Consider the following 229107-nt stretch of genomic DNA (forward strand, 5'->3'; position numbering starts at 1 on the left):
CCGCTGTTCATCCTCTACACCTCCGGCTCGACCGGGCAGCCCAAGGGCGTGGTCCACTCAACCGGTGGATATTTGCTTTACGCCAGCCTGACCCACGAGGTCACCTTTGATTACAAAGACGGCGACGTCTATTGGTGCACCGCCGACGTCGGCTGGGTCACCGGGCATTCCTATATTGTTTACGGGCCCTTGGCCAATGGCGCCACGACGCTGATGTTCGAAGGTGTGCCGACCTGGCCGGACGCCAGCCGGTTCTGGCAGGTCTGCGAAAAGCACCGCGTCAACCAGTTCTACACCGCGCCAACGGCGATTCGCGCGCTGATGGGCCAAGGCACCGAATTCGTCGAGAAATGCGATCTATCCTCGCTGCGAATCCTCGGCACCGTCGGAGAGCCGATCAACCCCGAGGCCTGGAACTGGTACAACGACGTGGTGGGCGGCGGCCGCTGCCCGATTGTCGACACCTGGTGGCAGACCGAGACTGGCGGCCACCTTCTGACCCCGCTGCCGGGCGCCCATGCGACCAAGCCGGGCGCGGCGATGAAGCCGTTCTTTGGCGTGCATCCGGTGGTGCTCGACCCGCAATCGGGCGAGGAAATCCACGAGAGCCCGACCGAGGGCGTGCTCTGCATCAAGGACAGCTGGCCGGGGCAGATGCGCACCGTCTGGGGCGATCACGAGCGCTTTGAGAAGACCTACTTCTCTGATTACAAAGGCTATTACTTCTCGGGTGATGGCTGCCGCCGCGATGCCGATGGCGATTACTGGATCACTGGCCGCGTCGATGACGTGATCAACGTGTCCGGCCACCGCATGGGCACCGCCGAAGTGGAATCGGCGCTGGTCGCCCACGAAAAGGTCGCCGAAGCGGCGGTCGTCGGCTACCCGCACGAGATCAAGGGCCAGGGCATCTACTGCTACGTCACCCTGATGAACGGCGTCGAGCCGACCGAGGATCTGCGCAAGGAACTGCGCACCTGGGTCCGCACCGAGATCGGCCCGATCGCCTCGCCGGACCTGATCCAATGGGCCCCGGGCCTGCCGAAAACCCGCTCGGGCAAGATCATGCGCCGCATCCTGCGCAAGATCGCCGAAAACGACTACGGCGCCCTCGGCGACACCTCAACCCTCGCAGACCCAACCGTCGTCGATGACCTCATCGACAACCGTATGAACAAGGGGGCCTGAGCGATGGACGGAAGCAACACCCCGACCGCCGCCGCGGTTCTGATCCTTCTTGGCCCTCCGGGCGCCGGGAAGGGCACGCAGGCGCGGATGCTTGAGGACAAGTTCGGTCTGGTCCAGCTGTCGACGGGCGATCTTTTGCGCGCCGCCGTGGCCGCAGGCACCGAGGCAGGCAAAGCCGCCAAGGTGGTGATGGAAGCGGGCGATCTGGTCAGCGACGAGATCGTGATCAACATCCTGCGTGACCGTTTGGCCGAAGCAGACTGTGCCAAGGGCGTCATCCTTGACGGCTTTCCCCGCACCACGGTGCAGGCGCAGGCACTGGACAGGCTGCTGGTCGAAAATGGCGCGCGGATCAACGCCGCCATCAGCCTTGATGTCGAAGATGCCGCAATGGTAACGCGCATCGCGGGCCGCTATACCTGCGGTTCCTGTGGTGAAGGCTATCACGACAGCTTCAAGCAGCCAAATGCGGAAGGCGTTTGCGACACCTGCGGTGGCACCGACTTCAAACGCCGTGCCGACGACAATGCGGAAACCGTGGCCAGCCGTCTTGAGGCTTACCACGCGCAGACCGCCCCCCTGATCGACTATTACGCCAAGCAGAACGCGCTGAGCCGCGTCGATGCCATGGGCGCAATCGAGACAATCGCCGCCGATCTGGCCGCGATCGTAAAAACGGCCACCGCGTAGGCGCGCGGTGGCTTCGCGCCCCTCCGGGTGGGGGGTTAACGGAGGAAGAGGAGGACCCGCATCATGGCGGATCAAACATCTCACAGCGCTGCTGCGCAGGCCGAAGCCGACAAGGGCTATTGGGCTGCCAACGTGCGTATCATTCTGATTTCGCTCGTCATTTGGGCGATCGTTCCCTTTGGCTTTGGCATCCTGCTGCGCCCGATGTTCTCGGGCGTGATGATCGGCGGATCTGACCTTGGTTTTTGGGTGGCACAACAAGGCTCGATCCTTGTCTTTCTGGCGCTGATTTTCTTCTACGCGTTCCGGATGAACAAGCTCGACCGTGAATTCGGCGTCGAGGAGGAGTGATCATGGATCAGTTTACCATCAACCTGCTGTTTGTGGGCGCGTCTTTCGCGCTTTACATCGGCATCGCGATCTGGGCCCGTGCGGGCTCCACATCGGAATTTTATGCGGCTGGCCGCGGCGTTCACCCCGTCATGAACGGTATGGCGACGGCGGCTGACTGGATGTCGGCGGCCTCGTTCATCTCGATGGCGGGTCTGATCGCCTTTACCGGCTATGACAACTCGACCTACCTGATGGGTTGGACCGGCGGCTATGTTCTGCTGGCTCTGCTGCTTGCCCCCTACCTGCGCAAGTTCGGCAAATTCACCGTGTCCGAGTTCATCGGCGACCGTTTCTACAGCCCGACCGCGCGCCTTGTGGCCGTGATCTGCCTGATCATCGCATCGACCACTTACGTGATCGGCCAGATGACGGGTGTGGGCGTGGCCTTTGGCCGCTTCCTCGAGGTGTCGAACACCACGGGTCTGCTGATCGGTGCCGTCGTTGTTTTCGCTTACGCGGTGTTTGGCGGCATGAAGGGCGTGACCTATACGCAGGTTGCCCAGTATGTCGTTCTGATCATGGCCTACACCATTCCGGCCGTGTTCATTTCGCTGCAGCTGACCGGCAACCCCATTCCGGCTCTTGGCCTGTTTGGCGACCACGCCGCCTCGGGTGAGCCGCTGCTGATGAAGCTGGACCAGATCGTTCGCGAACTGGGCTTTGGCGAATATACCGCGCACAATGGCGACACCTTCAACATGGTTCTGTTCACGCTGAGCCTGATGATCGGTACCGCTGGTTTGCCGCACGTTATCATGCGCTTCTTCACCGTTCCCAAGGTGTCTGACGCACGTTGGTCGGCGGGCTGGGCGCTGGTCTTCATCGCGCTGCTGTACCTGACGGCTCCTGCCGTTGGTGCCATGGCGCGTCTGAACATCACCCAACAGTTCTGGCCGAATGGCGCCACAGGTGAGCCGGTCTCCGTCGAAACCATCGCCACCAATCCGGAGTACGACTGGATGGCAACCTAGCAGAAAACCGGGATGCTTGGCTGGGACGACAAGAACGGTGACGGCAAGATTGCCTATTTCAACGACGCCAATCCCGAAACCAAGGCAGCCATGGAAGCGGCTGGCTGGGGTTCTGAAAACGAGCTGACCAACTTCAACCGCGACATTCTGGTTCTTGCGAACCCGGAAATCGCAAACCTGCCCAGCTGGGTTATCGGCCTGGTTGCTGCGGGTGGTCTTGCCGCTGCGCTGTCCACCGCTGCCGGTCTGCTGCTGGCCATCTCTTCGGCTGTGTCGCATGACCTGCTGAAAGGCCAGTTCACCCCGGACATGAGCGAGAAGAAAGAACTGATGTCCGCCCGGATCGCCATGGCCGTGGCCATCGGTGTTGCCACCTACCTGGGTCTCAACCCTCCGGGCTTTGCGGCGCAGACCGTGGCATTGGCCTTTGGCCTTGCGGCGGCGTCGATCTTCCCGGTTCTCATGATGGGCATCTTTACCAAGGTGAACAGCAAGGGCGCTGTGGCAGGCATGATCACCGGTCTGGTGGTGACGCTGGTCTACATCTTCCTGCACAAGGGCTGGATGTTCATTCCGGGCACCAACTCGTTCACCGATGCTGACCCGCTTCTGGGCACCATCAAGTCGACCTCCTTCGGGGCCGTGGGCGCGGTACTCAACTTCGCGGTGGCCTTCACCGTGTCGAAGATGACCGCCCCGATCCCGCGCGATATCGAAGAACTGGTGGAATCGGTCCGCGTGCCGCGCGGCGCTGGCACTGCCGTGGACGGTCACTGACCCATGCGCAGGGCTGATTTCATATCAGCCCTGCCCTTCGCTTTTGTCCCGTCCCGGTTTATCCGGGGCGGGACTTTTCTTTTCAAGGAATGACAATGTCCCTCGATCACGCTGCCCTGTCCCGGTTCCTGTCCGCCGTCCACCCCTATGACGCATTGGACCAGGAGGCCCTGAAAAACCTGATGCCCGCCTTTCGGCCGCAAAGCATGGCCGCCGGTCAGGATATCTATCGGCAGGGTCAACCGCTTGAGGGGCTCTACCTGATCCATTCCGGAGCGGTTGAGGTGCGCGATCAGAACGATGTGCAAATCTCGGTTCTGGGTCCGCGCAATTCCTTTGGCGAACGCGGCCTTGCCCGCGACGGGATCGCGGTGACCTCGGCCCGCACGCTTGAGGATACGATGCTGCTGGTTCTGCCCAAATCCGCCTTTCTGCGGCTGGTCGAGACCGAGCCCGCCGCCGCCAAATTCTTTGACCACTCGCGCACACCCAAACCCAAGCGCCCCGATCTGGCCACCAGCCCGGTCGAGACCCTGATGGCCCGCAGCCCCTTGACCTGCGCGCCCGGCGCCACCGTGCAAGAGGCGGCGCAGGCGATGAAGGACCGGCACGTGTCCTCGATCTGCATCACCGAGGGCGAGGCGCTGAAAGGCATTGCCACGATCCGCGACATTTCCGGCAAGGTGGTGGCAGGCGCCCTGCCCTATGACACGCCGATCAGCCAGATCATGACGGCGAATCCGTTGGCGCTGGCGCCCTCCTCTATCGGATCGGACGTGCTGCACATGATGATGGAACGGCGCATCGGCCATGTTCCCGTCACCCAAGGCGGCAAGCTGGTGGGCATCGTCACCCAGACCGATCTGACCCGTTTTCAGGCCATGACCTCTGCCGAGCTGGTGTCCGAGATTGCCCGTGCGGGCAGCGCAGCTGACATGGCCAAGGTCACCGCACGCATCCCGCAACTGCTGGTGCAACTGGTCGGCGGCGGCAACCGTCACGAAGTCGTCACGCGGCTGATCACCGACATCGCCGACACAGCCACCCGCCGCCTGCTGGCACTGGCCGAAAAGAAATTCGGCCCCGCGCCCGTGCCGTATCTTTGGCTGGCCTGCGGATCGCAGGGACGGCAGGAACAGACCGGCGTTTCGGATCAGGACAATTGCCTGATGCTCGACGATGCGGTGACCGAAGAGGACAAGGGCTATTTCGCCGATCTGGCAAAGTTCGTCTGCGACGGGCTGAACACCTGCGGCTATGTCTATTGTCCCGGCGACATGATGGCGTCGAACCCGCGTTGGCGCCAGCCGGTCAGCATCTGGCGCACCTATTTCCAGGGTTGGGTCGGCAAGCCTTCGCCCGAAGCACAGATGCTGGCTTCGGTCATGTTCGACCTGCGCCCTATTGGCGGCACGACCAGCCTGTTTCAGGACCTTCAGCAGGAAACGCTGCGGCTTGCCTCCAAGAATTCAATCTTCGTGGCGCATATGATCTCGAACTCGCTCAAACACATGCCGCCGCTGGGTCTGCTGCGCGGCTTTGCCACCATCCGCTCGGGCGAACACAAGAACACGCTGGATCTGAAACACAACGGTGTGGTGCCGGTGGTCGATCTGGGGCGGGTCTATGCACTTCAGGGACAGTTGAGCGCCGTCAATACCCGCGCCCGGCTTGAGGCCGCGCAAGGCACCGGGGTGCTCAGCCAGACCGGCGGGCGCGATTTGCTGGACGCCTACGATCTGATCGCCGAAACTCGGCTGGAACATCAGGCCGCGCAGATCAAGGCAGGCAGCGCGCCGAACAATTATCTTGCGCCGTCCAGCCTGTCGGATTTTGAGCGAAGTCATTTGCGCGATGCCTTTGTCGTGGTGAAATCGCTGCAATCCGCGGTGGGACATGGAAAAGGGATGCTTGGCTGATCGCCGCGCATCTGGGGGGAGAAGAGAATGTTTCTGGAATTGATCGCCGTCTTCGTGGCCGGGTTTGCCGGCGCGGGCATCATGCTGATGTTGTCCAAGGGCACAGGCGGGCGCATTCCGCGCTGGATGATCCCCGCCGCTGCGGGTGTCACCATGCTGGCCGCGGCCATCACGAATGAATACAGCTGGTACAGCCGCACAGAAAGCGCCCTGCCCGATGGGATGGAAGTGGCGCAGACGGTGCAGCAGCGGGCGTTCTGGCGACCATGGACCTATGTAGTCCCGATGACCAACCGCTTTGTCGCTGTGGACACAGCGCGCCTGCGGCCCAACACCCAGTCCGATCAGCTTTGGCTGGCCGACCTCTATTTCTTTGGACGCTGGCGGCCGGTGACATCGGTCGAGGTCATGGTCGACTGCGCCACCGGGCGCCGCGCCGATCCGACCCTGGGAGATGGATCAGCCCCTGTCTGGCGCGATGTCGGCAGCGACGATCCCGTCGTGGAAACCGTTTGCGACAAGGGGTGAGCCATGGAACATCTCAGCCTGCGTCTGCGCATTTTTCTGTTCTTCGTCCTTCTGGGGCTGGGCGGCACCGCTTTGGTCATGCTGGCGCTTTGGTTGGGCCATGCCCGCGTGGCCGAGGCCGGGGCATCCGGCGCCTTCCTGTTCGCCGCGATCCTCTCGGCCTTCTTCCTGCTTGGGCTGACGGCGGGGATCTGGTTACTGTTTGACGAAAACGTCGCCAAACCGATCGAGAAACTTGCCGCCGGGCTGCGTGCCGGGGCGCATGCTGGCGTCGCCACAAAGGTCGATGCCGACACCGCCCGCTATCTTGGCGATCTGGCGCCAGCGGCCAGCGCGGTCAGTCAGGCCCTGTCCGACACCGCCATGTCCACCGCCCAGCACGTGGCCGCCGCGACCGAGCGGCTTGCGGCGGAAAAGGCCCAGTTGACCGCCCTTCTCACGGAAATCCCGGTAGCCACGATCCTTGTGAACGCCGACGGGCAAATCGTGCTGTACGATGGGCAGGCCGCCGAGGTCCTCTCGCAGATCCATGTGCCGCGCCTGAATGCTCAACTGTCCGATTACTTCACCGAAAAGTCGCTTGGGACCGCGCTGAAGCGGGTTCACAAGACCGGCAAGGAAACCACCTTCACCGCCCACGGCGTGGACGGTGTGCAAAGCTATGACGCGCGGATGAAACCGATGCAGGGCGGCGGCTATATGCTGATCATCGACGCCGCCCATGTGGAAATCGCCCCCGAGGCCGCCCGCCCCATCGTCTACGATTTCGATCTGCTGGAGGGGCGCGAAACCGCCCCCTTCGAAGAGCTGCCGCTGCGCCGGCTGACCTATACGGTCTTTGACACCGAAACGACGGGCCTGCTGCCCCACAAGGATGAGATCGTGCAGATCGGCGCGGTGCGCGTGGTCAATGGACGGATCACACAGGGCGAACGGATCGACCAGTTGGTCAACCCCGGCCGCCCGATCCCGCCCGCCTCGACCAAGGTGCACCATGTCAGCGATGCCATGGTTACCGGCAAACCCGATATCGCCGAGGCCGGGCGCCGCTTTCACAACTTCGCCCGCGGCAGCGTGATCGTCGCCCACAATGCGCCGTTCGACATGGCCTTTCTGCACCGCCACAAGGCGCGGATGGGGGTCGAGTGGGATCACCCGATCCTTGACACCGTGTTGCTGTCCGCGGTGCTGTTCGGCGCTTCGCAGACCCACACGCTGGACGCGCTGTGCGACCGGCTTTCGATCACCATCCCGCCCGAGCTGCGCCACACGGCGCTTGGCGACGCGCAGGCCACCGCCGAGGTTCTGGTCCACATGTTGCCGATGCTGGAAGCGAAAGGCTTGAAGACCTTTGGCAATGTGCTGAAAGAAACCCGGCGGCACGGTCGACTGCTCGAAGACCTGAACTGACCTAGCTGGCCTTATACCGCAGCCAGCGTTTTGCCTTGCTCCGCGCAGGACAACAGCAGCGGCGAGGGCTTCCAGACCACCGGGTCCTCTTGTTCCAGCTCCAGCAAACGGGCGACGATGTCCGGCACGCCCCATGTGTCCGCGAAGTGCATCAAGCCGCCGCGCCAGCGCGGGAAGCCATAGCCAAAGACCGTGACCAGATCGATGTCGCGGGCCGAGGCGGCAATGCCCTCGTGCAGGATATCGGCAGCCTCGTTGATCATCGCCAATAGCAGGCGATCACGGATTTCCTCTTCGCTGTACTCGGTGCGGGTAATCTTGGCGAAATGCGCCTCTTCCAGCGCCAGATCGGCAACGATGGGGTCTTCGACCTTGCCGTTGCCGCCCGGGTAACGATACCAGCCCGCCCCGGTCTTGCGGCCCAGTTTCCCCAGTTCCACCATACGGTCAGCAATCGGAATATAACGCCGGTTCGGATCGCGCGTGGCGTCCTGTCTTCGGCGGTTGGCAAAAGCGATATCAAGACCGGACAGATCCTGCGCCTCGTAGGGGCCCATGGCATAGCCAAAATTCACCATGGCCTCGTCAACCTCCCAGGGGGTCGAGGCATCCATAAAGACGGTATCGGCCGCCTCGCGGTAACGCGCCAGAATGCGGTTTCCGATGAAGCCGTCGCAAACCCCGGACAGCACAGGGATCTTGCGCAGTTTCCTGGCAAGGGCAAAGCCGGTGGCCAGCGCCGCTTCCGAAGTCTTGTCGCCTTTCACGATCTCCAGCAGCTTCATGATATGGGCAGGCGCAAAGAAGTGCAGGCCCAGCACGCGGGACGGTTCAGCGACAGTTTCGGCGATCTCATCCAGATCAAGGTACGACGTGTTTGTGGCAAGGATCGCGTCCGGCGCCATGGCCGCCTCCAGCTTGCCAAAAACCTCTCGCTTGACCTCCATGCTTTCAAAAGCCGCCTCGATGGCAAGACTGCAGGCCGCCACCGCCGAGTATTCCGCGCTGGCAACAAACCGGGCGCGGCGTTCCTGAGCCTCTGCGTCCGAGATCAGTCCGCGCTCGAGGCTTTGGGAGATGATCTTTGCGACGTTGTCCTGGGCCCGCGCCACGCCCTCCTTGTCCATCTCAAGCAGCGTGACCTTCAGCCTGGCATTGAGCAAAGTATAGGCGATCCCGGCCCCCATGGTGCCGCCGCCAACCACGGCGATATGGTCGATCGGCAAAGGGTCCGCCTTGATCCAGTCTGGCGCCTTGGCAGCGCGTTCGGCAAAAAAGATGTGGCGCAGGGCACGGGCCTGTTCGCCGCTGCGCAGGGTCAGGAAACAGTCGCGTTCCTCGCGCAAACCCTCGGGGAAAGGCCGCGTGGCGGTGGCTTCGATCAGATCTATCGCCCGCTGCGGCGCGATCTGCTGCGCCATCTTTCGTGCGGCCAGCGCGCGGGCCTCGGCCACCTTTTCCGGGCGCGGTTCGGGGCGCGGCATATCGCGCACCGGCAAGGCCAGCTCAAGCGAGCCTTCGTCCAGATGCAGCGCCACCTCCATCGGGTCGTCGGAAATCCCGTCGATCAGGCCAAGCTGTTCGGCCCGCTCGGCGGTGACGGGTTTGCCCGTCGGGATCATCTCGAGCGCTGCGGTCATGCCGATCAGGCGCGGCAGGCGCTGCGTGCCACCCGAGCCCGGCACGATGCCAAGACCGACCTCGGGCAGGCCGATCTGCGCGCCAGGTTTGGCGATCCGGTAGCGGCAGGCCAAGGCCAGTTCACAGCCCCCGCCAAGCGCCACACCGTTGATCGCTGCGATCCACGGGATCTCGCTTGCCTCGATCTGGTTGACGATGTCGTTCAAATGCGGCGCAACGGCTGGTCCATCAAATTCGCGCGCATCGCCCCCAGCGGCAAAGGTGCGCCCCGCCCCTGTCAGGATCACCCGTTGCAGTCCCTCTTCCGACGCCAGCCTGTCCAGCACCGCCTGAAGCCCCTCGCGCGTGGTCAGGCCAATGGCATTCACCGGGGGATTGTCCAATTCGACAATGGCGGCCGCACCGATGCGGCGGAACGTAACGCTCATGAGGGGGTCCTCTTATATAGGGTCAGTTCAGAAAGCCCTGTTCGTGGATCAGGCTTTGCAAACGCTTGAGGGTGTCCTGCACCGTGGCTCCCGAGGTATCCAGTTGCGCATGGGCCCGTTCATACAGCGCCTCGCGGCTTTGCAGGATCGAGCGCAGCTGCGCCATGGCCTCGGGGTTGCCCGCCATCGGGCGGGTGTCGCCCTGCGCCCGCACCCGGTCCATGTGCTCCGAGGGCGAGGCCTTGAGCCAGATCGTGTGAAAGCGGCCCAGAAGGCTGTTGTAGGTGGTCGGTTCCGCGACGATGCCCCCCGCCACGGCCAGGATCAGCCGATCATAGGTGGCCACGATCCGGTCCAGCGCATCGGCCTCCAGCTTGCGATAGCCTTCCTGTCCGTAGAGCGCCATGATCTCATCGACCGGCATGCCTCCGGTCAGCTCGATTTCCCTGTTCAATTCAACAAAGGGCAGGTTCAGCGCCTCACCTGCCAGCTTGCCCAGCGTCGATTTTCCGGCACCGCGCAGACCCACAAGGCAAATGCGCCCGGCCCGCTGGCAGCGGCTTGGTTCGGTGCTCAGCGCCCGCAGCACGGCCTGTTGCGTGCCGCGGTCGGCGGTGCGGAACATCTCGGCCACCTGCATGACCTCGGAGCCAAAGGGATCATCCTGCCCGACGAGCCATTCGATGCGGTAATCCAGCGCCACCGCGACCCGCTTGAGCAAGCCGATCGATATGTTGCCCTCGCCGCTTTCGAGTTGCGCCAGATAGCGCGGCGACACGCCCGACATCTCGGACAGCACACGGCGCGGAATGCCCTTGCGTTCGCGCGCCTTGCGCACACGTTCGCCGACGCGGGCCATCAGGTCGGCCACGGCAATGTCGATCAGGCTTTGCCCATCGACCGATGTGGTCTTGCCGCTGAAGGATGTGATCTCTGCCATGGCCTGCATCTTTATGTACTATAATGCACAGTGTATAAGGAATATGCGCCGAGGCAATCGCTTCTGATCCAAAAATACCAAGCCTGTGGCGTTTTCATGCACCCTTGGGCAAATGCGGGGTCACGATCTCGCGGATATCCTGCGGTGGCCGGGTCTTTTTGAAACTGTCGGCGACGGTGAACACACAGACAAAGCGCCCTTCAAAACACAGCGTGCCGTCCTGTTCGCCCTCGATCCGGAAAGCAATCGAGGTTTCGCCCAGCTTTTCCGGCCAAGTGTGGCAGATCAAGCGGTGGCGCGGCGTGATGGGGCTGCGGAAATCAAGGCTCATGTGAACAAATGGCGTGCCCATGTTGCGGTCGATCTCGAACTGGTACCAGCCCTCGCCAACGTGGTCTTCCCACCAGGCGTTGATGGCATCCAGCGCAAACCACGGAATGCGCGCGGTGTAAACGATCCTGGCCGGATCGCAGTCCCCCCAGGTGACGCGGATCTCGTGCGGGTAGGCTGTTGACGGGCGCTCAGTCACGGCCCGCGTCGATCATCTTGGCCGCCGGGCTGGCGGGGTTGGTAGCGCAGACCTCGTGACCGCCGGGAATTGCGACAAAGCCAGAGAGGCCCGCCTTTTCCGACAGGCGGGGGTGCCAGACCCCATGGACCAGAACGTAGGCGGCCATTGTATTTCCTTTCATGAAAGCGATGTCGGGGGCGACCCTACCGGTTTCTTCCCCGCGTCAATACGTTTCGACGTGATAGCGGCCCTCTTCGCGCATCACGTCGCGCATGGCGACCCACTGTTGGCCGATGCTTTCGGCAATGTTGGTCAGGGCTTTTTCAACCCCCTCCTCCATGCCGCGCAAGCCGCAAATGTAGATGTGGGTCTTGGGGTCCGCGATCAGATCGGCGACCTTGTCCTCCTCGACCATCATCCTGTCTTGCACGTATTCCTTGGGCCCTTCGCCGCGCGAATAGACCAGATGTTTGTCCAGCAGCGCCGCGGGGATTTTCTTCAACGGGCCAAAATAGGGCAGAGATTCCGGCGTGCGGGCGCCAAAGAACATGGTCATGCCGCCGCTTTTGCCACCAACCGTGCGCTGGCGACGCATGGTAAAGGCACGCATCGGCGCCGACCCGGTGCCGGTACAGACCATCAGCAACCGCGCCTCGGGGTCGTCCGGCAACAGGAAGGTGGCGCCGAATGGGCCGGTCACCTGCACCTCATCGCCGGGTTTCAGATCACAGACGTAGTTGGAGCACAGCCCGTTTTCTTCGCGCTTGATGGTCAGCGACACGTTGTTGTAGCCGGGGCGTTCGCCATCGCGCGGGCTGGAGACCGAATAGAGCCGCGGCAGGTGCGGTTTGCCCTCGGCGTCCTGCCCGGGCGGAATGATCCCGATGCTCTGACCTTCCAGCGCGGGCATCGGCTGACCGCCGAAATCAAGGATGATATGGCGCACGTCATGGCTGGGATCATCTGTCAGGCGATAGTTGCCCTGCACCTTGGCGGTCGCGGGTTTGCCCAGATTGTACAGGTTCACCGATGGTTTGGCCGCCGATTTGGGCGCGCTGGACTTGCCGCCCGCGCCAGAGTGCGCCTCGGCCAGAAGGGCGGCCATGGCATCGTCCAGCGCTTCGAGATTGCCATCGGCACTGCCTTCAAGCTCTTCCTGTTCGGGCAGCTCCTCAAACTCGAACTGTTGTTCCAGCGAATAGGGCGTGGCGACGACGCGCCATTCGTCGATGCTGCCGGTCGGACAGACGGGAATGCAGTCCATGCAGAAATTGCAGATGTCCGGATCAACAACGACATTGTTGTCGTCGTGCTGGATGGCGCCGATGGGGCAGGTCATCTCGCAGGTGTAGCAACGGATGCAGATTTCCGGGTCGATCAGATGCTGTTTGACAGGTTTGTTCATTTCCAGCTTTTCCGGTTCCAAAGGGGAAGAGACGCACCGAACCGGCGCGGGGATGCAAAGAATTGCGGGCCGCGAAATGCGCGGCTAGCCGTCGCGGTTCAGAATGACATCCGGGACCGAAATGGCCTCGATCAGCGCCTGGCACAGCCCCTGACAACCCTTGCAGCCAATGCACGGTCCTTGAATGGTGGTCAGCTCCTGCCCCATCGCGGCGGTGCGCGGCGCGTGGCCAATCCTGCGATCACTTTGCATCAGGCGGTCTCCTCCGGGTCTTGTTCGCAGGCGAAAGGGTAACGCCTTTCGCCGGTGTTTCCTTGAGGCGGATCAAGGCGGAGCAATATTTTCGCAGAAAATACCGCCCCGCCCCGACCCTTGGGCATCATGCCATGTGCAGTTTGACGTATTCAAAATCGCCCGGCTTGTTGTCGATCCCGACCTTGGGCGCGGCAATCCAGCTGGCGTATTTGCCCGGCTCATAGACCGGCTTCATCAGAGATGCGATGAAGTCGCCATCCGCATGGGTCGGCAGCCACTGGTTGATCTTGGCGTCATAATCCGAACCGGAAATCGGGTTGCCATCCGGGTCAAAGTTCTTGCCCGAGAAGACGCCGATCTGGCGGTGGAAGGCCTCGTGCGGAAGCTTGAGGGCAAAGTCGATCCCAGCCTTCTCGATCACCTTGTTCCAGCGGCCCACACCGCCAGCCGCATCCCGCGTATAGTCGTCACGCAGACGCATGTTGATCGCGGTCAGGGCGGGCACCTGCTTTTGCACGGCCTTGCCATCCTCGAAGTCCCAGACGGTATAGGTGTCGTCCTTGAGCTGGTGATCGTCGTCCAGACGGCTTTCCATATAGCGGCCCTTGATCCCGGCGTTGAAGGCGTTGGCGGCGTTGGTCGAGACCTCTTGCCCGAACAGATCCAGCGACAGCGTGTAGTGCAAGTTCAGCTTTTTCTGGATGGTCGGCAGGTCGATGACACCCAGATCGCGGATCTTGCCCACATCATAGGGATCGGTGATGCCAGCCTTGTTCATCGCCGCACAGGTCGCCTGAATGGTCCGGCTGACACCGGTTTCCCCGACAAACATGTGATGCGCTTCTTCGGTCAACATAAAGCGGCAGGTGCGCGACATCGGATCAAAGCCGGACTGCGCAAGGCTTTCCAGCTGCATCTTGCCGTCGCGGTCGGTGAAATAGGTGAACATGAAGAAGGACAGCCAGTCCGGCGTTTCTTCGTTGAACGCACCCAACATACGCGGCGCTTCTTCCGAGCCCGAGGAGCGGATCAACAGTTCATCGGCCTCTTCACGGCCGTCCTTGCCAAAGTATTTCTGCAGCAGATAGACCATCGCCCAAAGGTGACGTCCCTCTTCGACGTTAACCTGGAACAGGTTGCGCATGTCGTACAGGGACGGCGCGGTGAGGCCAAGAAAACGCTGCTGCTCGACCGAGCCCGGCTCGGTATCGCCCTGGATCACGATCAGGCGTTTGAGCATGTTGCGGTACTCGCCCGGCACTTCCTGCCAGGCCAGTTCGCCCTTGTGTTCGCCGCAGGGGATACGGCGGTCTTCGACCTGCGGGGCCAGCAGAACACCCCAGCGGTACTCCGGCATCTTCACATAGTCGAACTTGGCCCAGCCCTTTGGGTCAACTGAAACAGCCGTGCGCAAATAGACCATGCTTTCCTGAAAGTTCTGCGGGATCAGCTTGTTCCACCAGTTGATGTATCCGGGGTGCCATTTTTCCAGCGCCTTCAAAACCTTGCGGTCACTGGACAACCCAACGTTGTTGGGGATCTGGGTGTCATAGCTGACGTTGATCAGGTCGAGCATTGAGTTTTCCTCCTGTTGGCCGGAAACTTTGAAAGTTTCCGGTTCGGTTTCTTTTCAAGAAACCGGTGTCAAACGCGTTCCATATTATAATCGCCGCGCACCCCGGTGCCGTAGCGCTGCAAAGCGCCATCCGCACCAACCGCGTTCGGACGGTTGAAAATCCAGTTCTGCCAAGCTGTCAGCCGGCCGAAGATCCGTGTTTCCATAGTTTCAGGACCAGCAAATCGCAAGTTTGCCTCCATCCCTGTCATCGCGTCGGGGCTAAAGCTCGCGCGTTCTTCCATGAAAATCCGGATCTCATCCTCCCAGTCGATGTCATCAAGGATCATTGTCACGAGGCCCAGTTCATCTGCTTCTTCAGCTTCCAGCGCCCCACCTTTGTTTTCCTTGGCCTTTTCCACCGCCTCAGGCGTTCCAAGAAAGCGGGTTTCCAAACGGGTCAGACCATTGCCCATAAGCATCGGGCCAAAGTTTGCATCGGTCAGCGTGATGGCGGCGGTGGGGCGATTGTCGCCTTCGAACTCGTCTTCCATCATATAACTGCGATCCACGGAAAACAGCAGTTCGGCCAGAATGCCGGTGAAGAAAGAGCCATGTTCCACCAGCGCCACCATCGAGCGCGAGGTGACATCCACACGCTTCAGGATGCGCTTCCAGTATTTCAGAACTTCATTGGCCAGCCAGTGATCCGAGTTTTCCATCAACAGCGCCTCGTGGGCGGCATAGAGCGCCGGATCGCCCTGCGTGCGGAAGACCAGAAGACCGAGTTCAGGTTCATTCAGGCGCAGATGAAGAATGGCGTCATCCAACTCGCGGGCGAGGCGCAGCATATAGGCCTGATCGCCTTGTGCGGTGAAGGCTTCCATATCGGCGGGGGCGTCCTCCTTGGGGCCGTGGAGGGTGATCGTGGCCTTGCGACCTTCGCGGTCCAACGCGACCTCGACCGTCGAATAGGTCACGCTGCCATCTTCGGCAAAGCTGCGGCTCAGCGGGGTCAGAGTGATGCCCTTGTCCACATTCGGCTTGACGGAACTGGCCGCGAATTCGCGGGCGCGCTCTTCGACCACATCGTCGAATTTGGAGTTGGGGATCACCTCGTCCACAAGGTTCCACTGTTGCGCACGCTTGCCGCGCACCCCCTCTTCGGTCGAGCAGAAGATATCCGCCCGATCCCGGCGCACTTTGCGCTTGTCGGTGACGCGGGTCAGACCGCCGGTGCCGGGCAGCACCGCCAGCAGCGGCACCTCGGGCAGCGACACGGCGCTGCTGCTGTCGTCCGTCAGAAAGATATGGTTGCAGGCCAACGCCAGCTCGTACCCGCCCCCGGCGCAGGCGCCCTTGACCGCGGCCACGTACTTCTGGCCCGAGTCCTCTTCCGCGGCCTCAAAGGTATTGCGCGTCTCATTGGTGAATTTGCAGAAGTTCACCTTGTGGCTGTGGGCCGCGCCGCCAAGCATGCGGATGTTCGCGCCCGCGCAGAAGATCCGGTCCTTGGCCGACTTCATCACCACAACCTTGACCTCGGGGTGCTCAAAGCGCATCCGCTGCACCACGTCCGCCAGCTCGATATCGACCCCCAGATCGTAAGAATTCATCTTGAGCTGATAGCCTTCGAACAGCCCGCCGTTTTCGTCCACATCCATGATGAGACTGGCGACGGGGCCGTTATACTCTACCTTCCAATGCTTGTAGGACGACGGGTCCACCTGAAAGTCGATACGCTTGGTCATTTGCCGGGTCTCCTAGATCCTATCAGGCGCACTATAATGCACTTTCGCCGTCATTTGAAGCTAAAGTAGCATTATAATTCCTGCAATCAAGCCTTCCGGTGAAGGCATTTGCCATTTTAAATCATACACATACAGATTTATGCACTATATTGCACAAATCACCAGTGATTCTTCGTACATTCGATCTGCATCTTTTTCGCCAAGCTCCATCAGCGGCGCACCACTCCGGGCAAAGCCCTCGTCCATCAGCGTCCGCGCCTGTTTCAGCAACCGCGCGACCGCATTCGCCTTGCCCATCCGCGCCTTGAGCCGCGCATTGGCCAATTGAATCACGCCCTGCACCAGACATTTCTGCCCGGAATTTGCCGGTGCGGCCATCCAGACGGCTTCAAGCAGCTCGTGCGCTTCCCAATAAAAACCCTCGTCCAGAAACCGCAGCCCCATCTGCCACGCGAGGCTTTGTTCCAACGGCTCGGCAACCTGCTTGAACGGCTCGAACAGGGCGTCATCGTGGCGCGGCGTCTGCCCCGGAACATAGGCATGGGGCGGGCGCCAATCATTCACGGCTCAGGCTGCCTCGACCTTGGCCTTTTCGATCCGTTCCAGACGGGTGCAGAACTCGGCCACCGCCGCGAGCACCCTGTCCGGCTGATCGAACTGCGGCGCGTGGCGGCAATCCTCCAGAATTTCGACATCCACCGGCGCGTAGGATCGCTCTTCGATCTCGTGAACCTGCGCTAGCGTGCCGTATTGATCGCCCCGGCCCTGGATCGCCAGTGTCGGAATGCGCAGGTAGTCGATGGCATCCGTCACAAGTGCGGCGTTGAAATCGGGGTGCAGCCAGCTGTCGTTCCAACCACGAAAGGCGCTGTCCACATGTTTGTGATATTTGCTCAGTTTATCACGCAGATCGCCATTGTCATAAGCCTGTTTTGCGGCGGAAATCTCGGTCAGCCCCATGGCTTCGGTAAAGAAATGCGGCGCCATGAGGATCAGACCGCGCACGCGGAAATCCTCGACCCCGCCGGCGTATTCCACGGCAATGGTCGCGCCGTCGGAATGGCCCATCAAGACGCCGCGCTGAAACCCGATGGCGTCCAGAAGATCGGGCAGCACCTGCTGCGCCTCTTCCACCATGTAGTCCAGCGGTCGGGGCAAATCGGCCGGGTCAGACTGACCATAACCGGCGCGTGAATAGACAAAGACGCCCCAGCCGGTGGTCTTGGCCAAGGCCGCAGGGAAGTCTCGCCACAGCGCGACGCAACCCAACCCTTCGTGCAACAGAACGATCGTCGGCGCCTTGTCCGGCGCCGGGCCAAAGCACTGATACTCAAGCGCCTTTCCGCCCGCTGTGACAAACCCCTTGGGCGCGCTCCAGTCAAAGGACATCATGCGCCCTCCGGCTCGCGCAGCTTGAAGCGCTGGATCTTGCCGGTTGCGGTTTTCGGCAGGTCTTCGACCACTTCGATCCAGCGGGGGTATTTCCATTTGCCGACCTTCTCTTTGACGAAGTCCTTCAGCTCGGCCAGCACGGCATCGCGATCCGCGCCCTCTTTCAGCACCACATAGGCCTTGGGTTTTTCGAGATCATCCTTGTCGCGCATCGGCACAACGGCGGCCTCAAGCACACCGGGATGGGCAATCAGCGCCTGTTCGACCTCGAAGGGGGACAGCCAGATGCCCGAGACCTTGAACATATCGTCGGTGCGCCCGCAGTAGACAAAGCGGCCGTCCTCGGTGATCTCGTATTTGTCGCCGGTGCGGGTCCATTCCCCCTCGAACGTCGCGCGGCTTTTGCTGCGCTTGTTCCAGTAGCCCTCGGCGGCACTGGCGCCGCGCACCAGCAGCTCTCCTACGCCTCCGGGCTTGATCTCCTCGCCGTTCTCATCGACGCAGCGCAGCTCGTACCCCGGAACCGGACGCCCCGAGGTGCCATAGACCACATCGCCGGGCGCGTTCGACAGGAAGATGTGCAGCATCTCGGTGCTGCCCACGCCATCCAGAATGTCCACGCCCCACAGGTCATGCCATTTGTTGCCGATCTCGGTGGGCAGGGCTTCACCGGCAGAAATGCACAGGCGCATATTGGCCACTGGCACACCGTGTTTTTCCAGATAGGCGACAGTCGCGGCATAAAGTGTTGGTACACCGCAGAAAATCGTCGGCTTTTCCCTTTCGATGATCTCGACGGCCACATCCGGCGTCGGGCGGCCATTGAACAGAACCGTCGTCGCCCCCACCGCCATCGGAAAAGTCATCGCGTTTCCAAGTCCGTAGGCAAAGAAAATCTTGGCCACCGAAAACACCGTGTCATCCTCGCGGATACCCAGAACCTGCGCGCCATAGGTGTCCGAAGTCGCCTTGAGCGCGCCGTGCACATGGCGCACGCCCTTGGGCTGCCCGGTCGACCCGGACGAATACAGCCAGAAGGCGCATTCATCCTCGCTGACCTGTGCGGTCGCGCGCGGCTCGGCGTCCTGCATGAAATCGTCATAGCTGATGGTGCCTTCGGGCGCTTCGCCGCCGATGACAACGATCTTGCGCAGGTGCGGCGCCTGCTGCGCGGCAGGCAGCACCACGTCCAGCAATTCGTGACTGACAATCAGACACGCCGCCCGGCTGTCTTTCAGGATAAAGTCATAAACCGGCGTCGCCAGCAACGTGTTCAGCGCGATCGGCACCACATGGGCTTTGAGCGCGCCCCAGAAAATCTCGGGGTATTCGATCTGGTCAAGGATGATGCAGGCGACACGCTCTTCCGGGCGGATTTCACTGTTGGCAAAGGCCCCAGCCACCAAATCGCTGCGCTTGGAAAGCTCACCATAGGTTATCTGACGTTTTTGCCCTGCCGCCTCTCGAAAGGCGGGTTTGTCCGCCCGGCCTTCGGCGACGTGGCGGTCCACAAAATAGAGCGCCGCGTTCTGATTGTCTGTCATGCTTTCCTCCCAGAGACCGGGGCGTGCCCGGAAATGTCCCGTTCGCAACTCGACACCCGGGTATGCGGCGCGCGCCCTCCTCCAAAAGCAACGCACCCCCGGCCTGCGAGTCCACACTTGTCAAAGGCGACTCGGAATATGCTTTATAATGCACACACTAAATTTCCGATCAAGCGTTGCCAGTTGGAATGTTGCACTTTTTTGCACACCCCTGCCGAGCGGTCTGGCCCGATCAGACCGTCACGCCGTTTCACCTGTGATCACCGCCGGATCGCAGTCATCGAACAGCCGATCATACATGGCGGCCCGCCGGGTCAGGATCTTGTGGAAGTTCAGGTTGCCTTTGGCCGTCGCCTCTCCGTCACCCATCGAGGGCGGTTCGGCCAGAACCATCGCCCGCGCAATCCGCGACGCCGAGCCGTGATCGTGCCGCCGCGCCAAAGCCCCTCCGATGGCCTTCGCCAACCCCGGGCTGACCAAAGCGCCGCGATCCTCGCTGCCCTCCTCGGCCAGCTTTACCGCTTGCGGACCCGGAAAGATCAGCACGCCGATCTCGGATTTATCCGCGCCGCAGATCACGATGTCCTGCGCCAGCGGGCCAAGTTCGGCCAACAGTTCCAGCCGCAGGTTGGCCGCGCGCACCCAAGTGCCCGACAGCAGCTTGAAGTCCTCGGATATCCGCCCGTCAAAGCGCATGCCCTTGGTCAGATCCTCAGGATCCACGAATTTCATCGCATCGCCGGTCAGAAAGAACCCTTCATCATCAAAGGCCTCAGCGGTTTTTTCGGGGTCGCCCAGATAGGCGGGCATGATGTTGGGACCACGCACGCGGATCTCGCAACGCATGTCTTCGTCCGGGATCAACTTTATATCAACGCCGGTCATCGGCACGCCGACAATTCCCGACATGGTGGTAGGCTCGTGCTGTATCAGGCAGGCTGGGCCGGTTTCCGTCAACCCCCAGCTTGAGTTCATCAGCGGGACGTCCCCGCGCACCTCTCGGGCCATATCCTCAAGATCGCGCCAGACGTCCTGAGGCAAAGAGGCGCCCGCGTAAAACAGCATGTCCAGGTCGCGGAAATAGCTTTCCCGAAGGTCCGCATCCACTTTCATCGCGTCGCGCAACTGGGCAAACCCCACCGGCACGTTGAACGCCAATGTCCCGTTGATCAGGCGATTATTCTCAATCGTCTTGCCGACCAATGCGGGGATCGGTTTGCCACCGTCGATATACAAGCTGCCGCCATTGGCCAGCATCATGTTGAAGTTGTGCGAGCCGCCAAAGACGTGGTTCCACGGCAGCCAATCGACGATACGCGGCGGCTTTGCCCGCAGGAAGGGCAAGGCGTCGGCAATCTGGGTCTGGTTGGCGCACATCATCCGCTGGGTGGTGACCACCGCCTTGGGGTGCGAGGTCGAGCCCGAGGTCATCAGGTATTTGGCGACCGTGTCCGGGCCCACTTTTGCCGCGGCCTCGTCGACCTGCGGCCCATCCTCACCCGCCATCAGACTGGCGAACTCCGACATCCCCGCACCGGGATTGACGCTGACCACCTTTTCAATATCGTCAAAACACTCAAGCGCCAGGGCTGCACCATAGCGCCCACCGTCATCGGCAAAGACCATGGCGGGTTTGACCACGCCGACGCAGTGCCGCAGCTGCGCATTCGCCGCAGGGATCAACGCGTATTGCTCGGCCAAAGGAACAGTGGGAATGCCGACATACTGCGCCGCCAAGGTCAGCAGGCCGTGATCCACTCCATTGCCCGAAATCACCACGATGGGCCTGTCTGGACCTAGGCCCCGCGCCAGAAGGCTGGCTGCGATGGCGCGCACGATCTGGCGCGTCTGCGCGTAGGAAACCTCGCGCCACCCCTCCCCCTGACGTTCCGCGATAAAGACCGCGTCCGGCGTCTTTTCCGCCCAAAGCTCCACCCAATCGCCGGACTTGTTCGCAATCGGGCCAATGTCATAGCCCGACCGCAGCAGGATCGTACCATCGGCCCGATCTTCGCGCACAACCTTGTGGCTTGCGTATTTTCCCATCCGTCCTCCTCCCCGATCCGACTTAGCGCTGCGGCAGTCGCACGGCGGCATCCAGCCGGATCGTCGTTCCATTCAGATAGGGGTTCGCCACGATCTGGCTGACCATCTGGCCGTATTCCTCGGGCTGGCCCAACCGATGCGGGAAGGGAATATTGGCGATAATCCCCTGTGTGGTTTCCTCGGGCAGCCCTTCCATCATCGGCGTGTTGAACAGCCCCGGCGCAATCGCCATGACGCGCACACCCATCTTGGCCATCTCGCGCGCGACCGGCAGACACATCGCGGCAATCGCCCCCTTCGAGGCCGCATAGGCCGCCTGCCCGATCTGCCCATCCTGCCAAGCCACGCTGGCGGTGTTGATCACCACGCCGCGCTCGCCGCTGTCCAGCGGCTCCAGTTCCATCATCTCGCGCGCGGCATGGGACATGACGTTATACGTCCCGAAAAGGTTCACCCGGATCGTCCGTTCGAAAACATCCATCGACAGTTTGCCTTCGCGCCCGACGACCCGCGCCGCCAAACCGATCCCGGCGCAGGACACCGCCACGCGCGGAGCCCCCAGCTTGTCCTTTATCTCGGCAATCGCCGCCGCCACGCTGGCCTCATCGCCAACATCGGTCTTCACAGCATGGCCGCCGATCTCGGCCGCCATGGCCGCTCCGCGCTCGGCGTCAAAATCCAGAATGCCAACCTTTGCCCCTTCCGAGGCCAAGCGCCGCGCCGTAGCCGCGCCCAGCCCGCTCGCACCGCCCGTGACAATTGCCACCTGTCCGGAAATCTCCATATCATCCTCCCTGGAACCGACCCGGTTCTTCATTGGTCCAAAAATATCCCGGGGGAGTCGCAGCCGCGCTGCGACGGGGGCAGCGCCCCCCTTCCCCCCCCCTCTCGTCTCAAGCCCGCAGGGCAACGCGGTGCCCCGCTACCCCGGCAAAAGGAACAGCGTGATCGCCGGGAACATCACGAGGATCGTGACCCGGATCAAATCGGAAATCACGTAATAGATCACCGCCTTGTAGGTCTCGTACATCGGGGTTTCCGGGTCCATCGCGTTGATCACAAAGAGGTTCATCCCGACCGGAGGCGTGATCAGCCCGACCTCGACCACGATCAGCACCAAAATGCCGAACCAGATTGCCACATGCTCCGTGCTCATCCCGAAATCGAGCGCCGAGATCACCGGAAAGAAGATCGGGATCGTCAGCAGGATCATCGACAGGCTGTCCATGAAGCAGCCAAAGACAAGGTACAGCAGCAGGACCAGCACCAGCACCAGCATCGGTGAAAAGCCCTGCTCGACCACCATGCGTGACAATTCCTGCGGCACCTGCGTCAAAGCCAGAAAGCCGTTGTAGAACGCCGCGCCCAAAACGATGAAAAAGATCATTGCGGTTGAGCGGGCCGTATCGGCAAAACTGTCCGCCAGGGTCCGGCGCGTCAGCCCGCCGTTGAAAAAAGCAATGATCCCAGTGCCCAGCGCGCCCACAGCCGCGCCTTCGGTGGGGGTGAAGATGCCTCCGTAGATCCCGCCGACCACGGCGATGAAGACCAGCAGCACAGGCCAGACGTCGATCAGGGCGCGGATGCGGTCCGCGAAGGGAACGGGCTCGCGCACGCCCGCAGACCCGGGGTTCATGCGCACATAGATCGACACGGCGATCATATATCCGACTGCGGCCAGAATGCCCGGAATGAACGCCGCAAGGAACAGCTTGGCGATGTTCTGCTCGGTCAGGATGGCATAGATCACCAGCACCACCGACGGCGGGATCAGGATGCCCAAGGTGCCGCCCGCCGCCAGCGTCGCGGTGGAAAAGCCGCCCTTGTAGCCATAGGATTTCAGCTCGGGCAGGGCCACGCGGCTCATGGTGGCGGCGGTGGCCAGCGACGATCCGCAGATCGCACCAAAGCCCGCGCAGGCACCGATGGCGGCCATGGCCACCCCGCCCTTGCGATGGCCCAGAAAGCTTTCGGCGGCTTTGAACAGCGCCTGGCTCATGCCGCCCAGCGTCGCGAAATATCCCATCAGCAGGAACATCGGCACAATGGAAAGCGAGTAGCTGGAGAAGGTCGTATAGGCCTCGGTCTTGAGGCGCGCCAAGGCCATGATGGCGTTGCCGTTGACCAGCCACAGCCCGGCAAAGCCGGTGGTGAACATGGCCAGCCCGATGGGCACACGCAAGAAGATCAGAACCAGCAGCGCCGGAAAGGAAAGGATGCCGATTTCAAGGTTGCTCAATGGTCTGCCCCCACGGCATTGGCCACGATCAAGCGGCCCGTCAAAAGTTCGATCCCGCGTACCAGCGCCATATAGACACCGGCAGCAGCAGCGGCGACCGCGCCAACAAGGCTGGCCGCATAAGACCACCAGACCGGGAATTGCAGCAGCAGCGTCGTCTCGCCCGAGCGCAGTTTCCGCGCCATCCCGGCATCAAGCTGGATGGCGATCACCACCAGCGCGGTGGCAAACAGTGCTTCGGCCAGGAAGATCAGGAACCGGTTGGCCCCGCGCGGCAGGAAGTTCGTGAAGATGTCGACCGCGGCATGACCGCTTGTCACCTGACACAGCGGCAGGAAGGCAAAGATGCAAAAGGCCATGCCGGATTCGACCAGTTCAAAGTCGCCTCTGATCGCGCCGATCCCCATGTCGATCAGGGATTGAGCCATGCCGGGGGCAATCCCTTGAATCAAATCAGAGTGCAGGAAGGAGTTGGTCGTCCGCCCGATGATCGAAATACAGATAATCAGGATCAGAGCAGTCAGAACTGCCCCGCCCAGCACCGCCATGAGCTTGGCAAGTGCCAGTACGAAGCGATGAACGCGTTGCATATGGGAATTCCCCTTCGGGCCAAACCTGGGGCCACGGCGCAAACCGTCGCCCCAGGTCAGAGGTTTATTTACCGTAAGTGTCCATGTCCGATGTATACTCGGCCATCAGCGCGCGGGCTTCGTCGATCAGGGCCTGACCGTCTTTGCCTTTGCCTTTCATATCCTCAATCCAGGTTGCATAGATCGGGTTGACCAGAGCATCCCATTCCTTGGCCTGTTCTTCGGTCACGGTGACAATGTTGTTGCCCATATCAACCGCGATCTGGCGCGCCGGGCCATCCGCATCCGCCTGCGTACCACCCGCAAAGATCGAGAAGGCCAGACCGGAATTGTCGTCGATCACTTTCTTCAGATCGTCCGGCAGCCCTTCGTAGCGGTCAAGGTTCATCGCCAGAACGAAAGTCAGGTTATACAGTGCCGGGCCTTCGAACTCGGTGTGGTTGTGAACCAGTTCCGGCACCTTGAGAGCGCTGGTCACCTCCCACGGAATGGTGGTGCCATCCAGAACGCCCTTGGAAAGACCTTCCGGGATGGCAGGCACCGGCATGCCGATGGGTTCGGCGCCGACGCGGGTCAGCAGATCGTTCACCAGACGCGAGCCGCCACGGATTTTCATGCCTTGAAGATCGGCAGGAACGGCGACCGGCTTGTTTGTGTGGAACATGCCGGGGCCGTGGACCCATGTGCCAAGGATATGGACATCGGCGAATTCGGTGTCCTTCATGTGCTCTTCGAACATTTTCCAATAGGCATAAGAAGCCGCCCGCGCATCCGAGACCATAAAGGGCAGTTCAAAAACTTCGGTCGTCGGGAAGCGGCCCGGCGTATAGCCGACCACGGTCCAGACCACATCGGCAATGCCGTCAATCGCCTGATCCAGCAGCTCTGGCGGCACGCCGCCCAGCTGCATCGACGGATAGCGTTCGACCTTGATCCGGCCACCGCTGTCCTTTTCGACATTGTCGGCCCAGACATCCAGAACCTGCTTGGGCACATTGGCCTGCGCCGGCAGGAACTGGTGCAGCTTGAGCGTCACTTCCTGAGCGAAGGCCGCCGTCGACAGCAGCGATGCCGCCAGAGCAGCACCTGCAACACCAAGGATTTTTCTACGAGTGGTCATGTAATTCCTCCCTACTGACCTTTGGCCCAGATTTCAGGGCCTTAGTTATTCGCTTTGTATTCCGCCATGAGGGCGCGCGCCTCTTCGATCAGCGCGGCGCCGTCAATTCCCTTGCCCTTTACGTCCTCGATCCATGCGTCATAGACAGGACGGGCCATTTCTTCCCATTTCGCCGCATCTTCTTCGGAAACGGTGACGATGTTGTTGCCCAGATCGACAGCGATCTGGCGGGCCGGACCATCGGCGTCGGCCATGGTGCCCCCGGCAAAAATGCTGAACTCAAGCCCCGAATTGTCGTCGATCACCTTTTTCAGATCATCCGGCAGCGCCTCGTAGCGCTCTTTGTTCATGCCCAGAATGAAGGTCAGGTTATAGATCGCCGGGCCGTCAAATTCGGTGTGGTTGTGCACCAGCTCCGATACCTTGAGCGAGGTCGTGACCTCCCACGGGATGGTGGTGCCGTCGATCACGCCCTTGGACAGCGCCTCGGGGATCGCGGTCACGGGCAGACCGATCGGCTCGGCCCCGACGCGCTCGAGCAGTTGGTTCACCATACGCGAGCCGCCGCGGATCTTCATGCCTTGCAGGTCCTCGGGCGAGGACACCGGATCTTTGGTGTGCAACATGCCCGGACCATGCACCCATGTGCCAAGCACCTTGAGGTCCGCAAAATCGCTGTCCTCCATATGCTCCTTGAACATGGTCCAATAGGCGTATGACGTCGCCTGCGCGTCGGATGTCATGAAAGGCAGCTCAAAGACTTCGGTGTGCGGGAACCGCCCCGGGGTAAAGCCGTTCACCGCCCAAACGATATCCGCGATGCCGTCGATGGCCTGATCGATCAGCTCGGGAGGAGTGCCTCCAAGTTGCATTGCAGGGAAGCGCTCAATCTTGATGCGACCCTCCGAATCGGCCTCGACCTTGTCGGCCCAGACATCAAGGATCAGCTTGGGAACATTGGCCTGTGCGGGCAGAAACTGGTGCAGTTTCAGCGTAACCTCTTGAGCCAACGCACTGGTTGCGCTCACAGCGGTCACGGCAAGCGCCGCTACCGCGGCCAGAAGCGCTCTTCGATTGGTCATATCGTCCTCCCCAGACGTCACCCGCGCCTCCTCTGGCTTGGATGATTTGTGCAAGATCATGCAGAATTCGCACTATAATGCAATCTCTTTAACCGACCCAGCGGTCACTTTTTGCATCCGATATCACCGCTCACCATTTGTCCAGAGTTAACACATTTCTGTTTACAAAGAAACAAAATGTTTACGTATCATTATTCGTCCCGGACAGGATTTCATCAAGAATGGCGGAATAGATGGCAGCGCCGTGCTGGATCAACTCGTCCGGGAAGTCATAGTGCGGGGTGTGCACCGGCGGATGATCCTCGCCCGCGCCCAGCAACATGAACGCCAGCGGGATCTGCGCCCCGAAACATCCGACATCCTCAGAGGCGCGCATCGGCAAGGGACCGGGGGTATGGGGCACACCAAGCCGGTCCAACGCGCGGGTGGCGATCTCAAAGGCCTCGGGCGCATTGGTGGTGGCGTCAAAGACATCCTCATACGTGATATGGCATCTCAGCCCGCTTTGCGCGGCGGCCTGTTGCACCATCTCTTCGGCGCTGGCCACCAGCGCCGCCATGCGGTCGTCAGTCAGCGTGCGCAGGGTCGCAAAAACTTCGGCCTCGCCCGGCGTGACGCCAAAGGCGGGCTCCCCCATGCGGGCGTGGGTCACGGTCACAAGGGCAAAATCCTCTTGTCCCGGCTGTCCCTCGGCCAAGGCTGTCAGATCGGGCATCAACTGCGCCAAGGCCAACATCGGGCTGCGCGCCTTTTCCGGCTCGGCGGCGTGCGAGGTTTGGCCGGTCAGCGCAATCCGCATCCCGCGCGAGGCACAACTGACCGGCCCTGGCTTAACCGCCACGTCGCCAAAGGCCAGCCCCGGCATGTTGTGAATTGCAAAGGCGTAATCCGGGCGCAGATCGGCAAACGCCGGGTCCGCGACAACCGCACGCGCGCCTGCGCCATTCTCTTCGGCAGGCTGAAACATCAACAAGACCGACCCGCGCGCGGGGCGATGCCGCCCCAGCATGCGCGCCATGGCCGCAAGCATGGTCATATGCCCGTCATGGCCACACAGATGCGCCCTGCCCCGCGTTTCCGAGACATGATCGAAGTCCGAAAGTTCCTGAATGGGCAAAGCGTCCAGTTCGCAGCGCAGCATGACGCAGGGTCCCGGAGCGTTCCCTTCATACAGCGCGGCGACCCCGTGGCCTCCCAACCCGGTTACGGTCCGATCCGGCCCGGTCGCGGCAAGCATCTGAAAAACCCGTGCGGCGGTCTGCTCTTCCTCGCCCGAAAGCTCGGGGGTGCGGTGCAGAAGGTGCCGCCAATCGGTCAGCTCGTTGATGTCGAAATTGCTCAGACGCATCGAATCCCCCGTGTTGCCCCATGCATGCCCACATTCTGTTGCATTTGCAACGAAAAAGCCTCTCGCCCTTTGCCAGCAGTGACTTATAGTCTGCACTTCACATGAGGGAGTGGAGGACCTCTTGCTGGACTACAGCCACAACTGGGTGTTTGTGCTGGCATCGCTGGCCATTGCCATGATTGCAGCCTTTTCGGGCCTGAGCCTGACTCAGGGCGTCTCGCGGATGTCCGAAACGGTGCGCAAGATCACGGTCTCCGCTTCGGCGGTGATTCTGGGCTGGGGCATCTGGTCGATGCATTTCGTGGCCATGCTGGGGTTGTCGCTGCCGATTGCCTTTTACTTTGATCCACTGGTGACGCTGATCTCGGCGCTGACGGCGATCCTGTTCATGGGGCTGGCTTTGGTGATCGTGCATTTCGGGCGACGTACGCGCGGCAAGATCGTGATCGCAGGCACGGTGGTCGGGATCGGCATTCCGGTCATGCATTACATCGGAATGTCAGGGATGGAGCTTTGCGCCCCGGTCTACTCGGTCGTAGGGGTTGTCGGCGCCCTTGCCCTGTCTATCGGCCTGAGTGTCCTGTCCTTCCTGATCGCCTATGACAGACGCAGCGCGCGCAATATCGTGATGGGGACCCTGGGGTTCGGGCTGGCGGTCTTTGCGGTGCATTTCATCGCCATGGCAGGCACAGGTTTCCTGCCCGCGCCCGAGCCGGATGCGATCGTGCCGCCAATGAGCAAGGGGGCCCTGGCCTTTGGGGTGACGATCTCGGCATTTGTTCTGTCGGGTATCTTTCTGCTGAACGGTGCAAGCTTTGCCACCCGGTTGACGGGTGGAATGGACGCGCCTGCCGAAGCGGATCGTGCGCCTGAGCCTGAGTTGGCTGCGGAGGTGCCCGGTGTTGCCGAAGCCGCGCCGCCTGCTGGCCCGCGCATTCCGTATGAAGCCGAGGCGCGCACGCATTTCATCGACGCCGCCGAGGTTTCGGCGGTGCGGGCCGAGGGTCATTACACGGTGCTTTATGTCGGCACATCGAAACTGTTTTGCCCGTGGTCCATAACAGAGGCGGAAAATCGCATCCCAAAGGCACGCTTCATGCGCACGCACCGGAGCTATCTGGTCAACCTCGACCATGTCTCGAGCTTCGAGCGTAGGAAGGACAACGGGGTTTGTTATTTTGACAAGACGCCTTCGCTGCCCAAGGTACCGGTCAGCCGTTCGCGCCTGACCGAAGTCCGCGCGCGCTTGGGAATGTAGCGCCCGGGGCGCTGCCCCTCTTGTCCGCTACGCGGCCAATTCACCCCGAGGTATTTTCGGCCCAAAGAAATCCGAGTCGCGGTTCATGCTGCACCTGCGTACGCATTTCGTGCGCGGGCGGCGCATTTCGTGAACGCGGCCGCGCCGGTCGTTATGTCGGCCTCGCGTCTGGCGTCGGGCGCGACTTGGATGCAGGAAGAGTTCCTTAGGGGAGGACAGGAATGATACCCGCACCGTTTGAATACCACAGGCCCGACAGCGTGGAGGCGGCTTTGGCGATCATCTCGCAGCATGGCGACGATGCGCGCGTTGTTGCCGGAGGCCACAGTCTGATCCCGATGATGAAGCTGCGCATGGCCGAGGTGCCGCATCTGGTTGACCTTCAGGCCATCGGTACGCTCAAGGGCATCTGCATTGACGGCAGCCGTGTGCACATTGGCGCCATGGTCACCCAGCACGAGCTGATCGTGGACGCGGCTCTGGCCAAGGCCGCGCCGATCCTGCGCGAGGCGGCTTTGCAGATTGCCGATCCTCAGGTGCGCTATATGGGCACCGTCGGCGGCAATGTGGCGAACGGCGATCCGGGCAATGACATGCCCGGGCTGATGCAGGCCTTGGATGCGCGTTTTACGCTTCAGGGGCCGGACGGCACGCGCGAGGTAGCGGCGCGCGAGTTTTATGAAGCGGCGTACATGACTGCCCGCGAGGACGACGAGATCCTGACCCAAGTCAGCTTTGACGCACCGGTTGGCGGTCAGTCGTATGAAAAGCAAAAGCGCAAGATTGGGGATTATGCCACGGCAGCCGCAGCTGTGATCCTGACGAAGACGGATGGCAAAGTCTCGGGGGCGTCGATTGCCATGACAAACCTGTCGGATACGCCGGTGTGGTCCGAGGCCGCCGGCGCCGCCCTTGCTGGATCGGACTGCGGGAAAGCCGCAGTCGATGCCGCTGTGGCGGCAATGCTGGGTGACATTGACCCGGGCGAGGACAACCGCGGGCCGGTTGAGTTCAAGAAACATGCGGCAGCGGTGATCCTGCGCCGGGCGATTGCCCGCGCCTGGGACCGGGCCTGAGGGGGACATCATGGCAAAACAGATTGTCACTTTGACTGTGAATGGCGAAACGCACGAAGTCGCCGCCGAGCCGCGCGAGTTGCTGGTCTATGTCCTGCGCGAAAAGCTGCGGATCACCGGCCCGCATGTTGGCTGTGAGACCAGCCATTGCGGCGCCTGCACCGTTGACATGAACGGCAAGAGCGTCAAGGCCTGTACCGTTTTTGCCGCGCAGGCCGATGGCGCGCAGATCACAACCATCGAAGGCATCGGCAGCCCCGACGCGCTGCATGTGCTTCAGGAGATGTTCCGCGAACACCACGGGCTTCAGTGCGGGTTTTGCACGCCGGGCATGATCACCCGCGCCTATCGTCTGCTTCAGGAAAACCCGAACCCGACCGAAGAAGAGGTGCGCTTTGGCATTTCCGGCAACCTGTGCCGCTGCACCGGCTATCAGAACATCGTGAAATCCATTCTGGCTGCCGCCGCGCAGTTGAATGCCGCAAACACGCCCTCAAGCAGTGAAACGGTAGGGCAAACCGACGTGGAGGCCGCAGAATGAAGGATCTGGATGAACGCGAAGAGCGCCGCGAAGCGCTTAAAGGTCTGGGATGTTCGCGCAAGCGGGTTGAAGATGCCCGCTTTACCCAAGGCAAGGGCAACTACATCGACGATGTGAACCTGCCGGGAATGCTGCACGGCGATTTCGTACGCTCGCCCTATGCCCATGCCCGTGTGGTCAGCATTGATGCCTCCGCTGCGCTGGCGCTGGACGGGGTGATCGCGGTTCTGACCGCCGAGGATCTGGCCCCACTGAACCTGCACTGGATGCCGACCCTTGCGGGCGACAAACAGATGGTGCTGGCCGATGGCAAGGTGCTGTTCCAGGGGCAGGAGGTGGCCTTTGTTGTCGCCAAGGACCGCTACATTGCCGCCGATGCGGTCGAGCTGGTCGAGGTGGAATATGAAGAACTGCCGGTGTTGGTCGATCCCTTCGAGGCGCTGAAATCGGACGTGGTTCTGCGCGAGGATATCAAGGACGAGAAAACCGGCGCTCATGGCGCGCGCAAGCACCACAACCATATCTTCACATGGGAAGAAGGCGACAAGGCGGCCACCGAACAGGCCATTGGCGAGGCCGAGGTCGTGGCCGAGGAGATGGTTTACTATCACCGCACCCACCCGTGCCCGCTGGAACCCTGCGGCTCGGTCGCCAGCATGGACAAGGTCAACGGCAAGCTGACGCTTTGGGGCACCTTTCAGGCGCCGCATGTGGTGCGCACCGTCGCCAGCCTTTTGTCGGGCATCGAAGAGCATAACATCCGCGTCATCAGCCCCGACATCGGCGGCGGCTTTGGCAACAAGGTCGGCGTTTACCCGGGCTATGTCTGTTCCATAGTTGCGTCCATCGTGACCGGGGTTCCGGTCAAGTGGATCGAGGACCGGATGGACAACCTGATGGCCACGGCCTTTGCCCGCGATTACTGGATGAAGGGGCGCATCAGTGCCACCAAAGAGGGCAAGATCACCGGTCTGGATGTGCATGTCACCGCCGACCACGGTGCCTTTGACGCCTGCGCCGACCCGACAAAATTCCCGGCGGGCTTTTTCCATATTGTCACCGGGTCTTATGACATCCCCGTGGCCCACGTAGCAGTGGATGGTGTCTATACCAACAAGGCACCGGGGGGCGTGGCCTATCGCTGTTCCTTCCGCGTGACCGAGGCCGCCTATTGCATCGAACGCATGATCGAGGTGCTGGCGATCGAGCTGGGCATGGACGCGGCCGAGCTGCGGCGCATCAACTTTATCAAGAAAGATCAGTTCCCCTACCACTCAGCCCTTGGCTGGGAATATGACAGCGGCGATTACCACACCGCCTGGGACAAGGCGCTGGAGGCGGTCGATTACGAAGGGCTGCGCAAGGAGCAGGCGCAAAGGATCGAGGATTTCAAGGCTGGCAAGACCCGCAAGCTGCTGGGCATCGGTCTGTGCCATTTCACCGAGATCGTCGGCGCGGGGCCGATGAAGAACTGTGATATCCTCGGGATGGGCATGTTCGACAGTTGCGAGATCCGCATTCACCCGACAGGCAGCGCGATTGCGCGGCTGGGGACGATTTCCCAAGGACAGGGCCACGCGACGACCTTTGCGCAGATCCTTGCCAGCGAAATCGGCCTTCCCGCCGACAGCATCACCATCGAAGAGGGCGACACCGATACTGCGCCTTACGGGCTTGGCACCTATGGGTCACGCTCGACCCCGGTGGCGGGGGCGGCCACGGCCATGGCTGGGCGCAAGATCCGTGCCAAGGCGCAGATGATCGCGGCTTACCTGCTCGAAGTGCATGACGACGACGTCGAATGGGACGTCGATCGCTTTGTGGTCAAAGGCGCGCCGGAGCGGTTCAAGACCATGAAGGACATCGCCTATGCCTCGTACAATCAGGCGATCCCTGGCGTTGAACCCGGTCTTGAGGCGGTCAGCTATTATGATCCCCCAAACATGACCTATCCCTTTGGCGCCTATATCTGCGTCATGGAGATCGACGCCGACAGCGGTGAGCACGAGATCCGCCAGTTCTATGCGCTGGACGATTGCGGCACCCGGATCAACCCCATGGTCATCGAAGGTCAGGTCCACGGCGGCGTGACCGAGGCGCTGGCCATCGCCATGGGCCAAGAGATTGCCTATGACGAGATGGGCAACTGCAAGACCGGCACGCTGATGGACTTCTTCCTGCCGACGGCGGTCGAGGTGCCGAACTACACCACCGACCACACGGTCACGCCTTCGCCGCATCACCCGATCGGGGCCAAGGGCGTCGGTGAAAGCCCCAATGTCGGCGGGGTGCCAGCCTTTTCGAATGCGGTGCATGACGCCTTCCGCGCATTTGGTCTGCGGCAAAGCCACATGCCGCACGACCACTGGCGTATCTGGAAAATCGCCCGCGATCTGGGCCTGCACGAATAGCCAAGGGACGAAACGCCGGGGGCGCAAGGAGATCCGGGAAGGACTCTGATCGCTCTCGGCCTTTCGATTTGCCAAATGACTCATGTCGATCTGCAAAATGACCTCGCACGGCAGGGCTATGTCGCCTCGAACGATCTGGCGATGGCGCTGCATCTGTCCGTCACGCTTGGCCGCCCCTTGTTGCTTGAAGGGGCGGCGGGCGTCGGCAAGACCGAGGTTGCCCGCGCGCTGGCCGCCGCAAAGGACACCCGCCTGATCCGCCTGCAGTGCTACGAAGGTCTGGACGCGGCGCAGGCGATCTATGAATGGAACTACCAACGGCAATTGCTGGCGATTCAGGCCGGCAAGGCCGAGGACGACATCTTTTCGGAAACCTACCTTTTGGAACGCCCCTTGCTTCAGGCGATCCGCCAACCCCAGCCGCCAGTGCTGCTGATCGACGAGATTGACCGCGCCGATGAGGAATTCGAGGCTTACCTGCTCGAAGTCCTGTCGGATTTCCAGATCACCGTACCCGAACTGGGAACCCTTGTGGCGCAGACCCGCCCCATGGTGGTCCTGACCGCTAATGGCACCCGCGATCTGTCCGACGCGTTGCGCCGCCGCTGCCTGTATGCCCATGTGGATTACCCGGATCGCAAGACCGAACTGGCGATCCTTGCCGCCCGCCAACCGGGGATCGAGGCCGCACTGGCCGGTCAGATCGTGAGCTTTGTCCAATCCCTGCGCAAAGAGGATCTGGAAAAGACCCCCGGGATCGCCGAAATGCTGGACTTCTCGGCGGCGCTGATCGGCCTTGGCATCAACGATCTGACCGATGACCCTCAGGCGCTTTCGGCTACCATGGCCACCTTGCTGAAAACCGAAAGCGATCGCGCCGCCGTCCCACCCGAGGTTGCCGCACGGATTGCGGGGCGCGCCGCATGACCGCCGTGACCAAATTCGCCGGACGCGACCCCGGCCCCGCCGCGCGCCTTTCTGGCTTTATCGAACACCTGCGCGACAACGGGTTTCACCTAGGGGTGGCCGAAACCTGTATCGCCCTTTGCGCCCTTGAGGCGGTCAAGGCGCACGACCCGGAACAGGCGCGCTCGGCGCTGCGGGCTGTCTGCTGCGGATCGGCGCAGGATACCGACCGCTTTGACACCCTGTTCGACAGCTTCTGGCGCGCCGAAGGGCGCGTGCGCCAAAAGGTCATGCCCAGCGCAAAACAGCCCGAAGCGCCGATGCGGTCGTCCCGCAAGGACAGCGGCGCACAAAGCGAGGGCGCGGGAACCATCCAATCACCGGACGGCTCGGGCGGCGGTGAGGCCGAAACCGATGGCATGGGCAAACTTGTCGCCTCGGACCTGCGGAACCTGATGAAGAAGGACCTGCGCGATCTGGTTGATCCGCAAGACATCCGCGAAGCCGAGCAGATCGCCGTCAAACTGGGAAAAGCCCTGCGCGACCGCCGTTCGCGGCGGCGCAAGGCGGCGCTCAGGGGGCAAGGGCTGGACTTTCGCCGCACCATCCGGCGGGCGCTGGCTACTGGCGGGATACCCTTTAGGCTGTCCCAACGCAAACGCCCGGATCGCCCGGTGAAACTCGTGGCGCTTTGCGATGTCTCGGGGTCGATGCTGGTCTATGCCCGCCCCTTCCTCGCCTTTCTGGCGGGGCTGATGCGGGCCGAGGACGCCTCGGACGCCTATCTGTTCCACACCCGCCTTGTGCGCATCGCCGAGGCATTGCGCGACAATGACCCGATGCGCGCGCTGAACCGCGTCACGCTTTTGGCGCAGGGCATCGGCGGCGGCTCAAGGATCGGCGGCGCGCTGGATGCCTTTGCCCGCACCTATGCCCGCCGTTTCGTTGATGGCCGCACCGTGGTGATCATCCTGTCCGACGGCTATGACACCGACCCGCCGGAACGCATCGCCGAGGCCTTGGCGCGCCTGCGCAAACGGGGTTGCAAGATCATCTGGCTGAACCCTCTCAAGGGCTGGGACGGGTACGAACCTGTCGCGCGGGGCATGGCCGCCGCCCTGCCCCATCTGGACCTGTTTGCCGCTGCGAACACGCTGGACGACCTTGGCAATCTGGACAAACACATGGAAGCGCTATGAGCATGATCATGACCCCGCAAAGCCGCACCGACGACAGCATCACGCTTGAAACCGCCCGCCGCCGCGCGCTTGGCCTGCCCTTTGCCATGGCAACCGTCGTGCGCACCATGGCCGCCACGTCTGCGAAACCCGGCGCCAAGGCGTTGATCGACGAGACCGGCGAGATTGTTCTGGGCTTTCTCGGAGGCGGCTGCGTGCGCGGCGCCGTTGGCCGCGCGGCGCGCGAGGCGATAGCCGATGGCGCGCCGCAACTGCTGTCGATCCGCCCCGAGGAGCTGCTTCAGGCCGAAGGGCTGGCCCCGGGCGAGACCCGCGATGGCATCCACTACGCCCGCAACGGCTGCCCTAGCAAGGGCGCGCTGGACATCTTCATCGAACCGGTGCTGCCGCGCCCCCGTCTGGTGATCTGCGGCACGGGGCCGGTGGCTCAGGCGCTCGCCATCCTGTCCGAACGCTTTGACTTTGACCGCACGCTTTGCCTGCCCGCGCCGCAACACGGCGAATTGCCGGCTGTCGAGCACATCGTCGAGCATCTCGACGAAGACCCGGTCTGGCACGGCAGTCCCTATGTCATCATCGCCACGCAGGGCCGCGGCGACGAAGCCGCCCTGCGCCGCGCGTTGGGCTCCAACGCATGCCACATTGCCTTTGTCGGCAGCCGCAAGAAATTTGCAGCCCTTGCCGCGCGTCTGTCGGCCGATATCCCGTCAAAAGACCTGGCCCGCGTCCAAGCGCCCGCCGGGCTGGACATCCACGCCATCACCCCGGACGAGATCGCCCTGTCGATCCTTGCCGACCTGACCAAACGCCGCCGCGCCAGCCAGCGCAACGGCTAAGGCTCACTTCGGCGCCCGCTTGACCAGTCCCAACTTGTCGCGCACCTCTTGCGGGCCGATCACCCGCGCGCCCATGCCTTCGATCACCCCTACCGCGCGGTCGACCAGTTGCGCATTGGTGGCCAGAACGCCCTTGTTCAGCCAAAGGTTGTCCTCAAGTCCGACACGCACGTTGCCACCAGCCAAGACCGAGGCCGCGACATAAGCCATCTGGTTGCGGCCCAGAGAAAAGGCCGAAAACGTCCAGTCATCCGGCACGTTGTTCACCATAGCCATGAAGGTGTTCAGGTCGTCCGGCGCGCCCCATGGCACCCCCATGCAGAGCTGCACCAACGCGGGGCCATCCAGAACGCCCTCTTTCACCAACTCCTTGGCGAACCACAGGTGCCCTGTGTCAAAGGCCTCGATCTCCGGTTTCACTCCCAAATGCGTCATCATGGCGCCCATCGCGCGCAGCATGCCCGGCGTATTGGTCATGACATAATCCGCCTCTGCGAAATTCATCGTCCCGCAATCCAAGGTGCAAATCTCGGGCAGACATTGCGCCACATGCTCGACCCGTTCGGCGGCGCCGACCATATCGGTGCCCGCCTCCTTCAGGGGCAAAGGCCGCTCGGTCGGGCCAAAGACCATGTCGCCGCCCATACCCGCCGTCAGGTTCAGCACCACATCCACCTCGCTCTCGCGAATGCGGTCCGTCACCTCCCGGTACAGGTCCAGCCGCCGCGACGGCGCGCCCGTGTCGGGATCGCGCACATGACAATGCACCACCGCCGCCCCGGCCCGCGCCGCCTCGATCGCGCTTTCGGCTATCTGCGCCGGGGATCGCGGCACATGCGGGCTGCGATCTTGCGTCCCCCCCGAGCCGGTCACCGCGCATGTGATGAAAACCTCTCGGTTCATGGTCAATGGCATATCGATCTCCCTCTCTTGCGCTATGCCCCCATCGGGTGCGCATCCCGCTTGTCTTTCCACCCACCGATCGCAACCGCTGCAACAGGCTCAGCTTGTCGATTTGGTTCCTGATGGGATGGCGGGTGGGGCGATGTCCGCAGGACAAGCGCCTCCCACCATCACTTTCCCGTCCAGACCGGATCGCGTTTCTCGGCAAAGGCCCTCGCCCCTTCCAATTGATCCTCCGAGCGATAGAGCCGCTCCACCGTCTCGAATTGGCTCCGTGTGATCCGGTTCAGCGCGTCCTGAAACTTCATATCCTCGGCCTCGCGCACAATTTCCTTGATCGCCGCGAAAACCAGCGGCGGCCCCGAGGCCAGCTCATCGGCCAGCGCCCGCGCCTCCTCAATCAGTCTGGACGCCGGCAGAACCCGATTGACCAGCCCCCAGCGCGCCGCCTCTTCAACGTCCAGCCAGCGCCCGGTCAGCAGCATCTCCATCGCGATATGATAGGGAATGCGCTTGGGCAGCTTGATGCTGGCCGCATCCGCCACCGTCCCCGACCGGATTTCCGGCAGCGCAAAGCTCGCATGGTCCGCCGCCAGAATGATATCCCCCGACAACGCCAGCTCCAGCCCGCCGCCGCAACAAATCCCGTTCACCGCCATGATCACCGGCTTGTTCAGCCCGCGCAACTCCTGCAATCCGCCAAAGCCACCCTTCCCGTAGTCCCCGTCCACCGCATCGCCATCCGCCGCGGCCTTTAGATCCCAGCCGGGGCAAAAGAACTTCTCCCCAGCACCGGTGACAATCGCCACCCGCAAATCCGGGTCATCGCGGAAATCGTTAAAGACGTCGCCCATGATCCGGCTTGTCGCCAGATCGATCGCGTTGGCCTTAGGCCGGTCCAGCGTGACTTCAAGCACGTGGCCCCGGCGCTGCGTCCTGATAGGGGTATCGGTCATTCTGGCGTTCCTCTTCGGATCAGGGCATCTGCCGCCACGGCAGCGGTCGGCGTGCAGATAAGCGGATTGATCTCAACTTCGGACAGGCCGGCGGCATGGGCAAGCACATAGTCCTGCACCGCCGTGATCGCGGCCATGATCGCAGCCCGGTCCGCAGGCGCCGCGCCGCGATAGCCCCGCAACAGCGGCGCGATACCCAAGCCTTCCAAAGCGGCGGCAAGTTCAGACTGACTTGCCGGGATCAGGACCGAGGCGCTGTCCTGTAGAATCTCGGTCAGGGTTCCCCCGGCGCCCAGCGTCAACACAAAGCCATGCGCCGGATCGCGCATGACGCCGATCAGCAATTCGGCGACCGTACCGGTCAGCATCTCTTCGACAAGAAAGCTTTGCGCCGCCATCGCCGTGGCTGCGGCCATCACGCTCTCGACGCTTTCAAGCCCCAAAACCACTGCCCCGGCTTCGGTCTTGTGGGCAATGCCTTCGCCCTTCAGCACCACCGGGAATCCGATCTCCATCGCCGCCCGCGCCGCCGCCCGCGCATCTGCCGCCTGCACCGCACGCGGAACTCTCAGGCCGAACCCGGCCAGCACCGTCTTGGAATCCGCCTCGTTCAGCAAATGCCCGTCGCAGTCCGGCCCCGGCAGGATCAGCGGCGCAGGCGCCTCTGGCGTGCCCATACGCGCCGCCACCGCAATGGCCTCAAGGGCCTCGCTCATCCCGCAAAGCGGCAAGAGCCCGCGCGCCATGACGTCTTGCGCCACGGCCTCGGGCATGCACTCGGGCAAGGTGGCCAGCAAGGCCATGGGAACACCGCGCGCCGCCTGCGCGGCGAGAACCGCATCGACGACCAAATGCCATGCCGGGGCCTCGAACCGGTCGGGTCGCGGGAAATCCAGCACAACGCAGCCCAAGTCCAGATCGGGAGCCATCATGGCCGCAAAGGCAGAGGTCATCGCCGCAAGGTCGCCCCAGATATAGGTATGGTAATCCAGGGGGTTGGCCAGTGCCACCTTGGGACCAAGCGCGGCGCGCAAATCGGTTTTCTGTTGGTCAGTGAGCGGCGGAAACTCCACCCCGGCGGCCTGCCCGCTATCGGCCATCAAGCTTGCCTCACCACCCGAGCAGGACATTGACGCAATCCTGTTCGAGGCCAGAGCCCCGTGCAGATGCAACAGCTTGAGCGTCTCCAGAAGCGCGGCAAGGCTGCTGACCTGCCCGATGCCCAACCGCCGCAGCAACGCCCGCGCCCCCGCATCGCTGCCCGCCAGCGAGGCCGTGTGCGACACCGCCGCCGCCTGCGCCTGATCCGAGGAGCCAACCTTCAGCGCAACGATGGGCTTGCCAAGACTGCGCGCCTCGTGCGCCAAAGCCTCAAAGCCGCGCAGGTCGGGGATGCCTTCGATATGCAGGCCAAGGGCCGTTACCCGAGGATCAGCCAGCAGCGCCCGACCGATCCGCGACAGGTCCGTTTGGGCCTGATTTCCGGCAGTGACCGCATAGGCAATCGGCAGGCCGCGTTGCTGCATGGTCAGGTTGATCGCGATGTTCGAGGATTGCGTAATCAGCGCCACGCCGCGCTCGACCGCCACCGCCCCGTGATGATCCGGCCAAAGCGCCGCGCCGTCCAAAGCGTTGATAAAGCCATAGCAATTGGGACCAAGCAGCGGCATGTCGCCTGCTGCAGTCAACAGGTCTGCCTGCAAGCTTGCCCCATCCGCCAGTTCCGCCCCCGCCTCGGAAAACCCCGAGGCAAAGCAGACCGCTCCGCCCGCGCCACGCGCCGCCAGCGCCCGCACGACCTCGACCGTGGCGGCGCGGTTCACGCCGATAAAGGCCGCGTCGGGTGCCTTGGGCAAATCGTTGACCGAGGCGAACACTGCCTCGCCCGCCATTTCCGAGCGCCCGGGATGCACTGGCCAGATCGCACCGTCAAAGCCGATCATACGGCACTGATGGATCACGCTTTCACACCATGCCCCGCCGCCGACCACAGCGATGGATGCGGGGCGCAGCAGGCGATCAAGCCCGCGCATCACGCCCCCAGGGGCCGAAAGATTTCGCGACTGATGATATGGCGCTGGATTTCGCTGGTGCCGTCCCAGATGCGTTCGACCCGGGCATCGCGCCAGAACCGCTCAATCGGGAAATCGTCCATCAGCCCCATCCCGCCGAAAATCTGCAGGGTGGTGTCCGTCACCCGCGCCAACATCTCGGAGGCATAGACCTTGGCGCTGGCGATTTCGCGGTTTGCGGGCAGGCCCTGATCCAACCGCCATGCCCCCGCCAGCGTCAACCAATCGGCAGCGTCAATCTCGGTGATCATATCCGCGACCTGAAAGCCGATGCCTTGGAATTTCGCGATCTGCTGGCCGAACTGTTTGCGCTCGGCGGCATAGCCAGCGGCCATGTCGAAACAGCGCCGCGCCCTGCCAACGCAAAAGGCGGCGACGGTCAATCGCGTGGCGTAAAGCCATTCGTTCATCACCGCAAAGCCTCCGTCGACCTCGCCCAGAACCTGCGCATCCGGCAAGCGGCAGTCGTCGAAATTCAGGATGCAATTCTTGTATCCCTTGTGGCTGACCGAGTTATAGCCCTCACGCACCTCGAACCCCGGATGGCCACGATCCACGAGGAAACAGGTGATCCGCTTTTTTGGCCCCTTGGGGGTAGCATCGACGCCGGTGGCGACAAAAACGATAAAGAAATCCGCGTGTTCCGCGCCCGAGATGAAGTGTTTGGAGCCGTTCACGACCCAATCCCCGCCATCACGCACCGCGCTGCATTTCATACCGCGCACGTCCGATCCGGCGTCCGGTTCGGTCATCGCGAGCGCATCCATACGCTCGCCCCGAACGGCAGGCAGCAGGTATTTTTCGCGCTGATCGCCCTGACAGGCCATCAGGATATTCTGCGGGCGGCCAAAGAAATGCGTCAGCGCCATGGAGCCGCGGCCCAGTTCACGCTCCACCAAGGTAAAATCGAGATGGCTCAGCCCCGCACCGCCGACCTCCTCAGGGAAATTGCAGGCATAGAACCCCAGCTCGATCACCTTGCGCTTGATCTCAAGCCCCAGCTCATGCGGCACCTGCCCAGTGCGTTCGACCATGGCCTCGTGAGGGTAAATCTCGCGTTCAACAAAGCTGCGGACGGTCTGGACGATCATCTCTTGTTCGTCGTTTAATCCAAAGTGCATTGCGTCCCTTTCCCTCGTGCCTTGACGGTCAGGCTAACGGCTATTGCGCCCGCGTTCTTACACTTTCCGACAAATGCTGGTCCAAGACCGACCCGTGCCTAGCCGCGCCGCCCGCCAAAGGCCGGGCTGGCCAGACGGGTCGACAACAGATCACCGGTTTCCTCGGCGATGGGATAGGCCACATAGGTCAGCGCCGCGTTGATCTGTTTCAGAACGCGCAGCACTTCCTGGTGGATATTGGTGGTTTCGACGCTGGCCATGTCGCGGTCACGCAACCGGCGCAGGTGACGCTCTTGCAGCTTTTGTTCTTCTTCTCGGATGGCGTCCTTTTCGGCCACAAGCTGTCGCGCCGCTTCGACATCACCGGACATCAGCACGTTCAGGGCAAGCTGGGCATTGGTCACGACATGATCATGAAAGCTTTCCAGATCGGCCCAGCCGTCGTCGGAAAAGCTCAGCCCCTCTTTGCGCAACCGGTCCGCGATGGCCACAAGGCTTACCGAGATGCGATCGCCCGCGTCCTCAAGACTGTTGGCCATCGCCACGATGTCGGTGGCCTGGCGGATCTGCTCTTCGGTCATTTCACTGTCGCGCAAACGCGCAAGGTAGATCTTGATCTCGAAATGCATGCGATCGACGTCATTCTCGCGCCGCTCGATCGTTTCGGCGGTCTCGTCCGTCCATTCCTGCAACAGGCCAAGCACCGGAACCAGCATGGCATGCACGGTTTCGCCCATGTGCAACAGTTCACGCTGGCCACAGCTGAGCGCCAGATGCGGCGAGCCGAGCGAGCCCGGGTCCAGCGCGCTGAACCGTTCATCCATGGCCTCTACCGGAACAGGCAGCAGGCGTTTGGCGATGCGCAACAGCGGGCCAATCAGCGGAAAAGCCACGATGAGCAAAACCAGATTGACCGCGATGTGCAGCAAGATGATCAGTTGCTCGATCCGCACATCCAGCAGATCGCCGTGCAGCACACCGGTTTGAAGCGCCAGCAGAAACCCCAATGCAACGACCCCGCGCGCCAAGAGATTGCCCGTCACCATATGGCGCACCGGTGGCGGCGCCGACAGCATCAGGAAGAACGGGATCGCGCCAGCGCCAAAATTGGCCCCCACGACAAGCGCCATGGCTGCTGGCACCGGCAAGGCGGCGTTGGCGGCAAAGGCCGTTATGGTCAGAACCGCGGCAAGGCTGGAATGCACCGCCCAGGCAAAAATTGCGCCCAGCACGAATGCGGTGATCAGATCACCCGCCAGATAGGCGGCGACGCTTGCAACAAAGGGGTTGTCACGCACCGGTTCGGTGGCATCGCGCAGCATCGCAAGCGAGGTCAGAACCAGGGCCAGACCCAACAAGATGCGCCCGCTTTGTTTGACCTTGGGCCGTTTGCCATTGAGGAAAAGAACAACCCCCGCCAGCATCAGGAAGGGCGTGATCACCTGCACCGGCAGCACCAGCACCTGCGCCATGATGGCCGATCCCAGATCCGCCCCCAGCATCAGCGCAAGCCCGGTGTTCGGCGCCAACAGGCCCGTGGCGGCAAAGCCTCCGGCAATCAGCGCCACAGCGGTCGAGCTTTGCAGGAACATGGCCGAGAACCCACCCCCGACAACCGCCGTCGCCGGGCGCTTGGCCATGCTGCGCAAACGGCGGCGAATTTGCGACAGGAAAGCCCGCTCGACCCCGGTGCGGATCAACCGCACGGACCACAAAAGCAAGGCCACAGCCGCGGCCAATTTGACAATCAGAACAATCACGTCATGCGATCCAAAGCCACTCTCTCGCTCGGGTCAAAGCCCGCCATGGTGCCCAAGCGATGATTTTGGGAAGCTCTCTCAGAGGTTGCGAGCATTTCCCTGTTTCCCAAACTATCACCACCACTCTGCCCGCTATGCAACAAAAATGTTGCATTTGCGTGGCATTCTCCACAACACTCGTTCCCAAGGCGAGTCGGGGGAGCTGCCGTGACCACACAGGAAACAGTGAAGGACAGGATGGAGGCAGACCGCCCTCGGATGAAGAAATCCGAGCGCCGCGCCCAGATTCTGCTTGAGCTGAAACTGCACCCCCATGTGCGCATCAGCGAGCTGTCCGAACGTTATGGTGTGTCCACCGAAACCATCCGCCGCGACTTTGATGCACTGTCGAGCGACGGACTGCTGAACCGCGCCCATGGCGGCGCGACAGCCCCGTCACATGGTCATTATCCCAGCCTTGATGAACGCGCCAACGCCCGGATCGAAGAACGCGAACGTATCGGGCGGTGCGCCGCCGAACTTGTCGAACCCGGCGAGACACTGATGATCGACTCGGGCTCGACCACGATCCAATTGGCGCGCGCGCTGGCCTATCTCGGGACGCAATGCACGGTGCTGACAAACTCGTTGCCAGTGGCCATGACACTGGGCCATGGCGCAGCCGAGGTGATCCTCTGCCCCGGTGAGTACCTGCCTGCGGAATCGGCTGTGGTGGGCACCGATACACTGGAGTTTCTGGCGCGGTTTTCCGTCGATCGCTGCATGATCGGCGCCTCGGCCATGTCGGCAGAAGGACCATCGGAAACCGTTCGGGGCTTTGCCGCCGTGAAACGCATGATGATGCGCCGCAGCGCCAAATCAAACCTGCTGATCGACAGCGAGAAATTTGAAATCAAGGGATTGGCCCATGTTGGCGATTTGTCCGAGCTGGACTCGGTCATCGTCGACAGCCCGCCCGCCGGCGCATTGTTGAGCGCGCTCAACGATGCAAAGGTGACCGTGGTTCTGGCGCAATGACGCCGTGAAAAGAAACTAAAAGAAACTGTTTTACTGGGAGGAGAAACAAAATGACGATCAAACTTATGCTAGGTGCATCCGCCATTGCCATGATGGCCTTTGCCAGCGCGGCATCGGCGCAGGATTGCCCGCGCGGCGATCTGGACAAACGGTTCTGCGATGTTGATGGCGACATGGTGGCCGACACCCCGACCGATGAAAGCCAATGGCTGGACCCGGACCCGCTGGTCTTTGCCTATACGCCGGTCGAAGACCCCGCCGTTTACAAGACCGCCTGGGCCGATTTCCTGACCTACCTTGAGGAAAAGACCGGCAAGGACGTGCTGTTCTTCCCGGTGCAGAACAACGCAGCCCAGATCGAGGCCATGCGCTCCGGGCGGCTGCATGTCGCCGGATTCAACACCGGGTCCAACCCGCTGGCGGTGAATTGCGCGGGCTTCCACCCGTTCACCATCATGGCGTCCAAGGACGGTCACTTCGGATACGAGATGGAGATCCTGACCTATCCCGGCTCGGGCGTCGAAAAGGTCGAGGATATCAAGGGCAAGCAACTGGCGTTTTCCTCGCCGACGTCGAATTCGGGCTTCAAGGCGCCTTCGGCGATCCTGAAAGGCGATTACGGCATGGAGGCCGAGCGCGACTTTGAACCGGTTTTTTCCGGCAAGCACGACAACACCATTCTGGGCGTGGCGAACAAGGATTACACCGCCGGGGCCGTGGCCAATTCGGTCATGCAGCGAATGATCGAACGCGACGTGATCAAGCCCGAACAGGTGGTGTCGATCTACAAATCGCAGACCTTCCCGACCACCGGCTTTGGCGTTGTCTACAACCTCAAGCCCGAGTTGCAGGAGCAGATCCGCGATGCCTTCTTCAGCTTTGACTGGGAAGGGTCTTCCTTGCAGGAAGAATTCTCCAAATCCGGCGAAGAGCAGTTTCTTGAGATGAACTACAAGGACTTCTGGGAAGTGATCCGCAAGATCGACGCAGCAAACGGCGTCAGCTACGCCTGCGAATGATCTCGCGCCTCGTGGCGGGTCGCCTCCCGGCCCGCCACACCCATTATTCAAGGACGGATCATGCTGCGCCTGAAGAAACTGACAAAGACATACAAGACCGGGGATCAGGCGCTGAAGCCGATTGATCTTGAGGTGCCCGATGGCCAGGTGCTGGCGCTGATCGGCCCCTCGGGCGCGGGCAAATCGACGATGATCCGCTGCATCAACCGGCTCGTGGAACCCACCAGCGGAGAGGTCTGGCTGGATGATCTCAACCTTGCCGGGCTGAGTTCCGGTGCCTTGCGCAAAGCGCGGCGGCAGATGGGCATGATCTTTCAGGAATACGCTTTGGTCGAACGGCTGAGCGTGATGGAAAACGTGCTGTCGGGGCGTCTGGGATATGTCGGGTTCTGGCGCAGCCTGACCCGGCGCTATCCGCAATCGGACGTCGATGAGGCGTTTCGCCTGCTCGACCGCGTGGGCCTTTTGCATATGGCAGACAAACGCGCCGATGAGCTTTCCGGCGGGCAGCGCCAGCGTGTCGGCATCTGCCGCGCCCTGATCCAGAACCCCAAGCTGTTGTTGGTGGATGAACCCACCGCCTCGCTTGACCCGAAAACCAGCCGCCAGATCATGCGCCTGATTTGCGAGCTGTGCCGCGAACGCGGCTTGGCGGCCATCATCAACATTCATGACGTGGCGCTGGCGCAGATGTTCGTGCAGCGCGTCGTCGGCCTGCGCTTTGGTGCCATCGAATTTGACGGCCCGCCCGAGGCGCTGACCCCGGACGTGCTGACCACGATCTACGGCGAAGAGGATTGGGAAGCGACCATCGAGAAGGTCGAAGACGACGAAGAGACCCCTGACATCGAGGCGGCAGAATGAGCACCCCTGCCCTTGCCGATGTCGTCGGGCGTCCCTGGCGCAAACCGCCGTTCATTAAGCGGGCCGGTTTGCGTTGGGGGCTTTTGTTAGGCTTTGCCGCCTACCTCATCGCCGCTGTTCTGACCATCGAAGTCGATTGGGGCCGCGTCTATGAAGGCCTTGATCGCGGCTGGGCCTTTATCAAATCTTTTGCCCAGCCCGATTTCGTGACCCGGTCCGGCGATATCTGGGAAGGGCTTCTGGAAAGTATCGTGATGACGGTCGCGGCCTCGGTCGTGGGTATCCTTATCTCGATCCCCATCGGGCTAGGGGCCGCGCGCAATATCGCGCCGTTGCCGGTCTACATGATTTGCCGAGGCATTGTGGCGGTCAGCCGGGCCTTGCAGGAAATCATCGTCGCAATCCTTTTAGTCGCGATCTTTGGTTTTGGACCCTTGGCGGGCTTCCTGACCCTCAGCTTTGCGACCATCGGCTTTCTGTCCAAGCTGCTGGCCGAAGACATCGAGTCGATGGACAAGGTGCAGGCCGAGGCGATCAAGGCTTCGGGCGCCAGCTGGATGCAGTGGATCAACTACGGGGTGCAACCGCAGGTCATGCCGCGCCTTGTGGGTCTGTCGATGTACCGCATCGACATCAATTTCCGCGAAAGCGCCATTCTCGGGCTGGTCGGCGCGGGCGGCATTGGCGCGACCCTGAACACGGCTTTTGACCGTTATGAATACGACACGGCGGCGGCCATCCTCATCCTGATCATCGGAATTGTCATGGCCTTGGAATATCTCTCTGGCGTCATCCGAGCGAGGGTTCAGTAATGCCTGTGCTTGAACAGAACGGCACCAAGATTTGGCACCGCCGCACCCGGCAGGAATCGCTGGTGCGCTGGTTCGGCTGGCTGCTGGGGATCGCAGTCTTCATGCTGTGCTGGCAGAAGATATCCGCGGCGACCACGTGGTTCTTTGTCTGGGACGCGCCGCGCATCGCGGGCGATATCTGGACACGCGCCACCCCTCCCAAATGGGACTATGTCACACAATTGGGCCGCCCGATCTGGGATACCCTGAACATCGCCACGCTGGGCACGTTGATCTCGCTTTGCTTTGCGGTGCCGGTGGCCTTCATGGCGGCGCGCAACACCACGCCGTCGCGCATGTTCATCCGCCCCATCGCGCTGTTGATCATCGTTGCGACCCGCTCCATCAACTCGCTGATCTGGGCGCTGCTGCTGATCGCCATCATCGGCCCCGGGGTCTTTGCCGGCGTGGTGGCCATTGCCATCCGGTCCGTCGGGTTCTGCGCCAAGCTGCTGTACGAAGCGATCGAGGAAATTGACGAAAGCCAGGTCGAGGCGATCACCGCCACTGGGGCCAGCCGCTGGCAGGTCATGGCCTATGGCATCGTCCCGCAGATCCTGCCTGCCTTTGCCGGTGTCGCTGTCTTTCGCTGGGATATCAACATCCGCGAAAGCACCGTTCTGGGGCTGGTCGGCGCGGGCGGTATCGGCCTGCAACTGCAAAGCTCGCTGAACGTGCTGGCATGGCCGCAAGTCAGCCTGATCCTTGTGGTCATCCTGTGTGCGGTGGTGATCGGGGAATGGGTTTCGGCCAAGGTCCGGGGGGCGATCATTTGACCGAACTGACCTTTGACACCGCCTTTGACGCCTATGAAGCGGTGCGCCACCGTCTGCCCGATGCGTCTGGCCCCGCCCCACAACCGCGCCAGATCGAAACGCTGGCCGAGATCGCCGCTGACTTCGACGCCTTCTTTCTGGATGCCTTTGGCGTTTTGAACATCGGCGAAACGGCGATCCCCGGGGTTGCCGAGCGCATTGCCGACATGAAGGCGGCGGGCAAACAGGTGCTGGTGGTCTCCAACGCCGCAGGCTTCCCGCAGGCCGCCCTGATCGAGAAATACCACCGTCTCGGCTATGACTTCCCGAACGAGCACGTGATCACCAGCCGCGCCGCGCTTTTGGCCGGGCTGAATGGGCACCGGGACCTGCATTGGGGGCTGATGGCGACCCGCAGCACAGGGTTGCGCGATCTCGAAGACCTGACCCTGACCTACCTCGAAGAAGACCCCGCCGCCTATGACGCCGTCGACGGTTTTTTGATGGTCGGCAGCGCCGCATGGACCAACGAACGCCAAGCCTTGCTTGAGGTCGCCTTGGAGCGCCGCCCGCGCCCGGTGCTGGTGGGCAACCCTGATATTGTCGCCCCGCGCGAAAGCGGCTTTTCCATCGAACCGGGCCATTTTGCCCATCGCCTTGCGGATCGCACGGGGGTTCAGGTGCAGTTCTTTGGCAAGCCATTTCACAACATCTATGATCTGGCCTTTGCCCGGCTTGATCCCCTGCCGCCGCGCGACCGTATCCTGATGGTCGGAGACAGCCTGCACACCGACATTCTGGGCGCGCAGGCCGCCGGGATCGCCTCGGCGCTGGTGGCGGATTTCGGCTTTTTCGCGGGCAGCGACATTCAAGCCGCCATTGCGCGCGCCGGGATCGCTCCGACCTATATCGTGCGCCGCCCATGATGGTGTCACAAAGCTTTCAAGAAGGCCGGGTATCAACGGCCCACGAAGACTGAGAAGCCTTTTTCGTCAAAGACTTGAAAGGTGATCTGAACAAATGAACACTATGGGAGAACCGACATGAAACATTCCATTTCCTTGCTCGCCTTCGCGGCCGGACTGACATCGGCCAGCGGCGTATGGGCACAGACCGAGATCGAGTTCTGGCACGCATTCACCGGGCGCCTTGGCGAATTGGTCGCCGAACAGGTCGAGACCTTTAACGCCAGCCAAAGCGACTATGTGGTCAATGCCAGCCACAAGGGCAACTATTCGGAAACCCTGAACGCGGGCATCGCCGCCTTCCGCGCGGGTGAGCAGCCTGACATCCTGATGGTATTCGAGGTCGGCACCGCCACCATGATGGCCGCCCAAGGTGCCATCAAACCGGTTTATGAGGTCATGGAAGACGCAGGCGCGACGTTCAACGCGGATGACTTTATCGGCTCGGTCAAGGGCTACTACACCACCACCGATGGCAAGATGCTGTCCATGCCGTTCAACAGCTCGACCCCTGTGCTTTGGGTGAACCGGGACGCACTGACCGCGGCCGGGATCGACCCGGATGTGGATCTTTCGACATGGGAAAACGTCGATACGGTTCTGGGCGAGCTCAAGGCGGCAGGCAATACCTGCCCGATGACTACCGCATGGCAAAGCTGGATCCATCTTGAAAACCTGTCGGCCTACCACAACACGCCGTTCGCCACCAAGGATAACGGCTTTGCCGGAACCGATACCGAGCTGGTCTTTAATGGCCCGCTTCAGGTGCAGCACATCGGCAAGATGGGCGAATGGGCCAAGGACGGCGAGTTCATCTATGCCGGGCGTCGCAACGAAGGCGGGGCGAATTTCCGTGCCGGGGAATGCGCGCTGTTCACTGAAAGCTCGGCTGGATATGCGGGCATCAAGGCCGAGGCCACCTTTGATTTCGACGTGCGGCCCCTGCCGTATTGGTCTTCTGTCGAGGGCGCGCCGCAGAACACCATCATCGGAGGCGCTTCGCTTTGGGTTATGGCAGGCCAAAGTGACGAGGATTACAAAGGCGTCGCCGCCTTCCTGAACTTCCTTTCGTCGCCCGAGATTCAGGCCAAATGGCATCAGGACACTGGCTATCTTCCGATCACCAAGGCGGCTGGCGAACTGACCCGCGAACAGGGCTTCTATGAGGCGAACCCCGGCACAGATGTGGCCGTCATCCAGATGACCGCGAAAGAGCCGACCGCCAATTCCAAGGGCCTGCGTCTGGGCTCGTTCGACCAGATCCGCGGCATCATCGACGAAGAGCTTGAGGCCGTCTGGGCTGGCGACAAGGATGCGCAAACCGCCTTGGACAGCGCGGTGGAACGCGGCAACGCCCTGCTGCGCCGCTTTGAGCAAGCCACCAAGTAACCAAACCGGCGCGCCCTGTCACCGGGGCGCGCCACTCCTCTGAAAGGGGCAGGTCATGCTGATATTTGCGGTTATTCTATTCGTCCTCGTCGGCGGCGGGATCACCGCGATGGGCGTGAAATACCTCAAGTCCGAGGTTCCGGTCGACTATCACGCGCAAATCCTGTCCGCCGCGCCGATCGGCGACGCCACGCGCACCATACTGGGCGCGCTATACAAGGTGATGGGCGGGGCGTTTGTGGCATTGGGGATCGGGACGATCCTGATAGCGCTGTTCGGAGTCGCTACGGATCTGCTTTGGGCCAAGCTGACGCTGCTGGTTATGGCGCTGATCTCGGGCTGGTTTGCCGCAAGCGTGCCCAAAGCGGTCGAGGCGCAAACCGGCGTCAAGACGCCTTGGCGTATTGCGGCGGGCCTTATGGCGCTGGCCCTGCTGGGCTTTGTTCTGTCCGTGATCTGACGAAAAGGCGAAAGCTGAGATGGAAAAACGCGTCACATTCAAAGGCCTCTGGTTGCCGCTGCTTCTGGTGCTGCCTCAGCTACTTATAACGGCTGTCTTTTTCTTCTACCCCGCCGGGCAGGCGATTTATCAATCGCTGTTCATCCCCGACCCCTTCGGGCTGTCGATGCAATACGTCGGGCTGGGCAATTTCGAATACCTGTTCGGCGACAAATATTACCGCGCCTCTTTCGTGACGACGGCGGTCTTTTCGATCCTTGTCACCGTGGTGTCGATGAGCGTCGCCCTGTATCTTGCCGTGCTGGCAGACCGTCTGATCAAGGGATCGGGCGCTTACCGTACGCTGCTGATCTGGCCCTATGCTGTGGCCCCGGCGGTGGCGGGCGTTTTGTGGATGTTCATGTTCAACACCCGCGTCGGCGTGGTGACGTGGTATCTGGGCCAGCTGGGCTATGACTGGAACCACGTTCTGAACGAAACCGAGGCGATGGGCCTTGTGGTCGTGGCCAGCGCCTGGGGCCGGATCAGCTATAACTTCCTGTTCTTTCTTGCGGGCCTTCAGGCCATCCCGAAATCGGTGATCGAGGCCGCTGCCATCGACGGCGCGCATTTCTGGACGCGCTTTCGCACCATCGTCTGGCCGCTGCTGTCGCCCACCACGTTCTTCCTGATGGTGGTCAACATCATCTATGCCTTCTTTGAAACCTTCGGGGTGATCCACACGATCACCAGCGGCGGTCCGCAACAGGCCACGACGATCCTTGTCTACAAGGTCTATTCCGACGGCTTTGTCGGGCAGGATCTGGGCTCCAGCGCGGCGCAATCGGTGGTGCTGCTTGTGGTCGTGTCGATCCTGACCGTGGTCCAGTTCAAATTCGTCGAACGCAAGGTGCATTACTGATGAGCAATCGCAACGGCATGGTGGAAAACCGCGGCGCGGGCCTATGGCTGACCCATCTGGGGCTGATCATCGGCGTGCTGTTCATCTTTTTCCCGATCTGGCTGGCCTTTGTCGCCTCGACCGTCAGCCAACCCGAGATTGTCCGACCGCCGATGCCGCTTTGGCCCGGCGATCAGTTTCTGACCAACTATGGCAAGGCGCTGACCTCGGGCGTCAATGCGCCGGTGGCGCTGATGCTGATGAACTCGGCGATCATGGCGCTGGGGATCGCGCTGGGGAAAATCGCGATCTCGCTGCTGTCGGCCTTTGCCATTGTCTATTTCCGCTTTCCCGGGCGCACCCTGTTCTTTTGGCTGATCTTCCTGACCCTGATGCTGCCGGTCGAAGTGCGCATCGTCCCAACCTACGAAGTCGTTGCGAACTTTGGCATGCTCAACAGTTATCAGGGCCTGATCCTGCCGCTGGTCGCCAGCGCCACCGCCACTTTCCTGTTCCGCCAGTTCTTTATGACCGTCCCGGATGAACTGGCCGAGGCGGCGCGGGTCGATGGCGCCCGGCCGATGCGCTTTTTCTTTGATATCCTGCTGCCAATGAGCCGCACCAACATCGCCGCGCTCTTCGTGATCCTGTTCATCTATGGCTGGAACCAGTACCTCTGGCCGCTGCTGATCACCACGGACAGCGACATGAACACCATCGTCATGGGCATCAAGCAAATGTTCCCCAGTGGTGACGACATCGCCGATTGGCCGGTGATCATGGCGACCTCGATCCTTGCGATGGTGCCGCCGGTTCTGGTGGTCATCGGCATGCAGAAACTCTTTATCCGTGGCCTCGTGGAGAGCGAAAAATGAGCACCGTCACGCTTGACGCGTTGAAAAAATCCTTTGGCAAGACCGATGTGATCCACGGCGTCGATATCGACATCAAGGACGGCGAATTCATCGTGATTGTCGGCCCGTCGGGCTGTGGCAAGTCAACCTTGCTGCGCATGGTCGCCGGTCTGGAAACCGTCACCAGCGGCGAGGTGCGGATCGACGGCGTGCGGGTCAACGACAAGGAGCCGATGGACCGCGACATCGCCATGGTGTTCCAGAACTACGCGCTTTACCCACATATGTCGGTCTTTGAGAACATGGCCTACGGGCTGAAGATCGCCAAGGTGCCAAAGCCCGAGATCGAAGAGCGCGTCGCCACTGCCGCGCGCCTCTTGCAGCTTGAACCCTATTTGCAGCGCAAACCCCGAGAGCTGTCCGGCGGCCAGCGCCAGCGCGTCGCCATGGGCCGCGCCATCGTGCGCAAACCTTCGGTCTTCCTTTTTGACGAACCGCTGTCCAACCTCGATGCCAAGCTGCGCGTGCAGATGCGGCTTGAAATCAAGACCTTGCAGCGCGAACTGGGCGTGACCTCGCTTTATGTGACCCACGATCAGGTGGAGGCGATGACACTGGCCGACCGGATGATCGTGATGAACGGCGGTGTCGCGGACCAGATCGGTGCGCCGCTGGAGGTTTATGCCAATCCGCAGACCGCCTTTGTGGCAGGGTTCATCGGCTCTCCTCCGACCAACTTCATCGACGCGGCGGCGCTGGGACGCGGCCCCAAGGGCGCGCAACTGGGCGTGCGTCCCGAACACATGCATCTGTCCGACAGTGGCCCATTGGCCGGGACTGTTGCCTATGCCGAACCGCTGGGCGCCGAGACCCTTGTTCACCTGCGCGCAAACGATGGCACGCAGGTCACGATCCGGCAGGACTCTGATCACCCCATCCCCATCGAAGGCAGCGCGACATTCGCGGATTGGGAGGCAAAATCCGAAATGCTTTTCGGCCCGGACGGACGGCGCCTCTAGCCGAAAGTTTAAAAACCGATTAAGAATTATACAGTTCGCCCAGAAATCGGCCTCCATGGCCGCGCCGTTACGCTCATTCGCAGTGAATTGGGTTTGGCGCATGGAACGTCGATGCTGTTTGGCTTGCAATCAACCTGCAAAGAAGGCTGAGACATGAGCGAAACACAGTATTTCGATGAGATGTGGGGGCAGGACGAAACGCTGCGGCTCCCGTACCAAGGCTTCAACAATTGGTTCAGCGAAGAAGACCCGGCGCGACTGCGCGCCAAGCAGCGCGAAGCCGAAGAGCTTTTCCGCCTGACCGGGATCACCTTCAACGTCTATGGACGCGCTGAGGCCGAAGAACGGCTGATCCCCTTCGACATCATCCCGCGGATCATTTCAGGCCCCGAATGGGCGCGCCTGTCTCGCGGGATCGAACAAAGGGTGCGGGCGATCAACGCCTTTCTGTATGACATCTACCACGGCCAGGAGATCGTCAAAGCGGGCCGCATCCCCGAAGAGATGATCAGCAAGAACGAGGCGTTCCTGCCTGAAATGATCGGCGTCGAACCGCCCGGAGGCGTCTATACCCATATCGTCGGCATTGATCTGGTGCGCACCGGCCCGGGCGAGTTTTTCGTGCTGGAAGACAACGCGCGCACGCCGTCGGGCGTCAGCTATATGCTGGAGAACCGCGAGACGATGCTCCAGATGTTCCCCGAGCTGTTCTCGCGCAATCGCGTGTTGCCGGTGCAGGACTACCCCACTGATCTGCGCCGCTCGCTGGCGCGCTGCGCTCCGGCCGGGCTGGACCGCAAACCGGTGGTCGCGGTGCTCACGCCGGGGATCTACAACTCGGCCTATTTCGAGCACGCCTTTCTGGCCGATCAGATGGGTGTCGAACTGGTCGAGGGGCATGACCTTCAGGTCGTCGATGGCCGAGTGGCGATGCGTACCACGCGCGGCTACAAGCCGGTCGATGTGCTGTACCGCCGGGTCGATGATGATTTCCTTGACCCGCTGAACTTCAACCCCGAAAGCGCCCTTGGGGTGCCGGGGATCATGGATGTCTACCGGGCGGGCAATATCACCATCGCCAACGCGCCCGGCACCGGGATCGCCGATGACAAGGCGATCTATTCCTACATGCCCGACATCGTCGAGTTCTACACCGGTGAGCGTCCCTTGCTGCAAAACGTGCCGACATGGCGCTGCTCGGACCCCGGCGATCTGGCCTATGTGCTGGACAACCTTGCGGATCTGGTGGTCAAGGAAGTGCACGGGTCGGGCGGCTACGGCATGTTGATCGGCCCCACCTCGTCCAAGAAAGAGATCGCCGAATTCCGCAAGAAACTGTCGGCCCGGCCAAGCAACTATATCGCGCAGCCGACGCTGAGCCTGTCCACCGTGCCGATCTTTTCGCGCGCTGGCCTGACCCCGCGCCATGTCGATCTGCGGCCCTTTGTGCTGGTCAGCCCCGAAGGGATCAAGATCACGCCCGGCGGTCTGACGCGCGTGGCGCTCAAGAAAGGCTCGCTTGTGGTGAACTCATCGCAGGGCGGCGGCACCAAAGACACCTGGGTTCTGGAGGACTGATCGGCGATGCTGGGCAAAACCGCAAATGGCCTCTTCTGGATGTACCGTTATCTGGAACGGGCAGAAAACACTGCACGGATGATCGACGCAGGGCAGCGTATCGCGCTGACCCGGCTGGACGATAACGACGAAGAATGGATCTCCGTCCTGCAATCGGCGGGGGGATACGAGGCCTTCAAAGCCGAAAACGAAGCTGTCACCAAGGACGCCGCCATCGACTGGCTTTTGCGCTCCAAGGCGAATTCCTCATCCATCCTGTCCTGTATCGAATCCGCCCGTCAGAATGCGCGACTGGTGCGCACCGCCTTGACCGGCGAGGTCTGGGAAGCGATCAACGCCGCCTATATGGCCACCCGCGAACTGCTGGCCCGCAAGGTGTCTGAACGTGACCTGCCCAAGGTGCTGGGCAAGATCCGCCAGCACACGGCGCTTGTGCGCGGAACGACGCACGGCACGATGCTGCGCAACGAGATCTATGATTTTGCCCGTCTGGGGACGTTTCTGGAACGCGCCGACAACACTGCCCGCATTCTGGACGTCAAATATTACGTCCTGCTGCCCTCGGCGCGGGCGGTCGGCTCGTCTTTGGACAACGTGCAGTGGGAAACAATCCTGCGGTCTGTATCGGCCCGCGGGGGCTTTCGCATGGAATATGGCGCCGGGGCCGAGGCCGGGCCGATGGAGATTGCCGAATTCCTGGTGCTGGACAAACGAATGCCGCGCAGTCTGGCATTTTGTGTTGGCAAACTGCGCGACAATCTGCGCTACCTGAACAAAGGCAGCCTCCAGTTGATGCCCGCCTTGCAAAAGGTGGACCATTTGGAACGCACCTACCTGTCGCATGACATTGAGGCGGTCTTTGAATATGGACTGCATCAATTCATTCAGAAAATCCTCGGCCTGCTGGTCGAAATCGCCCAGCAGATAGAAATCGATTTCCGGTTCTACAAGTGATGACATGATGCGCCTCAAGATCGAACACAGCACGCGGTATCGCTTTGACTCTCCTGTCGAGTACGGGCTGCAACAAATTCGCAAGACGCCCAAGGCGTCGCACCAGCAGCATATTCTGTCCTGGGAAACCCGGGTCGAGAATGGTGTCAAAGAGGTGAGCTTTGAGGATCATCACAACAATTCGACCGAGCTGATCAGCTTTGGCCATGGCGCCACTGAATTGACCGTGATCAGCGCGGGCGAGATCGAAGTCAACGACACTCAAGGCATTCTGGGGGCGCATCGCGGGCCGGCGCCGCTGTGGCTTTACCGACGGGACACCGAGCGCACCAAACCCAAGACCGCCGTGCGCGCCCTGCTGCGCAGCATCGACGCGGACGCGACGCTGGAAGGCATGCACGCGCTGATGCTGGGGATCAGCGAAGCCATCTCTTACGAAGTCGGATCGTCGAACCCCGATTGGACCGCCGAGGACGCGGCCCTTGCCGGCAAGGGCGTTTGCCAGGATCACACACATATTTTTCTGGCCTGCGCGCGTCTGCTTTCGATGCCTGCGCGCTATGTGTCCGGTTATCTAATGCTTAATGATCAGACGGTACAAGATGCCATGCACGCATGGGCCGAGGCCTATATCGACGGGCTTGGCTGGGTCGGATTCGATGTTTCGAACGGAATTTCCCCTGATGCACGTTACGTGCGCGTCGCAACTGGTCTGGACTATGCCGAGGCTTCCCCGGTATCTGGATCCCAAAGCGGAGGAACAGGCGAAAGCCTCCAAGTCCAGATTGACGTGGCACAACAGTAGAAAGCCGGGAAATGACGTATTGCGTGGGAATGGTTCTGGATAAGGGCCTTGTTTTTATGTCTGATACCCGGACAAACGCCGGGCTCGATAATATTTCGACCTTTCGGAAAATGACCACATGGGAGGCCCCGGGTGACCGGGTCATCACCTTGATGGCCGCCGGGAACCTTGCCACGACTCAGGCCGTGGTCAGCCTTTTGGACGAACGCAGCAAATCCCCCGAGGATCGCACGCCGTCGCTTTTGGGTGCGCCATCGATGTTTCAGGCGGCAAGGATGATCTCGGAAACCCTGCGCGAGGTGATCGATCGCCACAGCGACAACGGAATGCGGGCGGACAGCACCTTTAACGCCACGCTGATCGTCGGTGGTCAGATCGCCGGCAGCCCGCCGCGGCTGTTCCTGATCTACCCCGAGGGCAATTTCATCGAAGCCGGCGAGGACACGCCGTTTTTCCAGATTGGCGAGACAAAATATGGCCGCCCGATTCTTGTCCGGGCCTATGATCGCACGATGGGCTTTGACGAGGCGATGAAACTGCTGCTTGTCAGCTTTGATTCCACGCTCAAGGCCAATCTGACGGTTGGCGCCCCGATGGATTTCCATTGCTACGCCGAGGGCAGCCTGCACAAGGGCCACAACGGCCGGATCGAACAGGACAATCCCTATTTCCAGCAAATCTCGCAAGGATGGGGCAACGCCTTGAAAGACGCGCTGAACAGCCTGCCAGACTACGAGATTCCGAACGACTGAGGACGGCGACAGGCCATTTCTGGCCAGCTGCCGAACTTGCCTACCCTTGCCCCGCGACGACCCCCGCAAGGTCCGTCGCATGGAGCTCTCCGCCCTGCGCCAGAAGCTGCCAAAGCCGGTCCGCATCCGCCCCGATCACCGAGCGCGCCTTTTGCGTCAGCCCGTGCTGGATCGCCTCTTGAGACAACCGCGCTGCAAGATCATGGGAAAAGCTCAGCTTTTCCCCGGCCTTGGTGGTCAGGCTGCCTTCGGCCTGCATGTCGGTCAGGGTTTCGTCGCCTTCGACCAAGACTTTCCGGGCGAACTCCGCAAGACCGGCATCTTGCGCCAAAGCGTCGGTATAGGTCTTGTCATCGCTGGTCGGCGTGCCGCGCAGCACCATTCCGGCCAGCCAGGCATAGCTGAACTTGACTTCAAGCCCGGTCGCCGGCGCCTTGTTGTCGCAGACGACCAGCCAGCGCGGGTTGGTCCGCAAATGCAGGGTCTCGACGTCCTCGAACCCCGTGCCGCTCTGAGCACGCAGCGCCAGCAGCGCCTCGATCATCGCGTGGGTGCCGTGGCAACAGGCGTGGAACTTGTACTTGATATCCTCGAAAAGAAAGACCTCTGGGGCGGGATCTTGCCAAAACAAGTCGGGCTGCGGCGCGTCGGCATGTGTGGCGACAAAGCCCTGCGGCCCCATCACCCCGTCGTGGGCCGAGGTCATGCCAGCGCTGGCCAGCCATGCGCTTTCCACGCCGGTAGAGGCGCTGAGCCCCGCGTTATAAGGTTTGCCCATGGTGCCGAACTGCGATTTCAGCCCCGAGGCTTTGGTGGCGCAAAGCCCGATGGCATGGCGCATCTGATCGCGGCTCAGCCCATACAGCCGCCCCGCCGCCACCGTCGCGCCAAAGGCCCCGGCGGTCGAGGTCTGGTGAAAGCCGCGATTGTAGTGCCCGGCGCCCAGCACCATTCCCACCCGAATGGCGACCTCGGCTCCGATCAAAAAGGCCTCGGCCACCTCGTCCAGCGTCTGTCCCTTGGCCTGCCCCACCGCCAAAGCTGCCGGGTAAATGCCCACCGACAGATGACCGATATGGGCGAAATGCGTGTCGTCATAATCCAGCGCATGGCTGATCGCGCCATTGGCCAGCGCCGCCATCCGCGCAGGCACGCGTCCCATGCCAAAAACGGAAGCTTCTTCTATGCCGCCCTCGCGCTGCGCCATCTGCTGCAGGATGCGCGACAAAGGTTCGCCCTGCCCGGCCCGGCCGCACACCAACCAATCGAACAGCGAATTGCGCGCCGCCTGCAATGCGCTGCCCGGGATGTCCGCGCGCGGCAGCGCTGCAAGGTCTAGAAGATGGTCCATCACGCTCATAACTGCGCCTTTTCTGATCCGGGGCCTTTGAGGGTTTATAGCCCGGCCCCGGCGGTATGACAGGCCAAAAGAAAACGGGCGCCCGCCTGGAACGCCCGCCTTTGTCGGTCTCGCGCGGGGCTTTAGTTCAGCGCCGCATCGGTGATGTCCAGCGTGTAGGCGCCTTCCGGGGTCATGGTGATGACCGGGTCAGAGCCGCCTTCAAGCAGGGTTTTGACAGTGCGCTCATAGTCGGCCACCGCCAGCGCGCCGTTCGATCCTGCCGTCAGCTTGGCGACTTCGCGCATCATGCGGCGCTGGTGCTTTTCGGTCTGGGCGCCCGAGGCGTCATTCTCAAGCACGATGTCGGCAGCCTCATCGGGGTTCTCTTCGGCGTATTTCCAGCCCTTCATCGAGGCCCGCACAAAGCGCACCATCTTGTCCTTGAAGGCCGGGTCGGACAGGTTGTCCTCGAGCACATACATGCCGTCTTCCAGCGTGGCGACGCCCATGTCCTCGTACTTGAAGGTCACCAGATCATCCTCGGTCAGACCCGCATCAATGACCTGCCAGTATTCGTTATACGTCATGGTCGAGATACAGGCCGCCTGCTCCTGCAGCAGCGGATCGACGTTGAAGCCCTGTTTCAGCACGGTCACACCGCCGTCGCTACCATCGGTGGGAATGCCCAGTTTGCTCATCCACGACAGGAAGGGATATTCGTTGCCAAAGAACCAGACGCCCAGTGTCTTGCCTTTGAAATCCTCGGGGCTGGTGATGCCAGTGTCCTTGCGGCAGGTCAGCATCATGCCAGAGGATTTGAACGGCTGGGCGATGTTGACCAGCGGCAGCCCCTTTTCGCGCGAGGCCAGCGCCGAGGGCATCCAGTCCAGCACCACGTCGGCACCGCCGCCTGCGATCACCTGCGCCGGAGCGATGTCCGGGCCGCCCGGCTTGATGGTCACGTCAAGGTCTTCTTCGTCGTAGAACCCCTTGTCGAGCGCCACGTAATAACCCGCAAACTGCGCCTGTGTGACCCATTTGAGCTGTAGCGTGACTTCGTCCGCCGCCTGCGCCATCCCGGCGCCCAGCGCCATGACGCCTGCGATGGCTGTCGTTACGATCCGTTTCATGTTGTGCACTCCCATGCTGGTTGTAGTCGGGTGTTGGTCACCCTCTTTGTGACGGATGCCAAAAGGTCATCCGCTTTTCCAATAGCGCCATCAGGCCATAGAAGGCCGAACCAAGAATGGCTGCAACGGTAATTTCCGCCCAGACCATATCAAGCGCAAGGCGCCCGACCTCGGTCGAGATGCGAAACCCCATGCCCTTGATCGGAGAGCCGAAAAATTCGGCCACGATGGCTCCGATCAAAGCAAGGGTGGTCGAGATTTTGAGCCCGTTGAAGATAAACGGCATGGCGGCAGGCAGGCGAAGAAAGCGCAGGGTTTGGCCATAGCCCGCAGCATAGGTGCGCATCAGGTCGCGCTGCATGGCGGTGCTGGCCTGAAGCCCCTGCACCGTGTTCACCAGCATCGGGAAGAACACCATGGCGACAACGACCGCTGCCTTGGATTGCCAGTCAAAGCCGAACCACATGACCATGATCGGGGCAAGGCCGACGATCGGCAGCGCTGCAATGAAGTTGCCCACCGGCAAAAGGCCGCGTTGCAGGAACGATGACCGGTCGATCAGCAGCGCCGTGACAATGGCCGAGCCGCAGCCGATCACATAGCCAGTCAGCGCGCCCTTGAAGAAGGTTTGCACAAGGTCGGTCCACAGAATGTGGGTTTTGGAGATCAGCGCCGCGCCGATGGCGCTGGGGGGCGGCAGCAGGACCGGGCTTATATTCAGGCCGCGCACCATCCCTTCCCAGATAAAGAGGATGGTCAGGCCAAAGATCACCGGGACAAGATAAGCGGCGGCCCGCCCGCCTCTGCGCACCAGCCACAGGTTCACGGCAAAGGCGGCGGCCCAGACGATCAGGGCAATGACGATCCAGTTCATTGTGCCATCCCCATGCGTTTCAGGGTCAGCTTTTCCAGCGCGCCCAGCGTGATGACCATGAGGGCCGCCAGTGTCGCCGCCGCCAGCAGGGCTGACCAGATCTGGATCGTCTGGCCGTAATAGCTGCCCGCCAGCAGGCGCGCGCCAAGACCGCCGTTCTGGGACAGCGACAGCTCGGCCACCACGGCACCGATCAGAGAGGCCGCGACCGCGACCTTGAGCGAGGCGAACAGGTAAGGCGTCGAAGTCGGCAGGCGCAATTTCCAGAAGGTCTGCGAGGCACTGGCCGAATAGGTCTTCATCTGGTCCAGCAGCATGGCGTCGGGGCTGCGCAGCCCTTTGACCATGCCAACGACCACCGGGAAGAACGACAGATACATGGAGATCACGCCCTTGGCGACGATGTCATTGACCTGAAGCGCCGCCAGAACCACGACGATCATTGGCGCAATAGCCAGAATGGGCACCGTCTGGCTGGCGATGATCCATGGCATGACAGACATATCCATGACCTTGAAATAGACGATGCTGACCGCCAAAGCGATGCCCAGCGCCGTGCCAAAGGCAAAGCCCAGAAGCGTGGCGCGCAGGGTGATCCAGCCGTGATAGATCAAGGACCGTTTCGAGGTGATCTTTTTCTGCGCCGTGGTTTCCCAGATTTCGGTTGCCACCTGATGCGGCGCGGGAAGGCGCGGTTTTTCCTGTGCCATGGTGTCCGAGACCATTTCGGAAAACGACAGGGTCACATCAGCCCGCTTCGCCTTGGAATAAGCCCATGGCGCGTTCAACGTCACGGCCAAAGCGTACCAAAGCGCAACAATGGCGGCGATCACGGTCAGGATGGGAAGGACATTTCGCATCAAGCGTGCCCCTCGCGCAGGCCTTCCCGGACACGGTGGCCGACCTCAATGAATTCGGGCGTGTCGCGGATTTCCAGCGGACGTTCGCGTGGCAGCGGGCTGTCGATCACGTCGGTGATGCGGCCCGGACGGGGCGACATGACAACGATCTTGGTGGACAGGTAAACGGCCTCGGGGATCGAGTGGGTGACAAAGCCGATGGTCTTGCCGGTGCGGCCCCAAAGCTCCAAAAGCTGTTCGTTCAGGTGGTCGCGGACAATCTCATCCAGCGCGCCAAAAGGTTCGTCCATCAGCAGGATGTCGGCATCGAACGAAAGCGCCCGCGCAATCGAAGCCCGTTGCTGCATGCCGCCTGACAGCTGCCACGGGAACTTTTTTTCAAAATTCTCAAGATGCACCAGTTCCAGCACGCGTTTGACGCGCTCGGCCTGTTCGGCCTTGGACAGGCCCATGATTTCCAGCGGGACGCGGATATTACCGCCGATGGTGCGCCACGGGAATAGCCCCGCCGCTTGAAAGACATAGCCATAAGCCCGCCGCTTTCGCGCCTCTTCGGGGCTGACGCCATTGACGGTGACACTGCCGCCCGTGGGCCGTTCAAGGTCCGCGATCACCCTCAGGAAGGTCGTCTTGCCACAGCCCGAGGGGCCGATGAAGCTGACGAAATCGCCCTTGTTGATGTCGAGGCTGACATTGCTCAGCGCTTTGACAGGGCCATCGTTTGTCTCAAACGTCAGGGAAAGGTTGTCCGCGCGGATCACGGTTTCGTTTGACTGGGTCACCTGCTCTGTCACCATGTTGTTATTGCTGCCCTAGGGAAAGGATTTGAAATGTCCCAGTCACGTATGTGCCAAAAATTGCGCCCCGGCGAGACATTCTCGGGCAAACAGGGCTTTGAGTATTTCGAGGGGATCGCCAAAGAGACCACCGGGTCACATGCGATCTGCATGCATTTGCTGGACATTCCGCCCGGTGGCCGCGCCAAGGCCCACAAACACGCGACGCATGAAACCGCGATCTATGTGATCGAGGGCGAGGCGATAATGTACTGGGGCGACAAGCTGGAAAACCTGATGGAGACCAAAGCCGGGGACATGATCTATATCCCTGCTGACGTGCCGCACCTGCCGATAAACACATCCGACAAACCGGCCCGGGCTGTGATTGCCCGAACCGATCCGCATGAGCAGGAAAGCGTGGTTCTACTGCCTGAACTTGAGGCGCTTGTGGCGTCATGATGGGCCTTAAATCCCCGCTGGGATGTTGAGCGGATCACGCTCGATCTTGCGCGGGGTGTTCAGGGCCTTCCACTGGCTCAGCGCCTTCTGCGCCGATGAAAACGCAGGCCGCGGCACGAAACGGCCCCGGCCCGGTTGCGGCTGGCTGTTCTGGCCCCAGGCCCAGATAACTTCGCCCCGGCTCAGGGTATAGCGCGCCTGAGCCTTGACGTTGAAGCCTTCAAAGACATTGTAATCCAGCACCGAATGATGTGTCGCCGGGGTGATGGTTTTTGACAGCTTGGGATCCCAGACCACGATATCGGCGTCCGCGCCTTCAAGGATCGCGCCCTTCTTGGGATAAATGTTGAGGATCTTCGCCACGTTGGTCGAGGTCGCGGCGACAAATTCATTCGGCGTCAGGCGGCCGGTTTCCACCCCTTCCGTCCAGAGTACGGCAAGCCGTTCCTCGACCCCGTTGGAGCCATTGGGAATGATGCGGAAGTCGTCTTTGCCTGCGCGTTTCTGCGCGGTGGTAAAGGCGGCGTGGTCGGTGGCGACCACATGGAGGCTGCCGGATTGCAGCCCCGCCCAGAGGCTGTCCTGATGATCCTTGGAACGGAACGGCGGCGACATGACACGGCGCGCGGCGTGGTCCCAATCCTTGTTGAAATACTCGCTTTCATCCAGCGTCAGGAATTGGATCAATGGCTCGCCATAGACGCGCATCCCTTTCTGGCGCGCCCGGCGGATCGCCTCATGCGCCTGTTCGCAGGACACATGCACGATATATAGCGGCGTGCCAGCGGCGTCAGCGATGGTGATGGCCCGGTTCGCCGCCTCACCTTCCAGTTCAGGCGGGCGGGAATAGGCGTGGCCCTCGGGTCCGGTGATGCCTTCGTTGAAGTATTTCTGCTGAAGCTCGAAGACCAGATCGCCGTTTTCGGCGTGCACCATCGGCAGCGCGCCAAGTTCCGCACAACGTTTGAAGCTGGCGTACATCTCGTCGTCCTCGACCATCAGTGCGCCCTTGTAGGCCATGAAATGCTTGAAGCTGTTCACGCCCATGTCGACGGCGTCTTTCATCTCGTTAAAGACGTTTTCGTTCCAGCCGGTGATCGCCATGTGATAGCCGATGTCGGAACAGATCTGCGGGGCCGATTTACGGTGCCATTCGTTGATGGCGTTCTTGATGCTGCCATCCGCGCCGGGCAGGCAGAAATCCACCAGCATGGTAGTGCCGCCCGTCGCCGCCGCCCATGTGCCGGACTCAAATGTCTCGGCGGCGGTGGTGCCCATGAAGGGCATCTCGAGGTGGGTGTGCGGGTCGATGCCGCCGGGGATCACATAGGCGCCCTCGGCGTCGATGTATTCATCCCCCGACAGGTCCTGCCCGATCTGCTTGATGATCTCATCCTCGATCAGGACGTCGGCCTTATAGGTGCGATCCGCCGTGCAGACGGTGCCGTTCTTGATGACTTTGGTCGTCATGGTTGTGTCTCCCTTGACCGCATCGGGCCAGTCAGTGTCGGTCTATATTGGGCCGTTTCTTCGACGGCTCGGATTATTCCACCACTTCGGCGGTCTTGAGAACCGCGTACATCAGCACGTTTGCCCCCGCCGCGGCCCAGTCCTTGCTGATCTCTTCGGCTTCGTTGTGGCTGAGGCCGTCAACACAGGGACACATGACCATGGCGGTGGGGGCCACCTGATTGATCCAGCAGGCGTCATGCCCGGCGCCCGAGATCAGGTCGCGGTGGGAATACCCCATGGTTTCCGCGCCTTCGCGGATTGCGGCGACGCAGCCCGCGTCAAATTCTACCGGGTCGAACCCGCCGACCTTTTCGAATTCGATCTCAAGCCCCATGTCCTCGCAGATCTTGGTCGCACCGGTTTTCAGCCGCGCTTCCATATCCTCGATGACGCTCAGATCGGGAGAACGGAAATCAACGGTGAACACAACCTTGCCGGGGATCACATTACGCGAATTCGGGTAGACGTCGATATGTCCCGCCGCGCCAACCGCATGGGGTTTGTGCGACCATGCGATTTCATCGACCAGTTCCAGCACCCGCGCCATGCCGAGGCCTGCGTTCTTGCGCATCGGCATCGGGGTTGATCCGGTGTGCGCGTCTTTGCCGGTGATGGTGATTTGCGTCCACGACAGCCCCTGTCCATGGGTGACAACGCCAATGTCCTTGCCCTCGGCTGCCAGAATGGGGCCCTGTTCGATGTGCAACTCAAAGAAGGCGTGCATCTTGCGCGCGCCGACCTCCTCCTCGCCTTTCCAGCCGATCCGCTCCAATTCGCTGCCGAAAGTCTTGCCCTCGGCATCCACGCGGTCATAGGCCCAGTCTTGCGTATGCACCCCGGCAAACACGCCCGAAGCCAGCATGGCCGGAGCATAGCGGGTGCCCTCTTCGTTGGTCCAGTTGGTCACAACGATGGGATGTTTCGTCTTGATCCCGCGTTCGTGCATCGTGCGCAGGATTTCCAAACCGCCGAGCACGCCCAGAACCCCGTCGTATTTGCCGCCCGTCGGCTGGGTATCGAGGTGCGAGCCGACATAGACCGGCAGCGCGTCGGGATCAGTGCCTTCGTAGCGGGCGAACATGTTGCCCATCTGGTCAAGCCCCATGGAGCAGCCCACAGCTTCGCACCATGACTGGAACAGGGCGCGCCCTTCGCCGTCCTCATCGGTCAGCGTCTGGCGGTTGTTGCCCCCGGCGACACCCGGCCCGATCTTGGCCATCTCCATCAGGCTGTCCCAAAGACGATCGCCATCAATTCGGATGTTGCTGGATGTCGACATGTCATTCCCCACTTGTTGTCTTGACCGGCCCCGATTTGCGCCGCAGCTTGTCTCGGGAGAATCCTGACCATATGGTCAAATATCAAGGCGTGGCGACCGCGCGGTCAAGGACTTATTTTCGCGGCGTGCACAGCAAGGGCGCAGCGCCCAATAAATAGGCGGTTCCGAAATCCCGAACAGGCGTTCGAGACAGCCAGACGATGTGAAAGAAGAGTACATGACCACAATCAGGCCCGGCGGAAAGACCCGAATCCAACGCGAGAAACGGCAAGCGATCTTTGAGGCCGCGCTCGACGTGTTCTCCGAGGCCGGGCTGCGCGGGGCAACGCTGGACCGGATCGCCGCCAAAGCCGGGCTGTCCAAGCCCAACGTCGTCTACTATTTCGACGGCAAAGAGGCGATCTACCGCGACTTGCTCGAAGCTCTGCTGGACATCTGGATCGACCCTTTGCGCCAGCTGTCCGCCGAGGGGGACCCGGTCGAGGAACTGATTGCCTATGTGCATCGCAAGCTGGACATGTCCCGCGACATGCCCCGAGAAAGCCGCCTGTTCGCCACCGAGATGATCCAGAACGCGCCGCATATCAGTGATGTTTTATCAGGCACGCTCAAGGCTTTGGTGGACGAAAAGACTGCGCTGATCCAAAGCTGGGCGAACGCCGGGCGCATTGCCAAGGTGGACCCCTATCATCTGATCTTTTCGATCTGGGCGACAACCCAGCACTACGCCGATTTCGACGTGCAGGTGCGCGGTGTGCTTGGCGAAGCGCGTGAGGCCGCGCGTTTTGACGAGGCCAAGGTCTTTCTGACCACCCTGTTCGAGCGGCTATTGCGCCCCTGAAGGCCCCAAACAGAAAAAGGCCACCATCTCTGTGCAGTAAATGATACACGGGAGAAACAGCAGTGGCTCGGAGCGCAATGACCGGTTTGAGCCCATACTTACCGAATGCTGCGCGGCGAGCGAAGGTCTGCTTTCTGAGTTTGAAAGTACGCCGTCACGCGGTAAACACTACCGTATGAGTATTTCATATTTCGACTTGAGCGTTCCAACCTTCCTACAGACCGTGGTCGCGGTTAGTGTCTGGCTCGACAAAGCCTCGAAGCATTGTTCTGCAAACGACTTGGACGCTGACGACTTGGTTTCAGCGCGTCTCACCGAAGATATGGCACCTTTGTTTTTCCAGATAGAATGTGTGGACAATTATTCGGTCTGGGGACTCGACGCCGTTAAGCAAGGTGTCTTTAACCCTCCAGCCCTTGAAGGCGTTGTCCCTTTCGAGAGGTTGCAGGAGAGGATTGCCAATACGGAGGCCGTGCTGAAAGACCTCAACTCTCAGGAGGTAGACGCTTTGTCAGGCAAAGAGCTTGACATGCAAATACACACAAACCCTAGCAAGTCTCCATTCACGGCAGAGACTTACTTGCTTTCTTTTCTTTTGCCGAATTTCTACTTCCACGCGGTTACCGCGTACGACATCCTTCGCACGCAAGGCGTCCCGATAGGAAAGACGGATTTCGAAGGCCAACTTCGAAGCGAGCCACTATAGCTTCGCAAAGCCGACATTGGCGCAACCGCGGCGAACGACTGCTTCGTCCCGCACAGACGACCTTCATCGCAACCAGTTCCTGAAGATTTTTCGGGAGCTGGATACTTGTCATCAGGCTGCCCTGAACGGCTTTCAGCTCTGGACAGCACCATTTACCGCAAAGGGCTGGTCTCTGCGCTTCCTTTTCCCCGTCCGCGTGACGATTGGGACACCTTTGGATCACGCCTTATTCTGCGGCACGTGCCATCGGGTTGTTGGGATGGGTCGTCCAGTTGGCATAGTCCTTTTCCACCACCTTGCCGGTGCGCTTGTCGATCTCGCCGGGGGCGAGCACCTCCATGGTGATGCAGTCTTCTACCGGGCAGACGTTGACGCACAGGTTGCAGGCCACGCATTCATCGTCCTGCACCTCGAACACCCGATCAGCGGACATGGAAATCGCCTGATGCGAGGTGTCTTCGCAAGCGGCATAGCAGCGACCGCATTTGATGCAGGCGTCCTGATCGATCCGCGCCTTGGTGATGTGGTTGAGGTTCAGGTACTGCCAGTCGGTGACGTTCGGGATCGCCATGCCGACGAACTGGTCGGTCGAGGTATAGCCCTTTTCGTCCATCCACTGTGACAGCCCCGAGATCATTTCCTGAACGATCTTGAAGCCATAGGTCATCGCTGCCGTGCAGACCTGAACGTTTCCGGCGCCCAGCGCCATGAACTCGGCGGCGTCTCGCCATGTGGTCACGCCGCCGATGCCGCTGATCGGCAACCCGCGGGTTTCGGGGTTGCGGGCAATCTCGGAGACCATGGACAGGGCGATGGGTTTGACCGCCGGGCCGCAATAACCGCCGTGGCTGCCTTTGCCGTCGATCGTCGGCTGCGGGGCCATGTTGTCCAGATCCACCGCCGTGATCGAGTTGATCGTGTTGATCAGGCTGACCGCATCGGCGCCGCCGCGCATGGCCGCTGCTGCGGGCTGGCGGATGTCGGTGATATTGGGCGTCAGCTTCACGATCACCGGCTTGTCGTAGTACTGTTTGCACCAGCGGGTCACCATCTCGATGTACTCGGGCACCTGCCCCACTGCCGCGCCCATGCCGCGTTCGGACATGCCGTGCGGGCAGCCAAAGTTCAGCTCGATCCCGTCGGCACCGGTTTCGGCGACGCGCGGCAGGATCGCCTTCCAGGCAGCCTCTTCGCAGGGCACCATGATCGAGGCGATCAGCGCGCGATCCGGGTAATCGGCCTTGACCCGCGCCATTTCCTCGAGGTTCACCTCAAGCGAACGGTCGGTGATCAACTCGATGTTGTTGAGCCCCAGCAGGCGACGGTCCGCCCCCCAGATCGCGCCATAGCGCGGCCCGTTGACGTTGACCACGGGCGGGCCTTCCTCGCCCAGCGTCTTCCACACGACACCGCCCCAGCCTGCCTCAAAGGCGCGGCGGACGTTGTATTCCTTGTCAGTGGGTGGCGCCGAGGCCAGCCAGAAGGGGTTGGGGCTTTTGATGCCCAGAAAATCGGTTGTCAGGTCAGCCATCGCGGCCTCCTTTTGATCATCACGCCCCGGGACTAAACCGGGACTGGTTGAATTACGCCGTGAGGCTCGCGTGGATATCCATCGCCGCATCGCGCCCTTCGGCCACGGCCGTCACCGTCAGATCATCCCCGCCCGAGGCGCAGTCGCCCCCGGCCCAGACACCCGAGACCGAAGACCGGCCCTTTTCGTCCACGGTGATCTTGCCGCCTGCGATCTCGAGCCCTTCGGGAGCATCGCCCAAGCTCTGGCCAATCGCCTGAAACAGCTGATCGGCGGGCAAGGAAAAGGTTTCGTCCAGCGCGACCAGTTTGCCGCCTTGGGTTTCGGTATAGGCAAAGCGCACCGCCGTCAGGCTGCCGTTGCCGTCCACGCCCACGGGCGCAGCGTTGTGGATGATCCTCACACCCTTTTGCGCTGCGAGGTCTTGTTCATAGCGTGAGGCGGCCATGGCCTCCTGCCCGCGGCGATAGACAATGGTGACCTCTTCGGCGCCCAGCAGTTTGGCCTGCACCCCGGCGTCGATGGCTGTCATGCCGCCACCGATCACCACCACGCGGCGCCCGATGGGCAGCGCGGCCAGATCATAGGCCTGTCGCAAGGCGGCTATGAAATCGACCGCCGGGCGGATGCCGTCCTTGTCCGCTCCGTCCAGCCGCAGGGCGTTGACCGCCGCCAGCCCCATGCCAAGGAACACCGCGTCAAAATCAGCGCGCAGACTGTCCAGGGAAATCGCCTCTCCAAGCTTGGCACCATAGCGCAGTTCGATCCCGCCGATCTGCAGCAGCCAATCGACTTCGCGCTGCGCGAACCCATTTGTGCTTTTATAGGCGGCAATGCCAAATTCGTTCAGGCCCCCGCCCTTTTGGCGCGCCTCGAAGATCACGACATCATGGCCCAGCATCGCCAGCCGATGCGCGCAGGCCAGACCGGCAGGCCCGGCGCCGACAACGGCCACCTTTTCGCCCGTGGCCTCGGCCCGCGCAAAGGGCTGCGGGCCTTTTGCCATAAGTTTGTCCGTCGCATAGCGCTGCAACCGCCCGATCTCGACCGGCTTGCCCTCGGCGGTTTCGCGCACGCAGACTTCTTCGCATAGCGTCTCCGTCGGGCAGACCCGTGCGCACATGCCACCAAGAATGTTCTGTTCAAGGATTGTCCGCGCCGCCGCCTCCGGGGTTCCGGTGGCGATCTGCCGGATGAACAAAGGAATATCGATCGAGGTCGGACAGGCCGTCATACACGGCGCGTCATGGCAAAAGTAACATCGATCCGCCGCCACCAGCGCCTCGTGCGGCGCATAGGCCGGGTGCAAATCGGCGAAATTGGTCTGAAGCGCCGTGCCGTCCAACCGGCCCGCGACAATCCCATCTTGCAACTGTTTGGAGGTCATTTCCGCTCCCCGTTTGCTGTCCTTTTTGAAACGGTGGCACGATTCCAAAATTTTATCAAATGGTAAAAAATAGAAAAATTGCCGAGCGCGGGTGTTCTCGGACATATGCCCATATTTTGGGCAGTCCGGTCTGGCAGATCTTGCCTGCTGTCGTGGGTTTATGGGCAAAGCCAGAAGGGCGCCCTTCCGGGACGGGGTTCAGGAAAGGGTCGGTCAGGTCAGTCGGTCTGGAAAGCCGGGCGCGCGCAGGTCGGTGTCCAGCAGGTCTTCGAGCAGTTTGGCGATCATCGGGCTTTGCGCCGCGCCACCATAGGCCGCCTTGGCCGCGACATAGGTCTGTTCCGTCATGCCTGCCAAATCCAGCGGCACACCAAATTCGCGCCCGAAATCCAAGGCAAAGCCAAGGTCTTTCAGTGCGAGGTCGATGTTGAAGGCCACATCGTAAGACCCGTTAAGGATCAACGCCCCCTCGGTTTCGTGCACAAAAGAATTGCCCGATGAGGCCCGGATCGCCTGCCAGGCCTGCCCCAGATCAAGCCCGCCGCGTTTCGCCAGCATCAGCGCCTCGGAACAGGCCTTGAGGTGGATGAAGGCCAGCATGTTCGTGATCACCTTGATGATCGACGATGCGCCAAGCGGCCCCATGTGGAACACCAGGTCGCCCATTGCCTGAAGCGCGGGCATGTGCAGTTCGACCAGATCGGCATCGCCCCCGGGCAACATGGTGATCTCGCCCCGCGCGGCCAGATGCACGCCGCCGGTGACGGGCAGTTCCAGCATACGAACGCCCTGCCCCGCCGCCAGTTCGGCATAGGCCAGCACTTCGTCGCGGCCGAGGGTCGACATCTCGATCCATGTTGCGCCCTCACCCATCATCGGCAGGGTCTGCGCCAGCACTTTGGCGGTGACAGCGGGCGACGGCAGGCAAGTGATGACATGATCGACCTTCCCCGCCAGATCCGCCGCGCTGTCCGCCCAATTCGCCCCCGCCGCCAACAGATCAGCCGCATTGTCCTTGTACAAATCAAACACGGTGACATCAAAGCCTGCACGCAGCAGACACATGGCGCAGTTCGCCCCCAGATTGCCCAGCCCGATATAGCCGTAATGCATGCAGACCCCCTTTTCGATTTTGTCCGCTCCAGCGCCCTCGGGTCACTGAAAGTAGATGTTGAACGCCTCGCGAAGCGCGCGGTCCAGATCCGGCGCGATTTGCGAGCCCGCCCTGGACAGAATCTCGTTCTTGCGGGCGATGGCGCGATCCAGCAGCATCGGGCGATCCGCCTCGACCCATTCCTTGGGGCTCATGCGGTTGCCCAGCGCCGGATAGACGTATTCGCGCTGCATCAGGGCCAGCGTCTGGTCGCTGCCAAGGTAATGCCCCGGCCCGTCCAGACAGACCGATTTCATCACCTCGATCGAGGTGCTGTCCTCGGTCACGTCGATGCCGCGCACGCAGCGCAGCACCTGCCCCAGCACGTCGTCCCCCAAGACCAGCGATTCCATGCAGAACCCCAAAAGCGAGGCATGCATGCCAACCGCCTCATAGACCATGTTCAACCCGGACAGCCCGGCAAGCACATTGGTGATCCCGGTTTCCCACCCGGCTTGCATGTCGGGCAGTTTGGAATCGGAAATCCCTGCCGCCGCGCCGCCGGGCAGATCGTAAAAGCGGTGCATCTGGGCGCAACCCGCCGTCAGCAGTGCCTGCTCGGCGCTGCCGCCGGACATCGCCCCGGTGCGCAGGTCGCTGACAAAAGGCCAGGTGCCAAAGATCGCCGGATGCCCCGGCTTGACCGAATTGACATAGACCACCCCGGCCAGACATTCGGCCACCGCCTGCACAATGGCTGTGGCAATAGGCGCGGGCGCCGTGGCCCCGGCCTGCCCTGCGCTGAGCATCAGCACCGGCATACCGGCGCGGATGCAATGCTCCATCGCCATGCAGCTTTCCTCGGCGAATTTCATCGGCGGGACGACAAAGCAGTTGGAGTTAGAGATGAAAGGCCGTGCGCGCCACGCCTCTTCGCCGCCCGCGATGGCATGGATCATGTCGAAACAGGGCGCCACATGGGACGGGTCCGAAAACGAAGTGCCGATATGCTTGGTCGTGCCCGAGCAGCAGGCGAAGAGGGTGTTGAGATCCATTTCCAGATTGTCAGTGACATCCCGGCAAACCATGGCGCGCTGAAAGAAATGCACGTTATCAAGGTTCTGCACGATCCGCGCGGCGTCATATAGATCCTGCGCGGTGGTGTCGCGATAGGTATTTGTTTCAAGATCGACCAGATGCACCGCGGCCCCGGCGGTGCCGAAATGCACATTGCTGCCGGTCAGGTGCAGGTCATACTTGGGATCGCGGGCATGCAGGGTGATCCCCCGCGCCGCCACGGCCAGCATGTCCTCGACCAATGCGCGGGGAAAGCGCAGCCTGCCGTCGTCGCCCAGAATGGCGCCGGCCTCGGTCATCGCCTTGATCCCCGAGGCGGGCGCCTGTGACAACCCGATCACCTCGAGCGCCTCAAGCGCCGACTGATGGATGCGCTGCATCCCCGCCTCACTCAGGGGGCGGTATTGCCCGCCTGTCATGCCCGCGCGAATGGGCCGGATATCCTCGGCCAGCGGCGCGGCGCGCAGGGCCCGGCGGGCTGCACGCCCTCCCGAACGGCGCGGCGCGCCAATCGTTTCAAGTGCCATCGCCTATCCTCCTTGACGATTGCGAAAGCGTCCGCGTCGTATTCGCGCGCGGCAGATTGGTCTGAATGAAAGGGCCATGTCAGCCCCGCAGCCGGTCATTTCCGGGATCCCAAAGCGGTTTGTCCGCCTGCACTTTCGCCGGGTAGCGGGTGCCAAAAATCTCGACCTCCAGCGCCGTACCCGGGGCCGCCAGATCGGCGCGCAGCATGCCCAGCGCGACGCAGGCATCAACACGGTGGCCCCAATAGCCGCTGGTTGTCTCGCCCACGACCTGCCCGTCGTGCCAAAGCGTCGACATATAGGGCGGATCGCAGTCGCCTGCCTCGACGATCAGCGTGACAAAGCATTTGGCCGGGCCTTGCGCCTTTTCAGCCTCAAGCGCTGCCTTGCCGCAAAACTCCTTGGACCAGTCGATGAACCGCTCAAGCCCGCCCTGAAGCAACGTGTAATCGGTGGACAGGTCGCCCTTCCAGGCGCGATAGCCCTTTTCGATGCGCAGGCTGTCCAGCGCATACATGCCAAAGGGTCTCGCCCCGGCGCTTGTGATCGCTTGCCAGATCGCAGGAGCGTCTTGCGGGGCGCAATGAATTTCCCACCCCAGTTCTCCGGCAAAGCTGACCCGCGCCAGCACGGCCTTGCAGCCTGCGACGGTGCCGGTTTGCGAAACCGAAAGCCATGGCGCAGTCAGGTCATGCCCCTGCACCAAGGGCGCCAGCACGTCGCGCGCTTTTGGCCCGGTCACCAGCAGGCATTCGGTGCTTTCGGTGTGATCGGTCACGGTGACGCCACTCGGCGCGCCCTTGGCCAGCCATTCGGCGTCATGCCATCCGGCCACGGCGGCGGTGATCAGGTCGACCTTTTGGTCAGATTGCACGCTTACCGACATCTCGGTCACGATGCGCCCCTTGTCGTCGGCGAAATAAGCCAGACCGATGCGCCCGGGGCGCGGCAGCCGCGAAGCCGTCAGACTGTCGACCCAAGCCCGCGCGCCCGACCCTTCCACGCAAAGACGGCTGAAGCCGGTGATCGCCAGCACGCCGCAATGATCGCGCACCGCCTGACATTCCTCGCGCACGCGGGCGAACCACGGCCCCTGTCGCTGCCACGTCTGGGTAGAGTCTTCGGAGGTATCGTCGCCCTTTTGGGCGAACCACAGGGCACGTTCCCAGCCGTTAAAGGCACCAAAGACCGCGCCCGCCTTCTTGAGGTTTTCATACAAAGGCGGCTGAGCCCGCGACGGACGCCCGGCGGGCCAGGCGTGATGCGGGAAGTGCATGCCGTATTCGTGGCCATAGACCTCCATCCCCTTGGCGATGCAGTACTCCTGATCGCAATGTTCGGTGAACCGGCGCGGATCGCAGGACCACATGTCCCACTCGGTCTGCCCATCGGTCACCCATTCCGCCAGCACCTTGCCCGCGCCGCCGCCCTGACAGATGCCGAAGGTAAAGACGCAGGCCTCGAAAGCATTGGGCACACCGGGCATCGGGCCAATCAGCGGGTTGCCGTCAGGAGTATACGGGATTGGACCATTGATGTTCTTGACCAAGGGCGCCTTTTCCAGAAGCGGCACCCGCGCCATCGCGTCATTGATATGCCATTCCAGCCGGTCCAGATCATCGGGATACAGCTGGAAGCTGAAATCCTCGGGGAAAGGATCGTCGGGGGTGATCCAATGCGCCTTGCAGTTGCGTTCATAGGGACCAAGGTTAAATCCGTGTTTTTCCTGCCGCAGGTAATACGAGCTGTCGACATCGCGCAGCAGCGGCAGCTTGTGCCCAACCTCTTTTGACCATGCCTCAAGTTCGGGCACCGTGTCGAACAGCATGTACTGGTGGCTCATCACCATCATCGGCACATCGCGTCCGAACCATTTGCCAACCTCGCGTGCATAATAGCCCGCCGCGTTGACCACATATTCGCAGCGAATGTCGCCTTTGGGGGTCGAGATCACCCAGTCGTCGCCGTCCCGGCGCGCGCCTGTTGCCGGGCAGAACCGCGCGATGGTCGCCCCCATGTCGCGCGCGCCTTTGGCCAGCGCCTGCGTCAGCTGCGCCGGGTCAATGTCGCCGTCATTGGGGTCAAACAAAGCGCCGGTCAGGTCATGCGTTTCGACAAAGGGATAGCGGGCGCGGATTTCCTCGGGCCCGAGCACATCCAGATCCATCCCCTGATAGCGACCCATTCCGGCGACGCGCTGGAATTCCTGCAACCGCTCGCGACTGTGGCCCAGACGGATCGAGCCGGTGACATGGTAGTTCATCGGGTAATCGACCGCCGCGCCCAAAGCGCGATATAGCTCGGCCGAGTAACGCTGCATGTTCATGATCGACCAGCTTGACGAAAAGGTCGGCACGTTGCCCGCCGCGTGCCATGTCGATCCGGCGGTCAATTCGTTCTTTTCCAACAACACGCAATCGGTCCAGCCAGCCTTGGCCAAATGGTACAGACACGAGGCGCCGACGACCCCGCCTCCGATGATGACGACACGCGCGCTGTTGGGAATTTCTGACACGACTTCACCTTTGCGTTTTCAAAAATGTCCTGCCGTTCTTTGTTCTTTTCAATCCGGATTTTTCGGTAATATTAATCGATATATTCGATTAGGACGCCCGCCATGCACCCCGAGTTGATCGAGACCTTTCTGGACCTTGCCGAAACCCGCAGCTTCAACCAGACCGCTGAGCGGCTGGGCCTGACGCAATCGACCGTCTCGGCGCGGGTGGCGGCATTGGAAAAACGCGTGGGACGGCGGTTGTTCAGCCGGTCCCGTGCGGGCACCTCACTGACCACGGCCGGGCTGAGCTTTGAGCCGCACGCGCGCGATCTGCGCCACGCATGGACGGAAGCGATGCGTGCCTCGCGCGATGCCGGCAACACGGCTCTGTCGATGCGCATCGGATTGCAGATGGATCTTGCCGGGCCGCGCATTGGCGGCTGGGTGACGCGGTTTCAGCAGCTTCTGCCCGAGGCCGCCTTTTACATCGAACTCGACTATTCCAACCAGATGTGCAGCGATCTACTGGCAGGGCATCTGGATCTTGCGGTGATGTTCACGCCGCGCCCCCTGCCCGATCTGCATTTCGAAAGTATCGGTGAGGTTCGTTATCGGCTGGTGTCGTCCGAAGGCCCGCGGCGGGCCGATATCACCCCCGCGCGCTATATCCGGGGCGAGTTTTCCGCTGCCTTTGACAAGCGCCATCAGCAGCTTTTGCCGCACCTGTCCGCCGCCCCACTGGCCAGCGGGCAATCCGCAGCGGTGGTCGGGTTGCTGACAGCCCTTGGCGGGGCCGGGTTCGTGCTTGAGGATGAAGCGCAGGCGCTGATCATCTCGCATGGGTTCCAATTGGTCGAGGATGTCGCCGCGATTCCGCAAACGGTTTACACCGCGATCCATATCAGGCACCGGCATTCGCATGCCTCGCGGCGGCTGATCTCGATCATCCGCAGCCAGTTGAACAGCTGAGGCCCGGGCACGGGCCTAGGCGTCAAGCTTGGTGGGTTCCGCAAACAGGGGACCAACCGGAGTTTGCCGAATGCCATCGCCCTGACGTTCGAAGAACAGGGCGTTCAGACCCATTCTCCGGGCCAAATCGGCGCCCTCGATCGGGCCCTTGACCATCAAGGCCGTGGCCCATGCGTCGGCCATCATGCAGGTCTCGGCAAGAACCGTGACCGAGGCAGGCGACTCGGGCAAGGGTCCGCCGCGCGCTGGGTCCATCGTATGCGACAGGTCACGCCCGCCGACATGGATGGTGTGCCGATAATCGCCCGATGTTGCCACCGCCGCGTCGTGCAGATCGAGGATGGCGGCGGGCCTGCGTTCGTCGGGGTTGGGCGCTTCGACGGCGACGACCCAAGGCTTCCCATTTGGTTGCAGACCGTAACCGCGCAGCTCACCGTCGATCGATAACAACGCGGCGGGAATGCCAAAGCCGCGCGCCACCGCAGTCAGGCGGTCGACGCCATAGCCTTTTGCGATCCCGGACAGATCCAGCATCATCTCGGCCCGTTTGCAGGCGCACAGACCTGCCGGATCAAGGTCGAGCACCTCGTGTGTGGGGCGTCTTGGGGCGCTCAGCGCCGCGCGGATGCGCTGCGGATTGGCCGCATCCGAGCCAAAGCCCCAAGCGGTGACCGCATCCCCTACCCCGATATCAAAAGCGCCATCGGAGGCGCGGCCAATCTCCAACGCGGCGGCAAGCAACGTCATCAACTGCGCCGGCAGCTTGACCCATGTTCCGACCGGGGCCGCGTTCAGGCGCATCAGATCGCTGTCAGGCTTCCAGGTGGACATCTGCGCGTCCACCTCGGCTACGGCGGCGGCCATCGCGGTCTGGACGGTATCGGTCCCAAACCCCTTGGGCATATGGAACAGCGCCGACCAGCGGGTGCCCATGGTCGCCCCGCTCAGGGCGTGGCGCTGCAAATCAGTAAACGTCTTCGGCATAACGTCCCTCAGCTTTCAATACCGCCGGGGTCAGCCCGTGCGGCGCAAGAATATCGGTCAGGGCGCTGGCCACCCCGGCGGCCATATCCCGCCCACCGCAGACCAGCACCTGCGCGCCCTCTGCGATCAGCTGCGCAACACGCGCGCCGTCACCGCGCAGGGCGTCCTGCACATAGGTCCGCTGCGCCGTGCGCGAAAAGGCGGTGGTGACCGAGGTAAGGCGGCGTTCGGCCTCCCATGAGATCAGCTCCTCGCCATAGAGCAGGTCGCTGTCCGGATGCCGCGCGCCAAACCACAGGTGCATCGGCTGCTTGCGGGTGTTGGCGCGGGCAAAGCCCACCAGCGGCCCGATCCCTGTCCCGGCGCCGATCAGGATCACCGGAACCTGCCCGCGCGCCGGGCGGAAATCGGGATTGCGCCGGGTGAAGGCGTGAACCGTGTCGCCGGGTTGCAGATCCAGCAACATGCCCGAGCACAGCCCGCCGGGATGTTTCTTGACGCAGATCTCGGCAAAGCCATCGCGGTGGCCTGAGGCTAGTGAATAGAACCTTGGCACGGCAGACCCTTCGGGCACGATGCCCATCAGATCTCCGGCGGAAAAGCGCGGCCCGCCAAGCCCGATCAATCGGCGCCAAAGCGGCGCGCGCGGCAGGGCAAAGCGCAGGATCGCGGTGGGCGATTGCACCTCGGCGCCGTAATCGCGGCGCGAGACGAGCGTCAGGACATCGGTGCGCGGAACAACGGGCTGGTGGGCAAGCTCGAGCGGCAGGCCGATGGCCGCACCAAAGGCCCGGCCCCAGCGGGCGAAATCCTGCGGCGATTGCCGGTCCACGGTGTCCATCGGCAAAGTGGTGTTCCACCCCTTGTCGGCAGCCAGCCGCGCGACCTGTGCCGCATATTCGCAGAAATGCGGGAAACTGCGGTCGCCAAAACCCAGAACGGCAATCGACATCGCAGGCGCATGGGGCAGCGCCGCCAAGCGGTCCAGAAACCCTTTGGCCGAGGCAGGGGCCGTGCCATCACCATAGGTGGCGGCAAGAACCACAAGCTGTGTCGCATGGCCATAGCGGGCCGGGGCAAATGACGACATAGGGGCCACATGCACGCGTTTGCCCGCTTTGGTCAAAGCGCTGTGCAGCGTCGCGGCAAAGCCCCAGGTGCTGCCGCCTTCGCTGCCGACCAGCACGATCGTGTCCGCATGACCGGCCGGGACATTGCCACGAATGCGCGGGCTACTGCGTCGTCTGGACAGCCAAAGCACGAAACCGGTGATCGCCATGACCGGAACGCCCAGCGCCATCACGCCAAGGATCAGCCCCAACAGCGCAGCGCCCTGCCCGGTGTGCAGCATATAGATCGTCTCGGTCACACGGTCCCAAGCGCTCAGATCGCTCCAGATCAGAAGATCGCCGGTGCCCTGGTCGATATAGCCCTCGCCCGCGTCAGTCTTGAGCGCAAAGGCATCGGTGGGATCGCCGGGATAGGGAAAGGTCAGCTCGCGCAGCGACGACACAGGCGTATCCTGCAGCACCGCCATATCCGAAAGCGCAAGTCCGGTCTGGCCGCTGACATCGGGAAGGCGCGGCAGGCCGGGGCCTTCGGGCACATAGCCAAAGGTCGAGGCCGTCATCCACAGGGCCGTCAGGGACGACAGGAACAGCCCCGCCACGGCAATCCGCGCGATTTCAACGTGCAGACGCCCCGAAAGCGATCCCTTCAATGGCCGGAAAATCCGGCGCCAGCCGCCGGTGCGGCGCACAACCAGCGCCGCGCCCGACAGCGACAGGATCAACATCGCCGCAGCGCCAATGGCCGCCACGATGCGCCCGGTGTCATCCAGAAACAACGACCGATGCAGGGTTCTCAGCCAGCGTTCAACGGCGGGGGTATCGGCGCTGCCGACCGCCTGCCCGGTGGCCGGATCAATGACAGCCGCCCCGGGGGTGCCATCATTGAACCAGAAGGCCGTGATTGCCCCGGAGGGCGCGCGCCGGATCTGCTCGACGCCGGGATGAACCGCAAGGGCCCGTTCGGCCAGTGTGGCAACGTTCAGCGCGGGCTCTGTCAACGCCGGGGTCTTTGCGGATTCAAGCTCCGGGAAAACCGACAGGGCCGCGCCCGACAGGGCGAGCACAATCAGCAAGACAGCGGCGATCAGGCCGGGCCATCGGTGCAGGGAACGGATCATGGCGCGGGCTCCGTCACATATCGTATGTGAAGGACGAAATGTAGCGCCGGCCGCGTGTGGCCTGCCCGGCCCCTTTGGCGGTCAACGGAACCACGATCTCGGACGGGCTTTCGCGCATATTCTCGACCGCGGAGTCAACATGCAGGACATAGCCCGCATCAAACAACGCATCCGACAGATCAAGCGTGATTTTCAACTGACGCCCGGCGCCAACGCTGGCACCGGTGATGCCGTTGATCTCGGCGATGTTGCCACGGGTGGCGCCGTACCAGTCGGTCAGGTGCTTGTAATACTTCGAGCGCCCGCCAGCCATCCACAGGCTGCCCTTATAGACGCCTTTCGAGTCGGTCACATAGATCGCCAGATAAGCGCCGTCGCCGCCATAGGAATTCATATTGGTGGTCAGCGTGACAGGCCGCGCAAGCGCGAGGCCGGGCACAGTCAGCGCGGTGGTCAGGGCCAGGGCGGAAAGAAGGGATTTCATCATGAGTCTCCAAAAAAACGCAATCGTCAGATCAAAGTGCCTCGGGCGGCTGATGCCATCCTGACCGTCTTGCCGAATATCGTTCAGCTTGCTGTCAGGTCGGATGGCACAGACGCCCGGCGCGTCAGTTCATCTGCACTTTGGGTGCTTCGCCGGTACCGAAAAGACCGTTGGCCGGGGGCGCGACAGTTCCCGCGGGCGAAGGCGCCATCGCAGCGTTGCAGCCGTCATCATCATCGTCACCTTCACAGTCATCATCATCGTCGTCGTCGTCATCGTGGCGGCCGAAAAAGAAAAAGCGGCGGTGCTCGTGGTCATCGTCATCATCGCTGCTGGCGAGGATCAGGTACTCGGGCTGCATTGAGTCTGCGCTGGCGGCTTGCGTGGATGTGCCGCCGGTATTGTCCAAGCCGGTGACAGCGCTGATGGCGGGAATGGCCGTCAACGCGCCAATGGCGGTGGACGCGGCGAGAAGGGCAAGAATCGGTTTCATTGGTGTCTCCTGTAATTGAGCCTATGGAAGGGGAATCGCATCAGCGGCTGATCGTTTGCTGACGCCTGCGCAGTTTTCGCTTCAGGTTGCCGTCAGCTAGGATCGCGGGCTGAGTCAAAAAGCCGAAGCGAGGCTTCGGCTTTTGTGTCAGGGGAAACAGGACATTTTGGCCTAGTCCTCGTATTCAAAGTCCATGATCTCCAGCGTTTCAGGATCAACCGTGACTTCGATTTCCCTGCCCGCGGCATCGCGAGCGTCAATCTCGTAACAACCATCGTCGATCTTGATACGCCGAACGGTCCAGCCTTCGGCTTCGGCCATGCTCTGCACCGCCTCGCGTGGTTGCCAACCCGCCATCGGGACGTTGCAATGTTCATCGGCAAAAGCACCGCTGGCCCCGCCAACCGAGACGGCAAGGACCGAGATGAAAAGCAAACTCCGCATTATGAAACCTTCTGTCAGGGTTGGATCAGTTATCAGATTTAGATAGCAAAGCTGACAGCTGCCTGAAGGCAACCAAATGCACGCTTCAGCTTGCCGTCAGCCTGACAGGTGACAAAGTGCAAAAGAAAAGAGTGATTGGGCCACAATGCGGATCCTGCTGATAGAAGACGACACCGTTCTGGGCGCCGCAACGCGCGATCAGGTGGCAGCGGATGGCCATTCGCTGGACTGGGTTACGCGATTGGATGCGGCGGGCGACGCGCTGGCCGTAGCGGCCTATGATCTGATCCTGCTCGATCTGATGTTGCCAGACGGTCGCGGCATTCCCTTTTTAAAGACACTGCGCGGCAAGGGTGTGGTCACGCCGGTGATCATCCTCACAGCGCTTGATCAGGTCTCGGACCGGATCGAGGGGCTGAATGCCGGGGCGGATGACTATCTGGTCAAACCCTTCGATCTGGCCGAGCTGTCCGCGCGCATCGGATCGGTGGCGCGGCGCTATTCCGGCAACCCCAACCCGCTGATCACCATCAAGGATATCGAGGTCGATCTGGCCGCCCGCAGCCTGCGCAAAGAAGGCCGTTCCATCGCCCTGACCTCGCGCGAATGGGTGCTGTTCGAGGCCTTTTTGCAGCGTCCCGGACAGCTGTTGTCCAAAGCCCAACTCGAAGAGCGGCTGTATTCCTTTGACACCGAGATCGAAAGCAACACCATCGAAGTGCACATCAGCAGGCTTCGCAAGAAACTTGGTGCCTCGGTGATCGAGACCGAGCGGGGCCTTGGCTATCGGCTGGCGCGGGCATGACGCTGCGCTCTATTCAGGCGCGGCTTTCCCTGCTGATCAGCCTTGCGGTGACGCTGCTGTGGATCGCCGCTGCCGGGGTGACCTCGACGATCCTCAGCCGCGAGATGGACGAGGTCTTTGACTCGGCGCTTCAGGAAACCGCGCAACGTATTTTGCCGGTGGCCGTTCTCGATATCGTCGAGCGCGACGAAGAGGGCATCAGCCAGCGTATTGCGCCGCTGCGCGAACATGAGGAATTCTTTACCTATATCGTGCGCGATGCTCAGGGGCGGGTTTTGCTGTCGTCGCATTCCGCTGACCCGTCGATGTTCCCACCCTATGACGGCTATGGCTTTCGCCAGAGCGAAACGCACCGACTATATTATGACTCGGCGCTGCAAGACTCGATCACCATTGCAATTGCCGAACCGCTGGAACACCGCATCGCCGTGGCGCGCGAGATGCGCATCGGTCTGGGACTACCGCTGTTGCTGGTCATTCCCCTGAGCCTTGCCGCGATCTTCACTGCGGTGCGGATTGGCTTTCGCCCGATGCTACGCCTACGCGATGCGCTGTCGCTGCGCGGCGCGCAGGATCTGTCGCCGGTCGCAACAACCGACCTGCCAAGCGAGATTGAGCCGATTGCCGGCGCGGTGAACCAATTGCTCGCCCGGTTGCAACAAGCCTTTGACGCCGAACGCAGTTTCGCTGCCAATGCCGCGCATGAATTGCGCACGCCCTTGGCAGGTGCCATCGCGCAGGCGCAGCGGCTTCAGGTCGAAACCTCGGACAATGAGGCAGGCCAGCGCGCCGCTGATATCGAAGCGACGCTGAAACGCCTGACACGGCTTTCCGAAAAGCTGATGCAGCTTGCCCGCGCCGAAGGTGGACGTCTGCGCACAGGTCAGGCCACGGATATCCGCCCGGTGCTGCGCCTGATTGCCGAAGATTTTCAGCGCGCGGCAGGGGAAAACTGGCTGGAGCTGGAGATTGCTGATCAGCCTGTCCTGTCGGACATTGACCCCGATGCCTTTGGTATCCTATGCCGAAACCTACTTGAGAATGCCTTGAAACATGGGGCAAGCGGCGCGCCGGTCCGCGTGACCTTGACGGACAAGGGCACGCTGTCGGTTGCAAATGACGGCCCAACCATCGCCCCGGACACGTTGTCACGGCTGACTGGCCGCTTTGAGCGCGGCGCTGAAGCGGGCGAAGGTAGCGGGTTGGGGCTCGCCATTGTCCGCACGATCGCCGATCGCGCCGGATGCAGCTTTGCCCTGACCTCGCCCATCGCCGGGAAATCCGGCGGTCTGGAAGCGCGCGTTTCCCTACCGATGTCGCGGGACAACGGCTGACCGCGCCTCATCCCGCGTTCAGGTGAAAACCGGCCAGTCCGTCAGGCAGGCAGTTCCTGCGCGGTGATCGAATAGACAAAAGAGCCCGGGTCCAGTTCATCCTGCCGCACGCCGCCGATTTCGGCCTGCGGGTACATGAGGAAGGGCACGCGGCCCTGATCCGAGCCCGGCAACGCCACGTCATGCGCGGTGTTGAAGGCCACCCAGTTTCCCTCGGAAGCGCCGAACAGCGCGGCGCGCACGTCTTTGACCTTGGCATCGCGCAGCGACAGGGTTTTCGGCGGCTCCTCCAGAACGACCTTGCGGACATCAGCGGGATCAACGGGCACCCAGCCATAGCCATCAAGAAAAACCTCGGCCCGGCAATGCTGCGCCTTGGTGACATCCGAAGACCCAGCCCCAAGGCTCTTGTACCCAAAGGCCGAGGGCGCGACGCGGACACCGTAAAGATCACGGGCCGGCAGCCCGGCAGAGCGGGCAAGGCCAACGTAAAGCGCGTTCAGATCGGCGCATTTGCCCGTCAGATCGCCCGTCGCCAGCATCGAGGCAACATCGCCCAGCCCGCAGCCGCGGGTTTTGGGATTGCGCTCGGTACTCCCAACGACCCAGTCATAAATGCGCTGCGCCTTTTCGAGATCGCTTTTCGCTCCGGCGACGATCGTCTCGGCGGTCTCGCGCACGATGCCATCGGTGGGGATCAAATCGGTCGGGGCAGTCAAACGCGCCCGGTCGGCGTCAGGCAGGGCCGCTGCTCCGCCCGGTTGGCTAAGATCGACCGCGCGGTTCTGCGTCGAGACCACCGAGACGACCTCAAGCACTGCAGGACTGTCGCCCTCGGGCCAGACGGCGTGCACGAACTGCGCGCCCTTTTCCGCGTCGGTCACCAAAGCGGCTTGCTCGGATGTGGTGGTCCAGCGGTTTTCGCCGGGCTTTGTCCAGATCGGTTCGGCCAATGCTGGCACCGGCACCCAGACCTGCGCGGCGGAAGTGCCACGCGGGATTTCAACGCGGGTGGTGATTTCAAAATGCCGCCAGCCTTGGGGTCTGGGCGCATAGCCCGCAACCGCGAGCTGTGGGAAAGCCGCCAGAGCGGTGGCCGCTGCGCCGCCTTTCAGGACTGTGCGTCTGTCCATGGTCATCTCGAACTCCTTGTCATGCGTCGAATTCCGGACCTGCCCGGAGGGTTGCTGCCCGAATATGATCTTGCGCGGGAACACGCAAGACAGCTTGGGCAGATCATCCATGCTGGCGGCGCAAGATCTTGTGATTTAAGCACAATTCCCCATGCAAGACGTAAATGCTGCAGGCATTATGGTGCGGGGGGGCTCATCTTGGTCTCAAAGCTGAACCGTTCGACAAGCCCCTGAAGCCGCTCGGCCATATCAGGCAAGGGATAGGGCACCGTCATGGCGGCGCAAAGGTTTGTCACCGCCGCCGCAGGATCTTCGGCTTCGGCGCAGGCAAGCAAGATGGCAAGGTAGCGCAAATCATCCGCCTCGGTGTCCTCCATCGAGGCACGGATCAGCAGATAGCTGTTCGCAAAACGGATCCGCCGACGCGGAGACCAGCTTTGACGCTGGTCGATCTGGTCGAGAAATCCGACCTCCTCTGCCGTCAGCGACATGAGGCGGCGTTGCATGACTTCGAGGTCTGGCAGCGCAGCCGCAGCGCCTTCGGGACCAGCAGCGCCTGCCCCACCCTGAGACTGCGGTGCAGGCAAAGCAACCCCTGCCTCGGCCCCATCCTCAGGCGCGGCTTGGCGCACAAAGGCCTGCAGCCGGTCACGCACCAGAGATCCGTCGGTCGCTGATTGGATTTCGCGCACGCGGTAGGGAATCTGGATGATCTTTTCCAGATAATCCATCGGCGATGCGCTGTCGCTATTGGTCTCAAGCAAGGTGCTGTAATGGCTGTCCAGCGCATTGAGCACCCAGCGGGTATCGACGGCCAGAACCACGATGAAAAGCGGAAAGGCCAGCAGTAGGTGGATGGACTGCAAGACGGCGACAACCTGTTCGGGCGGGCAGCGATCCAGATCGTCGATGTACAGAATAATCCGCTCAAAGGTCACGGGCGGCATGGCAGGCGGCGCAGAAAGCGCGCGCAGGTTGGCAATTTCCGCATCAGTCAATTGCCCGTCCGCCTCGGCCAACAGGCGATTGATCTCGGTCTCAAGCTTGGCCCGTGCGGTAGTGTCCTGCGCGGCAGTCGGACTGCCCGAGGTCGAGGCCGCCATAAGCTGGCTCAGTTTTTCGAAATCCTTGCGGATGGTGGCGATGAAGCCAAGTTCCTTTGAATAGGCGCCCGATCCCACCCGGTCGCGCAGGAAATGCACAAGGCGCTGACGCGGCTCTTGGGCGCTGAACTGGATCGACGCCTGCGCGGCGGCCTGCGAGGCGGTTTCAAAGGCGGTTTGACGACGGGCCACCTCGGCTTGCGCAAGGCTGGCCTCTTCTTCGGCCTTGGCGCGGGCGTTGGCTTGCAACTCTGTTTGCCGATCAATTTCAGCCTCGAACTGCGTCTCGAAACTCTGGATCGCCGCGCGGGCCTTTGCGGTCTGTTGGGCGGCCATACGCGCCGTGCCCGCCAGAACGGCGAGGATGCCGGACAGGCCAGCGGCGGCGGAAACCCCGTTGTCCACGTAGGTTTGCAAGTCGGGGAAGACCGTGGCCAAGGCCCAGGGCAAGAGCGTGGAAAACAGCAAAGGCACCAGCAGAAGCGCCAGAAACAGGAGCGCGCCGCCAACTCGTCCGACGCGGCGCAATAGCGACGTGATGCTGGCCCGCGTGCTGGTCAATTCAGTTGAAAGTTGCCGCGTGGCGGCGCGGAATCCATCAGCGTTTTCGGTCAGCTCTGGCAGGCCCAACGTTTCGGCCGCCGCGTCCAGCTTGCCTTTGACTTCGGGCTGTTTGCGCAGGGTTTCAAATGCCGCCCGGACCACGGTGCGCGTGTTCGCAGCCGATTGCGCGCGTTTCTTGGCCAGCGTTTCGGTCGCGTCGTCCAGCGCCTTTTTCGCCTCGGCTCTTGCGCGCCGCGCCGCGATCAGCCCTTCGACCGCTTCAAGCGTCAATTGCCGCGAGGTTTCCAACTGGTCGACCACGCTGGGCACACGGCCGGTCGAGCCCGCGTTGGCCTTTTGTGTCCATGTGTCGAGCTCGGTGAAGATCCGGTCGACGATGCTGGCCCACAGATTGGTTTCGGCATAGTGCCAGGCGTTGAAATGGATCTGAACGACGTGGCTCAGGCTTTCGCTGTCATCCGGCGCAACCGCGAGTGAGCCTTCGACCGCGTCGTGAAGCATCCGCACGAAAAAGGATTTCCCCGAGCCCCAGTCGCCAAACACCCCGACTGCCAGCGGCGGTTTGAAATCCCGCGCAGTGAACATCGAAGCAAAGGCCGCAACTTCGCGCCCGGCACCAGAGCGGTCTTGCAGGCCCGCCTGCCACGGGTCATCGCGTAAGACCAGCGCGATATCCTGCGCAATCGGTTCAATCAGCGGCCAGGTCCAACCGCCTGCCCTTTGGCGCCGTCGAATGTCCGCAAGTGTCTGCCCCGGATCCGCCTCCGAGGGCGCAAGCGGCACCATCAGATCGCTTGGTGTGCGGCGCTCGACAGCTTCGGGGCTGTCCCCTGTCTGAAGCGAAAGAACCGCGATTTCCTGAGCCAGCATGTGCAAGCGCGGCGCGCTCAGAGGGGCACCTTGGTATTGCGGGGCCGAACTGCCCATTTCGGAAACCAGCGTGGCGCAGCGCGTCAGACCTTCGAACAGCAGATCCTGCGCATAGAGGATCGGCGTGCCTGCCCTGTCAGAGGCTGCGTTCATCGCCATGCTGATCTGGCTCCAAAGGATCGCGCCGATCTGCACAGAGTCGCCGTCAGGACCAAGTTGCAGCGTGCCGCCGGGCAGATCGTCCATGTCGGCAAGGCTTTCGAGCACCGGCGCGATGCGGCGATAGGGCCGCGCGGGCGGATGCGCCGCCATTAGCGCCGTCAGCGCGCCCGACCACCCGATCCGCGCTGGCCCGTCGGGATCGGTTTGGCGCGCGCGCAGCAGGATATCTTCCATCCCCGCCGCAAGGATCGGCGTTGAGGGGGGCACCTTGGATGCGGGTCCGGTTTGATTGATCTTGTCCATGTCTAGATGTTCCTGTCCAGCCAATCGGGGTCAATCGGGTCAGGGCTCTCGCCCTCCGGGGCAACAAAGCTCAGCCGCAATGCGATCAACCGCAGGATGCTTTTCAGCCCGTCGAACCCGGCGCCGCGGGCGCAGGCCATCTGAACCAGCTTGTCCCGCGTCTCCAACGTCAGCGATCCCTCCGGCAGATTGAGGCGGGCCAGATACAGATCGGCGGCAGGTGAGGCCAGCCAGCTTTTGATTTCATCAGCGGTGAAGGGTCGGTATTCGCGGATATCCTCGAAGCGGTCGGCCAGCGCTTGCAAGGCGCCTTTGCTAACCAGAGCCGCGCGCATCTTGGTCATATCCTGCGCATAGCGAAACCCCGGCGTGTCCCCTTCCGCCGATATGGCCGGATCGTCATCGTGCAGCTTGTGCGTCGTCGCAAAGAAGCTGATCCCCGAGGTATCAAGCTGCAACACATCGCCGGTGGGCCGCGAGGAGCGCGTCTGCACCGGAACCATGATCCCGCGCATCAAAAGCTCCAGCTCTTCCTGAATCTGGCGGTTAGCCGGGCTGGGCTCGAAAATCCGGTCGATATTCTCGATCAGGATGGCCCCGTTGGACGCCCGCTCCAGATTGTATTCGGATTGTTCAAGCAGCATTTGAAACATGTCCGCGCTCGAGATGATCCGGGTGTCGCGCAACAAGGCGGCGTCAAAACGGACCAATGGCAAGCCGAACTTGAACCAGATGTCGCTGATGGCTTCGGGCAGGCCCGAACCTTTAGCGCCGGCGATCAACACGCGAAAAGCGGTCTGCCGTTCGTGTTTGAGGGATTTGGCCTGATCAAGCACGTTGGCCATGTTGAAAAAATGCTGGCGCAGGGTTTCATGCGCAGGTACGGCCTGACGCAGACCTTGCCAGACCTCGGTCAACTCGGAGGCCCCGCCAATCGCCAGCGACGACCGGGTTTCCTCGCGGATGATGTCCATGCACAACTCGACGCATTCATCGCAGATGAACACCGTTGGCCCGGCGATGAGTTTACGCACCTCATGCTGCGACTTGCCGCAAAAGCTGCAGTACAGCGTGTTCTTGCTGTCCTTGGCCGTTTTCTTACCAGTTTCCGTGTCGGGTGTCTGGGCGTTTTCTTCGGTCATGAGGGCTATCTTTCCCTGTGCAAGAGGCTGGTTTCGATGCGTTGCTGCACCAGTCGGGTTTTGTCTTTGAGCGGCGGCGGCGGGGAGATTGGCGTGGTCGAAGCGCCCAGATCGGTCAGCAGGCTCAGGCAGTCCTGCGCAACCGCTGCAAAGGCGGTCGTGCCATCGGGTTGCAGGGAAAAGCCCAGCGCCCGTTGGGCAAATTCGGCGGCGCGCTCGGGTTCCCCCACCTTTCGCCACGCCCTTGCCCCGGCCTGATACAGCTTGCCGAGCGCAAGGTAATCTTCCAACAAATGGGTGAAATGTCCGGCGGACTGGGCCAGACGGCGCAGGGTTTCTTCGGGTTCATCAATTCGTTCACAAAACCGCAGGCGCCATGACAATACCAGCGCTTCGGTCACGACAAAGCGCCGCCGGCGGGCCTCTTCCAGCGCGGCATCGATCCGCGACACCCACAGCGCATCGTCGCCGCGCAGGTGCACGCTAGCGAGGGCGTTCATCGCCGCGGCCCGGATCGCAGCTTCGCGCAGGCCGGTTTTGAGGGCCAGACGCAGCACCGAGTTGCACAGCCGATGAGCGTTAAGAAGCATGTTGCCATCAGCGTCGGGGGCCATCCATTGATCGGCCACACGCAATCCGCAGGTCAGCCGGAAAAACGTCCAGGACGTTGAGTCATATTCCTGATGGTTTACCGCCACGCCCAGCAAGTCTTGTTCGGCCTCCTGCGAAGGCGCGATATCCATCGCAAGGCTGGCATTGGCAGCGCGGTAACCTTCTGCGACGCGTGCGTTCTGCGGGCCGGGATCGTAGCGATCGCTCAGGGCAAGTGCCTGATCACGCAGACAGACCCTGCGGGACAGCATCAGGATATCGGAAATCGCGCCCTCGCGCGTATTGCTGCGAAAGGCGCGGTTTGTACCTGAAGGGGCCACGGTTGCCGCATCAAGCGCGTCCAACGCGGCCAGTGCGGCGGTGGCGGTCCGCCCGGAATAGGACAGTGCAAAGCCGCGCCAATACAGCATCTCGCGGCGCTTTTGGGGATCGTTGGCAACCGGCTCCGAAGCCTGCTCGGCACTGTCGCACAACGCGTCGAACATGCGCGCGACATCCATGGCGCGGCCGCGTGTCACGATGTGATCGTGAACCTCCATTTCGATTGCGTCAAAAGCCTCTTCGCGGCGGCGGCGTTCCAGCAGACTGAACCATAGATGCCGCAAAGCATTGAACGCGCTGGGAGAGCCGGGGTCCGCTTCACCGCTAAAGCCAGAGAAATACGTGCCATGATGTTCGGCAAGGACCTCTTTCCAGTATGGATCAAGCCCCTTCCAGACGACGCCGCGCACCAACGGATGCATGTCGCATTGCCCGTTTTGTAGATCCAGAAACAGCAGTTGCCGGTTTTGCAGGTCCTTCAGCGCCGCCTCGACCTCGGTTTCCGAGGTCAGCAGATCACCGCCCAGCAAAAGCACACTGGCCAGATCTTCGCGCGCCGCCGGACCGCGAAAGGCCGCCGCCGCGCCCAACAAGGCCAGTGAGCGCGCGCCCACGCCCTTCAGTGCCTGCCGCAGAACATGGCTGCGACGCCCGACCAGATCCAGATGGGCAACGTCCAGCGGTCCGTTTCGGTCAAGCCAGCGATCAAGATCGCCGCCGTGATCAGACGTCACCGCCCCGGCCAGAGCCCGCAAGGCCAGCGGATGCCCGCCAACGAGGTCTGAAACCTGTTCCAGAACCGCCGGGCTTGCCGCGACCCCGAGCCTTTGCATCAGCGCAATCACATCGTCTGGCTGCATCTGCAGGCGCTCGGATATCCTGACGCCGGGATGCACCTTCCCTGCGTCCTCCAGATCTATCGGGAGCAACCGCGAGGTGATCAGTGCCTTGGACAGATGCATCCCGGTCAGAACATGCAAGAACGCGCCCTCTTGCTTGGCGCAGGCGCGGTAGCGGTCTTCGATATGCGCGTCGTCGTCCTCGGCGCCCAGCGCGTCATGCGCATCGGCATCGAATTCGCGGTAGTGGTTGAGGATACGCTCGACCCCGTCGAGGCAGATCAGAATGCGCCGCCCGTTCAGGTGGCTTTGCAGGTAGTCAAGATTTTTCTGGAAACTGCGGGCATGGGTCTGGGCCAGCGCTTCGCCGCTCAGATAGGCCAGCAGTTGCGCCACGCATTTCTCGCAATCGGAATCGTGGTAGAAGTCCCACCAGAAAAACCCTTCGAACGGCGGGTCAAGCGCTTGGGCGTCATGTGACATCCAGCGCCACGCAAGGGCGCTTTTGCCCGAGCCGCCCATCGCGATCAGCGCATGGATCGGGCGATCATCGGCGGTGGCCCAGTCGGTCAACTCCGCCAGATCGGGGCTGCGCCCGACAAAGACGTCATTGTGCAAAGGATAGCGGTATGGCGTGTGAAGCCGCGGCGGCGACGCGATAAAGGTTTGGTCGTCGGCCACAGCGCGCCGCGTTGCGACCAGCTGTTGCAGATGGTGGAGCGTGTCATTCAGATTGGCCTTCAGGCCGTCCTCATCTGCGTAATAGGCGACGATACAGCGGCTGTCCTCTTTCAGCCGCGCGAGAAAGGCGTTCTGACGATCGACCGCCGCGATGTTCTGCTGCACCGCCTGCCAAGCCTCGGCGCTCAGGCCGACGGCCGGATCGGGGAAAAAGACCGCCGTGGGTTTGCCCATATGCGACCAGCGATCATAGAGGCTCTGCGCGGTGGATGTGCCGGTCTTAGGATCGGGTTTGTCGGGTACCCGTCCGAGAAACAACAACCCGGCTTCTGATGCGATGTTTTCCTGCGGGTCCGAAACAGGATACAACACCTGCCCCGCCTGCCTCAAAAGATCGAAAATGGGCGCCGCAAGATGTGCGACTTCTGCTTCGGCAAATACTGAAACGGTCAAAGGCTTCGCGCTACACATTGAGGATCAAGAATTTTTCAATGCGTTAACTATGGCGCAGTATGACATCCCTGTGAAGCGGGCTGTTTCGCCTTCTGGCGGAACAAGCCCGATATTACTCTGCCTTGGATCAAAAAATGCGCGCGCCAGCCCGGCGCGCGCAGCTTCAGGCCACCTTGTCTCCGGCGATGCCGGAAATCGCCTGAATCAGATTGTCTTCGGTCACCTCGTCCGAAGTAAAGGTGCGCATGACGCGGCCCGCATACATCGCCACGATCCGGTCGCTGACGTGCAGCACCTCGGGCATTTCCGAGCTGATGACGATGACGGCATAGCCCTGCGCCGCCAATTCGCGGATCAGGTTGTGGATCTCGGATTTGGAGCCCACGTCGATGCCGCGCGTCGGCTCGTCCACGATCAGCACACTGGGATGCATGGACAGCCATTTGCCGATGACAATCTTCTGCTGATTGCCGCCTGAAAGATTGCCGACAATCTGCTTCCACCCCGGGGTGCGGATGTCCAGCCGGTCACGGTATTGGTCAAAAATCGCAACTTCCGCGCCCTCGGCGACAAAAGGACCGGCTGTCAGGTCGGAGACCTGCGGCAGGGTCATGTTGTCCCGGCAATTCATGCCCAGCACAAGCCCCTGGCCCTTGCGGTCCTCTGGCACCAGGGAAATGCCTTTCGAGATGGCATCGGCCGGTGAATTGATCGTCGTTTGCTTTCCGTCAAGCAGGATCGTTCCACCACTGGGATCGCGCAGCCCGAACAGGGTTTCGGCGATCTCGGTTCGCCCGGCCCCGACCAGACCGTAAAAGCCCAGAACCTCGCCGCGACGCACTTCGAAACTGACATCCTGAAACAGCTTGCCACAGGACAGCCCGCGCACCTCAAGGGCAACCTCGCCCAACTCGTGGTGGCTGGCGTTGCGGCTGAGGTCCAGCTTGCGCCCGATCATCAACTGCGTGACGTCCTCTTCGTTGGTCTTGGCGGTCTCAAGCGTGCCGCGATACTGGCCATCGCGCAAAACGCTGATCCGGTCGGTGATCTTGAAGATCTCTTCCATCCGGTGCGAGATGTAGATGATCCCGACGCCCTGCGACTGCAGGTCCGAAATCACGTCGAACAGCACGACCTTTTCCGCATCGGTCAACGATGCCGTGGGTTCGTCAAAGATCACCGCCTTTGCTTCGACCGTCAGGGCGCGGGCAATCTCGACCATCTGCTGGTTGGCAATCGACAGATCGCCAACGCGGGTGCGCGCGTCAAAGCCGACCTTCAGCTTTTGCAGGATCGCATCGGTGCGCTCGTAAAGCGTTTTCCAGTCGACGCGCCCGAAGGACCGCATCGGCAATTCGCCCAGATAGATATTCTCGGCGACCGAAAGTTCCTCGGCCAGGCTCAGTTCCTGGTGGATAAAGACGATGCCCTTGGATTTGGCCTGTAAGGGCGAGGTCATCACAACCGGCTCTTCGTTCACAATGATCTGGCCCTCTTCGGGTTGATAAATGCCGCCAAGCACCTTCATCAAGGTGGATTTTCCGGCGCCATTCTCGCCCATCAGGGCGTGCACTTCCCCGGGCATGACAGAGAAGGACACACCATCAAGCGCACGTACGCCGGGAAAAGTCTTGACGATGCCTTCGAGACGCAAGGCGGGGGTTTGATCGCTCATGTCTTCAACTCCTCTTTGCCCTTGAGGTTCAACTGACGGTCAAGGAACAGCACCGCGATCAGGATCAAGCCGATCACAAGGTTCACCGTTTCGGTGTCGGCGCCGATATGGCCCAGCCCCTTGCGCAGCAGTTGGATCGCCAGAACGCCGCCAAGGGTGGACAGGATTGAACCCGCCCCGCCGGTCAGTTTGGTGCCGCCCAGAACCACCGCCGTGATCACCCACAGCTCGTACAACTGGCCATCGTTCGGATTGACCGAGCCGGATTCAGAGTAAAACACCACGGCCGACAAGGACGCCAGAAACCCGATGATCATGAAATTGATCAGAATATGCGGCCCCACCCGAATGCCCGCGTTCACTGCCGCATCACGGTTGTCACCGATGGCATAGGCGTTGCGGCCGTGGATGGTGCGGGTCATCATGTACCAGATTGCACCCGTCACGATGACCAGGAACCATGTCGCCGTGTGCAGCCCAAGAAACTGCGCCTCGGCGAAATCCACCAGCGTCCAGTTCAGGTGCGAGGTCGGGTTCTCACCGTTGTACATGAAGACCAGCCCGCGATAGCCCAGCATCGACCCAAGCGTTACGATGAAGGCGTCCACGCCGGTTTTCCAGACAATCAGACCGTTGATCGCGCCCAGAACGACACCGGTCAGCAGCGCCAGCGCCCAGGACACCGGAATTACCCAATCGCCGAGTCCGGCAAAGATCGGCCAGGTCATGCTGTCCAGCAGGATCAGTGCCGACAGGGCAAAGGTCGCGCCGACGCTCAGGTCAATGTTGCCGTTGATCATGATGATCGTCATGCCCATCGCGATGATCCCGATGGGGGCCGACTGCTTGAGCAGCAGCAGCATGTTGTCGAGGTCCATGAAGGCCTTGTCCGAAAGCGAAAGGAATTCGCCCGCGACGCTGAAAAAGACCAGTTCGAGCACCACGAAGGCCCAGATCGCACCGCTTTTCAGGAAGGCCGAAAGTTTACCAGCTTGCATTGTCTCTGCCTCCCTTACGCGATGTTTGACCAAAGCTTGCCACGCTTGGCCGCGATATCGAGCCAGACTGCAAGGATGATGATGACCCAGGTCACGACGAACTGGACATAGAACTGAAGACCGACCAAAAGCAGTCCATTCTGGATAAATCCAAGGATCAGCACGCCGATCACCGTCTTGAAGATCGTTCCCGATCCGCCCAGCAAGGACGCGCCGCCAAGGATGACCGCCGCAAGAACATCCAGCTCCATCCCCTGCCCGACCGTGTTTTGCGAGCCAAGCGAGCGGCTGGCCTGGATAAGCCCCGCCGTCGCCACGCAGGCCGACGAGATCAGGTAGCAAAGAAAGACGATGCGCGCGCGCCGGATGCCGGAAAAGGTCGCTGCCGTGCCATTGCCACCCACCGCATAGACCTTGCGGCCAAGCGGGGTCTTGGCCAGCACGATCCCAAGAAAGGCCGCAAGCAACAAAAAGATCAGGATGGGAATGGGGATGCCCAGCGCCGTGCCCTGACCGAAGATGTCGAACCAGGTCCCTTCCTTGTCAGCGATGTCCATGTTCTTGCCGCCCGAATAGGTCAGCGTCAGCCCGTGGATCGCCGAAAGCATGCCCAAGGTTACAATCAGTGAGTTGAGCTTGAGATAGCCCACCAGAAACCCGATGAACGCACCCAGACACATTGTCAGGGCGAACATCGCCGGGATCGCCAGCGCGGGTCCGATCTTGTCGTGCAGATCCAGCACCACGATGGTCGAGAACGACATCATCGACCCGACCGACAAATCCAGATTGCCGCTGATGACCACAAAGGTCACGCCCAGCGCCATGACCCCCAAAATCGCCGATGACCGGACAACGCCCAGAATGTTGTCCGCGCCCAGAAACCGGTCGTTTGCGATTGTGAAGCCAATGATGAAAACGGCAAAGGCGATCAGAATGCCTTGCCGTGCCAAAAATGTGCCAATGCCTGCCTTAGACATGACTGCCATGGTTTCCTCCCTCGGGTCGCGATTTCGCGCCCGTCCCTTTCCAGCGGTCAGCCTGCTGCCTTGAAAGGCAATCAGGCCATTGCGTCACACCAGCGTCATTCCCCCATCGATCATGACGATCTGCCCGGTCATGTAGTCGCTGTCAGGCGACGCCAGGAACGTGGTTGTACCGGTTATATCCCCCGGGGTGGCCACGCGGCCGCGCAGGATCTCGGACGAGAACTCCTCCATCGCCTGCCCCGGACGCTCTGCGGCACCGATCTTCATCAGATCCTGATCGACCTGCTCCCACATCTCGGTCGCAACGACCCCGGGCGCGAAACCCGTCACCGTGATATTGTGTTTGGCCAGATCGCGCGCGCCGGATTGCGTCAGCGATACCACGGCCCATTTACTGGCGCAGTATGGGGCCACGTTGTCAAACCCTTGGCGACTGGCAACCGAAGCGGTGTTGATGATCTTGCCACCCGTGCCTTGGGCAATCATCTGGCGGGCAGCTTCCTGCATGCCGATCATGCAGCCCAACCCGTTGACACCCATTATGAAATTCCAGTTATCCTCGGTCACATCGAGGAAATTCATCGGTTTGTTCACACCGGCATTGTTGAATTTGACATCGATCTTGCCAAATGTCTCGACCGTATGCGCAATCATTTCCTGGACCGAGTCGCGCTGGGTCACATCGACCTGCGCATGCGTTACCCGGGTGGCGCTGTCGCCAAGTCGGCGCTTGTTCGCCTCGGCGACCTCGGCGACCTTGGCACCGTTGATATCTGCAAAACAGACTTCAGCACCTTCGTTCAGCAGAGCCTCGCCTATCGCGCGGCCAATACCTTGTGCTGCCCCTGTCACAATGCAGGAACGTCCAGAGACACGGCCCATCCGCATACCCCCCCCGTCAATTTTCAGGCTTGGATTAAACGCCGCAGAGACGGAAGGCCGTAGCCCTCCGCCTCCGGAGTTGGATCAGAACACCGGCTTGGTGAACTGGTCCATGTTGTCCTGCGTGATCTTCGGCGTGTCGAAGTAGTTCAGGAACGGCAGATCCTTACCTTCGAGGGTCTCGATGGCGGTTTTCAGCGCTGCCTTGGCGTCGTCAACCGGCGACTGGTAGATCGATCCCCAGTAATCGCCTGCGGCCATGGCTTCATATCCAACCGCAAAGTTGGTCGCGCCGACAAAGATGATGCCTTCACGGCCTGCGGCCTTGGCTGCGTTCAGTGCGCCAACACCCATGTTGTCATCCCCGGCGTAGACGCCGTCGATGTCGTCATACTTGACCAGGAAGGCTTCCATCACCTGCTGGGACTTCTCGCGGTTCCAGTCGCCGGGCTGAGTTTCAACCAGGGTCACGTTCGGGCAGACTTCGGGCAGGCGGTCGTCAAAGCCCTTCTGACGCTCGATCGCGGTGGTGTAGCCGGGCTGACCCGAGATTTGCACGACGCGGGCTTCGTTTTCGATGCCCATGTCCTTGAATTTGTCACACATGATCTCAGCCGAACGCGCGCCTTGCGTGATGTTGTCCGGCCCCGAGAAGGACGCGACAAAGTCAAAACCGGCCTCAGCGATGTTCGAGTTGGTCACGATGACCGGAATGCCTGCGTTGTGCGCCTTGCGCACAGCCGGAATGACCGCCTCGCCGTTGGTCGGCCAGATGATGATCGCATCGACTTCCTGCTGGATCAGATCCTCGACCTGAGCGATCTGACGGGCAACGTCGCCACCGGCGTCCAGAACCACCGCTTCGACATTCGGATTGGCGTCAGCCGCCTCGATAAAGGCCTTTTCGTATGTGGTCTGGTAGCTGTCGACACCCACGTTGTTCTGCGTGATCCCGATGCGCATGGTTTCCGCCGAAGCCGCGCCTGCAACCGTCAAAGCTGTTGCAGCTGCCGTTGCGGAAAGAATGGTGCGAAGTTTCATGATTGGTCTCCTCCCAGAGAAATTTCTTTAAATCCGGTTATTTGGCCCCCACCTCATCTGGGGAATCAGCGCCCAGCGGGCTGGGATGACTTCGACAAAGATGCGATTTCGAGGACCTTGGGGCCCCTTCTATCTTATTCATTTTGGATAATTCATTGTCCACTTTGGACATATTGAAGGTACGGTCGGATGGCCGTTTTGAACATATTGCGAGAGATCCACACAATGTCCGACTCAGATTCGTCCAAATCGAACATTTCGTCAATCCAATCTCGGCCGAGGCCAGGAAAGGTGCAATTCCGCCCCATGAACGCCATGAGCAAAGATACTCTGACCCGGTTTGTGCCGCCACAGGCCAAGACCGAGATGCTCCAGATTATCGCCTTTCTGGAAGAATTCGGCGATGAGCTTGAGGGATCGGTCGAGTTGTCGGCGCCCAATCCGAACCTGCGGATGATCATGCATCTCATGCGCGGCCACCTTGAGGCGAAAGTGGTCACGCCCACGTCTCTGATCAGCGCCAGCCGTGTGCCTTACGCAACCGCCAATCGGCGGCTCAAGGAAATGGTGGATGCGGGGATGATCGAACAGCGCCCACGTACCAAAACGGGCAAAAGTTTTTCAATGCACCCCAGCGATACGCTGATGGACCACTGGGCGCAGATGTCGAGCCGGCTGAGACGGCTGGCGACCGGTGCCTTTGGTGGAAAGGATACCCCGCAGGAAACCACCGACTATTATTTTGGCGGCTCCTATCTTAACGCGCAGTCGATCCCGCCGCTCAAGGTTCTGGGCGAACCTTTAAAGCTGGCAGGCGGCCTGCGGGTGCTTGTGCACGGCGATCCGACCTTTATGGTCATGGACAACCTCAAGCGGCAGTTCGAACAGGCCGTTGGCACGCAGATCCATCAACGCGCCTTCTCCATCGACCGCTTGCGCGAAGAGGCGATCCGCAACGCCGCCCGCAAGGCCAGCCGCTATGACATCATCGCCGTTGACCTGCCTTGGGTTGGGTCGTTCGCGGATCAGGGCATTCTCATGCCTCTGGAGGAAGCGATGGATGTCGCAAGCCTCGACCCTGCCGATTTCCACACCGCTGGCTGGCAGGCAGCACATTGGGGCGGGCGCCCCTATGGCGTTCCGGCCCAGACCACCCCCGAACTGCTGTTCTACCGCAAGGATATGTTCGCCGAGGCCGGGTTGGAGCCGCCCGCGACCACGGACGAGCTGCTCGAAGCGGCGCGCGTGCTGCATGATCCGCAGCGCGGTCGACACGGGATCGCATGGAATGCTGCGCGCGGAACGGCGCTGGGGCATACCGTCCTGATGACCATGGCGGATTTTGGCCAGCCGGTGCTTGACCTGCCTGCCAATGCGGGCGGCTTTGACACCAGCCACCTGAACGAAGGCCGCTACCGCGCGACGATCGACACCGAAGCCGGGCTGAGAGCCGCCGAGTTCCTGATGGACCTCTTGCGCTATTCCCCGCCCGACATCCTGTCGATGTCCTGGTACGAACGCGTCCGCCCCTACGCGGCAGGCCGGATTGCGATGGCCTATGGTTACACGCTGCTGGCCCCGTATTTTGAACTGGACGAAACCTCGCCCGCGCATGGACAAACCGGCTATCTGCCGCACCCGGCAGGCCCCGGCGCCAAAACCATCGCGCCGATCGGTGGTTATGTCATGGGCATCCCCGCCAATCTGCCGCAGGAGCGTATCCCCGCTGCGGTCGAGGCGCTGATGGTATTTACGTCGCCCGAGGCGCAAAAACTATATGTCCAGAACGGCAGCCGGACCAACCCGCGCTATTCCGTCGGCGCTGACCCGGATGTGCGCCGCCTGTCGCCGATCTTTGAGGCGGTCGACGCCATGTCCTGGCGCGATGAACTGCAATTCTGGCCGCGCCCGCCGGTGCCCGAGATCAGTGACATCATCCAGGTCTGCGGCGAGGAATTTCACGACATGCTGCGCGGGATCGTTACTCCGCGCCAAGCCCTGCGTCAGTCTCAGGAGAGGGCCGACGCAATCATCGAGAACAACAGATCAACGTGACATCAGGAGGAGACATCCATGGACCCCAACCGCCTCAAAGGTAAGAATATTCTCATCACCGGCGCCGCCCGCGGCATGGGTGCGGCCAATGCCGAAGCTTTCGCTGCGCAGGGGGCCAACGTCTGCATTGGCGATCTGGATCTGGATGCCGCGAAAGAGGTTGCGGAAAAGATCAACGCGGCCGGCAACGGCAAGGCCATCGCCGTCAAAATGGATGTCACCAAGCGCGAAGACAACGCCGCCGCCGTCGCCGCGACGGTCGAAGCCTTCGGCTCGATCAATGTCGGTCTGTTCAATGCGGGCCTGAACAAGCCCCGGTTCTTCATGGATATCGATGAAGACAACTGGGACATGATCATGAACGTCAACACCAAGGCGATGTGGCTCGGGATGCAGGAAACCGCCCGCCAGATGATCAAGCAAGGCCCGATGGAGGATCACCCCTACAAGCTGATCAACGTGGGCAGCATCGCCTCGCGCAAGCCGCTGGTGGATGTGACCGTTTATTGCACGTCGAAATACGGCTGCCTGGCCCTGACCCATTGCGGCGCCATCGGCCTGTCCGAACACAACATCACCGTCAACGGCTATGCGCCCGGCGTCGTTGTCACCCCGCTTTGGGAACAACTGGACAAGGATCTTGTCGATATCGGCTTCAAGGAACGCGAAGGCCAGGCCTATGACGACATCGTTCGCGACGCTTTGCAGATCAAGCGCGTGTCCTACCCCAAGGACATCGTCGGTACCGCATCATTCCTGGCCAGCGATGACAGCGACTACATGACCGGCCAGATGATCCACATCGATGGCGGTTGGTGCATCCAGTAACGCCCGTTTTCTTTCGAAACACCTGAAACAACGGGGGCACTCCGCCCCCGGGAGGAGACTTTTATGTCACGCGCACTTATGCCTAACCTGTTGACCCCGCAGGATCTTGAACCCGATTGGCGCTGGGAAGGCCGCCTGCCCGCATGGGGCCACACATCGGTGGACTTCGAACGGCGGATCGACCATGACCGTCTGCGCCGCTACCGTCTGGCGCGCACCCGTCAGGCGCTTCAGGCGTCGAATGCCGGTACGCTGTTGCTGTTCGATGTGAACAACATCCGCTATGTCAGCGCCACCAAGATCGGCGAATGGGAACGGGACAAGATGTGCCGCTTCTGCCTGCTGACGGGCGATGATGCGCCTTACGTCTGGGATTTCGGCTCGGCTGCGATGCACCACAAGAAGTTCTCGGACTGGCTGGTGCCGGATCACTGCCGCGCTGGCGTGGTCGGCATGCGCGGGACCATCCCGCCGGAATTCGGCCTCATGCGCAAATACGCCAAAGAGATCGCCGGTCTGATCAAGGACGCGGGCATGGCCGGAATGCCGGTCGGTGTGGACTATGCCGAAACGGCGATGTTCGAGGCGCTCAAGGCCGAAGGTATCAACGTCGTTGACGGTCAGCAGATCATGCTGGCGGCGCGCGAAATCAAGAACTGGGACGAGATCCAGCTGCTGACGCAGGCGGCCAGCATGGTCGATGGCGTCTATCACATGATCTACGAAGAGCTGAAGCCGGGCATCCGCGAAAACGACATCGTCGCCCTGTCCAACAAGATGCTTTACGAGATGGGCAGCGACGACGTCGAGGCGATCAACGCCATCTCCGGCGAGCGCTGCAACCCGCATCCGCACAACTTCACCGACCGCTACTTCCGCCCCGGCGATCAGGCGTTCTTTGACATTCTCCAGTCTTATCAGGGCTATCGCACCTGCTATTACCGGACCTTCAACATCGGCCGCGCCACCCCGGCGCAAAACGATGCCTATGTGAAGGCGCGCGAATGGATCGACGCCTCGATCTCGATGATCAAACCGGGCGTGAGCACCGACAAGGTTGCGGAAGTCTGGCCCAAGGCCGAAGAATTCGGCTTTCCGGACGAAGCCTCGGCCTTTGGTCTGCAATTCGGCCACGGCCTTGGTCTGGCGTTGCACGAACGGCCCATCATCAGCCGCGCAGTCAGCCTTGATCACCCGATGGAGATCAAGACCGGCATGGTCTTTGCGCTGGAAACCTACTGCCCTGCGGCAGACGGCTATTCCGCCGCGCGGATCGAGGAAGAGGTCGTTGTGACCGACACCGGCTGCGAGGTCATCAGCCTCTTCCCGGCCGAAGAACTGCCGATCGCGAACCGCTACTGAACACCTCTGCCGGGGTTCGCCCCCGGCAGGCGTATCTTGACAAAGAAGACGCAAGGGCCGCGCGCCCTTGCCCTTCGTGGGAGAGTCACATGGCCAAGGCCAAAACCAAGACAAACAGCGAAGACTATCTGCGGATGTACCGCCAGATGGTTCGCATCCGCACTTTTGAAGACAACGCAAACCAGCTGTATCTTTCGGCCAAGATGCCGGGCCTGACGCATATGTATTCCGGCGAAGAAGCTGTTGCCGTCGGCATTTGCGAGGCGCTTGAAACCCGTGACAAGATCACCTCGACCCACCGGGGTCACGGCCATTGCGTGGCCAAGGGCGCGGACTTCAAGGAAATGTTCTGCGAACTTCTGGGCAAGGAAGAGGGTTACTGCAGGGGCAAGGGCGGCTCGATGCATATCGCCGACCAGTCAAACGGCAACCTTGGCGCCAACGCCATCGTCGGGGGCTCCATGGGGATCGCGACCGGCGCGGCGTTTACGTCGAAACTGCTGGGCAAGGACGACGTCGCCGTCTGCTTCTTTGGCGATGGCGCCACCGCGCAGGGCTTGATGTACGAGGTCATGAACATGGCCGCGCTGTGGAAGCTGCCGGTCATTTATGCCTGTGAAAACAACGGCTACTCCGAATACACCAAGACCGAAGAGATCGCCGCAGGCTCGATCACCGCGCGCGCCGAAGCCTTTGGCATCGAAGCGCATCAGGTGGACGGGCAAGACGTGCTGGCCGTCAACAAGCTGACCAATGATCTGGTCGCCCGCGCCCGCAAAGGCGAAGGCCCCTTCTTCATGGAGCTGATGACATACCGCTATCACGGCCACCACGTCGGCGACATCAACCGCGAATACTATCGCTCCAAGGACGAAGAAAAGGATTGGAAGGACAACCGCGATCCGATCATCCGCTTCCGTGCGTGGCTGGTATCCGAAGGGCTTGCCTCGGAAGAGGAGATCGAGGCGATGAACGCCGAAATCGCCGCAGATGCAGAGGCCGCGGTGACCTATGCGCTGAATGCCAAATACCCCGATGTATCCGAGGTGGACATGCATGTGTTTACCGACGTCAAACACGCTTTGGCCTGAGGAGAATACCCATGAGAGAGATCACCCTGTCCCAAGCGGTCAACGAAGCCCTGGCCGAAGAAATGCGCCGCGATGAAACCGTCTTTATCATCGGCGAAGACGTGGCCGAGGCCGGCACGCCCTTCAAGGTCTTGTCCGGTCTGGTCGAGGAATTCGGCACGGCCCGCGTTGTTGACACCCCCATCGCCGAACCCGGCTTCATGGGGCTGGCCGTGGGCGCAGCCATGACCGGCACGCGGCCCGTGGTGGACCTGATGTTCGGCGACTTCATCTTCCTGATCATGGATCAGCTGTGCAATCAGGCCGCCAAGACGCACTACATGTCCGGCGGCAAGCTGAGCGTGCCTTTGGTTCTGCGCACCAACCTTGGCGCCACGCGCCGCTCGGCTGCGCAGCATTCGCAGTCGCTGCATGCCTTGGTCGCGCATATTCCGGGGCTCAAAGTGGCGATGCCCTCCTCGGCCTATGAAGCCAAGGGCCTGATGAAAACCGCGATCCGCGACAACAACCCCGTCGTCATCTTCGAAGACAAGTTGATGTACAACGACAAGGCCCCGGTCCCGGAAGAGGAGTTTCTGATCCCCTTCGGCGAGGCCAATATCAAGCGCGAAGGCTCGGACATCACCCTGATCGGCACCTCGTCGATGGTGCAGGTCTGCGAAAAGGCCGCCGAAATCCTCGCCGCCGAGGGCATCAGCGCCGAAGTCATCGACCCGCGCACCATTGTCCCGCTGGACGAGGCGGCGCTGCTGAAATCCGCCCGCAAGACATCCCGCGTGATTGTCGTGGACGAAGGCCATCAAAGCTATGGCGTGACCGGAGAGATCGCCAGCCGGATCAACGAAAAGGCGTTTTACCATCTCGACGCGCCGGTGCTGCGCATGGGGGCGATGGATGTGCCCGTGCCCTTTAGCCCGGCGCTTGAGGATATCACCGTGCCGACGCCCGAAGGTGTGGCCGCCAAGGCGCGGATGCTGGTTGCCGGGGAGATGATCGATGCCGCTTGACGTCATCATGCCCGCGCTCGGGATGGCGCAGGACACCGGGCTTATCGTTGCTTGGCACAAGGCGCAGGGTGATCCTGTCGCCAAGGGCGACGTGCTGTTCGAGGTCGAAACCGACAAGGCCACGATGGAGGTCGAAGCGCAGGGCGCGGGCTTTCTGACCGATGTCAGTGCCGAGGCAGGCGCCGAGGTGCCTGTCGGCAATGTGATCGCGCGTATCTCGGACAGCGCCGAAAGCAGCGCCCCTGCGCCGCAGGCCAGCGCCGCCCCTGCCCCGTCTTCGGACGATCTGCCCGAAGGCAAGACCGTGATCATGCCGACCCTTGGCATGGCGCAGGACACCGGCCTGTTGGTCAGCTGGCACAAGGCCCCCGGCGATGCCGTGGCCACCGACGATGTGCTGTTCGAAGTCGAAACCGACAAGAGCACGGTCGAGGTCGCCGCTGGCGCAGACGGCTATCTCGCTGCGGTCCTTGCCGAAGCGGGAGAAGAGGTTCCCGTGGGCCAGACCATCGCCATCATCAGCGCCGAAGCGCCTGCCAACCCGATCAGCCGCAGTGCGGCTTCGGGAGCGGCGCCCGTCGCACCAGCGGCCACAAAGGCCGAGGCCCCGCCAGCGCCTGCCGCCGAACCCAAGACCCCGGCGCCTGCCAAACCCGCCCCTGCCCCGTCGGCGGACGGCCGCATCCTGATCTCGCCCAAGGCGCGGCGTCTGGCCCGTGAACAGGGGCTTGATCTGTCGCGGTTGGTGGACGCAGGCCACCCTCAGCCCTTCCATGTGAAGGATCTGGAGGTTCTGAAGTCCCTGCCCGCCCAAACGCCGCAAGCTGCTGCTCAGGCCGCGTGCCGCCTGACCGCCGAGATCGAAACCAGCGGGTTCGCCGAGTTCGCATCCTGGGCCGCGCAAACCGCCAAGCTGACCGACACCGACGCCCTGCTTGCCGGGTTGTGCGCTGCCAGCCTTGGACATCCGGCCGTCGTCGCGGTAGAAAGCTTTGGCGAGACCCGCTGCTATGCCGCCTCTGCGCGGCTGGGTGCGAGCAAAGCCAGCGAGGATGCGCCGCAGATCCGTCTGCGCGACCTGCGCTTTACACCGATTACATCGGTTCAGGTCGGGGGCGAAGAGATCCCCACGCTGACCTTGGCCCGCAGGGGCAATGGCCTGACAATCACACTTGAATATACGAACGGGCACCTTGGCGCAGCCGAGGCGATCGCCCTTCTTTCCAACTTCGCAGGCCGGATCGAAGACCCGCTCCGCCACCTGCTCTGACATTCGGAGACCGACCAATGGACTATACCGATCTCTACATCGACGGCGCCTGGCGCCCAGGCGCCGCGTCCGAGCGTTTCGACGTGTTGAACCCCGCCACCGAAGAGGTCATCGCCTCGGTCGCCTCAGCCGAGATCGCCGATGCCGACGCCGCCCTTGATGCCGCCGAAGCCGCAATGAAGGACTGGGCCGCACGCACCCCGCGCGCGCGCTCGGAAGTTTTGCGCAAGGCTTGGGAGCTGATGACCGCACGGCTTGACGAATTTGCGCATCTGATCACGCTGGAAAACGGCAAGGCCCGCACCGATGCCATGGGCGAGGCCACCTATGCCGCGGAATTCTTTCGCTGGTTCGCCGAAGAGGCGGTGCGCGCCGATGGCATCCTGACCCACGCCCCGGCCTCGGGCGCGCGGATCATGGTGCAGCACAAGCCCGCCGGTCTGGCGGTGCTGGTGACGCCGTGGAACTACCCCGCCGCCATGGGCACCCGCAAGATCGCCCCGGCGCTGGCCGCTGGCTGCGCGGTGATCATCAAACCGGCCTCGGAAACACCGCTGACCATGCTGGCGCTGATGCCGCTGCTCGAAGAGGCAGGCGTCCCCAAGGGGCTTGTCAACGTACTGCCCTCGAAACGCACCGGCGCGCTGGTTGACCACATGCTGCACGACCCGCGCGTGCGTGTCGTCAGCTTTACCGGCTCGACAGGAGTGGGCCGCAAACTGCTTCATTCCGCAGCCGATCAGGTGCTGAAACCGGCGATGGAGCTGGGTGGCAACGCGCCTTTGCTGGTCTTTGAAGACGCGGATCTGGATGTCGCGGTCGAAGGCACGATGCTGGCCAAGATGCGCAATCTGGGCGAAGCCTGCACCGCCGCCAACCGCATCTATGTGCATGAATCCGTGGCCGAGGCCTTTACCGCAAAACTTACCGCCGCGATGAGCGCGCTCAAGGTCGGCGATGGCACCGATCCTTCTGTCGATGTCGGCCCGCTGGTCAATGCCGACACCCGTGACAAGGTCGCCGCTTTCGTGGCCGACGCGGTGGCCAAGGGCGCCAAGATCGAATGCGGCGGCAGCGCGCCGACCGGCAAGGGCTTTTTCTACCCGCCCACCGTCATGTCGAACGTGCCTGAAAATGCCGATTGCGTTGGAGACGAAATCTTTGGCCCTGTCGCCGCCCTCCAGACCTTTACCGATCAGGAGGACGTTATCCGCCGCGCCAATGACACCGAATACGGGCTGGTCGCCTATGTCTTTTCCGAAGACATGAAGCGCGCCCTGCAGGTCTGCGAACGGCTGGAGTATGGCATGGTTGGCCTCAACCGGGGTTTGGTGTCCGATCCGGCAGCGCCCTTTGGCGGCGTCAAGCAGTCCGGTTTGGGCCGTGAAGGCGGGCATGAAGGCATGCTCGAGTTCATGGAAACCCAGTACATTTCGGCCAGTTGGTGAGCGGCGCCATGACCGAGGTAATCGCCGCCCCCTCCGTACGCTCGCTGGCCCGTGAAAAGGGCATCGACATTGAAAAGCTGGCCCGCGATCTGGGCCGCACCACCATCGCCCGAGAGGATCTTTCGGGCGGTGCAGCCCCTGCTCCGGCCCCGGCGCAGAACAACAACGCCGCCTATTGGGATGTGGACCACGCCCAATATGGCCCCGTGACCGAAGAACCGCTGAGCCGGTTTGCACAGGTCGCGGCGGGCAATCTTGGGGCCGCCAATGCGATGATCCCGCAAGTCACCCATCACGATCGCGCTGATGTATCGGCCATCGAAGCCCTGCGCGCCCGGCTCAAGCCCGAGGCGCAGGCGCGCGGCGTAAAGCTGACGGCGCTGGCATTTCAGGTCAAGGCGCTGGCCTGCGCCCTGCGCGATTTCCCACGCTTCAACGCATCGCTCTCGCCAGGCGGCAAGACATTGATCCTGAAGGACTATGTTCACATCGGTATCGCCGTCGATACCGCCCATGGCCTGATGGTGCCGGTGATCCGGGATGCGGACGGCAAGGGCCTGTGGCAGATCGCATCGGAAATCGCCGATCTGGCTGGCCGCGCGCAGGCGCGGAAGGTCGGCCCCGATGAAATGGGCGGCGCCTCGATGACGATCACCAATCTGGGCGGCATTGGCGGCAGTGCCTTTACCCCCATCGTCAACCCGCCCGAGGTTGCCATCCTTGGACTGACCCGGACCGAAAAATCGCCGGTCTGGGATGGCGAGGCCTTCCAACCTGTGCCCATGGTGCCGCTGGATCTGAGCTATGACCACCGAGTCATCAACGGTGCCGAGGCCGCGCGCTTTGTCACCCATCTGGCCGGGCTTCTGAGCGAGCCGCGCCGGATGATGATTTAGCAATCTGATCGCGCCGGAATAGGTCCGCGTGGACTGAGAGGCACGGCACGTGTACCGGGTTCGTCCTGTCAGCCTGCCATCGCCTTGAAAGGGCGGAGTTTGCTCCGCCCTTTTCAATTGGCCAAATCCTCAATCGGGAAAGCCAGCTTTCAAATCACAGCTGCGACGGTTGGATCTGGCCCCTTGCCGGTCCAAAGGCCTATGCCGCTGAAACGAAGGGAATTGTCGCAAATTTCTTCACGCGGGCCTGTATCGCTGTGTAAGAATACAGAAGCGGCATGCATCCGCATGTGACCATCGTTGCCGATGCGGCGTTCAACGAAAGCTTTGGAAAGATGAAAAGACCCGGTCTTGATGCGACGGATATTCGCATTCTCAGCGCGGTGCAGCAGCACGGGCAGTTGAGCAAGACCAAGCTGGCCGAGATCGCCAATATCTCGGCCACCCCCTGCTGGGCGCGGCTGGACCGTCTCAAGGCGGCAGGCTTCATCCGTGGCTACCATGCGGACATCGCGCTGGACCGGATCTGCGATTTCACGCAGGTCATCGTCACCCTGTCCCTGACCCACCACCGCAAGGCGGATTTCGACCGGTTCGAAGCCTGGGTCAACGCACAAAGCGAGATCACCGAATGCGTCGCCACAGGCGGGGGCATGGATTACGTTATGAAGACGGTCTGCCCGACACTCGCCGACTTCCAGATGCTGATGCAGGCCATGCTGGATGCTGAATTGGGGGTCGATCGCTACATGACGTACATCACGACTCGGGTGGTCAAGGCTGGCCGGCCCAATATCGCCAGACTGGCCTCAAGGCCGTCCCTCTGAGGCCCTGCGACCATTCGGACCGGGCCGAGCCAAAAGATCAGCCTGATCGGTCTTGGAACCGGTGAATTTTGGACCGAATATTGCAGCAAAGCGGATCTAAATAAGCGCCATCATCAACCGTTTTCCGGGCCGCCAGCCCGGTGACAGACAAGGGCGCAAACGATGCACGCAGACGACTTTGGCTTTGGCACGCAGATCCGGAAATCCCCCTATTTCGACGCCACAGTGCGTTGGGGCGCACAAGGGTTTTCCGTTTACAATCATATGTATATCCCGCGCGACTTCGGCGATCCGGAACAGAACTTCTGGAACCTCGTGAACGACGCGATCCTGTGTGACGTGGCCGTGGAACGTCAGGTCGAGATCACCGGCCCGGATGCCGCGAAATTCGTCCAGATGCTGACCCCACGCGATCTGTCCAAAATGGCTGTCGGCCAGTGCAAATATGTGCTGATCACAAACGCGCAGGGCGGCATTCTGAACGATCCGATCCTGCTGCGTCTGGCGGAAAACCACTTCTGGATCTCGCTGGCGGACAGCGACATTCTGCTTTGGGCCCAGGGCGTCGCGGTGCATTCCGGGCTTGACGTACAGATCGGCGAACCCGATGTTTCGCCGCTGCAACTGCAGGGACCGAAGTCGGGCGAGATCATGCAGGCGCTCTTTGGCGACGAAATCATGGATCTGAAATACTACTGGCTGCGTGAAGTCGATCTGGATGGCATTCCGCTGATCGTGTCGCGCACCGGTTGGTCGAGCGAGCTGGGCTATGAGCTGTACCTGCGTGACGGCACCCAGGGCGACGCGCTGTGGGAACGCATCATGGCGACCGGCATGGCCTTTGGCCTGAAGCCCGGCCACACCTCGTCGATCCGGCGGATCGAGGGCGGGATGCTGTCCTATCACGCCGACGCGGACATCAATACCAACCCTTACGAACTGGGTCTGGACCGTCTGGTGAATCTCGACATGGAGGCCGATTTCATTGGGAAGGCCGCGCTGAAGCGCATTCAGGCCGAGGGCGTGCGCCGCACTCAGGTGGGCCTGATCATCGATGCCGAGCCGCTGAAAGGCCCGAATACGACCTTCTGGGCGATCAACAAGAACGGCTCCGAGATCGGCAAGGTGACCTCTGCGATCTATTCGCCCCGGCTGGAGCGGAACATCGCTCTGGCGATGGTGTCGGCCGATCATGCGCATATCGGCACCGAGATCGAGGTCTTGCTGCCCTCGGGTCCGACCTGCGGCACAGTGGTCGAGCGTCCGTTCTACGACCCCAAGAAAAAGCTCGCCGCCGCATAAGCGGTCCGGCCCCTTGGAACCTGACAGATGTCCGATCTTGCCATCGAACTGAACTGGCAGCGCGCTGAGCCTGCCTTTCAGCCCGGCCAATACAAGGCCGAGCACACCGTGCGCTACAACGCCAGCCACGAGATCCAAGTGGACGCCGCCCCGGATTGGGGCGGCATGCCGGAAAATACCAACCCTGAGCAGGCGCTGGCCTCGGCGCTGTCCAGTTGCCACATGATGACCTTCCTCGCCCTTTCAGCCAAGGCCGGCTGGCCGGTCGCCGGGTATCAGGATTACGCCGTGGCGCATCTTGGCAAGAACGCCCGCGGCCAGATGTCAGTGACCCGCATCGACCTGCACCCGGTGGTGCGCTTTGATGCGGGCTTTACCCCCAAACCGGACGAGTTGGAGGAAATGCAAGACCGCGCGCATCGCTACTGCTTTATCGCCAATACGCTGGCGGACAGCGTCGAGATCAACATCCTGTAGTTGGGAAAAGCCCCGGTAAAACAATCCAATAGCGTATAGATGCGGGACCGGCGCAAGGCGCATTTGGCAAGTCACACCGCTCCGGGGCCACGTCGCATTGACGCGATCCCGAGGGCACCTTCGGCATAGATACGGAAATCTGCCCGGTGCGGATAAACACCCACACTGAGAAAACACTCAAATCACTTATCCAACTCTGCAATCTATGACAGAGTGACCCGAAGGCATTCGAGGAAACACATTACGAACGACAAAACTTAAGGGAGGAAAGACTGTGAACCTGAGACCGGACCCTACATTCCACGCAACCCCGAAACTCGCGATGGAGGCCCCGGCGGAAACGCTGGCCTTCACGCTGATGCTCAGCCCGGACGGATCGGAGCCCGATGGACTGGCGGTGGTCGATGTTGATCCGACATCCGACAGCTACGGCCAGATCGTCCACCAGCTGATCATGCCGAACAAGGGCGATGAGTTTCACCATTTTGGCTGGAATGCTTGCTCTTCGTCGCTCTCGCCGCTTTCGGGTCATGCCTTTCTTGAACGGCGTTATCTGATCATTCCGGGCATCCGGTCCTCGCGCATCTACATTATCGACGTCAAGGACCCGCTGAAGGCGAAGATTCACAAGATCATCGAACCCGAGGAGGTCTTTGCCAAGACCGGCTATTCCCGCCCGCATACGATCCATTGCGGCCCCGAGGGCATCTATGTCAGCACTCTGGGCGGTGGCGGCGCGGACGGCACGGACGGACCTCCGGGCATCTTCATCATGGATTGCGAAAGCTTCGAGATCCTTGGTCGCTATGAAATGGACCGCGGCAAGCAGGACAAGCACTATGACTTCTGGTGGAACCTGCCGCGCGACTACATGGTCAGTTCCGAATGGGGGCTGCCACCGCAGTTTGAAAACGGCATCGTTGCCGAGGATCTTCTGTCCAACAAATACGGCCACTCGATCCATTTCTGGAACCTGCGCCAGCGCAAGAACGTGCAGACCATCGACCTTGGCGAGAACTACCAGATGGCGCTGGAAATCCGCCCGGCGCATGACCCGTCGCGCGACTATGGGTTTTGCGGCGTCGTTGTGGACACGACCAATCTGCAAGGAGCAATCTTTACCTGGTGGCAGAAGGACGATGGCACGTTCGAAGCGAAAAAGACCATCACCATCGACCCGCGCCCCGAAAAGCCGGAAAACCTGCCGCCGCTGTTGCAGGGGTTCGAAGCGGTGCCGCCGCTGGTAACCGACATCGATCTGAGCCTTGATGACAAGTATCTTTATGTCGCTTGCTGGGGGCTGGGTGAGATGCACCAGTACGACGTTTCCGACCCGATGAATCCAAAGCTGGCCGGCAAGGTTGAGCTTGGCGGCATTGCACGCGGAACGCCGCATCCCAACGGCAAACCTTTTGCCTATGGCCCCCAGATGGTCGAGATCAGCCGCGACGGTAAACGCGTCTACTGGACCAACTCGCTGTATTCCACTTGGGATGACCAATTCTATCCCGGTGATGACGGCGGCCAGATGGTCATGGCGCAGGTGGGCGACAATGGCGGGCTGACGCTGGCAGAAGATTTCTACGTCGAGTTTCCGAAGGGCTATCGCAGTCACCAGATCCGTCTGGAGGGCGGCGACTGCTCGACCGACAGTTTCTGTTACCCCTCCGTCTAAGGCGTGGCGAATGTTGATACGGCGGCGGCCCTTTGGTGGGCCGTCATCGCCTCGGGTCTTTACCACGGGGTCAATCCCGGTATGGGCTGGCCGCTGGCGGTTTCGGCGGCGCTTATGGAGCGCTCGCAGTACAGTCTTTACAAGGCTGTGGGGGCGCTGGCGCTTGGGCATCTGCTGGCCATGGCGGCGATCCTGTTCCCCTTCGCCGCGCTTCTGTTCCTTGTCGAATGGCAACGCGAGATCCAGATCGGAGCTGCCTGCCTGCTGATCGGGTTGGGGCTGTTCCTGTTGATCAAACGCCGCCATCCGCGTTTTCTGGCGCGGGTGCCGCCGTCACGGCTTGCCCTTTGGTCTTTCCTGTCGGCAATGGCACATGGCGCGGGGCTTATGCTTGTGCCGATCTATCTGGGGCTTTGCCGGACCGTCGAAACCGATGCCGGTCACGCGGCGGCGGCAGACCTGATGACCGGCAACGCAGGGATCGCCCTCGCCGTTGCCTTGGTGCACACCGCGACCATGACGCTTGCCGGCGCGATTCTGGCTATCGGTGTGTATCGCTGGCTGGGCCTGCGGTTTCTATCGCAGAGTTGGTTCAACCTTGATGTGATGTGGGCGTCCAGCCTGCTCATCGTGGGGGCACTATCGCTGATTGTGGCGTTGTAACACGGCCTTCATCTAGGATTCAGCGGATGAAGCCCGCCCCCAGGATCATGATGGGCCGCGCCCGAATGGCAGATACGCCAGCCTTCGTCGCAGGACGGCAACATGCAAAGCGACCAAGGCCCGGTTCAAACCGAGTAAAGCTCAGTCCTCGTCATCGCGATTTCTGTCGAAACGCTCCGTCTCGGGAAATGGCGGCAACCAGGCTTCGCGGCGCGTAACCCAAAGTTCATAGGTAGGCGTAAATTGATCCGGAGCATCAAGCGATCCGAGGTGCAGTTCAAGCTCGCCTTCGCTGCGGGAAAAAACCGAAGAGCCACAGATCGGGCAGAAAACCCGCCCTTCGTAGTCGCCTGTTTCGCCGTCGATCGTCACGGCCTGCTGTGGGAATATGGCTGAGGCGTGAAACAACGCGCCGTGGTGTTTTCGGCAGTCCATGCAGTGGCAAACACCAACGCGGAGCGGCACGCCCGATGCCTCAAAACGCACTTTGCCACATAGGCAACCACCAGTGACGCGGTCCATCATCGGTTTCCTCGATAATCCTGCGGACCCGAGACCTCTTCCTGAAAGTGCCGGATCCTGAAGTTGAACAAGCGAAAAAACGCGGTGGCTTTGCGCTTCACTTCTTGTCGCGGGCGTTTTTCTCTTCTTTGGTCAACTTGTTGTTCCAGACGTTGTTGCTCAAACCCAGCTCGGCTGGCAGGGGTTTGGTTTTTCCAACGCTGACCTTGCCGCCCTTGTTCAGAAATTCCTGAATAAGCGCGTCATCCGTTGTTTTCTTGGGGACATGTTTCATACCAACATACCTACCCGCCAAAGCGCCGACTTGTCACGCCCGATCTGGATCGTGAGACGATCGATTTGGTTGCTTTTGCGCACCGAAGCGTGAGAGTGCAAGATCATCGCCAAAGGAGATCGCAACATGATCATTTATGGATTGAGCACCTGCGCAGTTTGCCAAAGGGCCCGCAAGGCCTTGGAGGCAGAAGGCAAGGACGTCAGTTTCCGCGACATCCGGTCTGAGCCGCTGAGTGCGTCAGAATTGGCCGAATTGGTTGTAGAGTTCGGCGATCGGCTGGTGGATCGAAAGTCGAATGACTACCGCGCGCTCAATGATTGGTTGAAAAACTCAGAGGCAGAAGCGCAAATTCAGGCCCAACCCAAGGTGATGGCCCGCCCTGTGATCCGCGATGGAAACGCGTTTTATCTGGGCTGGGATGAGGCGGTCCAAAAAGCTTTGCTTCCGGGCTGATACCGCGACCTTCGGCGACTTCCCCTTGCCTTGCCGAAGATGCTCCTACGCGTAAAGACGGCGAGCTTGCAGGTCCGCCTGAAGGCGAGTGGGTTGCAGTCATGGGGCAGCACCAGTCGTTCTGAATGCCCTGTTCGGCTTGACTGTCATCGCATCCGCCAACGGCCTCGATGAGGCCTTCAGCTTTAGGATCCCGAGCCAAGACGTACGGGCTTCCGCGCCCTCGTTCAGCCTTGTCGAGCTGATAAGCCTCCATTTGCTGGGGATCACGGCTCCTTTCCTCAGGGGGACGCAAGCTCCGTCTTTAGCCTTGGTACAGTTCCCCCAGAATCTTTCAAATTCGCCGCATCATTGAAACCATAAGCATACCGCATGGTCCCGCCCCCGCTTGGTCACATCGAACCAATCCGGCTGGACAAAAAAACCGGTCGCTCCGGATCGTAGGTCAGGGCGTTAAGAAATTGCAGGCCCAGGCCTGCGTCATAGCGCAGGCCTATCCAGCCTTTGGTTTCTGTCGGCTCGCCCGGTTGTTCGAGCTAGTCGCTCTTGCCGCCAAACGGACGAAAGGTCGCTTTTTCGATGCGCCTGTCCCGTGGCTTCTCGCACCAATCAGGCGCTTATCGCTAAACCTTTTTTCGGTCTGATCGCACTCAGACAAGTAGGTACTGCCAACGTGTGTGGTGCATTGGGCGGAAGGAGCTTGGTATCCAAGAAAATCCAATAAAAACAATGATTTGCCAAATCATGCCAATATTGGCGGAGGCTCAGGGATTCGAACCCTGGGGACGCTCTCACGCCCAACGGTTTTCAAGACCGCCGCATTCGACCACTCTGCCAAACCTCCGTCTTACGGCTAGATAGCCGCCTCTGATTGATTCTAAAAGCGCACGGTCAAGGGAAAATCCGCGCAAAGCGCACCTGCAGGCTTTTCATGTGTGCTGCAAAAGGTTAGTGTAGCTTCAAATGGGCCGAGAAGTGCCCAATTGAGGCAGTAAAGACCGGGGCAAGAAAAAATCCCGGCTTGGTTCGCGGCAACGTCCGCGCATATAAAGGCGAGAGGCACGAAATGAGCAGGTGGACCTTGGAATTCCGCAGCAATACGCTGCGCAATTCGGTGCTAATCTTAGGATTTTTCGCATTATCAGCTTGCGCGGATGGGCAGATGCCGTCGTTCCTGCAAGCCAAATCGGGCGGCGGCGAGGCTGAAGTCACGCGCGCCGCATCCAGCGATTTCGGCGGCGAAACGATTGAGCGCGACATTGAAGCGCCAGAGATTTTCAAAGCCACCGAAGCAGGCCTTTGGGACGGACGGCCCTCGTTGGGCGGTGTCTGGGTGGCGCATCCCGATGTGGATGAACCGGGCCGCGTGATCATCCGCAACGAACAGAACGGCAAATTCGTGATTGGCGCCCTGTTCCGCCGTGAACGGCAGTCGCCCGGTCCGCGCCTTCAGGTGTCGTCGGATGCTGCGGCCGCGCTCGGTATGCTGGCGGGTCAGCCGAACAATCTGAACGTCGTGGCGCTCAAGCGCGAAGAAGTCGCCCCGGCCCCTGAACCGATGGCCGAGCCGGTGGCGATGGAAGGTACGATGCCAGCCGCGCCGGACGTTGTCGAAGGCGCCCTGGACCCGGTCGTTTCGGGCGCAGCCGCTGCAATTGAAACTGCCGCGCTGGCGCCGTCGAAACCCGAAGCTGCACCGGCTGCCGCGCCCAAGCCCGTCGTTGCTGCCCCTGCCCCGGCGAAACCTTCGAAACTGAGTAAGCCCTTTATCCAGATCGGGATTTTCAGCGTCGAACAGAACGCCAACAACACTGCGACAGCGATGCGCCAGGCGGGCATGGTTCCGACAGTGAAAAAGCACAACTCGAACGGCAAGGTCTTTTGGCGTGTCGTGGTCGGCCCGGCGCAGGATAAGCCTGAGCTTTCGGCCCTGCTGACCAAGATCAAGGATACCGGGTTTACGGACGCTTACGCCGTCTCCAACTGACCGCTTCAAATGCAACATCAACGGCCTCTTCCGCCATCGCGGAGGGGGCTTTTTCTTTGGAAGCAAGGCCGCCGGTCTGGCCCTTCCAAAACCTTCAATCGCCGCGCGCATCAAGGTTCTGGTGGCATCCAGACCCACAGGCGCCTATCGTTCGCGAAACCCATGTTTTGAGAAGAGACGTGTTTTGAAACGGAAATCGGCGTTGGTCAAATCCACGCGTAAATCCCCGCCCGGCTCGGCTCCGGGGCAGCTGACTGTCGGGCGCTCGTCCGGGGCGCCAAACATACGGGTCATGGCTTTCGGCCCGGATCGCATACTGGATCAAACCGTGACCAACGTGTCCGCCATCGTTGATCTACGAAAGGACTTTCCGGTCATTTGGGTCGATATCGTGCAATTCGGCGATACCCAGCTGATTTCTGACGTCGGCGAAGCGTTCGGGCTGCACAAACTTGCCTTGGAAGATGCGGTCACCTCGCATCAGCGGCCAAAGGTCGAAGAATATTCGGATCATCTGTTTCTGGTTGCCTTGATGCTTGACGGGCAAGGCTCGATCGACACCGAACAGGTCTCGTTCTTCCTTGGGGATGGCTATCTCATTACCTTTCAGGAACGGCCCGGCGATTGTTTCACCCGCGCCCGCGACCGGATCACAAATGCCAAGGGCCGCATTCGCAGCGCCGGGTCGGACTATCTGTGTTACGCCTTGCTGGACGCGATCATTGACGGCTACTTTCCTGCCCTCGAACGCCAGGGCGACATTCTTGAAGCCCTGGAGGACCGCGTTGTGCGGTCACCTGAGCTTGGCAACATCGCAGAGCTTCATGACATGAAGCGCAATCTTTTGCTTTTGCGGCGGGCGATCTGGCCGCATCGCGAAATGTTCAACAATCTGGTGCGCGACGAACATGATTTGATTGCCCTCGAGACCCGGCCGTTCCTGCGGGACTGCTATGACCACACCATTCAACTGATGGACATCGTCGAAACCTATCGCGAGATCGCGTCAGGGTTGGTCGACGTCCATATCTCCAGTGTGAGCATGCGGCTGAATGAAGTGATGAAGGTGCTCACGCTGGTGGCGACGCTGTTCATGCCGCTCAGCTTTATCGCCAGCCTCTATGGGATGAACTTCGACCGCACGGCCTCGCCTTGGAACATGCCGGAATTGGGGTGGTATCTGGGCTATCCCTTTGCGCTCCTCCTGATGGTCGGCTCGGCCGCAGGATTGCTCTGGTACATCTGGAAGAAGGGTTGGATGCGCTAGGTCCGTTGCGACCGGGGATCAGACGCGCATCCTTGACAGACCAGCCTTATGATTACGAGCGCAAAACCCCGCCGCCTGCGCGTGACAGCCCCGCCGCAATCGGCGATAAGAAAGACGACTCGCAAATCCTTTGAGGAGCCGACCCATGACCGTCCTCCCCCGCACTCTTTTGGCTGGCGCCTGCGCGCTTGCATTGATGGCCGGACAGGCCTTTGCCTTTGACACCCGCGCCAAGGCGGCCTTTGTCATGGATCAGACCACCGGCACTGTCCTGATGGCCAAACGTGCCGATGACGCCCTGCCCCCGGCCTCCATGTCCAAGCTGATGACGCTTTATATTGCCTTCGAGGCGGTCCGTAACGGGCGCCTCCGGCTGGACGAAGAACTGCGCGTGTCGCAACACGCAATGGATTACGCGGGCTCGACCCTTTTCCTGAAGGCCGGTGAGCGTGTGACAGTCGATGATCTGCTGCATGGCATCATCGTTCTTTCGGGCAATGACGCCTGTGTCGTAATCGCCGAGGCCCTGTCGCCCGATGGGACAGAGGACGGTTTTGCCCGGTTGATGACCCAGCGCGCGCAGCAGCTTGGCATGACAAATTCCACCTTCAAGAATTCCAACGGCTGGCCCGCGCAGGGGCATGCGATGTCGATGCGCGATCTGGTGCTGCTGGCCCGCCGTATCATCGAAGATTTCCCCGAATTCTACCCGATGTTCTCTCAGGCGGAGTTCCTCTTTGACGAAACGGAAAGCCAGAACCGCTATAACCGGAACCCGTTGCTGGGACTGGGGATTGGTGCGGACGGGCTAAAGACCGGGCACACGCAAGAGGCAGGCTACGGTCTGGTGGGCAGCGCCAAGCAAGGTGAGCGCCGGGTGATTTTCGCGATCACCGGGCTGGACAGCGCCAAAGCGCGCGCCGAGGAATCCGAAAGCATTGTCAACTGGGCCTTCCGCCAGTTCGCACAGCAGACCATTGTCACCAAGGACAAGGCCATCGCCAGCGCCGATATCTGGCTGGGCGCCGAGGACAGCGTGGGCCTGATGGCCGAAAAGGACGTGACCTTGCTTTTGCCGCTGGCCACCCCCGGCGGTCTGAAGGCCGAGGTCGTTTATACCGGCCCGGTCGAAGCTCCGGTCAAGCAAGGCCAGCAATTGGCCGAACTGATCATTTCGCCCGAGGGGTTGCCGGAAACTCGCGTGCCGCTGTTTGCGCAGGACGCGGTTGAGGCGGGCGGCTTTATGGATCGCATGATGACGGTCAGCAAAAATCTTCTGGCGCGCCTGCAAAGTCAGCCCGAGGAGACAATGTGAGCCAGAAGGGCCTGTTCATCAGTTTCGAGGGTATCGACGGGTCGGGAAAGTCAACGCAGACGCGCGCGCTGGCCGAACATCTGCGCGCGCTTGGCCGCGACGTGCTACTGACGCGAGAGCCCGGAGGCAGCCCCGGCGCCGAGGAAATCCGCGCCCTTGTGCTTCAGGGCGAGCCTGACCGCTGGTCCGCCGACACCGAGTTGCTCTTGTTCACTGCCGCGCGCCGCGACCATCTGGAACGCGTCGTCTGGCCCGCCCTTGCGCGCGGCGAGGTGGTGATCTGTGACCGTTTCGCGGATTCGACACGGATGTATCAGGGCCGCGCCGGGCTGCGCGCCAAGGTCGACGCGCTGCATGATTTGATGATCGGGGTCGAACCCGACCTGACGGTCTTGATCGACATGGATCCAGCCGCCGCCCTCGCCCGTGCAAAGGCACGCGGCACCGAGGAAGAGCGCTTTGAAGACTTCGGTCTGCCCCTGCAGGAACAGATGCGCGCGGGGTTTCTTGAACTGGCGCAGGAACACAGCGCCCGGTTTCGCGTGATCGACGGCAATCGCACGCCGGATGCCGTCGCCGCCGACATCCGCGGCGCAGTCGAGCCTCACCTGACATGAGCGACCCGGACGCCCTGCCAGAACCGGACCGCATTTCCGGCGCCCCGCACCCGCGCGAAACCGTGCGGCTCTTCGGTCAGGGCAAGGCCGAGGCGGATTTTCTGAACGCTTTCTCCACAGGGCGCCTGCACCACGGCTGGCTGATCACCGGCCCGCGCGGCGTTGGCAAGGCAACTCTGGCCTGGCACATCGCGCGCTTTTTGCTCGCCACGCCGGAGGCTCAGGAAGATGGCCTGTTTGGCGCCCCGCCGCCCCCCGAAACCCTTCACATCGACGCCGAGCACCCGGTCTCGCGCCGCATGCTAGCGCTGTCCGAGCCGGGGTTGTTCCTGCTGCGCCGGGGCCCGAACGACAAGGGTGACAAGCTGGCCACCGATATCCGCGTCGGAGAAGTACGCAGACTGGCGAATTTCTTTGCCCTCTCGTCGGCAGATGGCGGGCGCCGCGTGGTGATCGTCGACGCGGCCGACGAGCTGAACACCCAAGCCGCCAACGCCATCCTCAAGATGTTGGAAGAACCGCCCGCCCGCACAACCCTTTTGCTGATCTCCCATCAACCCGCGCGCCTGTTGCCCACCATCCGCTCGCGATGCCGCGAATTGCGCCTTGCGCCGCTGGGCCAGGACCAGATGACCCAAGCACTGGCGCAGGCCGAAATCCCGGTGCCGCCGCAAGACGCCGCCGCCCTCACCGAACTCGCAAGCGGCTCGGTCGGCGCGGCCATAAGGCTGCTCAACCTCGATGGCCTCAATATATACAGGGATCTTTTGGCGATCCTCGGCAGCCTGCCCAACATGGACCGCCCCCGACTGCTGGCCCTGTCCGACACCTGCGCCGGCAAGGCCCGCGAAGAACGGCTCGATCTGCTCCTGACCCTGACGGACCAGCTGACCGCGCGCATTGCACGCACCGGTGCCACCGGTGTCCCGCCGCGGGCCGAAGCCGCCCCGGGCGAGCTTAAAGCCCTGCAGCACCTTGCCCCGGATGCCGCCGCCGCTCGCCGCTGGGCTCAATCAGCGCAGGACGCCTCGGATCGCGCCCGTCATGCACGCCGCGTGAACGTCGATCCCGCAGCGCTGGTGACGGACCTTTTCCTGCAACTCTCGCGCGCGTATTAGCCCTTCATCTTGTTCCAAATACCCCGGGGGCGCCGTGGCCTTGGCCGCGGCGGGGGCAGAGCCCCCTTTTGTCTCGCTTACACGATACCGCCCTTGATCAGCCGATCCGCCAGCAGCGCATAGGCCTGCGCCATCGGCCCATCGCCCAAGGCCACCGGAATGCCACCGTCACCGCCCAACCGGGTGTCCAGATCGATTGGCAATTGTGCCAGCATCGGGATGCCCAGCTTTTCGGCCTCTGCCGCCACTCCGCCGTGGCCAAAGATGTGCGAATCCTTGCCGCAATGTGGGCAGGTAAAGACCGCCATATTCTCGATCAGCCCCAAAACCGGCGTTTTGAGGGTTGCAAAGGCGTCCAACGCCTTGCGTGCATCCAGCAAAGCCACGTCCTGCGGGGTCGAGACGACAATCGCCCCGGCGACCTCGCTCTTTTGGCACAAGGACAGCTGCACATCCCCGGTTCCCGGCGGCAGATCGACGATCAAGACGTCTTGTTCGCCCCAGTCCACCTGCATCAGCATCTGCTGCAGGGCGCCCATCAACATGGGGCCGCGCCAGATCACGGCCTTTTCCTCGGCCAACATCGAGCCGATTGACATCACCGTGACACCATGCGCCTGCAAGGGGATGATCGTCTTTCCGTCCGGGCTGGCTGGTTTATCCGTCAGACCGAACATGCGCGGCTGCGATGGGCCGTGGATATCCGCATCCAGCAGGCCCACCTTTTTGCCCGCTCTCGCCAATGCAACAGCCAGATTCGAGGAAACCGTGGATTTGCCCACGCCGCCCTTGCCCGACCCCACCGCAAGGATGGTTTTGACGCCCGGTGGCTTCATCACCCCCTCTTGCGGCTGAGCGTGTCCGCCGAACTTCAGCTTTGGCGCTTTGGGTTGGTCATGCGCCGTCAGAACCGCGGAGACCGACTCGACCCCCGACACCTGCCCCGCTGCGGCCTCGGCCGCTTTGCGCAATGGCTCCATAAGACGCGCGATTTCAGGTGACGGCGCTTCGATCACAAAGCGCACATTACCGCTTTCGACCGTCAGCGCACGAATCATATCCCGTGAAATCATGTTTCCGCCGTCAGGCAGTTCCAGCCGTGCCAAAGCTTCCCTAACGGCACCTTTCAGGTCAGTCATGCTCATCCTCTTTTCACTCTGCCTGTTTACGCATCAGTGCCCCAGCGTCAACTCAACCAAAACCCGCTATTCGCACATTTTTCAAGCTTAACGGTAAGTTAACAGGCGTTCCAACCATGCATTTGCTGCATAGCAGCATTGCCGCTCTGCCTATTGTGCAGTTGCAGCATTTGCCCCATGTTTAGCGCAACCACAAAACAGATGGCCAATGAGGCACAAACACAATGGCATACGCAACCGATCTTAACACCCGCTCGCAAAACTCTTTCGGCGCCCGCCTGTCGTCCATGTTGATCGACATCCGCGCGCGCTTTGCCCGCCGCAACGTCTACAAGACGACCTACCGCGAACTGGCATCTCTGAGCGACCGTGAACTTTCCGATCTGGGCCTGAACCGTACCATGATCCGCCGCGTCGCCTATCAGGCGGCCTACGAAATGTAAGAATTCCGCAAGGGTCTCTCCTCCTCCCTGACCCTTTCGGATCTATGCGGTGACGCCTCTCCTCCTCCCTGGCGTCACCGCAAAAATTACCGGGCCCGATGGCCCACCAAAAATGAAGGCTCTCTCTCCTCCTCCCTGAGGGCCAACATCGAAAGCAGCGGCGCCCTCTCCTCCTCCCTGGGTGGCCGCTGCACGGAATTACGGAGCGTCACAATCGCTCCAGACATTGATGCCGGGCCTTTCTCCTCCTCCCTTAGGCCCTACATCATGAAGCGACGGCGCCTTCTCCTCCTCCCTGGGTGGCTGTCGCAAAAATAGCGGCTTTCGGGCCCCGTAATGCGGAACCCTCTCCTCCTCCCTGGGTTCTACATACGAAGCGGCGGTGTCCACCTCCTCCCGGGCACCGCCGCGCGAAATTCGAGATCGGGGCCCCTCTCCTCCTCCCTGGGGTGCCCGTGCACTGGAACGGCGGCGCTCTCTCCTCCTCCCTGAGCGTCGCCGTTTTCGTTTTTGCCGCAGCGATCGCGCCGCAACCTTGCCTTCTCCCCCCTTCCAATCCCGCCCCCTTCCCGGTATCTGCCAAGGCAGAACTCAGACGGGATCAAAGACGATGGCGATGGACAAAAGTTTCGATGCAAAAACCGCAGAACCGCGGATTTACGAGGCTTGGGAAAAGGCCGGTGCGTTCCGCGCAGGCGCAAACAAGTCGCGGGACGACTCTTTCTGCATCATGCTGCCACCGCCCAACGTGACCGGCGCGCTGCACGTCGGCCACGCCTTCAATCACACGCTGATGGATATCCTTGTGCGCTGGCACCGGATGCGAGGCTTTGACACGCTTTGGCAACCCGGACAGGACCACGCGGGCATCGCCACCCAGCTGCAGGTCGAGAAAAAGCTGTTGGCCGACGAAGGCAAGCGCCGCACCGACATGACGCGCGAGGAATTCCTTGGCCGCGTGTGGGACTGGAAGGCCGAATACGGCCAGACCATCATCAATCAGATGAAACGTCTGGGCAATTCATGCGATTGGGAACGCAACGCCTTTACCATGTCCGGAGCCCCCGGCGCCCCCGAGGCGGATTCCAAGGGCAATTTCCACGATGCGGTGATCAAGGTTTTCGTCGACATGTACGAAAAGGGCCTGATCTATCGCGGCAAGCGCCTGGTCAATTGGGATCCGCATTTTGAAACCGCGATTTCCGATCTCGAGGTCGAGAATATCGAAGTTGCCGGCCACATGTGGCACTTCAAATACCCGCTGGCAGGCGGCGCGACCTATACCTATGTCGAAAAAGACGAAGACGGGAATGTCGTGCTCGAAGAGACACGCGATTACATCTCGATCGCCACGACGCGCCCCGAAACCATGCTGGGCGATGGCGCGGTTGCCGTGCACCCCAGTGACGAACGCTATGCGCCCATCGTCGGCAAACTCTGCGAGATCCCCGTTGGCCCGAAAGAGCATCGCCGCCTGATCCCGATCATCACCGATGAATACCCGGACAAGGATTTCGGCTCGGGCGCGGTGAAGATCACCGGCGCGCATGATTTCAACGACTATCAGGTTGCCAAGCGCGGCGGCATTCCGATGTACCGCTTGATGGACACGCGCGGCCACATGCGGGCCGACGGCGCGGCCTATGCCGAAGCCGCCGCCATCGCCATGGAAGTGGCCGAGGGCAAGCGCACGCTGAGCGAGGCAGAGGCCGACAGCATCAATCTTGTTCCCGACCACCTGCGCGGGCTGGACCGCTTTGAGGCGCGCGAGGCCGTGATTGCCGAGATCACCACCGAGGGTCTGGCCGTGATGACCCGTTCCGATGATCCGCGCCTTGGATTGCCCAAGAAGAAAAAGGGCGACGAGGATCAAGAGGTGACGCAAGTTCCGCTGGTCGAGGCCAAGCCGATCATGCAGCCGTTTGGCGACCGCTCAAAGGTGGTCATCGAGCCGATGCTGACCGACCAGTGGTTTGTCGATGCCGAAAAGGTCGTCGGCCCGGCGCTCGACGCGGTGCGAAACGGCGACATCAAAATCATCCCGGAGAGCGGCGAGAAGACCTATTACCACTGGCTGGAGAACATCGAGCCTTGGTGCATCTCGCGCCAGCTGTGGTGGGGGCACCAGATCCCGGTTTGGTATGGTTTCGATCTGCAAGCCAACCGCGATTATGACGACGAACATGACGGTGCGCTTGATCTGGTCGAAATGGGGGCACTGTTGCTGGATCAGAACTTGCTGCTTGGCGACGAACGCCACCACGCCGCTCATGATTTCGGTGCTGTGACCGCCGAGTTCAACGATGTGCTGGCCTCGCTGCCGACGCCGCTCAATCACGCGCGTGTGGTTGAGGTGGCGGATCGTCACGCCGCGGTCGAGGCTTTGGCCCACTCTCTGGCGGAATACGAAGCCCATGATCAGGATCCGACCAAACTGGTTTATCCGGTCTGGCGCGACCCGGACGTGCTCGACACATGGTTTTCCTCGGGCCTCTGGCCGATGGGTACGCTCGGCTGGCCCGAGGAAACGGATGAGCTCAAGCGCTTTTTCCCGACCGATGTGCTGATCACCGGGCAGGATATCCTGTTCTTCTGGGTCGCCCGGATGATCATGATGCAACTGGCCGTTCTCGACGACAAACCGATGGCGGACAAGATCCCCTTCCACACGGTCTATCTCCACCAGCTTGTCCGTGACGAGAAGGGCAAGAAGATGTCGAAGACCACCGGAAACGTCATTGATCCTCTTGAGATCGTTGACGAATACGGCGCCGATGCGCTGCGGTTCACCAATGCTTCGATGGCGTCCATCGGCGGCGTGCTCAAGCTTTCGGTCGACCGGATCACCGGCTATCGCAATTTCGGCACCAAGCTTTGGAACGCTGCCCGTTTTGCCGAAATGAACGGCGCTGTTGGCTCGGACGGGGCCATCCCTGCGCCGAAGGCGACGCTCAACCGCTGGATCGTTGGCGAAACCGCCAAGGTGCGGGAAATCGTCGATGCAGCACTTACCGAATACCGGTTCAACGACGCCGCCAGCGCGCTGTATGCCTTTGTCTGGGGCAAGGTCTGCGACTGGTATCTGGAATTCTCCAAGCCGCTTTTCGACAGCAAGGACGAAGCCGTCGTGGCCGAGACCCGCGCAACCATGGCTTGGGTCATCGACCAATGCCTGATCCTGCTGCACCCGATCATGCCCTATATCACCGAAGAGCTTTGGGGCGAATTAGGCGCGCGTCAAAAACTTCTGGTGCTTGGCGACTGGCCGACCTATGGCGCCGAACTGGTTGATCCGGCGGCGGATGTCGAAATGAACTGGGTCATCAGCCTGATCGAAGGTGTGCGCTCGGCCCGCGCGCAGATGCACGTGCCTGCCGGGCTTTATGTGCCCATGCTGGTGACGCAGATCGGCGAAGGCGAACAGGGCGCGTGGGACCGCAACGAGACCCTGATCAAGCGGCTTGCGCGGATCGAAAGCCTTGAAAAGGTTTCGGATTTCCCCAAAGGCTGCGTGACCGTTCCTGTCGGCGGCGCGACTTTTGGCCTGCCTTTGGCCGATATCATCGACGTCGGCGAAGAAAAGGCCCGTCTGGAAAAGACGCTGGGCAAACTGGGCAAGGAACTGGGCGGTCTGCGCGGACGTCTGAACAACCCCAAGTTCGCGGAAAGCGCCCCGGCAGAGGTTGTCGAAGAGACCAAAGCCAATCTGGCGGCTCGCGAAGAAGAAGAGGCGCAACTGAAAGAGGCTTTGGCCCGTTTGGCCGAAATCGGATGACATAGCCGGGCGGCGGGGCTGACCCCGCCGTCGCAACGGCATATTTCAAGGCGCCCGGGCCTCTGGCCTTGGCGCCTTGTTCGTTTTCTGGGATGGCAAGCTCTCGAAAAGGTCCGTGATCAGACCAGAGCCGATGTCATACGGATCAAAGTAGGCCGCCCGGCGGTAAACGCCGTGATCAGCGCGCTTTGCAGATCGGCGAGCGTCTCAGGCTGAACGGACTCCGCGCCATAGGCCTTGGCCAGCGCAAGAAAGTCAGGGTTGCGGGCAACCACGGCGTTGGGCGCGATTTGTGAGCGGACCATGCTGTCTTCGATCTCGCCAAGTTTGCCGTTGTCCCACAGCAGGATGGGCAGAGAAAGGCCAAGCTCGACCGCTGTTCCCAGTTCCGGCAGGGTGTATTGCAGCCCGTAATCGCCAAGGATCGCGCAGGTGGGCAAGCCCGGGCGGGCGACAGCGCCGCCAATCGCCGCAGGCAAGGCATACCCCAGCGTGCCGAAACCGTAAGGGTGATGCCAATGACCGGGGCGCGGCATGTCCCAGACCTCTTTGGCACCATAGGCAAATTGCGTCATGTCCGAATAGATCATCGCGTCATCGGGCATCACTTCGCGCAGGGCATCGGTTATCTCGACAATGCCCGGGCGCTCAGCGCGGATTTCTGCGCGCCAATGGGCGCGGGTTTTGGCAATCTCGGCGGCGTCCCAGCAGGGCGGGCGATCTTCGGTGCGAGCCGGGATGGCGATGGACATGGCCTTCAGAAAAGCGCCAGCCTCGGCTTGAATGGCGCTGTCAGCTGTCCGGCATTGCGCCAGCACTTCGGGATCAATGTCGATGCGGATCATAGGGCAGTCATGGCCCAAGGCGTCGCGCCAAAGGTCCACCTCGGACAGTTCGGTGCCAACCGCGACGACCAAATCAGCCTCGGCGGCGATGCGTGCGCTGCCTTCCCGCGCCAGATAAGAGCCAAGGAACAAGGGATAATCCGCCGGCACAAGGCCGCGGCCCGCATAGGTGGTCAAACCCGCCGCACCGGTTTGACGCAGCACCTCGGGAATGGCTAGGGCCGCTGATTTGGCACCGCCACCAAAAACGAACAGCGGTTTTTTTGCGCCAAGCACCGCTTCGATCACCGCGTAAAGATCTTCATTGGAGGCCCGTGCCTTTCGGACAACCGGCGCAGCATCGGGCGCAGGCTCAGCCAGGCTTCCGAGCAGGTCAATCGGGACATGGATGGCTTTGGGTCTGGGACGCCGGGAGGAGAATTCCGACAAAGCCCGGTCAATCAACTGATAGGCGGCAGCTGCGCTGCGGGCCTCAAGCGACCAATCGCAAACCGTGGCCCCTGCCCCGCACTGATCAAGCATCTGGTGCAATTGTCCGCGCCGCGCCGCGGTTTCATCGAGACACGAAGCAAGAGCGAGCACCGGAACCGAATCCGAGTAGGCCTGCCCAAGACCGGTCATGGCATTCAGAAAGCCCGGTCCGGTGATCAGGTAGCACACACCCGGCTGCCCCGTGGCGCGGGCATAGCCATCGGCCATAAATGCCGCACCCTGTTCGTGCCGGGCCAGAACGTGGCGAATGCCAGCCTCTTCAATGCCGCGATACATTTCGACGTTGTGCACCCCGGGGATGCCAAAGATCACTTCGACGCCGCGCGTCTTGAGCATATGGGAGATCTGCGCACCCAATGGTTTTTGCATCAGTCTCTCCAGAAACGTACGGTGAAGATGGCAAAGACGGCCAGAACCTCCAGCCGTCCAGTCAGCATAGCAAAGCTCAGCATCCATTTCGCCGCGTCGTTCAGCCCGGCAAAATTGCCTGCCGGGCCAATTTGATCCCCCAGTCCGGGGCCGATATTGGCGATCGCCGTCGCTGCGCCGGACACCGAAGTGATAAAGTCCAGTCCGGTCAGCGCCAAAGCGACGGACAAAACCCCCATCGACACGACGAAGAACACGAAAAAGGACATCACGGAACTGAGGACCTCATCTGTGACGGGGCGGCCCTGGAATTGCGGCGTGAACACCCCGTGGGGCGAATAGATTCGTTTCAGCTGCACCTTGATCGACGCGAAAAGCAACTGATAGCGGAAGATCTTGACCGAACACGCGGTCGACCCTGCACAGCCTCCAATCAGCCCGATAAAGAAGAACAGCATGATCAGGAACGGCCCCCACTGCATGTAATCCACGCTGGCATAGCCGGTGCCGGAAATGATCGAGGTGATGTTGAACAGCGCCTCGCGCACAACCTGTTCAGGATGGTGTGGAAAAATCCATAGCAGGGAGATCGAGGTTACCACGACAAGCACGCCAATGGTGATCAAGAAGACCTGGACCTGCGTGTCGCGGAACAAGGCGGTCTGATTGCCCGCGACCATTTGCACATAGCGGACAAACGGCAGGGCCGCGAGGATCATGAAAACCGATGCAACATATTCCGCTGGTCCCGAGAACGTGCTGAAAGATGCATCGTAATTGGCAAAGCCGCCGGTCGACATGGTCGTCAACGCGTGCACAGACGCGTCAAAGGCGTTCATACCGCACAACAGGTAGGATGCAGCGCACAGCAGGGTGAGCGTGACATAAATTGTGGAAATGGACGAGGAAATCTGCGTTGCGCGCGGCAGAATTTTGCCCATCGTCTCAAAGGCTTCCGTCCTGAAAATCTGCATACCGCCAACACGCAGTTCAGGCAGGAACACCATCGCGACCACGATGATGCCGATGCCGCCCAACCATTGCATCAACCCCCGCCAAAGCAGCAGGCCCTTGGGCAGCGTCTCCAGTCCGGACAGCACTGTCGATCCGGTGGTGGTCATCCCTGACATCGCTTCGAAATAAGCATCGGTAAAGCTGGACTGGGTGGCGCCAAGATAAAATGGCAAGGCCCCGAAGACCGGCAAAGCGGCCCAGACGCCAACCGTCAAAAGGAAGGTCTGCTGGATTGTCAGCCCTTCCTTGACGGCGTTTCGGCAGGCCAGCGCTGTCAAAGCGCCGACCAACATGGTGATAACCGAGCTTTCGAAGAACACAGGCCAATGATTTCGCCCTTCGGCGATATCCACAAGCATCGGCAGCAGCATGGTGGCGCCAAGACAAGCCACAAGCAGGCCGATCACATAGGCGACGGGGCGAATATCGAACATGAACGCAGGCTTGGCCTCAGCGCGCGAGGCTGTCAAGCGCACAGGTGTCTCAGGCAGGTTTCGAGACTGGAAAACGGGCTACCCACCGGCCCGCTGCGTCAGTTCAACAGATCTCGAAAAACATGCGGCAGGATATCGTCGCGGTGGAGACCCATATCGGCCAGTTCTTCATCGCTGGCGGCCTCAAGCACGATGATTTCGCGCAAGCGCGCCTTGCGCATCTTGCCGGGGTTGAAGCCAAGCCCGATTGACGCAAAGTAGTTGTCGATCTTGCTTCCAAGGGATGCATGGCCCATCCCGATTTGTACGTTGTGTCGCGGCATTTCCGGAAACCTCCTGTAGGACAATCGGTTTCCTCCCATCACGTGCAGCATGGCACAGAAATCATGAGAATACTGTAAATGCTGGCCTCACAAAGGCGATATCAGGCAATAGTGCACAAAAAACGCCCACCAAAAGGCGGGCGCTTGGGACTAGGTCACAGGCTGTCTTATCCGACGTGGAAAAGCGTCGAAAACAGTTTCGGATCAAGGCTTTGTGCTGCAAACAAGTCGCCCTCGGTCAGCACCGAAACGGCGTCGTGCGAATGCAGGCTTTCCTGATGGCTCGCTACAACGCGATAATCGCCGATCCGCTCATCAGCCTGACAGATTTGGGCAAAAAGCCGCGCAGCATCTTCGACGAAAATCGGGTTTGCAGCGTTCAACTCGGCAAAGGCCTGTTCGTCCTCACGCTTGACCATGACCTGAGTTTCGGTCGGAACGACCGCGCGGCACATGTCGATCAGATCCTCGAACCACAGGCATTTGCCTGAGCTGACCTCGGCCGATATCCGGGCCACCGAGCGCTGAGAATGCGGTGTCGCCAATTGACCCCGCTCGCGGCGGGCGTGTTCTGACAGCTCCAGCGAACAGGGGCAGGTCGATGAATACACATAGTCGAGATGCATGATCTTGCGACGCACCCCGTCCACCTCGACCAATTCCAGCGCGATGTCGTAGTACTGATAGCCCGACAGGCCCGAGCGCAGCGACTTGACCTTCATTGGGAAGGAAAAGCGCATGTTGATGCGGGCGTCAAAGGATTCGAGATCGGATTTGTAGTCGTCCAGCGCCGCTTCGATCACCTCAAAGCTGAAGGTCTTGTCTGCGTGCGTGTAGAACGAGCGCATGATGCGGGACATGTTGATGCCCTTCTTGTCGGCCTCAAGGCTGACGGTCCCGGTGACGCTGGTTTCCAGCGTCAAATCGCCATTGTCGCGGGTATGGTATTGCAGCGGCAGGCGGAAATTGGAAATCCCCACGTGCTGAATGGCCCGGTTCGCCCCCTTGATCAGCGAGGACGGCCCGTTTTGCAGATCGGGCAGCGTATCCTTGTAGGCCGGATCGGCCTCGAACTCTTCGGGATAGGCCCGACGCAGCGCCGGATAGTCCGCAGGGGCAGTCTCGACAAGGCGCGACACGACAGGGTCGAGATCGTTGATCTCATCCCCGTCCGAGTCGCCTGCCCATTTACGCAACAGCGCCAGCGCCTCTTCAGCCTCAGCACGGCTGGGTTTCCGGTCAATGTCCGGCGTATGCATGTTCATGGGGATCCCCCCTCACCCGTCGTCGTTCTAGTCATAGATAGGAACTGCGTGTAACAATTTCCATTCATGCCTAGTATTACGCGAAAAACGACCTGCCGGATCATTAATTCCGAAGGCCGGCGGATCAAACCGCCTCAAGCGCTCCCAGAATATCGTCGATCAGATCCTGCACATCCTCCAGCCCCACAGAGAAACGCACCAACCCGGGCGTAATACCCAGCATGTCTTTCTGCTCTTGCGGCAGGCGCTGGTGGGTGGTGGTTGCCGGATGGGTCGCGATGGATTTTGTATCCGCGAAGTTGTTGGAAATCAGAACGGTTTCCAGAGCGTTCAGGAAACGAAAGCAGGCGTCCTTGCCGCCTTTGACGTCAAAGGCCAGAACGGTGCCGCCCGCCTCGGACTGCTGGCAGGCCAGCGCGTACTGCGGGTGGTTCTTGTGCGTGGGGTAGCGGACTGCGTTCAATTTGGCGTGACCGGACAGAGCCTCGGCCAGTTGCAGGGCGCCCGCAGCCTGTGCACGCACACGAAGCTCCATGGTTTCCAGCGCCTTGAGGTGCGTCCACGCGGTAAACGGGTTCATCGCGCCGCCGGTGTGCTTCATATAGGCTTCGATCGGGCCGCGGATCAGATCACGCGGCCCGCAGATCACACCGCCCAGCATCCGCCCCTGCCCGTCAACGTGCTTGGTGGTCGAGACGATGGCGATGTCAGCGCCGCAGTCCCTGGCGTAGGAAAAGACCGGCGTGGCCATGGCGTCATCGACCAGAACCAGCGCGCCAACCGCATGAGCGGCCTTGCAGACATAGGCAAGGTCGATGACCTCAAGCGTTGGGTTCGAGATCGATTCGAGGAACACCAGCCGCGTGTCAGGCCGCAACGCCGCATCCCACGCCGCGTTGTCGGTGCCGTCGACCATCGTGATCTCGACCCCGAAACGGGCCAGAATATCCTCAAGCACATAAAGGCACGAGCCGAAGAGCGCGCGCGATGCGACCACATGATCGCCAGCCTTCAGCAAGGACGTCAAAGCGCCATTGACCGCCGCCATGCCGGACGCGCAGGCAAAGGCATCTTCATAACCCAGATAACCGCTGATCCTGTCTTCGAACATGCGCATGGTCGGGTTGCCGTAGCGCGCATAGATGAACTCGTCCTCGCCGACCTTGATAAAGCGCGCTTCGGCTTGCTCGGCGGTCTCGTAGACAAAACCCTGGGTCAGAAAGATCGCCTCGGAGACCTCGTTCCACTGGCTGCGTCTGGTCCCGCCGTGCACCAGTTTCGTCCGTTTGCCCTGCTGTCGTTTGCCTTGTTCGCTCATCTCTTCGTCCTCCGGGCGCAATGGCCCAATAAAAAAGCCCCGATCGCGGTCAAAGCGAAAGGAGCCCTTCGTCTGACCTTTTAGCGGAAGGATTAACGTGGCCCGCAATCCGGTAACAAATCGCCACGAACGTCGCTTAGATCCGTTGCGCGATAAAATCAAGGGCGTCACGCAGGTGTAACCAAAGCTTCACGAATACATCGCAGCCTTCTGAGAGGCTAAGCACACAAGATGTAGTGAGACACGGGCATGCCCCTTCTACAAATCAATGCGAGCACCTCTCAGATGCGCCTGCATGGGGCGACCGCGCCGCTGGTGCCATCGTTGCGCCGTGCGCTGGCCGCTGATCCCGGTCCTGTTACGGTGATGGTGCATGGGTACAAATACCAGCCCGGCGACCCGCTGCATTGCCCCTATACCGGCATCCTGTCGCGCCAACCGCGCGGTCTGGGCCGGCGGGTGGTCAGTTGGCCGCGGCACCTTGGACTACGCGGCCAAAGCGGCGAAGGGCTGGGCATCAGTTTTGGCTGGGACGCGCGCGGTACAATCTGGCGGGCGTGGCGGCGCGCTGCGAGCGCCGGAGAGCAACTTGCCGACCTGCTGGCACAGCTGCACAAACTGGCGCCCGAGCGCTCTATCCACATTGTCGCGCATTCGCTGGGGGCCCGCGTTGCCCTGCGCGCCATCCATCAAAGCCGCCCCGGCACCGTGCGCAGCGCAATCCTTCTGGCGGCGGCCGAGTTCGAGGATACAGCAAAGGCAGCCCTGATGGCGGGCGGATGCCAGACCCAGCTCTTGAATGTGACCAGCCGGGAAAACGACCTGTTCGATTTCTTGCTAGAACGCGCAATCCGCAAGCCCTGTCGCCACGCACATATGCTGGGGCACGGCGGGTTGATACACGGCAACCTTACGACGCTGGAACTTGACGATCCGGCAAGCCTGCGTGCCCTGCGCCGCGCGGGATTTCCCATTGCGCAGCCGATGCGCCGCGTCTGCCATTGGTCGCCCTATCTGCGCCCCGGGGTCTTTCCGCTGTATCGGGCCCTGCTGCGCGGCAGCCTGCAAATGGGCAATCTCCGCGCCTTGTTGCCATTGGACCGCAGTCCGCGCTGGTCACGCCTGGCCCCGCATTTCCCCGCAATTGTCCAAGCGCCCAAAGACCGGGCGGTAAGACGCGCAATCGGGCAGTTCTGAAGTTTCAGCCGCCCTCGGGCTGTTGCCTTTGCCCGCCGCTAAGGCCCATCATGCAGGAACAGGCGCAAAGGGCAAAAAACAACATGGACACGTTTCTTCTAGAAGCCTCGGTTTTCCTGGCCGCCGCCGTGATCGCCGTCCCGATCGCGGCGCGACTGGGTCTTGGTTCGGTGCTTGGCTATCTGATGGCCGGGCTGATCATCGGACCGGGGCTTGGCCTTGTGGTCGATCCCGAAGACCTGCGCCATTTCGCCGAGTTTGGCGTTGTCATGATGCTGTTCCTCATCGGTCTGGAGCTGGAGCCGCGCGCGCTGTGGGATATGCGCCACCGCTTGATCGGTCTTGGCGGCCTGCAATTGCTGCTGACCGGACTAATCGTCTTTGTCGCCTGTTCGATGCTGGGAATGCTTTGGCAGACTTCCTTGGCCGTCGGGATGATCCTTGCCTTGTCGTCCACGGCGATCGTTCTGCAAACCCTGTCCGAAAAGGGGCTGATGCAAACCTCGGGTGGGCGCGCAACGTTTTCGGTGCTGCTCACGCAGGATATCGCAGTGATCCCGATGCTGGTGATTCTGCCGCTTTTGGCGACCGTCGCGCCGGTGTCACTGAACCCCGATGGCTCGATCCAACGGCTTTCCGAAACCGATGCGCATCACGCCATGTCGCTGGTCGACAGCTTGCCGGGCTGGGGCGTCGCACTAGTCACGCTTGCCGCCATTGCGGCGATCATCCTTGGCGGTGTCTTTGGCGCACGGCCGTTGTTTCGCTACATCCACTCGGCCCGCCTGCCCGAGATGTTCACCGCCGTCGCCCTGCTGATCGTCGTCGGGATCGGCGCGCTGATGATACTGGTGGGCTTGTCCCCGGCGTTGGGCACCTTTCTGGCGGGCGTGGTTCTGGCCAACTCCGAATTCCGGCACGAGCTGGAATCAGACATCGCGCCCTTCAAGGGACTGCTGCTGGGGCTGTTCTTCATCACCGTTGGCGCAGGCATCGACGTGGACGGCTTGCTGCGCGAACCTGTGATCATCGTTGGACTGGCCTTGGGGGTTATCGTGCTCAAGGGCGCGGTCCTTTATGTCTTGGGGCGTTCTTTCGGGTTGATCCGTCGCGGGCGCTGGCTGTTTACGCTTGGGCTGGCGCAAGCGGGCGAATTCGGCTTTGTGCTGATCTCCTTCGCTCTGCAACAACAGGTTCTGACCGAGCGTCTTGCCGATCGCCTCTTGCTGATCGTGGCCTTGTCGATGTTGATCACGCCGCTGCTCTTTCTGCTGTTCGATTGGGTCGAAAAACGGCTCGAGACCGGCGGTGAGACCATCGAAGACGACAAGATTGACGAACAGGGCCCCGTCATTATCGCTGGCATCGGACGCTTTGGTCAGCTGGTCTATCGGCTTTTGCAGAGCGCGGGAAAGAAGGCGGTCGTGATCGACCGCGACATGCAGACCATCCAGTTGATGCGCCAGATGGGCTACAAAGGCTTCTTTGGCGACCCCACCCGCCCGGAACTGCTGCACGCCGCCGGGATCGATACAGCGCGTGTTCTGGTGGTGGCGCTGGACGACCCCAAACAGGTGAACCGGCTGGTCGCCTATGCCCGCCGCATCCGTCCCGATCTGCATATCGTGGCACGCGCCCGCGACCGGACGCATGTCTACCAGCTCTATCAGGCCGGCGCGAATGACATCGTCCGCGAGGTCTTTGACAGCGCCCTGCGCGCCGGGCGCTACGTGTTGGAAAACGTCGGGATGAGCGAATACGAAGCCGCCATCGCGCAGGAGACCTTTTTCCATCACGACCGAAAAACGGTTCGCGAACTCGCCTCGCTTTGGGATCCCGCAAAAACTGCGGCCGAAAACCCGGCCTACCTTGCGCGGGCACAGGCGTTGGAGAGGGAGCTTGAGCGCAAGCTCTACGAGGCGCTGGAAGCGCGGGCAAAACAAGACAGCGATGCGGCCTGAACCGCGCACGTCTTCATCTTGTTCAAAATACCCCGGGGAGTGTGAGGGGCTGGCCCCTCACCAATGCCACGTCAACAAAAGCGCAACGGATTGAAAAAGGGCCGCGCCAGATCGGCACGGCCCTTTCACTTTAAATCATGCGGTTGCCAATCAGGCTGCGCGCAGGTCCAGAACGTCGCCTACCTGCTTGGCGGCGGCCACTTCATCCCCACCGGCAACAGCGGCGACTTCACGGGTCAGACGTTCCAGCGCAGCTTCGTACAGCTGACGCTCGGAATAAGACTGCTCGCGTTGATCGTCGGCGCGGTGCAGGTCGCGCACCACTTCGGCAATGGCGATCAGATCGCCCGAGTTGATTTTCTGCTCGTACTCTTGGGCACGGCGCGACCACATCGCCCGCTTGACCTTGGCCTTGCCCTTGAGCGTTCTCATTGCCTGATCCACCACATCCGGCGAGCTGAGAGAGCGCATGCCCACTTCGGTGGCCTTGTGTGTCGGCACGCGAAGGGTCATCTTGTCTTTCTCGAAGGAGATCACGAACAGCTCCAACTGGATGCCGGCGATCTCTTGCTCTTCAATGTTCACGATCTGACCCACGCCATGGGCGGGATAGACCACGTATTCATTCGGACGAAATTCGGATTTCTTGGCCTTGCTCATCGTAAGTCGCTTCCTCGCAACTGTGCACAGGCGACAAAAAGAGCGACCGGAAACTGATCTGCCTCCGTTCACCCAATTATATCACTGTCAGATTACGCGCTAAACTGCACTGCAGCCCGGCACCCTGTGCTTTTCGGTTCCATATATGCAAGCATTATAACACAAAATTCGGCCCACTGGTAGCGGTCACGTAAAACGGGTTAATCCATGCAATAACAGTAGCCTACACGGCATTCCTCATGTCACGAGGCCAAGTTTTCAGTGCCGCGCCCGAATCGCTTAACCGCCTTCGCCCGGGGCTTCCGAAAAGTACTTGGTCAGCTTGTCGGTCTCGCCGTCGCGTTCTTCGGCCTCGGGCAGCTGGTCTTTCTTGGTGATAATGACCGGCCACATTTCCGAATACTTGCGGTTGAACTCAACCCATTTGTCCATGTCCGGCTCGGTGTCCGGCCGAATGGCGTCTGCCGGGCACTCGGGCTCGCAGACCCCGCAATCGATGCATTCATCGGGGTGGATCACCAACATGTTCTCACCCTCGTAGAAGCAGTCCACGGGACATACCTCGACGCAGTCGGTGTATTTGCAGGCAATGCAATTGTCGATGACGACATAGGTCATGGGTGTCTCATCCGTCTTGAACGTGTTGGGGGAGTAGCTAGACCACCGGGCAGGATCATTCAAGCGCCTCTCGGCGCGACTTTTCGAACTCGCGACGATCACGCTTGGTTGGCCGCCCCCCGCCCTCGAATTTCGGGGCCTCTGGCGCGCGCTCTTTCTTTTCAGGCGGTGCAAGGTCTTCGTACAGCGCTTGCGCCTCTGGCGCGGGGCCACGGCGCTCACCAAGCCCGAGCAGCTTGATCACCCGGACATCCTTGTCCTTTGGGAAGGTCACAACATCGTCAACGGTGAGTGCAAAGGCCGGTTTGGACACCCGTGTGCCGTTCACCCGGCAATGCCCCGCAGCGACAACCTTGGCTGCCAGCGTGCGCGTCTTGAAGAAACGCGCATGCCAGAGCCATTTGTCGATGCGGGTTTTGCCGGGAGTCTCAGCCAATTAGGACTTGTCCTTGAGCCCCATGAGCGCGGCCGCGAAGGGATTGTCCGGATCGATCGGCTTTTCCTTGCGGGGCGGGCGCGCCTCAAAGGTCTTGGGACCACGGTCGCCCTTTGGACCACCTTTGCCCTTGGGGCCACCCTTGCCGCGCGGCTTGCCGCCCTGTCCGCGGTTTTGACCTTGGCCTTGGCCCTGCCCTTGCTGACCCTCACGGCGCGGACGTCCGCCGCCGCGACGGTTGACATTGGCGCCGCGATTGCCGCCCCATGTGAAGGTGTAGAAAACCTCCATCTCGGGGCCAGCCAGCGCCGCATCGGGCGCAGTGCCCGGCAGGATTTCTTCTTCGGTGGTCTCGGCGATCGGGGTTTCTGGTGCGGCTTCGGCTGGCTCGGCCGACACAGGCGCTTCGCCCAGATCTTCCAGCTTGGCCACAGGTTCGGCCACATCCGCAGGTGCGGGAACCTCGTCAGCGCCGGGGACAATACCCGCCGGTTCCTCAGCGGCTGCGTCCATCACCGGCTTGTCCTCTGCCGAGGCGCCATCTGTGCCGACAACCGCGTCCACCGCTTTGACCTTTTCGCGTTCGCCCTTCTCGGCCTTGTAACCGAGGCCCTGCATCAGGTCCGCGAATTGTTCCAGCGTCATCCCGGTGATCGAGAGCATGTCGGCCTTGGCTTCAAAGCCAGCGCGGCTGTCCTCTGTCCGGATCATGTCCGCCAGACGTTCCAGCATGTCGATGCGAATCGCGCGAGCACCCGCCTTGCGGTAGCCAGCCAGCGTATAATGCTGCTCGGGCACTTCGGCGATATTTGGCACAGTCACCAATCCCGGAGGCGGCGCTTCGGGGAATTCGTCCAGACCGTTGGCAAGCGACCAAAGCACCAGACGCAGACGCGTCGGGGCGGGTTTCAGCAAAAGCGGCATGAAAATCGTGTACTGGCCGAAACGCACACCGTGCTTGCGCAGCGCACCGCGGGCGTCCTGATCCAACGCCTTGACCTCGTCGGCCACGTCAGCGCGCGGGATCACCCCCATGCCCTCGACCAGACGGAAGGCAAAGCCGCGCACCAGACCGGACAGGGTTTCATCGTCCTGCATCTTGGTCAGCGGCTCAAACAGCGCCGAGATCTTGCGATCAATGAAATGCTGCAAGCGGCGCTCGACCTTGGCGGCGACATCGGCGCCTGCCTCATCATCGACAAAGGCGACAATGCGCGGTTTGAGCGGATCATCGCCCTTGGCCAGCTTGCCCACGGCTTGCTGCCCCCACATCAGACCGCCCTGTTCGGTAAAGTCGATCTCGGTATCGGGGGCGTTATAAAACCGGTCCGCCCGCAAATGGAAATGCGGCGCCAGCGCCTGCAACGAGGCCTGCTTGAGTGTCTTGGCCTCTTGGCCTTGCGCGTCGCGGTCCTGACGGAACCGGAACCCTTCGAGTTTCCCGACGAATTCACCTTCGACGGTCACTTCACCTTGATCGTTTACTTCGGCCAAAAGGGCCTCCTTCTGTTTCAACCGGCGAAGCAGAACACTGGTCCGCCGATCTACAAATCTTTGCGTCAGAGCCGCATGCAGCGCATCTGACAGGCTGTCTTCTACAGCGCGGGTTGCCTCGCGCCAATGGGTTTCGTCACGGGTCCAACCGCGCCTTTGCGCCACATAGGTCCAGGTCCGGATATAGGCGAGACGTTTCGACAATGTGTCAATGTCGCCATCCGTCCTGTCGATCCGCTTGACCTGCCGGGCCATAAAATCGTCTGGCACTATACCAGTTTCATGCAGGTGCCGAAAGATAACGCTGAGCAGGCCCGCATGTTCCGCAGGCGAAATTCCGCGAAAATCCGGGATGCGGCAGACATCCCAAAGCAATTGCACCGATTGCGGACTGCTGGCGCGGGCAAGAACCTCGGCCTCGGCCGCCAAGGTGCGCAGGGCGCGCAGATCGTCCGCCTCGCGGGCTTTGACAAGGTTTGGATCGTCCGGGGACAGATCAAGGCTGCGGTCCAGCGCGTCGATAGAGCCGAAATTCAGTTTGGCATTGCGCCAGTTCAGTTTCTTAAGCGGAGTGAACTGGTGGTTGCAGATCGCGTCCACCCAGTCATCCGGGATCTGCCCCGTGTCCCCGGTCGTGCCAAAAGTGCCGTGGCTCATGCCGCGCCCTGCCCGGCCAGCGATCTGCGCCAGCTCGTTCGGCATCAATTGACGCATCCGCCGACCGTCGAACTTGATCAACGAGGAAAAGGCGACGTGGTCGATGTCCAGATTCAGCCCCATGCCGATGGCGTCCGTGGCCACCAGATAATCGACCTCGCCATTCTGGTACATCTCGACCTGCGCATTGCGCGTTCGAGGGCTCAAAGCCCCCATAACCACCGCTGCGCCGCCCTTTTGACGCTTGAGTAGTTCGGCAATCGCATAGACATTATCAACCGAAAAGCCGACAATAGCCGTCCGATGCGGCAGTCTGCTTATCTTTTTCGAACCTGTATAGGATAATTGGCTCATCCGCTCCCGGCGCACGAATTCGACGCCGGGGACCAGCGCGGCAATCGGCCCACGCATGGTGTCCGAGCCCAGAAACAGCGTCTCGTGCGTGCCGCGCATCCGCAACAGGCGGTCGGTAAAAACATGGCCGCGTTCGGGGTCGGCGCAAAGTTGGATTTCATCAACTGCGACGAAATCGGCCCCCATGCCCTCGGGCATGGCTTCGACCGTGCAGACCCAATACTGCGCGCGCGTCGGCACGATGCGTTCCTCGCCCGTGACCAGCGCCACCAAAGAAGGTCCGCGAATGGCAACGATCTTGTCGTAAACCTCGCGCGCAAGCAGACGCAGCGGCAGACCGATCACCCCTGATCGGTACCCCAACATCCGTTCGATGGCATAGTGGGTCTTGCCTGTGTTGGTCGGGCCAAGAATGGCCGCAACCCGTGCGCTCAGGGCCATTGGGCCGACTTTCCTAATTCAGAGCGTAACGCCCTTCACTTCGCGTTCGAGCCGTTCGAGCGCTTTCATTACGTCCTCATCATACGGCCGAATTTCAAGTACCCTTTGATAGGCCTCATAGGCAAGCGCCGGATGACCGGTCTGTTCGTGCACCGCGCCGACCCCGCGCAGCGCCGCAAAATGGTGCGGGTTCAACGCCAGAACCCGCTCCAGCGCATCCATCGCAGGACCGTAACGCTCGGCCTGATAGTACGCCAGGGCCAGACCGTGCCAGCCTTCCGCAAAGTCAGGCGCATGATCGGTCAGGGCGCGGAAATGCTCGGCGGCTTCGGCAAATTTCTGCACTTCCAGCGCGTCGTTGCCACGTTTGAGCAACAAATCCATCGCTGCAGAGCCGGATTTTGACCATTCATCAATGATTTGCCGCTCCAATCGGTCGGCGGCGGCCGCATCCTCGGCGGCCCCGAGCTGTCGCAACAACTCTTCGGCGCGGCTTTCCGCCGATGCCCCCAAGGGTAGGGAAATCATGACTAGGGCAACAAGTGCCGCAAGGGTAAATTTGAACTTCATTTTGCCTGCGCTCATAGTGTGCCATCAGTGTAGCCCCTGTGCGCCGATTTTCCAGCGCACGAAACCGAGAGGATAAACTATGAGCGAGACTCTAACCGCGGCCGTCACGGCTTTGAACGAAAAACTGGCGGGCGAAGGGTTTGATGGCACCGCTAAATTCGTTCTCGGCGATGAAGGCAGCCTGATGATCGATTCGGATGGCGCGCGGATTGGTGATGACGATGCGGACGTGACGCTCAGTGCGGATGTCGACACGTTCCAACAGATTTTCGAGGGTGAGACGAACCCGACCAACGCCTTTATGTCGGGCAAGCTGACTGTGGATGGTGATATGGGCGCCGCGATGCGGCTGGCCTCATTACTAGGATAAAGCGATGCTGACCTCTGCCCCTTTCCATGCCGATCTGGCCGAAGGTCCCGCACATTCGCGGGCATACTGGATCACGGCTTCCGATGGGCTGCGCCTGCGCATCGCCCATTATCCGGCAGGTGAAGGGGCACAGGGCACGGTTTTGTTGTTTCCTGGCCGCACCGAATATGTCGAGAAATACGGCCGGACCGCCGCCGATCTGGCGGCGGCAGGCTATCACACGCTGGCGATCGACTGGCGCGGTCAGGGACTGGCCGACCGGATGCTGAATGACCCCCGCACCGGGCATGTCCATGTTTTCGAAGACTATCAGCTTGATGTATCGGCAATGCTGCATACGGCAGCTGAATTGGGACTGCCGCAACCGATGCACCTGATAGCCCATTCCATGGGTGGCTGCATAGGCCTGCGCGCCGTGATGGACGGGCTGCCGGTGAAGTCCTGCGTCTTTACCGGGCCGATGTGGGGTATCCGCATCGCCGAGCCGCTGCGCCCCGCCGCATGGGCGCTGTCTTGGGGCAGCAAGCAGATGGGCCTGTCGCATCATTACGCCCCCGGCACCGGCATCGACAGCTATGTCGCCTCCGCTCCGTTCGAAGACAACCTGCTGACCACCGACCCTGAAATGTGGGATTACATGCGCCGTCAGATACTTGCCCGGCCCGAGCTGCAACTTGGCGGCCCTTCGCTGGGCTGGCTGCACGAAGCGCTGAGCGAGACCCGCATGCTGGCCCGCCGCCCCTCTCCAACGCTGCCTTGCCTGTGTTTCACCGGCACAAATGAGCGGATCGTCGACATCCCACGTATCCAATCGCGCATGGCCCACTGGCCCGGCGGAAAGCTGATCATGGTCGACAAGGGCGAACATGAAATCCTTATGGAAAGCAGCGACATGCGCCAGAGCGTCACGCAACAGATGCTGGCGCTATTCGATGGCAGCGCAAGAAAGCGCGCCTTGACCGCCTGATCTGGCAAACCACGCGCACTGCCCTATAATTGCCGGATGGCGGACCCTCTTCTCAGCTTTACCGACCGAGGAATTTACTGCGCGCGCGGCGATTTTCATATCGACCCGTGGCGCCCGGTTGCGCGCGCATTGATCACTCATGGGCACGCCGACCACGCCCGCCCGGGCCACGAGGCCTATTTGTGCAGCCATGCGGCCCTGCCCGTCATGCGCCACCGGCTGGGCGATATCAGCGCCGAAGGCATTGCTTACGGCGAAACACGCGAGATTGGCGGCGTCACGGTCTCATTCCATCCCGCCGGGCATATCCCCGGCTCGGCCCAGATCCGCGTCGCCCACAAGGGCGAGGTCTGGGTGGTCTCGGGCGATTACAAGACCACGCCAGACGGTTTGTGCGAAGCCTTCGAGCCGGTTTCCTGCCAGCACTTCATCACCGAATGCACCTTTGGTCTACCGGTTTTCAAATGGGCGCCGCAACAAATGGTGGCCAACGAAATCAACAGCTGGTGGGAAGCGCAGGCCCGCGCGGGCGGCTATGCTCTGCTCGGGGCCTATTCGCTGGGAAAGGCGCAACGATTGCTTCGGATGATCGACCCAGGCATCGGTCCGATCCTGACCCATGGAGCGGTCGAAGCCACCAACGCAGTGCTGCGCGCTCAGGGGTACGACTTACCAACCACCCATCAGGTGACCCCCGACATGGATATCAAAGCGCAGGCAGGCGCGCTGGTAATCGCGCCGCCCGCCGCCCTTGGCAGCGCCTGGGCACGGCGGTTCAAAGGCGCGTCTACCGGGTTTGCCAGCGGTTGGATGCGGCTGCGCGGGGTGCGGCGGCGGCGCGGCCCGGATCGCGGATTTGTCGTCTCGGACCATGCCGATTGGGAGGGGCTGCTGGACGCCATCAAAGCCACCGGCGCGGAAAACATCTACGCCACACATGGTTACACCGAGATCTTTGCGCGGCACCTGTTGGAACTGGGCTATAACGCGCAGGTCGTTCCGACCGAATTCGGCGGCGAAGACGATAGCCCCGAGACCGAGGCCGCCTGAGACATGCAGGACTTTGCCCGGCTTTTCATCAGCATTGACCAGACCACGAAAACCAAAGCGAAAACAGAGGCTTTGGCAGAGTACTTCAGTCAAGCCGATGATCACGACAAACTTTGGACGATTGCGCTGTTTTCCGGCAGGCGCCCAAAGCGCGCCGTAACCACAACCCAGTTGCGCGAATGGGCCGCCGAACGGGCGGAGCTGCCACTTTGGCTGCTGGAGGAAAGCTATCCGATCGTCGGAGATCTGGCTGAAACCATCGCTCTGATCCTGCCGCCCGAGGTGGAGAACACTAACAAAGGATTAACCCATTGGATCAATTATTTGCGAAACCTAACGAATGTTGAACTTGAAGACAGGAAGGCGCAAATCCTTGCCGCATGGGACCAGTTGGACGCGACGCAAAGGTTTCTTTTCAACAAGCTGATCACCGGTGGCTTTCGCATTGGGGTCAGCCAGAAACTCATGACCCGCGCGCTGGCCACGGCCACCGGGCAGGACGAGGCGACGCTGGCGCTGAAACTTATGGGCGGCTGGACGCCCGAAACGGTCACCTTTCATTCCCTGATAGAGGCCGACAACCCGCAGGCCGATGAAAGCCGTCCCTATCCCTTTTACCTTGCCTATCAATTGGACGGTCTGCCGCGCGATCTGGGCGATCCCGCAGACTGGCAGGCCGAATGGAAATGGGATGGTATTCGCGGCCAATTGATCCTGCGCGCTGGCAGTCATCACCTTTGGTCGCGCGGCGAAGAGCTGATCACAGACCGCTTTCCCGAGTTTGCCCGCGCGGCGGATTTTCTGCCCCCTGGCACGGTTCTGGATGGCGAGATTGTCACATGGGACGGCGCCCAGCCGATGAGTTTTGCAACCCTTCAACCCCGGATCGGTCGCAAAACCGTGCCCAGGAAGCTGCTGAAAGAAGCGCCCGTGATCCTTCTGGCCTACGACCTTCTGGAGCACGCGGGCGAGGATTTGCGCAACATCCCATTGACTGATCGCCGCGCAAAACTGGACGCGTTGCTGCACGACCTTCCGGATGAGGCAGCGGTGCGCGTCTCTCCGATGATCGCCTTTGCGGAATGGGACGATCTGGCGCAAATCCGCGCCACCTCGCGCGACAAGAAGGCCGAGGGCCTGATGCTGAAGCGCAAGGACAGCCCCTATTTGTCGGGCCGCAAAAAAGGCGACTGGTGGAAATGGAAGCTGGATCCGCTGACCGTGGATGCGGTGATGATCTATGCTCAGCAGGGTCACGGGCGCCGCGCCAATCTGTTCACCGATTTCACGTTTGCCCTCTGGCAAGGCAACGAGTTGGTGCCCTTCACAAAGGCCTATTCCGGCCTGACGGATGCCGAATTCGCCCAGATCACCGCCTGGGTGCGCAAGAACACCCTGCAACGCTTTGGCCCCGTGCGGCAGGTGCGCCCCGAGCATGTGTTCGAGATCGCCTTTGAGGGGATTCAGGCCAGTCCTCGGCACAAATCCGGTATCGCGCTGCGCTTTCCTCGCATGGCGCGATGGCGGCACGACAAGTCCCCGCAAGAGGCAAACAGCCTACGCGATTTGCAGAAGATGCTGGCGCTATACGGCTGAAATCCGCGCAAAAATTGCCCGTCCGCCTGTCAGCCCGGCAGATCACCTTTTGCCGCCCGGCCAAGCGTGCCATTCTGTCTGTCCCTATTTTCGGAACGCAACCATGCCCCTTTCTGATCGGCTAAAAGCAATCCCCCTTGTCGCGCTCGCTTTTAGCGCAGTCCCAGCTTTCGCGCAGTCCTTACACCTGGCCGGTGAGGCTTCGGTCAGCGCCACCACGGTCGCCGATGATCCAGCAATTGGCCGCTTGGATTTCGACCTGACATTTCCGCTGGCCGCACAGCGCGGCCTGCCGCTGTCTCTGGAAATCGGTGCCTTCGCGTATGTCCTGCCGCAAAAGCGCCCGCATGAAACCTATGTGGCGCTGGCTTGGGACGAGCGCTTGCGGCTGGGTGTGGTGCGTCCCGCTTATGACTTTGTGCTGCCGTCTGTCTTTGCCCGCCACGCACCCTATCTGGCCTATGCCCGGGCCGAATACGCCCGCGCCTACACAACGACCAATGCTATGCGCCGCACTGCAGTCCCTTGGGGCCTGTCTTACACCGATCAAAGCGACACCGTAAAATGGGCGGCCTCAGCTCACAACGCCAGCAAGGGCGGCTTTCGCAGCGCCTCGCTCGCAGCGCGGTGGGACCGTGGCGAATGGCAATTGGCCGCTGCGGCCGAGTGCGTCTGGGATTTCACCGGCGCGCACGGCGGCACCAACGCCAAACTGGGCGCAAGCTGGACAGGCGCCCCCTGGACCGTTGGCGCGGCCTACTTGCACCCCGGGGCCGAAAAACTGCCCGACGCGGTTTCGCTTGACGTCAGCTATCAGATCAATTCGCATCTGAGCCTATCGGGCTTTGGCGAGGTCACCGACAAGGGGCAAGACGACGCCTTTGGCATCGCGGCGGAATATGCCCTGCCGCCCAAAGCTGCGCTGTCCCTGGCCGCCACGCAATGGCACGGCGACACAGGCCTGCACCTGACCCTGAGCCGCCACTTCTAGGCCGACCGGACAGACAGTCTGCGCCAGTCCCAATTGCGTCCTGCCCGGCGATTTTAACCGAAAACCGGTTCCCACTTTTCCGTTTGCGCACTATGTCATGGGCAACAGACAAGAGGACACCATGAAGCACAGCCATTTTCCCCAGCCCAAACCGCTTTTCGATGCCAATGCCAGCGCGGGCGGAAAGGACCTTGGCAAGCTGCCCGAGTGGGATCTGACCGATCTTTACCCTTCCGAAGACGCCCCAGAACTGAAGCGCGATCTGGACTGGCTGGAGCAAGCCTGCGCCAGTTTCGCCGCCGACTACGAAGGCAATCTGGCCAGCCTCGACGCCGCCGGTTTCCTTGAGGCCGTGCACCGTCACGAGAAGATCGAGAACATCGCCGGGCGGATCATGTCTTTTGCCGGTCTGCGCTATTATCAGATGACGACGGATGCCGAGCGCGCCAAGTTCCTGTCCGACACGCAGGAAAAGATCACCATCTACACCACCCCGCTGGTCTTTTTCACGCTCGAACTGAACCGGCTGGACGATGGCCATCTTGACGGACTGTTCGCCAGCAACGCCGATCTGGCCCGTTATAAACCCGCCTTTGATCGCATCCGCGCGATGAAGCCCTATCAACTGTCCGACGAGCTGGAGAAATTCCTGCACGATCTGGGGGTTGTCGGCGACGCATGGGAACGGCTGTTCGACGAAACCATCGCCGGGTTGAATTTTGAGATCGACGGCGAAGAGCTGAACATCGAAAGCACCCTGAATTTCCTGACCGAGCAGGACCGCTCCAAACGCGAAGCCGCCGCTCAGGAACTGGCCCGCGTCTTTCAGGACAACATCAAGATCTTTGCCCGTGTCCACAACACGCAGGCCAAGGAAAAGGAAATCATGGATCGCTGGCGTGGGATGCCGACCGCGCAAACCGGCCGCCACCTGTCAAACGATGTCGAGCCCGAGGTCGTGGAGGCGCTGCGCAATGCTGTGGTCGCCGCCTACCCGCGCCTGTCGCACCGCTACTACGCGCTCAAGGCCAAGTGGCTGGGTCTCGATACCATGCAGGTCTGGGACCGCAACGCGCCGCTGCCGATGGAAAGCACGCGCACCGTCGGTTGGGACGAAGCGCGCGAGACCGTGATGAACGCCTACAACGCCTTCGATCCGCGCATGGGCGAAATCGCTCAGCCCTTCTTTGACAAAGGTTGGATCGACGCGGGCGTGAAGCCCGGCAAGGCCCCCGGCGCCTTTGCCCACCCAACCGTCACTGACGTACACCCCTATGTGATGCTGAACTACCTTGGCAAACCGCGCGACGTGATGACCCTCGCGCACGAACTCGGCCACGGCGTGCATCAGGTGCTGGCCGCCGGACAGGGCGAGATGCTGGCCTCAACCCCGCTGACGCTGGCAGAAACCGCATCGGTCTTTGGCGAGATGCTGACTTTCCAGCGCATGCTGGCGAACGCGAAGGATGACGCGGAGCGCAAAGTCATGCTGGCGGGCAAGGTCGAGGATATGATCAACACGGTCGTACGCCAGATCGCCTTCTACGACTTTGAATGCAAGCTGCACGAGGCCCGCCGCGGCGGCGAGCTGACCCCCGAGGACATCAACGCGTTGTGGATGTCCGTTCAGGCCGAAAGCCTTGGTCCGGTCTTCGACTACATGCCCGGGTACGAGACCTTCTGGGCCTATATCCCGCACTTCGTGCACTCGCCCTTCTACGTCTATGCCTATGCCTTTGGCGACGGTCTGGTGAACGCCCTCTACGCCGCCTATCAGGAACAGCCTGAGGGCTTTCAGGACAAGTATTTCGACATGCTCAAGGCGGGCGGATCAAAACACCATTCCGACCTGCTGGCCCCCTTCGGGCTTGACGCCTCGGACCCCAAATTCTGGGACAAGGGCCTGTCGATGATCGAAGGCTTCATCGACCAGCTGGAGGCGATGGAGGGGTGAAGTCCGATCCGCAACGCGACAAAGGATGAAGCTGAACAGCCTGCTTTCCAGTGGAAAGCAGGCCCGCTGAACGGGGAACCCTTGAGGCCGGAACGGACAACGCAGATGCGGACAAGAGCTTGCCAGAACCAATAAGGTTTTGCTGAAGGTTTCTTGCCCGACTAACCGAATGAGTTTGGGTAAGCCTGCATGCGATGACAAAAATCATTGTTTGTGACAGGCAGTTATTGTCCGCTGTGGGGGCGATGCGGTCAGCGCAGGGAACGAAGTTTGAACAGAAGTATTGCAGACATTGGCATGGAGGCCAGTGCAGCGGCGAGCAGCGTGTCAGGAATCGAGAATGCGGTGTAGAAGATCGATGCGCAATCGAGGCTCGCGAGGAAAAGCGAAAAGCACGTTGAAAGCACGCAGAGTGCGAACGCGACGATCTCGTACCCGGCAACCCGGCGTTTGAAGCGAAACACCCTGACAACCATCGGGATCGAGAAAACTGCAAAGGCGAAAAGCATCGCGTCATCGTCGCCCCCCGAACTCAAAAGATTGCGGCAGAAGAATGGGCCACCTTGAGAGGGCGAAGCTAGACCGGCAGAAAGATCACCGATTTTGACACCGACAAACGCCATCAGAAACAACAGCGCGGCGTAGGTCAGAGATGCGATTTGGTACTTGGTTTTCACTACTATCAATCACAGTTTCACATGTTGTGTTTGGGGCCTGCACAATCGAGTTGAAGCTTGAAACCGCGCAAGAAAGGTCAGAACGCATACGTTTGGATCACCGGCGAAAAACACGTTTAGACCCGACACCCTACCCCTCGATCATCTCCACACGCGTTGCGTGGCGGCCACCTTCGAACTCGGTCTCAAGGAACGCATCGACGATCTCCAGCGCCAGACCTTCGCCGACGACACGCGCGCCCAGCGCCAGCATGTTGGCGTCGTTATGCGCGCGGATCATGCGGGCCGAGAATGTCTCGGCGCAAACACCACAGCGGATGCCCTGCACCTTGTTGGCGGCCATCATGATGCCCTGTCCGGTGCCGCACACCACGATGCCAAAGTGGCAATCGCCGGAAGCGACGCGCTCGGCGGCGGCCTTGCCGTGCAGTGGGTAATGCGTGCTTTCGGTCGTGACCGGGCCGATGTCCTCGACGTCCCAGCCCTGTGCGGCGATATGCTTGGCGATGGCCTGACGCAACTCGATGGCGGCGTGGTCACTGGAAAGAACGATGCGTTTTTCGGCAGTCATGGTCTGTTGATCCTGTCTAAGGGCTGCACGGCACTGCGATCAGGCCCGCGCCCGATGCCTGTCGGTTTTGATCGCCAGCGCGCAAAATCGCAAGCCCCCTGCCTGCGTCACTTCAACTGGCTGTCCTTGGAGCCGCGACGGTTGAACCCGCCGCGCGGCACCTCCCGCCCCTGCCTCTCGGATGCGCAGTCGATACACAGCTTGACCCCCGGCAACGCCAGTCGGCGCTTTTCCGGGATTTCCTCGCCGCATTCGGCGCATTCCGTCAGGCTTTCGCCCACAGGGCTGCGCCGGGCCTTCAGGCGGGCCAGTTCGTCCGCGATGGACGCCTCGATCTGTTCGTTCACCGCGCCGTCGCGGCTCCATCCTCCGGCCATGGGTCGCCCTCCGCTTGCCCGCACAGCTTAGCGAAGCCTGTGATCGTCCGAAACTGTTTTGAAACTTTCTGGCGCCAGCCTACGTATATCTCTCAAACACCCGGAGGTTTGCGATGATCCGTTCCCTGCTTTTGGCCATTGGCCTGTCCCTTGCCGCGCTGCCCGCCTCAGCCGGTTTCAGCTTTGCCAATATCGACGGCGGCACCATTGATCTGGATGATTACAAGGGCCACCCGGTTCTGGTGGTCAACACCGCCTCGCGCTGCGGGTTCACGCCGCAATACGACGGGTTGCAGGCGCTCTATGATCGCTACCGTGATCAAGGGCTGGTGGTTCTGGCCGTGCCGTCGGACGACTTCCGGCAGGAATTGTCCTCGGCCGAAGCGGTCAAGGATTTCTGCGCGGTCAACTTCAACCTGACCCTGCCGATGACCGATATCACCCATGTCAAAGGCACGCAGGCGCATCCTTTCTATCAATGGCTGCGCGACACGAAGGGGTTTGAGCCGTCGTGGAACTTCAACAAAGTACTGCTTTCGCCCGAGGGGCAGCCGGTCGCGACCTTTGGCAGCACCGCACGTCCGCTGTCGCGCAAGATCACCAGCCAGATCGAGGCAATGCTGAAATAAGTAACGCCCCCGCCTAAGGTGACCCGGGCGGGGGCGATTTGCGGTCATCAGGACGCATCAGGCTTTGCTGAGCATCCCCCAGATCTGATCTTTCAACGCCGCACGCTGCTTGCGCAGTTGCTCTTCGGCCAGCTGTTCCATCGGCTCGACATTCGTCTCGGCGCGATGCACCTGCCGGTTGATCTCGTGATATTCGTCGGCCAGCTTGGAAAAATGCGCATCCGTCTGTTTCAGCGCGCTCATCTGTTCGACCTTGTCAGGGAATTCTTCTGCAAGCTCATGGGGTGTATGCGACATTGGCGTCTCCTTCGATTTGACTGTTCGAATAAGAGATTGAGGCTTTCGCGCCCGCGCCACCTTGACCCTGATCAAGCCGCCGAAAAACTTTGCAAAAGGCTGCGCAAAAATCAGTGAACGGCGCGGCGCCAGCCTGCGGACTGCGCTTCGGCTTCGGTGCAAAACCACCTTTCGCCTTTTGCCTCGGAGATGCGGGTCCGATCATACCATTCCTGCCCCGGAAGATGGTAAATAAGCGCGCCATTGTTCTGGCTGATGTTGCCCTTGATCCGGCAATCTTCGGGGCCGCCGCGTGCGTTCCAAAGGGTCCGCGCCTTACGCGAGGCGGATCGGAAGGCGTCAGGCGATTGCACCCCGACCGCGTGCAACCCGCGCCCAGCCTGTGCCGCATCGCGTTCATCGCCCGCATAGTCGAGCGCGTATTTGAGATAGGCAAAGGCCAGTCCGCTTTGCACCAGCGCCTGCCCCATATCTTCGCCGTCCACCGCGCAGCGCGCCACCGTACGGCCATAGCGGTCACGGTCCAGCGCCTCGCAATCGGCCACGCGCCCGGCATAGCGTGCCCGCACCTCGCCCGAGGACCAAGCCCCGCAGGCCCACATCGGAATGCCTTCCCCACCACACATCTGATCGCTTTCAGGCGCGTCGATCCCGTAAAGGCGCACCCGCTCACCGGCGATTTCAACCGTATCGCCGTCAATCACCCGCATCTTGCCGACAAGATCAGCAAAAGCTGGCTGGCTGAGGAATAGCAGAACGAGAAGTGAACAAATTCTTAACATTCGGTTAATTTCGGGACTCTAGCCCCGGAATTCAACCGATTCCCCTCGAAAAGGTTAATGCGTGATGCTCAGCGCTGCGAGTTCTGCCAATCCGGATGCATCCAGGGTTCGCTGTTGTCGCTGGGCAATTGCCGCCCCAACACATGATCCGAGATCTTTTCGCCCACCATGATCGAGGGCGCGTTCAGATTGCCGTTAGTGATGCGCGGGAAAACCGAACTGTCGGCGACGCGCAGCCCCTCAACGCCGATCACCCGGCCTTGCGGGTCCACCACCGCGCCGGGATCATCGGCCCGCCCCATGCGGCAGGTGCCACAGGGATGATAGGCGCTTTCGACCTCGTCGCGGATAAAGGCATCAAGGGCCTCGTCCGATTGCACGGCGTCACCGGGTTGGATTTCATGACTGCGGTAGGGGGCAAAGGCGTCTTGCCCGAAAATCTCGCGCGTCAAGCGGATCGCTCGGCGGAAATCCTGCCAATCCTGGTCAGTGCTCATGTAGTTGAAGAAAATCTTTGGCGCCTCGGCCGGATCAGCAGACCGCAAAGTGACCGCCCCGCGTGAAGGCGAGCGCATCGGACCGACATGAGCCTGAAACCCGTGACCTTCGGCGGCGACCTTGCCGTCATACCGGACCGCAAGCGGCAGGAAATGGTATTGGATATCCGGGTAATCCACGCCCGCCTGCGAGCGGATAAAGCCCGTGCTTTCAAACTGGTTGCTGGCCCCCGGCCCGTCGCGGCGCAGCAGCCAGCGCGCGCCGACATAGGCCTTGCCCAGAAGGTTCCAGTATTTGAACAGGCTCACCGGCTGGCTGGCCGCCATCTGAAGATACAGTTCAAGATGGTCCTGAAGGTTCTGCCCTACCCCGGCGCGATCCGCGATTGGCGTGATCCCGTGTTCGGCCAGATGCGACGCCGGTCCAACACCTGACAGCAGCAAAAGCTGGGGCGAATTGATGGCCCCGGCGCTGAGGATCACCTCGCGCGTGGCTTCGATCACCTCGGTGCGGCCTTTGCGGGCAATCTCAACGCCCGTCGCGCGGCCATCGCGGAACACCACGCGCTGCGCAAGGCCATTTACCACCTGCGCCCCCAGCGCCTGCGCCGGGCGCAGATAGGCCTTGGCCGCCGACCAACGCGCGCCCTGCCAGACGGTCATCTCAAAGGGGCCAAACCCTTCTTGCTGATGGCCGTTGTAATCACCGGTGACGGGATAGCCCGCCTGCTGGCCCGCTTCGACAAACGCCTGCACCAACGGGTTGTCCCGCTTGCCGCGCGTGACGTGCAAGGGGCCATTGGTGCCGCGCCAAGCCGGATCGCCGCCGTGGCCACCGTCATGCCAGTTTTCCTGACGTTTGAAATAGGGCAGCACATCGGCAAAGCCCCAGCCATCGGCCCCCTGATCGCGCCAGAAGTCATAGTCGCGGGCGTGGCCGCGCACATAAATCATGCCGTTGATGCTGGACGATCCGCCAAGGACCTTGCCGCGCGGACAGGCCAACCGTCGCCCGCCCAGATGCGGTTCGGGTTCGGACTGATAGCCCCAGTCATAGCGCTTCATGCTCATAGGGTAGGACAGTGCGCCCGGCATGTTGATGAAAGGGCCCCAGTCGCTGCCGCCATGTTCGATCACGATGACGGAGCGGCCTGCCTCGGCCAGGCGATAGGCCATGGCGCAGCCCGCGCTGCCCGCGCCAACAACTACGTATTCAGCTTGCATTGCCGCACCTCATTTGCGCTCGAGGCGGGCCGGCGTGTCGTTTGCCACCGGTTCAGCCCGCGCCTGCCTTGCCTGTCCCTGCGCTTATTCCCCGCGCGGAAAGCGTTGATTTTCTTCGACATCGTTCAGGTCCATGTGGTTGCGCATGTAGCGCTCCGAGGCCTTTTGCAGCGGCTGGAAATCCCAAGGGTAATACCCCCCCTGCCGCAACGCTTCGTACACCACCCAGCGACGGGCCTGAGACTGCCGCACCTCGGCGTCGAACCGTTCGAGATCCCAGCGCTCGGCGGCCATCTGGCGGAACCGTTCCAGAACCGCGGCATGTTCGGGCGCCTCGGCCAGATTGGTCAGCTCGTGCGGATCCGCCTCGAGGTCAAAAAGCTGCTCGGGGTCCAAGGCGCAGTTGGTGTACTTCCACTGGCCCTGCCGAAGGGCCACCAAAGGCGAATAAGACGCCTCGGCCGCGTATTCCATCGCCACCGGGCTGACGCGCGTGCCACCGGTCAACAGCGGCACAAGGCTTTCGCCCTCGGTCCAGGGCATGACCTCGCTCATGTCCACGCCGGCCAGATCGCACAGGGTTGGACAGACGTCGATGTTGCTGACCGGAGCCTTTACGCTGCCCCCCTGACCGCCCGGCAGAGCGATCATCATCGGCACCCGCGCGCTGCCTTCGTAAAAGCACATCTTGAACCACAGCCCGCGTTCACCCAGCATGTCGCCGTGGTCGCTGACAAAGACGACGACGGCCTCTTGGCGCGTGTCTTCAAGGGTTTGCAGCAACACCCCGATCTTTTCATCAAGGTACGAGATATTGGCGAAATAGGCCCGGCGCGAACGGCGGATGTCTTCGTCCGTGATGTCGAAACTGCGCCAATCGTTGGCGTCGAAAATGCGCTTTGCGTGGTTGTCGTGATCCTCGTAGGGCATCGCGGGCACCACGGGATCAAGGTGTTCGCAATCCTCGTACATGTCCCAGAACTTCTTTCGGGCGACATAGGGATCATGCGGATGGGTAAAGCTGACGGTCAGACACCAGGGCCGGTCGTCCTTGCCGCGTGCAAGATCATAGATCTTCATTTTGGCGAAATGCGCGACCTCGTCGTCATACTCCATCTGGTTGGTGATCTCGGCCACGCCAGCGCCCGTGACGCTACCCATGTTGTGATACCACCAGTCGATGCGTTCGCCGGGCTTGCGGTAATCCGGGGTCCAGCCGAAATCGGCGGGGTAGATGTCAGTGGTCAGGCGCTCCTCAAAGCCATGCATTTGGTCGGGACCGACAAAATGCATCTTGCCGGACAGGCAGGTGAAATACCCCGCGCGGCGCAGGTGGTGGGCATAGGTCGGGATATCACTCGCGAACTCGGCGGCGTTGTCATAGACCCGTGTCATGCTGGGCAACTGGCCAGACATATAGCTGGCGCGCCCGGGTGCGCAGAGCGGACTGGCCGTATAGGCATTGGCAAAGCGCGTGGCGCGTTTGGCCAGCGCCTTGAGGTTCGGCGCGTGGAGCCACTCTGCCGGGCCGTCCGGAAACAGCGTCCCGTTCAACTGGTCAACCATCACGATCAGAATATTCGGTTTCATGAAGTTTCTCCCATCATGGCATAGGCAGATTTCAGAACCCGGTCCGCTGCCCCTTCGATACCGCCCCCGGCCAGCGCGGCGCGCAGATACACCCCGTCGATCATCGCCGAGAGCGCCTCGGCCACAGGTTCGGGATTGGTGCAGCGCGGGCGCAGGGCGTGAATCAGGTTGGACCGCAGTCGGGATTGATAGATCCGCAACAGGCGCGCAGCCTCGGTGTCGCTTTGGGCAAGGACGTAGAAATTGAGCCAGGCGGCAATGGTCGCGGGCTGGAAACAGCTGTCAGCGAAATTCGCCGCCACGATGGCCTCGAGTCTGCGGCCCTTGGGCGCCTTGGCCAAAGCTTGCCGGACCTCACTGCTGTAGTCCGTCAGGATTTGGCGCATGGCCGCCAGAAATATCTGGGCCTTGCCGCCAAAATAGTGGTGCGCCAATGCGCTGGACATGCCCGCGCGTTTGGCGATCTGGCTCACCGTCACATCAAGCGAGCCTGCCTGCCCGATCTCTTCGACCGTGGCGGCAACAAGCGCTGCGCGGCGTATGGGTTCTTGTCCGACCTTTGGCATAGCGCCTTGGTGCCGGTTATTGACTGGCCAGTCAATCAAAATCCAGAGGAGAATAGCAACGCGCCGGATTGAAGCCCATCATTCTCTGCCCAATGCCCGGCGCAGAGGCAAAACGGCACGCACAAAGCGCAGATCGGATGTCATCGCCAAGGGCCAATTGGGCCCGCGGCACTTTCACAGGCCATCCCTTGCCTGCAAGCAGCCGTTTTCCCGGCCGAGGCCGGTGTTCAAGAAAGTTCAGGCTTCGATGGTGCCCAGCAGGACATTCTGCGGCAGGCGGGCGACTTCGATACCGCTGTCCGTCCGGCGCAGGTTGTAGCCATAGCCACGCATCCGAAAGCGCCACTCGGCTTCCGACAGAACCTTCTCGCGCTCGCTAAGAAGGAATGCCTCGATCTCATGCATATTCTCGGTCAACTTATTCTCCGCAAACATTTTGTGTACTCCGACGTTAAATGCTGTGGGTTACACACTGTTTAAGGAATTGGGCTCAATTGTGCCGCGCTTGGGGATTTTTCAAGATATGGAAACAATCGCCGATTTCCGAGGTTTCTATGCACTACTTGACGCACCGCAAACCCAGCTATCACGCTGATATCAAATACCAATCTGCGATCGACGAAAAAGCCTAAATTAGAGTTTTATCTCGCCGACAGCGGGGGTAACACGGCGTTTCAACACCGCTTCGCGCCACGTGATAAAGACCACGGCGCCCAAAATCAGCGCTCCGCCGGCGATCACCCAAGGGTCGGCGGGTTCGCCAAAGAACAGTGCGCCCAGCAACACGGACCAAACCAATTGCAAAAAGGTAATCGGCTGGGTCACCGTGATCGGCGCCGCCGCAAAAGCCAGCGTCATGGTGTAATGGCCAGCCGTGGCAAAGCAGGCGACACCAAACAGAATGCCCAGATCCCCCCATGACGGCCATACCCAGACCGCAAAGGCCATGGGCGCCAGACCAATCGTCACCGTGACTGACAGCATACCGACAACCACAGCCGCGTTCACCTCGCTCGAAAATATCTTGGCCAGCAGGTACGAGATCGAAAAGACAAAAGCGGTACCCAACATGGCGATATGGCCCGCGTCGAGTTCGCGAAACCCGGGGCGCAGGATGATCAGCGCCCCTACCAAGGCCGCCGCAATGGCCGCGATTCGCCGCAGGGCCAGTTTTTCGCCAAGGAAAAACACCGCGAGGATCGTGACATAGACCGGATTGAGGTAGTTCAACGCCGTCACCTCGGCGATCGGGATACGGGTCATCGCATAGAACCACATGGCAACCCCGACAGAATGCACAACGCCGCGCAGGGTAAACAGCTTCCACAGGCGCGGGGTCATCTTGGCTGTGCGGATCGACGGCCACATCGGGATCAGAAAGACAAGCCCCAGCAGATACCGCAAAAAGGCAGATTCCGCGGCGGGCACACGCCCCCCCAGCGTTTTGACAAGCGCCGTAACCGCCACAAAGCAAAGCCCCGTGAACATCATCCAGAAAATGCCAAGTCCCGGGCGCTGCGCTGCGTCTGTCTCCATAGGAACAGGCTTAGAGCATCTGTCAGCAGGGACAAGCCCCTAGCCCAAAAGCCGTTTTACCATGATGGCACAGGCAGTCGGGCTGATGATCTGATCCCCCCTGCGCCACGCTGCGGGTTGCGAGGCTGGAAACACGTCAGCGCCGCACCAGGGCCTCCAGCAGTACGCCGATGCGGAACAGCAGCCGGTCCTTACGCTCGGCCAGTTGCCGGATTGTCATCCGCCGGCGCCGCACAACGGCCCGCGCAAGGCGGAATTCGGCCCGCCGTTTACGGTCCAGCCACGCCTTGGGCAACACCCGCCGCACTGCTTTCCACAGCCAGCCCAATTGCAGAAAGGCCAGCATCTTGAAGGCGGTCTTTTGCACACTGACCCAAAGCGATTTGCCCAAGGCCGCTGCCGCCGCAGCCAGCCACAGCGGCAACTTGACCGAGAAAAGCACCAGCCACAGACCCAGCGATGTCACCGACAGCGCCAGCGTCACACACAGGATGATCCCCCAGGCCAGCGCCTTTTCCAAAGGCGACAGCGCCGCGAACCACGCCATCATGCGCGTGTGCAGGGTTTTCACCCCGACAAGATAGCCCTCGATAAAGGCTTTGAAGCGCCGCAGCAGAGCCCGCCCCATGACCAACGGCAGCACCGTGCTCATCAGCCATTTCTTGAGCAGTTCCACACGGAAAAACGCCGCGCCCTGCGATTTGAGCCAGACAAGAAGGACCGGCCATTCGATCATCCAAAGCTTTTTTCCCAGCACCTTGATCTGCACAAGGATCAGACCCAGTGCGATCAGCACCTCTTGGCCGAAATACCAAGTGGCCAGGGCCGATAGACCCACAGCCAAAAGCAAAAGACCCAGTGCCCTAAAATACATCAAGTGACCCAACCGGCGCGTTCAAAAGCAAAACGCGGCCGCAAGGGTCTGCGGCCGCGATAGGCTGGGGCTGTGCCCGTGATATGCACGCTGGGTGCATGGAAAAATCAGGCGTCTTCGAGCTGTGCCATGACCTCGTCCGAGGCTTCGAAATTGGTGGTGACGCGCTGCACGTCGTCGTCATCTTCGAGGGCTTCAACCAGCTTCATCAGCGACTGCATGCCGTCCAGATCCAGTTCGGTTGTGGTGGTGGGTTTCCACATCAGCTTGGTCGATTCCGACTCGCCCAGTTCAGCCTCAAGCGCGGTCGAAACCTCGTTCAGATCGGTGTCGGCGCAGCTGATGATATGGCCATCCTCACCGCTTTCCACATCCTCGGCGCCGGCTTCGATCGCGGCCATCATGATGGTGTCGGCATCGCCCGCGTCAACGGGATAGATGATCTCTCCCTTGCGTTCGAACATGAAGCCGACGCTGCCGGTTTCACCAAGATTGCCGCCGTTCTTGGTGAAGGTCGAACGCACGTTGGACGCGGTGCGGTTGCGGTTGTCGGTCATCGCCTCGACGATCACCGCCACGCCGTTCGGGCCATAGCCTTCATAGCGGATTTCTTCGTAATCTTCGCCCTCGCCGCCCAGCGCCTTTTTGATGGCGCGCTCGATATTGTCCTTCGGCATGGACTGCGATTTGGCTTCCTTGACCGCCAGACGCAGGCGCGGGTTCTTGTCGGGGTCCGGGTCACCCATCTTGGCTGCGATGGTGATCTCTTTGGAAAACTTCGAGAAAAGCTTTGCCCGCACCTTGTCCTGACGGCCCTTGCGGTGCTGGATGTTTGCCCATTTGGAATGGCCGGCCATGATGTTCGCCTCTTGCACGGAATTGATAAACTGCGGGTCTCTATAGGCCATGCAGGGCAGGCTTGCCAAGGGCGCGGCGTTGATGCCTCTTGGCAATTTGGACCCGCCATCTTAAGCCTCTGCCATGGCACGCTTTCTTATCCTGCAGCTGCGCCCCGAAACCGAGGCCAGCAACGACGAATACCAGGCCTTTCTGAACAAGGGCGGTCTGAGCGACGGGCAATGTCACCGCATCCGTCTGGATTGCGAGGATCTGCCCGAGGCACTGGACCCAAGCGATTACGCCGGGGTGATCGTGGGCGGCGGGCCGGGATGTGTGTCGGACCCACCCGAAAAGAAAAGCGCCGTCGAGGCCCGGATCGAAGCTGCCTGTCTGGCGATGATGCCTGCGATCACGCGACATGACGTGCCATTCATGGGCTGCTGCTATGGTATCGGCATTCTGGGGCATCATCTGGGCGCCGAGGTCAGCAAGGCGCGCTATGGTGAGGCGGTTGGACCTTCGACCTGCGCCAAGACGCCGGACGGTGCGGCCGATCCGCTGGTGTCGGCGCTTCCTGACCGTTTTGACGCTTTCGTGGGCCACAAGGAAGCCCTGCAAGAACTGCCCGATGGCGCTGTTCATCTGCTGTCATCTGCCCCCTGCCCGTTTCAGATGATCCGCTACGGTCAAAACGTCTATGCCACGCAGTTCCACCCCGAGGCGGATGCAAGCGGCTTTGAGACCCGCATCAAGATCTACAAGCATCGGGGGTATTTCCCGCCCGAGACGGCTGATGATCTGATCGCGATGTGCCGCGCGGCGGATGTGACATGGCCGGAAAAGATCCTCGAAGGCTTTGTCAGCAGATACCGCTAGCGCCCGTGGGGGCCAGCCCCCACACCCCCGGGATATTTGAAGACCGATGAAATCCGGCGTCGCTTTACAGCGGCCAGAACAGCGGGATGAGCAGAGCCGCCAACACGCCGACGCTGAGGTTCAGCGGCAGGCCGACCTTGAGGAAGTCCGAGAATTTGTAGCCGCCCGGACCGTAAACCAGCGTGTTGGTCTGATAGCCGATCGGCGTCGCAAAGGAACAGGAAGCGGCGATCATGACGGCCACCACCAGCGGGCGCGGATCGACCCCGATGGCTTGGGCCAGCGAAATCGCGATGGGGGTGACGACCACGGCAACCGCGTTGTTGGACACCGTTTCTGTCAGCACTGAGGTCAGCAGGTAGACCGCCCAGATCAGCACCGGCGCAGGCAGGTCCGCCATCAGCGGCGCAAGGCTGCCCGCGATCAATTGCACGGCGCCCGTCGACTCGAGCGCGGCGCCGATGGCCAGCATGGCGAAGATCAGCGCAAGAAGGCGGCCTTCGACAAAGGAAAACGCCTCGTCCGCGTCGATGCAGCGCGACAGCAGAACCACGGCCACGGCGATCACCGTCAGCGGCAGGATCGGGGCCACGCCCAAGGCAGACAGGATGACGATCCCGGCCAGGGCGGCCAGGGCGACAGGCGCGTGCCCGCGTCGGAACGCCCGCGCCGAGGGGTGCGAGACGTCGACCAGTTCCATTTCCTCGGCCAGACGCTGGATGTCATCCGGTGTCCCTTCCAACAGCAGGGTATCGCCGACGCGCACCACAAGCTGGTCAAGCTGTCGCCCGATGTTCTGGTTCCGGCGATGCACGGCCAGAGGATACACCCCGAAGCGGCGGCGCAGACGCAGCGCGCCCAACGAGCGGCCAACCATCTTGCAGCCGGGGGTGATCAGCACTTCGACGGTCGAGGTTTCCTTGGCCGAAACCTGATCCACCCGTTTCAGCGATTTATTGCGCTGAAGCGAAAGCAATTCGGTCATCTTGGTGCGCAACACAACCCGGTCGCCGACGTCCAGAGTGACGCCCTCAAGGTTGCGGCGCAGCGACTCGTCACCGCGGATCACGTCGATCAGGCGCACGCCTTCGCGTTTGAACAGCTGAACCCCCTGCACCTCGCGACCGATCAGGTCGGAATCCGGCGGAATCACCGCCTCGGTAAAGAACTTCATCCGAGACCGATCCGACAGCATCCCCGCCATCGAGGTCCGGTGCGGCAGCAAGAAGCGCCCTGCAACGGCCAGATAGGCCATCCCCCAGATCACAAGGATCAGCGCCAGCGGTGTCACCTCGAAAATGGTAAAGGGTTCAAGACCCTGCGTGCGCGCGACGCCATCGACCAGCAAGTTGGTCGAGGTCCCGATCAGCGTCGTTGTGCCGCCGAGGATCGCCGCATAGCTGAGCGGGATCAGCAGTTTGGAGGGGGCAATACCCAGCGCCTTGGCAATCTGGACAAAGACCGGCAGCATCACGACAACGACCGGCGTGTTGTTCATGAAGGCCGAGGCCACGACCACCACCGCGATGATCCCTGCCATGGCGCGTCGGGGTCTGCGGGCTACTTGCTCTTGCGCATAGCGGGTAAAGACATCCAGCGCCCCCGTGCGCACCAAGGCACCCATCACGATGAACATCGCCGCAATCGTCCAGGGTGCCGGGTTCGACAGCACCACCAGCGCCGCGTCATAGGGCAATACTCCCAGCAAGAGCAGCGCCCCGACCCCTCCGATGGCGGTGACTTCGACCGGATAGGATTCGCGCACGAAAAGCGCGAACATCACCACGACCACGGCCAATGCAACCCCGGCCTGTGCTGTTTGGCTCAGTTCCAACCACTGCATCTGTTGTGCTGTCCTTGCCCTCTACTGCGGCGTTGCATTCTGACGGGTTGCGGCGGTGGCGACAAGGGCGTGCGGACGCGGCTGCACAAGCGCCATGCCAGCCAGCATGGCAGCGAGTGCGGCCCATATCCAACCGGAATAACCTTCGCCCAGAAAGAGCATGGCCCAGCTGACCCCGAAGAGCGTGACGAAATAGCTGACTTGCACCGCAAAGACTGATCCCGCGACCCCCACCAGCCAGACATAGCCCGAATAGGCCCCGGCATGAAGGAAGGACGAAGCAACAAGCGCCAGATCCGGCGCCCCCCACGGCAAACCCGGGTCAATGAACTGGTCTGAGGCCATGGCCAGAGGCAAGCAAAGCAGCGCCCCCAGCGTCGAAGACCCCGCCAACAGCTCGACCGGACCAAGCCCCGCGCGCCCCCATTTTGCGACAAAGTTGCCCTCAAACGCGTAACAAAGCGAGGACAGCAGCGCCACAGGGATCCAGAGCACCTGCACCGATCGCGGCATCTGGGTATCGGGCAAGATCAACAGCGCGATGCCCAGCAACCCAAGTGACAGCCCCAACAGGCGGCGCATGCGAAACCGCTCAAGCCGCAGCAATAGCGCAATGGGAAAGGCAAGCATTGGAACCGAGCTGAGCAGGATCGACAGTATTCCCGCAGGCAGGTGCACCGCGGCATTATACGACGCGATGCCCGGCAGGATCGAGCCGACAACCGCAATGATCAGGTAAAGCCGAAGGTGTTGTGGCGCAAAGGACAGCCTGCGGCCGCGCAGGGCCATGACGCCTTGCAAGATAATCGCGCCAAGACCCATCTGCCAGAACAGCAGCCCGAAATGCCGATATCCTTCGGAGACCGCGATCTTGCCCAAAGGCTGGGTCGCGCCCCATGCCGCGCCGATCACCGCCAGCGCCAGAATGGGCAAAGCCCCGGCACGGCCCTGCGCCGTCACGGGCCGGATTGCTCCAGTCGTCCGCCCTGACGCACCATCTTGACGGTGGTTGCCTTGCCGGTCCGGTCGTCCGTCTCGACGAAAACGCCGGAAAGGGTCGCCTCGCCCGCTGCGGGCTGAAAGCGTGCCTTGGCCATGCCCGTTACGAAACGGCGCATCGGCTCGGCCTTCTCCATGCCGATGACGCTGTTGTAATCGCCACACATTCCGGCATCGGACTGAAACGCCGTACCGCCCGGCAGAATTTGTGCATCACCTGTCGGCACATGGGTATGCGTGCCGACCACAAGGCTTGCGCGGCCATCGCAGAAATGCCCCATCCCCATCTTTTCGCTGGTCGCCTCGCAATGAACGTCAACCACAATTGCCTGCGCCTGCCCGCCCATCGGATGGCGCCGCAGAATGTCATCCATGGCCGAAAAGGGATCGTCAAAGGCGCGTTTCATGAAGACCTGACCCAGAACCTGCGTCACCAACACCTTGCGACCGCGCCTGTCCGTGAACAGCCCCGCCCCGCGCCCCGGCGCCTGCTTGGCAAAATTCAATGGCCGGATAATCCGCGGCTCGCCCTCGATATAGGTCAGCATGTCCTTTTGATCAAAGGCATGGTCGCCCAAGGTGACGACATCCGCCCCTGCCTCAAGGAGCAATTTGGCATGGCCCGCCGTCAGCCCGGCCCCGTTCGAGGCGTTCTCGCCATTGACCACGACAAAATCCAGCCGCCAGTCATCGCGCAGCTTTGCCAGCCGGTCTACAATCCCCTGCCGCCCAGAGCGGCCCATCACATCGCCAAGAAATAGAAGTCTCATGGGAAAAGAGGGTTAGTAGCCTGCGCGGCAAATGCAAAGCCCCAATCGTCAACGCCAGCCGGTTCCACGGGTGGCAAGGGGGGCCAGCCCCCCGTCCCTGCGGGACCCCCCCCGGGATATTTTTGGACCAGTGAAACGATGAGCGCAAAAAAATGGCCCGCCGGTTAAATGGCGGGCCTTGGCAAGCATCAGCTTCACCGGTCACGGTCATCGGCGTCCCCGCCTGTACCGTGCTGACAAACTCCACCAATCTGGTAAAGATTTGGTTTCACTGGTCCAAAAATATCCCGGGGGGACGCCCAAAGGGCGGCGGGGGCAGCGCCCCCTATTTTGCGCAGGCCAGGGCATCGCGCATGGCCTTTGAACTGTAGGGGCCAAGCGCGCGCGCTTTCACCCTCATGTCCCAGCGTACGGCCACAACCTGCGTCCAATCCGCGTCGGCGACAATCATCTCAGGACCCGTTCCGCAATCGCGAATGCCGCCCTCGATGTAGTTCCAGCCAATCTGGTGGTTGGTAAAGCCCTTGACCGCCGCAACTTCGCGAAACGCACCATTGTCGTAGCGCCAGATGCGCAGGGTCTTGGCAAGATGTGGGCGGTCAATATAGGCCATCTCGATCAGCCCATCTCCATCCAGATCGGCGCTGCCGATGGGAGCGAGCCAGCGATGGGCGCGTCCGATGAACGGGGTTGCGGCTTGCAGCCCGCTCTCGTTGTAGATTGCCAGTCGCGCGCCCTTGTTCAGGTCGCTTTCGACCACCATCACCCCGAACGCCCCATCGCCTTCGAGATCGACAAGACGCGGCGAGACGTCCTCAAAGACGCGGGTCTGTGGCAAGCGGATCATCATCTGCCGGATGTCCGCTGCGCCGCATCCTGAACAGAAATCAACCTTCAGACGCAAAGCGCCCCATTCGATCGCGTCCCCCAGCACCCCATGCGCATAGCGCGTGGTCGGCTCTACGTACTCTGCCTCGAGGATGATGTTGCGCGGCGTCGCAGCAACGGGCGCTGCAGCGGCCAGCAACAGGCTCAGGGCCAGCGCCGCGCCGCGTGCAAGACGGCACAACGGGCGCGACGGGTGTCGCGGCGCCCTCTTCACCTTAGATCTGCTTTTCGGGCATCTGCACCACAAGGCCGTCAAGCGCATCGCTGACCTTGATCTGACAGGTCAGACGCGAGCGTGCCGGGTCTGGCTCGTAGGCGAAATCGAGCATGTCTTCTTCCATGTCGTCACGCGCCGGCAGCTTTTCGACCCAGTCCGGGTGCACATAGACATGGCAGGTGGAACAGGCGCAGGCGCCGCCGCAATCGGCGTCAATTCCGGGAATGTTGTTGTCCCGTGCGCCTTCCATCACGGTCAACCCATTGGCCACGTCGACCACATGTTCAGTCCCGTTGTGCTCAATATAGGTGATTTTAGCCATTCAACCGCTCCTGCATTCTCTTCGCGGTCTTACCTAATGCGCCAGCACGCCGCCTGCCAGTCCATTTTACGTCATAGTGTCTCCCCTTTCCGGCAAGGGGTAAATGTTCTATATATGTTCTCATGAGTTATGCCCAACCACAGTGGCCTCGCCCGCCGTCGGCCCTGACCTCGGCCCAATTGGTGCTGCCGCCGAATGGCGCGCGCGTCACCGTGGCGGGCCTTGTGATTCTTCGGCAGCGCCCCGGCACCGCCAAGGGCGTGATCTTTCTCACGCTTGAGGATGAGACCGGCGTGGTCAACGTCATCGTCTGGCGCAAGCTTTACGAACGCTTTCGCAGGGCGGTGATCGCCGGGCGGATGCTGCGTGTCACTGGCCGCGTGCAACGCGAGAACAGCGTCACCCATGTGATTGCCGAAGAGATTGAGGATATCTCGCAACTGCTGGACAGGCTTCTTGATCCCGCGCTTCCCACGACAGGGCAAAACCGGTAGACTGCCGCGACAACAAAGGCACGCAAGAGGCCCGAGCAGTTGAAACCATATCTCGCCCTCATGACGGCGCTGGCCCTTTCCGCCTGCGCCGCTACTGGCACGCAGAGCCCGGTGAGCCGTCAGGACACCGGCGCGGAAACCACGCCTGACGCGCTGGCGATCGCCGCAATCGAAGCATCGGTTGACAGCGCGCTCAAACCGCTGTCCGAGGTCGCCCCCGTCCGGCTGACCCCGGCGCAATCGGTCGCTGGCCCCACTTCGGCCCAACCGCGCATCTGTTGGGCACACGAAGAAACCCCCGCCGTCTACGAACAGGTCATGGGCGAGGTGCAGGTTGTACAGGCCGAGATCGCCCCCGATGGCACCGTCCTGCGCGCGCCGATCTACCGCAAGGCGCCGGTGCCGCGCGTGGTCCGCCCCCGCGCCGAATTGAGTTTCGAAGCCCCCTGCCCGGAACAGCTGACGCCCGAGTTCATCTCGTCGCTGCAGCGGGCGCTGGCGGCGCGCGGCTATTTCGGCGGCAATGTCACCGGACGGCTTGATGCCCCCACCGCCGCCGCCCTGCGCCGCTACCAAGAAGAACGCGGCTTGAAAAGCGCGCAGCTTTCGTTGGAAACCGCGCGGTCACTGGGGTTGATCGCGGTGTCCGATCCCAAAGCAACCGCCGGATAACGGACACCCCCGTCCAGAGTCCTTGGCCCTCAACGGCATAACGTGCATCCTTGTAAGATGAGATCAACAAGGAGCCCCGCCATGCCCGCTGAGACAATGATTGGACTGATCGGAACCGGAATGTTAGGGCGCGCAATCCTGCGCGGATGGCTGGACAGCGGCATTGATCCTGCGCGATTGCTGGTCTGCAACCGCAGCGGTTCGCGCGATGGGGTGCCCAAGGCCGTGGCGCTGACGACGGAACCAAGCACCTTGGCACAACGCTGTGACGCCATCCTGCTTTGCGTGCCGCCTGCCTCGGTGCCGGATCTGGCCCTGCATGCCCCGGACAAGCTGATCCTGTCGGTCATGGCGGGTGCCACCCGCGACCAGCTCAGCGACCTGACCGGCAGCCCGCGAGTGATCCGCGCCATGTCCAGCCCCGCCGCCGGTCGCCGCTTGGCCTATAGTCCCTGGATCGCCAGCCCCGACACCACACCCGAAGACCGCGCGATTGCCAAGGCCCTCTTCGAGGCCATCGGTAAAACCGATGAGGTGAGCGACGAAGCGCATATTGATCTGTTTACGGCCATGACCGGCCCGGTTCCGGGCTTTGCCGCCTATTTCGCCGCCCTCATGGCGCGTCATGCCACCGCGCAAGGGGTCGCGCCCGAAATCGCGGATCGCGCCGTTCGCCAGTTGTTCCTCGCCAGTGGCGAGATGCTGGCCAACGACCCCATGACTCCCGAACAGCATGTCCGCCAGATGATCGACTATGCCGGAACCACGGCTGCCGGTCTGTTGGCGATGGAAACCTCGCCCATACAGCAGGCCGTGGCAGAGGGATTGCAGGCCGCGGCGGACAAGGCGCGCACCATCGTCTGACAAACGAAAAGGGCGCCCCGAAAGGCGCCCTTTCCCAAGACCGAGCCGACTGGATTATTCGTCGGTGTCCAGACCCAGCGCGACAAAGCGCGGATCGCCGCCCCGGCGCACCAGCAGCAGGATCGACTTGCGTCCGGCGTCCTTGGCCTCGGCGATGCGGTCCTCAAGGTCGGCAAGCGCCAGAACCTGACTTTGGCCCGCTTCGGTGATCACGTCGCCTGCCCGCAGGCCCTTTTCAAAAGCCTCTGTCGTCTCATCGACCGACATCACGACCAGACCCTTGGCGTTTTCGTCCAACTGCATCTCGTCGCGCAAGTCCTGCGTCAAGGGTTGCAGGGTCAGGCCCATCAGGTCCATGGTCTGGGGCTCTTCGGGGGTGTCATCCGTAGTCACCGAGGCAGGCACGGCGCCCTCGGCCTCTTCGCGGCGGCCCAGCGTGATCTTCAGCGTCTGGGTTTCGCCTTCACGGTTGACCACGACGCGGACGGTCTTGCCGACCTGCGTATTGGCCACGACGCGCACCAACTGGCGGGTATCGACGACATCGACGCCGTCAAAGCTCATGATCACGTCACCGGCCATCATGCCGCCATCCTTGGCGGGACCATCGGGAACGTCAGACACAAGCGCGCCACTGGCCTTTTCCAGACCCAGCGCCTCGGCCACGTCCGGGGTCACGTCCTGAATGCGCACGCCCAGCCAACCCCGACGGGTTTCGCCGAACTCGCGCAGCTGGTCCACGACCTTGGTCACCACGTTGGACGCCATCGAAAAGCCGATGCCGATCGAGCCGCCATTGGGCGAGAGGATCGCGGTGTTCACGCCGATCACCTCGCCATCCATGTTGAACAGCGGACCACCCGAGTTGCCGCGGTTGATCGCCGCGTCGGTCTGGATGTAATCGTCATAGGTGCCGCTCAGCGCACGGTTGCGGGCCGAAACGATCCCGGCCGAGACGGAAAAGCCCTGCCCCAGCGGGTTGCCCATGGCCATGACCCAGTCACCCACGCGAGAGATGTCGCTGTCGCCAAAGCTGACGAATTTGAGCGGGCCATCGGCTTCGACCTTGAGCAGCGCGATATCGGTGTTGGGATCGGTGCCGATCAGCTGCGCGGGCAGTTCCTGACCTTCAAAGAACTCGATCATGATCTCATCGGCGCCTTCGATCACGTGATTGTTCGTGACGATATAGCCATCTTCCGAAATCACAAAACCGGAACCCAGCGCCGAAGAACGTCGCGGACGATCGCTGTTCGGGCCATTACCGTTACGGTCCTGAAATTCACGAAAGAAATCCTCGAAGGGTGAGCCTTCGGGAACGATGCCCTGCGGACCGGTGCGTCCGGCCACGACGGTCGAGGTGGTGATGTTGACCACGGCGGGGCTGATCCGTTCTGCCAGATCGGCAAAGGTCTCGGGCGCGCCGCGGGCATGGGCCATGAGGGATTGGGAAAGAATAAGTACCATTGACAGCGTGGTCAGCCAGAACATCCGTAGCGGTGTGGCCTGGTCACGCGTCAAAGCGAGGGATTGCGGTTTCACTTGGAACTCCTTGTCTCTGCCAGCCGGTGCGCGTTGCGCGTCGCCGCCTGCCTCCTGTCTTCCAGTGTGTCAAAGATAGGTGCGATTGCGCAACACCAAAGGCTGCAAATCCATACCTCTCGGAACTGTGAAAATGCAGTCACGGAAGCGAGAGCCGTCACTGCGCCAGTTTGCAGCTCATTGCGCGCGCAATATGCCATCCATCCAGGGCGCTGGGACCAATTCGGCCATGTTGTAGCCGTGATCACCGCAACCTGGGCCTGGCGAGGCTTTTGAATGGCGAAGCGGTTAAAGTTTAAGTTTGCGCTGCCGTCCCGCGCCCGCCCGGTCGTTCCGAAGCGGCCGGACGGACAGGCCGCCTATCTAGCCTTTGACCAGCCACAAGATCACCAAGCCGGTGGTCAGCGTTGCCAGACCCAGGTTGCGCCGGGTTTCCAGCGGCATGTCGCGGAGCGCCTCAAGCAGGCGTTCCACAAGCGAAGGGGCCAGTGCGTACACCAGCCCCTCGATCACGAGGACCATGGCGATCCCCGTTGCTATGTCCGTCCCGGTCACTCGGCACGCTTACCGGCGTTTTCGCTCTTGAAGTAGTCGAAGAACTGGCTGTCCGGTGTCATGACCATGGTCGAGTTGCCGCCCTTCAACGAATTTTCATAAGCTTGGAGCGAACGATAAAAGGCAAAGAACTCGGCGTCCGCTCCGTAAGCCTGAGCGAAGATGCCGTTGCGTTCGGCGTCGGCTTCACCGCGGATCACGTTGCCCTCTTTTTCGGCTTCGGACAGGGTTTCAACCACGGTCCGGTCGGCCAGCGCGCGCACACGCTGCGCCGCTTCGTTACCGCGGGCGATCTCGTCCGCCGCTTCGCGTTCCCGCTCGGCGCGCATCCGGGCAAAGGTGGCCTCAAGGTTCTGCGTCGGCAGGTTGGTCTGCTTGAGACGCACGTCCACGACATCCAGCCCCAGCGACAGAGCCTCGGCGCGGGATTGATCACGGATACGGTTCATCAAGTCGCGGCGATCTTCGGACAAGATGGTGTCCGAAGTGACCTGATCGGCACCCAGAACTTCGCGGATCTGCGAATTCAGGATCGAGCTGAGCCGGTCTTCTGCAAGACGCATGCCACCAACACCAACGGCCTGACGAAACCGCACGACATCTGCGATGCGGTAGCGCGCAAAGGCATCAACCACAAGGCGGCGGTCGTCCGAAGGCGTGACCTCGATGGTTTCGGTATCCAGCGACAGGATGCGGTCGTCATAGCGCACGACCTCTTGGATCACCGGGATCTTGAAGGCCAGCCCCGGGTCCTCCTTGACTGCCTTGATTTGGCCGAATTGAAGGACCAGTGCCTTTTCGCGTTCATCGACGACAAAGATCGACGACAAGGCCGCGACCAGAGCGATCACGAGAACGGGTAAGATATAGGTTGTCTTACGCATATCAGTTCTCCCCCCGGCGCAGCTCATTCAGCGGAAGGTACGGGACGATCCCGCCCCCATCCGATCCGGTCAGAGATTGATCAAGGATCATCTTGTCCACATCACCCAGCACGCTTTCCATCGTCTCAAGATACAGCCGGCGGCGGGTTACATCGGGTGCCTTTTGATATTCGGTAAGAACCGCCGAAAAACGGCTCGCCTCACCCAAGGCATCGTTTACGACCTGCGCGCGGTAGCCTTCGGCAACCTGCACGGTCTGCGCCGCCTGACCGCGCGCCTCGGCAACCACACGGTTGGCATAGGCGTCGGCCTGACGTTCCAGCCGGTCGCGTTCCTGTTCGGCGGCCTGCACTTCACGGAACGCATCGATAACCTCGCGCGGCGGATCGGCGCCTTCAAGGTTCACGCGGACAATGCTGATACCAGATTCATATTCATCCAATGTCGCTTGAATCTGTTCCTGTGCCTGGGTCGCGATCAATCCGCGATCTCGGTTCAAAATCGGAGCCAGATTGCTGGCCGCGATAATCTCGCGCATGACCGATTCCGAGGCCGCCTGAACTGTCAGTTCGGGGTCGCGAATGTTGAACAGCAGCTTGCTGGGATCGTTGATGTTCCAGACCACCTGAAATTCGATGTCCACGATATTGGCATCGGTTGTCAGCATCAGGCCATCATTTCCAGCTCGACCGCCGCCGATATTCTCGGTGCGTTCCGAGGTCACATCGACCACGTTGTAGGTCACGAAAGGCCAAGGGGCAAAGTTCAGACCGGGCGTGCCGGTGCTGGAGTATTTGCCAAGGAACAACTCGACCGACTGTTCTTCGGGCCGAACCGTGTAGAAACTGCCAAAGGCCCAGACCGCGACAAGCGCAAGCACCCCCAGACCCAGCGTGCCACGGCCAAAGCTTGGCCCCTGACCGCCGCCATTGCCGCGACCGGAATTGCCGCCGCCGCCCATAAGCACGCGCAGCCGTTCCTGTCCCTTTTTCATCAGCTCGTCGATCTCGGGGATCGGGTTGTTGTCGTCAGGCTTGCGCCCGCCTCCGCCGCCGTTCTGCGGGGGACGTCCGTTGCCGCCGCCTTGCGAACCACCGCCGCCCCCCCAGGGGCCGCCGCTGTTTCCTGCCATGAAGTCGTTTCCTTCCTTGGTCTTCCAAACTTGCTGCCTTGCAGCCTTATCTGTGCGCAATTGCGCGCAATTCAAGCGCTGCGCACCGGGTTTCGCATTGTCACGATCTCTTCGGACATGGTTGGGTGCACAGCCACGGTGCGATCGAAATCTTCTTTGGTAGCGCCCATCTTTACAGCGATCCCTGCCAACTGGATCAGCTCACCCGCCCCGGGCGCCACGATGTGACACCCCAGAACCTTGCGCGTCGCCTTTGAAACGATCAGCTTCATCAGCACCCGGTCGGGGCGCTCGGCAAAGGCGGTTTGCATGGGCCGGAACGAGGAACAATAAACCTCGATCTGCTCTTGATCGCGCGCCTGTTCTTCGGTCAGGCCCACGGTGCCCAGTTCCGGTTGGGTAAAGACAGCCGAGGGGATCAACTCGTGATCGACCTCGGTCGGGTTGCCCTTGAAGACGGTTTCGACAAAGGCCATGCCTTCGCGGATCGCCACGGGGGTCAGGTTGACCCGGTCGGTCACATCGCCAATGGCGTAGACCGAGGGCACCTTGGTCTGGCTGTAGCCGTCCACGGTGATCTGGCCATTGCGACCGGTTTCGATGCCCAGCTCTTCAAGCCCAAGATCATCGCTGTTGGGTTTGCGCCCCGTGGCAAAGAACACCGCATCGAACACGCGGGTGTTTCCGTTGGTCGCCTTCACGCGGATCGGGCCGTTGCCGGGGCCGTCCTCGGGGTGGGCGCCGTATTGGTCGACCTCGACCGGGGCGGTCATGCCGTCCTCGTCCGTGCCTGTGGCGCGGTGCATCTCGACAATATCGGTGCCCACATGCAGATCAATGCCGCGTTGCTTCATCGACTCGGCGATCAACCCGCGCGCCTCCTCGTCAAAGCCGCGCAGGATCTGGGCGCCGCGATAATACTGCGTCACTTCGACCCCAAGACCATTAAGAATGCAGGCAAATTCACAGGCTATATAGCCGCCACCGATGATCAGAACGCTTTTCGGCAACGCGTCGAGGTGGAAAATATCATCCGAGACCATGCCCAGATGTGCGTTTGGCAGATCAGGCCGCACGGGGCGCCCGCCAGTGGCGATCAGAATATGCTTGGCGGTCTTGACCTCGCCGGTCGACAGTTCGACCGTATGGGCATCTTTCAGGCGCGCGCGGGCGTCAAAGGTCTCGACCCCCGATCCCGCCAGCAGTTTGCGGTACACGCCTTCAAGGCGATCCAGCTCGGCCTCCAGCTTACCGCGAAAATCCGACCAGTTGAACGTACCGTCCGGGATGTCCCAGCCATAGGCGCGGGCCTCGGCGGGGGCATGGGCGTATTCACTGGCAAAAACCATCAGCTTTTTCGGAACGCACCCCCGGATCACACAGGTCCCGCCATAGCGGTCCTCTTCGGCCAATGCGACCTTGGCGCCGGTTTCGCCCGCTGCGACGCGCGCCGCGCGCACGCCGCCGGAACCGCCGCCGATGACAAAGAGATCATAGTCAAAATCGCTCATGTAGAGGTGCCCTTACTTTCTTGTGCAGAGGTATTTCACATGGGACTGCGCTTGGCCAGCCGCTAGCGGGCCCAAGTGCACGACTTGTCACGATGGCGTCAGGCCTTAACGGCCATTTTCCGAGAAATGCTGGTAATCCCTGGACGAAGACCAATCCCCGCCCCAGCCCCAGCCACGCGCCTTGAAGGCGGCGATCACCGGATCGCCAGCGCGGACAAGGCCGGGAATGGCCTTTGCGCGTTCCGTGGCACTGTCAAAATCCTTGCCCGCCTCGGGCGAGGTATAGCTGCCCTTCACATAGGGGTTTTGCACCGGGTTGATGTCCATCGCCTTGCCAAAGGCGTGTTGCGACAGCCGGTTCGTGCCGCCCACAACCCGGCAGTTGAACGCGCTGGTGTTGTTGGCTGCCATCGACCGGCCATCGTCGCCCAAGAACAGATGCACCGGGCGCATCAGCTCGATCTGGAAGCCGGCTGCGTAAAGGTCAGCGAAAATATCCAGCACGTCATCGGCAACCTCGGCTGCGACAACCATTTCGCCCATGGCCGTCTGCCCTTGGAAATCGTGATGCGGAATAGTCAGCAGGCGCAAGTCGTCGCGCGCGGGGCAGCCAAGGCCCTCGTGCCACGACACCCCGTCCATCCGCGCCCACATGTGATCCGAGATCGGCACTTGCGTCCCGCGCTGGCCGCCCGCCCAGGATGGCACGGCTGTTATCAGCATCAAAAGGGCTGTGAGTGTCCAAAACCCGCGCATGCGTTCTGCTCCTGCATTTGGCTTCGAGCAGAGTAGACGCAGCCGCGGGATTTGTGAAAGCAGGGAATTCCGGACCGCGCCGCTTTGCGCCTAGATGTCCTTGAACAGGTTGTCATCCTCGACAAAATCGATACGGCCTTCCGAGACCGTTCCGGCATTGATGTCGCGCACTTCGACGCGGCCATCGCCATAACCGATCACCACCTGATCGCAGATGTCGATGAACAGGCCGTTCTCCACGACGCCGGGGATCTGGTTCAGCACCATCGCCAACTGGCGCGGGTTGCCGATGCGGCCAAGGTGCAGATCAAGGATATGGTTGCCTTCGTCGGTGATATAAGGACGATCGCCATTCATCCGCAGGCTGGTCTGGCGGCCCATCACATCCATCGACACCAGCGTTTCCTCGATCAAAGCCTGCGAGGTCTGCCAGCCAAAGGGGATCACCTCGACCGGCAGCGGGAAACTGCCCAGATGTTCGACTTCTTTGGCAGCATCAGCGATCACCACCATCTGGTCGCTGGCCGTCGCCACGATCTTTTCCTGCAGCAACGCGCCGCCACCGCCCTTGATCAGGCTCAGGTTGCTGTCGAATTCATCCGCGCCGTCGATGGTGATGTCCAGCCACTTGGCCTCGTCCAGCGAAATAACATCAATCCCGACCTCGCGTGCCAGATCGGCGGTGCGGGTCGAGGTCGGCACGCCGCGGATCTTCAGCCCCTCTTCGCGGACCATCTCGCCAAGACAGCGCACCAGCCATGCGGCGGTCGAGCCGGTCCCAAGCCCGACGCGCATCCCGTCTTCGACGAATTCGGCGGCGCGTTTGGCGGCCGCGAATTTGGCCTTGTCGATGGGCGAAAGCTCTCCGGTCATTGTGATCCCCTGTCCTGAGCGTTGGAAGCCCTGCCCTTATAGGGCGCCGGGGCCTTGGGGGCGAGAGACATTTGGGCGCAATTCGAGGTGCGTCACGACACACGCATTACGTGTAGATATGGAATACATTACTTTACCCAAGCGTGCATTTCACTCAACCTGATCTCACCGCCACGGTATGTTTCACCGGATTTTTCGGGCGGCAATATTTTTAGAAATGTCATTTGAAAGGATAAACCGATGGCAACCATCAGTCATGTAAACCTGCGCATTGAAGAAGCCGGCAAACACAGCAGCCGGGTGACCGTTACCTACCGGATCTGCTTTTCCAATTGCGAGGCAATGGCCGGCAGCACCTTTGTCGAAAGGGTCACCCTGCGGGGCGACGACCCGATCTGGGACGATCACCTGATCACCCTGCGCAACGGCTGCATTCGTGCGCAGAACGGCTGTATCGATCGCCAGATCACCCGCGTCGTTTCGAACAACGTGCTGGACGAAGACCCGGACACCATCATCTTCGGCTGGGTCATCGGCAACAAGGACGAGGTCTATGCCCGCGTCAAGCTGACCCCCTTCGTCCCGTCGGGCTCGCAGGGCGACAGCAATATCATTTCCGCGCACTTCGGCCCTGCTGGCAACTGATCCGGCATCCATCACGCCAAGGCCCGTCGCAAATGCCTTTGCGGCGGGCCATTTCCGTGCCGGCCAGCCCATTCCCGCCGGGATGTGTTGCGGATTGGCAGCGCAGCCCCTTGCCAATCCTTTCCGGACAACACACCCTGACAGCAGCGCCTTTCGCGCCACGATCGTCGCTTTCGAGACATGACCACAGGTCCAATCAGTCTATGTCAAAAGCAACAGGCAATCCCCGGAGCACGCGCAATGTTTCTTTCGGTTTTCGACATGTTCAAGGTGGGCGTCGGCCCATCTTCGTCCCATACCATGGGGCCGATGGTCGCCGGGGCGCGCTTTCTGGACAGGTTGCGCTCCGCGCCCTTCACGGCGCATGGGTTGCGCGCCTCCCTGCATGGATCGCTGGCCTTTACGGGTGTCGGCCATGCCACAGACCGCGCCACGGTTCTGGGGCTTGCCGGATTTGCGCCAGACACCTATGACCACGGCAAGGCCGAGGCGGAACTGGCCCGGATACAGGAAACCAACGAGGTCACGCCAAAAGGCCTGCCGCCGCTGCGTTTCAACCCCAAAGAGGATCTCAAGTTTGACTTTGGCCCAGCGTTGCCCGGACATGCCAACGGCATGATCCTGATGGCAACCGACGCGCAGGGCGACGTGATTCTGAGTGAGACCTATTATTCCATCGGCGGCGGCTTTGTTCTGACCGAGGCCGAACTGGCCAGCGGCAAGGACACCGACGACGGTGAACCCGTCCCCTACCCCTTCAAATCCGCCGCCGAGATGCTGGAAATGGCGCGGGCCTCGGGCAAGACCATCGCCCAGATGAAACGCGCCAACGAACTGTCTCGCCGCCCGGCAGACGACCTCGAGCGCGGCATCGCCCGCATCTGGGAGGTCATGGACGGCTGTATCGAGCGCGGACTGGAGGGCACGGGCATCCTGCCAGGCGGGCTCAAGGTGCGCAGGCGGGCCAAGGCGATCCACGACCAGTTGCAGGCCGAGCGCGGCATGAACCTGAACGCGCCCCACACCATCAACGACTGGATGAGCATGTACGCCATGGCGGTCAACGAAGAGAACGCCGCCGGTGGGCAAGTTGTGACCGCGCCCACGAACGGCGCGGCGGGCGTCGTGCCCGCGACCATCCGCTATTGGCTGGACCATTGCCCCGGCTCGACCCGCAGCGGCATCCCCGATTTCCTGCTGACGGCCGCGGCGATAGGCGGGCTGGTCAAGTTCAACGCCTCGATTTCCGGTGCCGAGGCAGGCTGTCAGGCCGAAGTCGGCAGCGCAAGTGCGATGGCGGCGGCTGGACTTTGCGCCGTGCTGGGCGGCAGCCCCGAGCAGATCGAGAACGCTGCCGAGATTGCCCTCGAACATCATCTTGGCATGACCTGCGATCCGGTCAAAGGTTTGGTGCAAGTGCCCTGCATCGAGCGCAACGGGCTGGGCGCGATCAAGGCGGTCTCTGCGGCCTCGCTTGCGCTGCGCGGCGATGGAGATCACTTTGTCCCGCTGGATTCGGCGATCGAAACCATGCGCCAAACCGGGCAGGACATGCACGAGAAATATAAGGAAACCTCGCTTGGCGGGCTGGCGGTGAATGTGCCCAACTGTTGAATCCGCAGGCTTGCCTTGGCGCGGCTAAGATGAGACTTGAGCGCCATGCAGGTGAACACTCTTATCCTTGGCGCTGGCGCGGCTGGCATGATGGCCGCCGGATGTGCCGGGCCGGGCAGTTTGGTCATTGATCACGCCAAGGCCCCGGGCGAGAAAATCCGGATTTCCGGGGGCGGTCGCTGCAATTTCACCAACATGCACTGCGATGCCCAAGCCTTTCTGGGCGAGAACCCGCATTTCCACAAATCCGCGCTGGCCCGTTATACGCAGTGGGATTTTCTCGATCTGGTGGGGCGCTACGGCATTGCCTGGCATGAAAAGACACTTGGCCAGTTGTTTTGCGATGAAAAGGCCACGCAGATCGTCCAGATGCTGAAAACCGAGATGGATAAGGCCGGTGCCCAGCTATGGCTAAAGACCGAGCTCAAGGGCCTGAGCCATCGCGACGGTATCTTCCGCGCCGCGCTGGACCGCGAAGGACGGCGCGAGACGGTTTCGGCGCGCAATGTGATCGTCGCCACGGGGGGCAAATCCATCCCCAAGATGGGCGCGACCGGGCTGGCCTATGACATCGCGCGTCAGTTCGGCCACGACGTGACCGAGACCCGCCCTGCCCTTGTGCCGCTGACCTTTGACAAGGACCGTTTCGCCGAGATATCCGGTGTTGCCCTGCCGGTTCGGGCTTTCAACGAGCATGCCGGGTTTGACGAGGCGCTGCTGTTTACCCATCGCGGCCTGTCCGGTCCGGCGATCCTGCAAATTTCCTCTTACTGGCGCGAGGGCGGCGAAATTATTCTGGACCTGCTGCCCGGGGCAAGCCTCGAGGCGCATCTGAAAGCGGCGCGCGGCCAGAACGGGCGCCGCGCCTTGACGACGGAACTTGGCACGCTGATGCCCGCGCGGCTGGTAAGCCTGCTGGCCAAGGAATTGGACCTGACCGGCAATCTCGCCGATCTTTCGGACAAACGCATCTCGGCATTGGACGGAACGCTGAAAGGCTGGCGGCTGAAGCCAACCGGCAGCGAAGGCTACCGGACCGCCGAGGTCACGTTGGGCGGGGTTTCAACCGACCAGATCAGCTCGAAATCCATGATGTCCGAGCAGGTGCCGGGGCTCTATTTCATCGGAGAAGCGGTGGACGTGACGGGCTGGCTGGGCGGTTACAACTTCCAGTGGGCATGGTCCTCGGCGGTCGCCGCAGGCGGCCATATTGCCGCGCCAAGGCAGTAAACCCTTAACAAAACTTTACCAAAAACGCCTCTTGGGCTATATCGCGCGGGTTCCAAGGCAGGCCTTTGGGGCGCGAAATAGCAAAGAGATACAAGCCCATGTGGCGCGTCTTAAGTCTTGTACTAACCCTAGCGGTCCTAGCGATTCCCGCGCAGGCCGAAATGAATACCACCGCCAAACGCCTTTTGCTGCTTGAACAAAGCGCCTTGGGCAAGGCCGGCTCGGCACACCTGAAACAATTGGTGACCCCTGTCTCACTGACGGGCGCGGGCATCAAGGGCGGAGTGGGCTATTCCAAAGACTGGCTGTCGCGGCAACCGCGCGCCACCGGCGGGGCCGAATGGCACTGCCTGTCCGAAGCGCTCTACTTTGAAGCGCGCGGCGAAACCGTAAAGGGTCTGTTCGGTGTCGCGGAGGTGATCCTGAACCGGGTCGACAGCCCACGCTACCCCAATACCGTCTGCGGCGTCGTCAATCAGGGCACCGGCAAAAAATTTGCCTGCCAGTTCACCTATACCTGCGATGGCCACCCCGAACAGATCAACGAACCTGCCTCGTGGGAACGGGTCGGCAAGGTTGCCAAGATCATGCTGTCCGGCGCGCCGCGTGCCCTGACGCAAGGCGCCACCTTTTATCACACCACGGCGGTGCGTCCGAAATGGGCAAAAAAGTTCCGCCGGACGGCCCAGATCGGCGATCACCTGTTCTACAGACGTTGATCCGTCGCTATAGAGCGGCGTAAGGACGCCCCTGAACGGGCGCGTGGGCCGATGGCCTGTTCATGGTGCCACAGACGCCGCACTCTAGCCGGAGCCCCCTATGGCCGACGAAATCCGCCTTGCCTTTGCGCACCCCTCTGAACGCGCGCTTGCCACTGCCGGAGACGACCCGCGCGACCGCATCAGCCTGCGCGATCACATCGTAGAGGCCGAGATCGGCGCCTTTCAGGCCGAGCGGGGAACCACCCAAAGGCTGCGGTTCAACGTGGTCGTCGAGGTGATCCCCTTTACCGGCACGCTCGAAGACGACGTGGACCGCATTCTGTCTTATGACCGCGTAACCGAAGCGATTGCCCACGAACTGGCCGCCGAACGCCTCAACCTGTTGGAAACCCTCGCCGAACGCATCGCCGAGCGCATCCTGCTCGAGCCGCAAGCGTTGCGCGCTTTCGTGCGGATCGAAAAACTGGATCGCGGCCCCGGCGCGCTTGGGGTCGAGATTGTCCGCACCCAGCGCGACTATGGCGAGCATCTCGATGACCTCGCCGGAGAGATCGCGCGCGAGCGCCCGCATCCACGGGTGGTCTATATTTCAAACGAAGCGATGGCACAGGACGCGCTGAGCGACTGGATAGATGCTCTGGCCGCGCGCCGCGCGCCGGTAATCTTTTGCGTCGGCGCCCCCGACCTGCCCGCACCGCAGACCGGCCACAAGATGACCCAGCGACGGGTAGACCTGCTGGCGATAGAACAAAACGGCTGGATGCTGGCGGCGCGCGATCATCGCTGCAAGGTCGTCGCCACCCGGACCGAGCTGGACTGGGCTATGAAGAACGGACAAATCTGCGTCTGGGCGCCTTCCAAGATCGTGTTGGACGCCACGCAGGGCCCCAAAGGCCAAATGCGCGACTCCGTAGCATTGGCGGCTTGGTTCGCGGGCGAAATGGAAGCCTGCGAATTGGTGGTGATCGGCGAAACCCTGCCGGAGCCCTCCAACATACCGCAACGCGCCGTGAAGCCCGGTGACGCGATCTTTTCGGACTGACGGGCCAGATCATCACCATTAAATAAGGGGAGCGGCCAGACTCCGCGTCTTTGCATGGCCCGACCTGGCATGTTTCAAGGCCGAAACAATCGCAGGTTTGACGCTTGCCAAGCGCGGCGGGATGGGCCAGTCACAGCGCATGTGTACTAATTACTACCGCCCCTTTGTTTGTTTTGGAACGCCCCGCCCCGATGCAGCATTGCCTGTCGCCGGTGGACCGGGCTGGTTCACCCATGCCGCCCTTCACATGCGCGACGGCACCGTCAAACGTGTTGATCTGGAGGCGATCCCGCAAGACTGGCTGGAGCGGATCAGCGCGCCACGCCCCGACATTGCCGGACTGACATTTGACCGGCCTCGCCTGATGGGCATCCTGAATGTGACGCCCGACAGTTTCTCGGACGGCGGTCAGCACCACGTGGCGTCCAAGGCGCTGAACCACGCGCTCGACATGGCGCGCAATGGTGCCGACATGATCGACATCGGCGGCGAAAGCACGCGCCCGGGCTCGATCACCGTTCCCGTCGAGGCCGAGATCGCCCGGGTTGAACCGGTGATCAAGGCCTTGCGGACGGAACTTCGGGTGCCGATGTCCATCGACACACGTAAATTGGAGGTCGCCAAAGTGGCGGTTCTCGAAGGCGCGGCCTTGGTCAACGATGTTTCTGGCCTGACCTATGATCCCAAGCTCGCTCATTTCTGCGCTGACAATAACCTGCCTGTCTGCATCATGCACGCGCAGGGCAATCCCGAGACAATGCACCACGATCCGCGTTATGAAGACGTCCTTCTCGACGTTTTTGATTTTCTGGCCGCACAATTGGTCATGCTGGAAGAACTGGGCATCCCGCGCAGCCGGGTCATCGTCGATCCGGGCATCGGGTTCGGCAAGACGATCCAGCACAACCTGACCCTTCTGAACGGGATTTCCCTGTTTCACGGGCTTGGCTGTCCGATCCTTCTGGGTGTGTCGCGCAAGGGCTTCATCGGGCGCATCTCCGGGGCAAACCCGGCCTCGGCGCGGATGCCCGGCTCGGTCGCGGTGGCGCTTGGCGCCGCGGCGCAGGGCGTTCAGATCATGCGCGTACACGATGTCGCCGAGACCGCGCAGGCGCTGGCGCTTTGGCGTGCCGTAACTGTTGGAGACTATGATGACGCGTAAACTTTTTGGCACCGATGGCGTACGCGGAACGGCCAATACCTTTCCGATGACGCCGGAACTGGCCTTGATGCTGGGCGCCGCCGTGGGCCGACATTTCCGGCGCGAACATCAAGGGGTGCACCGCGTCGTGATCGGCAAGGACACGCGTCTGTCCGGCTATATGTTCGAGAATGCCCTGACTGCTGGCCTGACCAGCACTGGTATGAACGTGTTGCTGCTGGGGCCGGTTCCGACCCCGGCCGTCGGCCTTCTGACGCCCTCGATGCGTGCCGATCTTGGGATCATGATTTCCGCCAGCCACAACCCGGCGGACGACAACGGGATCAAGTTCTTTGGCCCCGACGGCTTCAAGCTTTCGGACGAGGTCGAGGCCCGGATCGAAGCCTTGGTCGACGAAGGCCCCCGCCCCGCCCAACCGCAAAACATCGGCCGCGCCAAGCGGATCGACGACGGTCGGTTCCGCTATCAGGAACGGGTGAAATCCACCCTGCCGCATGGGCTGCGCCTTGACGGTGTGAAGGTGGTGATCGACTGCGCCAACGGCGCCGCCTACAAGACCGCGCCGGAGGTTCTGTGGGAACTTGGCGCTGATGTCATCCCGGTCGGCACCTCTCCCAACGGGTTGAATATCAACGCCGATTGCGGATCTACCAAACCGCAGATTGCGGCGGAAACCGTAGTCGCGCATGGCGCGGACGTGGGCATCTGTCTTGATGGCGACGCCGACCGCATCATTCTGATCGATGAAACCGGACAGGTCGCCGATGGCGATCAGATCATGGCGCTCATGGCCGCCCGCTGGGCGGAAGAAGACCGCCTGAACGGCGGCGCGCTTGTCGCCACGGTCATGTCGAACCTCGGGCTGGAACGCTTCTTGCACGCCAAGGGTCTGCGATTGGAGCGCACGCAGGTGGGCGACCGTTATGTGGTCGAAGCCATGCGCGCCAAGGGGTTCAATCTGGGCGGCGAACAGTCCGGGCATATCGTGATGACGGACTATGCCACCACGGGCGATGGCCTGATGGCGGGCCTGCAGTTTTTGGCGGAAATGGTCCGCACCGGCCAACCGGCATCGGAGTTGACCCGCAGCTTTGACCCCGTTCCGCAACTGCTCAAGAACGTGCGTTATGCCGCGGGTCAGACGCCGCTGGAAACCCTCGCCGTACAACAGGCCATCGCCGAGGCAGAAGGCCAGCTGACTGGCAAGGGGCGCCTGCTGATCCGCAAATCGGGCACTGAACCGTTGATCCGCGTCATGGCGGAATGCGAGGACGAAGCGCTGCTGACCCAGGTGGTCGACGGCATCGTGGCCGAGGTCAAAACCGTCGCCGGTTAGGCCCGCGCCCTCGCCTTGCGCCGGAACAGACCGGTGACGGTGGCCCAGCCCCCGGCAAGGAAGGCAAACAAGGCACTCAGACCGGCCCAGCCCGCAAAGAACCCGGTACCGGCAAAGATCGCCCCTTCAAAGGTCAGCGGCGCCGCGGGTTTGTAGTTTTCCAGCGCGCGTTTGGCGATGTCACTGTCGCCCAGATGCGTGGCCAGCTTGGCGCGCATGAAGGGCCCCGCCCCTTCCAATGTCTGCAGGTCAGCCACAAGCCGATCCCGCCGCGCCATGTCTGCGCGCATGTTTTCGGCCTGCCGCAGGCTCAGTGGCCCCTCAGCGCCCAGCCGCACCAACAGCTCATCCAGTGTGACGCCGACGGTCTCGGCATCCCGCTCGTACCGTGTGATCTGGCGGGACAGTTCATCCACAGCGCCGCCAAGACGCTGCATATACTGTTGAGAATACTCGGGAAATTGCGACAGCCCTGCCGCGCCGGTCACACCGCCTGCCAAGGCCAATGCCCTCAAGATCATGCTGCTCAATCCTCATTCCCGACGCTCTGACGGCGCCTGAAATCAGTCTAGCACACCCCGGCGGAGCCTGTCCAAGAAAGGCCACCTCTGGACTGTTCTTCCTGGCATTTTAGCGATGCCGCCACAGGGGCAGCACCAGAAATGCTTCAGGCCTGCGCCTTGCCATAAATCTGCGCGATCCGCGCGATGGCCTGCTCGGGCGGCAGCTCTTCACTGGTCCCGGTGCGGCGCGAGGTCAGTTCGACCACACCATTTTTCAGACCGCGCGGCCCGACGGTGATGCGCCACGGCAGACCGATCAGGTCCATGGTGGCAAACTTGCCGCCCGCGCGCTCCTTGGTGTCGTCATAAAGCGGCTCAAGTCCCAGCGCGTTCAACGAGCCATAGATCGCCTCGCAGGCGGCATCCGCTTCGGCGTCGCCGGACTTCAGGTTGACGATCCCGCAGGCAAAGGGCGTCACGCCTTCCGGCCAGATGATGCCCTTGTCGTCATGGCTGGCCTCGATGATCGCCCCCAACAGACGCGACACGCCAATCCCGTGGCTGCCCATATGGACCGGCACCTTGTTGCCCTCGGCATCCTGAACCGTGGCGCCCAAGGCGTCAGAGTACTTGGTGCCGAAATAGAAGATCTGCCCGACCTCGATCCCGCGCGCGGTGCGGCGGCGTTCCTCGGGGATCTGGTTGAAGATCGCCTCGTCGTGGGTTTCATCCGTCCGGGCATAGCGCGAAGTGAATTCTTCCATCACCGCCTGACACTGCGCGACACTGTCATAGTCGATCTCGCGGTCGCCGAATTTCAGATCGGTGATCTGGCTGTCATAAAAGACCTCGCTTTCGCCGGTTTCGGCCAGAACGAGGAACTCATGCGTGTCGTCACCGCCAATGGGGCCGCTGTCTGCGCGCATCGGAATCGCCTGAAGACCCATGCGCTCATAGGTGCGCAGGTAGCTGACCAGATGGCGGTTATAGGCGTGCAGCGCATCCTCTTTGGTCAGGTCAAAGTTGTACCCGTCCTTCATGTAGAATTCGCGGCCCCGCATCACGCCAAAGCGCGGGCGGATCTCGTCACGGAATTTCCACTGGATGTGATAGAGCGTCAGCGGCAGGTCTTTGTAAGACGACACGTTCGAGCGGAAGATGTCGGTGATCAGCTCTTCGTTGGTGGGGCCATACAGCATGTCGCGACCATGACGGTCGGTGATGCGCAGCATCTCTTCGCCGTAATCGTCATAGCGCCCGCTTTCGCGCCACAGATCCGCCGACTGCAGCGTCGGCATCAACATCGGGATATGGCCCGCGCGCTGCTGTTCCTCGTGCACGATGTTTTCGATATTTTTCAGAACCCTGAAGCCCAGCGGCAGCCACGAATAGATACCCGCGCTGGCCTGTTTGATCATCCCTGCGCGCAGCATGTAGCGGTGCGAGACGATCTGCGCCTCGGCGGGCGTTTCCTTGAGAACGGGCAGAAAGTAGCGGGACAGGCGCATGGTAGACCCCATTGAAGTGCGATTGGCTTTGGGTTTTGGGCCATGCGCCCCGGCTTTGCAAGAGACCACGCAAGATAACGCTTCTGTGAGCGGTCTGATCCAAATGCGGTGACGTTCCGTAAACCCTTACTCAACCCAACAGGAGAGCACTCATGACCCCGTTCAAATCCGCCCTTGCAGGCATTACCCTGATCTTTGGTGCGAGCGCCGCCCAAGCCGACACCATCGTCGACATCGCTGCTGGGGATGAACGTTTCAGCACCCTTGTCGCCGCTGTTCAGGCCGCAGGTCTGGCTGAAACCCTGTCTGGCCCCGGCCCCTTCACTGTTTATGCCCCCGTGAACGAGGCCTTTGCCGCGCTTCCTGACGGCACAGTCGAAACGCTTCTCAAGCCGGAAAACAAAGCTCAGTTGACCAACGTGCTGCTTTACCACGTCGATGATCGCAAACTTCGCGCCGTGGATTTTCCGGCGGGGTCCAACTACTTCAAGCCCGTTCTCGCATCCGAGCGGCTTTGCATCACTGCCGGGGATGGCGTGAAAATCGCAGATGGCACCGGCCAAACGGCGAATGTCGTGATTGCGGACATCATGGCGGACAACGGCGTGATTCATGTGATCGACAAGGTTCTGCTGCCCGGTGAGCGTCCGAACTGCCACTGACCCGTGCAACGGGTCGATGGCCAGGCATGGCTTGGCCGACCAAACATATGCGGTAGGGGCCGATACCGGCCTTTACCCGTTCAGCAGATCGTTTTCCTTATCGCCTTCGACCTCTGCCGCCATCTGATCTTCCAGTGCTTCGACCTCGTTCGAAAGATCGTCTTCGGCGTGACTGACCTCGGGTTCGGGCACAATATCATGCGGCGGCGGGGCGATCCTTTGCGGTTTGCCGGCGCTGACACCGGCGCCCAAAGGCAGCGGTATACCTTCAGGAAAAATGATCTCGCGCGCCGGATCGGGCATGGAAATCCCAGCCTCCATCAATTCCCTCTTCACCCGCCGGATCAGGGCCGAGCGCAATTTCAGTGGAGAAAAGCGCGCCCCATCAAACCAGTAATAGACCTTGATATTCACAGTCGAGTCGCCCAGCCCCTCGGCCAGAACCATCGGTTCGGGATCGTTCGACACGGCCTCGTGTCCCGTCAACACACCAAGAATGACATCCTGCGCCTCGGAGATGGCGGCGTCATAGCCAATGCCCACGTCAAAGCTTTCACGCCGCGCGGCGCTGGCGGTGTAATTCTCGATCGTGGATTTGAAGACCAGCGCGTTGGGGATCTGAATATGGTTGCCCTCGGGCGAGACCAGCACGGTCGAGCGTGTATTCATCGAATGCACAACGCCCTTGTAGCCCGCCACATCGACGAAATCGCCGCGCCGAAAGGGCTGGCGCAGGGACAGCAAAAGCGAGGCCAGAAAGTTCTCGGCAATGTCTCGGAAGGCAAAACCGATCACGATCCCGACGATTCCCGCGCCGCCGATCAGCGAAAACGCCAATTGCGTCAGTCCAGCCACCTGAAGCACGATGTAGAGCCCCACCAAAAAGACCGGAAGCGCGACCAGCCGCACGGTGATATCGCGCAGAAAGGGCGTCTGGATGCGGTTCTGAAGTGCCCAGCCCGCGATCCGCGCCACGACGCTGGACAGGAAAAACGCCAGCGGCAGGATCAGCACCGCCACCACCACGGACGGCGCGGCAGCCACGGCCTGATCGCGCAGATGGCGCAGTTCGGTCATGGCCGGGGCAATGGTAAAGCTGACCCGCTGGTTGACCCGGATGCGGTTGACCACCGCGACCACCCCATCGGTCTTGGCTGCCAGATCGCGCACCCAATCCTGACGTTTGGCGCTGTCGGTGGTGCCGTCCAGAAAAACGATACCGTCATCGACCTGAACGTCGATATCGCTGTACCACCCTGAGGCTTCGAGGATGTTGCGCAGGCGGGCCTCGATCTGGTCGTCGCGCACCCCGCCCTCCACCGAAACCGTCTGCTGGGTATCGACCACCTCTTCTTCGAGGGCATCGGCGGTGGCGCTTTCTTGCGCATAGGAAGGTGCGCCGGGCAGCGTCAGGGCGAAAAGAACGACACAAAGCAGGGCGGCAAGGAAGGGTCTTGGCATGGTCTCTTTCTGAATATGGTGGCTTTGGGGGCCCTGGATCGGGCCATCGGGCCGCAGAACAAAGCTTAGGCCGGGGCCGAGCATCATTCCAGTAATACAATCCTGACCTGTGCGCGCGCCCTTGAAACCGCTTGGGGAACGGGCGATGTAGGGAGGGCAACACAAAAGGATCGCCCATGGCCCTCCCGGTCCGGGAACAGTTCAAGTATTGGGGCATCGCTTTGGCGATTTTTGCCGTCGTGCTCTGGTTCCTTGGCGACGTGCTTTTGCCCTTTGTGCTGGGCGGTGCGATTGCGTATTTCCTTGATCCGGTCGCGGACAAGCTTGAGAAGATGGGATTCTCGCGCGCCGCTTCGACCGGGATCATCACCGTGGTCATGCTGTTGCTGTTTGTCATTCTCGCGGTGGCTGTGATCCCCACGTTGATCCAGCAGGCGGTGTCCCTGTTCGACTTTGCCCCGCAGCTGTTCCGCGATCTGCAAACCTTTCTGACCGAGCGTTTTCCCAGCGTCATCGTCCAAGACAGCCCGGTGCGCAAAGCCCTTATGACAATCGGCGAAACCATTCAGTCCAAGGGCGGAGAGCTTTTGAACACCGCGCTGAGCAGCGCGGCTTCCTTGCTGAACCTTGTGCTGCTTTTCGTGATCGTGCCGGTGGTGGCGGTTTATCTGCTGCTGGATTGGGACAATATGGTCGCCCGCATCGATGAACTGGTGCCACTGGACCACCGCGACACGGTGCGGATGCTGGCGCGCGATGTGGACCGGGTTCTGGCGGGCTTTGTGCGCGGCATGGGCTCGGTTTGCATGATCCTTGGCGCCTATTACGCGATCGCCCTGTGGCTGGTCGGCTTGCAATTCGGCCTCGTGGTCGGCGTGGTCGCCGGAATGTTGACCTTTATTCCATATGTCGGCGCCATCGTTGGCGGCGTGTTGGCCATCGGTTTGGCGATGTTCCAGTTCTGGGGCGACTGGTGGTGGATTCTTGCGGTCTGGGCGATATTTCAGGCAGGCCAGTTCATCGAAGGCAATCTGCTAACGCCGCGCCTTGTCGGCAAATCGGTGGGCCTGCACCCGGTCTGGTTACTGCTGGCGCTGTCTGTCTTTGGCTCGCTTTTTGGCTTTGTCGGGATGCTGGTCGCGGTGCCGCTGGCCGCCGCGCTTGGGGTCTTTGCCCGCTTTGCCACAAGCCAGTACAAAAACAGCCGCCTGTTCCTTGGATTGACTGGAAGCGACGAGCCATGAGCGAACCCACCCAGCTTGCCTTGCCCCTGCCGACCCGTGCGGCATTGGGGCGGGGAGATTTTTACGTTACCGAAGCCAACGCGCTTGCGGTCGCGCAGATCGAAGGCTGGCGGCATTGGCCTTCGGGCAAATTCGTGCTGTCGGGTCCTGCGGGCGCGGGCAAGACGCATCTGGCCCATGTCTGGGCGCGCCTGACCGGCGGCACCATCCTGCCTGCCATTGCTCTGCCGCATGCCAATATCGCGGCGCTGGCCGAAGGCCCCGTCTGCGTCGAGGACATAGAAACCATCGCAGGCAACAGCGCCGCCGAAGAAGCCCTGTTCCATTTGCACAATCTCGTGCTGGCCCAAGGCCATCCCCTGCTGATGACCGCGCGCACACCGCCCGCGCAATGGGGCCTGTCGCTGGCCGATCTGCAAAGCCGCGCCGACGGGGCGCAGGGCGCGCAGCTTTCGGAACCGGACGACGACCTGCTGTCGGCCTTGATCGCCAAGCTATTCGCTGACCGGCAGATCGTGCCTGCGGGCGATGTGATCCCCTATCTCGCCAAGCGCATTCCGCGCAGCTACACCGCCGCCCAGCTGATCGTCGAAATTCTGGATCGCGAGGCGCTGGGGCGTCCCAAGGGCGTCAGCCGCCCGCTGGCCATCGCGGTCTTTGAAAGCCTCTTTGCGCCAAAACTTTTGCCACGGGACAGCCTCTCGTCATAAAACAGTTGCACCCACGGACCAAAAACCCGCCATGACACAAGCCGATTTTCTGAAGTCCCCCCTGCCCGCTCCGGTGGAGCAGCCCGATATGGACCTGACTGGCCCCGGGCGTTTCTTCAATCGCGAACTCAGCTGGCTGGGCTTCAACTGGCGCGTTCTGGAAGAGGCGGGAAATCCGCGCGTGCCGCTGCTGGAACGACTGCGCTTTCTGTCGATTTCCGCCGCCAATCTTGATGAATTCTACACCGTACGGGTCGCTGGCCTGCGCGAATTGGCCCACGCAGGCAACACCACCCCCGCCGCCGATGGCCTCACGCCAGCGGAACAACTGGTGCTCATCGACGAAGACGCCCGTGGCTTGATGGCCGAACAGCAAAAGATGCTCAGCACCCTGCGCCAAGAGATGGAGACAGCAGGGATCAGTATCGTCGGGCGCGACGCGCTGACTTCCGAGGACAAAAAGGCGCTTGAGACCGACTTCCTCGAAAAGGTCTTTCCAGTGCTTTCGCCGCTGGCCATCGACCCAGCGCACCCCTTCCCCTTTATCGCCAACATGGGCTATTGCCTTGCGCTGCAGTTGGACCGCACCAAAGACAAACGCCCCTTGCAGGCGCTGCTTCCGATCCCTGCGCAGATTGACCGGTTCATGCCCCTGCCCGCCGACGACGGCCAGCACCGGTTTATCCTTCTGGAAGACGTGCTGCTGCTGCATATCGACAGCCTGTTCCCGGGCTACGCGGTCAAGGACCACTTTGGCTTTCGTGTGCTGCGTGACAGCGATCTGGAAGTCGAAGAAGAAGCCGAAGACCTTGTGCGCGAATTCGAGGTCGCCCTGAAACGCCGCCGCCGCGGCGAGGTCGTGCGCCTGACCACCAGCGCCAATGCCCCCAAGGCCCTGCGCAAGATCGTCATGCGCGAATTGCACGTCGACGAAGAAGAGGTGATCGAACTGGACGGCATCATCGGCATCGCCGATCTGGCGGAACTGGTGCTTGAAGATCGCCCCGATCTGCTTTGGCCCATCTTCACGCCGCGCGTGCCGGAACGGGTGCAGGACTTTGAAGGCCATATGTTCGATGCCATCGCGCAAAAGGATATGCTGCTGCACCACCCCTACGAGACCTTCGATATGGTGGTGCGGTTCCTCAATCAGGCCGCCGCCGACCCGGACGTTGTGGCGATCAAGCAGACGCTTTACCGGACCTCACGCAATTCCCCCATCGTCGAAGCCCTTTGTGCCGCCGCCGAAGAGGGCAAGTCCGTCACCGCGCTGGTGGAACTCAAGGCGCGCTTTGACGAGGCCGCGAATATCCGCCAAAGCCGCCGTCTGGAACGTTCGGGCGCCCATGTGGTCTACGGTTTTCTCGACTGGAAAACCCACGCCAAGATTTCCCAGGTGGTGCGCCGCGAAGGCGACAAGCTGGTGACCTACACCCATTGGGGCACCGGCAATTATCATCCGATCACCGCCAAGATTTACACTGATCTCAGCTTTTTCACCTGCGATGCCGCGCTTGGGCGCGACGCCGCCAAGTTGTTCAATTACCTCAGCGGCTATGCCATGCCAGCAGGTCTCGAGAACCTCTATTTCTCACCCCACACGCTGAAATCGGGGATGCTGGAGTTGATCGAAGCCGAGACCGAACATGCCCGCAAAGGCAAGCCCGCACAGATCTGGCTCAAGCTCAATTCGCTGATCGAGCCGGACATGATCGACGCGCTTTACCGCGCCTCTCAGGCGGGGGTTCAGATCGATTGCGTGATCCGCGGCATCTGCGGGCTGCGCCCCGGCATCAAGGGCCTGTCCGAGAATATCCGAGTCAAATCGATCATCGGGCGCTTTCTGGAGCATTCCCGAATCATCTGTTTCGGCAACGGCTATGGGTTGCCGCACAAAAAGGCACGGGTCTTCATCAGTTCCGCCGACTGGATGGGCCGCAACCTGAACCGCCGCGTCGAAACCGGGGTCGAGATCCACAACGCCACCGTCAAAGCGCAGATCGTCAGCCAGATCATGGCCGCCAACCTTGCCGACACGGCGCAAAGCTGGGTGATGGGGCCAGACGGGCACTTTACCCGGCCCGAAGTGCCGGAGGGCCAGTTTGCCTTTAGCTGCCACCGCTTCTTCATGGAATACCCGTCGCTTTCGGGGCGCGGATCTGCCGGGGCGGCAGATGTTCCCAAGCTGACCCACACGGATGATTAACAACTTCAGGTTATTGCTGAACGGGCCATAACCCCCTGCCATCATGTCATAAAATCGCCCCGAAATGGCCCGCGCTCCGCCGCGAAACCTTAAGCACTGATTAAGGACGGACGCGCAAATTCGTAAACGCACTGGTAACAAGTGGCGCGGGCCCCGCACAGCGGCCCGCAGCGTTGGAATGACGCGTGCGATGTCCGCGGCGGCGGCGTCTCTGGCGTAGAAGCGCCTTGATCCTTGAAGAGGCGAGAAAAATGTCGAGTATTCTGACCAACCGAGGGGCCACGACGGCCCTCGCGACACTGCGCAATATCAATTCGCAGATCACACAGACCCAAAATGAAATTTCGACCGGCAAGCGCGTCGGCGCGGCAGGTGACAACGCAGCCGTCTGGGCGATATCCAAAACCATGCGCGCCGATATCTCGGGCTTCAAAAGCGTGTCGGACAGCCTTGCGCTTGGCCAGGCGACCATGGCCGTGGCTCGACAAGGCGCCGAAACCATCACCGAGCTTTTGACCGATCTCAAGGGGACGGTCGTGTCGGCGCAGGAAGGCAACGTCGATCGCACCAAGATCCAGAACAACATCAACGCTCTGAAAGAGCAGATCGAAGGTATCACCGGATCGGCTTCCTTCAATGGCCAGAATATGCTGCAAAACACTGACACCACGGCGGGCAGCGGCAAGATCAGCGTTCTGGCTTCGATTGACCGCAGCAGCGATGGCGTTTCCAGCTCGGATATGAGTTTTAACCGCCGCGACATGAGCACCGGCACCTCGGCTATTGCGGCCACGGGCGGAACTTTCAACGCTGGCGCCGCCACCGGCGCTGTGAATGCCACTCAAAGCGCGACCATCGACCTGAGCGGCCTGACGGTCGAGGCAGGTGCCGCCTATTCAATTTCGATCTTCGGCACCGATGGCAACAATTCGTCCTTCGATCAAGCCAGCTATCGCACCTCGGCAGCAGCTGCGGAAACCCAGGCTGAAATGGCGGCCAGCGACATCAGCTATGTGGCGCACGATGGGGACACCATGTCCGACGTGGCCAAGGCGCTGACCCGCGCCTGGGACAACTACGCCGCGGAGAACGCCTTGGGCACCGATGTGCTGAACATCGAAGCCGCGGGAAAATCGCTGAAAATTTCCTCGGGCGTGACCGATGGCACCGATACGATCACCGTCAACGTCAACACGCTTGGCGCGGATGCCGCCAATACCATCGGCGGCGGGCTTGAGGCATTGAACCACATCAATGTGACAACCAACGCAGGCGCCAGAAAGGCGCTGACCCAAATCGAAGGCCTGCTTGGCTATGCAATCGATTCGGCGGCGGGGTTCGGCTCGGATCAAAGACGGATTGATACGCAGTCCGAATTTGTCTCGAAAATCACAGCCACATTGCAAGATGGGTTGGGTCAGCTGGAAGACGCCGATATGGAGGACAGCTCGGCCCGCCTTCAGGCGCTGCAAGTGCAGCAACAGCTTGCGGTTCAGGCACTTTCCATCGCAAATCGTGCGCCTCAGCAGTTGTTGACCCTGTTCCGCTAACAGTCAAAATGCGCGCTCCGCCAGCACGGTTGGGCGCGCCATTTTTGCGTCAGGTGACGTTAAGTCACACAATTCGCGGCATCTGCCCCCTTGCCCCCGCTTGACCGGATGGGCCATTCCGGACGAGGGTGATTTTTGGGGATGACCATGGACGCACACAACGATCCAGATCAGGGTGATTGGGGCCCCTTTGGCCGCCCGATCTTTGACGACCCGAAAGCGCGCCACCTCAAGAGGGTTGGCGTGGTCGATATCGGGTCGAACTCGGTGCGTCTGGTGGTCTTTGACGGGGCTGCCCGCAGCCCGGCTTATTTCTACAACGAAAAGGTGATGTGCGGCCTTGGCGCCGGCATGGCCGAATCTGGCAAACTGAACCCCGAAGGCAAGGTCCGCGCGCTGTCGGCAATGAAACGCTTTCAGCTTTTGGCTGAAGGGATGGAATTGCCCACGCTGACGGTTGTCGCGACAGCCGCCATGCGCGACGCCGAAGATGGCCCTGCTTTCAAGGACGAAATCGAAGACGCGACCGGCCTCAAGGTCTGGGTGATCGACGGCGAAGAAGAGGCCCGCCTCTCGGCGCAGGGCGTTATGCTGGGCTGGCCCGGCGCCTTTGGCCTGATTTGCGACATCGGCGGATCATCGATGGAACTGGCCGAGATCAAGAATGGGACGGTGGGCAAGCGGATCACCTCGCCCCTTGGGCCGCTCAAGTTCATGACTCTCGAAGGCGGCAAAGACGCCCGCGAAAAGCACATCAAGAAAATCGTCAAGGATCTGGCCGACTACATGGGTCCGCAGCATGATCGCCTGTTCCTTGTGGGCGGCAGCTGGCGCGCAATTGCCCGGATCGACATGGAACGCCGCGGCTATCCGCTGCACGTCCTGCACGAATACCGGATGGACATTCAGGCGGTGACAGACACGATCAAGTTCATCGAAGAGGCCAATCTGGAAGAGCTGCGCAAAGCCTGCTCGATTTCCTCGGCGCGGATGGACCTTGTTCCCTATGCCGCCGAGGTACTGGCCCGGCTGATCAAGGCTTTCGAACCCAAGGACATCGCGATTTCCAGCTATGGTATCCGCGAGGGCATGCTTTACGAGCAGATGCCCGACGAGGTGCGTGAACGCGACCCCCTGATCGAAGCCTGCCGCTTTGCCGAACGCAAAGACGCCCGCCTGCCGGGATTTGGTCGCAAGCTATACAAATTCGTGCTGCCTCTGTTCCCCGAAGCAGATGCCGCGCGGCTACGGATCGTACGCGCCGCTTGTCTGTTGCATGACGTCAGTTGGCGGGCGCATCCCGACTATCGCGCCGAGGTCTGCTTTGACAATTCTACGCGCGCCAATCTGGGCGGGCTCAAGCACTCGGAACGCATCTATCTTGGGCTGGCACTGCTGCATCGCTACCGCAACCGCCGCGAAGGCACCCATTTCGAAGCGATGTACGGGCTGCTCAGCGAAGCCAAGCGCAACGAGGCCGAGATGCTGGGCAAGGCAATGCGTCTGGGTGCCATGCTTTGGATGACGGACGCGGGGCAAGAAAAAGCGCGTCTCAGTTGGGACGGCTGGACAAAGCGGCTTTGCCTTCATCTGTCGCAAGATGCCGCCCCACTTTATGGCGAAGTGACCGAGGCGCGATTCAAGTCGCTTGCCGCCTCGCTTGACGCCGCTTCGACCGAAATCCAGATCGCCGAGTGACGTGTCTTGCCCATCGAATGGGCGGGCGCGGGGTGAAAGTCGCCCCTTCGTAGGTTGCAATACGTGGGACAATACGACAGACTGCATTCGGAATTACGTAAGGGAAAGAAGCCGAAAGTCGCGTTTCTGGCGAAAGCATGGATTGAATACGCTTTTCGGCTGTTTCAACCCGTGCGTCTGAAAGCGCCGCAGCTTTGGAGAATCACTTTTCCGCGTCGCCGAAAAATTACAGTTTTGACGGGTTAAGCGCCTCAAATAATGGCGCTTTTACAAAATAAACTCCCATCCACAAGCGTCTTTGAGCCCCCTCTCACAATCTGCAACAATCTGTTTCAATTGAATTTTGCGGAGAGCGATCACATTTTCTGAAAACGTAAGGATTTGTCTACTTTTCCAAGTAGGGCAAATATCTTTGCGTCTAATTACCTCTTCAAAGGATTTTTGGTTATGGCAGCTGGTGCAACAGGTTCTAACGACAATCTATCAGGTACAGGTGGCAACGATGTCATCGACCTGAAAATGGCAATGACACTTACTTCGGCTTGGCGGGAGACGACAGCGTTTTAGGTGGTGCGGGCTTTGACGTGCTTTGGGGCCAAGCGGGCAACGACACCCTGAAGGGTGGCGATGACAACGACTTTATTGACGGCGGCGACGACGACGACTTTATCCTCGGCGAGCTTGGCGACGACACCATCTATGGTCAGGGCGGCAACGACAGCATTTATGGTGGTCTGGGCAAAAACACCGTCTACGGCGGAGATGGTCTGGACTTCATCACAGTCGGAAGCAACGACGATATCGTCTTTGGCGAAGCCGGGGCCGATTCCATCCTTGGCAACGCCGGGAACGATGTTCTCGACGGTGGCGATGGCGCGGATACCATCAATGGCGGCAACGGCGCGGATAACATTATCGGTGGTCTTGGGGACGACAGTATCTTCGGTGGCATTGGCGTTGATACAATTCTTTCCGGAGAAGGGGCTGACACAGTCTATGGCGGTTCCGGCGACGACGGCGTTATTGGTGGCGGCGGCGACGACCTTTTGTTCGGCGAAGGCGGCGGTGATGTCGTCGCGGGCGGCGCGGGCAGCGACAAGATTTTTGCCGGTGCCGGCAACGATGTTGCGGGCGGCGGTGACGACAACGACACCGTGTCGGGCGGCAGCGGCGACGACTTTGTTGACGGCGGTGCCAGGAATGACCGTGTTCGCGGCGATGATGGCAACGACACGATCAATGGCGGTACGGGCAACGACCTGTTGTTCGGCGGCGCTGGCGCGGACAAGTTCCTGTTCAAGGCAGGTGACGGTTTTGACCGCATCCGCGACTTCGAAGACGGCATTGACGTGATCGACGTCTCTGGTTTCGGCGGAAGTTCCGCGGATCTGGTTCTGACCGACAACCCCCACGGGGTTCTGGTGACCATGGCGGGCGAAGAACTCATCTTGATCGAAGGCGAAACCACCGCGACGATCGACGCGTCGGACTTCATATTCTAAACCTCTGCCCTATCGCAGAAACGACAAAGGCCCGCAGCGATGCGGGCCTTTTGCTTTTTGGGATCAGAGCTCGATCTCTTCGTTTTCTTCAGCCATTTCCTGTTCCGTCTTCTTGCGCAGGATAATGTCGCCGTTGGGCAGCATTTCGGGCGGGTGATAGACCGACCAGTCTTCGACTTTTCCCACCAGATCCTTGAGCGCAGGACCCATCTCGGCGGCGAAATCGTTGAGAAAAGGCTGGATTTCCTGCGCCATACCTTCGAGGTCTTGCAAGGCAGGTTCCATTTCGGACATGAGGCCGCGCAGGAACATCTGCACGCCCTCTTCCATCAGGCTGAAGCCATCCTCGTCAGCGTCTTGCGCGGCAAGCGGTGTCGCAACAAGCGCGAGGGCAATAAGCGGGGCGGCAAACTGTTTCATAGCCCGAATATAGGCCATCTCAGGCAGTTTGATAAGAGAGCCGCCTGCCCGGCGTCAAAGATCAATGTCCAGCGTCACCGGGAAATGGTCCGAGGCGGTCAGCAAAGCCTGATGCAGCTCGGGCGTGGACCAGCACGCCGGATCATCAAACGGATGCCAGATCCGCCACTTGGGCAACAAGGCGCGCAGGTCTTCAGAGACCATGATATAGTCCAGCAAGGCCTGCAGATACCGCTTTTCCGAGGACAGGTAGAACCGCGCTGTCGTCGGTTGTGCGCTGATCCGGCTTGCCAAAGCGCATTCCGCGTGCGGATCGTACAGCGGCGGACCACCGTCACCGGCGATAATTTCGACCGAGCTGCGCCCAAAGAGGTTCTCGTACTGGTCAAGGCCGGGACCGTCGTTCAGATCGCCCATCAGGATCAGACTTTCACCTGCGGACAAATGCGCCTCGATCCGTTGGCGCAGCCAGATCGCCTGCGCCAGTTGCTTGCGGCGGTTGGCTATCGACAACTGCATGACCTCGTCCCGCCCGCGCGCACCGTGGGGGGCCTTGGATTTCAGGTGTGCCCCGATGATCCGCAGATCACGCCCCGACGTCGTCTGCACGGCCAATTCCAGCGGCGGCTTGGAAAACACGACGTGATCGTGGGTCGCATCGATGTCGAGATCGATGTCAAAAACCCTGTCGAACCGCGGCGGAACGCTGTCGGCTCCGCCCTGCGGATCATGGCGCGCGGTCAGAACATAGGGGTCATACAGCAGTGCGATTTCCTGCTGAGTGTCGTTGACAAAACCCGTGACAATCGCGCGTGTGCGCAGATCATAGGCCTCGACAAAGCTGTTCAGGGCGCGTGAGGTGCTGCGGCGGGAATTGGTGTCGGGCGCTTCGATCAGCATGATCGCGTCGGCATTCATCGCGGTAAAAACGATGCCCAGCGCCTCGGCCTGCATTTGGCGCGTGATATTGTGCCGCGCAGACCAGCCGCCATCGGCCAAAAGTCGCCCCCTGTCGTCAAAAAGCGAATCGAACCACTCGACGTTATAGGTGGCCAACCGCAACGGCGGTCTCAGGCTGTCTCTCGCGCGGAAATCTCTTTCCAGGCGCGGTTGATGTCGACCAGACGTTTTTGCGACAGTTGCACCGCCTCTTCCGGCACGCCGCGGGCGATCATCACATCCGGATGGCTTTCGCGAACCAACTGACGATAATGCTTGCGGATCGCCTCAAGCGGCATGTCATGCGTTACGCCAAGCACCGTATAGGGGTCTTGATCCGCATTCGGGACAAAGCGCGCGCGCACCGCCATGAACCGGGCCTTCTCCATGCCGAAAATCTCGGCGACCCGCTCCAGGAAGGCGTCTTCATTGGGGTGGTATTGTCCATCCGCCATGGCGATATGGAACAACCCCTCCATCAAGTCGCACAGCGTGGGCGAGCCTGTTCCAAACATCTTCTCGATCCGCATGGCGTATTCTTCGAAACCCGCAACGTCCTGACGTGCAAGGTTAAAAACCTTGGCCGCCCCGGCTTCGTCTTCGGGGGCGATGGCGAACACCTCGCGGAAGGCGCTGACCTCATCGCGGGTGACAAGCCCATCGGCCTTGGCCATCTTGGCGGACAAGGCGATCACCGCGATGGTAAAGGCGATGGTCCGCTCGGGCGGGCTGCGAAGATGTTCAAAGACAGCCGCCAGGCCTTCGCCTTTGGTCAGCGAAGCAATGGCACTGGTGATGCGGGTCCAAATCGACATGAGGACAGTTTACGACTTTGGACGGGAACTGTCAGGCCCGGTTTCACAGAATTTTCTGCATCAGCACAAGATCCATCCAGCGACCGAACTTGAAACCGACCTCGGGCAATCGCGCAATCTCGGTGAACCCCACCGCGCGGTGAAAAGTGACACCGCCCGGGTTTTCACCGCTGACCCCGGCCCAAAGCGAATGCGCGCCCTGCCCGCGCAACGCCTGCTCCAACGCCTGCATCAACCTGCGGCCAGCGCCCTGCCCGCGCGCCTCTGCGGACAGTTGCACGGAGTGCTCGTAGGTATGAGCATAGCCCGGCCCGCCTCGAAACTGGAAGGCGGTGGCAAAGCCGCAAACCTGCCCGCCTTGTTCAGCCACAAGAAAAAGCGGGCCGCGGTGCGCGATATCGGCAGCGATCCCCGCGCAGGTCTTGCGCTCGGTGGTGAAGGTGATGGCCGTGTGGTCGATGACATCGTTCCAGATTGCCGCGATCTGCGATGCATCGCGGTCCTTGGCGGGCCGGATGACCATGGTCACAGAACGATCTCCTCGCCGTCGACAGCGATCCGTGCGGCAAGCCCCGGTTCCTCGGCCTGTTCAAAACGCACCAGCGGTGCATCAAGCAACGGCTCCAGAAGCGCGCCCAGGGCCGCGGCCTCCGGGTGTCGGACTGTCAACGCCTTCAACTCCAAAGACCCCGATGACATGGCCTTTCCCGGCGCTGGCACATCGCCCAGCCACTGGATAAAGGCAGGGAACATCCCATCAAACGGCAACTCCCCGTCCAGTGGCACTGCCATGGTCCAACTGAGCGCCCCGCGCGTCAGTTCCACCTTGCGGCCCGCCATGGGAAGCGCCTCAAGCGCGGCGTCCATATCGGGGACGCGGCAAATCCATTTGTTCAGCTTTGCAGGTCCAAGAAACGTATCGAGCCCGAACCAACGCGCATCCGGCGGCGGCAGCGCGCCGGGATCAATCGCGATGGCCTCGATGTAAAGCTGCGGCGCCATGCCCAAAAGCTGATTGTGGGTACCAAAGCGTGCGTGATTGCCACCCGGCAACATCGGCAGACCAAAGGCTCTCTCGATCAGCTCGACCGCCTCCTCCAGGGACTCGCCAAGTACCGCGATATGGTCCAGTTCCAACATGCCTGTGCCTGAAAAATGAAGAACCTGAGCACGATAGGCCAGCCTTTGGCCCCCGCCTAGACTGAATTTCCTCTCCAACTCTTGAAAAATCGCATTCCGAGGACATGTTACCTCAAATTACCTGATAAAAATGGAGGGACATATGCTCTTGCGTGCCATCGACCGGTTCTTCAGTCACGAAGCTTCCGGCGGTATTCTTTTGATGCTGGCTGCCGTTGCGGCCATGATCATCGCCAACTCTGGCCTCGCCGGGGTTTATGATGGCGCCTTGGGCAGTTATCTGGCCGTCACCCTGAACGGAGAGGGGCTGCAAAAGCCGCTGATCCTGTGGATCAACGACGGCTTGATGGCGATCTTCTTCTTCCTGATCGGCCTCGAGTTGAAGGCCGAGCTTTTGGAGGGCAAGCTCAAGCGCCCTTCGGACGTGGTTTTGCCGGGAATGGCCGCTGTTGGCGGTATGGTCCTGCCCGCGCTGGTCTTCCTTGCGTTCAACCTTGGCAACGCTGCCACCGTGACCGGCTGGGCGATTCCGGCAGCCACGGACATCGCTTTTGCCTTGGGCGTACTGGCCCTCGTCGGTGACCGCGTGCCCTCCTCGCTCAAGATCTTCCTGCTGACGCTGGCGATCTTGGACGACATGGGTGCGATCATCATCATCGCTTTGTTCTACACGGCCGAACTGAAGGTCGATTACCTCTATCTGGCGCTGATCCCTGCGGCGATCATGTTCTGGCTGAACGCCAAAGGCGCGCACCGCGTGGCGCCAATCCTGCTGCTGGGCGTGGTCATGTGGTTCTTTGTCCTGAAATCGGGCGTGCATGCCACGCTGGCAGGGGTCGTCACCGCCTTTTTCATCCCGCTCAAGGACAAGTGGGGCAAATCCCCGCTGCATGCGCTGGAACACGCCCTGTCGCCCTATGTGCTCTACTTCATCATCCCGGTCTTCGCTTTTGCCAATGCGGGCGTCGTGTTGAAGGGCCTCAGCTTTTCCGATCTCTTCGCTCCCCTGCCGCTTGGCATTGCGCTGGGTTTGATCATTGGCAAGCAGATCGGCGTCTTTGGCGTCACCTTTGTCATGGTCAAAATGGGACTGGCGCGAATGCCTTCTGGGGCCACATGGGCGCAGATCTACGGCATCGCCTGTCTTGCGGGCATCGGTTTTACCATGTCGCTGTTCATCGGCTCGCTCAGCTACAGCGATGCGACCCTGATGAACGAAGTGCGGCTTGGGGTGCTGGCGGGGTCGGTGATCTCGGGCATTCTGGGATACACGGCGTTGCGCCTGTCGACCTCACCAGCCGAGTCCAAGAGTGAGCCTGCCCCTGCGGAATAATGCCCAAGTCATGAACGCGGCCAGCTCGTTTTGGCCGAGATGAAAAAAGCGCGCCCCATCGGGGCGCGCAGATCGTTTCAAGGTCAGCAATCTCAGGATTTGCGGGTTTCGCGGATGATCCGTAAAATGTCCTGCGCCGCGTCGGGGATGTTCGTCCCTGGGCCGAAGATCGCCTTGACCCCCGCATTGTACAGGAATTCATAGTCCTGATGCGGGATCACCCCGCCGCAGATCACGATGATGTCCCCCGCGCCCTGCGCCTTGAGTTCCTCGACCAATTGCGGCGCAAGCGTCTTGTGCCCTGCCGCCTGAGACGAAATCCCGATCACATGCACATCGTTGTCGATGGCATCCTGCGCCGCTTCGGCCGGGGTCTGGAACAGCGGGCCAACATCGACGTCAAAGCCGATGTCAGCAAAGGCCGTGGCAATCACCTTGGCGCCCCGGTCGTGACCGTCCTGCCCCATCTTGACCACCAGCATACGCGGCCGGCGACCTTCGTCCTCGGCGAACTGATCGACCGCTTTTTGGATCGCGGCAAAGCCTTCGTCGCCTTCATAAGCGGCACCATAGACACCCGCCAAAGTCTTGACCTCGGCGCGGTGACGGCCGAATTCCTTTTCCATCGCCATGCTGATTTCTCCTACAGAGGCACGCGCCCGGGCAGCTTCGACCGCTGCTTCCAGAAGATTGCCTCCCTCTTTGGCGCGGCGGGTCAATTCATCGAGCGCTGCCTGACAGGCGGCCTCATCGCGAGTGGCACGGATCTTTTCAAGACGCGCAACCTGACCGATCCGGACCTTGGCATTGTCGATATCAAGAATGTCGAGATCGTCTTCCTTGCCCAGCTTATATTTGTTGACGCCGACGATCACATCGGTGCCGCGGTCAATATCTGCCTGACGCCGCGCCGCGGTCTCTTCGATCCGCAGTTTGGGCATGCCGGATTCAACCGCCTTGGTCATGCCGCCCATCTCATCGACTTCGGCGATCAGCTTCCACGCCTCTTCCGCCAGATCATGGGTCAGCTTTTCGACGTAATACGACCCGGCCAGCGGATCGACCACATTGGTCACGCCGGTTTCTTCCTGAAGGATCAGCTGGGTGTTGCGGGCGATGCGGGCGCTGAAGTCGGTTGGCAAGGCGATCGCCTCGTCCAGCGCGTTGGTGTGCAGCGATTGTGTGCCCCCCAGAACCGCCGACATCGCCTCGTAGGCGGTGCGGATCACATTGTTATAGGGGTCCTGTTCGGTCAGCGACACGCCCGAGGTCTGGCAATGGGTGCGCAGCATCTTGGAGCGGTCGTTCTTGGCGCCAAGCTCGGTCATGATCCGGTGCCACAGCATCCGCGCCGCGCGCAGCTTGGCCACTTCCATGAAGAAATTCTTGCCGATGGCAAAGAAGAACGACAGCCGGCCTGCGAATTTGTCGATATCCATGCCCGCCTCGATGGCGGTTTTGACGTATTCCTTGCCGTCCGCGAGCGTATAGGCCAGCTCTTGCACCAAGGAGGCGCCAGCCTCTTGCATGTGGTAGCCCGAGATCGAGATGCTGTTGAACCTGGGCATCTCGTTCGAGGTATATTCGATGATATCCGAGATGATCCGCATCGAAGGTGCAGGCGGATAGATATAGGTGTTGCGCACCATGAATTCCTTCAGAATGTCATTCTGAATGGTGCCCGACAGGATCGCCTTGTCATGGCCCTGCTCTTCGCCGGTGACGATAAAATTGGCGAGGATCGGAATCACCGCGCCGTTCATCGTCATCGAGACGCTGACCTTGTCCAGCGGGATGCCGTCGAACAGGATTTTCATATCCTCAACGCTGTCGATGGCCACACCGGCCTTGCCGACATCGCCCACCACGCGGGGGTGGTCGCTGTCATAGCCGCGGTGCGTCGCCAGATCGAAAGCGACCGAGACGCCCTGCTGCCCGGCGTCCAGCGCCTTGCGATAAAAGGCGTTGCTTTCCTCGGCGGTCGAGAACCCCGCATACTGGCGGATGGTCCAGGGGCGCCCGGCGTACATTGTCGCTTTTACCCCACGCGTGAAGGGGCCGACCCCGGGCAGGCTGCCCATATGCGGCAGATCCTTCGTGTCGTCTTCGGTGTAAAGCGGCTTGACCTCGATGCCTTCCAGCGTGTGCCAGGTCAGGTCGTCCACAGTGCGGCCGCGCAGTTCCTTTTCAGCGAGTTGGCGCCAGTCTTCGGGCAGATCCGTCATCATTTTGTCCTCTCTTGTCGAGTCCCGCGACCAGCTGTATCGCCGGTTTTGCAGGCTCTGGGTCCTCTGTCAGTCGGGCCAGACCATCGGCCCCGGCGCGCAGCCAGAACAGATCGTCGGCATAGGTCTCGCGCAGTCGCGCGGCCTGAATGTCGGTGAAGGGGTTCCAGCGCCCCTCACCTTCGGGCAGCTGGCTTGGGTCCTGACCGCGATCTTCCAGAACCTCGCGCAGTTCGGGAAGATGCGGGCACTGGTTGACCCAGAATTCACCATGCGCGGCCATTTGCGGGAAAAACGACCCGCTCATCTCGGCCAGCAGCCGGTCGGGGCGCGGGCCAAAGCGCTCGAAGGGCGAGACAAGGATTTCCGACCCCGGGCAGGCACAGGCCAGATCGGTGATCACATGGCGCCAACTGCGCACGCTGGTCGAGATAAGCTCAAGCGCGGCCTCTGGCGGGATGCCGCCACCGCGCGGGATCAGATAGGCCATCGATGACGCCCACCAGCTTTCAAGCGATCTGATTTGCAGCACGACCCGGCGCACCGGGCTAAAGGCCCCATGCAGCCGCGCCATACGCTCACCGACTTCAGGGTACAGCAGGCGCGCACGCAGACAACGGCGCACAGATCCGATCATATTCTCGTCCGAGACGATCAGAATCGTCGCGCCGTTGCGTTCAGCCCCCCGCAGGTTCAGTTGCACGCGGCCTATAGCCCGGCGCGCTTGTTCAGGTGACACAGGGCGGTCAGCCACGCCATGCAGCAGCCCCTTGCGGGTGCGCCCCGGCCCCCAAAAGCCGATGGATCGCGCAGCAAGCTGGCTTTGATTGGCGCGCACGAAGCGCTGAAAACTGGTTGAGCCGGTGCGGTGGGCACCCAGATGCAGAATGACGTCCATTGGCAGCACAGACCTTGCGATGCGCCGGGGTGGCAGCCCCCGGGCCGTTTCGATTGGCTGGCAAGGTGCGCCCGGCACTGTCACGATCTGGTTAAAGGTAAAATTTTCACGGATGGCGGTGGCTTGGCCCTGTGCATAGCCCCGCCCTGCCCCTATATCAGAGTGTATGAAGTCTCTGATCAAAATCGTGTTTTCGGCACTTATCCTGGCGTTGGCCAGCCCCGGCGCGGCCCAGTCGGCAGAAGATATTCTGCCCGACCCGCCGATCATCGAGGCTTCGCAGACCTCATTGGACGATTGGATCTGGTTGAAAAGGCCGGTCGTGGTCTTTGCCGACAATCCGGCCGATCCGCGATATGTCGAGCAGATGCAGCTGATCCTCGAACGCATCGACGCTCTGGTTCTGCGCGATGTGGTGGTGATCACCGACACCGACCCGGCTGCGGGCAGCACCGTCCGCAAGACCCTGCGCCCGCGCGGCTTCATGTTGGTGGTTCTGGCCAAGGACGGCAGTGTCGTCATCCGCAAACCAGCCCCTTGGGATGTGCGCGAAATCAGCCGCTCGATCGACAAGCTGCCGCTGCGCCAGCAAGAGGTGAAGGATAGCCGCGACGTGCTGCGCCGGTAGGTCAGCTTTTTGTACGCATGAAAAACGCGACCTTCGCGGGCCGGTACAGCAGGACCATCGAATAGGTGACCGGATCGTAGATCATCATCGTGTCCGATGACATCAGCACGGTGTAGGCATCTACGGCAAAGGTGTCGTCCATGCAGCGTTTGCCCGGCCCGACAAAGCTGGCCAGCATCCCCAACCCCTTGAACAGGTTGATCGACATCAGTTGTTCCGACACTTGGTTCGGCGTCAGCCCGGGAATGTCGAAGGCCACTGTCCGGCCCTCCTGCAACAACGGGATCGCCGCACGCACCGAATTCATGATCACCGGGCCGCGCGTACGCCGTACTTCCGCCGAGACAACCGCGAACCGCGCCACGGTGCAATCCTTCTCGGAGGTGAACTGCTCGGTCTCTGCAAGGAATATCCACGGCGCCACAATCTTCCGCGCCTCTTGCTCTGTATCGAGCTGGCATGCCGTCAGCCCGACCAAAGCCGTCAGTACACCCAAAGATCGCCGAAAGGTCCGGCCGAGCATGCGCATCCCCTAGAAAGCAAGCTTTCATCACGGTAGCGACGAAGTCTTGAGACTTCGTTGCCTGCGCAGGATATGTGCCCAGCCGGTCCAAACCGGGTTACTCGAATTCCATGATCACATCATCAACGGCAAGGCTGTCGCCCGCCGCCGCGTTGATCTTGGACACGACACCAGACTTTTCGGCGCGCAGGATGTTCTCCATCTTCATCGCTTCGACGGTACACAGTGCCTGACCGTCCTGAACTTCGTCGCCGACCTCGACATTGACCTTCACGATCAGGCCGGGCATCGGGCAAAGCAGCAGTTTCGAGGTATCTGGCGGCAGTTTTTCCGGCATCAGAGACGCCAGTTCGGCTTGGCGCGGCGTGCGCACATGCACCTTCAGGTCGGCGCCACGGGTGCGCAGGCGGAAGCCGTGGGTGATCTTGTCTACCTTCAGAACCAAAGACGCGCCGCCAACGGTCATCGTTGCCAGCGTGTCGCCGGGGGTCCAGTTGCCTTCGACCCGCAAGGTGGAGCCATCCTTGAAGGTCACGGTCGAGCCTTCGTGATCGGCAGCAATCACCACGTCAAAGCTGGTGCCCTGCAGCGCGACATTCCAGTCCTCGCCGACATGACGTTCGTGGTTGTCGATCCGGCCAGAGATCCGCGCCCGGCGAATTTCCGCAACACGATTCATCGCGGCGGCAGCGGCAGCCACGCGGCGCAGCTCGTCCTCACCCAGGGTCACCCCTTCGAAACCGTCGGGATATTCCTCGGCGATAAAGGCTGTGGTCATGTCGCCCGAGACGAACTTGGGGTGGTCCATCACAGCCGCCACGAAGGGCAGGTTGTGGCCGATACCTTCGACCTCAAAGCTGTCGAGCGCATTGCGCATGGTCTCGATCGCCTCGCCGCGTGTGTGGCCCCAAGTGCAAAGCTTGGCGATCATCGGGTCGTAATACATGCTGATTTCGCCGCCTTCGAAGACGCCGGTATCGTTGCGCACAATGCCATCGCCCAGCGGACCTTCGGCGGGCGGACGATAGCGGGTCAGACGGCCAATCGAGGGCAGGAAGTTGCGGTACGGGTCTTCGGCATAAAGGCGATTTTCGATGGCCCAGCCGTTGATCTTCACATCGTCCTGCGTGATCGACAGCGGCTCACCATTGGCCACGCGGATCATCTGCTCCACCAGATCGACGCCGGTGATCAGTTCGGTCACCGGGTGCTCTACCTGCAGGCGCGTGTTCATCTCGAGGAAGTAGAAGTTGCGATCCCCGTCCACGATGAATTCCACCGTACCTGCGGAAGCATAGCCCACGGCCTTGGCCAGTGCGACGGACTGCTCGCCCATCGCCTTGCGCGTCGCCTCATCAAGAAAGGGTGACGGCGCCTCTTCTACAACCTTCTGGTTCCGGCGCTGGATCGAGCATTCGCGCTCGTTGAGATAAATACCATTGCCATGCGCATCGCAGAGCACCTGAATTTCGATGTGACGCGGCTGGGTGACGAACTTTTCGATAAAGATCCGGTCGTCGCCAAAGCTGCTGGCCGCTTCGTTCTTGGAGGACTGAAAGCCTTCACGCGCCTCGTCGTCGTTCCAGGCGATCCGCATACCTTTGCCGCCGCCGCCGGCGCTGGCCTTAATCATCACCGGATAGCCGACCTCGTTCGAGATCTTGACCGCTTCGTCCGCATCTTCGATCAGGCCCATATAGCCCGGAACCGTGCTGACATTGGCCTCTTGGGCGATCTTCTTACTGGTGATCTTGTCACCCATCGCCTCGATGGCTTTCACCGGGGGCCCGATAAAGGCGACGCCTGCGGCCTCCAGCGCCTCGGCGAACTTGGGGTTTTCAGAAAGGAAACCATAGCCCGGGTGCACAGCCTGCGCGCCGGATTGCTTGATGGCCTCCATGATCTTGTCGATCACGATATAGGACTGGTTCGCCTGCGGCGGGCCGATGTGCACCGCCTCGTCGGCCATTTCCACATGCAGCGCGTGTTTGTCCGCGTCGGAATAGACGGCCACGGTCTTGATGCCCATCTTCTGGGCGGTCTTGATGACCCGGCAGGCGATCTCGCCCCGGTTGGCGATTAGGATCTTGTCGAACATGTCTGTCCCCTCTTGTCTATTGGCCCTGCGCGGGCGCGAAAATCGCGGCACAAAAACGCCGCCCACGGGCATGGCCCGGGGCGGCGTCAGAATGCCTGATCGGACGGGGCGCAGCCCGACCGGTTACATGGCGAAAATTATTTGTCTTTGCAGATGCCCGGAGTGAGATCGTCACAGACAACGCCTGCGGCGCCGCCGATTGCGGCCCCTGCGGCGACGTTGTTTCCGGTTGCTGCTGCGGTGGCAGCGCCTGCTCCGGCACCGATAAGACCGCGTTCCAGATCGGTGCCTTCGCACGCGGCGAGACCGGCAAGTGCGAGAATGGCGAAAGTGAAGCTCTTGAGGCGCATGTTATGTTCTCCGTTATCTGCTCAGCCGCACAAAGCGGCGAGTTGCAAGGAACGAACGCCGCCGGGCATTGGGATGTTCCCCGCGTCGAAAAACGCGGGTGCCTGAAAAGGGTGCCGGACGGGCCGCATGGGGACAGACAGCGCCGTCCGGCGAGGGATGGGTCACGCGTGTTTTTGCGACAAGGCGCATTCGGGGACATGCGTGATGGGGCCAGATTGCCCGGCTTTTTCGCACTCGCAAGACCCGGCAACCTGACTGGCAGAGAATGAGCCTTTTCCCGCGCAAATTGATCCAGCGTCGGCATAATCACGCCCAATCCCCCCCTTCGAAAATCTCGGGGAAGGAGGCGCGCGCGGCAGCCTCGTCGATCACCAACATGGCGTCATAGCTTTCGGGGTCGAACGGGTCGTCGTAGGGCAGGACCTCGCGTCCGAACAGCCATGACAAGCGACCGGCATCGAGATTGCCTCGCTCAAACGGCTGGTCGCCGAAATGCGCCCAGAGCGCCGCCATAAAGCCTACGTCCGCCCGTTTGTCCGGCGGGCGACGATCGCGATAGCGTTCGCGCGCAACCAGTGGCGTCACCCCTTTGGGGTTCGCGCGGCGCAGGGTGAATTGATAGTCTGTTCCGGGAAGACGTCCGGGGAAACCGCGGTGCTTCAGCATGCCCCGCCCTCCTGTTCTGGAAATGCGGGAAAATCTGCGCGACGCCTGTCACCAATGGTCAGGTCTGTCGGCCGCGGACCGGGCCAAAGCGCGTCCGGATGGAAACCGGTGCAAAGCGGGACGGGCGAAACCGCCCGCCCCGAAGTCTGCTTACTTGTACTTGCCGGTGTAGACGGGCTCGACGCTGATGGGCTCAGGGTTAACCACGACATACTCTTCTTCTTGCTGGCCGCCACAAGCCGAGAGGCTTGCAACAAAACCCAGCATGGCAAGAAGTTGGATGCTCTTGGACATCTTTCTCTCCTGTCAAGTTCAACGAATTGGGCAAGACGCAAGCGCCTCACCTGTCCCCGTTTCGAGGTTTCGATTGCATGGATGCAATCAGGCCTCAAGATAGCTGCGCGCGTGGGCAAAAGATACGCCCGCCTTTGCAAGCGGCGGCGCTGTGACGGGAAAGCCTCAGAAACTTGTCCACATGAGGAGACGCGCGCAAGATATTGTGGAAACATCAAAAAGCCTCCCAAATGCAGAGGCCGTTTTCGACGCTGTAGCTCTCGAAGAACTGGGTTACATCCGGGTTCATCACGCCGAAATCCACCGGCTCTGCCATCAAGGTGACGACGATCCTGTTCGGCTGCGGGCCGGTCCCAGCAAGTCGAGGGATGGCATAGTCGTTGCACAGCGCCTCCATATCAGAGGCGACGGACATATAGTCCGTGTCAGGATCGGCGATTTTCGGTGCGAGAAAGCGGAACCGATATGTCAGCCCGTCGCCCGGCGCGTCCCAGATCATGTCGTAAAAGTTGACTTCAATACCGGACGGCACCGTGACCGGTTCCGATGCAAGTGTCATGGATGCCAGAAAAATACCCAGGAATGACGCGCAGCCCCGACCCCACCAAGTGAGTCCTCCCGTCGGGGCCGCGCATGTCCCGGGCGCACCCGGGGAAGAATTCCTGCGCTGCACGCTCATCGCGTGCCTCCCTGCGCCCAAGCCAGCCAGCGGGCGCGATGCGCCGGGCTGTCCAGAAGCGCCTGGATCTCAGAGACCATTTGCGACGGGATCGGCTGACTGGGGATGATTCGCCCCCCTGCCGAAACCAAAACGCCTGACTCCGTTGCGTCAACTTGTACCACCGGGGAAAAACCACGCAAGTGCTTAAATGCGCGCCACAAATCCTGGCGGATTTGCCGGGCCAACCGCCCCCGCCGAACCGGCGGAAATGTGCCGCTTGCCACAACATCAAAGTGTGGCGGCCACTGGCGCGCAAGCACATAGGAGTCGGCCCGCCGCGCCTCATACCACCCGCCCCGAAGCAGGCGTGGCAAGGGCCCGTCGGGACCACCATAAATTTGAGCGACAGTCATCATTATCAGACACTTACAGCGGAATATTGTCGTGCTTTTTCCACGGATTCTTGAGCTGTTTGCCACGCAGCATCGCAAAGGCCCGGGCCACCCGCTTGCGCGTCGATTTCGGCTGGATCACCTCGTCGATAAAGCCGCGCTCGGCCGCCACAAAGGGGTTGGCGAAGCGATCTTCGTATTCCGCCGTATGCGCCGCGATCTTGCCAGCATTGCCGAGATCGGCGCGGTGGATGATCTCGGTTGCGCCTTTTGCGCCCATCACGGCGATTTCGGCAGTCGGCCAGGCATAGTTCAGATCGCCGCGCAGGTGCTTGGAGGCCATAACGTCATATGCCCCGCCATAGGCCTTGCGGGTGATCACCGTGACTTTGGGCACGGTCGCTTCGCCATAGGCAAACAGCAGCTTGGCGCCGTGCTTGATGACGCCACCGTATTCCTGACTTGTGCCAGGCAGGAAGCCCGGCACGTCCACGAACGTCAGGATCGGAATTTCGAAGGCATCACAGAAGCGGACAAAGCGCGCGGCCTTGCGTGAACTGTCGATGTCCAGACATCCCGCCAACACCATCGGCTGATTGGCAACGACACCGACAGTCTGACCTTCAAGACGGATGAACCCGGTTATGATGTTCTTTGCGAAATCTTCCTGAATCTCGTAGAAATCCGCCTCGTCCGCGACCTTGAGGATCAGCTCCTTCATGTCGTAGGGCGTATTGGCGTTTTCCGGGATGATGGTGTCGAGGCTGGTCTCGATCCTGTCCACATCGTCAAAGAACGGCCGCACCGGCGGCTTTTCGCGATTGTTGAGCGGCAGGAAATCGACCAGACGACGCACCTCGGCCAGCGCCTCAACGTCGTTCTCAAAGGCGCCATCGGCGACCGAGGATTTCTTGGTATGGGTCGAGGCCCCGCCCAGTTCTTCGGCGGTGACATGTTCGTTGGTGACTGTCTTGACCACGTCGGGGCCGGTGACGAACATGTATGAGCTGTCCTTCACCATAAAGATGAAGTCCGTCATAGCGGGCGAATAAACCGCCCCGCCTGCGCAGGGGCCCATGATGACGGAAATCTGCGGCACCACGCCCGAGGCCATGATGTTGCGCTGGAAAATCTCGGCATAGCCCGCCAACGCATCCACGCCTTCCTGAATACGGGCACCGCCCGAGTCGTTCAGACCGATGACCGGCGCGCCGTTCTGCACCGCCATATCCATGACCTTGCAGATCTTCTGCGCGTGGGTTGCCGAAACCGAGCCACCCAGAACCGTGAAGTCCTGCGAGAAGACATAGACCATACGGCCATTGATCGTGCCCCAGCCGGTCACGACCCCGTCACCATAGGGGCGGTTGTTCTCCATGCCGAAATCGTTGCAGCGGTGGGCGACGAACATGTCGTATTCCTCAAAGCTGCCCTCATCGAGCAGCAGTTCGATCCGTTCGCGTGCGGTCAGCTTGCCCTTGGCGTGCTGCGCGTCGATCCGCTTTTGCCCGCCACCCAGTCGTGCGCCGGTCCGTCGCTCATGCAATTCTGCAAGAATGTCTTTCATCGTCCATCCCTTCCGTTTGGCCTGAAAATACTGGGCAAAGCCCATCACTCAAGGGTTTCTTGGCAAATTTGCAAATTCTGAATAACTACTGACCTGAATATTGCAAAATCGCATATTTCCGCGCAAATCCATTCATAGAATGGACAATTTCAACACGGCGGCGTACCGAAAGTCCATGATGAGCCCTCAACCGGCGCAATTCCTGAATCGCGCGACCCCGCCACATATTGTCACACTTGTCCTGCTGTCCGGCATGTCCGCCTTGGCGATGAACATTTTCATCCCAAGCCTGTCGGCCATGACCGCATGGTTCAACACGGATTACGCCGTGATGCAGTTGGCTGTGGCCGGGTATCTGGCAATGAACGCCGTCATGCAACTGTTCATCGGGCCGATCTCGGACAAACTGGGCCGCCGTCCGGTGGTGCTGGGCGGGATGGCGATCTTCTGCCTCGCAACAGTGGGCTGCATTCTGGCGACGGATGTCACGGTCTTCCTGATCTTCCGCATGGTGCAATCTGCCATTGTCGCCGCGATGGTGCTCAGCCGCGCCGTGGTCCGCGACCTCTATCCCCCGGATGAGGCCGCATCGATGATTGGCTATGTCACCATGGGCATGGCGGTGGTCCCCATGATCAGTCCGGCAATCGGCGGCGTCTTGGCCGAGTCCTTTGGGTGGCAGTCGAATTTCTGGCTGATGCTGATTTTGGGGCTCGGCATCCTTTGGCTGTGCTGGAAGGATCTGGGCGAGACCGCCACCAAGAGCGAGCTTTCCCTTGGCCGGCAATTTGCCGAATACCCGGAACTGTTCCGCAGCCCGCGCTTCTGGGGCTATGCGCTGGCCTGCGCGTTTTCCTCGGGCGCTTTCTTTTCCTATGTTGGCGGCGCCGCCTTTGTCGGCACGCAGGTCTTTGGACTGGACCCGACCGAGCTGGGCCTCTATTTCGGCGCGCCCGCCATAGGCTACGCGCTGGGGAATTTCCTGTCGGGCCGCTATTCCGCCCGGATCGGCATCAACCCGATGATGTTGTATGGCGGCATGATCGTCTCTGGCGGCGTCTTTGTCTCGATGATCGTCTTTTGGGCGGGCCATGGAACGGCGTTGAGCTTTTTTGGCTTCATGACGCTTGTGGGCCTTGGCAACGGGCTGACAATCCCGAACGCCACCTCGGGCATGCTTTCGGTTCGTCCGCATCTGGCGGGAACAGCCAGCGGCCTTGGCGGCGCCATCATGATCGGCGGCGGCGCAGGATTGTCGGCCCTTGCCGGCGCGCTGTTGCAGCCCGGCTCAGGCGCATGGCCGCTCCTGTGGCTGATGTTCCTCTCCGGCACGGCTTCGGTCATCGCGTCGCTTCTGGTCATTGCGCGTGCGCGGCGCATGCGGGGGCTGGACCTGGCCTGAGTTACCTGCAAAGTTGCGATGGGATACCCGCAAAGGTGCAAAGATGGCCCCTCAGAAACTCTATGCCGGCGCCAAGCTGCGCGACATCCGCACGCGCCTGAGCCTGACACAAAAGGACTTTGCCGCCAAGCTGGGCGTCTCCCTGCCCTATCTGAACCAGATGGAGAACAACAACCGCCCCGTCAGCACGACGGTGGTTCTGGCCTTGGCGCAGGAGTTCGGCTTTGACGTCACCGAACTGGGACAGGGCGACAGCGAACGCCTTGTTTCGGACATGCGCGAGGCGCTGGCCGACCCGGTCTTTGCCGAGGCCGCACCGCAACTGGCCGATCTGCGCCTGACCGCCTCGAACGCGCCCGCCCTTGCCCGCGCCTTCCTGTCGCTGCATCGCGCCTATCGCCAAACTCACGAACGCCTTGCCTCGCTGGACGAAGCTTTGGGCCGCGAAGGCGCGCAATTGCAGCCGTCACCGTGGGAAGAGGTGCGCGACTTCTTTCATTATTGCGACAACTATATCGACGCCATGGATCGCGCAGCCGAACATTTCGCCCAGCTTCGCGAGGGCGAGACCGACATCCAAACGGCTGCGGTCGCCCGACTGGCGCAATCCGGGATCACCGTGCGCAAGGCCCGCGCCGCCCCCTTGCGGGCCTATGACGCCGAGCGAAAAGAACTCACCCTGTCGTCGCTCGCGCCCACAGAAACCCAGACTTTTCAACTTCTTGTCCAAGTCGCGCTGCTGCGCCAGAACCAACTGCTTGACGCCACGCTGGACCTTGCGCGCTTTCAGTCGGACGAGGCCCGCGCGATCGCCAAGCTGGGCCTTGCCAATTACTTCGCAGGCGCCGCCATCTTGCCCTACAAGGCCTTTCTTGATGCCGCGCAGGAAACCCGTCACGATCTGGAGCTGTTGGCGGCGCGATTTGGCGCCTCGATCGAACAGGTGGCACATCGCCTGTCCACGCTGCAGCGTCCCGGTGCCAAAGGCGTGCCCTTTTTCTTCGTGCGCGTCGATCAGGCGGGCACGATCACCAAACGCCACTCGGCCACGCGGCTGCAATTCGCCCGCTTTGGCGGCGCCTGCCCGTTGTGGAACGTCCACCGCGCCTTTGAGACACCGGGCCGTTTCCTGCGCCAACTGGCCGAAACGCCGGACGGGGTGCGCTATATTTCTCTGGCGCGGGATGTATCCAAGACCGGCGGGCACTTTGGCGCGCCCGTCCGGCGTTATGCCATCGCCTTGGGGTGCGAAGTGCGTCACGGCGCAGGTCTGGTCTATGCCGACGATCTCGATTTCACCCGCGCCTCGGCTTTTGAACCCATTGGCATCTCATGCCGGATCTGCGAGCGTACCAGCTGTCATCAACGCTCGGTCCCACCTCTGGAAAAACGGCTCTCCATCAACCCGTCGCGCCGCGACACCCTGCCCTACAAACTCGAATAATAGCCCCTGAAAGCAGCAGATCCAGAGCGCGAGGCCGATATGGAACGTCGCCTCTCCCCGGACTGAATAAAAGCGTGCGGAAGCACTCCTTTGGATCAGCCCACCACTGGCGCAAATGGCCAGCGTATCGCCAGATCGCGCATCAAAGCCCGGTCAGTATCATCCACAGGCCCGCTTGCCCAAGGCCGGAACCGCATCCGAAACGCGCCCAGCAAAGTCTCTTCCTGCCCCGGTTCCCAAACATATCCAAAGGTCCGCGCATCGTCCCAGATATCGCCCGGAGCCACCGCGTCAGGCCAGACCGACAATCCCTGCCGCGCCAGCCGCTTCCAGTCAAAGCGCTTTCCCGGGTCAATCTTGCGCCCTAGGGCGGTGTCGGAATGGCCGACAACCCGTTCGGGCCGTACGGCCCAGCGATCCATGATCCCGCGCAGCAATTGTTCAACCACCCGCATCTGCGGTTCGGGAAAGGGCTGCGCGCCGGTATTGGCGATCTCGATCCCGATGGAGCGCGAATTTACATCCGTGACGTCCCCCCAGGCCCCGGCCCCGGCGTGCCAGGCGCGCGCGCCCTCGCAGACCAACTGCCAAAGCCGGCCATCCTCGGCGACAACATAATGCGCCGAAACCTGCGCCTCGGGCGTGCACAGCCAATCGCGGGCGCTGGTCGCGCTGGCCATTGCTGTGTAGTGCAACAGGATCATGTCAGGCTGCGCGCCATCCCGACGCTCAGTAAAATTGGGCGAGCGCCAGTGGACGGCAGAGCCTTCTCCGATCAAGCGGGGTTACCCGTTCCGAGCGGCCCTGAACGGCGCCGGATCCCACGTGCAGGCAAAACCGTCGCCATCGGGGTCCATGCCCTTGCGGTCCTTTTCAGGCCCGCCGAGCGCTAGAAAATCCTCCTGCGCAAGATCGGCCGAGGTATAGCCCGCACAGGCCTTTTGGTATTTGGCATCCGCCCGAAAGCTGGACCGGTCATACAGCGCGGTTCCGCGCGGGTTTGTCGTCCGCAATGCGTATTCCACGATGTTGGGGCGGTTCGTGCCAGGCCGTGTGGGCAGATCCGTTGGCGCAATCACTTGATACTGCGCGCGGTTCTGCGCGATCATTGCCGCGTCATCCTGAATGTCGCGTTGCGCGGACACGGCCGAAAAATCGTTCTCGTCCGAGATCCCCACCGAGTTGGTCACCACCTGCGGCGCCGCATTGGAGGGCGAGGCTTCAACCGGGGCCTGCCCGGAATTGAGCGCCGCCGCGCGTGCCGCCGCCTGACGTTCCGCCTCGGACTCATCGCCCAAAGCCGAGGATTGCACGTCAATCGGGCCCGGAACGGTGGACGGTACACGGCTTCCTCCGCTCAGCGCAGCCTCTCGCTGTGCCTGGTATTCACCATAATCGCCAAAGCCGACGCCGCGCCCGGTGTTCGGAATGCCCGCGGCGCTGTCCGGGACCGAAGGGGAACATGCCGCAAGCGCTAGCGCCGCTGCCAGACCAGAGAAAACATACCGCATCGTCATACTGCCTCGTTATTTCAGAGGGCCTTTACCACCATTTGGCAGGTTTGGCCACAAAGCCAGCCGCTTGCTCAAGGGCGTAGGCGGTATTCAGCAGGTCGCCTTCTTCCCACGGGCGGCCAATCAGTTGCAGCCCCAAAGGCAGCCCCTGCTTGTCGACCCCGGCAGGCACCGCGATGCCCGGAAGACCGGCAAGGTTGACGGTCACGGTGAAGACGTCGTTCAGGTACATCTGCACCGGATCGGCATCCTTCATCTCGCCCAGACCAAAGGCCGCCGAGGGTGTCGCGGGCGTCAGGATCGCATCGACCCCCTGCGCAAAGACGTCCTCAAAGTCCTTCTTGATCAACGTCCGCACCTTGCGCGCACGATTGTAATAGGCGTCGTAAAAGCCAGCCGAAAGCACGTAGGTGCCGACCATCACGCGGCGCTGAACTTCGTGGCCAAAGCCCTCGGCGCGGGTCTTTTCGTACATCTCGGTGATGCCGTCGCCCTGGCTCAGCTTGGCGCGGTGGCCATAACGCACCCCGTCATAGCGCGCGAGGTTGCTGGACGCTTCGGCGGGGGCAATCACATAATAGGCAGGAAGCGCGTATTTGGTGTGCGGCAGGGAAATCTCGACGATTTTCGCGCCTGCATCTTCAAGCATCTTGCGGCCCTCGGCCCAAAGTGCCTCGATCTCATCGGGCATCCCCTCCATGTGATACTCTTTCGGAATACCAATGGTCTTGCCGCGAATATCGCCGGTCAGCATCGCCTCAAAGTCCGGCACTGCCAGATCGGCGCTGGTGCTGTCCTTGGGGTCATGGCCGCACATGGCTTGCAACATGATCGCCGCGTCGCGCACGTCCTTGGTCATCGGTCCGGCCTGATCAAGGCTGGACGCAAAGGCCACGATCCCCCAGCGCGAGCAGCGCCCATAGGTCGGCTTGATCCCCGTGATGCCGGTAAAGGCCGCGGGCTGACGGATCGAGCCACCGGTATCGGTGCCTGTCGCGGCAAGGCAAAGGTCCGCCGCAACAGCCGAAGCCGAACCACCGGACGAGCCGCCGGGCGTCAATTGCGCATCGTCATTACCGCGCCGCCACGGGTTGACGACATTGCCATAACAAGAGGTCTCGTTCGACGAGCCCATGGCGAATTCGTCCATGTTCAGCTTACCCAGCATGACGGCGCCCGCGTCGAACAATTGCGTCGTCACGGTGGATTCGTACTCGGGCTTGAAGCCTTCAAGAATCTTCGACGCCGCCTGCGACGGCACACCCTTGGTGCAGAACAGATCCTTGATACCCAGCGGGATACCGCACATGGCAGGCGCATCCCCTGCCTTGATGCGTGCATCGGCGGCCTTGGCCTGTTCCAGCGCGATTTCGGGGGTGTTGTGAACAAAGGCGTTCAGCGCCCCGGCACCTTCGATGGCGCTCAGGCAAGCTTCGGTCAACTGGGTGCTGGTCACGTCGCCCGCGCGCATTGCATCGCGCGCCTCGGCAATCTTCATCTTGGTCAGATCGGACATTATTCAACCACCTTCGGAACAGCAAAGAACCCTTCGCGGGCATCAGGGGCATTCGCCAGCACTTTGTCCTGCTGGTTGCCGTCCGTCACCACATCCTGACGGCGCTTCAGGCGCATCGGTGTGACCGAGGTCATCGGCTCAACGCCTTCGACGTCCACCTCGTTCAACTGTTCGATGAACCCGAGGATGTTGTTGAATTCCTGCGCCAGCGCGGGCAGCGCGTCATCTTCCACCTTGATGCGGGCGAGCTTGGCCACGCGGGCGGCGGTCTCCGTGTCGATCGACATGCGAGGGGCCTCTTTGCTTGAGTTTGTCCCGGCTTTACCGCCCCGCGCGCCTGCCCGCAAGCATATGGCGCCGCAAAGCGACAGAGATTACGGCCAAGTCGCGCCGTTGCCCGCATCTTCTGCTTTTTGGCAAGACTTGCACAAGCGAGCGCATATCACGGGAGATGGCCACCCCCACTGGACCGTTGCAATGTTCCTGATAGGCTTGGGCAAAACACACGAGGAGAGAGACCATGAATATCCTTTGGCTGGGCCACGGTTCGTTCCGTATCGAGATTGGAGATCAGATCCTGCTGGTCGATCCGTGGATCAACGGTAATCCGATGATGGAAGGGCAGGACAAAGAGGCAGCGATCGCGGGCGCCACGCATATCCTTGTGACCCATGGCCATTTCGATCACACGCAGGACATTGTCGAAATCAGCCAGAAAACCGGTGCCCCCGTTTCGGCCATCTATGAGCTGGCCAATTACCTGCATGGGCAGGGCGCGACCGAGGGCAATGCCTTTAACAAGGGCGGCACGATCACGCTGGGCGATGTGACGGCAACGATGGTCCCGGCCTCGCATTCCTCGTCGATGAGTGCCGATGGCAAGCCGATGTATACCGGGATGGAAACCGGCTTCGTGATCTCGGGCGAAGGCAAGACGCTGTATTTTTCGGGCGACACGACGATCATGGCCGACATGGACTGGATAGGCGACTATTTCCAGCCGGACATCGGCATCCTGTCGGCGGGCGGCTATTACACGATGGACATGAAGGGCGCGGCCTATGCGGCGAAACGCTATTTCAACTTCAAGACGGTGATCCCCTGCCACTACCGCACCTTCCCGGCGCTGGAACAATCCGCCGAGGCGCTGGCCGCCGGGCTTCCGGGGGTCGACGTGATCGAGCCGCAGGTCTTGCAGGCGATCACACTTTAACGCGCGCCACGGTGAATGGGTTTGGGGCAGGAAATCCATTCACCGCAAACGTCCCCAGAAGCGCGACAAGGCGTCAGGGTATCATCGCGCCTTTTCGGTCGAACGTCGCGGTGTCGGCGGTCAGATCGTCATAGGTGATCTCGACCTTGATCGTCTCGATCGAGCCAAGCGGGTAGGACTTGTAGATCGCCGTCGGATCATCGGTCATCGCGTTCGGGGCGTTGGTGTCCTCGTGACAGGCCTCCATCGGCCATTCTTCGGGCGGGCCGCCGTTCATGCTGACATGAATCGCAACAAGGCCGCAGCGCCACGACATCAGGTGCGACAGGTACAGCAAATCCTTGCCGTCATATTCGCGCACCGCAATCCAATTGGCGCGGGTCATTTCAAGGATCGGCTTCACTTCGGTTGCGGTGGTGAAACGCCCGGTGGGGACCTGACTTTCCGCCTGATACCTCGGGGTTTCGGCCGCCACCGCACCGCTGGAGGGGGCCGCCTGCGCGCTGGCACTACTGACACTGGACATGGGCGTGACGGCGGCGACTTCTGCCTCCTTACCTTGCCCACCGCCAAGCGCCATCGAAAGGACGATCAAGAAAATATCCAGCATGAAACACCTCTTGCAAATCGCGGCAGTTGGCGCTTTTGGCGCGTACCGATCCCGCATATAGTGCCGAAAAATTGGCAACGAGCAGACCCAGAATGGCACGAAATCCGGCCAAGCCTCAATCGGTGAATATCCTGATCGTCGGACAGGCCGGTCGTCTGCAATACGAGGCGATCCTCTTTGCCGCTTCGCTGGCGCACAGCGGAACGCAGATTGGCAAGGGCAAGGGTTTTCGGCTTTTCGTGGCCGAACCCCAGCCCTCGGCCCTCTGGCCCGGCGATCCGCGCATCAAAGACCCGGATGTGCGCGCGCTTCTGGAAACGCTCAAGGCGACGATCCTTCCGTTCGAGAACAAGCACTTTGGCGCTGATTACCCCTATGGCAACAAGATCGAGGCCCTGTTGGCCCTGCCCAAAGGCGAGCCTTTCGTGTTTTTCGATACGGATACGCTGATCCTGGACGATCTGGCATCGGTGCCTTTCGACTTTGCCCGCCCCACGGCTTCGCTGCGCCGCGAGGGTACCTGGCCCGAACTGGAAATTTACGGCCCCGGGTACACACAGATCTGGAAATCGCTGTACGACCGGTTCGGGCTCGATTTCCAAAGCTCGCTCGATCTGTCCGAACCCGACGAATACTGGCGCCGCTATCTCTATTTCAACGCGGGCTTTTTCTTTTACCAATGCCCGCAAGTCTTTGGGCAGCGCTTTCTTGATTACGCCGTTGAAATCCGCGACGACCCGCCCGAAGAGTTGACCCTGCAATCGCTTGATCCGTGGCTGGATCAGGTCGCGTTACCATTGGTCATCCACGCGTTGGGCGGCGGCAGGGACACCCTGCCCGAAGGCTTTCTGGATGGCGCGGTCAGTTGCCATTACCGCACGCTGCCGCTGCTTTACGCGCGCGAAGATCAGGCGATCGTCGATTACCTCGAAGAGATCGCCGCGCCGAACCGCGTCAAGAAAGTGCTCAAACACTATGACCCGTTCAAACGCCTGATCTACCAGAACCGCGGCGACAAGGTACGCGGGCTTTTCGATCAAGGCGACCTGCCCCGCAAGGAAAAGGCCATCCGCAACAAGATCAAGCGTGAAGGCTTCTGGTTGCGTTAGGTGCGCGGCAAAAGTCATGGTATTCTGTTCCTTGCGAACAGGAGGATTTGCCATGGACAAGGCTGTGACCGTGCTGGTTGGCACGACCAAGGGATTGTTCTTGCTGCGCTCGGACGCGGATCGACAGTCATGGCGCACCTCGGGGCCGATGTGTGGCGGATGGGGCATCAACCACGCGCTGGGAGATCCCGAAACCGGGCAGATCTGGGCGGCAGGCGGTGGCAATTTTTTCGGCGCAGGGGTCTGGCGATCTGAGGACGACGGCGAGACATGGACCCTGTCCAAACTGGCCGATGGCGAGATGGACGAATGGATGCGCAGCGACCCGGAAACCGCCAAGGTGTTGGGAATGGAGCCGACCCCGCCCGGCCCCTTCAGTGGCGAGGTCGATGCGCTGTGGTCGCTTGGCCGCGCGAATGGCACGCTTTACACCGGGGGCAAGCCGGGGATGCTTTATTCCAGCAGGGACGACGGCCAGACCTGGGATCGCGTCGAAGGCATCACCAACCACCCCACCCGCGACGCCTGGACCCCGGGTGCGGCTGGCATGACACTGCACAGCTTTGTCAGCTCTCCCAACGATCCCAAGCGCATGTGGATCGGCATTTCCGCCGCCGGCGTTTTTGCCACCGAGGATGGCGGCGCGACATGGGAGCGGCGCAACCGGCTGTCCAATGCCGAGGCCTGCGGCCATCACCACCATCCAGCAGCCCCGCGCGACGGCGAAACCGGGCATTGCGTGCACAATATCCAAAGTGGCGGCGGCGATCTGTTGTACCAGCAAAACCACCACGGTGTGTTCCGGTCCCGCGATGGCGGGCGCAGCTGGGACGACGTCACCGAAGGGCTGCCCTCGACCTTTGGCTTTCCGATCGCCGTGCATCCCGGTCAGCCCGAGACCATCTGGACTTTCCCGCTAAACGGCGACACCGCCGGACGTTTTCCGCCCGATGCCTCGGCGGCGGTCTGGCGGTCGCGCGACGGCGGCGACACCTGGGAGGCCTGCCGCAATGGGCTGCCACAGGAGACCTGCTTTTTTACCGTGCTGCGTCAAGCGATGGCAGTCGATGCCCAATCCGAGCCGGGTCTGTATTTCGGCACCAACTCGGGGTCGGTCTTTGCCAGTCTGGACGAGGGCGACAGCTGGGACGAGATCGCCCGCCACCTGCCCACGGTCCTTTGCGTCGAGACAGTCACCGAAGTCTGATCAGGACATGGCGTGCAGGCGACCTTGGCTGAACACAAACGCCGGGCGCGGCTGCGCATCACCGGGATTCAGGCGGTAAACCATGTCGGACTGCGGGTGCGGTTCGGACAGGCGAATCTCCATCCACTGCCGAAGCACTTCGATCCCGTCCGAATTGGAGACCGGGACAAAATCCACCGATTGCCGCGACGGCGCTGCCAGATAAATCGGCCCGGTATCATGCGCAGCCATGACGTGGCCAATCACCACCGGCGCCAGCAAAAGGCTGCTGCCCAGCCATTCGAAATCGTCGATCTCAAGCGACATCATCCCGTGACCCGAGGTGTACATGGCCAGCCCTGTCAGTGCCTTGGCAAAGTTTTCTTCGGCGGCGTCCCATGCCGCGTCCAGTGCGATACCCGCCTCTTGCAACATGTCGTCCGTGACCATCGCCGTATGCGCCCCTTCGTCCGACATCAGCACCGCGAGGCAATCGCCGGGGCCCGGGCGCGTTACGGGTTCGGCGCCGCTGCTGAGCGGGAAATTGCGGTGCCGCAGCGCCGGGTACAGACGGTCGCGCGACAGGCTGGGGGCGCCACTGGCCAGTTTGGTGACCATACGGATGAAATCGCGAATGCGCGCTTCGGCCTCGGGCCTTGGCAATTGGCCGACCAGTTCGGTGGCCAGGTTGCCCAGATGCACCACCCCCGGTTCAGCGCCTTCGCTTTGGACCAACAGTCGGTTGGGATCCTCCTGCGCTGGCGTGATCTCGGCCCCGATCAGCGCGTCATGCAATCCGGCGATCACATGGGTACGCAGCGCTTCGACGGTTTTGAAGGCGGGGGCAGAACGGTGGTAAAATTCGGGCATGGCTGCTCATTCCATTGTCTGCTCTTTCCCTGGCAGTTTCCCGGTCGAATTGGGCAGCGGAATGACAGCAAGTGCAAATCTTCGCGGCGAAACAATAGCCGCCGCCACAACTTTGTGTTGGGAAACTGTCCCTGAACCTGAAAGTTGGGCAGGAAAGCCACCTTTCCGGGCTGCTGGGGCGTTGTGGGCCTGCGTACAATCGCATACCTCTTGGCAAAGACAATTGGAGGGAGGATTCCATGACCGACGGACCAAGCTACGGCTTTGACACGCTGCAAATCCACGCGGGCGCACGCCCTGACCCGGCAACCGGCGCACGGCAGGTGCCGATTTACCAGACCACGGCCTATGTGTTCCGCGATGCCGAACACGCCGCAGCGCTCTTCAACCTGCAAGAGGTCGGCTATATCTATTCGCGGCTGACCAACCCCACCGTGGCCGCATTGCAGGAACGTGTCGCCACGCTTGAAGGCGGCGCAGGCGCGGTTTGCTGTTCGTCCGGCCATGCGGCCCAGATCATGGCCCTGTTCCCGCTGATGGCACCGGGGCGCAATGTGGTCGTCTCGACGCGGCTTTATGGCGGTTCGATCACCCAGTTCAGCCATACCATCAAGCGCTTTGGCTGGTCGGCCAAGTTTGTCGACTTTGACGATCTGGACGCCATCGCTGCCGCCATCGACGACGACACCCGCGCCGTCTTCTGTGAAAGCATCGCCAACCCGGGCGGCTATATCACCGATCTCGACGCGGTGGCGAAAGTGGCTGATGCTGCGGGCCTGCCGCTGATCGTCGACAACACCTCGGCCACGCCGTACCTGTGCCGCCCGATCGAGCATGGCGCGACCCTAGTGGTGCATTCGATGACCAAATACCTGACAGGCAATGGCACCGTCACCGGTGGCTGTGTCGTGGACAGCGGCACATTCGACTGGTCCGCCAGCGACAAGTTCCCCTCGCTCTCGGCGCCCGAGCCAGCCTATCACGGCCTCAAGTTCCACGAGACCTTTGGCCCGCTGGCCTTTACCTTCCACGGTATCGCAATCGGCCTGCGCGATCTGGGCATGACGCTGAACCCGCAGGCGGCGCATTACACGTTGATGGGGATCGAAACCCTGTCGCTGCGCATGGCGCGCCACGTCGAAAACGCCTCCCGCGTCGCCAGTTGGCTGGAAAACCACCCGGCGGTCGATCATGTGACTTATGCTGGCCTCGCTTCGTCGCCCTACAACAACCGGGTTTCGCGGATCTGCCCCAACGGCGCGGGCGGGCTGTTCACCGTCGCGCTGAAGGGCGGCTATGATTCCTGCCTCAAGTTCGTCGACGCGCTGGAGATTTTCAGCCATGTGGCGAATCTGGGCGACACCCGCAGCCTTGTGATCCACTCGGCCAGCACCACCCACCGCCAGCTGACCGAAGAGCAGCAGATCGCGGCGGGCGCGGCGCCGAACGTGGTGCGGATTTCCATCGGCATCGAAGACGCCGACGATCTGATCGCCGATCTGGATCAGGCGCTGAACAAAGCCTCGGTCTGATGCATCTTGTGGTGGCGGGGCAAACCCCGCCGCCGCTATTCGCCGATCTGAAAGACCATCGTCACCTGTCCGCGCAGGGTGATCTCTCCGGCAGCAATCGGCACGCGCGCGGCTTCCATCATTGCAACGGGCATATCGCGCGACGACACCATGGGCGTCGCTGAATCGGTGATCCTCAGAACCGGCCCAAGTCCAACCCCCGCCGCGCCGGAATAAAGCCGGGCCTTTTCCATGGCATCGCGCACAGCAAGCCGGCGGGCTTCATCCTGCAAGGGGCGCGGGTCCTGCACATCAAAGCTCAGGTTGTTGAGGCTGTTGGCGCCGTCATCCAGTACCGCCTTGAGAACATCGCCCAGCCCGTCCAGATCGCGTACCCTGATCGTCAGCATATTCGACGCTTCATAGCCCTGAAATTCGCGCCCGCCATTGATCGAGCTGTTTTCCCAACGCTCATCCAGCCGCAGCGAACTGGTTTGGATATCCCGCGCCGCGATGCCCATTCCAGTCAGTCGCGCCATGATCGTCTCAAGCGCGTCTGATGTCTTGTTCATCGCCCCGACGGCTGTCTTGTCCTGCGCCCGTGCACCCAGAGAAATCTGCGCCATATCGGGAACGGCAGTCACCGAGGCTTCGCCGGTGACGGTCATGGTGCGCGGCGCCTGTTCCTGTGCAATTGCCGCAACGGGCAAGGCAATCATGGCGGCTGCTATCAGGGTTAGGGGACGCATGGAAAAGCTCCTGTCGGTCTAAGGTCGACGCACTGTCGCCGCCTCGGCCAAATGCCGCAAGCCCAAGTGACGGCTTTTCTTTTCCTCGGCAAAAGCTTGCTCTATACTAACCCCCTACAGGAATATGACTCCAACTGCCGAGGCAGGACTGCTAGAGACCGCCCATGGTACCGATTTTCGCGCTCTCCCTTTCTTTTGAAGGCATCGTGCTCTTGCGCCATATGGATGGTGTGTGGGCAAAGATCGCCGAGGTGGCTTTGGATGCTCCCGATCTGGAGGCCGAAGTTATTGGCCTGCGCGATCAGGCTCTTGCCCTTGATCCGGAGGGCGCAAAGGTTGCCCTGATCATCCCCAACGAACAGATCCGGTATCTGGACGCCCCCGATCCCGGCGGCGATGCCGAGGCGCGTGATGCTGCGATCCGGACGGCGCTGGATGGCGCGACGCCCTATGCGGTCGATGAACTGGCCTATGACCATGCGGTCGATCGTGGACGCCTGTTGATTGCCGCCGTTGCCCAGGAAACCCTTGACGAAGCAGAGAAATTTGCACGCCAGCACGGGTTCGAAGGCGTGTCCTACATGGCGCAGGCCCCGGAATATGCCTTCAAGGGCGCGGTCTTTTTTGGCAAAGTCAAAAGCTGGAAAGGCCGTACCAAGCGGCTGCCGCAACCCATCGAAATCGTCGCCCCGAATGAAGCGGCCCTGACCCCGGTTGCACAGCCCGACCCCGAACCGGAAACCGCCGCACCTGAACAACCCGAGGCTCAGCCCGCGCCAGAAGAGCCGCCCATGCCCGAGGAACGGCTCGCAGCCGCGGCCCCCTCGGCGGCGCTCCCGGACCCGGTCGTCACGCAGGAGCCCCCCGCCCCGAAACCCGCAGCGGAGCCCGAAGCCGAACCTGTCCCGGCGCCGGAACCTGCCGAAACGCTCAAGACCGACGCAGAGGCGGACGCTCCGCCTCCTGCACCGGAAAAACCGTCGGGCGACATCCAGCCGCCCGCTCAGGCGGATCCGGATGTCGGGGCGAACTTTTACTTCTCGACCGTCCGCGCGGCATTGGCCGAAGACGGCGCGGCAAACAAACTGACCAAGGCGACGCGGCCCGAAGTGCAAACCCGCTTCACCCCAGTGGTCGGGCCGGCAAAACCTGCCGCAGATCCAAACAGCACGCCCAAACCTGCGCCAAATATCAAAGAACTGGCTGCCCGCGAACGTGCCGTAGCCTTGGCTGCGCGGGTTCCCGGAACCAATTCGGACTTGGGCGACGCGCCGCCCCTGCCCGGCGCAACCGGCCGCAGGTTTACCCCATCCAATTCGCCCGACTCGAATCTCAAGGGCGCAGCAGTCACCTCGGGCTCGATCGAGGCTGATACCGACAATGCTGGTCAGAAAAGTGGGGCTGCGGCCGCTGCGAAAAAGTTCCTGACGCGCGGCAGCAAACCCACCGAAAAAGCTGCACAGCCCAAGGACATCCCGCCGCTGGGCAAGCCCGCTCCGGCACTTGGCGCCAAAGACCCATTGCCCGCGCCCAAGGTCGGTGCGCTTCCCAAAGCCCCCGGCACACCATCCGTTTCGGCGCCACAAGGTCAGGATCGTGCGCCCGACCCCATCAGCGCCCCGGTTGCCAAGCCCGAGACGGCATCGGCCAAGGGATTTGGCAAAATGGCAGCGCTTCGCGGCGCCTCGCTCAATAAACCCGCCCCCGAGCCAGACCCCATCCCTGCAAAGCAACGCAAGGCACCGTTTGCCAAGGTTGCAGCTTTCCGAGGCGGCAAATCGGATAAGTCCGGCGCTGCAACCCCTGCACTCAATCCGGCAAGCGCGACCGCTCTGACGCCTGAGGACGAAGCCGCGCGCATGACCGTTTTCGGGGCGCGCAATCAGGAAATCGGCGGCAAACCGCGTTTTCTTGGATTGATGCTGACCGCCGCGCTGCTGTTGTTCCTTGCAGGCGTCGCCGCTTGGGCCTCGGTCTTTTTGCAAGATGGGTTAGCCGGCTTGTTCCGCAGCAATGACGCCCCGGTCGAGGCGGTCGCGAGCCTGCCAGATACCGCGCAACCGGTTGCCAGTCCCGACCCGGAGACCACCACAACGCTTGCGGCGCCAACTACGGACGAGCCCGCGAAAGACGTGCAGGTGGCCGCGCTGGAGACTGCGCCAGACGCGGGGCAAACACCCCCTCCGCTGGCACAACCTGCGCCGACACAGGCCCTGACACCCGAACAGGCTGCCGCGACCTATGCCGCCACGGGCATCTGGCAGCGCTCGCCGGGCGCACCGATGACGCCGCCAGAAGATGGCGTGGATGAGGTCTATGCCGCCTCCATCGACCCGGATGTGCAAGAGCTTGACGCCATCGCCCTGCCCGATCCGCTGAACATGGCGCAGGAACCGATGTTTCAGGATCCTGGTTTGCCGCCGCCAGCGGACATGGTGTTCAACTTTGATGCGCGCGGCCTCATCAAAGCCACGCCCGAGGGCGGTCTGACACCGGACGGCTTGCGCATCTATGCTGGTCTGCCGCCCGCCGTGCCACCAAACCGCCCCGCATTCAATGCGCAGAAATCGCCCGACTCTGCGGCGCCCGACGCCAAAAATCCGCTCTCAAATACGCGCCCCGAAGCGCGTCCAAGCGATCTGGTTGAACAACGCGAACGTGCAACCCAGACCGGTATTTCCAAGGCGGAACTTGCCAGTCTGCGCCCGGTTCTGCGCCCTCAGACGGCTCAGGAACAGGCGGTCGTCGATACACCTGAAAGCCCGGCCACCGAGCTTGCCGTCGACAATTCACTGCTGCCGGTCACCCGCCCCCGTAATATGAGCGCCATCGTCAGCCGGACCGAAGCGCGTCGGGAAGAACAAGAGGCCGTCCAGACAGCCTCGGCTGCTGCGGTTGCCCCGCGCACGGTTCAGCCCAGCGGCACCACAGCGGGCAGCGTCGCGCGCTCTGCCACGGTGCGAAACGCAATCAACCTCGGGAAAGTCAGCTTGATTGGGGTCTACGGAACGCCCTCGAATCGTCGCGCATTGGTGCGCCTGCCCAGCGGTCAATACAAGAAGGTCAAAGTCGGAGACACCTTCGACGGTGGCCGCGTTGCCGCGATCAGCGAATCGGAATTGCGCTATGTGAAAAGCGGTCGCAACGTGACCCTCAAGATGCCGCGCGGCTAAGACGCTTTTCCAAATATGCGCAAAAAGCACCCACAGTGACGGGCCAGCCCTTTGCATTTCGTGTTGCACGCTCGGGTCCAAAAACTTGTGACAGCGATGCCATGTCGAGTTCAGGCTCCCGAAAAATATTCGTGAGCCTCGCATGATAAATGTCGGCTATGCGGGACAAAACTGCCAATCAAGACCTCCGTTTGAACGGCCGCTTCTTGTTTCTGGCGCAGTTCAGACCATTGCCGCACCCATCAGGGCAGGCAGGCTTTGCTCAGCTACTGGTCACCTGCTTTCGCATTGAGACGGTGTTGCCAGTTCGAGAAACCTCAGCCCAACCCAAGTGCTGGTAAAGTCGAACATTCTCGGGCATATCGACGTGGGTATTCAGACGCATTTCGCTGAATCCTTGCCGTTTGGCTTCGTGCTCTGAAAGCTCGATCAATTTGCGCCCCAAACCTTTGCCATCATGATCGGGATGAACAGCAAGATTCGCAAGTTTCATGAAACCATCACCGGCGACAAGAACGAGACCAGCTATGATCTCGTCGCTCTTCGCGGCAACCCAAACCTGATTGTCGGCAATGTCTTGCGCACATCCGTCGGAAACAGCGGGCAGATCGGAGATACGCTCGGCGTATTTTGCATAGGCCGCGTCAATACAGGCCGCCAATGCACTAGCGTCCGCCGCCTGTGCAGGGCGTATGATCGGATTTTGAGTCGCCAAAATTGTTGCCATCGTTCGGGTTTGTTCGAAGTGCTTACTTTCTTAGCGCAGAAGCAAGAACCATCGAAGTGAACATTGGTGCGTAGCGCAGCGTCGGGCTCTCTGAGCTCAAACCGAACCTACGCGCTTTGAGCCTCGGCACTTACCTGCACCACGAAATGCAAAGGACTGGAGTGCCGGGCGCTTTTCTTTATTACGCCCGGCTCTGAATTATTCAGCTGCTTTCAACTCGCCATTGGCGATCTGTTCGCGTTCGATCGATTCGAACAGAGCCTTGAAGTTCCCCTCGCCGAAACCGTCGTCGCCTTTGCGCTCGATGAACTCGAAAAAGATCGGGCCAATCACGGTCTTCGAGAAGATCTGCAACAGAATGCGCGTCTCGCCGCCATCGACCACGCCTTCGCCATCAATCAGGATGCCGTATTTCTTCATCCGGTCCACAGGCTCATCATGCCCGACCACCCGGTCATACGAGAGGTCGTAATAGGCATCCGGCGGGCCCGGCATGAAGTTAAGCCCATTGTCGGCAATGGCATCCGTCGAGTCATAGATATTCCGCGCGCCAACAGCGATGTGCTGAATGCCTTCGCCTTTGTATTTCTTGAGATAGGCCACGATCTGGCCTTTCTCATCCCGGTCCTCATTGATCGGAATACGGATTCGGCCGCAAGGCGAGGTCAGCGCGCGGCTGGTCAGGCCAGTGTACTTGCCCTCGATATCGAAGAACCGGATTTCGCGGAAGTTGAACAGTTTCTGGTAGAAAGCGAACCACGTATCCATGTTCCCTTTGAACACGTTGTGCGTCAGGTGATCGAGGTAATAGAAGCCCACGCCGCGCGGCTTGCTTTGTTTGATCCAGTCAAACTCGACGTTGTAGGGTGAGGTGTCGTAATACTGGTCGGTGAAGTAGATCAGGCTGCCGCCGATCCCCTTGATCGCGAGCCAATCCACGGTCTTGTCCGGGCCTTCATAGGGCTCTGCACCGTTCTTCACCGCATGGTCAAAGGCGTGCTGCGCATCCACCACGCGCCAAGCCATCGAAGGGGCACAGGGGCCATGGTCATCAACGAACTTGGCGGCAAAACTGCCCGGTTCGGCGTTGAGGACATAGGTGATATCGCCCTGCTGCCAAAGTTCGATCTGCTTGCTCTTGTGATTGGCGACGTGTTCATAACCCATCCTGGCGAACAGATCGCGCAGCTCTTGCGGATTGGGATGGGCAAATTCGACAAATTCAAAGCCATCGGTGCCAGCGGGGTTTTCGGCCGTGATGGTCGATTGCGGGGCGTCGTGCGGGAAAGGTCCCATGATGTTCCTCCTGAATGCGCGTGTTGCCCCAATGGTAGTGTATTAGCCACGCGGATTGCGCGCATTCTGGCGCACTATCAGGACTTGAATGCATCTTGCACGCGCCGTATCTCTATTACATGCAAGAATCCCGCACGCCTCTCGATGCCGTCGACAAGGCCCTCCTGATCGAGCTTCAGAAAAACGCGCAGGCCACGGCGCAGGAACTGAGCGAACGGCTTAACCTGTCGGCCAGTCAGATCGGCCGACGTCGCCAACGTCTTGAGGAATGCGGATTGATCCAAGGCTACCGCGCGCGGCTTGATCCCGGGCGGCTTGGCCTTGATGTGCAGGCCTTTGTGCAAGTCCAACTGGCAACACATGGCGCGGAACAGGGGGCAAGCTTTACCAGCCTGCTGCGCACTCGGGCCGAAATCACCTCAGCCTGGACCATGACGGGCGAGGCCGATTACCTGCTGCGGGTCTATTGCCCGGACCTGACATCGCTAAACCGGTTGATCCACCAAGTCCTTCTGGCCCATCCCAGCGTCGCTCGGGTGCACAGCCAGATCGTCATGGACCAACCGAAAGCGGATGCACCGCTGCCAGTGGGGTAAAGGCCGCCTTCTACCTGTTCAGAACGGCACGTCGTCCGCCGAGCAGATATACCGCGCCACAACTTTCTTGGTGCCCGCCTTGTCGAAAGCGATTTCCAGCTTGTCGCCCTCGATCCCGAGAATGGCGCCGTACCCGAATTTGTCGTGGAACACGCGTTCACCCACCGTATAGGCGCTGACCGCCTCCAGATCGATGATCTGCGTGCGGCTTTCGCGCGGCTGGCTGACCGGGCGTTCGGATTGACGGGTTTGCAGGCGCTTCCACCCCGGAGAGTTGTAGACATTGGCCGAAGCAACGCGGCTTTCCATGCCCGAGGACATGCCCGCGCTGGCTGCCGCCCCATAACCGCCGCCGTACAGGCCCGGAGGGGTCAGCACCTCAACGTGGTCTTCGGGCAATTCATCGACGAAACGCGACGGCATTTGCGATTGCCACTGGCCAAAAACCCGCCGGTTCCCGGCAAATGAGATCGTACAGACCTCCTCGGCGCGGGTGATGCCGACATAGGCAAGCCGCCGTTCCTCCTCCAGTCCCTTCACGCCGCTTTCATCCATCGAACGTTGCGAGGGAAACAGCCCGTCCTCCCAGCCCGGCAGGAAGACCACCGGAAATTCCAGCCCCTTGGCGGCGTGCAGGGTCATGATCGAAACCTTGGCGCCGCCATCGTCACTGTCATTGTCCATGACAAGGCTGACGTGTTCCAGAAACCCCTGAATATTCTCAAAGCTTTCCAGCGCCTTGACCAATTCCTTGAGGTTTTCGAGCCGACCCGGCGCCTCGGGTGTCTTGTCGTTCTGCCACATCCCGGTATAGCCGGATTCGTCCAGAATGATCTGCGCAAGCTCCACATGGCTGACTTCGGGTTCGGTGCGCATCGGTTGGGCGAGATCGTCCAGAACGTCATCGTTGTCGACCGCGACCGCGCTGCGCATCATCCGCCCCCAGCGCGCGATATCAACCACGAATTGTCCCAGGGCCTTGGCGCCCTTGCCCTTGATCGCCCCCTGTTCGACCGCGATTGCGGCCCCGTCCAGCAGCGAAACGCCGTTCGCCCGTGCGATCTGTTGGATGGTCTGTTGCGCCTTGTCGCCAAGCCCGCGTTTGGGCGTGTTGACCACGCGCTCAAACGCCAGATCATCGGTTGGAGAAATCACCAGCCGGAAATACGCCATGGCATCGCGAATCTCCATCCGCTCGTAAAAGCGCGGTCCGCCGATTACCCGGTAAGGCAGACCGATGGTCAGAAAGCGATCTTCAAAGGCCCGCATCTGGTGCGATGCGCGCACCAGAATCGCCATGTCATCAAGGCTGAAACTGCGCATCCCGCGCGTTCCGCTCTGCATGGACTCGATCTCTTCTCCGATCCAGCGCGCCTCTTCCTCACCGTCCCAATGACCGATCAGGCGAACCTTCTCGCCCTCTTCGGCCTGGGTCCACAGTTCCTTGCCAAGCCGGTTGGAATTGCCGCGAATGACCGAAGAGGCCGCGGCCAGGATATGCGGGGTCGAGCGGTAGTTCTGCTCAAGCCGGACCACATGCGCGCCCTCGAAATCCTTCTCGAAACGCAGAATGTTACCCACCTCGGCGCCGCGCCAGCCATAGATCGACTGGTCATCATCGCCGACGCAGCAGATGTTGCGATGCCGTTGCGCCAGAAGCCGCAACCACATGTACTGGGCGACGTTGGTATCTTGATATTCGTCCACAAGGATGTAGCGGAACCAGCGCTGATACTGCTCCAACACATCGTCATGGGTCTGGAAGATCACCACCATGTGCAGCAGCAGATCGCCAAAATCCACGGCGTTCAATTCGCGCAGGCGGGTCTGGTACTGGGCATAAAGCTCGGGCGCGCGATGGTTGTAGGCCCCGGCGTCTGCCGCCGGGATCTTATCCGGGGTGATCGCACGGTTTTTCCAGCCGTCGATCACTCCGGCCAACTGCCGCGCAGGCCAGCGTTTGTCGTCGATCCCCGCCGCCTGCACCAGCTGCTTGAGCAAGCGCAACTGATCGTCGGTGTCCAAAATGGTAAAGTTCGACTTCAGCCCGACCAGTTCGGCGTGGCGCCGCAACAGCTTGACACAGATCGAATGGAAGGTGCCCAGCCAGGGCATCCCCTCGACCGTCTGGCCCAACATCCGACCGACACGGTTTTTCATCTCGCGCGCGGCCTTGTTGGTGAAGGTTACCGACAGAATCTCGTTCGGGCGGGCGCGCCCGGTGGTCAACAGGTGCACGATGCGCGCGGTCAGCGCCTTGGTCTTGCCCGTCCCTGCCCCGGCCAGCATCAAGACGGGGCCATCCAGAGCCTCAACCGCCTCGCGCTGCGCGGGGTTCAGCTCGTCCAGATAGGGCATCGGGCGCGCCGCCATGGCACGGGCCGAAAGGCTTGCCCCCTCGAAGGCATCGAATTCGTCAAAACTGCTCATGGCCCGAACAATAGCGCCGTCGCGCACCAAACGAAAGCCACGTTCGCACAATGTTCCCGGTTTCTTTGCGCCGGAAATTTCCCGGATCGGGCGCGCCGCGCGGCTTTTCCGGTCCGTCCAAAAGCCGCCTCTGGACAATTGCGCTTAACCGCCCCCAAATACACCCATGGATCTGGACCTGACCTACCCCGCCGTATCGGACCTGCGCCTCAAAGCCCGCAGGCGCATTCCGCATTTTGCCTTTGAGTATCTCGACAGCGCCACCGGGGCCGAGCTTCAGGCCAAGCGCAATCGCGACGCGCTGGATGCGGTGCATTTCTTGCCCGACATCTTGCCCGGCAAGGTCGATCCGGATTTCACGACGCGCTTTATGGGCACCGAGTACAGCCGCCCCTTTGGCATCGCGCCAGTGGGCATGTCCGGCCTGATGTGGCCGGGGGCCGAGCGGATGCTGGCCCGGCATGCTGCGCAGACGCGCATTCCCTACAGCATTTCGACCGTCGCCACCCGCCTGCCCGAAGAGATTGGGCCGATTGCGGGCGACATGGGGTGGTATCAGCTTTATTGCCCGGCAGACCCCGAAATTCGCCGCGATATCCTGAAACGAGCCAGGGACAGCGGATTTACCAAACTCATCCTGACGGTGGACGTGCCCGACGATTCGCGGCGCGAACGGCAGCGCCGTGCCAAGCTGACCATGCCACCCAAGATCACCCCGCGAGTGATTTGGGAGGTGCTGACACACCCGGAATGGTCGCTGAAAACGCTGCGCACAGGTGCGCCGCGCATCGTTCTGCCGGAAAGCTATCTAAGCCAGGCCGATGCGCGATCCAGCCTGGCACATGCGGGCCATGTCATTCGCGGAACGCCGGATTGGGACA

Annotated in this window: 205 protein-coding genes, 1 tRNA gene, 2 pseudogenes and 1 riboswitch (1 of these 209 only partly in view); of the genes and pseudogenes, 94 read left to right on the forward strand and 114 right to left on the reverse strand. The window is 61.4% G+C overall.

The window, feature by feature from the left end:
• The 7 genes and pseudogenes from ACOYQJ_RS02575 to ACOYQJ_RS02605 form a co-directional block, all read left to right on the forward strand.
• Positions 1-1188: acetate--CoA ligase (locus tag ACOYQJ_RS02575; protein ID WP_422904446.1), on the forward strand; the 1188-nt coding region annotated here is incomplete at its 5' end.
• A 3-nt stretch (positions 1189-1191) separates the two neighbouring features.
• Positions 1192-1878, forward strand: coding sequence for an adenylate kinase (locus tag ACOYQJ_RS02580; protein WP_422904447.1), 687 nt, complete (start codon positions 1192-1194; stop codon positions 1876-1878).
• Between the two features lie 63 nt (positions 1879-1941).
• Positions 1942-2229: a DUF4212 domain-containing protein gene (locus ACOYQJ_RS02585; RefSeq protein ID WP_422904448.1), complete on the forward strand. Its 288-nt coding sequence runs from the start codon at positions 1942-1944 to the stop codon at positions 2227-2229.
• 2 nt (positions 2230-2231) lie between these two features.
• Positions 2232-4019: pseudogene (locus ACOYQJ_RS02590) on the forward strand (sodium:solute symporter family protein).
• A gap of 95 nt (positions 4020-4114) precedes the next feature.
• A complete protein-coding gene (locus ACOYQJ_RS02595; protein ID WP_422904449.1) occupies positions 4115-5938 on the forward strand; it encodes a DUF294 nucleotidyltransferase-like domain-containing protein in 1824 nt (607 codons plus the stop codon).
• Positions 5939-5965: 27 nt separating this feature from the next.
• Positions 5966-6466, forward strand: coding sequence for a hypothetical protein (locus ACOYQJ_RS02600; RefSeq protein ID WP_422904450.1), 501 nt, complete (start codon positions 5966-5968; stop codon positions 6464-6466).
• Between the two features lie 3 nt (positions 6467-6469).
• Positions 6470-7876, forward strand: coding sequence for a 3'-5' exonuclease (locus tag ACOYQJ_RS02605; protein ID WP_422904451.1), 1407 nt, complete (start codon positions 6470-6472; stop codon positions 7874-7876).
• 11 nt (positions 7877-7887) lie between these two features.
• Here the strand turns inward: ACOYQJ_RS02605 and ACOYQJ_RS02610 are convergent, their stop codons facing one another.
• The 18 genes from ACOYQJ_RS02610 to ACOYQJ_RS02695 form a co-directional block, all read right to left on the reverse strand.
• Complete coding sequence (locus ACOYQJ_RS02610; RefSeq protein ID WP_422904452.1) at positions 7888-9945, reverse strand: FAD-dependent oxidoreductase; 2058 nt, start codon at positions 9943-9945, stop codon at positions 7888-7890.
• 22 nt (positions 9946-9967) lie between these two features.
• Positions 9968-10885: a helix-turn-helix transcriptional regulator gene (locus tag ACOYQJ_RS02615; RefSeq protein WP_422904453.1), complete on the reverse strand. Its 918-nt coding sequence runs from the start codon at positions 10883-10885 to the stop codon at positions 9968-9970.
• A 94-nt stretch (positions 10886-10979) separates the two neighbouring features.
• A complete protein-coding gene (locus tag ACOYQJ_RS02620; protein WP_422904454.1) occupies positions 10980-11414 on the reverse strand; it encodes an acyl-CoA thioesterase in 435 nt (144 codons plus the stop codon).
• A complete protein-coding gene (locus ACOYQJ_RS02625; protein ID WP_422904455.1) occupies positions 11407-11562 on the reverse strand; it encodes a hypothetical protein in 156 nt (51 codons plus the stop codon). The genes ACOYQJ_RS02620 and ACOYQJ_RS02625 overlap by 8 nt, the downstream gene beginning before the upstream one ends.
• A 57-nt stretch (positions 11563-11619) precedes the next feature.
• On the reverse strand, positions 11620-12801 hold the full coding sequence (gene boxA / locus ACOYQJ_RS02630) for a benzoyl-CoA 2,3-epoxidase subunit BoxA (RefSeq protein ID WP_422904456.1): 1182 nt from the start codon (positions 12799-12801) through the stop codon (positions 11620-11622).
• Between the two features lie 84 nt (positions 12802-12885).
• Entirely contained in the window at positions 12886-13053 is a 168-nt protein-coding gene (locus ACOYQJ_RS02635; RefSeq protein WP_422904457.1) for a hypothetical protein, read from the reverse strand.
• A gap of 127 nt (positions 13054-13180) precedes the next feature.
• The gene (boxB, locus tag ACOYQJ_RS02640) at positions 13181-14632 is read right to left on the reverse strand and encodes a benzoyl-CoA 2,3-epoxidase subunit BoxB (RefSeq protein WP_422904458.1); all 1452 of its coding nucleotides are present in this window, start codon (positions 14630-14632) and stop codon (positions 13181-13183) included.
• Between the two features lie 68 nt (positions 14633-14700).
• Entirely contained in the window at positions 14701-16362 is a 1662-nt protein-coding gene (gene boxC, locus ACOYQJ_RS02645; protein ID WP_422904459.1) for a 2,3-epoxybenzoyl-CoA dihydrolase, read from the reverse strand.
• A 144-nt stretch (positions 16363-16506) separates the two neighbouring features.
• Complete coding sequence (locus tag ACOYQJ_RS02650; protein ID WP_422904460.1) at positions 16507-16926, reverse strand: DUF309 domain-containing protein; 420 nt, start codon at positions 16924-16926, stop codon at positions 16507-16509.
• Positions 16927-16929: 3 nt separating this feature from the next.
• Positions 16930-17754, reverse strand: coding sequence for an alpha/beta fold hydrolase (locus ACOYQJ_RS02655; RefSeq protein ID WP_422904461.1), 825 nt, complete (start codon positions 17752-17754; stop codon positions 16930-16932).
• Positions 17751-19298: a benzoate-CoA ligase family protein gene (locus ACOYQJ_RS02660; protein ID WP_422904462.1), complete on the reverse strand. Its 1548-nt coding sequence runs from the start codon at positions 19296-19298 to the stop codon at positions 17751-17753. The genes ACOYQJ_RS02655 and ACOYQJ_RS02660 overlap by 4 nt, the downstream gene beginning before the upstream one ends.
• A 240-nt stretch (positions 19299-19538) precedes the next feature.
• Complete coding sequence (locus tag ACOYQJ_RS02665; protein WP_422904463.1) at positions 19539-21344, reverse strand: feruloyl-CoA synthase; 1806 nt, start codon at positions 21342-21344, stop codon at positions 19539-19541.
• Positions 21345-21366: 22 nt separating this feature from the next.
• Positions 21367-22128 carry an SDR family NAD(P)-dependent oxidoreductase gene (locus ACOYQJ_RS02670; RefSeq protein WP_422904464.1) on the reverse strand — a complete coding sequence of 254 codons (762 nt, stop codon included), beginning with the start codon at positions 22126-22128 and terminating at the stop codon, positions 21367-21369.
• A 138-nt stretch (positions 22129-22266) separates the two neighbouring features.
• On the reverse strand, positions 22267-23583 hold the full coding sequence (locus tag ACOYQJ_RS02675; RefSeq protein ID WP_422904465.1) for a TRAP transporter large permease: 1317 nt from the start codon (positions 23581-23583) through the stop codon (positions 22267-22269).
• Complete coding sequence (locus tag ACOYQJ_RS02680) at positions 23580-24173, reverse strand: TRAP transporter small permease (protein ID WP_422904466.1); 594 nt, start codon at positions 24171-24173, stop codon at positions 23580-23582. Before ACOYQJ_RS02680 ends, ACOYQJ_RS02675 begins: the two co-directional genes overlap by 4 nt.
• Positions 24174-24237: 64 nt before the next feature.
• Positions 24238-25293: a TRAP transporter substrate-binding protein gene (locus ACOYQJ_RS02685; RefSeq protein ID WP_422904467.1), complete on the reverse strand. Its 1056-nt coding sequence runs from the start codon at positions 25291-25293 to the stop codon at positions 24238-24240.
• Positions 25294-25334: 41 nt separating this feature from the next.
• Positions 25335-26375, reverse strand: coding sequence for a TRAP transporter substrate-binding protein (locus ACOYQJ_RS02690; RefSeq protein WP_422904468.1), 1041 nt, complete (start codon positions 26373-26375; stop codon positions 25335-25337).
• Between the two features lie 181 nt (positions 26376-26556).
• Positions 26557-27723, reverse strand: coding sequence for an amidohydrolase (locus ACOYQJ_RS02695; protein WP_422904469.1), 1167 nt, complete (start codon positions 27721-27723; stop codon positions 26557-26559).
• A gap of 121 nt (positions 27724-27844) precedes the next feature.
• Between ACOYQJ_RS02695 and ACOYQJ_RS02700 the strand changes: the two genes are divergently transcribed.
• From ACOYQJ_RS02700 to ACOYQJ_RS02730, 7 genes are all read left to right on the forward strand, one after another.
• Complete coding sequence (locus ACOYQJ_RS02700; protein ID WP_422904470.1) at positions 27845-28981, forward strand: MHYT domain-containing protein; 1137 nt, start codon at positions 27845-27847, stop codon at positions 28979-28981.
• A 221-nt stretch (positions 28982-29202) separates the two neighbouring features.
• The gene (locus tag ACOYQJ_RS02705) at positions 29203-30057 is read left to right on the forward strand and encodes an FAD binding domain-containing protein (RefSeq protein ID WP_422904471.1); all 855 of its coding nucleotides are present in this window, start codon (positions 29203-29205) and stop codon (positions 30055-30057) included.
• A 10-nt stretch (positions 30058-30067) separates the two neighbouring features.
• Positions 30068-30598 carry a (2Fe-2S)-binding protein gene (locus ACOYQJ_RS02710; RefSeq protein WP_422904472.1) on the forward strand — a complete coding sequence of 177 codons (531 nt, stop codon included), beginning with the start codon at positions 30068-30070 and terminating at the stop codon, positions 30596-30598.
• A complete protein-coding gene (locus tag ACOYQJ_RS02715) occupies positions 30595-33009 on the forward strand; it encodes an aerobic carbon-monoxide dehydrogenase large subunit (protein WP_422904473.1) in 2415 nt (804 codons plus the stop codon). Before ACOYQJ_RS02710 ends, ACOYQJ_RS02715 begins: the two co-directional genes overlap by 4 nt.
• A 75-nt stretch (positions 33010-33084) precedes the next feature.
• On the forward strand, positions 33085-33936 hold the full coding sequence (locus ACOYQJ_RS02720; protein ID WP_422904474.1) for an AAA family ATPase: 852 nt from the start codon (positions 33085-33087) through the stop codon (positions 33934-33936).
• Positions 33933-35114: a vWA domain-containing protein gene (locus tag ACOYQJ_RS02725; RefSeq protein ID WP_422904475.1), complete on the forward strand. Its 1182-nt coding sequence runs from the start codon at positions 33933-33935 to the stop codon at positions 35112-35114. Before ACOYQJ_RS02720 ends, ACOYQJ_RS02725 begins: the two co-directional genes overlap by 4 nt.
• Complete coding sequence (locus ACOYQJ_RS02730) at positions 35111-35950, forward strand: XdhC family protein (protein ID WP_422904476.1); 840 nt, start codon at positions 35111-35113, stop codon at positions 35948-35950. Before ACOYQJ_RS02725 ends, ACOYQJ_RS02730 begins: the two co-directional genes overlap by 4 nt.
• 3 nt (positions 35951-35953) lie before the next feature.
• On the opposite strand, the gene bcoG is transcribed toward ACOYQJ_RS02730, so the two are convergent.
• From bcoG to ACOYQJ_RS02755, 5 genes are all read right to left on the reverse strand, one after another.
• The gene (gene bcoG / locus ACOYQJ_RS02735; RefSeq protein ID WP_422904477.1) at positions 35954-36865 is read right to left on the reverse strand and encodes a 3-dehydrocarnitine:acetyl-CoA trimethylamine transferase BcoG; all 912 of its coding nucleotides are present in this window, start codon (positions 36863-36865) and stop codon (positions 35954-35956) included.
• 158 nt (positions 36866-37023) lie between these two features.
• Positions 37024-37809 carry a carnitinyl-CoA dehydratase gene (locus ACOYQJ_RS02740; protein ID WP_422904478.1) on the reverse strand — a complete coding sequence of 262 codons (786 nt, stop codon included), beginning with the start codon at positions 37807-37809 and terminating at the stop codon, positions 37024-37026.
• A complete protein-coding gene (locus ACOYQJ_RS02745) occupies positions 37806-39842 on the reverse strand; it encodes an acetate--CoA ligase family protein (protein WP_422904479.1) in 2037 nt (678 codons plus the stop codon). Before ACOYQJ_RS02745 ends, ACOYQJ_RS02740 begins: the two co-directional genes overlap by 4 nt.
• Positions 39842-41002 carry an acyl-CoA dehydrogenase family protein gene (locus ACOYQJ_RS02750; protein WP_422904480.1) on the reverse strand — a complete coding sequence of 387 codons (1161 nt, stop codon included), beginning with the start codon at positions 41000-41002 and terminating at the stop codon, positions 39842-39844. The genes ACOYQJ_RS02745 and ACOYQJ_RS02750 overlap by 1 nt, the downstream gene beginning before the upstream one ends.
• A 98-nt stretch (positions 41003-41100) precedes the next feature.
• Positions 41101-42762 carry a Na/Pi cotransporter family protein gene (locus ACOYQJ_RS02755; RefSeq protein ID WP_422904481.1) on the reverse strand — a complete coding sequence of 554 codons (1662 nt, stop codon included), beginning with the start codon at positions 42760-42762 and terminating at the stop codon, positions 41101-41103.
• A gap of 207 nt (positions 42763-42969) precedes the next feature.
• Between ACOYQJ_RS02755 and ACOYQJ_RS02760 the strand changes: the two genes are divergently transcribed.
• The 15 genes from ACOYQJ_RS02760 (at position 42970) to ACOYQJ_RS02830 (ending at position 56924) form a co-directional block, all read left to right on the forward strand.
• Positions 42970-43779: a DeoR/GlpR family DNA-binding transcription regulator gene (locus tag ACOYQJ_RS02760; protein ID WP_422904482.1), complete on the forward strand. Its 810-nt coding sequence runs from the start codon at positions 42970-42972 to the stop codon at positions 43777-43779.
• 50 nt (positions 43780-43829) lie between these two features.
• On the forward strand, positions 43830-44798 hold the full coding sequence (gene phnD / locus ACOYQJ_RS02765) for a phosphate/phosphite/phosphonate ABC transporter substrate-binding protein (protein WP_422904483.1): 969 nt from the start codon (positions 43830-43832) through the stop codon (positions 44796-44798).
• Between the two features lie 60 nt (positions 44799-44858).
• A complete protein-coding gene (phnC, locus tag ACOYQJ_RS02770) occupies positions 44859-45662 on the forward strand; it encodes a phosphonate ABC transporter ATP-binding protein (protein ID WP_422904484.1) in 804 nt (267 codons plus the stop codon).
• Entirely contained in the window at positions 45659-46474 is an 816-nt protein-coding gene (phnE, locus tag ACOYQJ_RS02775) for a phosphonate ABC transporter, permease protein PhnE (protein ID WP_422904485.1), read from the forward strand. The genes phnC and phnE (ACOYQJ_RS02775) overlap by 4 nt, the downstream gene beginning before the upstream one ends.
• The gene (gene phnE / locus ACOYQJ_RS02780) at positions 46474-47289 is read left to right on the forward strand and encodes a phosphonate ABC transporter, permease protein PhnE (protein ID WP_422904486.1); all 816 of its coding nucleotides are present in this window, start codon (positions 46474-46476) and stop codon (positions 47287-47289) included. Before phnE (ACOYQJ_RS02775) ends, phnE (ACOYQJ_RS02780) begins: the two co-directional genes overlap by 1 nt.
• Positions 47253-48194, forward strand: coding sequence for an HAD-IIA family hydrolase (locus ACOYQJ_RS02785; protein ID WP_422904487.1), 942 nt, complete (start codon positions 47253-47255; stop codon positions 48192-48194). Before phnE (ACOYQJ_RS02780) ends, ACOYQJ_RS02785 begins: the two co-directional genes overlap by 37 nt.
• A 117-nt stretch (positions 48195-48311) precedes the next feature.
• Positions 48312-49622 carry a sn-glycerol-3-phosphate ABC transporter substrate-binding protein UgpB gene (gene ugpB, locus ACOYQJ_RS02790; protein WP_422904488.1) on the forward strand — a complete coding sequence of 437 codons (1311 nt, stop codon included), beginning with the start codon at positions 48312-48314 and terminating at the stop codon, positions 49620-49622.
• Between the two features lie 55 nt (positions 49623-49677).
• A complete protein-coding gene (locus tag ACOYQJ_RS02795) occupies positions 49678-50082 on the forward strand; it encodes a hypothetical protein (protein ID WP_422904489.1) in 405 nt (134 codons plus the stop codon).
• A gap of 19 nt (positions 50083-50101) precedes the next feature.
• Positions 50102-50983 (forward strand): sn-glycerol-3-phosphate ABC transporter permease UgpA, encoded by an 882-nt coding sequence (gene ugpA, locus ACOYQJ_RS02800; protein WP_422904490.1) that lies wholly within the window; start codon positions 50102-50104, stop codon positions 50981-50983.
• A 17-nt stretch (positions 50984-51000) separates the two neighbouring features.
• Positions 51001-51837 carry a sn-glycerol-3-phosphate ABC transporter permease UgpE gene (gene ugpE / locus ACOYQJ_RS02805; RefSeq protein ID WP_422904867.1) on the forward strand — a complete coding sequence of 279 codons (837 nt, stop codon included), beginning with the start codon at positions 51001-51003 and terminating at the stop codon, positions 51835-51837.
• Positions 51834-52835 (forward strand): sn-glycerol-3-phosphate ABC transporter ATP-binding protein UgpC, encoded by a 1002-nt coding sequence (ugpC, locus tag ACOYQJ_RS02810; RefSeq protein ID WP_422904491.1) that lies wholly within the window; start codon positions 51834-51836, stop codon positions 52833-52835. The genes ugpE and ugpC overlap by 4 nt, the downstream gene beginning before the upstream one ends.
• Positions 52836-52988: 153 nt before the next feature.
• Positions 52989-54413, forward strand: coding sequence for a circularly permuted type 2 ATP-grasp protein (locus ACOYQJ_RS02815; RefSeq protein WP_422904492.1), 1425 nt, complete (start codon positions 52989-52991; stop codon positions 54411-54413).
• 6 nt (positions 54414-54419) lie between these two features.
• Positions 54420-55367: an alpha-E domain-containing protein gene (locus tag ACOYQJ_RS02820; RefSeq protein ID WP_422904493.1), complete on the forward strand. Its 948-nt coding sequence runs from the start codon at positions 54420-54422 to the stop codon at positions 55365-55367.
• A 7-nt stretch (positions 55368-55374) separates the two neighbouring features.
• Positions 55375-56172, forward strand: a complete 798-nt coding sequence (locus tag ACOYQJ_RS02825; RefSeq protein WP_422904868.1) for a transglutaminase family protein — start codon at positions 55375-55377, stop codon at positions 56170-56172.
• Positions 56173-56183: 11 nt separating this feature from the next.
• Positions 56184-56924, forward strand: coding sequence for a proteasome-type protease (locus tag ACOYQJ_RS02830; protein ID WP_422904494.1), 741 nt, complete (start codon positions 56184-56186; stop codon positions 56922-56924).
• 40 nt (positions 56925-56964) lie between these two features.
• Here ACOYQJ_RS02830 and ACOYQJ_RS02835 read toward each other — a convergent pair whose 3' ends face one another.
• The 5 genes from ACOYQJ_RS02835 to ACOYQJ_RS02855 form a co-directional block, all read right to left on the reverse strand.
• Entirely contained in the window at positions 56965-58284 is a 1320-nt protein-coding gene (locus ACOYQJ_RS02835; RefSeq protein ID WP_422904495.1) for an MmgE/PrpD family protein, read from the reverse strand.
• 122 nt (positions 58285-58406) lie between these two features.
• On the reverse strand, positions 58407-59396 hold the full coding sequence (locus tag ACOYQJ_RS02840) for an ABC transporter substrate-binding protein (protein WP_422904496.1): 990 nt from the start codon (positions 59394-59396) through the stop codon (positions 58407-58409).
• A 37-nt stretch (positions 59397-59433) separates the two neighbouring features.
• Positions 59434-60270, reverse strand: coding sequence for an ABC transporter permease (locus ACOYQJ_RS02845; RefSeq protein ID WP_422904497.1), 837 nt, complete (start codon positions 60268-60270; stop codon positions 59434-59436).
• Positions 60267-61130: an ABC transporter permease gene (locus ACOYQJ_RS02850; protein WP_422904498.1), complete on the reverse strand. Its 864-nt coding sequence runs from the start codon at positions 61128-61130 to the stop codon at positions 60267-60269. The genes ACOYQJ_RS02845 and ACOYQJ_RS02850 overlap by 4 nt, the downstream gene beginning before the upstream one ends.
• Positions 61130-61927 carry an ABC transporter ATP-binding protein gene (locus ACOYQJ_RS02855; protein WP_422904499.1) on the reverse strand — a complete coding sequence of 266 codons (798 nt, stop codon included), beginning with the start codon at positions 61925-61927 and terminating at the stop codon, positions 61130-61132. Before ACOYQJ_RS02855 ends, ACOYQJ_RS02850 begins: the two co-directional genes overlap by 1 nt.
• Before the next feature lie 33 nt (positions 61928-61960).
• Here ACOYQJ_RS02855 and ACOYQJ_RS02860 point away from each other — a divergent pair, with 33 nt between their 5' ends.
• Positions 61961-62368: a cupin domain-containing protein gene (locus ACOYQJ_RS02860; RefSeq protein WP_422904500.1), complete on the forward strand. Its 408-nt coding sequence runs from the start codon at positions 61961-61963 to the stop codon at positions 62366-62368.
• 6 nt (positions 62369-62374) lie between these two features.
• On the opposite strand, the gene hydA is transcribed toward ACOYQJ_RS02860, so the two are convergent.
• Entirely contained in the window at positions 62375-63838 is a 1464-nt protein-coding gene (gene hydA / locus ACOYQJ_RS02865; protein ID WP_422904501.1) for a dihydropyrimidinase, read from the reverse strand.
• Positions 63839-63911: 73 nt separating this feature from the next.
• Positions 63912-65159 carry a Zn-dependent hydrolase gene (locus ACOYQJ_RS02870; protein WP_422904502.1) on the reverse strand — a complete coding sequence of 416 codons (1248 nt, stop codon included), beginning with the start codon at positions 65157-65159 and terminating at the stop codon, positions 63912-63914.
• Between the two features lie 217 nt (positions 65160-65376).
• On the opposite strand from ACOYQJ_RS02870, the gene ACOYQJ_RS02875 reads away from it, so the two are divergent.
• Both ACOYQJ_RS02875 and ACOYQJ_RS02880 read left to right on the forward strand, forming a co-directional pair.
• Positions 65377-66000, forward strand: a complete 624-nt coding sequence (locus tag ACOYQJ_RS02875) for a TetR family transcriptional regulator C-terminal domain-containing protein (RefSeq protein WP_422904503.1) — start codon at positions 65377-65379, stop codon at positions 65998-66000.
• Between the two features lie 40 nt (positions 66001-66040).
• Entirely contained in the window at positions 66041-66706 is a 666-nt protein-coding gene (locus ACOYQJ_RS02880) for a DUF1993 domain-containing protein (protein ID WP_422904504.1), read from the forward strand.
• Positions 66707-66932: 226 nt separating this feature from the next.
• Here the strand turns inward: ACOYQJ_RS02880 and preA are convergent, their stop codons facing one another.
• From preA to ACOYQJ_RS02905, 5 genes are all read right to left on the reverse strand, one after another.
• Entirely contained in the window at positions 66933-68237 is a 1305-nt protein-coding gene (gene preA, locus ACOYQJ_RS02885; protein WP_422904505.1) for an NAD-dependent dihydropyrimidine dehydrogenase subunit PreA, read from the reverse strand.
• A 52-nt stretch (positions 68238-68289) separates the two neighbouring features.
• The gene (locus ACOYQJ_RS02890; protein ID WP_422904506.1) at positions 68290-69624 is read right to left on the reverse strand and encodes an NAD(P)-dependent oxidoreductase; all 1335 of its coding nucleotides are present in this window, start codon (positions 69622-69624) and stop codon (positions 68290-68292) included.
• A gap of 213 nt (positions 69625-69837) precedes the next feature.
• On the reverse strand, positions 69838-70737 hold the full coding sequence (locus tag ACOYQJ_RS02895) for an NAD(P)-dependent oxidoreductase (RefSeq protein ID WP_422904507.1): 900 nt from the start codon (positions 70735-70737) through the stop codon (positions 69838-69840).
• A 42-nt stretch (positions 70738-70779) separates the two neighbouring features.
• On the reverse strand, positions 70780-72321 hold the full coding sequence (locus ACOYQJ_RS02900; RefSeq protein ID WP_422904508.1) for a trimethylamine methyltransferase family protein: 1542 nt from the start codon (positions 72319-72321) through the stop codon (positions 70780-70782).
• Between the two features lie 79 nt (positions 72322-72400).
• Complete coding sequence (locus ACOYQJ_RS02905; RefSeq protein WP_422904509.1) at positions 72401-74836, reverse strand: GcvT family protein; 2436 nt, start codon at positions 74834-74836, stop codon at positions 72401-72403.
• 102 nt (positions 74837-74938) lie between these two features.
• On the opposite strand from ACOYQJ_RS02905, the gene ACOYQJ_RS02910 reads away from it, so the two are divergent.
• Complete coding sequence (locus ACOYQJ_RS02910) at positions 74939-75787, forward strand: LysR family transcriptional regulator (protein WP_422904510.1); 849 nt, start codon at positions 74939-74941, stop codon at positions 75785-75787.
• A gap of 15 nt (positions 75788-75802) precedes the next feature.
• Here the strand turns inward: ACOYQJ_RS02910 and ACOYQJ_RS02915 are convergent, their stop codons facing one another.
• The 5 genes from ACOYQJ_RS02915 to ACOYQJ_RS02935 form a co-directional block, all read right to left on the reverse strand.
• Positions 75803-76771, reverse strand: a complete 969-nt coding sequence (locus tag ACOYQJ_RS02915) for an FAD:protein FMN transferase (RefSeq protein WP_422904511.1) — start codon at positions 76769-76771, stop codon at positions 75803-75805.
• The gene (locus ACOYQJ_RS02920; RefSeq protein ID WP_422904512.1) at positions 76752-78959 is read right to left on the reverse strand and encodes a PepSY domain-containing protein; all 2208 of its coding nucleotides are present in this window, start codon (positions 78957-78959) and stop codon (positions 76752-76754) included. Before ACOYQJ_RS02920 ends, ACOYQJ_RS02915 begins: the two co-directional genes overlap by 20 nt.
• 13 nt (positions 78960-78972) lie before the next feature.
• Positions 78973-79443: a DUF2271 domain-containing protein gene (locus tag ACOYQJ_RS02925; RefSeq protein ID WP_422904513.1), complete on the reverse strand. Its 471-nt coding sequence runs from the start codon at positions 79441-79443 to the stop codon at positions 78973-78975.
• A gap of 124 nt (positions 79444-79567) precedes the next feature.
• The gene (locus tag ACOYQJ_RS02930) at positions 79568-79936 is read right to left on the reverse strand and encodes a hypothetical protein (RefSeq protein ID WP_422904514.1); all 369 of its coding nucleotides are present in this window, start codon (positions 79934-79936) and stop codon (positions 79568-79570) included.
• Between the two features lie 171 nt (positions 79937-80107).
• Complete coding sequence (locus ACOYQJ_RS02935) at positions 80108-80383, reverse strand: PepSY domain-containing protein (RefSeq protein ID WP_500797222.1); 276 nt, start codon at positions 80381-80383, stop codon at positions 80108-80110.
• Positions 80384-80525: 142 nt separating this feature from the next.
• Between ACOYQJ_RS02935 and ACOYQJ_RS02940 the strand changes: the two genes are divergently transcribed.
• A complete protein-coding gene (locus ACOYQJ_RS02940; RefSeq protein ID WP_422904516.1) occupies positions 80526-81185 on the forward strand; it encodes a response regulator transcription factor in 660 nt (219 codons plus the stop codon).
• Complete coding sequence (locus ACOYQJ_RS02945) at positions 81182-82519, forward strand: ATP-binding protein (protein ID WP_422904517.1); 1338 nt, start codon at positions 81182-81184, stop codon at positions 82517-82519. The genes ACOYQJ_RS02940 and ACOYQJ_RS02945 overlap by 4 nt, the downstream gene beginning before the upstream one ends.
• Before the next feature lie 41 nt (positions 82520-82560).
• Here the strand turns inward: ACOYQJ_RS02945 and ACOYQJ_RS02950 are convergent, their stop codons facing one another.
• The 9 genes and pseudogenes from ACOYQJ_RS02950 to ACOYQJ_RS02990 form a co-directional block, all read right to left on the reverse strand.
• A complete protein-coding gene (locus tag ACOYQJ_RS02950; protein WP_422904518.1) occupies positions 82561-83763 on the reverse strand; it encodes a transglutaminase-like domain-containing protein in 1203 nt (400 codons plus the stop codon).
• 65 nt (positions 83764-83828) lie between these two features.
• Entirely contained in the window at positions 83829-86654 is a 2826-nt protein-coding gene (locus ACOYQJ_RS02955) for a P-loop NTPase fold protein (protein ID WP_422904519.1), read from the reverse strand.
• A gap of 941 nt (positions 86655-87595) precedes the next feature.
• Positions 87596-87796, reverse strand: a pseudogene (locus tag ACOYQJ_RS02960) (ClpX C4-type zinc finger protein); the annotation flags it as partial.
• Between the two features lie 5 nt (positions 87797-87801).
• Complete coding sequence (locus ACOYQJ_RS02965; protein ID WP_422904520.1) at positions 87802-90621, reverse strand: hypothetical protein; 2820 nt, start codon at positions 90619-90621, stop codon at positions 87802-87804.
• A gap of 244 nt (positions 90622-90865) precedes the next feature.
• A complete protein-coding gene (locus ACOYQJ_RS02970) occupies positions 90866-92377 on the reverse strand; it encodes a sugar ABC transporter ATP-binding protein (RefSeq protein WP_422904521.1) in 1512 nt (503 codons plus the stop codon).
• Positions 92374-93375: an ABC transporter permease gene (locus tag ACOYQJ_RS02975; RefSeq protein ID WP_422904522.1), complete on the reverse strand. Its 1002-nt coding sequence runs from the start codon at positions 93373-93375 to the stop codon at positions 92374-92376. Before ACOYQJ_RS02975 ends, ACOYQJ_RS02970 begins: the two co-directional genes overlap by 4 nt.
• A gap of 14 nt (positions 93376-93389) precedes the next feature.
• A complete protein-coding gene (locus tag ACOYQJ_RS02980; protein WP_422904523.1) occupies positions 93390-94364 on the reverse strand; it encodes an ABC transporter permease in 975 nt (324 codons plus the stop codon).
• Positions 94365-94448: 84 nt separating this feature from the next.
• The gene (locus tag ACOYQJ_RS02985) at positions 94449-95246 is read right to left on the reverse strand and encodes an SDR family NAD(P)-dependent oxidoreductase (RefSeq protein ID WP_422904524.1); all 798 of its coding nucleotides are present in this window, start codon (positions 95244-95246) and stop codon (positions 94449-94451) included.
• Between the two features lie 84 nt (positions 95247-95330).
• Entirely contained in the window at positions 95331-96287 is a 957-nt protein-coding gene (locus ACOYQJ_RS02990) for a sugar ABC transporter substrate-binding protein (protein WP_422904525.1), read from the reverse strand.
• 306 nt (positions 96288-96593) lie between these two features.
• Between ACOYQJ_RS02990 and ACOYQJ_RS02995 the strand changes: the two genes are divergently transcribed.
• From ACOYQJ_RS02995 to ACOYQJ_RS03055, 13 genes are all read left to right on the forward strand, one after another.
• Positions 96594-98342: an ABC transporter substrate-binding protein gene (locus ACOYQJ_RS02995; protein ID WP_422904869.1), complete on the forward strand. Its 1749-nt coding sequence runs from the start codon at positions 96594-96596 to the stop codon at positions 98340-98342.
• Between the two features lie 18 nt (positions 98343-98360).
• Positions 98361-99170, forward strand: a complete 810-nt coding sequence (locus tag ACOYQJ_RS03000; RefSeq protein WP_422904526.1) for an SDR family NAD(P)-dependent oxidoreductase — start codon at positions 98361-98363, stop codon at positions 99168-99170.
• Positions 99171-99233: 63 nt separating this feature from the next.
• Complete coding sequence (locus tag ACOYQJ_RS03005) at positions 99234-100532, forward strand: M24 family metallopeptidase (RefSeq protein ID WP_422904527.1); 1299 nt, start codon at positions 99234-99236, stop codon at positions 100530-100532.
• A gap of 89 nt (positions 100533-100621) precedes the next feature.
• Complete coding sequence (locus tag ACOYQJ_RS03010; protein ID WP_422904528.1) at positions 100622-101623, forward strand: thiamine pyrophosphate-dependent dehydrogenase E1 component subunit alpha; 1002 nt, start codon at positions 100622-100624, stop codon at positions 101621-101623.
• Positions 101624-101634: 11 nt separating this feature from the next.
• Positions 101635-102630: an alpha-ketoacid dehydrogenase subunit beta gene (locus ACOYQJ_RS03015; RefSeq protein WP_422904529.1), complete on the forward strand. Its 996-nt coding sequence runs from the start codon at positions 101635-101637 to the stop codon at positions 102628-102630.
• Positions 102620-103900: a biotin/lipoyl-containing protein gene (locus tag ACOYQJ_RS03020; protein ID WP_422904530.1), complete on the forward strand. Its 1281-nt coding sequence runs from the start codon at positions 102620-102622 to the stop codon at positions 103898-103900. Before ACOYQJ_RS03015 ends, ACOYQJ_RS03020 begins: the two co-directional genes overlap by 11 nt.
• Before the next feature lie 17 nt (positions 103901-103917).
• A complete protein-coding gene (locus ACOYQJ_RS03025) occupies positions 103918-105348 on the forward strand; it encodes an NAD-dependent succinate-semialdehyde dehydrogenase (RefSeq protein WP_422904531.1) in 1431 nt (476 codons plus the stop codon).
• An 8-nt stretch (positions 105349-105356) separates the two neighbouring features.
• Positions 105357-106244, forward strand: coding sequence for a 2-oxo acid dehydrogenase subunit E2 (locus ACOYQJ_RS03030; RefSeq protein ID WP_422904532.1), 888 nt, complete (start codon positions 105357-105359; stop codon positions 106242-106244).
• A 335-nt stretch (positions 106245-106579) separates the two neighbouring features.
• Positions 106580-107071 (forward strand): Lrp/AsnC family transcriptional regulator, encoded by a 492-nt coding sequence (locus ACOYQJ_RS03035; protein WP_422904870.1) that lies wholly within the window; start codon positions 106580-106582, stop codon positions 107069-107071.
• A 162-nt stretch (positions 107072-107233) separates the two neighbouring features.
• Entirely contained in the window at positions 107234-108373 is a 1140-nt protein-coding gene (locus ACOYQJ_RS03040) for a glycine cleavage T C-terminal barrel domain-containing protein (RefSeq protein WP_422904533.1), read from the forward strand.
• 27 nt (positions 108374-108400) lie between these two features.
• Entirely contained in the window at positions 108401-108850 is a 450-nt protein-coding gene (locus ACOYQJ_RS03045) for an OsmC family protein (protein ID WP_422904534.1), read from the forward strand.
• 274 nt (positions 108851-109124) lie between these two features.
• Positions 109125-110525 carry a selenium-binding protein SBP56-related protein gene (locus tag ACOYQJ_RS03050; RefSeq protein WP_422904535.1) on the forward strand — a complete coding sequence of 467 codons (1401 nt, stop codon included), beginning with the start codon at positions 109125-109127 and terminating at the stop codon, positions 110523-110525.
• A 3-nt stretch (positions 110526-110528) separates the two neighbouring features.
• Positions 110529-111188: a hypothetical protein gene (locus tag ACOYQJ_RS03055; RefSeq protein ID WP_422904536.1), complete on the forward strand. Its 660-nt coding sequence runs from the start codon at positions 110529-110531 to the stop codon at positions 111186-111188.
• A gap of 141 nt (positions 111189-111329) precedes the next feature.
• Here the strand turns inward: ACOYQJ_RS03055 and ACOYQJ_RS03060 are convergent, their stop codons facing one another.
• Positions 111330-111710: a GFA family protein gene (locus ACOYQJ_RS03060; RefSeq protein ID WP_422904871.1), complete on the reverse strand. Its 381-nt coding sequence runs from the start codon at positions 111708-111710 to the stop codon at positions 111330-111332.
• Between the two features lie 97 nt (positions 111711-111807).
• A complete protein-coding gene (locus ACOYQJ_RS03065; protein ID WP_422904537.1) occupies positions 111808-111984 on the reverse strand; it encodes a hypothetical protein in 177 nt (58 codons plus the stop codon).
• Between the two features lie 126 nt (positions 111985-112110).
• Here ACOYQJ_RS03065 and ACOYQJ_RS03070 point away from each other — a divergent pair, with 126 nt between their 5' ends.
• Positions 112111-112440 carry an arsenate reductase family protein gene (locus ACOYQJ_RS03070; protein WP_422904538.1) on the forward strand — a complete coding sequence of 110 codons (330 nt, stop codon included), beginning with the start codon at positions 112111-112113 and terminating at the stop codon, positions 112438-112440.
• A gap of 754 nt (positions 112441-113194) precedes the next feature.
• Here the strand turns inward: ACOYQJ_RS03070 and ACOYQJ_RS03075 are convergent.
• Positions 113195-113284, reverse strand: a tRNA-Ser gene (locus ACOYQJ_RS03075).
• Between the two features lie 318 nt (positions 113285-113602).
• On the opposite strand from ACOYQJ_RS03075, the gene ACOYQJ_RS03080 reads away from it, so the two are divergent.
• From ACOYQJ_RS03080 to ACOYQJ_RS03100, 5 genes are all read left to right on the forward strand, one after another.
• Positions 113603-114427 (forward strand): SPOR domain-containing protein, encoded by an 825-nt coding sequence (locus ACOYQJ_RS03080; protein WP_422904539.1) that lies wholly within the window; start codon positions 113603-113605, stop codon positions 114425-114427.
• Between the two features lie 184 nt (positions 114428-114611).
• Positions 114612-115694, forward strand: coding sequence for a magnesium/cobalt transporter CorA (gene corA / locus ACOYQJ_RS03085; protein WP_422904540.1), 1083 nt, complete (start codon positions 114612-114614; stop codon positions 115692-115694).
• 145 nt (positions 115695-115839) lie between these two features.
• A complete protein-coding gene (locus ACOYQJ_RS03090; protein ID WP_422904541.1) occupies positions 115840-117009 on the forward strand; it encodes a D-alanyl-D-alanine carboxypeptidase family protein in 1170 nt (389 codons plus the stop codon).
• Positions 117006-117626, forward strand: coding sequence for a dTMP kinase (tmk, locus tag ACOYQJ_RS03095; RefSeq protein ID WP_422904542.1), 621 nt, complete (start codon positions 117006-117008; stop codon positions 117624-117626). The genes ACOYQJ_RS03090 and tmk overlap by 4 nt, the downstream gene beginning before the upstream one ends.
• The gene (locus ACOYQJ_RS03100; protein ID WP_422904543.1) at positions 117623-118744 is read left to right on the forward strand and encodes a DNA polymerase III subunit delta'; all 1122 of its coding nucleotides are present in this window, start codon (positions 117623-117625) and stop codon (positions 118742-118744) included. The genes tmk and ACOYQJ_RS03100 overlap by 4 nt, the downstream gene beginning before the upstream one ends.
• Before the next feature lie 77 nt (positions 118745-118821).
• Here ACOYQJ_RS03100 and ACOYQJ_RS03105 read toward each other — a convergent pair whose 3' ends face one another.
• A complete protein-coding gene (locus ACOYQJ_RS03105; RefSeq protein WP_422904544.1) occupies positions 118822-119883 on the reverse strand; it encodes an Mrp/NBP35 family ATP-binding protein in 1062 nt (353 codons plus the stop codon).
• A gap of 224 nt (positions 119884-120107) precedes the next feature.
• On the opposite strand from ACOYQJ_RS03105, the gene ACOYQJ_RS03110 reads away from it, so the two are divergent.
• Together ACOYQJ_RS03110 and ACOYQJ_RS03115 are read left to right on the forward strand one after the other, a co-directional pair.
• Positions 120108-120326 carry a DUF1127 domain-containing protein gene (locus tag ACOYQJ_RS03110; RefSeq protein ID WP_422904545.1) on the forward strand — a complete coding sequence of 73 codons (219 nt, stop codon included), beginning with the start codon at positions 120108-120110 and terminating at the stop codon, positions 120324-120326.
• A gap of 610 nt (positions 120327-120936) precedes the next feature.
• Entirely contained in the window at positions 120937-124101 is a 3165-nt protein-coding gene (locus tag ACOYQJ_RS03115) for a valine--tRNA ligase (protein WP_422904546.1), read from the forward strand.
• 119 nt (positions 124102-124220) lie between these two features.
• On the opposite strand, the gene ACOYQJ_RS03120 is transcribed toward ACOYQJ_RS03115, so the two are convergent.
• The 5 genes from ACOYQJ_RS03120 to ACOYQJ_RS03140 all read right to left on the reverse strand — a co-directional run bounded on the left by ACOYQJ_RS03120 (position 124221) and on the right by ACOYQJ_RS03140 (position 130161).
• Positions 124221-125807 (reverse strand): thiamine pyrophosphate-binding protein, encoded by a 1587-nt coding sequence (locus ACOYQJ_RS03120; protein ID WP_422904547.1) that lies wholly within the window; start codon positions 125805-125807, stop codon positions 124221-124223.
• Entirely contained in the window at positions 125807-127255 is a 1449-nt protein-coding gene (locus ACOYQJ_RS03125; protein ID WP_422904872.1) for a TrkH family potassium uptake protein, read from the reverse strand. Before ACOYQJ_RS03125 ends, ACOYQJ_RS03120 begins: the two co-directional genes overlap by 1 nt.
• 98 nt (positions 127256-127353) lie before the next feature.
• The gene (locus tag ACOYQJ_RS03130; protein ID WP_422904548.1) at positions 127354-127578 is read right to left on the reverse strand and encodes a hypothetical protein; all 225 of its coding nucleotides are present in this window, start codon (positions 127576-127578) and stop codon (positions 127354-127356) included.
• Positions 127579-127745: 167 nt separating this feature from the next.
• A complete protein-coding gene (gene folE2 / locus ACOYQJ_RS03135) occupies positions 127746-128843 on the reverse strand; it encodes a GTP cyclohydrolase FolE2 (RefSeq protein ID WP_422904549.1) in 1098 nt (365 codons plus the stop codon).
• Between the two features lie 124 nt (positions 128844-128967).
• Positions 128968-130161: an aminotransferase class V-fold PLP-dependent enzyme gene (locus tag ACOYQJ_RS03140; protein ID WP_422904550.1), complete on the reverse strand. Its 1194-nt coding sequence runs from the start codon at positions 130159-130161 to the stop codon at positions 128968-128970.
• 60 nt (positions 130162-130221) lie between these two features.
• Positions 130222-130298, reverse strand: a riboswitch (SAM riboswitch).
• Positions 130299-130410: 112 nt separating this feature from the next.
• Between ACOYQJ_RS03140 and ACOYQJ_RS03145 the strand changes: the two genes are divergently transcribed.
• Positions 130411-131358, forward strand: a complete 948-nt coding sequence (locus tag ACOYQJ_RS03145) for an alpha/beta hydrolase (protein ID WP_422904551.1) — start codon at positions 130411-130413, stop codon at positions 131356-131358.
• A gap of 83 nt (positions 131359-131441) precedes the next feature.
• Positions 131442-133319, forward strand: coding sequence for a monovalent cation:proton antiporter-2 (CPA2) family protein (locus ACOYQJ_RS03150; RefSeq protein WP_422904552.1), 1878 nt, complete (start codon positions 131442-131444; stop codon positions 133317-133319).
• Between the two features lie 150 nt (positions 133320-133469).
• On the opposite strand, the gene ACOYQJ_RS03155 is transcribed toward ACOYQJ_RS03150, so the two are convergent.
• From ACOYQJ_RS03155 to ACOYQJ_RS03175, 5 genes are all read right to left on the reverse strand, one after another.
• On the reverse strand, positions 133470-133979 hold the full coding sequence (locus ACOYQJ_RS03155) for a CarD family transcriptional regulator (RefSeq protein WP_422904553.1): 510 nt from the start codon (positions 133977-133979) through the stop codon (positions 133470-133472).
• Positions 133980-134258: 279 nt separating this feature from the next.
• On the reverse strand, positions 134259-134597 hold the full coding sequence (gene fdxA, locus ACOYQJ_RS03160) for a ferredoxin FdxA (protein WP_422904554.1): 339 nt from the start codon (positions 134595-134597) through the stop codon (positions 134259-134261).
• A 55-nt stretch (positions 134598-134652) separates the two neighbouring features.
• Complete coding sequence (locus ACOYQJ_RS03165; protein WP_422904555.1) at positions 134653-135033, reverse strand: RNA-binding S4 domain-containing protein; 381 nt, start codon at positions 135031-135033, stop codon at positions 134653-134655.
• The gene (locus ACOYQJ_RS03170; protein WP_422904556.1) at positions 135034-137979 is read right to left on the reverse strand and encodes a helicase-related protein; all 2946 of its coding nucleotides are present in this window, start codon (positions 137977-137979) and stop codon (positions 135034-135036) included.
• Positions 137980-137997: 18 nt separating this feature from the next.
• Positions 137998-138549, reverse strand: a complete 552-nt coding sequence (locus ACOYQJ_RS03175; protein ID WP_422904557.1) for a tetratricopeptide repeat protein — start codon at positions 138547-138549, stop codon at positions 137998-138000.
• 79 nt (positions 138550-138628) lie between these two features.
• On the opposite strand from ACOYQJ_RS03175, the gene ACOYQJ_RS03180 reads away from it, so the two are divergent.
• From ACOYQJ_RS03180 to ACOYQJ_RS03205, 6 genes are all read left to right on the forward strand, one after another.
• Positions 138629-138919: an SCP2 sterol-binding domain-containing protein gene (locus ACOYQJ_RS03180; RefSeq protein ID WP_422904558.1), complete on the forward strand. Its 291-nt coding sequence runs from the start codon at positions 138629-138631 to the stop codon at positions 138917-138919.
• Between the two features lie 4 nt (positions 138920-138923).
• Entirely contained in the window at positions 138924-139886 is a 963-nt protein-coding gene (locus ACOYQJ_RS03185) for an alpha/beta fold hydrolase (RefSeq protein ID WP_422904559.1), read from the forward strand.
• 36 nt (positions 139887-139922) lie between these two features.
• A complete protein-coding gene (locus ACOYQJ_RS03190) occupies positions 139923-140936 on the forward strand; it encodes a ligase-associated DNA damage response exonuclease (RefSeq protein ID WP_422904560.1) in 1014 nt (337 codons plus the stop codon).
• A gap of 3 nt (positions 140937-140939) precedes the next feature.
• Positions 140940-142532, forward strand: coding sequence for an ATP-dependent DNA ligase (locus tag ACOYQJ_RS03195; protein WP_422904561.1), 1593 nt, complete (start codon positions 140940-140942; stop codon positions 142530-142532).
• A gap of 103 nt (positions 142533-142635) precedes the next feature.
• Complete coding sequence (locus ACOYQJ_RS03200; protein WP_422904562.1) at positions 142636-143523, forward strand: hypothetical protein; 888 nt, start codon at positions 142636-142638, stop codon at positions 143521-143523.
• 121 nt (positions 143524-143644) lie between these two features.
• Positions 143645-145477, forward strand: coding sequence for a M3 family oligoendopeptidase (locus ACOYQJ_RS03205; RefSeq protein WP_422904563.1), 1833 nt, complete (start codon positions 143645-143647; stop codon positions 145475-145477).
• Positions 145478-145728: 251 nt separating this feature from the next.
• Here the strand turns inward: ACOYQJ_RS03205 and ACOYQJ_RS03210 are convergent, their stop codons facing one another.
• From ACOYQJ_RS03210 to ACOYQJ_RS03220, 3 genes are all read right to left on the reverse strand, one after another.
• A complete protein-coding gene (locus tag ACOYQJ_RS03210) occupies positions 145729-146154 on the reverse strand; it encodes a hypothetical protein (protein ID WP_422904564.1) in 426 nt (141 codons plus the stop codon).
• Between the two features lie 130 nt (positions 146155-146284).
• Positions 146285-146725 (reverse strand): ribose 5-phosphate isomerase B, encoded by a 441-nt coding sequence (gene rpiB, locus ACOYQJ_RS03215; RefSeq protein ID WP_422904565.1) that lies wholly within the window; start codon positions 146723-146725, stop codon positions 146285-146287.
• Positions 146726-146832: 107 nt separating this feature from the next.
• Positions 146833-147102 (reverse strand): DksA/TraR family C4-type zinc finger protein, encoded by a 270-nt coding sequence (locus ACOYQJ_RS03220; RefSeq protein WP_422904566.1) that lies wholly within the window; start codon positions 147100-147102, stop codon positions 146833-146835.
• Positions 147103-147215: 113 nt separating this feature from the next.
• Between ACOYQJ_RS03220 and ACOYQJ_RS03225 the strand changes: the two genes are divergently transcribed.
• Positions 147216-147731, forward strand: a complete 516-nt coding sequence (locus tag ACOYQJ_RS03225) for a glutathione peroxidase (protein WP_422904567.1) — start codon at positions 147216-147218, stop codon at positions 147729-147731.
• Positions 147732-147788: 57 nt separating this feature from the next.
• Here the strand turns inward: ACOYQJ_RS03225 and ACOYQJ_RS03230 are convergent, their stop codons facing one another.
• From ACOYQJ_RS03230 to ACOYQJ_RS03270, 9 genes are all read right to left on the reverse strand, one after another.
• Entirely contained in the window at positions 147789-148028 is a 240-nt protein-coding gene (locus ACOYQJ_RS03230) for an HP1242/YdcH family protein (protein ID WP_422904568.1), read from the reverse strand.
• A gap of 110 nt (positions 148029-148138) precedes the next feature.
• Entirely contained in the window at positions 148139-148738 is a 600-nt protein-coding gene (locus tag ACOYQJ_RS03235) for a thermonuclease family protein (RefSeq protein WP_422904569.1), read from the reverse strand.
• A gap of 140 nt (positions 148739-148878) precedes the next feature.
• Positions 148879-150531, reverse strand: coding sequence for a choline dehydrogenase (gene betA, locus ACOYQJ_RS03240; RefSeq protein WP_422904570.1), 1653 nt, complete (start codon positions 150529-150531; stop codon positions 148879-148881).
• A gap of 84 nt (positions 150532-150615) precedes the next feature.
• Entirely contained in the window at positions 150616-152121 is a 1506-nt protein-coding gene (gene betC / locus ACOYQJ_RS03245; RefSeq protein ID WP_422904571.1) for a choline-sulfatase, read from the reverse strand.
• The gene (gene betI, locus ACOYQJ_RS03250) at positions 152118-152687 is read right to left on the reverse strand and encodes a choline-binding transcriptional repressor BetI (protein WP_422904572.1); all 570 of its coding nucleotides are present in this window, start codon (positions 152685-152687) and stop codon (positions 152118-152120) included. The genes betC and betI overlap by 4 nt, the downstream gene beginning before the upstream one ends.
• Positions 152688-152924: 237 nt before the next feature.
• A complete protein-coding gene (locus ACOYQJ_RS03255; protein WP_422904573.1) occupies positions 152925-153104 on the reverse strand; it encodes a hypothetical protein in 180 nt (59 codons plus the stop codon).
• 216 nt (positions 153105-153320) lie between these two features.
• A complete protein-coding gene (locus ACOYQJ_RS03260; RefSeq protein ID WP_422904574.1) occupies positions 153321-154223 on the reverse strand; it encodes a DMT family transporter in 903 nt (300 codons plus the stop codon).
• Between the two features lie 136 nt (positions 154224-154359).
• Positions 154360-155097 carry a hypothetical protein gene (locus tag ACOYQJ_RS03265; protein WP_422904575.1) on the reverse strand — a complete coding sequence of 246 codons (738 nt, stop codon included), beginning with the start codon at positions 155095-155097 and terminating at the stop codon, positions 154360-154362.
• 107 nt (positions 155098-155204) lie between these two features.
• Positions 155205-155954, reverse strand: a complete 750-nt coding sequence (locus tag ACOYQJ_RS03270) for a YebC/PmpR family DNA-binding transcriptional regulator (protein WP_422904873.1) — start codon at positions 155952-155954, stop codon at positions 155205-155207.
• A gap of 124 nt (positions 155955-156078) precedes the next feature.
• Here ACOYQJ_RS03270 and ACOYQJ_RS03275 point away from each other — a divergent pair, with 124 nt between their 5' ends.
• Positions 156079-156813: a glutamine amidotransferase gene (locus tag ACOYQJ_RS03275; protein ID WP_422904576.1), complete on the forward strand. Its 735-nt coding sequence runs from the start codon at positions 156079-156081 to the stop codon at positions 156811-156813.
• Positions 156814-156877: 64 nt separating this feature from the next.
• On the opposite strand, the gene ACOYQJ_RS03280 is transcribed toward ACOYQJ_RS03275, so the two are convergent.
• The 5 genes from ACOYQJ_RS03280 to ACOYQJ_RS03300 form a co-directional block, all read right to left on the reverse strand.
• Positions 156878-158656, reverse strand: coding sequence for an SLC13 family permease (locus ACOYQJ_RS03280; RefSeq protein WP_422904577.1), 1779 nt, complete (start codon positions 158654-158656; stop codon positions 156878-156880).
• Between the two features lie 21 nt (positions 158657-158677).
• Positions 158678-159616, reverse strand: coding sequence for a DMT family transporter (locus ACOYQJ_RS03285; protein WP_422904578.1), 939 nt, complete (start codon positions 159614-159616; stop codon positions 158678-158680).
• Positions 159613-160425 carry a TIGR00282 family metallophosphoesterase gene (locus ACOYQJ_RS03290; RefSeq protein WP_422904579.1) on the reverse strand — a complete coding sequence of 271 codons (813 nt, stop codon included), beginning with the start codon at positions 160423-160425 and terminating at the stop codon, positions 159613-159615. The genes ACOYQJ_RS03285 and ACOYQJ_RS03290 overlap by 4 nt, the downstream gene beginning before the upstream one ends.
• Positions 160426-160750: 325 nt before the next feature.
• Positions 160751-161527 (reverse strand): VCBS repeat-containing protein, encoded by a 777-nt coding sequence (locus ACOYQJ_RS03295; protein ID WP_422904580.1) that lies wholly within the window; start codon positions 161525-161527, stop codon positions 160751-160753.
• A gap of 1 nt (position 161528) precedes the next feature.
• Complete coding sequence (locus ACOYQJ_RS03300; protein WP_422904581.1) at positions 161529-161852, reverse strand: 2Fe-2S iron-sulfur cluster-binding protein; 324 nt, start codon at positions 161850-161852, stop codon at positions 161529-161531.
• A 122-nt stretch (positions 161853-161974) separates the two neighbouring features.
• Between ACOYQJ_RS03300 and ACOYQJ_RS03305 the strand changes: the two genes are divergently transcribed.
• The 3 genes from ACOYQJ_RS03305 (at position 161975) to ACOYQJ_RS03315 (ending at position 163882) form a co-directional block, all read left to right on the forward strand.
• A complete protein-coding gene (locus ACOYQJ_RS03305; RefSeq protein ID WP_422904582.1) occupies positions 161975-162346 on the forward strand; it encodes an OB-fold nucleic acid binding domain-containing protein in 372 nt (123 codons plus the stop codon).
• A gap of 39 nt (positions 162347-162385) precedes the next feature.
• A complete protein-coding gene (locus tag ACOYQJ_RS03310; protein WP_422904583.1) occupies positions 162386-163018 on the forward strand; it encodes a peptidoglycan-binding domain-containing protein in 633 nt (210 codons plus the stop codon).
• 81 nt (positions 163019-163099) lie between these two features.
• Entirely contained in the window at positions 163100-163882 is a 783-nt protein-coding gene (locus ACOYQJ_RS03315; RefSeq protein WP_422904584.1) for a pyrroline-5-carboxylate reductase family protein, read from the forward strand.
• 54 nt (positions 163883-163936) lie between these two features.
• Here ACOYQJ_RS03315 and ACOYQJ_RS03320 read toward each other — a convergent pair whose 3' ends face one another.
• The 7 genes from ACOYQJ_RS03320 to rpiA all read right to left on the reverse strand — a co-directional run bounded on the left by ACOYQJ_RS03320 (position 163937) and on the right by rpiA (position 171135).
• Positions 163937-165373 (reverse strand): DegQ family serine endoprotease, encoded by a 1437-nt coding sequence (locus tag ACOYQJ_RS03320; RefSeq protein ID WP_422904874.1) that lies wholly within the window; start codon positions 165371-165373, stop codon positions 163937-163939.
• Positions 165374-165787: 414 nt separating this feature from the next.
• Positions 165788-165979, reverse strand: coding sequence for a DUF2065 domain-containing protein (locus tag ACOYQJ_RS03325; protein ID WP_422904585.1), 192 nt, complete (start codon positions 165977-165979; stop codon positions 165788-165790).
• Positions 165976-166863 (reverse strand): protease modulator HflC, encoded by an 888-nt coding sequence (gene hflC, locus ACOYQJ_RS03330; protein ID WP_422904586.1) that lies wholly within the window; start codon positions 166861-166863, stop codon positions 165976-165978. Before hflC ends, ACOYQJ_RS03325 begins: the two co-directional genes overlap by 4 nt.
• 1 nt (position 166864) lies before the next feature.
• On the reverse strand, positions 166865-167995 hold the full coding sequence (gene hflK, locus ACOYQJ_RS03335) for an FtsH protease activity modulator HflK (RefSeq protein WP_422904587.1): 1131 nt from the start codon (positions 167993-167995) through the stop codon (positions 166865-166867).
• Positions 167996-168066: 71 nt separating this feature from the next.
• A complete protein-coding gene (locus ACOYQJ_RS03340; protein WP_422904588.1) occupies positions 168067-169506 on the reverse strand; it encodes an FAD-dependent oxidoreductase in 1440 nt (479 codons plus the stop codon).
• A 105-nt stretch (positions 169507-169611) separates the two neighbouring features.
• Positions 169612-170262: a M15 family metallopeptidase gene (locus tag ACOYQJ_RS03345; protein WP_422904589.1), complete on the reverse strand. Its 651-nt coding sequence runs from the start codon at positions 170260-170262 to the stop codon at positions 169612-169614.
• Positions 170263-170352: 90 nt separating this feature from the next.
• Complete coding sequence (rpiA, locus tag ACOYQJ_RS03350; protein WP_422904590.1) at positions 170353-171135, reverse strand: ribose-5-phosphate isomerase RpiA; 783 nt, start codon at positions 171133-171135, stop codon at positions 170353-170355.
• 240 nt (positions 171136-171375) lie between these two features.
• Between rpiA and ACOYQJ_RS03355 the strand changes: the two genes are divergently transcribed.
• The 7 genes from ACOYQJ_RS03355 to glmM all read left to right on the forward strand — a co-directional run bounded on the left by ACOYQJ_RS03355 (position 171376) and on the right by glmM (position 178886).
• Positions 171376-171780: a hypothetical protein gene (locus ACOYQJ_RS03355; protein ID WP_422904591.1), complete on the forward strand. Its 405-nt coding sequence runs from the start codon at positions 171376-171378 to the stop codon at positions 171778-171780.
• A gap of 240 nt (positions 171781-172020) precedes the next feature.
• On the forward strand, positions 172021-173394 hold the full coding sequence (locus ACOYQJ_RS03360) for an L-serine ammonia-lyase (protein WP_422904592.1): 1374 nt from the start codon (positions 172021-172023) through the stop codon (positions 173392-173394).
• Positions 173395-173439: 45 nt separating this feature from the next.
• Entirely contained in the window at positions 173440-174624 is a 1185-nt protein-coding gene (locus ACOYQJ_RS03365; protein WP_422904593.1) for a BaiN/RdsA family NAD(P)/FAD-dependent oxidoreductase, read from the forward strand.
• Between the two features lie 161 nt (positions 174625-174785).
• The gene (locus tag ACOYQJ_RS03370; protein WP_422904594.1) at positions 174786-175343 is read left to right on the forward strand and encodes a cell wall hydrolase; all 558 of its coding nucleotides are present in this window, start codon (positions 174786-174788) and stop codon (positions 175341-175343) included.
• 100 nt (positions 175344-175443) lie between these two features.
• Entirely contained in the window at positions 175444-176388 is a 945-nt protein-coding gene (locus tag ACOYQJ_RS03375) for a dihydroneopterin aldolase (RefSeq protein ID WP_422904595.1), read from the forward strand.
• Positions 176389-176509: 121 nt separating this feature from the next.
• Entirely contained in the window at positions 176510-177550 is a 1041-nt protein-coding gene (gene folP / locus ACOYQJ_RS03380; protein WP_422904596.1) for a dihydropteroate synthase, read from the forward strand.
• The gene (gene glmM, locus ACOYQJ_RS03385) at positions 177540-178886 is read left to right on the forward strand and encodes a phosphoglucosamine mutase (RefSeq protein WP_422904597.1); all 1347 of its coding nucleotides are present in this window, start codon (positions 177540-177542) and stop codon (positions 178884-178886) included. The genes folP and glmM overlap by 11 nt, the downstream gene beginning before the upstream one ends.
• On the opposite strand, the gene ACOYQJ_RS03390 is transcribed toward glmM, so the two are convergent.
• Both ACOYQJ_RS03390 and proS read right to left on the reverse strand, forming a co-directional pair.
• Positions 178883-179407, reverse strand: coding sequence for a DUF2937 family protein (locus tag ACOYQJ_RS03390; RefSeq protein ID WP_422904598.1), 525 nt, complete (start codon positions 179405-179407; stop codon positions 178883-178885). The genes glmM and ACOYQJ_RS03390 overlap by 4 nt on opposite strands.
• A 146-nt stretch (positions 179408-179553) precedes the next feature.
• Positions 179554-180897 carry a proline--tRNA ligase gene (gene proS, locus ACOYQJ_RS03395; protein WP_422904599.1) on the reverse strand — a complete coding sequence of 448 codons (1344 nt, stop codon included), beginning with the start codon at positions 180895-180897 and terminating at the stop codon, positions 179554-179556.
• A 152-nt stretch (positions 180898-181049) separates the two neighbouring features.
• Here proS and ACOYQJ_RS03400 point away from each other — a divergent pair, with 152 nt between their 5' ends.
• Entirely contained in the window at positions 181050-181559 is a 510-nt protein-coding gene (locus ACOYQJ_RS03400; RefSeq protein ID WP_422904600.1) for a fasciclin domain-containing protein, read from the forward strand.
• 72 nt (positions 181560-181631) lie between these two features.
• Here the strand turns inward: ACOYQJ_RS03400 and ACOYQJ_RS03405 are convergent, their stop codons facing one another.
• Positions 181632-183020 (reverse strand): mechanosensitive ion channel domain-containing protein, encoded by a 1389-nt coding sequence (locus tag ACOYQJ_RS03405; RefSeq protein WP_422904601.1) that lies wholly within the window; start codon positions 183018-183020, stop codon positions 181632-181634.
• A gap of 176 nt (positions 183021-183196) precedes the next feature.
• On the opposite strand from ACOYQJ_RS03405, the gene ACOYQJ_RS03410 reads away from it, so the two are divergent.
• The 6 genes from ACOYQJ_RS03410 to ACOYQJ_RS03435 all read left to right on the forward strand — a co-directional run bounded on the left by ACOYQJ_RS03410 (position 183197) and on the right by ACOYQJ_RS03435 (position 191930).
• Positions 183197-184264, forward strand: a complete 1068-nt coding sequence (locus tag ACOYQJ_RS03410) for an AI-2E family transporter (RefSeq protein WP_422904602.1) — start codon at positions 183197-183199, stop codon at positions 184262-184264.
• On the forward strand, positions 184261-184974 hold the full coding sequence (locus tag ACOYQJ_RS03415) for a P-loop NTPase family protein (RefSeq protein WP_422904603.1): 714 nt from the start codon (positions 184261-184263) through the stop codon (positions 184972-184974). Before ACOYQJ_RS03410 ends, ACOYQJ_RS03415 begins: the two co-directional genes overlap by 4 nt.
• 31 nt (positions 184975-185005) lie before the next feature.
• Positions 185006-187180 (forward strand): RNA degradosome polyphosphate kinase, encoded by a 2175-nt coding sequence (locus ACOYQJ_RS03420; protein WP_422904604.1) that lies wholly within the window; start codon positions 185006-185008, stop codon positions 187178-187180.
• Between the two features lie 251 nt (positions 187181-187431).
• Positions 187432-188730, forward strand: a complete 1299-nt coding sequence (locus ACOYQJ_RS03425) for a flagellin N-terminal helical domain-containing protein (RefSeq protein WP_422904605.1) — start codon at positions 187432-187434, stop codon at positions 188728-188730.
• Positions 188731-188877: 147 nt separating this feature from the next.
• Entirely contained in the window at positions 188878-190428 is a 1551-nt protein-coding gene (locus ACOYQJ_RS03430) for a Ppx/GppA family phosphatase (RefSeq protein WP_422904606.1), read from the forward strand.
• Positions 190429-190910: 482 nt separating this feature from the next.
• Positions 190911-191930, forward strand: a complete 1020-nt coding sequence (locus tag ACOYQJ_RS03435) for a calcium-binding protein (RefSeq protein WP_422904875.1) — start codon at positions 190911-190913, stop codon at positions 191928-191930.
• 63 nt (positions 191931-191993) lie between these two features.
• On the opposite strand, the gene ACOYQJ_RS03440 is transcribed toward ACOYQJ_RS03435, so the two are convergent.
• The 5 genes from ACOYQJ_RS03440 to ACOYQJ_RS03460 are packed head-to-tail and all read right to left on the reverse strand — an operon-like array spanning position 191994 to position 195244.
• Positions 191994-192350 carry a hypothetical protein gene (locus ACOYQJ_RS03440; RefSeq protein ID WP_422904607.1) on the reverse strand — a complete coding sequence of 119 codons (357 nt, stop codon included), beginning with the start codon at positions 192348-192350 and terminating at the stop codon, positions 191994-191996.
• Between the two features lie 54 nt (positions 192351-192404).
• Positions 192405-193412, reverse strand: coding sequence for an endonuclease/exonuclease/phosphatase family protein (locus ACOYQJ_RS03445; RefSeq protein WP_422904608.1), 1008 nt, complete (start codon positions 193410-193412; stop codon positions 192405-192407).
• 8 nt (positions 193413-193420) lie between these two features.
• Positions 193421-194104, reverse strand: coding sequence for a TerB family tellurite resistance protein (locus tag ACOYQJ_RS03450; protein ID WP_422904609.1), 684 nt, complete (start codon positions 194102-194104; stop codon positions 193421-193423).
• Between the two features lie 43 nt (positions 194105-194147).
• Entirely contained in the window at positions 194148-194627 is a 480-nt protein-coding gene (locus tag ACOYQJ_RS03455) for a GNAT family N-acetyltransferase (RefSeq protein WP_422904876.1), read from the reverse strand.
• A gap of 2 nt (positions 194628-194629) precedes the next feature.
• A complete protein-coding gene (locus ACOYQJ_RS03460; RefSeq protein WP_422904610.1) occupies positions 194630-195244 on the reverse strand; it encodes a VOC family protein in 615 nt (204 codons plus the stop codon).
• 142 nt (positions 195245-195386) lie between these two features.
• Here ACOYQJ_RS03460 and nhaA point away from each other — a divergent pair, with 142 nt between their 5' ends.
• A complete protein-coding gene (gene nhaA, locus ACOYQJ_RS03465) occupies positions 195387-196577 on the forward strand; it encodes a Na+/H+ antiporter NhaA (RefSeq protein ID WP_422904611.1) in 1191 nt (396 codons plus the stop codon).
• Positions 196578-196669: 92 nt separating this feature from the next.
• On the opposite strand, the gene scpA is transcribed toward nhaA, so the two are convergent.
• Positions 196670-198802, reverse strand: coding sequence for a methylmalonyl-CoA mutase (gene scpA / locus ACOYQJ_RS03470; protein WP_422904877.1), 2133 nt, complete (start codon positions 198800-198802; stop codon positions 196670-196672).
• Entirely contained in the window at positions 198765-199700 is a 936-nt protein-coding gene (locus ACOYQJ_RS03475) for a hypothetical protein (protein WP_422904612.1), read from the reverse strand. The genes scpA and ACOYQJ_RS03475 overlap by 38 nt, the downstream gene beginning before the upstream one ends.
• 166 nt (positions 199701-199866) lie before the next feature.
• Here ACOYQJ_RS03475 and ACOYQJ_RS03480 point away from each other — a divergent pair, with 166 nt between their 5' ends.
• Positions 199867-200328, forward strand: a complete 462-nt coding sequence (locus ACOYQJ_RS03480; RefSeq protein ID WP_422904613.1) for a DUF4174 domain-containing protein — start codon at positions 199867-199869, stop codon at positions 200326-200328.
• Between the two features lies 1 nt (position 200329).
• Here ACOYQJ_RS03480 and ACOYQJ_RS03485 read toward each other — a convergent pair whose 3' ends face one another.
• The 7 genes from ACOYQJ_RS03485 to ACOYQJ_RS03515 all read right to left on the reverse strand — a co-directional run bounded on the left by ACOYQJ_RS03485 (position 200330) and on the right by ACOYQJ_RS03515 (position 206880).
• On the reverse strand, positions 200330-200851 hold the full coding sequence (locus ACOYQJ_RS03485; protein ID WP_422904614.1) for a hypothetical protein: 522 nt from the start codon (positions 200849-200851) through the stop codon (positions 200330-200332).
• A 97-nt stretch (positions 200852-200948) separates the two neighbouring features.
• Complete coding sequence (locus tag ACOYQJ_RS03490; RefSeq protein WP_422904615.1) at positions 200949-202949, reverse strand: acetyl-CoA carboxylase biotin carboxylase subunit; 2001 nt, start codon at positions 202947-202949, stop codon at positions 200949-200951.
• Positions 202950-203086: 137 nt separating this feature from the next.
• On the reverse strand, positions 203087-203299 hold the full coding sequence (locus tag ACOYQJ_RS03495; RefSeq protein WP_422904616.1) for a hypothetical protein: 213 nt from the start codon (positions 203297-203299) through the stop codon (positions 203087-203089).
• 307 nt (positions 203300-203606) lie between these two features.
• On the reverse strand, positions 203607-203966 hold the full coding sequence (locus ACOYQJ_RS03500; RefSeq protein WP_422904617.1) for a hypothetical protein: 360 nt from the start codon (positions 203964-203966) through the stop codon (positions 203607-203609).
• 150 nt (positions 203967-204116) lie between these two features.
• Positions 204117-204260 (reverse strand): hypothetical protein, encoded by a 144-nt coding sequence (locus ACOYQJ_RS03505; protein ID WP_422904618.1) that lies wholly within the window; start codon positions 204258-204260, stop codon positions 204117-204119.
• Positions 204261-204474: 214 nt separating this feature from the next.
• Positions 204475-204819 carry a DUF6497 family protein gene (locus tag ACOYQJ_RS03510; protein ID WP_422904619.1) on the reverse strand — a complete coding sequence of 115 codons (345 nt, stop codon included), beginning with the start codon at positions 204817-204819 and terminating at the stop codon, positions 204475-204477.
• Positions 204820-205347: 528 nt separating this feature from the next.
• On the reverse strand, positions 205348-206880 hold the full coding sequence (locus ACOYQJ_RS03515; protein ID WP_422904620.1) for an acyl-CoA carboxylase subunit beta: 1533 nt from the start codon (positions 206878-206880) through the stop codon (positions 205348-205350).
• Positions 206881-207055: 175 nt separating this feature from the next.
• On the opposite strand from ACOYQJ_RS03515, the gene ACOYQJ_RS03520 reads away from it, so the two are divergent.
• Together ACOYQJ_RS03520 and ACOYQJ_RS03525 are read left to right on the forward strand one after the other, a co-directional pair.
• Positions 207056-208282, forward strand: a complete 1227-nt coding sequence (locus tag ACOYQJ_RS03520; RefSeq protein WP_422904621.1) for a multidrug effflux MFS transporter — start codon at positions 207056-207058, stop codon at positions 208280-208282.
• 43 nt (positions 208283-208325) lie between these two features.
• A complete protein-coding gene (locus tag ACOYQJ_RS03525) occupies positions 208326-209726 on the forward strand; it encodes a helix-turn-helix domain-containing protein (RefSeq protein ID WP_422904622.1) in 1401 nt (466 codons plus the stop codon).
• A 95-nt stretch (positions 209727-209821) separates the two neighbouring features.
• Here the strand turns inward: ACOYQJ_RS03525 and ACOYQJ_RS03530 are convergent, their stop codons facing one another.
• From ACOYQJ_RS03530 to gatC, 4 genes are read right to left on the reverse strand one after another with little or no spacing between them, the layout of a single operon-like run.
• Positions 209822-210502, reverse strand: a complete 681-nt coding sequence (locus ACOYQJ_RS03530) for an N-acetylmuramoyl-L-alanine amidase (RefSeq protein ID WP_500797223.1) — start codon at positions 210500-210502, stop codon at positions 209822-209824.
• Positions 210503-210511: 9 nt separating this feature from the next.
• Positions 210512-211243: a hypothetical protein gene (locus ACOYQJ_RS03535; RefSeq protein WP_422904624.1), complete on the reverse strand. Its 732-nt coding sequence runs from the start codon at positions 211241-211243 to the stop codon at positions 210512-210514.
• Positions 211244-211268: 25 nt separating this feature from the next.
• Positions 211269-212756: an Asp-tRNA(Asn)/Glu-tRNA(Gln) amidotransferase subunit GatA gene (gene gatA, locus ACOYQJ_RS03540; RefSeq protein ID WP_422904625.1), complete on the reverse strand. Its 1488-nt coding sequence runs from the start codon at positions 212754-212756 to the stop codon at positions 211269-211271.
• Complete coding sequence (gene gatC, locus ACOYQJ_RS03545) at positions 212756-213043, reverse strand: Asp-tRNA(Asn)/Glu-tRNA(Gln) amidotransferase subunit GatC (RefSeq protein WP_422904626.1); 288 nt, start codon at positions 213041-213043, stop codon at positions 212756-212758. Before gatC ends, gatA begins: the two co-directional genes overlap by 1 nt.
• A gap of 233 nt (positions 213044-213276) precedes the next feature.
• Here gatC and ACOYQJ_RS03550 point away from each other — a divergent pair, with 233 nt between their 5' ends.
• Positions 213277-213969: a metal-dependent hydrolase gene (locus ACOYQJ_RS03550; protein ID WP_422904627.1), complete on the forward strand. Its 693-nt coding sequence runs from the start codon at positions 213277-213279 to the stop codon at positions 213967-213969.
• Positions 213970-214042: 73 nt separating this feature from the next.
• Here ACOYQJ_RS03550 and ACOYQJ_RS03555 read toward each other — a convergent pair whose 3' ends face one another.
• Positions 214043-214579, reverse strand: a complete 537-nt coding sequence (locus tag ACOYQJ_RS03555; protein ID WP_422904628.1) for a hypothetical protein — start codon at positions 214577-214579, stop codon at positions 214043-214045.
• Positions 214580-214671: 92 nt separating this feature from the next.
• On the opposite strand from ACOYQJ_RS03555, the gene ACOYQJ_RS03560 reads away from it, so the two are divergent.
• Positions 214672-215688 (forward strand): GT-B fold glycosyltransferase domain-containing protein, encoded by a 1017-nt coding sequence (locus ACOYQJ_RS03560; protein WP_422904629.1) that lies wholly within the window; start codon positions 214672-214674, stop codon positions 215686-215688.
• A 52-nt stretch (positions 215689-215740) separates the two neighbouring features.
• Positions 215741-216895: a beta propeller repeat protein gene (locus tag ACOYQJ_RS03565; RefSeq protein ID WP_422904630.1), complete on the forward strand. Its 1155-nt coding sequence runs from the start codon at positions 215741-215743 to the stop codon at positions 216893-216895.
• Here ACOYQJ_RS03565 and ACOYQJ_RS03570 read toward each other — a convergent pair whose 3' ends face one another.
• The gene (locus ACOYQJ_RS03570) at positions 216896-217744 is read right to left on the reverse strand and encodes a hypothetical protein (protein ID WP_422904631.1); all 849 of its coding nucleotides are present in this window, start codon (positions 217742-217744) and stop codon (positions 216896-216898) included.
• 239 nt (positions 217745-217983) lie between these two features.
• On the opposite strand from ACOYQJ_RS03570, the gene ACOYQJ_RS03575 reads away from it, so the two are divergent.
• A complete protein-coding gene (locus ACOYQJ_RS03575; protein WP_422904632.1) occupies positions 217984-219276 on the forward strand; it encodes an O-acetylhomoserine aminocarboxypropyltransferase/cysteine synthase family protein in 1293 nt (430 codons plus the stop codon).
• Positions 219277-219311: 35 nt separating this feature from the next.
• On the opposite strand, the gene ACOYQJ_RS03580 is transcribed toward ACOYQJ_RS03575, so the two are convergent.
• Positions 219312-220004, reverse strand: coding sequence for an SIMPL domain-containing protein (locus ACOYQJ_RS03580; RefSeq protein ID WP_422904633.1), 693 nt, complete (start codon positions 220002-220004; stop codon positions 219312-219314).
• A gap of 164 nt (positions 220005-220168) precedes the next feature.
• Here ACOYQJ_RS03580 and ACOYQJ_RS03585 point away from each other — a divergent pair, with 164 nt between their 5' ends.
• Positions 220169-223177, forward strand: coding sequence for a hypothetical protein (locus ACOYQJ_RS03585; protein WP_422904634.1), 3009 nt, complete (start codon positions 220169-220171; stop codon positions 223175-223177).
• Between the two features lie 262 nt (positions 223178-223439).
• Here the strand turns inward: ACOYQJ_RS03585 and ACOYQJ_RS03590 are convergent, their stop codons facing one another.
• Complete coding sequence (locus ACOYQJ_RS03590; protein ID WP_422904635.1) at positions 223440-223904, reverse strand: GNAT family N-acetyltransferase; 465 nt, start codon at positions 223902-223904, stop codon at positions 223440-223442.
• A gap of 198 nt (positions 223905-224102) precedes the next feature.
• Entirely contained in the window at positions 224103-225200 is a 1098-nt protein-coding gene (gene hppD / locus ACOYQJ_RS03595) for a 4-hydroxyphenylpyruvate dioxygenase (protein ID WP_422904636.1), read from the reverse strand.
• Positions 225201-225319: 119 nt separating this feature from the next.
• Between hppD and ACOYQJ_RS03600 the strand changes: the two genes are divergently transcribed.
• Positions 225320-225796 (forward strand): Lrp/AsnC family transcriptional regulator, encoded by a 477-nt coding sequence (locus tag ACOYQJ_RS03600; protein ID WP_422904878.1) that lies wholly within the window; start codon positions 225320-225322, stop codon positions 225794-225796.
• 18 nt (positions 225797-225814) lie between these two features.
• Here the strand turns inward: ACOYQJ_RS03600 and ACOYQJ_RS03605 are convergent, their stop codons facing one another.
• Complete coding sequence (locus ACOYQJ_RS03605) at positions 225815-228226, reverse strand: ATP-dependent helicase (protein ID WP_422904637.1); 2412 nt, start codon at positions 228224-228226, stop codon at positions 225815-225817.
• 166 nt (positions 228227-228392) lie between these two features.
• Between ACOYQJ_RS03605 and ACOYQJ_RS03610 the strand changes: the two genes are divergently transcribed.
• Positions 228393-229107, forward strand: partial view of an alpha-hydroxy acid oxidase gene (locus ACOYQJ_RS03610; protein ID WP_422904638.1) — the 5' portion only. 434 nt of this gene lie beyond the right edge of the window; only the first 715 of its 1149 coding nucleotides appear in the window; its start codon is at positions 228393-228395; the stop codon falls past the right edge of the window.

The sequence above is a fragment of the Pacificoceanicola algae genome (assembly GCF_049341065.1).
Classification (GTDB): domain Bacteria; phylum Pseudomonadota; class Alphaproteobacteria; order Rhodobacterales; family Rhodobacteraceae; genus Pacificoceanicola.

What these genes read in the sequence shown, in the direction of transcription:
- ACOYQJ_RS02580 (WP_422904447.1), top strand. Translation starts at nt 1,192, where the DNA reads ATGGACGGAAGCAACACCCCGACCGCCGCCGCGGTTCTGATCCTTCTT.
- ACOYQJ_RS02585 (WP_422904448.1), top strand. Translation starts at nt 1,942, where the DNA reads ATGGCGGATCAAACATCTCACAGCGCTGCTGCGCAGGCCGAAGCCGAC.
- ACOYQJ_RS02595 (WP_422904449.1), top strand. Translation starts at nt 4,115, where the DNA reads ATGTCCCTCGATCACGCTGCCCTGTCCCGGTTCCTGTCCGCCGTCCAC.
- ACOYQJ_RS02600 (WP_422904450.1), top strand. Translation starts at nt 5,966, where the DNA reads ATGTTTCTGGAATTGATCGCCGTCTTCGTGGCCGGGTTTGCCGGCGCG.
- ACOYQJ_RS02605 (WP_422904451.1), top strand. Translation starts at nt 6,470, where the DNA reads ATGGAACATCTCAGCCTGCGTCTGCGCATTTTTCTGTTCTTCGTCCTT.
- ACOYQJ_RS02610 (WP_422904452.1), bottom strand. Translation starts at nt 9,945, where the DNA reads ATGAGCGTTACGTTCCGCCGCATCGGTGCGGCCGCCATTGTCGAATTG.
- ACOYQJ_RS02615 (WP_422904453.1), bottom strand. Translation starts at nt 10,885, where the DNA reads ATGGCAGAGATCACATCCTTCAGCGGCAAGACCACATCGGTCGATGGG.
- ACOYQJ_RS02625 (WP_422904455.1), bottom strand. Translation starts at nt 11,562, where the DNA reads ATGGCCGCCTACGTTCTGGTCCATGGGGTCTGGCACCCCCGCCTGTCG.
- boxA (WP_422904456.1), bottom strand. Translation starts at nt 12,801, where the DNA reads ATGAACAAACCTGTCAAACAGCATCTGATCGACCCGGAAATCTGCATC.
- ACOYQJ_RS02635 (WP_422904457.1), bottom strand. Translation starts at nt 13,053, where the DNA reads ATGCAAAGTGATCGCAGGATTGGCCACGCGCCGCGCACCGCCGCGATG.
- boxB (WP_422904458.1), bottom strand. Translation starts at nt 14,632, where the DNA reads ATGCTCGACCTGATCAACGTCAGCTATGACACCCAGATCCCCAACAAC.
- boxC (WP_422904459.1), bottom strand. Translation starts at nt 16,362, where the DNA reads ATGACCAAGCGTATCGACTTTCAGGTGGACCCGTCGTCCTACAAGCAT.
- ACOYQJ_RS02655 (WP_422904461.1), bottom strand. Translation starts at nt 17,754, where the DNA reads ATGATGTCCTTTGACTGGAGCGCGCCCAAGGGGTTTGTCACAGCGGGC.
- ACOYQJ_RS02660 (WP_422904462.1), bottom strand. Translation starts at nt 19,298, where the DNA reads ATGACAGACAATCAGAACGCGGCGCTCTATTTTGTGGACCGCCACGTC.
- ACOYQJ_RS02665 (WP_422904463.1), bottom strand. Translation starts at nt 21,344, where the DNA reads ATGGGAAAATACGCAAGCCACAAGGTTGTGCGCGAAGATCGGGCCGAT.
- ACOYQJ_RS02670 (WP_422904464.1), bottom strand. Translation starts at nt 22,128, where the DNA reads ATGGAGATTTCCGGACAGGTGGCAATTGTCACGGGCGGTGCGAGCGGG.
- ACOYQJ_RS02680 (WP_422904466.1), bottom strand. Translation starts at nt 24,173, where the DNA reads ATGCAACGCGTTCATCGCTTCGTACTGGCACTTGCCAAGCTCATGGCG.
- ACOYQJ_RS02685 (WP_422904467.1), bottom strand. Translation starts at nt 25,293, where the DNA reads ATGACCACTCGTAGAAAAATCCTTGGTGTTGCAGGTGCTGCTCTGGCG.
- ACOYQJ_RS02690 (WP_422904468.1), bottom strand. Translation starts at nt 26,375, where the DNA reads ATGACCAATCGAAGAGCGCTTCTGGCCGCGGTAGCGGCGCTTGCCGTG.
- ACOYQJ_RS02695 (WP_422904469.1), bottom strand. Translation starts at nt 27,723, where the DNA reads ATGCGTCTGAGCAATTTCGACATCAACGAGCTGACCGATTGGCGGCAC.
- ACOYQJ_RS02705 (WP_422904471.1), top strand. Translation starts at nt 29,203, where the DNA reads ATGATACCCGCACCGTTTGAATACCACAGGCCCGACAGCGTGGAGGCG.
- ACOYQJ_RS02710 (WP_422904472.1), top strand. Translation starts at nt 30,068, where the DNA reads ATGGCAAAACAGATTGTCACTTTGACTGTGAATGGCGAAACGCACGAA.
- ACOYQJ_RS02715 (WP_422904473.1), top strand. Translation starts at nt 30,595, where the DNA reads ATGAAGGATCTGGATGAACGCGAAGAGCGCCGCGAAGCGCTTAAAGGT.
- ACOYQJ_RS02720 (WP_422904474.1), top strand. Translation starts at nt 33,085, where the DNA reads ATGACTCATGTCGATCTGCAAAATGACCTCGCACGGCAGGGCTATGTC.
- ACOYQJ_RS02725 (WP_422904475.1), top strand. Translation starts at nt 33,933, where the DNA reads ATGACCGCCGTGACCAAATTCGCCGGACGCGACCCCGGCCCCGCCGCG.
- ACOYQJ_RS02730 (WP_422904476.1), top strand. Translation starts at nt 35,111, where the DNA reads ATGAGCATGATCATGACCCCGCAAAGCCGCACCGACGACAGCATCACG.
- bcoG (WP_422904477.1), bottom strand. Translation starts at nt 36,865, where the DNA reads ATGCCATTGACCATGAACCGAGAGGTTTTCATCACATGCGCGGTGACC.
- ACOYQJ_RS02740 (WP_422904478.1), bottom strand. Translation starts at nt 37,809, where the DNA reads ATGACCGATACCCCTATCAGGACGCAGCGCCGGGGCCACGTGCTTGAA.
- ACOYQJ_RS02745 (WP_422904479.1), bottom strand. Translation starts at nt 39,842, where the DNA reads ATGCGCGGGCTTGATCGCCTGCTGCGCCCCGCATCCATCGCTGTGGTC.
- ACOYQJ_RS02750 (WP_422904480.1), bottom strand. Translation starts at nt 41,002, where the DNA reads ATGCACTTTGGATTAAACGACGAACAAGAGATGATCGTCCAGACCGTC.
- phnD (WP_422904483.1), top strand. Translation starts at nt 43,830, where the DNA reads ATGACGATCAAACTTATGCTAGGTGCATCCGCCATTGCCATGATGGCC.
- phnC (WP_422904484.1), top strand. Translation starts at nt 44,859, where the DNA reads ATGCTGCGCCTGAAGAAACTGACAAAGACATACAAGACCGGGGATCAG.
- phnE (WP_422904485.1), top strand. Translation starts at nt 45,659, where the DNA reads ATGAGCACCCCTGCCCTTGCCGATGTCGTCGGGCGTCCCTGGCGCAAA.
- phnE (WP_422904486.1), top strand. Translation starts at nt 46,474, where the DNA reads ATGCCTGTGCTTGAACAGAACGGCACCAAGATTTGGCACCGCCGCACC.
- ACOYQJ_RS02785 (WP_422904487.1), top strand. Translation starts at nt 47,253, where the DNA reads ATGGGTTTCGGCCAAGGTCCGGGGGGCGATCATTTGACCGAACTGACC.
- ugpB (WP_422904488.1), top strand. Translation starts at nt 48,312, where the DNA reads ATGAAACATTCCATTTCCTTGCTCGCCTTCGCGGCCGGACTGACATCG.
- ACOYQJ_RS02795 (WP_422904489.1), top strand. Translation starts at nt 49,678, where the DNA reads ATGCTGATATTTGCGGTTATTCTATTCGTCCTCGTCGGCGGCGGGATC.
- ugpA (WP_422904490.1), top strand. Translation starts at nt 50,102, where the DNA reads ATGGAAAAACGCGTCACATTCAAAGGCCTCTGGTTGCCGCTGCTTCTG.
- ugpE (WP_422904867.1), top strand. Translation starts at nt 51,001, where the DNA reads ATGGTGGAAAACCGCGGCGCGGGCCTATGGCTGACCCATCTGGGGCTG.
- ugpC (WP_422904491.1), top strand. Translation starts at nt 51,834, where the DNA reads ATGAGCACCGTCACGCTTGACGCGTTGAAAAAATCCTTTGGCAAGACC.
- ACOYQJ_RS02815 (WP_422904492.1), top strand. Translation starts at nt 52,989, where the DNA reads ATGAGCGAAACACAGTATTTCGATGAGATGTGGGGGCAGGACGAAACG.
- ACOYQJ_RS02820 (WP_422904493.1), top strand. Translation starts at nt 54,420, where the DNA reads ATGCTGGGCAAAACCGCAAATGGCCTCTTCTGGATGTACCGTTATCTG.
- ACOYQJ_RS02825 (WP_422904868.1), top strand. Translation starts at nt 55,375, where the DNA reads ATGCGCCTCAAGATCGAACACAGCACGCGGTATCGCTTTGACTCTCCT.
- ACOYQJ_RS02830 (WP_422904494.1), top strand. Translation starts at nt 56,184, where the DNA reads ATGACGTATTGCGTGGGAATGGTTCTGGATAAGGGCCTTGTTTTTATG.
- ACOYQJ_RS02835 (WP_422904495.1), bottom strand. Translation starts at nt 58,284, where the DNA reads ATGAGCGTGATGGACCATCTTCTAGACCTTGCAGCGCTGCCGCGCGCG.
- ACOYQJ_RS02840 (WP_422904496.1), bottom strand. Translation starts at nt 59,396, where the DNA reads ATGAAACGGATCGTAACGACAGCCATCGCAGGCGTCATGGCGCTGGGC.
- ACOYQJ_RS02845 (WP_422904497.1), bottom strand. Translation starts at nt 60,270, where the DNA reads ATGAACTGGATCGTCATTGCCCTGATCGTCTGGGCCGCCGCCTTTGCC.
- ACOYQJ_RS02850 (WP_422904498.1), bottom strand. Translation starts at nt 61,130, where the DNA reads ATGCGAAATGTCCTTCCCATCCTGACCGTGATCGCCGCCATTGTTGCG.
- ACOYQJ_RS02855 (WP_422904499.1), bottom strand. Translation starts at nt 61,927, where the DNA reads ATGGTGACAGAGCAGGTGACCCAGTCAAACGAAACCGTGATCCGCGCG.
- ACOYQJ_RS02860 (WP_422904500.1), top strand. Translation starts at nt 61,961, where the DNA reads ATGTCCCAGTCACGTATGTGCCAAAAATTGCGCCCCGGCGAGACATTC.
- hydA (WP_422904501.1), bottom strand. Translation starts at nt 63,838, where the DNA reads ATGACGACCAAAGTCATCAAGAACGGCACCGTCTGCACGGCGGATCGC.
- ACOYQJ_RS02870 (WP_422904502.1), bottom strand. Translation starts at nt 65,159, where the DNA reads ATGTCGACATCCAGCAACATCCGAATTGATGGCGATCGTCTTTGGGAC.
- ACOYQJ_RS02875 (WP_422904503.1), top strand. Translation starts at nt 65,377, where the DNA reads ATGACCACAATCAGGCCCGGCGGAAAGACCCGAATCCAACGCGAGAAA.
- ACOYQJ_RS02880 (WP_422904504.1), top strand. Translation starts at nt 66,041, where the DNA reads ATGATACACGGGAGAAACAGCAGTGGCTCGGAGCGCAATGACCGGTTT.
- preA (WP_422904505.1), bottom strand. Translation starts at nt 68,237, where the DNA reads ATGGCTGACCTGACAACCGATTTTCTGGGCATCAAAAGCCCCAACCCC.
- ACOYQJ_RS02890 (WP_422904506.1), bottom strand. Translation starts at nt 69,624, where the DNA reads ATGACCTCCAAACAGTTGCAAGATGGGATTGTCGCGGGCCGGTTGGAC.
- ACOYQJ_RS02895 (WP_422904507.1), bottom strand. Translation starts at nt 70,737, where the DNA reads ATGCATTACGGCTATATCGGGCTGGGCAATCTGGGGGCGAACTGCGCC.
- ACOYQJ_RS02900 (WP_422904508.1), bottom strand. Translation starts at nt 72,321, where the DNA reads ATGGCACTTGAAACGATTGGCGCGCCGCGCCGTTCGGGAGGGCGTGCA.
- ACOYQJ_RS02910 (WP_422904510.1), top strand. Translation starts at nt 74,939, where the DNA reads ATGCACCCCGAGTTGATCGAGACCTTTCTGGACCTTGCCGAAACCCGC.
- ACOYQJ_RS02915 (WP_422904511.1), bottom strand. Translation starts at nt 76,771, where the DNA reads ATGCCGAAGACGTTTACTGATTTGCAGCGCCACGCCCTGAGCGGGGCG.
- ACOYQJ_RS02920 (WP_422904512.1), bottom strand. Translation starts at nt 78,959, where the DNA reads ATGATCCGTTCCCTGCACCGATGGCCCGGCCTGATCGCCGCTGTCTTG.
- ACOYQJ_RS02925 (WP_422904513.1), bottom strand. Translation starts at nt 79,443, where the DNA reads ATGAAATCCCTTCTTTCCGCCCTGGCCCTGACCACCGCGCTGACTGTG.
- ACOYQJ_RS02930 (WP_422904514.1), bottom strand. Translation starts at nt 79,936, where the DNA reads ATGAAACCGATTCTTGCCCTTCTCGCCGCGTCCACCGCCATTGGCGCG.
- ACOYQJ_RS02940 (WP_422904516.1), top strand. Translation starts at nt 80,526, where the DNA reads ATGCGGATCCTGCTGATAGAAGACGACACCGTTCTGGGCGCCGCAACG.
- ACOYQJ_RS02945 (WP_422904517.1), top strand. Translation starts at nt 81,182, where the DNA reads ATGACGCTGCGCTCTATTCAGGCGCGGCTTTCCCTGCTGATCAGCCTT.
- ACOYQJ_RS02950 (WP_422904518.1), bottom strand. Translation starts at nt 83,763, where the DNA reads ATGGATGATCTGCCCAAGCTGTCTTGCGTGTTCCCGCGCAAGATCATA.
- ACOYQJ_RS02955 (WP_422904519.1), bottom strand. Translation starts at nt 86,654, where the DNA reads ATGGACAAGATCAATCAAACCGGACCCGCATCCAAGGTGCCCCCCTCA.
- ACOYQJ_RS02970 (WP_422904521.1), bottom strand. Translation starts at nt 92,377, where the DNA reads ATGAGCGATCAAACCCCCGCCTTGCGTCTCGAAGGCATCGTCAAGACT.
- ACOYQJ_RS02975 (WP_422904522.1), bottom strand. Translation starts at nt 93,375, where the DNA reads ATGCAAGCTGGTAAACTTTCGGCCTTCCTGAAAAGCGGTGCGATCTGG.
- ACOYQJ_RS02980 (WP_422904523.1), bottom strand. Translation starts at nt 94,364, where the DNA reads ATGGCAGTCATGTCTAAGGCAGGCATTGGCACATTTTTGGCACGGCAA.
- ACOYQJ_RS02985 (WP_422904524.1), bottom strand. Translation starts at nt 95,246, where the DNA reads ATGGGCCGTGTCTCTGGACGTTCCTGCATTGTGACAGGGGCAGCACAA.
- ACOYQJ_RS02990 (WP_422904525.1), bottom strand. Translation starts at nt 96,287, where the DNA reads ATGAAACTTCGCACCATTCTTTCCGCAACGGCAGCTGCAACAGCTTTG.
- ACOYQJ_RS02995 (WP_422904869.1), top strand. Translation starts at nt 96,594, where the DNA reads ATGAACGCCATGAGCAAAGATACTCTGACCCGGTTTGTGCCGCCACAG.
- ACOYQJ_RS03000 (WP_422904526.1), top strand. Translation starts at nt 98,361, where the DNA reads ATGGACCCCAACCGCCTCAAAGGTAAGAATATTCTCATCACCGGCGCC.
- ACOYQJ_RS03005 (WP_422904527.1), top strand. Translation starts at nt 99,234, where the DNA reads ATGTCACGCGCACTTATGCCTAACCTGTTGACCCCGCAGGATCTTGAA.
- ACOYQJ_RS03010 (WP_422904528.1), top strand. Translation starts at nt 100,622, where the DNA reads ATGGCCAAGGCCAAAACCAAGACAAACAGCGAAGACTATCTGCGGATG.
- ACOYQJ_RS03015 (WP_422904529.1), top strand. Translation starts at nt 101,635, where the DNA reads ATGAGAGAGATCACCCTGTCCCAAGCGGTCAACGAAGCCCTGGCCGAA.
- ACOYQJ_RS03020 (WP_422904530.1), top strand. Translation starts at nt 102,620, where the DNA reads ATGCCGCTTGACGTCATCATGCCCGCGCTCGGGATGGCGCAGGACACC.
- ACOYQJ_RS03025 (WP_422904531.1), top strand. Translation starts at nt 103,918, where the DNA reads ATGGACTATACCGATCTCTACATCGACGGCGCCTGGCGCCCAGGCGCC.
- ACOYQJ_RS03030 (WP_422904532.1), top strand. Translation starts at nt 105,357, where the DNA reads ATGACCGAGGTAATCGCCGCCCCCTCCGTACGCTCGCTGGCCCGTGAA.
- ACOYQJ_RS03035 (WP_422904870.1), top strand. Translation starts at nt 106,580, where the DNA reads ATGAAAAGACCCGGTCTTGATGCGACGGATATTCGCATTCTCAGCGCG.
- ACOYQJ_RS03040 (WP_422904533.1), top strand. Translation starts at nt 107,234, where the DNA reads ATGCACGCAGACGACTTTGGCTTTGGCACGCAGATCCGGAAATCCCCC.
- ACOYQJ_RS03045 (WP_422904534.1), top strand. Translation starts at nt 108,401, where the DNA reads ATGTCCGATCTTGCCATCGAACTGAACTGGCAGCGCGCTGAGCCTGCC.
- ACOYQJ_RS03060 (WP_422904871.1), bottom strand. Translation starts at nt 111,710, where the DNA reads ATGGACCGCGTCACTGGTGGTTGCCTATGTGGCAAAGTGCGTTTTGAG.
- ACOYQJ_RS03065 (WP_422904537.1), bottom strand. Translation starts at nt 111,984, where the DNA reads ATGAAACATGTCCCCAAGAAAACAACGGATGACGCGCTTATTCAGGAA.
- ACOYQJ_RS03070 (WP_422904538.1), top strand. Translation starts at nt 112,111, where the DNA reads ATGATCATTTATGGATTGAGCACCTGCGCAGTTTGCCAAAGGGCCCGC.
- ACOYQJ_RS03080 (WP_422904539.1), top strand. Translation starts at nt 113,603, where the DNA reads ATGCCGTCGTTCCTGCAAGCCAAATCGGGCGGCGGCGAGGCTGAAGTC.
- ACOYQJ_RS03090 (WP_422904541.1), top strand. Translation starts at nt 115,840, where the DNA reads ATGACCGTCCTCCCCCGCACTCTTTTGGCTGGCGCCTGCGCGCTTGCA.
- ACOYQJ_RS03100 (WP_422904543.1), top strand. Translation starts at nt 117,623, where the DNA reads ATGAGCGACCCGGACGCCCTGCCAGAACCGGACCGCATTTCCGGCGCC.
- ACOYQJ_RS03105 (WP_422904544.1), bottom strand. Translation starts at nt 119,883, where the DNA reads ATGACTGACCTGAAAGGTGCCGTTAGGGAAGCTTTGGCACGGCTGGAA.
- ACOYQJ_RS03110 (WP_422904545.1), top strand. Translation starts at nt 120,108, where the DNA reads ATGGCATACGCAACCGATCTTAACACCCGCTCGCAAAACTCTTTCGGC.
- ACOYQJ_RS03115 (WP_422904546.1), top strand. Translation starts at nt 120,937, where the DNA reads ATGGCGATGGACAAAAGTTTCGATGCAAAAACCGCAGAACCGCGGATT.
- ACOYQJ_RS03120 (WP_422904547.1), bottom strand. Translation starts at nt 125,807, where the DNA reads ATGCAAAAACCATTGGGTGCGCAGATCTCCCATATGCTCAAGACGCGC.
- ACOYQJ_RS03125 (WP_422904872.1), bottom strand. Translation starts at nt 127,255, where the DNA reads ATGTTCGATATTCGCCCCGTCGCCTATGTGATCGGCCTGCTTGTGGCT.
- ACOYQJ_RS03130 (WP_422904548.1), bottom strand. Translation starts at nt 127,578, where the DNA reads ATGCCGCGACACAACGTACAAATCGGGATGGGCCATGCATCCCTTGGA.
- folE2 (WP_422904549.1), bottom strand. Translation starts at nt 128,843, where the DNA reads ATGAACATGCATACGCCGGACATTGACCGGAAACCCAGCCGTGCTGAG.
- ACOYQJ_RS03140 (WP_422904550.1), bottom strand. Translation starts at nt 130,161, where the DNA reads ATGAGCGAACAAGGCAAACGACAGCAGGGCAAACGGACGAAACTGGTG.
- ACOYQJ_RS03145 (WP_422904551.1), top strand. Translation starts at nt 130,411, where the DNA reads ATGCCCCTTCTACAAATCAATGCGAGCACCTCTCAGATGCGCCTGCAT.
- ACOYQJ_RS03150 (WP_422904552.1), top strand. Translation starts at nt 131,442, where the DNA reads ATGGACACGTTTCTTCTAGAAGCCTCGGTTTTCCTGGCCGCCGCCGTG.
- ACOYQJ_RS03155 (WP_422904553.1), bottom strand. Translation starts at nt 133,979, where the DNA reads ATGAGCAAGGCCAAGAAATCCGAATTTCGTCCGAATGAATACGTGGTC.
- fdxA (WP_422904554.1), bottom strand. Translation starts at nt 134,597, where the DNA reads ATGACCTATGTCGTCATCGACAATTGCATTGCCTGCAAATACACCGAC.
- ACOYQJ_RS03170 (WP_422904556.1), bottom strand. Translation starts at nt 137,979, where the DNA reads ATGGCCCTGAGCGCACGGGTTGCGGCCATTCTTGGCCCGACCAACACA.
- ACOYQJ_RS03175 (WP_422904557.1), bottom strand. Translation starts at nt 138,549, where the DNA reads ATGAAGTTCAAATTTACCCTTGCGGCACTTGTTGCCCTAGTCATGATT.
- ACOYQJ_RS03180 (WP_422904558.1), top strand. Translation starts at nt 138,629, where the DNA reads ATGAGCGAGACTCTAACCGCGGCCGTCACGGCTTTGAACGAAAAACTG.
- ACOYQJ_RS03185 (WP_422904559.1), top strand. Translation starts at nt 138,924, where the DNA reads ATGCTGACCTCTGCCCCTTTCCATGCCGATCTGGCCGAAGGTCCCGCA.
- ACOYQJ_RS03190 (WP_422904560.1), top strand. Translation starts at nt 139,923, where the DNA reads ATGGCGGACCCTCTTCTCAGCTTTACCGACCGAGGAATTTACTGCGCG.
- ACOYQJ_RS03195 (WP_422904561.1), top strand. Translation starts at nt 140,940, where the DNA reads ATGCAGGACTTTGCCCGGCTTTTCATCAGCATTGACCAGACCACGAAA.
- ACOYQJ_RS03200 (WP_422904562.1), top strand. Translation starts at nt 142,636, where the DNA reads ATGCCCCTTTCTGATCGGCTAAAAGCAATCCCCCTTGTCGCGCTCGCT.
- ACOYQJ_RS03205 (WP_422904563.1), top strand. Translation starts at nt 143,645, where the DNA reads ATGAAGCACAGCCATTTTCCCCAGCCCAAACCGCTTTTCGATGCCAAT.
- rpiB (WP_422904565.1), bottom strand. Translation starts at nt 146,725, where the DNA reads ATGACTGCCGAAAAACGCATCGTTCTTTCCAGTGACCACGCCGCCATC.
- ACOYQJ_RS03220 (WP_422904566.1), bottom strand. Translation starts at nt 147,102, where the DNA reads ATGGCCGGAGGATGGAGCCGCGACGGCGCGGTGAACGAACAGATCGAG.
- ACOYQJ_RS03225 (WP_422904567.1), top strand. Translation starts at nt 147,216, where the DNA reads ATGATCCGTTCCCTGCTTTTGGCCATTGGCCTGTCCCTTGCCGCGCTG.
- ACOYQJ_RS03230 (WP_422904568.1), bottom strand. Translation starts at nt 148,028, where the DNA reads ATGTCGCATACACCCCATGAGCTTGCAGAAGAATTCCCTGACAAGGTC.
- ACOYQJ_RS03235 (WP_422904569.1), bottom strand. Translation starts at nt 148,738, where the DNA reads ATGCGGGTGATTGACGGCGATACGGTTGAAATCGCCGGTGAGCGGGTG.
- betA (WP_422904570.1), bottom strand. Translation starts at nt 150,531, where the DNA reads ATGCAAGCTGAATACGTAGTTGTTGGCGCGGGCAGCGCGGGCTGCGCC.
- betC (WP_422904571.1), bottom strand. Translation starts at nt 152,121, where the DNA reads ATGAAACCGAATATTCTGATCGTGATGGTTGACCAGTTGAACGGGACG.
- betI (WP_422904572.1), bottom strand. Translation starts at nt 152,687, where the DNA reads ATGCCAAAGGTCGGACAAGAACCCATACGCCGCGCAGCGCTTGTTGCC.
- ACOYQJ_RS03260 (WP_422904574.1), bottom strand. Translation starts at nt 154,223, where the DNA reads ATGGAGACAGACGCAGCGCAGCGCCCGGGACTTGGCATTTTCTGGATG.
- ACOYQJ_RS03265 (WP_422904575.1), bottom strand. Translation starts at nt 155,097, where the DNA reads ATGTATTTTAGGGCACTGGGTCTTTTGCTTTTGGCTGTGGGTCTATCG.
- ACOYQJ_RS03270 (WP_422904873.1), bottom strand. Translation starts at nt 155,954, where the DNA reads ATGGCCGGCCATTCCAAATGGGCAAACATCCAGCACCGCAAGGGCCGT.
- ACOYQJ_RS03275 (WP_422904576.1), top strand. Translation starts at nt 156,079, where the DNA reads ATGGCACGCTTTCTTATCCTGCAGCTGCGCCCCGAAACCGAGGCCAGC.
- ACOYQJ_RS03280 (WP_422904577.1), bottom strand. Translation starts at nt 158,656, where the DNA reads ATGCAGTGGTTGGAACTGAGCCAAACAGCACAGGCCGGGGTTGCATTG.
- ACOYQJ_RS03290 (WP_422904579.1), bottom strand. Translation starts at nt 160,425, where the DNA reads ATGAGACTTCTATTTCTTGGCGATGTGATGGGCCGCTCTGGGCGGCAG.
- ACOYQJ_RS03300 (WP_422904581.1), bottom strand. Translation starts at nt 161,852, where the DNA reads ATGGCTAAAATCACCTATATTGAGCACAACGGGACTGAACATGTGGTC.
- ACOYQJ_RS03305 (WP_422904582.1), top strand. Translation starts at nt 161,975, where the DNA reads ATGAGTTATGCCCAACCACAGTGGCCTCGCCCGCCGTCGGCCCTGACC.
- ACOYQJ_RS03315 (WP_422904584.1), top strand. Translation starts at nt 163,100, where the DNA reads ATGCCCGCTGAGACAATGATTGGACTGATCGGAACCGGAATGTTAGGG.
- ACOYQJ_RS03320 (WP_422904874.1), bottom strand. Translation starts at nt 165,373, where the DNA reads ATGTTCTGGCTGACCACGCTGTCAATGGTACTTATTCTTTCCCAATCC.
- hflC (WP_422904586.1), bottom strand. Translation starts at nt 166,863, where the DNA reads ATGCGTAAGACAACCTATATCTTACCCGTTCTCGTGATCGCTCTGGTC.
- hflK (WP_422904587.1), bottom strand. Translation starts at nt 167,995, where the DNA reads ATGGCAGGAAACAGCGGCGGCCCCTGGGGGGGCGGCGGTGGTTCGCAA.
- ACOYQJ_RS03340 (WP_422904588.1), bottom strand. Translation starts at nt 169,506, where the DNA reads ATGAGCGATTTTGACTATGATCTCTTTGTCATCGGCGGCGGTTCCGGC.
- ACOYQJ_RS03345 (WP_422904589.1), bottom strand. Translation starts at nt 170,262, where the DNA reads ATGCGCGGGTTTTGGACACTCACAGCCCTTTTGATGCTGATAACAGCC.
- rpiA (WP_422904590.1), bottom strand. Translation starts at nt 171,135, where the DNA reads ATGACCGGAGAGCTTTCGCCCATCGACAAGGCCAAATTCGCGGCCGCC.
- ACOYQJ_RS03355 (WP_422904591.1), top strand. Translation starts at nt 171,376, where the DNA reads ATGGCAACCATCAGTCATGTAAACCTGCGCATTGAAGAAGCCGGCAAA.
- ACOYQJ_RS03360 (WP_422904592.1), top strand. Translation starts at nt 172,021, where the DNA reads ATGTTTCTTTCGGTTTTCGACATGTTCAAGGTGGGCGTCGGCCCATCT.
- ACOYQJ_RS03365 (WP_422904593.1), top strand. Translation starts at nt 173,440, where the DNA reads ATGCAGGTGAACACTCTTATCCTTGGCGCTGGCGCGGCTGGCATGATG.
- ACOYQJ_RS03370 (WP_422904594.1), top strand. Translation starts at nt 174,786, where the DNA reads ATGAATACCACCGCCAAACGCCTTTTGCTGCTTGAACAAAGCGCCTTG.
- ACOYQJ_RS03375 (WP_422904595.1), top strand. Translation starts at nt 175,444, where the DNA reads ATGGCCGACGAAATCCGCCTTGCCTTTGCGCACCCCTCTGAACGCGCG.
- folP (WP_422904596.1), top strand. Translation starts at nt 176,510, where the DNA reads ATGGGCCAGTCACAGCGCATGTGTACTAATTACTACCGCCCCTTTGTT.
- glmM (WP_422904597.1), top strand. Translation starts at nt 177,540, where the DNA reads ATGACGCGTAAACTTTTTGGCACCGATGGCGTACGCGGAACGGCCAAT.
- ACOYQJ_RS03390 (WP_422904598.1), bottom strand. Translation starts at nt 179,407, where the DNA reads ATGATCTTGAGGGCATTGGCCTTGGCAGGCGGTGTGACCGGCGCGGCA.
- proS (WP_422904599.1), bottom strand. Translation starts at nt 180,897, where the DNA reads ATGCGCCTGTCCCGCTACTTTCTGCCCGTTCTCAAGGAAACGCCCGCC.
- ACOYQJ_RS03400 (WP_422904600.1), top strand. Translation starts at nt 181,050, where the DNA reads ATGACCCCGTTCAAATCCGCCCTTGCAGGCATTACCCTGATCTTTGGT.
- ACOYQJ_RS03405 (WP_422904601.1), bottom strand. Translation starts at nt 183,020, where the DNA reads ATGCCAAGACCCTTCCTTGCCGCCCTGCTTTGTGTCGTTCTTTTCGCC.
- ACOYQJ_RS03410 (WP_422904602.1), top strand. Translation starts at nt 183,197, where the DNA reads ATGGCCCTCCCGGTCCGGGAACAGTTCAAGTATTGGGGCATCGCTTTG.
- ACOYQJ_RS03415 (WP_422904603.1), top strand. Translation starts at nt 184,261, where the DNA reads ATGAGCGAACCCACCCAGCTTGCCTTGCCCCTGCCGACCCGTGCGGCA.
- ACOYQJ_RS03420 (WP_422904604.1), top strand. Translation starts at nt 185,006, where the DNA reads ATGACACAAGCCGATTTTCTGAAGTCCCCCCTGCCCGCTCCGGTGGAG.
- ACOYQJ_RS03425 (WP_422904605.1), top strand. Translation starts at nt 187,432, where the DNA reads ATGTCGAGTATTCTGACCAACCGAGGGGCCACGACGGCCCTCGCGACA.
- ACOYQJ_RS03430 (WP_422904606.1), top strand. Translation starts at nt 188,878, where the DNA reads ATGGACGCACACAACGATCCAGATCAGGGTGATTGGGGCCCCTTTGGC.
- ACOYQJ_RS03440 (WP_422904607.1), bottom strand. Translation starts at nt 192,350, where the DNA reads ATGAAACAGTTTGCCGCCCCGCTTATTGCCCTCGCGCTTGTTGCGACA.
- ACOYQJ_RS03450 (WP_422904609.1), bottom strand. Translation starts at nt 194,104, where the DNA reads ATGTCGATTTGGACCCGCATCACCAGTGCCATTGCTTCGCTGACCAAA.
- ACOYQJ_RS03455 (WP_422904876.1), bottom strand. Translation starts at nt 194,627, where the DNA reads ATGGTCATCCGGCCCGCCAAGGACCGCGATGCATCGCAGATCGCGGCA.
- ACOYQJ_RS03460 (WP_422904610.1), bottom strand. Translation starts at nt 195,244, where the DNA reads ATGTTGGAACTGGACCATATCGCGGTACTTGGCGAGTCCCTGGAGGAG.
- nhaA (WP_422904611.1), top strand. Translation starts at nt 195,387, where the DNA reads ATGCTCTTGCGTGCCATCGACCGGTTCTTCAGTCACGAAGCTTCCGGC.
- scpA (WP_422904877.1), bottom strand. Translation starts at nt 198,802, where the DNA reads ATGACGGATCTGCCCGAAGACTGGCGCCAACTCGCTGAAAAGGAACTG.
- ACOYQJ_RS03475 (WP_422904612.1), bottom strand. Translation starts at nt 199,700, where the DNA reads ATGGACGTCATTCTGCATCTGGGTGCCCACCGCACCGGCTCAACCAGT.
- ACOYQJ_RS03480 (WP_422904613.1), top strand. Translation starts at nt 199,867, where the DNA reads ATGAAGTCTCTGATCAAAATCGTGTTTTCGGCACTTATCCTGGCGTTG.
- ACOYQJ_RS03485 (WP_422904614.1), bottom strand. Translation starts at nt 200,851, where the DNA reads ATGCTCGGCCGGACCTTTCGGCGATCTTTGGGTGTACTGACGGCTTTG.
- ACOYQJ_RS03490 (WP_422904615.1), bottom strand. Translation starts at nt 202,949, where the DNA reads ATGTTCGACAAGATCCTAATCGCCAACCGGGGCGAGATCGCCTGCCGG.
- ACOYQJ_RS03495 (WP_422904616.1), bottom strand. Translation starts at nt 203,299, where the DNA reads ATGCGCCTCAAGAGCTTCACTTTCGCCATTCTCGCACTTGCCGGTCTC.
- ACOYQJ_RS03500 (WP_422904617.1), bottom strand. Translation starts at nt 203,966, where the DNA reads ATGCTGAAGCACCGCGGTTTCCCCGGACGTCTTCCCGGAACAGACTAT.
- ACOYQJ_RS03505 (WP_422904618.1), bottom strand. Translation starts at nt 204,260, where the DNA reads ATGTCCAAGAGCATCCAACTTCTTGCCATGCTGGGTTTTGTTGCAAGC.
- ACOYQJ_RS03510 (WP_422904619.1), bottom strand. Translation starts at nt 204,819, where the DNA reads ATGACACTTGCATCGGAACCGGTCACGGTGCCGTCCGGTATTGAAGTC.
- ACOYQJ_RS03515 (WP_422904620.1), bottom strand. Translation starts at nt 206,880, where the DNA reads ATGAAAGACATTCTTGCAGAATTGCATGAGCGACGGACCGGCGCACGA.
- ACOYQJ_RS03520 (WP_422904621.1), top strand. Translation starts at nt 207,056, where the DNA reads ATGATGAGCCCTCAACCGGCGCAATTCCTGAATCGCGCGACCCCGCCA.
- ACOYQJ_RS03525 (WP_422904622.1), top strand. Translation starts at nt 208,326, where the DNA reads ATGGCCCCTCAGAAACTCTATGCCGGCGCCAAGCTGCGCGACATCCGC.
- ACOYQJ_RS03535 (WP_422904624.1), bottom strand. Translation starts at nt 211,243, where the DNA reads ATGACGATGCGGTATGTTTTCTCTGGTCTGGCAGCGGCGCTAGCGCTT.
- gatA (WP_422904625.1), bottom strand. Translation starts at nt 212,756, where the DNA reads ATGTCCGATCTGACCAAGATGAAGATTGCCGAGGCGCGCGATGCAATG.
- gatC (WP_422904626.1), bottom strand. Translation starts at nt 213,043, where the DNA reads ATGTCGATCGACACGGAGACCGCCGCCCGCGTGGCCAAGCTCGCCCGC.
- ACOYQJ_RS03550 (WP_422904627.1), top strand. Translation starts at nt 213,277, where the DNA reads ATGAATATCCTTTGGCTGGGCCACGGTTCGTTCCGTATCGAGATTGGA.
- ACOYQJ_RS03555 (WP_422904628.1), bottom strand. Translation starts at nt 214,579, where the DNA reads ATGCTGGATATTTTCTTGATCGTCCTTTCGATGGCGCTTGGCGGTGGG.
- ACOYQJ_RS03560 (WP_422904629.1), top strand. Translation starts at nt 214,672, where the DNA reads ATGGCACGAAATCCGGCCAAGCCTCAATCGGTGAATATCCTGATCGTC.
- ACOYQJ_RS03565 (WP_422904630.1), top strand. Translation starts at nt 215,741, where the DNA reads ATGGACAAGGCTGTGACCGTGCTGGTTGGCACGACCAAGGGATTGTTC.
- ACOYQJ_RS03570 (WP_422904631.1), bottom strand. Translation starts at nt 217,744, where the DNA reads ATGCCCGAATTTTACCACCGTTCTGCCCCCGCCTTCAAAACCGTCGAA.
- ACOYQJ_RS03575 (WP_422904632.1), top strand. Translation starts at nt 217,984, where the DNA reads ATGACCGACGGACCAAGCTACGGCTTTGACACGCTGCAAATCCACGCG.
- ACOYQJ_RS03580 (WP_422904633.1), bottom strand. Translation starts at nt 220,004, where the DNA reads ATGCGTCCCCTAACCCTGATAGCAGCCGCCATGATTGCCTTGCCCGTT.
- ACOYQJ_RS03585 (WP_422904634.1), top strand. Translation starts at nt 220,169, where the DNA reads ATGGTACCGATTTTCGCGCTCTCCCTTTCTTTTGAAGGCATCGTGCTC.
- ACOYQJ_RS03590 (WP_422904635.1), bottom strand. Translation starts at nt 223,904, where the DNA reads ATGGCAACAATTTTGGCGACTCAAAATCCGATCATACGCCCTGCACAG.
- hppD (WP_422904636.1), bottom strand. Translation starts at nt 225,200, where the DNA reads ATGGGACCTTTCCCGCACGACGCCCCGCAATCGACCATCACGGCCGAA.
- ACOYQJ_RS03600 (WP_422904878.1), top strand. Translation starts at nt 225,320, where the DNA reads ATGCAAGAATCCCGCACGCCTCTCGATGCCGTCGACAAGGCCCTCCTG.
- ACOYQJ_RS03605 (WP_422904637.1), bottom strand. Translation starts at nt 228,226, where the DNA reads ATGAGCAGTTTTGACGAATTCGATGCCTTCGAGGGGGCAAGCCTTTCG.